Annotated in this window: 161 protein-coding genes, 2 pseudogenes and 3 riboswitches; of the genes and pseudogenes, 141 read left to right on the top strand and 22 right to left on the bottom strand. The window is 43.2% G+C overall.

Going from position 1 to position 180,305, the window contains the following annotated elements:
• Positions 1 to 266: 266 nt before the first annotated feature.
• Positions 267 to 455: a 2-hydroxymuconate tautomerase gene (locus H9649_RS08865; RefSeq protein ID WP_191694375.1), complete on the bottom strand. Its 189-nt coding sequence runs from the start codon at positions 453 to 455 to the stop codon at positions 267 to 269.
• Positions 456 to 523: 68 nt separating this feature from the next.
• Here H9649_RS08865 and H9649_RS08860 point away from each other — a divergent pair, with 68 nt between their 5' ends.
• Positions 524 to 1,054, top strand: coding sequence for a YwhD family protein (locus H9649_RS08860; protein WP_191694374.1), 531 nt, complete (start codon positions 524 to 526; stop codon positions 1,052 to 1,054).
• A gap of 247 nt (positions 1,055 to 1,301) precedes the next feature.
• On the opposite strand, the gene H9649_RS08855 is transcribed toward H9649_RS08860, so the two are convergent.
• The gene (locus H9649_RS08855; protein WP_191694373.1) at positions 1,302 to 3,356 is read right to left on the bottom strand and encodes a transglycosylase domain-containing protein; all 2,055 of its coding nucleotides are present in this window, start codon (positions 3,354 to 3,356) and stop codon (positions 1,302 to 1,304) included.
• Between the two features lie 167 nt (positions 3,357 to 3,523).
• Here H9649_RS08855 and H9649_RS08850 point away from each other — a divergent pair, with 167 nt between their 5' ends.
• The 25 genes from H9649_RS08850 (at position 3,524) to H9649_RS08730 (ending at position 31,501) form a co-directional block, all read left to right on the top strand.
• A complete protein-coding gene (locus tag H9649_RS08850; protein ID WP_191694372.1) occupies positions 3,524 to 3,943 on the top strand; it encodes a DUF1934 domain-containing protein in 420 nt (139 codons plus the stop codon).
• A gap of 2 nt (positions 3,944 to 3,945) precedes the next feature.
• Complete coding sequence (gene argS / locus H9649_RS08845; RefSeq protein WP_191694371.1) at positions 3,946 to 5,613, top strand: arginine--tRNA ligase; 1,668 nt, start codon at positions 3,946 to 3,948, stop codon at positions 5,611 to 5,613.
• 494 nt (positions 5,614 to 6,107) lie between these two features.
• Positions 6,108 to 6,299: riboswitch (cobalamin riboswitch) on the top strand.
• 124 nt (positions 6,300 to 6,423) lie between these two features.
• The gene (locus H9649_RS08840; protein ID WP_191694370.1) at positions 6,424 to 7,398 is read left to right on the top strand and encodes an ABC transporter substrate-binding protein; all 975 of its coding nucleotides are present in this window, start codon (positions 6,424 to 6,426) and stop codon (positions 7,396 to 7,398) included.
• Positions 7,391 to 8,383, top strand: coding sequence for a FecCD family ABC transporter permease (locus tag H9649_RS08835; RefSeq protein ID WP_191694369.1), 993 nt, complete (start codon positions 7,391 to 7,393; stop codon positions 8,381 to 8,383). Before H9649_RS08840 ends, H9649_RS08835 begins: the two co-directional genes overlap by 8 nt.
• Before the next feature lies 1 nt (position 8,384).
• Complete coding sequence (locus H9649_RS08830) at positions 8,385 to 9,854, top strand: adenosylcobinamide amidohydrolase (protein WP_191694368.1); 1,470 nt, start codon at positions 8,385 to 8,387, stop codon at positions 9,852 to 9,854.
• A gap of 7 nt (positions 9,855 to 9,861) precedes the next feature.
• On the top strand, positions 9,862 to 10,818 hold the full coding sequence (gene cbiB, locus H9649_RS08825; protein ID WP_191694392.1) for an adenosylcobinamide-phosphate synthase CbiB: 957 nt from the start codon (positions 9,862 to 9,864) through the stop codon (positions 10,816 to 10,818).
• The gene (locus H9649_RS08820; protein ID WP_191694367.1) at positions 10,805 to 11,890 is read left to right on the top strand and encodes a pyridoxal phosphate-dependent aminotransferase; all 1,086 of its coding nucleotides are present in this window, start codon (positions 10,805 to 10,807) and stop codon (positions 11,888 to 11,890) included. The genes cbiB and H9649_RS08820 overlap by 14 nt, the downstream gene beginning before the upstream one ends.
• A gap of 215 nt (positions 11,891 to 12,105) precedes the next feature.
• Complete coding sequence (locus H9649_RS08815) at positions 12,106 to 12,684, top strand: bifunctional adenosylcobinamide kinase/adenosylcobinamide-phosphate guanylyltransferase (RefSeq protein ID WP_225229761.1); 579 nt, start codon at positions 12,106 to 12,108, stop codon at positions 12,682 to 12,684.
• Entirely contained in the window at positions 12,681 to 13,511 is an 831-nt protein-coding gene (locus tag H9649_RS08810; RefSeq protein ID WP_191694366.1) for a cobyric acid synthase, read from the top strand. The genes H9649_RS08815 and H9649_RS08810 overlap by 4 nt, the downstream gene beginning before the upstream one ends.
• Complete coding sequence (gene cobS / locus H9649_RS08805) at positions 13,512 to 14,276, top strand: adenosylcobinamide-GDP ribazoletransferase (RefSeq protein ID WP_191694365.1); 765 nt, start codon at positions 13,512 to 13,514, stop codon at positions 14,274 to 14,276.
• The gene (locus H9649_RS08800) at positions 14,249 to 14,848 is read left to right on the top strand and encodes a histidine phosphatase family protein (protein WP_191694364.1); all 600 of its coding nucleotides are present in this window, start codon (positions 14,249 to 14,251) and stop codon (positions 14,846 to 14,848) included. Before cobS ends, H9649_RS08800 begins: the two co-directional genes overlap by 28 nt.
• Complete coding sequence (locus H9649_RS08795; protein ID WP_191694363.1) at positions 14,800 to 15,213, top strand: bifunctional adenosylcobinamide kinase/adenosylcobinamide-phosphate guanylyltransferase; 414 nt, start codon at positions 14,800 to 14,802, stop codon at positions 15,211 to 15,213. The genes H9649_RS08800 and H9649_RS08795 overlap by 49 nt, the downstream gene beginning before the upstream one ends.
• Positions 15,213 to 15,794 carry a cob(I)yrinic acid a,c-diamide adenosyltransferase gene (locus H9649_RS08790; protein WP_191694362.1) on the top strand — a complete coding sequence of 194 codons (582 nt, stop codon included), beginning with the start codon at positions 15,213 to 15,215 and terminating at the stop codon, positions 15,792 to 15,794. Before H9649_RS08795 ends, H9649_RS08790 begins: the two co-directional genes overlap by 1 nt.
• Before the next feature lies 1 nt (position 15,795).
• The gene (locus H9649_RS08785; protein ID WP_191694361.1) at positions 15,796 to 16,281 is read left to right on the top strand and encodes an ECF transporter S component; all 486 of its coding nucleotides are present in this window, start codon (positions 15,796 to 15,798) and stop codon (positions 16,279 to 16,281) included.
• A complete protein-coding gene (locus tag H9649_RS08780; protein ID WP_191694360.1) occupies positions 16,278 to 16,958 on the top strand; it encodes a hypothetical protein in 681 nt (226 codons plus the stop codon). Before H9649_RS08785 ends, H9649_RS08780 begins: the two co-directional genes overlap by 4 nt.
• Positions 16,959 to 17,371: 413 nt before the next feature.
• Positions 17,372 to 19,522 (top strand): heterodisulfide reductase-related iron-sulfur binding cluster, encoded by a 2,151-nt coding sequence (locus tag H9649_RS08775; protein WP_191694359.1) that lies wholly within the window; start codon positions 17,372 to 17,374, stop codon positions 19,520 to 19,522.
• Positions 19,523 to 19,720: 198 nt separating this feature from the next.
• On the top strand, positions 19,721 to 20,908 hold the full coding sequence (locus tag H9649_RS08770; RefSeq protein WP_191694358.1) for an acetyl-CoA C-acetyltransferase: 1,188 nt from the start codon (positions 19,721 to 19,723) through the stop codon (positions 20,906 to 20,908).
• A 19-nt stretch (positions 20,909 to 20,927) separates the two neighbouring features.
• Complete coding sequence (locus H9649_RS08765) at positions 20,928 to 21,779, top strand: 3-hydroxybutyryl-CoA dehydrogenase (RefSeq protein WP_191694357.1); 852 nt, start codon at positions 20,928 to 20,930, stop codon at positions 21,777 to 21,779.
• 171 nt (positions 21,780 to 21,950) lie between these two features.
• Positions 21,951 to 23,087 carry an acyl-CoA dehydrogenase gene (locus H9649_RS08760; RefSeq protein ID WP_191694356.1) on the top strand — a complete coding sequence of 379 codons (1,137 nt, stop codon included), beginning with the start codon at positions 21,951 to 21,953 and terminating at the stop codon, positions 23,085 to 23,087.
• 456 nt (positions 23,088 to 23,543) lie between these two features.
• Positions 23,544 to 24,683, top strand: a complete 1,140-nt coding sequence (locus H9649_RS08755; protein ID WP_191694355.1) for an acyl-CoA dehydrogenase — start codon at positions 23,544 to 23,546, stop codon at positions 24,681 to 24,683.
• A 13-nt stretch (positions 24,684 to 24,696) separates the two neighbouring features.
• The gene (locus tag H9649_RS08750) at positions 24,697 to 25,338 is read left to right on the top strand and encodes a TetR/AcrR family transcriptional regulator (RefSeq protein ID WP_191694354.1); all 642 of its coding nucleotides are present in this window, start codon (positions 24,697 to 24,699) and stop codon (positions 25,336 to 25,338) included.
• Positions 25,339 to 25,499: 161 nt separating this feature from the next.
• Entirely contained in the window at positions 25,500 to 28,757 is a 3,258-nt protein-coding gene (gene icmF, locus H9649_RS08745; protein ID WP_191694353.1) for a fused isobutyryl-CoA mutase/GTPase IcmF, read from the top strand.
• Positions 28,758 to 28,901: 144 nt separating this feature from the next.
• A complete protein-coding gene (locus tag H9649_RS08740) occupies positions 28,902 to 29,066 on the top strand; it encodes a hypothetical protein (protein ID WP_191694352.1) in 165 nt (54 codons plus the stop codon).
• A gap of 66 nt (positions 29,067 to 29,132) precedes the next feature.
• A complete protein-coding gene (gene rpoE, locus H9649_RS08735) occupies positions 29,133 to 29,702 on the top strand; it encodes a DNA-directed RNA polymerase subunit delta (RefSeq protein WP_191694351.1) in 570 nt (189 codons plus the stop codon).
• A 185-nt stretch (positions 29,703 to 29,887) separates the two neighbouring features.
• Positions 29,888 to 31,501, top strand: coding sequence for a CTP synthase (locus tag H9649_RS08730; RefSeq protein WP_191694350.1), 1,614 nt, complete (start codon positions 29,888 to 29,890; stop codon positions 31,499 to 31,501).
• Positions 31,502 to 31,636: 135 nt separating this feature from the next.
• On the opposite strand, the gene H9649_RS08725 is transcribed toward H9649_RS08730, so the two are convergent.
• On the bottom strand, positions 31,637 to 32,158 hold the full coding sequence (locus H9649_RS08725; protein WP_191694349.1) for a DUF2529 family protein: 522 nt from the start codon (positions 32,156 to 32,158) through the stop codon (positions 31,637 to 31,639).
• A gap of 258 nt (positions 32,159 to 32,416) precedes the next feature.
• On the opposite strand from H9649_RS08725, the gene H9649_RS08720 reads away from it, so the two are divergent.
• The 36 genes from H9649_RS08720 to H9649_RS08545 all read left to right on the top strand — a co-directional run bounded on the left by H9649_RS08720 (position 32,417) and on the right by H9649_RS08545 (position 65,585).
• Positions 32,417 to 32,785: a response regulator gene (locus H9649_RS08720; protein WP_191694348.1), complete on the top strand. Its 369-nt coding sequence runs from the start codon at positions 32,417 to 32,419 to the stop codon at positions 32,783 to 32,785.
• A 131-nt stretch (positions 32,786 to 32,916) separates the two neighbouring features.
• On the top strand, positions 32,917 to 33,774 hold the full coding sequence (locus H9649_RS08715) for a class II fructose-bisphosphate aldolase (protein ID WP_191694347.1): 858 nt from the start codon (positions 32,917 to 32,919) through the stop codon (positions 33,772 to 33,774).
• Between the two features lie 332 nt (positions 33,775 to 34,106).
• Positions 34,107 to 34,754 carry a fructose-6-phosphate aldolase gene (gene fsa, locus H9649_RS08710; protein WP_191694346.1) on the top strand — a complete coding sequence of 216 codons (648 nt, stop codon included), beginning with the start codon at positions 34,107 to 34,109 and terminating at the stop codon, positions 34,752 to 34,754.
• A gap of 21 nt (positions 34,755 to 34,775) precedes the next feature.
• Positions 34,776 to 36,053 carry a UDP-N-acetylglucosamine 1-carboxyvinyltransferase gene (locus tag H9649_RS08705; protein ID WP_191694345.1) on the top strand — a complete coding sequence of 426 codons (1,278 nt, stop codon included), beginning with the start codon at positions 34,776 to 34,778 and terminating at the stop codon, positions 36,051 to 36,053.
• 92 nt (positions 36,054 to 36,145) lie between these two features.
• Positions 36,146 to 37,111: a class II fructose-bisphosphatase gene (gene glpX, locus H9649_RS08700; RefSeq protein ID WP_191694344.1), complete on the top strand. Its 966-nt coding sequence runs from the start codon at positions 36,146 to 36,148 to the stop codon at positions 37,109 to 37,111.
• A gap of 374 nt (positions 37,112 to 37,485) precedes the next feature.
• Positions 37,486 to 38,769 carry a transcription termination factor Rho gene (gene rho, locus H9649_RS08695; RefSeq protein WP_191694343.1) on the top strand — a complete coding sequence of 428 codons (1,284 nt, stop codon included), beginning with the start codon at positions 37,486 to 37,488 and terminating at the stop codon, positions 38,767 to 38,769.
• Between the two features lie 178 nt (positions 38,770 to 38,947).
• A complete protein-coding gene (gene rpmE, locus H9649_RS08690; protein WP_191694342.1) occupies positions 38,948 to 39,175 on the top strand; it encodes a 50S ribosomal protein L31 in 228 nt (75 codons plus the stop codon).
• A gap of 181 nt (positions 39,176 to 39,356) precedes the next feature.
• Entirely contained in the window at positions 39,357 to 39,959 is a 603-nt protein-coding gene (locus tag H9649_RS08685; protein WP_191694341.1) for a thymidine kinase, read from the top strand.
• 125 nt (positions 39,960 to 40,084) lie between these two features.
• Positions 40,085 to 41,080 carry a VanW family protein gene (locus H9649_RS08680; RefSeq protein WP_404828720.1) on the top strand — a complete coding sequence of 332 codons (996 nt, stop codon included), beginning with the start codon at positions 40,085 to 40,087 and terminating at the stop codon, positions 41,078 to 41,080.
• 410 nt (positions 41,081 to 41,490) lie between these two features.
• On the top strand, positions 41,491 to 42,567 hold the full coding sequence (gene prfA, locus H9649_RS08675; protein ID WP_191694339.1) for a peptide chain release factor 1: 1,077 nt from the start codon (positions 41,491 to 41,493) through the stop codon (positions 42,565 to 42,567).
• A 64-nt stretch (positions 42,568 to 42,631) separates the two neighbouring features.
• Positions 42,632 to 43,507 (top strand): peptide chain release factor N(5)-glutamine methyltransferase, encoded by an 876-nt coding sequence (gene prmC / locus H9649_RS08670; protein WP_191694338.1) that lies wholly within the window; start codon positions 42,632 to 42,634, stop codon positions 43,505 to 43,507.
• A gap of 43 nt (positions 43,508 to 43,550) precedes the next feature.
• Positions 43,551 to 44,144 carry a stage II sporulation protein R gene (locus tag H9649_RS08665; RefSeq protein WP_191694337.1) on the top strand — a complete coding sequence of 198 codons (594 nt, stop codon included), beginning with the start codon at positions 43,551 to 43,553 and terminating at the stop codon, positions 44,142 to 44,144.
• Between the two features lie 60 nt (positions 44,145 to 44,204).
• Positions 44,205 to 45,230 carry an L-threonylcarbamoyladenylate synthase gene (locus H9649_RS08660; RefSeq protein WP_318241667.1) on the top strand — a complete coding sequence of 342 codons (1,026 nt, stop codon included), beginning with the start codon at positions 44,205 to 44,207 and terminating at the stop codon, positions 45,228 to 45,230.
• 95 nt (positions 45,231 to 45,325) lie between these two features.
• On the top strand, positions 45,326 to 45,829 hold the full coding sequence (locus H9649_RS08655; protein ID WP_318241671.1) for a manganese efflux pump MntP: 504 nt from the start codon (positions 45,326 to 45,328) through the stop codon (positions 45,827 to 45,829).
• Between the two features lie 56 nt (positions 45,830 to 45,885).
• On the top strand, positions 45,886 to 46,332 hold the full coding sequence (locus H9649_RS08650) for a low molecular weight protein arginine phosphatase (RefSeq protein WP_191694334.1): 447 nt from the start codon (positions 45,886 to 45,888) through the stop codon (positions 46,330 to 46,332).
• Positions 46,329 to 47,612: a methyl-accepting chemotaxis protein gene (locus H9649_RS08645; protein WP_191694333.1), complete on the top strand. Its 1,284-nt coding sequence runs from the start codon at positions 46,329 to 46,331 to the stop codon at positions 47,610 to 47,612. Before H9649_RS08650 ends, H9649_RS08645 begins: the two co-directional genes overlap by 4 nt.
• Before the next feature lie 169 nt (positions 47,613 to 47,781).
• The gene (rpiB, locus tag H9649_RS08640; protein ID WP_191694332.1) at positions 47,782 to 48,228 is read left to right on the top strand and encodes a ribose 5-phosphate isomerase B; all 447 of its coding nucleotides are present in this window, start codon (positions 47,782 to 47,784) and stop codon (positions 48,226 to 48,228) included.
• Between the two features lie 8 nt (positions 48,229 to 48,236).
• Positions 48,237 to 48,797, top strand: coding sequence for a TIGR01440 family protein (locus tag H9649_RS08635; protein ID WP_191694331.1), 561 nt, complete (start codon positions 48,237 to 48,239; stop codon positions 48,795 to 48,797).
• Positions 48,798 to 48,869: 72 nt separating this feature from the next.
• Complete coding sequence (gene glyA / locus H9649_RS08630; RefSeq protein ID WP_318241666.1) at positions 48,870 to 50,123, top strand: serine hydroxymethyltransferase; 1,254 nt, start codon at positions 48,870 to 48,872, stop codon at positions 50,121 to 50,123.
• 56 nt (positions 50,124 to 50,179) lie between these two features.
• Positions 50,180 to 50,545: a hypothetical protein gene (locus H9649_RS08625; RefSeq protein WP_191694330.1), complete on the top strand. Its 366-nt coding sequence runs from the start codon at positions 50,180 to 50,182 to the stop codon at positions 50,543 to 50,545.
• 291 nt (positions 50,546 to 50,836) lie between these two features.
• Entirely contained in the window at positions 50,837 to 51,781 is a 945-nt protein-coding gene (locus H9649_RS08620; RefSeq protein ID WP_191694329.1) for a nuclease-related domain-containing protein, read from the top strand.
• Between the two features lie 507 nt (positions 51,782 to 52,288).
• Positions 52,289 to 52,918, top strand: a complete 630-nt coding sequence (gene upp / locus H9649_RS08615) for a uracil phosphoribosyltransferase (protein ID WP_191694328.1) — start codon at positions 52,289 to 52,291, stop codon at positions 52,916 to 52,918.
• A 57-nt stretch (positions 52,919 to 52,975) separates the two neighbouring features.
• The gene (gene wecB / locus H9649_RS08610; protein WP_404828723.1) at positions 52,976 to 54,082 is read left to right on the top strand and encodes a non-hydrolyzing UDP-N-acetylglucosamine 2-epimerase; all 1,107 of its coding nucleotides are present in this window, start codon (positions 52,976 to 52,978) and stop codon (positions 54,080 to 54,082) included.
• A 449-nt stretch (positions 54,083 to 54,531) separates the two neighbouring features.
• Complete coding sequence (locus H9649_RS08605; RefSeq protein WP_191694326.1) at positions 54,532 to 54,906, top strand: ATP synthase subunit I; 375 nt, start codon at positions 54,532 to 54,534, stop codon at positions 54,904 to 54,906.
• Positions 54,907 to 54,936: 30 nt separating this feature from the next.
• Entirely contained in the window at positions 54,937 to 55,647 is a 711-nt protein-coding gene (gene atpB / locus H9649_RS08600) for a F0F1 ATP synthase subunit A (protein WP_191694325.1), read from the top strand.
• 72 nt (positions 55,648 to 55,719) lie between these two features.
• Positions 55,720 to 55,932: a F0F1 ATP synthase subunit C gene (gene atpE, locus H9649_RS08595; protein WP_060209511.1), complete on the top strand. Its 213-nt coding sequence runs from the start codon at positions 55,720 to 55,722 to the stop codon at positions 55,930 to 55,932.
• Positions 55,933 to 56,128: 196 nt separating this feature from the next.
• Entirely contained in the window at positions 56,129 to 56,662 is a 534-nt protein-coding gene (gene atpF, locus H9649_RS08590; protein ID WP_404828722.1) for a F0F1 ATP synthase subunit B, read from the top strand.
• Positions 56,659 to 57,198 carry a F0F1 ATP synthase subunit delta gene (locus H9649_RS08585; RefSeq protein WP_191694324.1) on the top strand — a complete coding sequence of 180 codons (540 nt, stop codon included), beginning with the start codon at positions 56,659 to 56,661 and terminating at the stop codon, positions 57,196 to 57,198. The genes atpF and H9649_RS08585 overlap by 4 nt, the downstream gene beginning before the upstream one ends.
• A 23-nt stretch (positions 57,199 to 57,221) precedes the next feature.
• The gene (gene atpA, locus H9649_RS08580) at positions 57,222 to 58,733 is read left to right on the top strand and encodes a F0F1 ATP synthase subunit alpha (RefSeq protein ID WP_191694323.1); all 1,512 of its coding nucleotides are present in this window, start codon (positions 57,222 to 57,224) and stop codon (positions 58,731 to 58,733) included.
• A 54-nt stretch (positions 58,734 to 58,787) separates the two neighbouring features.
• Positions 58,788 to 59,645 (top strand): ATP synthase F1 subunit gamma, encoded by an 858-nt coding sequence (atpG, locus tag H9649_RS08575; protein WP_191694322.1) that lies wholly within the window; start codon positions 58,788 to 58,790, stop codon positions 59,643 to 59,645.
• 36 nt (positions 59,646 to 59,681) lie between these two features.
• On the top strand, positions 59,682 to 61,097 hold the full coding sequence (gene atpD / locus H9649_RS08570) for a F0F1 ATP synthase subunit beta (protein WP_191694321.1): 1,416 nt from the start codon (positions 59,682 to 59,684) through the stop codon (positions 61,095 to 61,097).
• 198 nt (positions 61,098 to 61,295) lie between these two features.
• Positions 61,296 to 61,697, top strand: a complete 402-nt coding sequence (locus H9649_RS08565) for a F0F1 ATP synthase subunit epsilon (protein WP_191694320.1) — start codon at positions 61,296 to 61,298, stop codon at positions 61,695 to 61,697.
• Positions 61,698 to 61,887: 190 nt separating this feature from the next.
• Positions 61,888 to 62,097, top strand: coding sequence for a DUF1146 family protein (locus tag H9649_RS08560; protein ID WP_191694388.1), 210 nt, complete (start codon positions 61,888 to 61,890; stop codon positions 62,095 to 62,097).
• Between the two features lie 387 nt (positions 62,098 to 62,484).
• The gene (gene murA / locus H9649_RS08555; RefSeq protein WP_191694319.1) at positions 62,485 to 63,786 is read left to right on the top strand and encodes a UDP-N-acetylglucosamine 1-carboxyvinyltransferase; all 1,302 of its coding nucleotides are present in this window, start codon (positions 62,485 to 62,487) and stop codon (positions 63,784 to 63,786) included.
• 160 nt (positions 63,787 to 63,946) lie between these two features.
• The gene (spoIID, locus tag H9649_RS08550; protein ID WP_225229759.1) at positions 63,947 to 64,918 is read left to right on the top strand and encodes a stage II sporulation protein D; all 972 of its coding nucleotides are present in this window, start codon (positions 63,947 to 63,949) and stop codon (positions 64,916 to 64,918) included.
• A 10-nt stretch (positions 64,919 to 64,928) separates the two neighbouring features.
• On the top strand, positions 64,929 to 65,585 hold the full coding sequence (locus H9649_RS08545) for a M23 family metallopeptidase (RefSeq protein ID WP_191694318.1): 657 nt from the start codon (positions 64,929 to 64,931) through the stop codon (positions 65,583 to 65,585).
• A 20-nt stretch (positions 65,586 to 65,605) separates the two neighbouring features.
• Here the strand turns inward: H9649_RS08545 and H9649_RS08540 are convergent, their stop codons facing one another.
• A complete protein-coding gene (locus tag H9649_RS08540; RefSeq protein WP_191694317.1) occupies positions 65,606 to 66,031 on the bottom strand; it encodes a hypothetical protein in 426 nt (141 codons plus the stop codon).
• A 242-nt stretch (positions 66,032 to 66,273) separates the two neighbouring features.
• Here H9649_RS08540 and H9649_RS08535 point away from each other — a divergent pair, with 242 nt between their 5' ends.
• The 8 genes from H9649_RS08535 (at position 66,274) to H9649_RS08500 (ending at position 71,453) form a co-directional block, all read left to right on the top strand.
• Entirely contained in the window at positions 66,274 to 66,543 is a 270-nt protein-coding gene (locus H9649_RS08535) for a sporulation transcriptional regulator SpoIIID (RefSeq protein ID WP_191694386.1), read from the top strand.
• 351 nt (positions 66,544 to 66,894) lie between these two features.
• On the top strand, positions 66,895 to 67,890 hold the full coding sequence (gene mreB, locus H9649_RS08530; RefSeq protein ID WP_191694385.1) for a rod shape-determining protein: 996 nt from the start codon (positions 66,895 to 66,897) through the stop codon (positions 67,888 to 67,890).
• Positions 67,891 to 67,923: 33 nt separating this feature from the next.
• The gene (locus H9649_RS08525) at positions 67,924 to 68,760 is read left to right on the top strand and encodes a flagellar hook-basal body protein (protein WP_191694316.1); all 837 of its coding nucleotides are present in this window, start codon (positions 67,924 to 67,926) and stop codon (positions 68,758 to 68,760) included.
• Positions 68,761 to 68,791: 31 nt separating this feature from the next.
• The gene (locus H9649_RS08520; protein WP_191694315.1) at positions 68,792 to 69,628 is read left to right on the top strand and encodes a flagellar hook-basal body protein; all 837 of its coding nucleotides are present in this window, start codon (positions 68,792 to 68,794) and stop codon (positions 69,626 to 69,628) included.
• 22 nt (positions 69,629 to 69,650) lie between these two features.
• Positions 69,651 to 69,989: a DNA-directed RNA polymerase subunit beta gene (locus tag H9649_RS08515; protein WP_225229757.1), complete on the top strand. Its 339-nt coding sequence runs from the start codon at positions 69,651 to 69,653 to the stop codon at positions 69,987 to 69,989.
• A 54-nt stretch (positions 69,990 to 70,043) separates the two neighbouring features.
• Positions 70,044 to 70,487, top strand: coding sequence for a 3-hydroxyacyl-ACP dehydratase FabZ (gene fabZ, locus H9649_RS08510; RefSeq protein ID WP_191694314.1), 444 nt, complete (start codon positions 70,044 to 70,046; stop codon positions 70,485 to 70,487).
• A 128-nt stretch (positions 70,488 to 70,615) separates the two neighbouring features.
• Entirely contained in the window at positions 70,616 to 71,005 is a 390-nt protein-coding gene (locus H9649_RS08505; RefSeq protein WP_191694313.1) for a hypothetical protein, read from the top strand.
• 91 nt (positions 71,006 to 71,096) lie between these two features.
• A complete protein-coding gene (locus tag H9649_RS08500; RefSeq protein WP_191694312.1) occupies positions 71,097 to 71,453 on the top strand; it encodes a hypothetical protein in 357 nt (118 codons plus the stop codon).
• Positions 71,454 to 71,526: 73 nt separating this feature from the next.
• Here H9649_RS08500 and H9649_RS08495 read toward each other — a convergent pair whose 3' ends face one another.
• Positions 71,527 to 71,988 carry a YwpF family protein gene (locus tag H9649_RS08495; RefSeq protein WP_191694311.1) on the bottom strand — a complete coding sequence of 154 codons (462 nt, stop codon included), beginning with the start codon at positions 71,986 to 71,988 and terminating at the stop codon, positions 71,527 to 71,529.
• Positions 71,989 to 72,254: 266 nt separating this feature from the next.
• On the opposite strand from H9649_RS08495, the gene H9649_RS08490 reads away from it, so the two are divergent.
• Positions 72,255 to 72,713 carry a single-stranded DNA-binding protein gene (locus H9649_RS08490; RefSeq protein WP_191694310.1) on the top strand — a complete coding sequence of 153 codons (459 nt, stop codon included), beginning with the start codon at positions 72,255 to 72,257 and terminating at the stop codon, positions 72,711 to 72,713.
• A gap of 286 nt (positions 72,714 to 72,999) precedes the next feature.
• Positions 73,000 to 73,161: a hypothetical protein gene (locus H9649_RS08485; protein WP_191694393.1), complete on the top strand. Its 162-nt coding sequence runs from the start codon at positions 73,000 to 73,002 to the stop codon at positions 73,159 to 73,161.
• A 70-nt stretch (positions 73,162 to 73,231) separates the two neighbouring features.
• Here H9649_RS08485 and H9649_RS08480 read toward each other — a convergent pair whose 3' ends face one another.
• Entirely contained in the window at positions 73,232 to 75,976 is a 2,745-nt protein-coding gene (locus tag H9649_RS08480) for a DEAD/DEAH box helicase (protein ID WP_191694309.1), read from the bottom strand.
• Entirely contained in the window at positions 75,973 to 77,550 is a 1,578-nt protein-coding gene (locus H9649_RS08475; RefSeq protein WP_191694308.1) for a hypothetical protein, read from the bottom strand. Before H9649_RS08475 ends, H9649_RS08480 begins: the two co-directional genes overlap by 4 nt.
• Before the next feature lie 312 nt (positions 77,551 to 77,862).
• Here H9649_RS08475 and H9649_RS08470 point away from each other — a divergent pair, with 312 nt between their 5' ends.
• From H9649_RS08470 to H9649_RS08450, 5 genes are all read left to right on the top strand, one after another.
• The gene (locus H9649_RS08470) at positions 77,863 to 78,312 is read left to right on the top strand and encodes a transcriptional regulator (RefSeq protein WP_191694307.1); all 450 of its coding nucleotides are present in this window, start codon (positions 77,863 to 77,865) and stop codon (positions 78,310 to 78,312) included.
• A gap of 287 nt (positions 78,313 to 78,599) precedes the next feature.
• Positions 78,600 to 79,286 (top strand): hypothetical protein, encoded by a 687-nt coding sequence (locus H9649_RS08465; protein ID WP_191694306.1) that lies wholly within the window; start codon positions 78,600 to 78,602, stop codon positions 79,284 to 79,286.
• A 1-nt stretch (position 79,287) separates the two neighbouring features.
• On the top strand, positions 79,288 to 80,562 hold the full coding sequence (locus H9649_RS08460; RefSeq protein ID WP_191694305.1) for an HlyD family secretion protein: 1,275 nt from the start codon (positions 79,288 to 79,290) through the stop codon (positions 80,560 to 80,562).
• 92 nt (positions 80,563 to 80,654) lie between these two features.
• The gene (locus H9649_RS08455) at positions 80,655 to 81,863 is read left to right on the top strand and encodes a polysaccharide deacetylase family protein (protein WP_191694304.1); all 1,209 of its coding nucleotides are present in this window, start codon (positions 80,655 to 80,657) and stop codon (positions 81,861 to 81,863) included.
• A 467-nt stretch (positions 81,864 to 82,330) separates the two neighbouring features.
• Positions 82,331 to 87,469, top strand: a complete 5,139-nt coding sequence (locus H9649_RS08450) for a S8 family serine peptidase (RefSeq protein ID WP_191694303.1) — start codon at positions 82,331 to 82,333, stop codon at positions 87,467 to 87,469.
• A gap of 304 nt (positions 87,470 to 87,773) precedes the next feature.
• Here H9649_RS08450 and H9649_RS08445 read toward each other — a convergent pair whose 3' ends face one another.
• Positions 87,774 to 89,261 (bottom strand): MDR family MFS transporter, encoded by a 1,488-nt coding sequence (locus tag H9649_RS08445; RefSeq protein WP_191694302.1) that lies wholly within the window; start codon positions 89,259 to 89,261, stop codon positions 87,774 to 87,776.
• A gap of 393 nt (positions 89,262 to 89,654) precedes the next feature.
• Between H9649_RS08445 and H9649_RS08440 the strand changes: the two genes are divergently transcribed.
• The 28 genes from H9649_RS08440 (at position 89,655) to H9649_RS08305 (ending at position 126,076) form a co-directional block, all read left to right on the top strand.
• Positions 89,655 to 90,260 carry a 3'-5' exonuclease gene (locus tag H9649_RS08440; RefSeq protein ID WP_191694301.1) on the top strand — a complete coding sequence of 202 codons (606 nt, stop codon included), beginning with the start codon at positions 89,655 to 89,657 and terminating at the stop codon, positions 90,258 to 90,260.
• Positions 90,261 to 90,535: 275 nt separating this feature from the next.
• Positions 90,536 to 91,498 (top strand): nuclease-related domain-containing protein, encoded by a 963-nt coding sequence (locus H9649_RS08435; RefSeq protein ID WP_191694300.1) that lies wholly within the window; start codon positions 90,536 to 90,538, stop codon positions 91,496 to 91,498.
• 367 nt (positions 91,499 to 91,865) lie between these two features.
• The gene (locus H9649_RS08430) at positions 91,866 to 92,183 is read left to right on the top strand and encodes a YhdT family protein (RefSeq protein WP_191694299.1); all 318 of its coding nucleotides are present in this window, start codon (positions 91,866 to 91,868) and stop codon (positions 92,181 to 92,183) included.
• Positions 92,180 to 93,622 carry a sodium/pantothenate symporter gene (gene panF / locus H9649_RS08425; protein ID WP_191694298.1) on the top strand — a complete coding sequence of 481 codons (1,443 nt, stop codon included), beginning with the start codon at positions 92,180 to 92,182 and terminating at the stop codon, positions 93,620 to 93,622. Before H9649_RS08430 ends, panF begins: the two co-directional genes overlap by 4 nt.
• Before the next feature lie 194 nt (positions 93,623 to 93,816).
• Positions 93,817 to 94,731, top strand: a complete 915-nt coding sequence (locus tag H9649_RS08420; RefSeq protein ID WP_191694297.1) for a DMT family transporter — start codon at positions 93,817 to 93,819, stop codon at positions 94,729 to 94,731.
• A 615-nt stretch (positions 94,732 to 95,346) separates the two neighbouring features.
• Entirely contained in the window at positions 95,347 to 96,246 is a 900-nt protein-coding gene (locus H9649_RS08415) for a nuclease-related domain-containing protein (protein ID WP_191694296.1), read from the top strand.
• A gap of 380 nt (positions 96,247 to 96,626) precedes the next feature.
• Positions 96,627 to 97,703, top strand: coding sequence for a CAP and S-layer homology domain-containing protein (locus H9649_RS08410; protein WP_191694295.1), 1,077 nt, complete (start codon positions 96,627 to 96,629; stop codon positions 97,701 to 97,703).
• A 192-nt stretch (positions 97,704 to 97,895) separates the two neighbouring features.
• A complete protein-coding gene (locus tag H9649_RS08405; protein WP_191694294.1) occupies positions 97,896 to 99,059 on the top strand; it encodes a S41 family peptidase in 1,164 nt (387 codons plus the stop codon).
• Positions 99,060 to 99,341: 282 nt separating this feature from the next.
• Positions 99,342 to 100,631, top strand: a complete 1,290-nt coding sequence (locus H9649_RS08400; RefSeq protein ID WP_191694293.1) for a nucleotide sugar dehydrogenase — start codon at positions 99,342 to 99,344, stop codon at positions 100,629 to 100,631.
• A complete protein-coding gene (locus H9649_RS08395; RefSeq protein WP_191694292.1) occupies positions 100,631 to 101,344 on the top strand; it encodes a WecB/TagA/CpsF family glycosyltransferase in 714 nt (237 codons plus the stop codon). Before H9649_RS08400 ends, H9649_RS08395 begins: the two co-directional genes overlap by 1 nt.
• 687 nt (positions 101,345 to 102,031) lie before the next feature.
• Positions 102,032 to 105,610, top strand: coding sequence for an S-layer homology domain-containing protein (locus H9649_RS08390; RefSeq protein WP_191694291.1), 3,579 nt, complete (start codon positions 102,032 to 102,034; stop codon positions 105,608 to 105,610).
• A gap of 320 nt (positions 105,611 to 105,930) precedes the next feature.
• Positions 105,931 to 106,419: a tetratricopeptide repeat protein gene (locus H9649_RS08385; RefSeq protein WP_191694290.1), complete on the top strand. Its 489-nt coding sequence runs from the start codon at positions 105,931 to 105,933 to the stop codon at positions 106,417 to 106,419.
• A gap of 23 nt (positions 106,420 to 106,442) precedes the next feature.
• On the top strand, positions 106,443 to 108,014 hold the full coding sequence (locus H9649_RS08380; RefSeq protein WP_225229755.1) for an O-antigen ligase family protein: 1,572 nt from the start codon (positions 106,443 to 106,445) through the stop codon (positions 108,012 to 108,014).
• Positions 107,998 to 108,918 (top strand): Wzz/FepE/Etk N-terminal domain-containing protein, encoded by a 921-nt coding sequence (locus H9649_RS08375; protein ID WP_191694288.1) that lies wholly within the window; start codon positions 107,998 to 108,000, stop codon positions 108,916 to 108,918. The genes H9649_RS08380 and H9649_RS08375 overlap by 17 nt, the downstream gene beginning before the upstream one ends.
• Positions 108,919 to 108,942: 24 nt before the next feature.
• Positions 108,943 to 110,775 (top strand): polysaccharide biosynthesis protein, encoded by a 1,833-nt coding sequence (locus tag H9649_RS08370; RefSeq protein WP_191694287.1) that lies wholly within the window; start codon positions 108,943 to 108,945, stop codon positions 110,773 to 110,775.
• A gap of 584 nt (positions 110,776 to 111,359) precedes the next feature.
• The gene (locus H9649_RS08365; protein WP_191694286.1) at positions 111,360 to 112,490 is read left to right on the top strand and encodes a DegT/DnrJ/EryC1/StrS family aminotransferase; all 1,131 of its coding nucleotides are present in this window, start codon (positions 111,360 to 111,362) and stop codon (positions 112,488 to 112,490) included.
• Positions 112,490 to 113,119 carry a sugar transferase gene (locus H9649_RS08360; protein WP_191694383.1) on the top strand — a complete coding sequence of 210 codons (630 nt, stop codon included), beginning with the start codon at positions 112,490 to 112,492 and terminating at the stop codon, positions 113,117 to 113,119. The genes H9649_RS08365 and H9649_RS08360 overlap by 1 nt, the downstream gene beginning before the upstream one ends.
• On the top strand, positions 113,120 to 113,758 hold the full coding sequence (locus H9649_RS08355; RefSeq protein WP_191694285.1) for an acetyltransferase: 639 nt from the start codon (positions 113,120 to 113,122) through the stop codon (positions 113,756 to 113,758). It abuts the gene before it with no gap.
• 121 nt (positions 113,759 to 113,879) lie between these two features.
• Positions 113,880 to 115,091, top strand: coding sequence for a glycosyltransferase family 4 protein (locus H9649_RS08350; protein ID WP_191694284.1), 1,212 nt, complete (start codon positions 113,880 to 113,882; stop codon positions 115,089 to 115,091).
• A gap of 19 nt (positions 115,092 to 115,110) precedes the next feature.
• Complete coding sequence (locus H9649_RS08345; RefSeq protein WP_191694283.1) at positions 115,111 to 116,133, top strand: polysaccharide biosynthesis protein; 1,023 nt, start codon at positions 115,111 to 115,113, stop codon at positions 116,131 to 116,133.
• Positions 116,130 to 117,239 (top strand): capsular polysaccharide biosynthesis protein CapF, encoded by a 1,110-nt coding sequence (locus H9649_RS08340; RefSeq protein WP_191694282.1) that lies wholly within the window; start codon positions 116,130 to 116,132, stop codon positions 117,237 to 117,239. The genes H9649_RS08345 and H9649_RS08340 overlap by 4 nt, the downstream gene beginning before the upstream one ends.
• A 6-nt stretch (positions 117,240 to 117,245) precedes the next feature.
• Positions 117,246 to 118,370 carry a non-hydrolyzing UDP-N-acetylglucosamine 2-epimerase gene (gene wecB / locus H9649_RS08335; RefSeq protein WP_191694281.1) on the top strand — a complete coding sequence of 375 codons (1,125 nt, stop codon included), beginning with the start codon at positions 117,246 to 117,248 and terminating at the stop codon, positions 118,368 to 118,370.
• A gap of 1 nt (position 118,371) precedes the next feature.
• Positions 118,372 to 119,535 carry a glycosyltransferase family 4 protein gene (locus tag H9649_RS08330; RefSeq protein ID WP_191694280.1) on the top strand — a complete coding sequence of 388 codons (1,164 nt, stop codon included), beginning with the start codon at positions 118,372 to 118,374 and terminating at the stop codon, positions 119,533 to 119,535.
• Positions 119,536 to 119,549: 14 nt separating this feature from the next.
• Complete coding sequence (locus tag H9649_RS08325) at positions 119,550 to 120,869, top strand: nucleotide sugar dehydrogenase (RefSeq protein WP_191694279.1); 1,320 nt, start codon at positions 119,550 to 119,552, stop codon at positions 120,867 to 120,869.
• Positions 120,870 to 120,885: 16 nt separating this feature from the next.
• On the top strand, positions 120,886 to 122,013 hold the full coding sequence (locus H9649_RS08320) for a glycosyltransferase family 4 protein (protein WP_191694278.1): 1,128 nt from the start codon (positions 120,886 to 120,888) through the stop codon (positions 122,011 to 122,013).
• A complete protein-coding gene (locus H9649_RS08315; protein WP_191694277.1) occupies positions 122,006 to 123,322 on the top strand; it encodes an O-antigen ligase family protein in 1,317 nt (438 codons plus the stop codon). Before H9649_RS08320 ends, H9649_RS08315 begins: the two co-directional genes overlap by 8 nt.
• An 83-nt stretch (positions 123,323 to 123,405) precedes the next feature.
• Positions 123,406 to 124,563: a glycosyltransferase family protein gene (locus H9649_RS08310; protein ID WP_191694276.1), complete on the top strand. Its 1,158-nt coding sequence runs from the start codon at positions 123,406 to 123,408 to the stop codon at positions 124,561 to 124,563.
• A gap of 157 nt (positions 124,564 to 124,720) precedes the next feature.
• A complete protein-coding gene (locus H9649_RS08305) occupies positions 124,721 to 126,076 on the top strand; it encodes an MATE family efflux transporter (RefSeq protein WP_191694275.1) in 1,356 nt (451 codons plus the stop codon).
• A 341-nt stretch (positions 126,077 to 126,417) separates the two neighbouring features.
• On the opposite strand, the pseudogene tnpC reads toward H9649_RS08305, so the two are convergent.
• From tnpC to H9649_RS08280, 5 genes and pseudogenes are all read right to left on the bottom strand, one after another.
• A pseudogene (tnpC, locus tag H9649_RS08300) lies at positions 126,418 to 128,029 on the bottom strand (IS66 family transposase).
• A gap of 54 nt (positions 128,030 to 128,083) precedes the next feature.
• Entirely contained in the window at positions 128,084 to 128,440 is a 357-nt protein-coding gene (tnpB, locus tag H9649_RS08295; protein ID WP_191694274.1) for an IS66 family insertion sequence element accessory protein TnpB, read from the bottom strand.
• The gene (gene tnpA / locus H9649_RS08290) at positions 128,434 to 128,754 is read right to left on the bottom strand and encodes an IS66 family insertion sequence element accessory protein TnpA (RefSeq protein WP_191694273.1); all 321 of its coding nucleotides are present in this window, start codon (positions 128,752 to 128,754) and stop codon (positions 128,434 to 128,436) included. The genes tnpB and tnpA overlap by 7 nt, the downstream gene beginning before the upstream one ends.
• 386 nt (positions 128,755 to 129,140) lie before the next feature.
• Positions 129,141 to 129,488, bottom strand: a complete 348-nt coding sequence (locus H9649_RS08285) for a hypothetical protein (protein ID WP_191694272.1) — start codon at positions 129,486 to 129,488, stop codon at positions 129,141 to 129,143.
• 100 nt (positions 129,489 to 129,588) lie between these two features.
• A complete protein-coding gene (locus tag H9649_RS08280) occupies positions 129,589 to 130,428 on the bottom strand; it encodes a helix-turn-helix domain-containing protein (RefSeq protein ID WP_191694271.1) in 840 nt (279 codons plus the stop codon).
• 326 nt (positions 130,429 to 130,754) lie between these two features.
• Here H9649_RS08280 and H9649_RS08275 point away from each other — a divergent pair, with 326 nt between their 5' ends.
• From H9649_RS08275 to H9649_RS08260, 4 genes are all read left to right on the top strand, one after another.
• Positions 130,755 to 131,846 carry a DNA sulfur modification protein DndB gene (locus H9649_RS08275; RefSeq protein WP_191694270.1) on the top strand — a complete coding sequence of 364 codons (1,092 nt, stop codon included), beginning with the start codon at positions 130,755 to 130,757 and terminating at the stop codon, positions 131,844 to 131,846.
• The gene (locus tag H9649_RS08270) at positions 131,847 to 132,887 is read left to right on the top strand and encodes a DNA sulfur modification protein DndB (RefSeq protein WP_191694269.1); all 1,041 of its coding nucleotides are present in this window, start codon (positions 131,847 to 131,849) and stop codon (positions 132,885 to 132,887) included. It begins immediately after the preceding gene.
• A 162-nt stretch (positions 132,888 to 133,049) separates the two neighbouring features.
• On the top strand, positions 133,050 to 133,622 hold the full coding sequence (locus H9649_RS08265; protein WP_191694268.1) for a competence protein ComK: 573 nt from the start codon (positions 133,050 to 133,052) through the stop codon (positions 133,620 to 133,622).
• Between the two features lie 414 nt (positions 133,623 to 134,036).
• Positions 134,037 to 134,540: a sigma-70 family RNA polymerase sigma factor gene (locus H9649_RS08260; RefSeq protein WP_191694267.1), complete on the top strand. Its 504-nt coding sequence runs from the start codon at positions 134,037 to 134,039 to the stop codon at positions 134,538 to 134,540.
• Positions 134,541 to 134,767: 227 nt separating this feature from the next.
• Here H9649_RS08260 and H9649_RS08255 read toward each other — a convergent pair whose 3' ends face one another.
• Complete coding sequence (locus H9649_RS08255; protein WP_191694266.1) at positions 134,768 to 135,511, bottom strand: hypothetical protein; 744 nt, start codon at positions 135,509 to 135,511, stop codon at positions 134,768 to 134,770.
• A gap of 650 nt (positions 135,512 to 136,161) precedes the next feature.
• Here H9649_RS08255 and H9649_RS08250 point away from each other — a divergent pair.
• Positions 136,162 to 137,589, top strand: a complete 1,428-nt coding sequence (locus tag H9649_RS08250) for an S-layer homology domain-containing protein (protein WP_191694265.1) — start codon at positions 136,162 to 136,164, stop codon at positions 137,587 to 137,589.
• 56 nt (positions 137,590 to 137,645) lie between these two features.
• Positions 137,646 to 138,608: an S-layer homology domain-containing protein gene (locus H9649_RS08245; protein ID WP_191694264.1), complete on the top strand. Its 963-nt coding sequence runs from the start codon at positions 137,646 to 137,648 to the stop codon at positions 138,606 to 138,608.
• 315 nt (positions 138,609 to 138,923) lie between these two features.
• Here H9649_RS08245 and H9649_RS08240 read toward each other — a convergent pair whose 3' ends face one another.
• Positions 138,924 to 139,832 (bottom strand): LysR family transcriptional regulator, encoded by a 909-nt coding sequence (locus tag H9649_RS08240; protein ID WP_191694263.1) that lies wholly within the window; start codon positions 139,830 to 139,832, stop codon positions 138,924 to 138,926.
• A 136-nt stretch (positions 139,833 to 139,968) separates the two neighbouring features.
• On the opposite strand from H9649_RS08240, the gene H9649_RS08235 reads away from it, so the two are divergent.
• The 6 genes from H9649_RS08235 (at position 139,969) to H9649_RS08210 (ending at position 146,028) form a co-directional block, all read left to right on the top strand.
• The gene (locus tag H9649_RS08235; protein ID WP_191694262.1) at positions 139,969 to 140,949 is read left to right on the top strand and encodes a tripartite tricarboxylate transporter substrate binding protein; all 981 of its coding nucleotides are present in this window, start codon (positions 139,969 to 139,971) and stop codon (positions 140,947 to 140,949) included.
• Between the two features lie 16 nt (positions 140,950 to 140,965).
• A complete protein-coding gene (locus H9649_RS08230) occupies positions 140,966 to 141,409 on the top strand; it encodes a tripartite tricarboxylate transporter TctB family protein (protein ID WP_191694261.1) in 444 nt (147 codons plus the stop codon).
• A 29-nt stretch (positions 141,410 to 141,438) separates the two neighbouring features.
• On the top strand, positions 141,439 to 142,923 hold the full coding sequence (locus tag H9649_RS08225; protein ID WP_191694260.1) for a tripartite tricarboxylate transporter permease: 1,485 nt from the start codon (positions 141,439 to 141,441) through the stop codon (positions 142,921 to 142,923).
• A 14-nt stretch (positions 142,924 to 142,937) separates the two neighbouring features.
• Positions 142,938 to 144,095: a M20 family metallopeptidase gene (locus H9649_RS08220; protein ID WP_191694259.1), complete on the top strand. Its 1,158-nt coding sequence runs from the start codon at positions 142,938 to 142,940 to the stop codon at positions 144,093 to 144,095.
• Positions 144,096 to 144,149: 54 nt separating this feature from the next.
• Positions 144,150 to 145,100 (top strand): AEC family transporter, encoded by a 951-nt coding sequence (locus H9649_RS08215; RefSeq protein ID WP_191694258.1) that lies wholly within the window; start codon positions 144,150 to 144,152, stop codon positions 145,098 to 145,100.
• 310 nt (positions 145,101 to 145,410) lie between these two features.
• Complete coding sequence (locus H9649_RS08210) at positions 145,411 to 146,028, top strand: transposase (RefSeq protein ID WP_191694257.1); 618 nt, start codon at positions 145,411 to 145,413, stop codon at positions 146,026 to 146,028.
• A 100-nt stretch (positions 146,029 to 146,128) separates the two neighbouring features.
• Here H9649_RS08210 and H9649_RS08205 read toward each other — a convergent pair whose 3' ends face one another.
• The gene (locus H9649_RS08205; RefSeq protein WP_191694256.1) at positions 146,129 to 148,627 is read right to left on the bottom strand and encodes a LuxR C-terminal-related transcriptional regulator; all 2,499 of its coding nucleotides are present in this window, start codon (positions 148,625 to 148,627) and stop codon (positions 146,129 to 146,131) included.
• A 175-nt stretch (positions 148,628 to 148,802) separates the two neighbouring features.
• Entirely contained in the window at positions 148,803 to 149,456 is a 654-nt protein-coding gene (locus H9649_RS08200) for a LuxR C-terminal-related transcriptional regulator (RefSeq protein WP_191694382.1), read from the bottom strand.
• A gap of 51 nt (positions 149,457 to 149,507) precedes the next feature.
• A riboswitch (cyclic di-GMP riboswitch) is annotated at positions 149,508 to 149,589 on the bottom strand.
• Between the two features lie 271 nt (positions 149,590 to 149,860).
• On the opposite strand from H9649_RS08200, the gene H9649_RS08195 reads away from it, so the two are divergent.
• From H9649_RS08195 to H9649_RS08155, 9 genes are all read left to right on the top strand, one after another.
• On the top strand, positions 149,861 to 150,280 hold the full coding sequence (locus tag H9649_RS08195; RefSeq protein WP_191694255.1) for a hypothetical protein: 420 nt from the start codon (positions 149,861 to 149,863) through the stop codon (positions 150,278 to 150,280).
• Between the two features lie 34 nt (positions 150,281 to 150,314).
• Positions 150,315 to 151,088, top strand: a complete 774-nt coding sequence (locus tag H9649_RS08190) for a hypothetical protein (RefSeq protein WP_191694254.1) — start codon at positions 150,315 to 150,317, stop codon at positions 151,086 to 151,088.
• Between the two features lie 66 nt (positions 151,089 to 151,154).
• Complete coding sequence (locus H9649_RS08185; protein WP_191694253.1) at positions 151,155 to 151,892, top strand: hypothetical protein; 738 nt, start codon at positions 151,155 to 151,157, stop codon at positions 151,890 to 151,892.
• A 253-nt stretch (positions 151,893 to 152,145) separates the two neighbouring features.
• A riboswitch (cyclic di-GMP riboswitch) is annotated at positions 152,146 to 152,230 on the top strand.
• A gap of 35 nt (positions 152,231 to 152,265) precedes the next feature.
• The gene (locus H9649_RS08180; protein WP_318241665.1) at positions 152,266 to 152,958 is read left to right on the top strand and encodes a response regulator transcription factor; all 693 of its coding nucleotides are present in this window, start codon (positions 152,266 to 152,268) and stop codon (positions 152,956 to 152,958) included.
• 534 nt (positions 152,959 to 153,492) lie between these two features.
• Positions 153,493 to 154,089, top strand: coding sequence for a TasA family protein (locus H9649_RS08175; RefSeq protein WP_191694252.1), 597 nt, complete (start codon positions 153,493 to 153,495; stop codon positions 154,087 to 154,089).
• 160 nt (positions 154,090 to 154,249) lie between these two features.
• The gene (locus H9649_RS08170; protein ID WP_191694251.1) at positions 154,250 to 155,461 is read left to right on the top strand and encodes a midas domain-containing protein; all 1,212 of its coding nucleotides are present in this window, start codon (positions 154,250 to 154,252) and stop codon (positions 155,459 to 155,461) included.
• A complete protein-coding gene (gene sipW / locus H9649_RS08165) occupies positions 155,424 to 156,035 on the top strand; it encodes a signal peptidase I SipW (RefSeq protein WP_191694250.1) in 612 nt (203 codons plus the stop codon). Before H9649_RS08170 ends, sipW begins: the two co-directional genes overlap by 38 nt.
• Positions 156,036 to 156,067: 32 nt before the next feature.
• Entirely contained in the window at positions 156,068 to 156,730 is a 663-nt protein-coding gene (locus H9649_RS08160; protein WP_191694249.1) for an LPXTG cell wall anchor domain-containing protein, read from the top strand.
• A gap of 84 nt (positions 156,731 to 156,814) precedes the next feature.
• A complete protein-coding gene (locus H9649_RS08155; RefSeq protein ID WP_318241670.1) occupies positions 156,815 to 157,375 on the top strand; it encodes a class D sortase in 561 nt (186 codons plus the stop codon).
• Here H9649_RS08155 and H9649_RS08150 read toward each other — a convergent pair.
• From H9649_RS08150 to H9649_RS08135, 4 genes are all read right to left on the bottom strand, one after another.
• On the bottom strand, positions 157,357 to 157,737 hold the full coding sequence (locus H9649_RS08150; protein ID WP_191694247.1) for a hypothetical protein: 381 nt from the start codon (positions 157,735 to 157,737) through the stop codon (positions 157,357 to 157,359). The genes H9649_RS08155 and H9649_RS08150 overlap by 19 nt on opposite strands.
• A 296-nt stretch (positions 157,738 to 158,033) precedes the next feature.
• A complete protein-coding gene (locus H9649_RS08145) occupies positions 158,034 to 159,197 on the bottom strand; it encodes a saccharopine dehydrogenase family protein (protein WP_191694246.1) in 1,164 nt (387 codons plus the stop codon).
• Positions 159,198 to 159,269: 72 nt separating this feature from the next.
• A complete protein-coding gene (locus tag H9649_RS08140) occupies positions 159,270 to 160,472 on the bottom strand; it encodes a M20 metallopeptidase family protein (protein ID WP_191694245.1) in 1,203 nt (400 codons plus the stop codon).
• A gap of 37 nt (positions 160,473 to 160,509) precedes the next feature.
• Positions 160,510 to 161,892 (bottom strand): YfcC family protein, encoded by a 1,383-nt coding sequence (locus H9649_RS08135; RefSeq protein ID WP_263613917.1) that lies wholly within the window; start codon positions 161,890 to 161,892, stop codon positions 160,510 to 160,512.
• Between the two features lie 163 nt (positions 161,893 to 162,055).
• On the opposite strand from H9649_RS08135, the gene H9649_RS08130 reads away from it, so the two are divergent.
• From H9649_RS08130 to H9649_RS08110, 5 genes are all read left to right on the top strand, one after another.
• Complete coding sequence (locus H9649_RS08130; RefSeq protein ID WP_191694244.1) at positions 162,056 to 162,730, top strand: GntR family transcriptional regulator; 675 nt, start codon at positions 162,056 to 162,058, stop codon at positions 162,728 to 162,730.
• A 384-nt stretch (positions 162,731 to 163,114) separates the two neighbouring features.
• Entirely contained in the window at positions 163,115 to 164,068 is a 954-nt protein-coding gene (locus H9649_RS08125) for a stalk domain-containing protein (protein ID WP_191694243.1), read from the top strand.
• 171 nt (positions 164,069 to 164,239) lie between these two features.
• A complete protein-coding gene (locus tag H9649_RS08120; RefSeq protein WP_191694242.1) occupies positions 164,240 to 167,191 on the top strand; it encodes an S-layer homology domain-containing protein in 2,952 nt (983 codons plus the stop codon).
• Positions 167,192 to 167,568: 377 nt separating this feature from the next.
• On the top strand, positions 167,569 to 168,450 hold the full coding sequence (locus tag H9649_RS08115) for a sensor domain-containing diguanylate cyclase (RefSeq protein WP_225229752.1): 882 nt from the start codon (positions 167,569 to 167,571) through the stop codon (positions 168,448 to 168,450).
• Between the two features lie 278 nt (positions 168,451 to 168,728).
• A complete protein-coding gene (locus H9649_RS08110) occupies positions 168,729 to 169,451 on the top strand; it encodes a DUF6904 family protein (RefSeq protein ID WP_191694240.1) in 723 nt (240 codons plus the stop codon).
• Positions 169,452 to 169,681: 230 nt separating this feature from the next.
• Here the strand turns inward: H9649_RS08110 and H9649_RS08105 are convergent, their stop codons facing one another.
• A complete protein-coding gene (locus tag H9649_RS08105) occupies positions 169,682 to 170,659 on the bottom strand; it encodes a hypothetical protein (protein WP_191694239.1) in 978 nt (325 codons plus the stop codon).
• Between the two features lie 251 nt (positions 170,660 to 170,910).
• On the opposite strand from H9649_RS08105, the gene H9649_RS08100 reads away from it, so the two are divergent.
• The 10 genes and pseudogenes from H9649_RS08100 to H9649_RS08055 all read left to right on the top strand — a co-directional run bounded on the left by H9649_RS08100 (position 170,911) and on the right by H9649_RS08055 (position 180,253).
• Positions 170,911 to 171,741: a zinc ribbon domain-containing protein gene (locus tag H9649_RS08100; RefSeq protein ID WP_191694238.1), complete on the top strand. Its 831-nt coding sequence runs from the start codon at positions 170,911 to 170,913 to the stop codon at positions 171,739 to 171,741.
• Positions 171,742 to 171,945: 204 nt separating this feature from the next.
• Positions 171,946 to 173,124 (top strand): GTP-binding protein, encoded by a 1,179-nt coding sequence (locus tag H9649_RS08095; RefSeq protein ID WP_191694237.1) that lies wholly within the window; start codon positions 171,946 to 171,948, stop codon positions 173,122 to 173,124.
• A 197-nt stretch (positions 173,125 to 173,321) separates the two neighbouring features.
• On the top strand, positions 173,322 to 174,740 hold the full coding sequence (aspA, locus tag H9649_RS08090; RefSeq protein WP_191694236.1) for an aspartate ammonia-lyase: 1,419 nt from the start codon (positions 173,322 to 173,324) through the stop codon (positions 174,738 to 174,740).
• Positions 174,741 to 175,019: 279 nt separating this feature from the next.
• Positions 175,020 to 175,289, top strand: coding sequence for a hypothetical protein (locus H9649_RS08085; protein ID WP_191694235.1), 270 nt, complete (start codon positions 175,020 to 175,022; stop codon positions 175,287 to 175,289).
• A 418-nt stretch (positions 175,290 to 175,707) separates the two neighbouring features.
• Positions 175,708 to 175,974 (top strand): AMP-binding protein, encoded by a 267-nt coding sequence (locus H9649_RS17955; RefSeq protein WP_318241669.1) that lies wholly within the window; start codon positions 175,708 to 175,710, stop codon positions 175,972 to 175,974.
• A complete protein-coding gene (locus tag H9649_RS08075; protein ID WP_318241668.1) occupies positions 175,934 to 176,809 on the top strand; it encodes an AMP-binding protein in 876 nt (291 codons plus the stop codon). The genes H9649_RS17955 and H9649_RS08075 overlap by 41 nt, the downstream gene beginning before the upstream one ends.
• A 12-nt stretch (positions 176,810 to 176,821) precedes the next feature.
• Positions 176,822 to 177,046, top strand: a pseudogene (locus H9649_RS18085) (AMP-binding enzyme); the annotation flags it as partial.
• 351 nt (positions 177,047 to 177,397) lie between these two features.
• Positions 177,398 to 178,081 carry a FadR/GntR family transcriptional regulator gene (locus tag H9649_RS08065; RefSeq protein ID WP_191694232.1) on the top strand — a complete coding sequence of 228 codons (684 nt, stop codon included), beginning with the start codon at positions 177,398 to 177,400 and terminating at the stop codon, positions 178,079 to 178,081.
• Between the two features lie 26 nt (positions 178,082 to 178,107).
• Positions 178,108 to 179,055, top strand: coding sequence for an HpcH/HpaI aldolase/citrate lyase family protein (locus tag H9649_RS08060; protein ID WP_225229766.1), 948 nt, complete (start codon positions 178,108 to 178,110; stop codon positions 179,053 to 179,055).
• Complete coding sequence (locus H9649_RS08055) at positions 179,048 to 180,253, top strand: CaiB/BaiF CoA transferase family protein (RefSeq protein ID WP_191694230.1); 1,206 nt, start codon at positions 179,048 to 179,050, stop codon at positions 180,251 to 180,253. The genes H9649_RS08060 and H9649_RS08055 overlap by 8 nt, the downstream gene beginning before the upstream one ends.
• Positions 180,254 to 180,305 lie beyond the last annotated feature (52 nt).

The raw sequence follows: 180,305 nt of genomic DNA, 5'->3' as shown, positions 1-180,305 counted from the left end.
ACCGAGTATAAGTATATGATTTGATAGGCAATGGAAAACATGAATAGGGAATTTACACAATACTATGGACTTGACTCAATGAAAGCCGTCGCGCGCTCAATGTAGAGCCTTCCGCGCTCAATCGAAGCCGTCGCGCGCTCAATGTAGAGCCTTCCGCGCTCAATCAAAGCCGTTGCGCGCTCAATGTAGAACCTTCCGCGCTCAATCACTGTCGCCTTCCTCAACAAAAAAAACGATGCAGGAGAACAGCCCCCGCATCGTCTCAATCATTCCACATCACTCAATCGTTTTCCGCCCATTGCATAGTGGCTTTTCGGCATCTCTTCGATGAATACAACCACTTTCTCAACAGGTGCACCAGTCGTTTCAGCGACAACCTCTGAAACTTTCTCGCATAGGTTGCGTTTCTGTTCGTCTGTACGTCCTTCAAGCATTTTTACAGTTACATATGGCATACCATTTCCCCCTTTCGCGTAAAGTTCGGTATAGTATATATACTAACAGAGTAGGAGGCGTTATTGGAATGTCGAATGAGCAAAAACCTAAACAGAAAATGGGCTTTACGATTATAAAGAATGATCCTACGGATGGCCATAAAGGCTTCGGTATCGGATCGCTGTCGCTTGAAAACGTCTCGCCGGTCATCGTTGATGCGGAAGAAGGTGTGGCACGTATCGAAATCGGTGCTATGCATGCGCGCAGCGATACGGAGCGGGGCATCAAGTTCACGACGAATCGGGAGGATTCAGAAGGCGGCAAGCTGTATTGGCTCGTCTGGGTCACGATCGATTTTAATGAAAACGGTCCGTATTATGCGGGCGTAACTGCTTGTGAAATGATCATTAATCGTGAGAAACGCCGTGGCTACAAGCTTCTCGCTGACCACGTCAACCTCATGGACAAATCGATGAAGCGCAATATTATCGTCGATCACATGGATGATACTTCCAAAGCGATTCTAGCTGATTTCCTTTCAAGCCATAACAAGGAAATGTGGGATAATAGTGAAACAAAACTGCATATTGACCTTAGCGCTGATTCTCCAGAGTTATGAACAAACTGTGAAATTTACCTTCCAAGGTAAACGAAGGTTGAATGTCTAGGCGAAAGGAAGTACACTAAAACCACAGCTTGCATTTGTGAGCTAGGACAACCGGAACGCAGTGGATCAGTTACCTCGTAATCTATTCAAAACCCAAGCAATAGATTGCAAGTGACAGACTATGCCCAACGGTAAAAAAGCTTTGCATTTCTGAATTCATTCAGACGTGCAAAGCTTTTTTGATGTGAACATAGAAAATTCATTCAAAAAACGAAAACGGGAACAGCTCAAAATTCGCATCTTCTTGTTCACCTGTCAATTGTTCGCGCAAATTTTTGTCTGTACATAGTTTCTGCGGTTTGTCCTTTTCCTTAACATAGACGACACGTTGCTTCGGACATTCATTCACCGCGATTCCGCCTGTTGCAATATCGACGACGACACCCGTCACACCAGTTGGAGGAATGAATGGTTCAGGCGGCTTTCCGGCATGGACGGTTTCCATGAAGTCGATCCATATTTTCTTTGAAGCTGCTTTGTCCTCAAGTGACGTCAATTGTTGTCCGATATCGTATCCTGTCCAAATGCCCGCCGTGAGGGAAGGGGTGTAGCCGATTAAATATTGGTCGGAAATCGTCGTTCCGGACTTTGCAGCATAAGGCCGTTTCTGTTTGGATCGCATCGACAAACCTGTTGCGACAGAGTAATCGTTAAAAACAGGGTCGAACATCCCTGTCATCATATGGGTAAGGACAAATGCATCTTGCTCTGTAATTGCCCGCTTTGTACTCTTTTTCGGATGCTCATACACCGTCTTTCCATCCGCATCCGATATGGATAAAATGGTCGTCGGTTCCACTTGCATTCCTCCAGATGAAATCCGGTTATACGCATTCGTCATTTCAAGCAATGTCACGTCTGATGTGCCAAGCGCAACAGCAGGCGATTCTTGGAATGTCACATCGATTCCGAGTTTTTCAGCCATTTTGTTGAATTTTTTATAACCGATATCTTCAAGTGTTTTTACCGCATAAATGTTATCGGAAAGTGCCAACGCTTGCGCAAGCGAAATCGGATGGCCCGCGAATTTGCCGTTAATATTTTTCGGTTCATACGTCGAACGACCTTCGTCGTATGTGAAAATCGTCTTTTCCGTTGACTTGAACGTCAGCGGATTATAGCCCTCTTCAAGTGCCGCCGCATAGAGAATCGGTTTCATAGCAGATCCTGGCTGTCGTTTCGCTTGCGTCACACGGTTAAACGGACTTTCCGTGTAGTCAGATCCTCCGACAAGCGACGTAATGGCCCCCGTTTCAGGTTCCATTGATATGAATCCGAGCTGTAACTCGCCATCTGGCATCCATTTTTCGATGAATTCCTCCGCGGTTTGTTGGTGATGCGGATCGAGTGTTGTCCGTATTGTCCAGCCGCCTTCTGCAGGATAACGCCCTTTTTTCTCGAGTAATTGCTCGGCTTCCCGCCACACTTCATCCAAGAAATAAGGTGCTGCGCGCTTCATGTCAGCCCAATCTTCCGTCTTTAATGTGACAGTAATGTCCTTCGCCCGCTCTTCTTGGATTTCCGTAATGAAGCCCTGATTTTCCATTAAAGACAGCACGAGTAACTGGCGCTCCCGTGACTTTTCTGGATTGGAGACGGGAGAATAGACGGACGGCCCTTTCGCAATCGCAGTAATGATTGCCGATTCCTCCAGTGTCAAATCTTTGGCCGCTTTCGCGAAATAAAACCTGCTTGCCGCTTCGACACCATACATCCCGTGGCCGAAATAGACTGTATTCAAATAGCCTTCCAAAATGACATCTTTATCGTAAAACGTTTCCATTCGATACGCATACAGCGCCTCTCTTATTTTCCGGTTCCACGACTTCTCATGTGTAAGGAATAAATTTCGGGCATACTGCTGTGTAATGGAACTTGCCCCTTCAGCTTTGCGCATCGTTTTAACATCCTTCAGCACAGCACCGGCAATCCGCTTATAGTCAAATCCATTATGATCATAGAAATTCCGATCTTCAGTCGCAATGACGGCATCAATCAAAAACGGAGAAATATCATCGAGACTTACCCAATAACGCCGTTCAGCAGAAAATTTGTCCCCGATCTGTCGGCCGTTTTTATCTAAAAAGACACTCGCTTTCGGCACACTTAAAGAGGGGGCGCCTGTAATTTGCGCATACAAACGGAGACAAAGAAAAATGGTGAACATAGCAGTCGCTGCTGTCACTGTCAGCAAAACGATCCGCTTCATCCGGTTTTTTCTCTTCTTTTTACGAATATAATCCATCCGTTTCATTCGAATTCCCCCTCGTATCTTGCAATCAGTATGCGACAGCAAACGAAAGATTAAACGGTAGATTTCATGAAATTCATCCAAAATGACGTTTTCCTGAGTGATGTATGGAATAGTGCGGTGAAAAAAGATATAATGAATAGTATTTACTGAGTAAGGGCGGTGTTCTTGTGGAATCAATCAAGGACGGAAAACAAGTTGAGGTCCTTCTCCGGTCGACAATTAGACATGCAGGGCAGGAAGCGGAATCCCACGAATTGAAGTCCGCAGGCGAATTGACGGTTAAAGCCGGGAAGACCTATTTGCGATTTGAAGAAAAACAAAACGGTCAGCAAATAAGGACGATCGTCAAGTTGGCACAGGAAGATGCATTCATCATGAGAAGCGGAGCGGTTCAAATGCGTTTGCCATTTACGCCAGGAGAATTCCGGTCGGGTACGTATGGCAACGGACCAGCGTCTTTTCAATTGTTAGTGAAGACGAAAAAGCTTGAAGTGACGGATGATCGATTTACAGCACATTACGAATTACATGCGGAGGGCGCGTTGCTCGGTAAGCATGAATTGACGATTTACTATACGGAGGGTTAATTATGAATGCAGTGGAAAAGATCCAACAGGAAATAAAGGAAGCTTTCAAACAGGCGGTACTTGCCGCACAATTGGCTGAGGAATCAGCTGTTCCTGAGATTATTCTCGAGACGCCGAAAAACAAAGATAACGGGGATTATGCAACAAATATTGCGATGCAATTGACGAAGATCGCTAAAAAGCCGCCGCGGGCAATCGCGGAAGCTATCGTGGAAAAACTGGATACATCGTCCACGTCCATTAAATCCTTGGAGATTGCAGGACCGGGGTTCATTAACATCCGACTTGCGAGCGATTATTTAGGTGACGTCGTGAAAGCAGTACTTGCACAGGAGGAAAACTACGGCCGTTCGACGTTTGGTGGACATGAAAAGGTTCAAGTGGAATTCGTTTCGGCGAACCCGACAGGCGATTTGCATTTAGGGCATGCACGTGGTGCGTCGATTGGCGATTCGCTTTGCAATATTCTCGATTTTGCAGGATTCAATGTTGCGCGTGAATACTATATTAATGATGCTGGAAATCAGGTGAACAACTTGATGGTGTCTGTTGAAGCACGCTATTTCCAGGCGCTTGGACTTGATAAAGAGATGCCGGAAGATGGCTATCAGGGACCGGATATTATCGGTATTGGCAAGAAGTTGGCGGAAGAGTATGGTGACAAATATGTCCATACATCCGAAACGGAGCGTCAAGAGTTTTTCAGACAGTACGGGCTTGAATTTGAACTCGGTAAGCTGAAGAAGGATTTGGAAGATTTCCGTGTGCGGTTTGATAATTGGTTTTCAGAAACGTCTCTATATAAGGACGGCAAAATCGGTGTTGCGCTCGATAAGTTGCGCGCGAATGGACATGTGTTTGAAGAGGACGGCGCGACATGGTTCCGATCGACGACATTCGGTGATGATAAAGATCGTGTGTTAATTAAAAATGACGGAACGTATACGTATTTAACGCCTGATATTGCCTACCACGAAGATAAGCTTCGCCGTGGTTTCGATAAGCTCATCAATATTTGGGGCGCGGATCACCACGGGTATATCCCACGGATGAAGGCGGCAATCGAGGCGCTTGGTTATGATCGCGATACGCTTGAAGTGGAAGTTACGCAAATGGTGCAGCTGTACAAAGATGGCGAGAAGTTCAAGATGAGTAAGCGTACGGGCAAAGCTGTCACGTTGCGCGAACTTGTTGAAGAAGTTGGTCTGGATGCAGTGCGTTATTTCTTCGCGATGCGTTCAGCTGATGCGCAAATGGATTTCGATTTGGATTTGGCAATTTCAAAGTCCAATGAAAACCCTGTCTATTACGCGCAATATGCGCACGCGCGGATTTCGTCGATTTTGCGTTCAGCGGACGAGTCGGATTTGGCTGCGTCAACGGATCATGTGGATTTATTGCAGACGGAAAAAGAATTGTCGTTGATCAAGAAAGTAGGGGATTTCCCGAAACTTGTCAGTGACGCAGCTCGTTTGCGTTCACCGCACCGTATTACGGTTTATATCCAGGAGCTTGCAGCTGAATTCCACAGTTTCTATAATGCGGAAAAAGTGTTGGATCCTGAAAACCGAGATTTATCGGAAGCACGTCTTGCACTCATTACAGCGACACGTACGACGATTGCAAATGCGCTTAAGTTGATTGGTGTTGCGGCTCCGGAAAAGATGTGAATTCGTTTGAACAAGTATGGCCTCTCCGATTGTTGGAGAGGTTTTTTTGATTTGTTTGGAGAGCATTTGGTGCGACGGGGGAGGGGGCGGCCGGGGTTGTGGTGCCGCGCTCGTAAATGGGGGGCGTGCGCCCGTATATCACCGCACCGCGCTCGTAAAAGCTGGTCGTGCGCCCATATATCACCGCACCGCGCCCGTAAAAACTGGTCATGCGCTCGTATTTGGTTGGCTCGCGCTCGTAAACTACTGCCGTGCGCCCGTAAACCCCATCCTCCGCCCGTAAACAGGCTGCTCGCGCCTGAATAAGCCCACGATCAAAAGCTAAAACCAAGATTAATATGTCAAAGGCATTCAGCGCGACTGGGGGAGGGGCGACTAATGACGAATTCCCGCGGACCGCTCAATGTGTCACCCTATCCGCTCAATCCCAGCCGCATAAACTCGCCACCCCTCGACAACTCCAAAATCTGTAGTATAATGAATCCGATACATAATTACATACCAAACATGAAGGTGCCCCGCCGTCAACGCCGGGGTTAAAAGGGAAGCCGGTTCAATGCCGGCGCGGTCCCGCCACTGTATGTGCAAAGCAAGCCGCAAATCGCCACTGGGAAAATCCCGGGAAGGCGCGGCGAGCATCAACTCATTGCACGAGCCAGGAGACCTGCCTTCATGAGTCACCCGTACCCTACGCGGATAGGTTTGGTGGAAGTCGGCGCGATTCTATACCTGCGTCCTGATTTTTACTGAGCTCAATCCTCCGTCAGCACACGGGGGATTTTTATTTGGACAAAACAGGAGGAACGACAAATGAAAAAGCTTTGGCAATTAATGCTTATGGCTGTACTGGCTACATTCATGCTCGCTGCATGTGGTACGACAGATGAGCCGAAAAAGGACGACGCACCAGCAACGGAAAATACACAAACAGATACGGATGATGCAGTTGAATCGGCATTCCCTGTAACATTGACAGATGCTGTTGGGAATGAAATTACGTTTGAAGAAGCACCAAAAACAATTGTATCTATGCAACCAAGCAACACAGAAATTCTTTTTGCACTTGGTTTGAACGAGGAAATTGTCGGCGTCAACGACTATGATAACTATCCTGAAGAAGCACTTGAAAAAGAAAAAATCGGCGGTATGGAATTTAACGTTGAAAAGATCGTTTCTATGCAGCCGGACATCGTATTCGCGCATGAAATGGGTCTAGGCTCAGGCGAAGAAGGCTTCCAACAAATCCGCGACGCAGGTATCAAAGTATTCGTTGTGACAAATGCGACGAACTTCGAAGAAACGTATGCAACAATCGAACAGATCGGCCAAGCAACTGGTAAAACAGAAGAAGCAACTACAATCGTTGAAGATATGAAAGCGAAAGTTGCTGAAGTCATCGTAAAAACGAGCAAAGTGGAAGATAAGAAGCGTGTATTCATCGAAACGTCTGATGCACCTGATATTTACACACCAGGCGACAACACATTCATGCAAGAAATCCTTAATATGATTGATGCTGAAAACGTCGTTACAGAAGACGGTTGGGTCATGATCAGCCCTGAAGAAATCGTCAGCCAAAATCCTGACGTAATCGTCGTTATGTACAGTTATGTGCCGGATATTATCGAAAGCGTGAAAAACCGTGACGGCTTCGGAGACATTACTGCGGTTAAAGAAGACCGCGTCGTTCAGGTTGACGAAAACTTGACGAGCCGTACAGGTCCACGTCTTGCACAAGGTCTGGAAGAAGTAGCAAAAGCTATCTATCCAGAAGTCTTTGAATAAGGCAACTCTTGCCTACCTCGTGTCCATCGCCACTTTACTTGTGGCGGTATGGCTCGGTGTTTCCATCGGAACGGTCAAAATACCGATCAGTACATTTTGGGATTCAACAGATACGACTGCAACGAACATCCTGTATAAAATCAGGATGCCCCGCGTCATTTTAGCGGGACTCGTCGGGGCGTCACTCGCGATTGCAGGTGCCGCATTCCAAGGTCTGTTGAAAAATCCGCTTGCTGATCCATACACCCTCGGAGTGTCATCCGGCGCCTCTGTTGGTGCTGTGATGACGCTCTTTTTTGGTATTTCACTTCCGATTGTAGGCACATACACGTTACCTGTATTCAGTATGGCAGGCGCGGCATTGACGATGTTCCTAGTCATCGGATTTGCGCGTCTCGTCGACCGTTCAATGAAAATGGAGACAATTATTTTGACAGGCATCATCTTCGGTTCATTCCTAGGGTCGATTTTGTCGCTCATGATTGCGCTCACCGGCGAAGAACTCCGGCAAATTATCGGCTGGCTTCTTGGAAGCGTTTCAATGCGTGGTTGGAATTATATTTATATGATTTTACCGTTCGTCATTATCGGATCAATCATTCTCTGGTTGAACCGCATGGAACTAAATGCGATGCTGTTTGGAGAAGAACGTGCGCATCATCTTGGCGTCAACGTAAAACGGCGGAAATTCATGATTCTTATCGGCGGTTCGATTCTGACAGGTTCAGCAGTTGCTGTATCGGGGACAATTGGCTTTGTCGGTCTCGTCGTGCCACATATGACACGTCTCATGTGGGGTTCAGACCATAGGCATCTACTCACATTATCGTTTATGAATGGCGCAACTTTGCTCATTATTTGTGATCTTATAGCCCGCACAATCATTTCACCGACAGAACTCCCGGTCGGCGTCATTACGGCGTTTATCGGTGCACCGGTCTTCGCATTCATTTTCTATAGACAAAGAAGGAAAGGGGCCCTGTAATATGTTGCACGTGAATGGCATAACAGGTGGATATGGCAAAGAACCGATCGTCAACAACATCTCCTTCCATGTGAATAAAGGCGAAGTGCTCGGCATCCTTGGCCCGAACGGCAGTGGAAAATCGACGTTGTTGAAAATCGTTTCAGGCATCTTGCCGAAGCAGTCAGGAACTGTCCAGATAGATGGGCAAGATTCGGGAGTTTATTCACAAAAAGAATTCGCACGAAAAGTCGCCGTCCTGCCGCAATTGCATGCGCATGCCTTCTCACATACCGTGAAAGACACCGTTGCCCTCGGCAGATATCCGCATCAGTCCGGACTTTTCTCGACGTGGTCAAAAGAAGACGAACGGGCTGTGAATGAAGCGCTTGCCTACACCGGCATTACACGTTACAAAGATACCGCCATCGAATTATTATCAGGCGGTGAACAGCAGCGGGTCTTCGTCGCACAAGCACTAGCCCAAGAAGCGCCAATTCTACTACTCGACGAACCAACGAACCACTTAGATATTGCGCACCAGCAACAACTGCTCGATACAATCCGTAATCATGCCGTCGAAAAAGGAGTTACGGTCATTTCCGTCTTCCATGATGTCAATCTCGCGTCATTATACTGCGACCGACTGCTCCTCATGGATAGAGGTCAAATCGCGATAATCGGCGATCCGCAAGACGTCATACAAGAAGCGATTATCGCATCCGTTTACAATGCGCGTGTCAAAACGCAGCCCCATCCGGAATTGCCGAAACCGCAGATGACACTTCTGCCTGATACAATGGAGGAAACAGAGCAACCGGTCGTGCGAAAAAAGGACATTGTAATATCTTCAGACAACGTCTCTCTTCGCGCAATAAATCCGTTAAAAACGGTATCGTCAGCCGTCCATAATCCAGGTACTGGTTGGTACCGTTCATTCGTCAATCGGCATGTCGACGTCGATTACAATCCGTCAGACGTGAAAGCAGAGATGGCAGAGTACTTGCAACAGCGGGACTTTCATCTATCTGACACGGTCGGCATGATGACAGCCGTCACAACAGAACACGCCGAAGTCGAGGAATACAGAGGAGATTTCGGTTCAGTCATCATCATGGTCACAGCAGGTGTCGGCAATGCGGTCGACGTGTCGCAATCTCTTCACCGAGACCGCCCCGAACGTATCGGCACGATCAACACATGGGTCATCGTCAATGGCCACCTATCTGACGAAGCATTTATCCAGGCGATGATTACGGCAACAGAAGCGAAAACGAAAGCGATGCATACCGAGAACATCGAAGACCCATTGACAGGCACAATTGCAACAGGTACTTCAACAGACAGCCTCCTCGTCGCGGCAACACAAACCGGCGAACAGTTACCATACGCAGGTCCAATCACACCACTCGGCAAACTGATTGGCCACGGCGTCTATGACTGCACCGTGCGTGCCATTACAGCTTACAAAAAAGCGAAAGGGTGGACATGACACCATGATTCAAGCCCATTTTCTTTCAATCGCGGTCGGATTCCTATTGGACCGCATTATCGGCGACCCTAAAAACTGGCCGCATCCTGTCAGATGGATTGGCACGTGTATATCGAAGCTCACAGCGGTCTTGAACAAAGGGCGTGCCCGCGTACTCAAAGGCGCGGGAATGCTGTTCATTATGATCGTTCTCGTCACGACTGTCGTCCTTGCAATTGTGGTAGCCGCCTACCAAATACATAGTGCACTCGGAATTGCCGTTGAAGGAATTTTAATTGCCATCGGTTTAGCACAGAAAAGTTTACGCGATGCTGCGCTTGAAGTTTACGTGCCGCTCATAGAAGGCGATATGGCTGAATCGAGGAAAAAGCTTAGTTGGATCGTCGGTCGCGATACGGATAATTTGCAGGAAAGTGGCATCGCGCGTGGTGCCATTGAAACGGTATCGGAAAATGCATCTGACGGCGTTACGGCACCATTATTTTGGGCGTTTCTGTTTGGCGCACCTGGATTATGGTTGTATAAAACGGTCAATACGCTAGATTCCATGATCGGCTATAAAGATGAGCGATATAAGGATTTCGGCAAGTTTTCAGCGCGTGCTGATGATGTGCTGAACTTCATTCCTGCTAGGATAACGGGGTTGCTCATTCTTTTGACGACGCCGAATGAAGGTGGCATACCTTTTCGGAAACGATTTGTCGGTTGGGGGAAGGATGCAAGGCGTCACCCGAGTCCGAATAGCGGATTCCTTGAAGCGGCGACCGCGTGGCAACTTGGCATCAGGCTCGGTGGAAAAAGTACATATCGCGGCGTCGTATCGAAACGGCCGGAAATCGGACCAGGCGAAAATAGTGTGCAAGCGAAACATATTAAATCGACAATTACGCAAATGCAAATCGTCTCGTTTGTTTTCTGGTTATTACTTACAGTTATTGGAGTGATGAGTTATGCAATTACCTGAGCATGGGGCGAATCCCCGGTATGTATATACGCGACTAGGCATGGAGCCGCCTGGGCGGATTCTAGATTTCAGCGAGAACTGCAATCCGGAAGGGCCGCCACAAGCTGTACTCGATAGTTGGCCAGAACTTGCCACTCACTTACAAAACTATCCGGATCCTTCAGGCGAACCGTTTTTGTCTCGTGTAGCAACTTATCACGGCGGTTCTGATGAAGCAGTTCTCGTTGGAAACGGTGCGGCTGAAGTATTATCGCTCATTGCAGAGCGGTATCGAGGGAAGCGGGCGATTGTTGTCCATCCGACATTTTCCGAATACGAAGCGACGCTCGTTGCAAAAGGCGTTGAAATCGAGCGAATCATTGCTTCAGAAGCGGACGGTTTTGCGTTGCCTGTTGGGTTAATTGAAGAGAAGTTGATGGAAGCATCTGTGTTGTACATATGCACGCCGAACAATCCGACAGGTGTTTTACCGACTGAGATGGAATTACTTTCGCTTATTGTGAAAGCTGGCGAGATCGGTTGCGAAGTCGTTTTAGATGAAGCATTTATCGATTTTGTCGATGAAAGTCGGTCGTTCATTCCGAAAGTGAAAGATTTTCCACATTGTCTTGTCGTTCGATCGATGACGAAAATGTATGCGATTCCTGGCATTCGACTCGGGTATGTTGTAGCGACTCCAGACGTAATTACATCGCTGAAATCAGGCGCGCCACACTGGAACGTTAATGGCGTGGCGGCGAAAATCGGTGCAGTCTGTTTGAATGAAGTGGAGTACCGGGAGCGGGCGGTTCGTCATGCAGCTGAACGGCGTGCAGATATGGCGTCGTTTTTAGTGAATTATGGATGCGTCGTGACGGATTCTTCGGCGAATTTCTTGTCGTTTCGATTGCGTGACGGGCTGGATTCGAGGGAATTGTATGCAGATATGCTTGCGCGCGGGATTGTGCTTCGCCATTCTGAGAATTTTGTAGGGATGGATGGGCGATGGCTCCGGATTGGGATGAAGAGTGTGTTGGAGTTGGATGAGCTGAAACGCGAGTTGGCGGACTGGTTTAGCGGGAGGAATAGCTAGAGGAGTGCGGCGGATTGCTGGCGGTTATGGAGTTTTAGATGAAGATATGGAGTTTTGCGGCGAGATATGGACTTTTATTGTGAGATATGAGCTTTTACGTGGAGTTATGAGTTTTTATTGTGAGATATGAGCTTTTGTTAGGATATATGAGCTTTTTGAGTGGGCTCAGTGTTTGGGCGTTGTGTGTTGTAGATAAAATGAGAGGGGGCGATGGGATGTTGACGTTTGTTAGTGGCGGTGTGCGGAGTGGGAAGAGTTCGTTTGCGGAGAGGCTGCTTGTTGATGGTGCGCGCAAGACGGGTGGAAGACTTGTCTATGTTGCGTCGGGGCGGGCGGTGGACGAAGAGATGCAGGAACGGATTGAACGGCATAAAGCGGATCGCGCGGGCGAGTCTTGGCTGACGATTGAGCAACCGATGTCGTTACATGAAGTCCTCCCTTTCATCCGGGAAGGCGATTTTGTGCTATGGGATTGCTTGACGACGTGGCTTGCGAATGAGATGTACGAGGAGATTGGACATACATATTGTGTGCATGTGGAAAACTGCATGCGTGATAAGACAGAGCGTCTAATGGAAACGGTGGCGGCGATAACAGCAAAGGCTTCGCAGTTCGTCATCGTTTCGAATGAAGTGCTCGATGAGTTGCCGTCCGTTTACGAGGAGACAAAAATGTACTGTGGATGGATCGGTATGTTGCATCAACAGCTCGTTGCGTTCGCAGATACTGCGATCGAAATGGATACGGGCATGGCGTTGTACTGGAAACAGGATGGGCAGGTGGTGATGCGATGAAAGGAATTATGGTGATGGGGACGGCGTCTGATGTCGGAAAAACGATGATTTGTACGGCGTTTTGCCGGTTGCTTTCTAATGAAGGGATGCGGGTCGCTCCATTCAAATCGCAAAACATGTCGCGATTTTCCGCTAACACCGAAAAAGGCGAAGAAATGAGCCGCGCGCAAGTGTTGCAGGCGGAAGCAGCGCGGACGAAGCCGGTCATTGAGATGAATCCGATTTTGTTGAAGCCGCTAGGAAATATGCAATCGGAAGTGCGTTTTTTCGGAGAGAATTTCAAGGCAGTCGATGGGATGGCTTATCGGGAGCAGTTTTTCGACCGAGCGATTGAGGCGATTCGGACGTCGCTACACAAGTTGGCGGAAACGTTCGACGTTGTGGTGATCGAAGGGGCGGGCAGCCCGGCCGAAGTGAATTTGAACGACCGCGAAATTGTCAATATGCGTGTAGCGGACTTGGCGGATGTACCTGTGCTGCTCGTTGCGGATATCGACCGGGGCGGCGCGATTGCATCGATCGTCGGCACACTCGCTTTGCTCAAGCCACAGCACCGGGCACGTGTGAAAGGCATCATTATTAATAAATTCCACGGCGATGTTGCGTTGTTCGAGGACGGTGTCGCGTTCATCGAATCGTACACAGGCATACGCGTCGCGGGGGTCATCCCGCATATGATGAATCATGGTATTGAAGAGGAAGATATGGACCGCGTAAGTTCCATTGCGCCTGCTGGAATCGACGTGTATGATGCGTGGGCAGCGCATATGAAAGCGCATCTCGACTGGCCGTTTGTCCTCGATATTATCGAAGGACGGGTGGACTGAATGACGGGATTATTGCTTGCGCTCCAGTTTTTTACGGCCATTCCTGTGACGAAAGAATTGTCAATGGAACGCAAAGATGTCACGCGAATGTATATTGCGTTCCCGATTATCGGGGCGCTGATTGGACTTATCATGTACGCTGTCGCGTTTTTATTCATGGACGCAATTGGAACGGGTCCACTGCTCACGTCGTTCGCAATCGTGTTGACGGGCATTGCGCTCACAGGCGGTTTGCATATGGATGGGTTTGCGGATCTCGGGGACGGTTATTTTTCGTATCGCGACAAGGAAAAGCGGTTAGACATTATGGATGACCCGCGAATAGGCGCGTTCGGGACGATGGCACTCGTCTTGCTGATCATCGGTAAACTAGCATTGGTACATGAATTGCTTTTGCGAGAGGTGAATATGCTACCGATCTTGATTGTCGCACCTGTTCTTGCAAGGATTGGCATGAATGTGTACTTTGTGGCGACGCGCCTTGCGAAGGAGAAGGGGATCGCTCATTTCTTCAAAGAGAAAATCGATACTGTAAAATTGATCGGTTGGTCGCTTTTTACCGGAGTGATGGCACTCGTTTTATTCGGATATATAATGGAGTCGGTCGTTGTGCCGGTTGTGCTTGCGATTTTCGTCGTGCTTGCCGTTGTTTTATTCCGGCGATGGTCGTTGAAACAGTTCGGTGGTGTGAGCGGTGACTTGTGCGGCGCTTTCATTGAAGGGACGGAGGCGCTTGTTTGGCTAATTATCATCATTTGTATTTGATACGCCATTTGCCGACTGCGGGGAATTTGAAGAAACAGTATATTGGCTGGACGGATGAGCCGATTGTGCAAGTAGGGGACGAGGAATCGTATCAGTTGGCAGGGATGGAGCAACGAGTCGTTTACGGCAGTGATTTGCTGCGCGCGAAGGAAAGCGCTCGATTGTTTGTGCCTGATGCACAGTTTCAAGGAGATGTGCGTTTTCGTGAATGTCATTTTGGCGATTTTGAAGGGAAAACGTATGCCGAACTTGAAGAAGATAGTGATTACCGCAATTGGCTTGACCATCCGTTGGAATATGCACCTAGGGGCGGGGAACGGTTAGTCGATGTGGAAAGCCGGTTATTGGAAGCCCTTCAGGAGTTGCCTAGCGGTTCTATCGTCGTGACGCACGGCGGTCCAATTCGCATCGCGTTGACGAAGTTTTCGCCCGTACCGCAAGATTTCTGGTCATGGCATGTTCCGCACGGCTCTCTTTGGAAGTTTGAGTGGGGAAATCATGAACAAATGAAAGGGGGAGTCCGATGCACGTCATTATCGGAGGTGCCCATAACGGCAAAAAAGCGTATGTAGAAAAGCTGTTGGCAGGGAAGGCGCATCATTGGGTTGATTGCGAAGCTGATTGTAAAGCGTTAAGTGGACTGTCGAATGAACCGGTGGAAAATCTGCTTGTCATTGAACATATCGAATGTTGGCTTAGTGAGACGGATTTGTCGGAAACAGAAGCGATACGCTTTATACTAGAGTTCATTAAGGACCGCAATGTCATAGTCGTTTTGACGGATATCGGACGGGGAATCGTGCCGATGGATGCAGATAAGCGCGCGTTGCGAGACGCTTGTGGCAGACTGTATCAGGCATTGATTGCGCAAGCGGATGAAGTGACGAGGATTTGGTATGGGCTGGCACAATCACTTAAGAAAAGGGGAGATATATAATGAAAATTTATACAAAAACAGGGGATAAAGGCCAGACGAGTTTGATAGGAGGGCGTGTCGATAAGGATAGCCTTCGCGTGGAAGCATACGGTACGATGGATGAATTGAATTCGTTCGTCGGAAAGGCGATGACGGAGCTGGACCCTGAGAAGTTTGCGGATTTGCTTGAGGACCTTGAAGCGATCCAGAACGAATTGTTCGATGGTGGCGGAGACCTCGCAAACGTTATGAAAGAACGTCATTATAAGCTGTCTGATGAACCGATCGAAGTGCTCGAAAAACGGATTGACGAGCTGATGGAAGAAGCACCGCCACTTGAGAAATTCATTTTGCCAGGTGGATCACCGGCATCCGCAACGTTGCATATCGCGCGGACAATTACGCGTCGCGCAGAACGACTCACGGTCACTTTGATGAAAGCGGAAGAGGACGTACCTGGTACGGTCCAACGCTATTTGAACCGTCTATCAGACTATTTCTTCGTTGCTGCACGTATCGTCAATGCGCGACTTGGTGTACCTGATAACGAATACGTCCGTAGCGCAAAAGTGTTCAGGACGGACAAAAAGAAAGAAGACTGACATGAAACTTAAAACAATGACACTAACAGCACTATTCGCGGCACTTTGTGTCATCGGCGGATTCATTAAAATACCGTCAGGCATCGGCTCATTAGCGCTCGACACCGTCCCTGCGTTGCTCGCGGCTTCCTTCTTGCCGCCTGCACTCGTCGGTTTCGCGTCGATGTCCGGACATATCGCATCTGCGATGTATGCAGGTTTTCCATTAGGACCGGTCCATGTGATGATCGCGATTGAAATGTTCCTTATTCTCTTCGTGTTCGCCCGCATGCACAAAGCGGGGCGTCACACGTGGAAATGGATTTTCTTTATAATCGCAAACGGTCTACTGGCACCGTTGCCACTAGCTCTTATCGTATCACCCGCATTTTTGCTAGCTGTCCTACCATCCATTCTATTAGCAACAATATTGAACGCAGCAGTAGCAATCATCGTCATGCCGGCACTCACGAAAGTGACGAAAGGCAGAATGGGCTTCACTAAATGAGAAACGCAATGGACATAGGAGGCGGCATCGTCGTCACGACGGACAATTCAGGCGGCATCGGCATGAAACCGGACGACATTGTAACTGCACCCGACCGCGTCACCGCCTACTTCGCAACACGCGTCGCCTTGCTCGAACAATGGACAGCCGGCGCGATTCCGTCCAGCATCCTCGTCCACAACTTCAGCGGACCAGACAGCTGGGAGCCATACGTCAAAGGAGTGGAGGATGTATTCCTCGAAGCGGACTATGAAGCACCATCAATTAGCGGCAGCACGGAATCCAACATGCACTTGCTTCAATCCGCGTTAGCTGTCACGATCATCGGCAAACGGATTACGGAAGAGACAACCGATGAACTCCACTGGTATATCTACGGCAAACCGCTAGTCGGCCATGAAGTACTAGAAAATAGAATTCAAATAGCTTCATTACATTTGATTAAACAAGCGATGGATAAAGGATTGATTCAACGAATATGGCCAGTAGGATCGGGTGGGATCCAGTCTGAATATCGGGAGCTAACGGGCGAGCCCGATTGTCTGATTCAAGCTGATGTGGACATTTACAAATCCGCAGGACCAGCGACGAGTGTGTTGATTGGTGTGAATGCTAATAGAGTAGAAGAAGCACAAAACCATTTTGGTGGAGAACTTCATAAGATCATAGTTATGTAAAAGCGATTCAACGCAGTAACATTATGCGTTGAATCGCTTTTGATTTTTTAGGCGATTTTATTGTCCTTTTCCCTCTTCTCCTACTAGAAAGTTGGCACTTAGTTGATTGGAGTGCAGAGCGGCGACTCCAGCGGAAATAACACAATCTGAAAGCCCCGCAGGAGCATGGTTTTTGCGACGAGGAGATTGAAGATGTGTCCGCGGAAAGCGTCCGCTCGGAACGGAGATCAACGTTCCTGTAGTCGTTCTTTTCATTGCCACAAACAAAATCATCGAAAAAGTATATCAAAACAAAAAAAGTCATTGACTGAATGCTCATTCATATCTTAGACTAAACAATAGAACATCGACAGAATCGATAAAATCTACTACACTATTCATAATCGTAACGAAATGGGAAGGAGACAACACACATGAATGCTTTACTAATCGCCAACTGGATATTATTTCTGGCAGTAGTCGCCTACGCCTTGGCTTTATTCACACACCTCATCACTACACGTGTCCAGTTCGTCAAACTAGGTCGCAAAGAAGAGTTTGACAGCAACGTATCGCGTCGGCTCAAAGCGGTATGGATAAACGTCTTCGGACAAAAGAAACTACTGAAAGACAAAAAGAGTGGTATGATCCACGTCATGTTCTTCTACGGATTCCTACTCGTCCAATTCGGTGCAATCGATCTCATCTGGAAAGGCTTGAAACCGGGATCGCATTTGCCGTTCGGACCAATCTACGGAGGATTTACGTTCTTCCAGGAAATCGTCGTTTTCATGATTCTCGTCGCAGTCGTCTGGGCATTCCATAGACGCTACGTCGAAAAACTTGTCCGTCTGAAGCGTGGATGGAAATCAGGACTCGTTCTTATTTTCATCGGACTGCTCATGATTTCAACACTCGTCGCAAACGGTGCGAACATGATCTGGCAAGGGCACGAAACGACGTGGACTGAACCGATGGCGTCTGCAATTGCAACCGCTTTCAGTTTCATGTCACCGACTGTTGCGGCAGTCGTGTTCTTCGTCGCTTGGTGGGTACACTTGCTGACACTGCTCACTTTCCTTGTGTACGTACCACAGTCAAAGCACGCCCACTTAATCGCAGGGCCGATAAATACGTATATGATGCGATTTGACCGCCGCGGGAAATTGGCACCGATCGACTTCGAAGCGCTTGAAGAAGTGGAAGACGAAGATGAAATGCCTGCACTTGGAGTAGGCAAGATTACAGATTTCACACAAAAACAGATGATTGACTTCTACGCGTGCGTGGAATGTGGTCGCTGTACGAATATGTGTCCAGCTACAGGGACAGGTAAAATGCTGTCTCCGATGGACTTAATTACAAAACTACGAGACAATTTGACGAATACAGGAGCGCTCGTTACAAAGAAACAGCCGTGGGTGCCGGCACCTGCTTTCCGTAACTCGAAAGGTAACCAGATCGCGCTTGCTGCAGGTCTTGAAGGCGCGACGATGGATGATATTTACAATCCATCTTTAATTGGCGATATTATTACGGAAGAAGAAATTTGGGCTTGTACGACTTGCCGTAACTGTGAGGACCAATGTCCCGTTATGAACGAGCACGTTGACAAAATCATCGATCTTCGCCGTTATCTCGTTATGACGGAAGGGAAGATGGATGCGGATGCACAGCGCGCGATGACGAACATCGAGCGTCAAGGAAATCCTTGGGGCATTAACCGAAAAGAGAAAGAAAACTGGCGTGACGCACGTCCGGATCTGAATATCCCGACCGTAAAGGAATTGAAGAAAGCGGACGAAGAATTTGAATACTTGTTATGGGTCGGTTCGATGGGTTCGTTTGACAACCGTTCACAGAAGATCGCTCTTTCATTCGCACATCTGATGAATGAAGCAGGCGTCAAATTCGCAATTCTTGGCAATAAAGAAAAGAACTCCGGAGATACACCGCGTCGAATAGGGAATGAATTCTTGTTCCAAGAACTAGCGACAGCAAACATTGCAGAATTCGAAAAGGCTGGCGTCACGAAAATCGTCACGATTGACCCGCACGCCTATAATATCTTCAAAAATGAGTATCCGGATTTCGGCTATAAAGCAGAAGTTCTGCATCATACCGAAATGTTGTATGACCTCGTCATGAAAGGGAAGTTGAAGCCAGTACATCCGATTAATGAAACGATTACGTTCCATGATTCATGCTACCTCGGCAGATATAACGATGTGTACGATCCACCACGTGAAATTCTCAGAGCGATTCCAGGCGTTAACTTAGTTGAAATGAAACGTAACCGCGAAGACGGCATGTGCTGTGGAGCGGGTGGCGGTCTCATGTGGATGGAAGAAGATACGGGGCATCGCGTCAACGTTGCGCGAACTGAACAGGCGATGGAAGTTAGCCCGGGAATCATCTCATCAGGTTGTCCGTATTGCTTGACGATGTTGTCTGACGGAACGAAGGCGATCGAAGTGGAAGAGACTGTCGGAACGTATGACATTGCTGAACTGCTTGAACGATCGATTTTCGGTGAAAACTTCCAGCCGGCTGTAGAAATGGAAGAAGAGCCGGTTGTACAGTAAACTTCATTTGCGACATTTCAGAAAAAACGTTATAATCAAATCAACAAGAAGCTTGATAGTTTTCAAGTTTCATAAAACAAAAAAGGGAGTCTTCGTACTCCCTTTTCTTTTAGTAGGACACTGAGCGAGCGTTCAGTCGCTTTTTTTCAGGTGAAATGAAAACGTTATCATTATCAATCTCAATTGGAGGAGATAGACATGAGTCAAACAGTCATCATCGATGGGGCACGTACACCTTTCGGCAAACTCGGAGGCGCTTTATCCACAAAAACAGCAAGTGACCTCGGCGCAATTGCGATTAAAGAAGCATTGAAACGAGCAGGCGTGAATGCAGAAGAGGTAGATGAAGTCATTATCGGAACCGTGTTGCAAGCGGGTCAAGGGCAAATTCCTTCCAGACAAGCGGCGACGAAAGCGGGATTGCCATGGTCGGTCAAAACGGAAACGATTAACAAAGTATGTGCATCTGGAATGCGCGCAGTAACACTCGGCGACCAGCTCATCCGACTTGGAGACGAAGAAGTCATCGTCGCAGGCGGTATGGAATCGATGTCAAACGCTCCATATTATTTACCAAAAGGCCGCTTCGGATTGAAGATGGGCGACACGCAACTTGTTGATGGCATGATTTACGACGGATTGTCATGTTCATTCTCACCGGACCGCGTTCATATGGGCACGTATGGCAATAAAACGGCAGAAGAATTCACGTTGACACGTGAACAGCAAGACGAATGGTCAGCTCGGAGTCATGAACGTGCACTTCAAGCGATTGACGACGGGAAGTTCGCCGAAGAGATTGTCGCTGTTGAAATCCCACAACGTAAAGGCGAAGCCGTTCAAGTAGATACGGACGAAGCGCCTCGCCGCGATACATCGCTTGAAGGGTTAGCGAAATTGCGTCCAGCATTCGGCAAAGACGGTACGATTACGGCAGGAAACGCGCCGGGCGTGAACGACGGTGCATGCGCGTTAGTTCTAATGAATGAAGAACGTGCTGAAAAAGAGGGCAAAAAGGTTCTCGCAACGATCCTCGGTCATGCGGAAGTGGCAATCGAACCGGAAAACTTCCCGCAAACACCGGGACTTGTCATTAATGCATTACTGAAAAAGACAGGTAAAACGTTAGAAGAAATTGACCTATTTGAAATAAATGAAGCATTCGCAGCTGTTGCACTTGCAAGCTCTCAAATCGCTGAACTGGATCCTGAGAAGGTTAACGTCAATGGTGGAGCAGTTGCACTCGGACACCCAATCGGCGCGAGTGGAGCACGCATCATTTTGACACTCGCTTACGAATTGAAACGCCGTGGTGGCGGTATCGGAATCGCATCCATCTGTTCAGGTGGCGGACAAGGCGACGCAATAATGATCGAAGTGAAATGATAATCGGGAGGCGAAACGAATGAATATCCAAAAAGTATTAGTTATCGGCGCGGGACAAATGGGCGGAGGCATCGCTCAAGTATGTGCGCAGGCCGGATTTGACGTGAAACTAAATGATATTAAAGAAGAATCCTATACAAAAGGCATTGGCATCATTACGAAGAATTTATTGCGCAGCGTCGAGAAAGAGCGGATGACAGAAGCGGAAATGGAAGCCACTCTTAGTCGCATTACGATGTCGCTCGATTTGAATGATGCATCAGACGTCGATATTATCATCGAAGCGGCAGTTGAAAATATGGACATTAAGAAATCTATTTTCGCGCAACTCGATTCAATCGCACCAGACCATGCAATTCTTGCGACGAATACTTCCTCATTGCCGATTACGGAAATCGCGGCTGCAACAAAGCGACCTGAAAACGTCATCGGCATGCATTTCATGAACCCGGTCCCAGTCATGAAACTCGTTGAAATTATCCGTGGCCTCGCCACTTCAGACGAAGTGTACAAATCGGTCGAAGATATGACGTACCAACTAGCTAAGACTCCTGTTGAAGTGAATGACTACCCAGGATTTGTCGCAAACCGTATTTTGATGCCAATGATCAACGAAGCAATTTACACATTGTATGAAGGTGTTGCGACGGTTGATGCGATAGACGAAGTGATGAAGCTTGGCATGAATCATCCGATGGGGCCGTTGCAGCTCGCAGATTTTATTGGACTTGACACGTGCCTGTACATTATGGAAACGCTGCACGAAGGATTCGCCGATTCCAAATACCGTCCATGTCCGTTGCTCAGAAAATACGTCAACGCAGGATGGCTCGGCAAGAAATCCGGTCGCGGCTTTTATGAATATAGCTGATTGTCATAGTTCGATAGTCATGAAATGGTGATATAAACTTCTATTCGATCGATATATACAATTATCCGATCGATAAAAACATCTATTCAAACGATATACACAATTATTCAATCGATAAAACCGAGAACGAGCGAACGAAGCGCTGCATCTCAAGTAAAGGGGCTAAACTTAATGGATTTACATTTCACCGAAGAACAACAGATGATGCGCACAATGGTGAGGGATTTTGCGAAGTGTGAAATCGAGCCGTTCATTCCAAGGATGGAAGCAGGGGAGTTCCCACGCGAAATTTTGACGAAAATGGGCGAACTCGGCCTCATGGGCATTACCGTTCCTGAAAAATACGGTGGTTCGGAAATGGACTTCGTATCCTATATTATCGCCATCCATGAACTATCGAAAGTGAGCGCGGTCGTTGGCGTCATCCTTTCCGTTCATACATCCGTCGGCACAAATCCAATCATGTATTTTGGTAACGACGAGCAAAAAGACCGTTACTTGCCGAAAATGGCATCAGGCGAATTCATCGGTGCATTCTGTCTGACAGAACCTTCATCAGGATCCGACGCGGGTTCATTGAAAACGAAAGCTGTGAAAAAAGACGATCACTACGTGCTGAACGGCTCGAAAGTGTTCATTACTAACGGTGGAGAAGCAGACGTCTACATCGTTTTCGCATCAACTGATCCGTCAAAAGGGACATACGGCATATCAGCATTCATCGTCGATAAAAATACACCTGGGCTCATCATAGGAAAAGACGAAGAAAAGATGGGTCTTCACGGATCGCGCACTGTGCAATTGACGTTCGAAGATATGAAAGTGCCCGCGAACAATCTGCTTGGTGAAGAAGGAGAAGGCTTCAAAATCGCAATGGCGAACTTGGATGTCGGCCGCATCGGCATCGCAGCCCAATCACTCGGTATCGCAGAAGCCGCACTCGAAGCGGCAACGGGATATGCAAAAGAGCGAATCCAATTCGGTAAACCAATCGTCGCAAACCAAGGAGTCGGCTTCAAACTCGCAGACATGGGAACCGCTGCAGAAGCGGCAAGACTCCTCGTCTACCGCGCCGCGCAACTACGCGCTGAAAACAAACCATGCGGCAAGGAAGCGTCCATGGCCAAACTATTCGCCTCCCAAACCGCGATGGACAACGCCATCGAAGCCGTCCAAGTATTAGGCGGCTACGGCTACACAGAAGACTACCCCGTCGAACGCTATTTCCGCGACGCCAAAGTATGCCAAATCTACGAAGGCACAAGCGAAATCCAGCGCATCGTCATTAGCAAACACTTGACGAAATAAGAACTTTTAACGGAGGCTATAGAGCGGATTTCAGAAGAGGGCAATTTTACGGGCGCGACACCACTGTTTACGGGCGCACGACCCGCTTTTACGGGCGCGACACCACTGTTTATGGGCGCACGGCCCTCTTTTACGGGCGCGACACCACTGTTTACGAGCGCACGCCCCGCTTTTACGAGCGCGGCTCCGCTGTTTACGGGCGCACGCCCCGCTTTTACGAGCGGGGCTCCACTGTTTACGGGCGCGCGACCCGCTTTTACGAGCGCGGCTCCACTGTTTACGGGCGCACGCCCCGCTTTTACGAGCGCGGCTCAACTGTTTACGGGCGCACGACCTGCTTTTACGGGCGCGACACCAATGTTTACGGGCGCACAATCCGCGACATTGAACATGCAGGACTATGCACGGAGCTTCAACAATTTTTAAATTTATTCATAAGCCAAGGAGGAAACAATAATGGATTTCAAACTATCTGAAGAACATGAAATGATTCGTAAAATGGTACGCGACTTTGCGGTGAAAGAGGTTGCACCTACAGCAGCTGAACGTGATGAGGAAGAACGATTCGATATGGATATTTTCAAGAAAATGGCTGAGCTTGGCTTAACAGGTATTCCTTGGCCGGAAGAATACGGCGGAATCGGTAGCGACTATCTTGCGTACGTCATCGCGGTTGAAGAGTTGTCACGCGTTTGTGCGTCGACAGGTGTTACGCTTTCTGCACATACTTCACTCGCAGGATGGCCGGTATTCAAGTACGGTACGGAAGAACAGAAACAGAAATACCTTCGTCCGATGGCGGAAGGAACGAAGATTGGTGCATACGGTTTGACTGAACCAGGATCAGGATCTGACGCTGGCGGCATGCGCACAACGGCGAAGCTGGATGGCGATGACTATGTACTAAACGGCTCAAAGATTTTTATTACAAACGGCGGTATCGCTGATATTTATATTGTTTTCGCAGTGACTGACCCGGAATCAAAGCATAAAGGTACAAGTGCATTTATCGTAGAAGCAGACTTCCCTGGTTTCTCTGTCGGTAAAAAGGAGAAGAAACTTGGCATTCGTTCATCACCTACAACGGAAATTATGTTCGACAACTGCCGCGTTCCAAAAGAGAATCTTCTTGGTGAGGAAGGCGAAGGATTCATTATCGCAATGAAAACACTTGACGGAGGACGTAACGGTATAGCGGCGCAAGCAGTCGGGATCGCGCAAGGCGCACTTGACGCTTCCGTCGATTACGCGAAAGAGCGTGTCCAATTTGGTAAACCGATCGCAGCAAACCAAGGTGTCGGTTTCAAACTAGCTGATATGGCGACAGCAACAGAAGCATCCCGTCTATTGACATACCAAGCTGCTTGGCTCGAATCAAACAACTTGCCGTACGGAAAAGCGTCTGCGATGGCAAAACTGATGGCAGGAGACACAGCGATGAAAGTGACGACGGAAGCTGTTCAAGTTTACGGAGGCTACGGCTACACGAAAGACTATCCGGTCGAGCGCTACATGCGCGATGCGAAGATTACGCAAATTTATGAGGGAACGCAGGAAATCCAGCGGCTCGTCATCTCCCGCATGCTAACTAAATAATCGGGGGTGCACTATGGATCTAAAGCATGAAGTGAAATCATCGGTCAAAGATGAAAACCTCATTGAAAAACGGCGTGAGCAAATTATTGAAGGTGCTGTCAAACTGTTCAAGGAAAAAGGATTTCACCGTGCGACAACGAGGGAAATCGCGAAAGCGGCAGGCTTCAGCATCGGCACACTCTATGAATACATCCGAACAAAAGAGGACGTCCTCTACCTTGTTTGTGACAGTATTTACAATGAAGTGCAGAGCCGCCTGTCCAATGCGCTCGACCAGGAAGGGACTGTTGAGGGGCTGCGTCTCGCCATCGGAACATACTTCCGTCTGATCGATGATATGTCCGATGAATTCGTCGTCATGTACCAGGAATCGAAATCGTTGCCGAAAGACGCACTTGAATATGTAACGAACAAAGAGATGGAAATGGTCGCCTTGTTTAAGAATTTAATTCATAAATGCGTAACAGCCGGTGAAATGCGCATCACAGAAGATGCGGTCGATATGGCTGCACACCATCTCGTCGTCCAAGGTCAAATGTGGGCATTCAGAAGATGGGCAATCCGCAGTTCATACTCAATCGACGATTTCATCTGCCTACAAACCGATCAACTACTGAACGGACTCGTAAAACGAATTGTGTCGGTACCTGTGTGAAGCACATTTATGACAATTTATACATTTGCATAAAAATACGCAATATAGAAGGTGAGTGTTTATAATTAAGTCTTTCTGTCCTTGTAATATACAATTGTAGTTAATAATCTGAATTGAGCGTTGCACAGGTACCTGTAAAAAATAGAAGGGGTGTGGGGTAAGTGGAGATAGTGGAGATTTATAAACCGAAGAATCATGTGCGTTTTGTGACGGCTTCGAGTCTTTTTGATGGCCACGATGCGTCCATTAATATTATGAGACGGATTTTGCAGTCGACGGGCGCGGAAGTTATTCATTTGGGGCATAACCGGTCTGTTGAAGAGGTTGTCAATGCGGCAATTCAGGAAGATGTGCAGGGAATTGCGATTTCTTCTTATCAGGGCGGACACGTAGAGTATTTTAAATATATGCATGATTTGTTACAAGAAAGAGGCGCTCCGCATATTCGTATTTATGGCGGTGGTGGCGGTGTTATTTTACCGAAGGAAATTAAAGAACTGCACGACTACGGCATCGCGTGGATCTTCTCACCGGAAGACGGGCGCAAGATGGGTCTTCAAGGGATGATCAACCGGATGGTGGAAGAATGTGATTTCCTCACTGAAAAAGAGGATGAACTTGCGAATCTTCAACATGTGAGTACAGATCGTCCAGAAGTGCTTGCGAATTTGGTTACATATGCAGAAGAAATGTATAACAAGGACAATCCGGAAGTGAAAGCGTTCATGGAACAAGCGAGATCGATGTCCAAACAGACACCTGTGCTTGGTATTACAGGAACGGGTGGAGCGGGAAAGAGTTCGTTAACGGATGAGCTAATTCGTAGGTTTCTTCGGGAGCTGCCGGACAAAAAGGTTGCAATCCTGTCAATTGACCCGACAAAACAGAAAACGGGCGGAGCACTTCTAGGTGACCGTATTCGTATGAACGCGATTTTTAACAAACGCGTCTACATGCGGAGCCTTGCGACACGTGGTTCACGTTCGGAATTATCCGGAGCGATCAAAGACGTATTGGACGTCGTGAAAACGGCAGGATTTGACTTGATCATCGTGGAAACGAGCGGTATCGGGCAAGGGGATGCGCAAATTACGGAAGTGTCAGACGTGTCGATGTACGTTATGACAAGTGAATTCGGCGCGCCGACACAACTTGAAAAAATCGATATGATCGACTTTGCAGATCTAATCGTCATTAATAAATTTGAGCGTAAAGGATCTGAAGATGCGCGTAATCAAGTGCAGAAACAGTATCAACGCAGTCATCTTTTATTCGATAAAGAATTGGACTCAATGCCTGTCTACGGTACAATCGCTAGCCAATTCAACGACAAAGGGACGAACTCACTTTTCGCTGCGCTCGTTTCGAAGTTGAATGAAAAGTGTGCTCTAGACTGGGAGACTTCCTACGAAGATTTCATCAAAACGCAAAAACAAAACGTCATTATTCCGAATGACCGTTCACATTACTTACGTGAAATCGCGTCGACAATCCGCGATTACCATAAGAAATCCGGACAGCAAGTTGACCTTGCGCGCCGCTTATTCCAACTGGAAGGGGCAATTGAAGCTGTTCAAGAACAAAATCTGGACAATGCGCTCATAACGTCCCTGGAATCTCTGGCGGAAGGCGTACGTGATGAACTATCTGCTGAATCAAAACGGATTCTCAACAACTGGAATACGCTGCAGGAATCATATGCAGGCGACGAATTCGTCACAAAAGTTCGTGATAAGGAACTACGTACAATTTTGACGACAACGAGTCTGTCAGGACTTAAAATTCCTAGAGTCTCCTTGCCGAAGTTCAAAGATTACGGTGAAATCCTCCGCTGGGTATACAAAGAGAACGTCCCGGGGTCATTCCCGTATACGGCAGGCGTATTCCCGTTCAAACGTGTCGGCGAAGATCCGAAACGTCAATTCGCAGGGGAAGGTACGCCAGAACGGACGAACCGTCGCTTCCATTACTTGTCGAAAGATGATGATGCAAAACGGCTATCGACGGCATTCGACTCGGTAACACTTTACGGTGAAGACCCTGACGAACGTCCAGATATTTACGGGAAAGTCGGCGAATCGGGCGTCAGCATCTGTACGCTTGAAGATATGAAGAAGCTGTATGACGGTTTTGATCTATGTGCGCCATCTACATCCGTATCAATGACGATTAACGGACCTGCGCCGATTATCCTTGCAATGTTCATGAACACCGCAGTCGATCAGCAAGTGAAGTTAAAAGAAGAAGAACTTGGACGCGTCCTTACTGTGGAAGAGTTCACAGAAGTGCGCGATATGACGATTCAAGTCGTACGCGGCACCGTCCAGGCGGATATTCTAAAAGAAGACCAAGGTCAAAATACGTGCATTTTCTCGACGGAATTCGCACTTCGTATGATGGGTGACATCCAGCAGTACTTCATTGACAAGAAAGTACGTAATTACTATTCTGTATCGATTTCCGGTTATCACATCGCAGAGGCGGGAGCGAATCCGATTTCGCAACTAGCGTTTACACTGTCGAACGGCTTCACGTATGTAGAATATTACTTAAGCCGTGGCATGAATATCGATGATTTTGCACCAAATCTATCCTTCTTCTTCTCAAACGGACTCGATCCGGAATATACGGTTATCGGTCGTGTGGCGAGACGAATTTGGGCGGTCGCAATGCGCGAGAAATATGGCGCAAACGAACGCAGCCAGAAATTGAAATATCATGTCCAGACTTCAGGGCGCAGTTTGCATGCGCAGGAAATCGATTTCAACGATATCCGTACGACGCTTCAAGCACTTATGGCATTGCAAGATAACTGTAACTCGCTCCACACGAATGCATATGACGAAGCGATTACGACTCCGACGGAAGAATCTGTGCGCCGCGCGATGGCGATTCAGATGATCATTACGAAAGAACACGGACTATCGAAGAATGAAAATCCGATCCAAGGTTCGTTCATTATCGAAGAACTAACAGATCTCGTCGAAGAATCCGTGCTACAAGAATTCGATAAACTAAATGACCGTGGTGGCGTATTAGGTTCAATGGAAACGCAATATCAGCGCGGTAAAATCCAAGAAGAATCGATGCACTACGAAATGAAAAAACACTCGGGTGAGCTGCCAATCATCGGTGTAAACACGTATTTGAACCCGAATCCGCCATCTGAAGAAGACATCGATAATATGGAAATCGCCCGTGCAACACAGGAAGAGAAGCAGACACAAATTACGAACTTGCGAGCATTCCAGACGAAGCACGACGACATTGCGGCGGATGCTTTACGCAAGCTCCAACAAGTCGCGGTATCAGGCGGCAACATTTTTGAAGAATTAATGGATACAGTGAAAGTGGCGAGTCTTGGACAGATTACAAATGCGCTGTATGAAGTCGGCGGCCAGTACAGAAGGAATATGTAATATCAATTCGAACGCTCTCTCGGGGGCGTTCTTTTCAGAAGCTCAAAAAGATTTTGACATTCATTCGATAAAAATGGTTTGTTAGTGGATTTTACGCAAGTGTCACACGTATAATGGATAGAATAGTAGGAGAGAGGTGTGGGGATGAAACTGTATCAGCATGTTTTGATTATCGGAATCATTCTCCTCCTCGTCTATTTCCTATACGACGAAGGTTTTGGCGCGATTCCTTTTTCAATAGCATCCGTATATCTTGGGTATTTGAGCCTAAAAGAATTCCAACGGTTCAAGCAGAGTAAAAGAGGGTAGCATAAAGGGCACTTCATTGTATATAATGATAAGTATGCTTTTGTTCAGAGAAAGGACGTGCGTTGAATGAACATAAAAGAATTAAGTAGAGAAGAACTTCTGGAAGAATCTTGGATTGATATCGCTTATGCCATATTAACAGACAGACGTGACCCATTGACGCTTAAAGAATTAATGGATGAAATCCGTGAACTGACAGGATTATCAGAAAAGCAGATGAAAGACAGATTGCCACAGTTTTACACAGATATGAATATCGATGGCCGTTTCCTTGCAATCAATGACAATCGTTGGGGATTGCGTGAATGGTATCCAGTCGATCAGATCGAAGAAGAAACAGCTCCAGTCGTCAAAGTACGCAAAAAGAAAAAGAAGAAAAAAGCGTATGACGACGATGACGAGGATGAAGACGAGGACGACGATGAAGTCGAAGAGGACGAGCTATTTGACGAAGGATTCGACGAAATCGATGACGAAGATGATGATGAAGACGACGATGACGATGAAGAAGAGGAAGAAATCATTGAAATCGATGTAGATCTTGTCGAAGACGATGATGAGCTTGAAATCATCCCTGATGAAGAACTCGACGATGAAGAAGATGACGAGGAAGAAGAAGACGAAGAAGAACTTTAATTCCACTGAGAAACTATTTTCTTGACATCGGGCGTCTTAGGATTTAAGCTTCTATTTGGGCTCCTTGAATAAGGACACATGAATCCGTGTATACGCGCTCCTTTTGTAGATAGACTACAGTGGAGCGCTTTTTTTAATTCGTTCAAATGACTGGAATAACCCCCAATAAAAAGGAGGAATTTTACATGACAAAATATATCTTTGTAACCGGTGGAGTCGTTTCATCACTTGGAAAGGGCATCAACGCCGCATCCCTCGGTCGACTATTGAAAAGCAGAGGCCTCCAAGTAACAAACCAAAAATTCGATCCATATATAAATATCGATCCTAGAATGATGAGTCCTTATCAGCACGGAGAAGTTTTCGTCACTGAAGACGGCGCTGAAACGGATCTCGACATTGGTCACTATGAGCGTTTTATTGACATAAAATGTAACAGATACTCAAACGTTACGATGGGGAAAGTGTATTCCTCTGTCCTTAGGAAAGAACGCCGCGGCGAATACAAAGGGGCAACTGTCCAAGTAATCCCGCACATTACGAATGAAATTAAAAGCCTTATCAAACGGGCTGGACAAGAAACGAACGCAGACGTCGTCATTACTGAAATTGGCGGCAGCGTCGGTGATATTGAATCCCTTCCATACCTTGAAGCGATTCGTCAGTTGAAGACAGATCTTGGTAAAAATGATGTTATGTACATTCACAACACACTCATTCCTTATTTACATGCTGCCGGTGAAATGAAAACAAAACCGACACAGCATAGTGTTAAAGAATTGCGCGGACTCGGCATCCAACCAAATATGATCGTCGTTCGAAGCGAATACCCTGTACCGCAGGAAATGAAAGATAAAATTGCGTTGTTCTGTAACATCAAACCTGAAGAAGTAATTGAAGCGCTGGACGTTGAAACGTTATACGAAGTGCCAATCCGTCTTCACGCACAAAACATGGACAAGATTGTCGTCGACTTCCTTGACTTGCAAACGGAAGAACCAGATCTTACTGAAATTCATGAACTAGTGAACCGTGTGAGTCATCTGTCACGCAAAGTGAAAATTGCGCTCGTCGGTAAATATGTAGAACTTCAGGATGCATACATTTCCGCAGTCGAAGCGTTCCGCCACGCGGGCTATGAGTTCGATACGGACATCGCATTCGACTGGATTAATTCAGAAGAAGTGACTGCGGAAAACGCAGAAGAGATATTAAAAGAAGCAGACGGCATTTTCGTACCAGGTGGCTTCGGTGATCGTGGTATCGAGGGTAAAATCGAAGCAATCCATTATGCACGTACGCATAATGTGCCATTTTTCGGAATTGGACTCGGCATGCAACTAGCAGCTGTCGAATTCGCGCGTGACGTTATCGGTCTAACAGATGCTCATTCCGCTGAATTTGACAACGAAACAGAAAACCAAGTCATTGAAAATAATCATGACTATGATGCTAATGCGGATATTGACCAAGCGAGTGGGGACATGCGTCTAGGTGCACATCCTTGTAAATTGGTTGAAGGGACAAAAGCACAACTTGCTTACAATGACGAATTGGTGTACGAACGCCATCGCCACCGTTTCGAATTCAACAATATTTACCGTGAACAGTTTGAAGAAGCGGGCATGATCGTTTCAGGAGAAAGCCCAGACGGCCACCTCGTTGAAATTATCGAGTTGAAAGATCATCCATTCTTCATGGGAACACAATTCCACCCAGAATTTGCTTCCCGTCCAACGCGTCCACAACCGTTGATCCGCGAATTCATCCGCGCGGCACTCGGCAATCAACAAGCTTAATAACAAAACGGCAGTGACCCTCAATGATAGGGAGTCACTGCCGTTTTTCATGTTCACTAAACGCCTAAAAGTCCATAACTGTCTGCAGAAGTCCATAACTTTTCCGAAAAGTCCATAACCGGCCACTTCCTCCGATTAATCCTCATCAAACACCATCTCGTCATACGCTATCTTCACTGCCTCATATAAAAACAACGCAACAAACAAATGGGGCTGAACAATTCGTTCTCCGACATCATTAGGTAAAATCCCTTTCGTGACGCCTGTCGCCATATATGTATACGCAAGTTCCGCGAGTTCATTACCGTCAGCATCTGCTTTTTCGCCTGCCATCACAGCAAACGGAATGAACTGCTCAGCTAGTTTCGCAGCCAATTCATATGCATCCTCATCCGCACTCGAACGGGCAAACAGCCACACACGATCTGCGGAATGAATAACCATCCCTTCTTCATACTGCACCGCTCCCTTAAACGGTTCAGCAGCACTTAATGCATTGACGACGACTGCCTTCATTTCGCCAAAACCTGCAAAAATGACGCGTCCTTCACCGATAGTCGCTTGCGCAAGCAGTCGTGCAGTCTCTTCCACCGCTTCTTCATTATTCGAACCTGCACGTTGCACAAGCCCGCCCATTTGTGTCGTTAACATTTTCATTTTCAATACCACCTCAATGTCTATTATATTTATTCTTTTAAATAAAGCCAAATACGTCAACTTACGTTGCTAAATGCCTTAAGTAAAGACTTCAGTAAAGACTTCAGTAAAGACTTCAGTAAAGACTCTTGTCTCACAACACAAGTAATATTTGAAACAATCTTGCAATAATGTTGGGAATATAGAGGATATTTAGATGTCTGTGTCAAATATACAAGTAATATATATGTATGTAGAAAAAAGGGGCGTGTCAGCTAAGTGAAAACGTTGTTAATTGTTGATGATCAAACCGGAATCCGTCTATTGTTAAATGAAGTTTTTGCAAAAGAAGGATTTGTAACAAGGCTAGCAGCAAATGGATTGGAAGCGCTTCATTCTGTCTCAGAAAAAAAGCCCGATTGTGTCCTTCTCGACATGAGGATGCCGGGAATGTCAGGAGTCGAAGTGCTCAAACATATAAAAAAGCAGCATGCCGACGTTCCTGTCATTATGATGACCGCATACGGAGAAATTGATTTGACTGAAGAAGCATTTGCATTTGGTGCAGAAAGATACTTTACGAAACCGTTCAATATATATGAAGTGCGAGATGCGGTTTTTGAAACAGTAGGGTATAAGAAACCTTGAAATTAAACTTATACCAAGTGCCGATCTATAGCTCAGACAGTAGTAAATACTGTCTGTTTTTGTTATGATAAAAGAGGTATATAACATAATGGTTCATAAATTCATCCCAACAATTCAGAGGAGGATTATACATGGCATTAGTTTCAATGAAAGATATGATGATCAAAGGTAAAAAAGAAGGATATGCAATCGGTCAGTTCAATTTGAACAACCTTGAATACACGCAAGCTATTTTACAAGCGGCACAAGAAGAGCAATCACCCGTTATCCTTGGCGTATCTGAAGGTGCGGCACGCTATATGGGCGGCTTCACAACGGTCGTACATATGGTGAAAGGACTTATGCATGATTATAAAATCACCGTACCTGTAGCTATCCACCTGGACCACGGTTCAAGCTTTGAAAAGTGTAAAGAGGCGATTGACGCAGGCTTTACATCCGTTATGATTGATGCATCTTCAAAACCACTTGAAGAGAATATTGAAATTACGAAAAAAGTCGTTGACTATGCACACGCTAGAGACGTTTCCGTCGAAGCTGAGCTTGGAGTTGTCGGTGGACAAGAAGACGATGTCATCGCGGATGGCGTCATTTACGCAGATCCTGCAGAATGCAAACAACTCGTCGACAATACAGGCATTGATTGCCTGGCACCTGCACTTGGATCCGTTCACGGACCATACAAAGGTGAGCCGAACTTAGGCTTTAAAGAAATGGAAGAGATCTCCGGCCAATCGGATCTTCCACTCGTTCTTCATGGCGGAACAGGAATTCCAACAAAAGATATCCAACGTTCCATTTCACTAGGAACTGCAAAAATTAACGTCAACACTGAAAATCAGATTGAAGGTACGAAAGCTGTTCGCGACACGTTGAATGCAGATCAGGATGTCTACGATCCACGTAAATATCTGACACCAATGCGCGATGCTATTAAAAAGACGGTTATTGGTAAGATGCGTGAGTTTGGTAGTGCAGGAAAAGCGTAAGGCGCTCGCTCAGATGCGACAGGCATAAGACGGAGATGCGGAGTGGCGCTCTTTGCCACAAAGCAGCTTTGGCTTATGACCCTAGTATCTAGCGCCTGAAGCTGGACAAGGAAAAGCGTAAGGCGCTCGCTCAGATGCGACAGGCATAAGACGGAGATGCGGAGTGGCGCTCTTTGCCACAAAGCAGCTTTGGCTTATGACCCTAGTATCTAGCGCCTGAAGCTGGACAAGGAAAAGCCTAATACCTTTTCAACAGACTAAAATACAAGGAGAAGCATCAATTCCAGGGTGTCTTCTCCTTCTTTTCCATTCATAAAGGGGGATAATAACCAATGAAATTTTTCATCGATACAGCAAACTTTGAAGAAATTAAAGAAGCGCATAGCTGGGGAATTCTATCCGGTGTTACAACAAATCCATCACTCGTAGCAAAAGAGAATATTTCATTCCACGACAGACTCCGTGAAATTACGGCACTCGTACCTGGATCTGTCAGCGCGGAAGTTATCGCACTCGATGCGGAAGGCATGATCAAAGAAGGTCGTGAGCTTGCGAAAATCGCACCGAATATTACGGTCAAGCTTCCAATGACACCAGAAGGTCTGAAAGCGTGTTCCGTATTTGCTCAAGAAGGCATTAAAACAAATGTTACCCTCATTTTCAGTGCCAATCAAGCCTTGCTTGCTGCACGTGCAGGCGCCACATACGTATCCCCTTTCCTTGGTAGACTCGATGATATCGGCCAGGACGGCATGCAACTAATCGCAACGATCGCAGATATTTTCACGATTCACGATATGGATACGGAAATTATTGCTGCTTCAATTCGCAGCCCGCAACAAATCACGGATGTCGCACTTGCTGGTGCCCACATCGCAACAACGCCATACAAAGTGCTTACACAACTATTCAACCATCCGTTAACGGATAAAGGGATTGAGCAATTTTTGGCAGATTGGGAATCAAGAGAAACAAAGTGATCGGCACTAAAGGAGACTCAAATGGACGTTTATAAAATTAAAGGCGGTAAACCTTTACAAGGAACAATAAAAGTGAGCGGTGCTAAAAATAGTGCCGTCGCGTTGATCCCGGCATCCATCTTGGCAGACTCACCTGTAACAATTGAAGGGCTCCCTGAAATTTCGGATGTCCTCACGCTCCAAGCGCTCCTTGAAGATATTGGAGGAAAAGTGGAATTCAGTGACGGGAAGATGACGATTGACCCTTCTGAAATGATCGCGATGCCATTACCAAATGGCAATGTGAAAAAGCTGAGAGCTTCTTATTATATGATGGGCGCTATGCTCGGCCGCTTCAAACATGCGGTAATCGGTCTTCCAGGCGGTTGCCATCTCGGTCCTCGTCCGATTGACCAGCATATTAAAGGCTTTGAAGCGCTTGGCGCAAAAGTGACGAATGAACACGGTGCAATCTATTTGCGTGCGGATGAACTAAAGGGCGCTAAAGTTTACTTAGATGTCGTTAGTGTAGGCGCGACGATTAATATTATGCTTGCTGCTGTCCTAGCGACGGGCCAGACGATTATCGAAAACGCTGCTAAAGAACCTGAAATCATTGATGTGGCGACGTTGCTTACGAATATGGGTGCCAATATTAAAGGCGCTGGAACGAACGTTATTCGTATTGATGGTGTTAAAAAGCTACACGGAACGAAGCATACAATTATTCCTGACCGCATTGAAGCTGGCACATTCATGATTATGGCGGCCGCAGCTGGTAATGGCATTACGATTGATAACGTCATTCCGTTTCACGTTGAAGCATTAACAGCGAAACTGCGTGAAATGGGCGTGGAAGTGGAAGAACGGGAAGAACAGATTTTCATTCCAAAAACGAAGAATCTGATGGCAGTGGATGTGAAGACCCTCGTTTATCCGGGCTTTCCGACTGACTTGCAACAGCCATTCTCCGTACTACTCACACAGGCAACAGGTTCAGCGGTCATTTCGGATACGATCTATTCTGCGCGATTTAAGCAAATCGACGAATTGCGTAGAATGAATGCGGACGGGAAAGTGGAAGGTTCTTCTGTATTACTTTCCGGACCAACGCCGCTTGAAAGTGCTACAGTTCGTGCATCCGATTTACGTGCAGGAGCAGCACTTGTCATCGCGGGGTTAATTGCCGAAGGTGAAACGGAAATACAGGAAATTATTCATATTGAACGCGGTTATAGCAATTTAATCGAAAAGCTTAAAGGGATCGGAGCGGACATCCGCAAAGAGACGATTTCAGAAAAAGCGAGTATAAGCGAATAAATGGGAATTACATCCCACACATTGTGCTATACTGTTCAATGACAAAACATACGGCTTGAACTTTTTAGCGTATAACGGGAGGAACAATCATAATGGAACGCAGTTTATCGATGGAATTAGTACGTGTAACAGAAGCGGCGGCTGTCTCAGCTTCACGCTGGATGGGACGCGGTTTAAAAAACGAAGCGGATGACGCCGCAACGACAGCGATGCGTACTGTGTTTGACACGATTCCGATGCAAGGAATCGTCGTAATCGGCGAGGGTGAAATGGATGAAGCACCGATGCTTTATATCGGTGAAGAACTTGGAACAGGGAACGGACCTGAAGTTGACGTAGCGGTCGATCCACTTGAAGGCACGAACATCGTTGCATCAGGCGGATGGAACGCGCTTGCGGTTATTGCAATCGCAGACAAAGGTAACCTGCTCAACGCACCTGACATGTATATGGACAAAATTGCTGTTGGACCTGAAGCTGTCGGTAAAATCAGCATCGATGCAACAGTAACAGAAAACCTCCAAGCAGTCGCCAAAGCGAAAAACAAATCGATCGACGAAGTTGTGGCAACTGTCCTTAACCGTGAACGCCATGCGGCAATTATCGAAGAAATCCGTGCTGCTGGTGCGCGCATCAAACTGATCAATGACGGAGATGTAGCGGCAGCCATCAACACAGCATTCGATGACACAGGTGTCGACATTCTTTTCGGTCTCGGTGGAGCACCTGAAGGCGTCATCGCTGCAGTCGGACTGAAATGCCTCGGTGGAGAAATCCAAGGACGACTCGTTCCTTCAAACGAAGAAGAGCGTGCTCGTTGTGAAAAAATGGGCATAGACGTCAGCAAAGTCCTCTACATGGATGACCTTGTTAAAGGCGACGACGCAATCTTCGCAGCAACGGGTGTTACGGACGGTGAACTACTTCGCGGCGTCCAATTCAAAGGCGGCTACAGCGAAACACACTCACTCGTCATGCGTTCAAAATCAGGAACAATCCGCTTTGTCGAAGGCAGACACAGCATGAAGAAAAAACCGAATTTGGTTATGGAAGACTAAAAAGCGGAGGGCGCTTGCTCAGATGCGACAGGCATAAGACTGATTTACGAAACGGCGCATTTTGCCGTGCAGTAGAGCAGACTTATGACCCGAGCATCTAGCGCTCGCAGCTGGATTAAGAAAAAGCGGAGGGCGCTTGCTCAGATGCGACAGGCATAAGACTGCTCTACGAAACGGCGCTTTTTGCCGTGCAGTAGATCAGACTTATGACCCGAGCATCTAGCGCCCGCAGCTGGATTGACTAATTCTTAAATGAAATGATTGCCCCAATGCCCGGCTTGTGCCGGGCAAACTTCTATTCACAGCTTCACCTACCTTAAACTCAACACAACCTCATTAATCAAAATCATATAAAGAGTGGTGCTTATTAAAACATGTCAATATTAACAATTGCCAGTTTGGAGAATATGACTCTTAAAGAGCTATACGAGCTTGCAAAAGAATACAAAATTACGTATTACAGCAAACTGACAAAGAAGGAACTCATCTTTGCCATTTTAAAAACAAGAGCCGAACAAGAAGGATTCTTCTTCATGGAAGGTGTTCTTGAAATTATTCAATCGGAAGGATACGGATTCCTGCGTCCGATCAACTACTCACCGAGCTCAGAAGACATCTATATTTCCGCATCCCAAATTCGCCGTTTTGACTTGCGTAACGGAGATAAAGTAACAGGAAAAGTTCGTCCACCTAAAGAAAATGAACGATATTATGGATTGCTCCAAGTTGAGGCGGTCAACGGTGAAAACCCTGAAGTCGCACGAGAACGTGTCCATTTCCCAGGTCTCACGCCGCTCTATCCTGAACGTCATATCCGTCTTGAAACAGGTCCATCCCACTTATCCACACGTATCATGGATCTTGTCTCTCCAGTCGGTTTCGGCCAACGTGGATTGATTGTCGCACCCCCGAAAGCGGGTAAAACGATGCTCCTTAAGGAAATCGCAAATTCCATTACGACAAATCATCCTGAAGCGGAACTTATTGTCTTGTTAATAGATGAAAGACCGGAAGAGGTAACGGATATCGAACGTTCAGTGAAAGCCGATGTCGTCAGTTCCACGTTTGATGAAGTACCAGAAAATCACGTGAAAGTAGCTGAACTCGTACTTGAACGTGCAATGCGTCTCGTTGAGCATAAGCGGGATGTCGTCATTTTGATGGATTCAATTACTCGCCTTGCGCGCGCATACAACCTTGTCATTCCGCCAAGTGGCCGTACATTGTCAGGAGGTATCGACCCGGCCGCATTCCATAGACCGAAACGATTTTTCGGTGCTGCACGTAACCTTGAAGAAGGCGGCAGCTTGACGATTCTTGCAACAGCTTTAATTGACACAGGTTCACGTATGGACGAAGTCATTTACGAGGAATTCAAGGGAACGGGTAATATGGAACTTCATCTTGACCGCAGTCTTGCTGAACGACGTATCTTCCCAGCGCTCGATATTCGTCGCTCTGGTACGCGTAAAGAAGAGCTGTTAATTCCAAAAGATCAGCTTGAAAAACTGTGGGCAATTCGTAAAACATTCTCGGATTCGTCTGATTTTGGCGAACGCTTCTTAAAGAAATTACGTCAATCCAAGTCAAATGAAGAATTCTTTGAAAAGCTAAATGAGGAAATGAAAGCACACCGTAACGGCAAAGGTTTGCTGTAAAAAATATAAGCATGCATATTGCGTTATAGGCAATTATTTGATACACTTATCTAGTAAGGTTTCGACAATTTGCTGCATATACGGTTGACATATACGGACCGTGTAAGGCATCAGTCTTATTCAAGACCTTTAAAACATACTCTGTTCCAGATGGTTCAGGGCGAGAGGAGAGAGACCGATGAGAGCAGGAATTCATCCTAATTACAAAGTAGCTACTGTTACTTGTTCATGTGGAAACACATTTGAAACAGGTTCAGTTAAAGAGGACATTCGCGTAGAAGTATGTAATGAATGTCACCCATTCTACACTGGACGCCAAAAATTCGCTGCAGCGGACGGACGTATCGACCGCTTCAACAAGAAATATGGCTTCAAAGAAGAAGCACCAAGCGAAGAAGAAAAATAAGAAATTTCCAACCCGCCGGCATTGCGCCTGGCGGGTTTTTAATTGCTGACGTACAGCCTGCATAACATAATTTGACAAGAAATAAAAGACGTCCTTTCTATGTCGTTTTGTTGTATGATAGACATTCATGTTAAGACAGATGAAATTCTATATAAAGCAGGCGAGCGAAAGGGGTTCCAACATGTACGTATCGATGCAAGGCGGCTGGATAGAAGTGATTTGTGGAAGTATGTTTTCGGGGAAATCCGAAGAATTAATTAGAAGAGTGCGTCGTGCACAATTTGCGAAGCAGAAGATAGCGGTTTTCAAACCGGAAATCGATGATCGATATAGCGAAGAAGCGGTCGTTAGCCATAACGGCACGACGGTTATTGCAACACCTGTTGCGGAGTCTTGTCAAATTGAAAATTTCATCGCAGACGATTACGATATTATAGCAATTGATGAAGCACAATTTTTCGACGATGGAATCGTTGATGTCGTTATGGAACTCGCAGATCGCGGTTTCCGTGTCATCGTCGCGGGGCTTGACCAGGATTTCCGTGGAGAACCATTCGGACCGATGCCGCAACTGTTGGCAGTCGCTGAAAATGTAACAAAACTACAAGCCGTATGCATCGTTTGTGGATCACCGGCAAGTCGTACGCAGCGGTTAATTAACGGAAAACCGGCAGGCTCCGAAGACCCGATTATTCTTGTAGGAGCTTCCGAAGCATATGAAGCGCGTTGCCGTACCCATCATGAAGTACCCAATGGCGTTACGGCGAATGTAATTGCTGAATAATTGAGTGAAGACAATGTGGACAACCTCCATATTGTCTTTTTTGATGCATGAAGGACGTAACACATCTAGTCTTCTTCGAATACAATGAATGTCTGACAAGAACTTCATTAAGGTAGGAGATTATGATGAAAAAATGGACTTTTGCTTTAATCATACTGTGCTCAATCGGTATGCTAGGGTGTCAAAAACTATCGGAAATTGATCAGGTTGTGGAGATTGAGGAAACTGAATCGAACCTTCTAGTTGGAAAGCCAATAGAAACCGCTACAGAACTCCAAGAGGATATACCTGAAATAGCACCTGTAGTTATAGAAATTATCGATCCAAATACATTGGAAACGCTATACACTTTTTCTCCGGAGGAGCTTGGATATGAAGAAGATATCGAAACATACAAAGGGAAAATTGTACAACTGGCCAAGGATCTCGCGAGGGGAACTGATGAAAGAACAGGATACGATCAGCGGATGATATTGGATAGAATCGATGAACAAGGCGGAATTATAAAAGGGAGTCCGTTAATTCTATTGAAAGAAAGTCAATTGGTGGAGCGGATTCTAGAAGCGACAGATGTTGGCGGCACAGTGATTCTTCCTATCGAAATCTTTGAAAGTGGATATGACCCTGGTGACGTTCCTAATTTAGATGAAGTGATGGTTGCTTCGTATACTACTTATTTTAATCAAGCAGATACAGGTAGAAACAGAAATATCGAACTTTCTGCACAAGCTATTCATAATGTAATCGTCGGAAGTGGTGATTATTTTTCATTTAACACAGTTGTCGGTCCGAGAAATGAAGAGAAAGGTTACCAGCCTGCCCCTGAAATTGTGAACAAGGAACTCGTCATGGGGATCGGCGGAGGGATTTGCCAAACCTCATCCACTATGTTTAATGCGATTGACCAAATCCCGGTAAAGTACGTAGAACGACATCATCATTCATTGGACATCGGGTATGTTCCTAAAGGAAGGGACGCGACAGTATCCTACGGTGGATTGGATTTCAGATTTCAAAATACGAATGAAGTTCCGTTTATGATCAAAAGTATATATGGCTCACAATTTTTGACAATAGAGATCAGAACGGCTGCTAAGTTTAAAGACAGTCTTGTGAGATGAATAAAGAAGAGATGAAACAGAACTAGGACTGATATGTCAAAATCAATTGGCGCGGAATGATGTATTGATTGGAGTAGTGGAAGGCCGCGCTCGTAAACAGCATGCGTGCGCTCGAAAACATATGTCCTGCGCCCGTAAAAGGCATGCCCGCGCTCGTAAACAGCAAGCGCGCGCTCGTAAACAGTAAGGTCGCGCCCGTAAACAACCTACCTGCGCTCGTAAACAGCTGTCCTGCGCCCTTAAACAGCCAACCCGCGCTCGTAAAATGTCACTCTTCTACTTTAATGCCTGATAAAACTTCCACAAAAACGTTAACACCCGCCCTCCCGAAGAAATTACTGTATTTCACCGCTTCGTTACCGTACAATAAACATACTAAACAGACTGAAAAAATAAGAGGTGTACTGACTATGTTTGAGAGGCTGCAAGCCGTTGAAGACCGATATGATCGGTTGAATGAAATGTTGAGCGATCCTGAAATTGTGAGTGATATGAATAAACTGCGGACATACTCGAAAGAGCAGTCCGATCTGCAAGATACGGTCGATGCGTATCGGGAATACAAAGATGTAACGACGCAATATGACAACGCGAAAGAAATGTTGGACGAACCACTTGATGATGAAATGAAAGAACTTGTGAAAATGGAAATTGCAGAACTTGATGATCAGATTGAGGTGCTAGAAGCGAAACTTAAGCTGCTCCTTGTGCCGAAAGATCCGAATGACGACAAGAACGTTATTATGGAAATCCGCGGGGCTGCAGGTGGGGATGAGGCTGCGTTATTCGCGGGGAGTCTATACCGCATGTACAGCAGGTTCGCGGAAATGAATAACTGGCGCGTCGAAGTGATGGACAGCTCACCGACGGAACTTGGCGGCTTCAAGGAAATCATTTTCATGATTAGCGGAAAAGGTGCTTATTCCAAATTGAAATATGAAAACGGTGCGCATCGTGTGCAACGTGTTCCTGAAACTGAATCGGGTGGAAGAATCCACACATCAACCGCAACAGCTGCTGTGCTTCCGGAAGCGGAAGAGGTTGAAATAGAAATCCACGATAAAGACGTCCGGACCGATACATTCGCATCATCCGGCCCAGGTGGACAATCAGTCAACACGACAATGTCCGCGGTTCGTCTGACGCACTTACCGACAGGGATCACCGTTTCGTGTCAGGATGAAAAGTCGCAAATTAAAAACAAAGAAAAAGCGATGAAAGTATTACGTGCACGTGTTTACGATAAATTCATGCAAGAAGCGCAAGCGGAGTACGATGAAAAACGGAAATCTGCAGTCGGGACGGGGGATCGTTCTGAACGAATCCGCACATATAATTTCCCGCAAAACCGAGTGACGGATCACCGTATCGGGCTCACGATCCAGAAGCTTGACCAAATTATCGAAGGTAAGCTGGACGAAGTGATCGACGCGCTCATCCTTGAAGACCAAGCGAGACGGTTGGAAAGTTTGGATCAGAATGACTGACAAAAAAGCTGACAACATAAGAGACAAAAAGGCTGACAACATAAAAGGCAAGCAGGCTTGTGACATGAACGACGCTACGGCAGATGAAAAGTCTAACGAAAAAATCTACGAAGCACTGAACAAAGCCAAATCGCTTCTAGAGTCAAAAAACCTGGACACTAAAGCAGCGCACTTATTAATGGAACACGTCACGCAAAAGTCTGGGGCTTCTTTGCTCGCAGATTTACGTGAACCATTAACGATAGACCAACAATCCGCTTTCTGGAATAAAAACGAAGAACTCCTTACAGGAAAACCTGTTCAACATATTATCGGTACAGAAATGTTTTACGGACTGTCCTTCGAAGTGAATGAGCATGTACTCATACCGCGACCTGAAACGGAGGAGCTTGTGTATGGCGCGCTTGAACGTAAGAGCAATCTGAAAAAAGAATGCCGCGTGGCGGATATCGGTACAGGAAGCGGCGCGATCGCGATTGCCATCAAAAAAGAATGGCCTGAAGCGGTAGTTGTGGCGACGGATTTTAGTGAGATGGCGCTTGAGACTGCTAGACGGAATGCCGCCACTAATGAGGTCGACATCGATTTTAGGCAAGGTGATATGACCGCGCCGATTGCGTACGAAAAGTGGGATGTTGTGCTGTCCAATCCGCCTTACATTGCCGCCAGAGAATCTGCAGAAATGTCACGGACCGTTGTCGATTTCGAACCGCATAGCGCGTTGTTCGCTGAAGACGATGGGCTTTTCTTTTATAAACGTTTGGCGACGGAACTTCCTGCATTGATGAATAGGACTGGACTGATCGGACTCGAAATCGGCTATTTACAAGGTGTGGCTGTGGCGGATTTATTCAAAAAAGCGTTTCCCAAAGCCTCTGTTTCTATCATTCAAGATATTAATGGAAAAGATCGTATGATATTTTGCGAGATTAGTGAATAAAACTCGAAACCCCTGGCAACAATGAGGTCAGGAGGGGATCGGGATGATACAAGACTATGAAATTACTATACGTACAAAAGAAGTTAGCAAGCGGATGAAAAAGGTGATAGCGGTTGTCGAATTTTTGCTCGTCTTGTTCATCATCCAGTCTGCACTTATGTTATTTATGGATCGACCAATAGAGCAAGATGCGGAAATTAGATTTCGGATACTTGCACATTCCAATACTGCTGCTGACCAAAAGGTTAAAGAGGCGATTCAACGTGAAATCGCGCCACTTATCAACAATGCAATTAATCAAGCAGAGTCTAAAGAAGACATTGTGGACAACTTGAAAAAGGTTGAATCGACGATTTTCGGCATTGCTTCGAAAATGGCTGGGGATCAAGAAGTGCATTTCCAACGCAAGGCTGCGCTGTTTCCACCGAAACGTTCGGGCTTTGTCATTACTGCTCAAGCGCCGTATGATGCGTATATTCTTACAATTGGAAGCGGTCGTGGAGATAATTGGTGGTGTGGATTGTTTCCGAAAGTTTGTTTCCCGGACGAGGTTGTTGATAGCAAGGAAGATGTGGAAGTTAAAGATGAACAGGTCACTTTCTTCATTTGGGAGTGGATAAAATCATGGTTTTCATAAAGTTATCCACTCTTCATGTGGATAAGTGAAGAAAAATGTGTATAAATGGGGGTTTTATTCGTGGAAACTAAAATTGTTTCAGTGGATAACCATATTGATAACTTAGCAAGTTACCAACAGGCTGTGGATATTCTTGAAAAAGGCGGTGTCGTCGCTTTTCCTACAGAGACGGTTTACGGGCTTGGCGCACTTGCAACAGATGAACGAGCGGTGCAGCAGATTTTTGCGGCGAAGGGACGTCCTTCCGACAATCCGCTCATCGTACATATTGGCACGAAAGAAGAAGTGGAGAACTATGCGATTGACATTCCTGAAACGGCACAATTGCTTATGGACGAATGTTGGCCAGGGCCGTTGACGCTCGTTTTTCATAAACGTCCAGGTGTCATAGCGGAGAATGTGACACCTGGTTTCCAAACGGTTGGAATTCGGATGCCAGATCATCCAGTTGCGCTTGCATTATTAAAGCAACTTGGTGCACCTCTTGCCGCACCTAGCGCGAACCGAAGTGGTAAGCCCAGCCCGACTGAAGCGGGGCATGTGTATACGGATTTGCAAGGGCGAATTCCGATGATTGTCGACGGTGGTCGGACGGGCGTTGGTGTGGAGTCGACGGTACTCGATATGACGACGGCTCCTCCGACGATTTTACGTCCAGGTGGGTTAACACGGGAGAAAATAGAAAGCATTATCGGGCCTGTGAACGCTGAAAGCAATACGCCTGGAGGAGAAGCACCTCGCGCGCCAGGGATGAAATATGCGCATTACGCGCCTGAATCGCCACTTTTCGTTATTGAATTAAATAAAGAACTTATTCGGAATGCGGTAGCTTCATTGCATACAGAAGGAAAAAAAGTCGCTGTCATCTGCCCGGATGAATTCGCGCACGGTGAGGCGGATTGGTACTTTTCGTTTGGTACGCTTCATGACAAGGATGCCATGGCAGCAAATTTGTATCACGCTATTCGGAAGTGCGACGAAACCGATGCCGATGTTATTCTTGCAACTGAAACGGATGTGCATGGTGTAGGAGCGGCGGTTATGAACCGGTTGAACAAAGCAGCTGATGGTAAACGGTTTAAGTAGTTGTGCATGGTAAGTTCATAGATTTACGAATGAATGACCTCTCAAACTGCTGCATAAGATGGACAGATGCAGTAGTAGGGAGGTCGATTTTATTGGTGGAAATAATTGCAGCGTGTATTACGACGATTGATGTAGTCATCGTTTATTCTTTATTGCGCATGCGCAAAGGTCGATTAGTGCTAGCGTTATGGACGATGGTGCTCAATATGGCATTCCCTTTACTCGGATTCATTATGGGGGACTGGACGGTCGGAGTTTTTTCAGCGTGGAGTCATCTGCTGTCGGGCGCGCTTCTCGCGTTGATCGGTTTGCATATGTTGCTGCAAGATGATAGCAGTAACTCTGAGCTAACAAGGCAACTTCATCCCGTCCTTATTGCGCTTGCGGTAAGCCTGGACACATTTTCAGTCAGTGTGTCCTTTGGAATGCTTCAGTTGAATAAGTTATTGTTCATCTTTGCATCTGGTTCATTGGCTTTCATATTTTCGTGCATCGCTCTCTACTATGGCAGGCAAATTAGCGTGCGGAATGGCAAGATTTTGCGTAGGTTTTGTGGATTGGCATTATTGACGATGGGAATAATGTCATGGTTTCGTTGAAAATATCTATTTCTTTATTCATGGTTATGGAGTATCCTATAGGTAGGTGATATAGTATGAACATTTATTTTATTTGTACAGGAAATACGTGTAGAAGCCCAATGGCAGAGGCGATTCTCCGTTCTAAACAGATTGAAGGGGTAGACGTGAGATCAGCGGGTGTGCATGCAGTCGATGGATTGCCGATTTCCGCGAATGCCTTGACGCTTATCGAACAGTCGGACATGCCGTATACGCCTGTTTCTACTGCGGTTACAGCGGAAAGACTAGCGTGGGCGGATCTTATTTTGACGATGACTTCGTCACATAAGAGGTTGCTTTTGCATTCATTCCCGTCTGTCGCAGAAAAAACGTTTACGTTGAAGGAATATACATTGCCGGCTGTTGGCGGAGATGTGCATGATCCGTATGGTGGCAATTTGGAGACGTATCGGAAAACTTTTGGTGAATTGGAAAGTTTGATTGAAAAGTTGAAGCAGAAATTACTGGGGGAAGAAGCATGAAATCTAAAAAGTTCGGATTACGCAAGAAACTCGTTTTGTTCGTCACGATACTAGCAGTTGTGACATATTCAACGAGTGCATTTTTCATTAATTACATAGGTCCGGAATTTTTTCCGAATATAAAACCACTCATTTTTGAAATCCTTACATATGGAATGGGCATTATGTGGTCAGCCATACTCGCCGCCATGTTCAGTACAATCTTGACAAAACCTCTTCAAAACTTGGAGTTGGCAGCAATCGAAGTGGCAGATGGCAAAATCGGAACAGAAATTGTTTTGCCGAAGTCTTCGGATGAAATACGGTCCGTTGCAGAAGCGTTCCAGAAACTCGTTCTCAATTTGCGTACAATCGTTCAGGAAATCGAGACGAATTTCGAAAAGACGGCTGTCACAGTCGATCAGTTGTCCATCGAAACGAGCACTGCCGCGACACAAGCGGATGCAGTTGCGACGACGATTGCGGAAATTTCTTCAGGCGCCGAAGCTTCTGCAATGGCAATTCAGGAAACGGCTGAAGCAATTGAAGACGTTAGGTTATTAGCTGCGGAAGTGAGCAATCATGCCGAAGATTCATCAGTCAAATCAAAAGAAATGCTGGAAGAACTTGCGCGGACGACAGACGTTTTCCGTTCGCTTGTTGAAGGTATTCGCGATATGTCGAACCAAAGTGAGCAGTCACTTGGGACCATTCGTACGCTTGACCAAAATGCGCAAAAGATCGGCAACATCGTGCAACTTGTCGGCAATATTGCTGGGCAGACGAACTTACTCGCATTGAACGCTTCAATTGAAGCAGCTCGTGCAGGTGAGCACGGTAAAGGTTTCGCGGTTGTGGCGGAAGAAGTGCGTGTGCTTGCGGATGAAAGTGCGAAAGCCGTTCATAGCATTGATGAGCTCGTGAAAATGATCCAGTCGGACGTTTCGAAAGTGGTAGTCGAAATTGAAGAACAAGTGTCGACAGCGTCTATTGAAGCGGACCGTGCTGATGCGACGAGCACAAGCGTCAAATCGATGTCTGAAAAAGTGAATGGCATGGCGGATTCCGTCGTGAAAATTTCACAACTTGTTGAAAACCAACTGACAAATATTGAAACGACAGCGCGCCAGTCCCAGGAAGTGGCTGCAATCGCGGAACAGACATCTGCTGGAGCGGAAGAAGTGAGCGCTGCTACAGAAGAACAAGTACGCTCCATTGAACAGACGGACGAAATGGCGAACCGGTTGAAGCAACAATCAGAAGACTTATATAAAGTCATTAGCCAGTTTGATCGTTCGTAATAAACGCTATTTAATGAGAATAAAATAGTCAGGCGCCTTGTTCATACAAGGCGTCTTTGCATATGTATAGGTTTCATTTCACAGTACGAAATAGTAATCGAAGGACTGTGTTTTTTTGTCGAACAATGATAGAATTAGTTGTGAGTATATTAAGAAAAGAGGTGCCGCAATGAAAATCGCAATCTCTTCAGATCATGGCGGAAATAATTTGCGCCATGAAATCATGAATCTATTGGCAGAATTAGGGTTGGACTATACAGATTTTGGTCCCGACTCCAATGAATCGGTCGATTATCCAGACTTCGCGAAGCCTGTTTCGACAGGCGTTGCAAGTGGTGAATTCGATAAAGGAATCCTCATTTGCGGGACGGGCATCGGCATGTCCATTGCAGCAAACAAAGTGGATGGAATTCGCTGTGCACTCGTCCATGACGTCTTCAGCGCGAAAGCGACAAGAGGGCATAACGACTCGAACATTATCGCGATGGGAGAACGTGTCATCGGACCGGGTCTTGCACGAGAAGTAGTAACAGCATGGCTGGACACACCCTTTGAAGGTGGCCGCCACGAGCGCCGCATCGCTAAATTGACGGAGCTCGAAAACGGAGCGAGGTGAGCTTGGCAATGGATGTAGTAAATCTTTGGAAGTTGGAAGTCGAACAGTTGCTGTCCGAAATGGAGGAGCAAACGACATTTGCGCGCGGAAGTTTCTTCGTTGTCGGTTGTTCAACATCTGAAATCGCAGGCAAACGGATCGGTACAGGGGGCGCGCTTGAAGTCGCGGACGCGTTGTTCGCACCTTTGCAGGCATTTGCAAAACGGCACGGCATATTTTTGGCATTTCAAGGATGCGAGCATATTAACCGCGCATTGACGGTTGAGCGCATTGCCGCTGAGAAATACGGACTTGAACCGGTTTCCGTCATTCCCGTCGTACGTGCTGGAGGATCGATGTCCGCTTATGCATTCGAACACCTCGATGACGCAGTCGTTGTCGAATCAATTCGCGCAACTGCAGGCATCGATATCGGTCAGACGTTAATTGGCATGCATTTGAAATCGGTAGCCGTACCACTTCGGACGTCCATTAAACAAATTGGGGACGCCATCGTGACGGTCGCAACAACGAGGCCGAAATTGATTGGCGGAGAACGGGCTGTTTATGTGCGGCCGGTAGAAGATTGAGATTCTTGTGAGACTGGATGGTTTTACCGTCCATTAACGATAAAAAAAACAGTAAAAAGGGGAAATGAGAACATGGATTTGAGCAATGTGAAACGTGAAGATTCAGCAGTATACGAAGCGATTATGGCAGAGAAAAACCGCCAAAACGCCAACATCGAATTGATTGCATCTGAAAACTTTGTAACAGAAGCAGTCATGGAAGCACAAGGTTCATACTTGACGAATAAATATGCTGAAGGCTATCCAGGCAAGCGCTATTACGGCGGGTGCGAACACGTTGATGTCGTTGAAAATATTGCACGCGACCGCGTCAAAGAAATTTTCGGTGCAGCGTACGCTAACGTTCAAGCGCACTCCGGTGCACAAGCGAACATGGCTGTTTATTTCACAATTCTTGAGCCGGGTGACACTGTTCTCGGCATGAACCTTTCCCACGGCGGACACTTGACACACGGCAGCCCGGTGAACTTCTCCGGAATTCTCTATAACTTTGTCGAGTACGGCGTAAGTGAAGAAGACGAGCGCATCGATTACGAAGACGTTCGTCAAAAAGCGCTTGAACATAAGCCGAAGTTAATCGTTGCTGGAGCTAGTGCGTATCCACGTGAAATCGACTTCGCGAAATTCCGCGAAATCGCTGATGAAGTTGGCGCATACTTGATGGTCGATATGGCGCATATTGCTGGTCTTGTCGCAGTCGGCGAGCACCCGAATCCTGTTCCACACGCACATTTCGTCACGTCCACAACGCATAAGACATTGCGCGGTCCTCGTGGCGGCGTCATCCTTGTGAACGAAGAATTCGCTGCTGAATTCGGACGCAAAATCGACAAGACCATTTTCCCTGGCATCCAAGGCGGCCCGTTGATGCACGTCATCGCTGCAAAAGCGGTTGCGTTCGGTGAGGCGTTAAAGCCTGAGTTTAAATCGCATATTCAGCAAGTGAAGAAAAATGCAGTCGCCCTTGCGGAAAGCTTGATGGCAGAAGGTGTCGACATCGTATCCGGCGGAACGGACAATCACTTGTTGTTAATTAACCTGAAATCACTCGGCCTCACAGGCAAGATTGCTGAACACGTCCTTGACGAAGTCGGCATCACAGTGAACAAAAACACAATTCCATTCGACACGGAAAGCCCATTCGTCACTTCAGGCGTCCGTATCGGAACACCAGCCGTCACAACACGCGGCTTCAAAGAAGAAGAGATGAAGGAAATCGGTTCCATCATCGCTGATTTGCTGAAAAACCACGAAGACGAAGCTGCCAAAACTGAAGCAGCTGCGCGCGTGAAGGCGTTGACAGATAAATTTCCTTTGTATGCTTGATTAATTAGGATGGACCCCACACTCTTGGTGAGTGTGGGGTTTTTGGTTTTTATGGGGTGGCGTTTGACGCGCCCGTAACCGTCGACCGCGCGCTCGTAAAAGTCGGAGTCGTGCCCATAACCATCATCCGCGCGCTCGTAAAAGTCGGAGTCGCGCCCGTAACCATTGACCGCGCGCTCGTAAAAGCCGTAGTCGCGCCCGTAACCATTGACCGCGCGCTCGTAAAAGCCGTAGCTGCGCTCGTAAACATCATCCGCGCGCTCGTAAAAGCCGTAGTCGCGCCCGTAACCGTCGACCGCGCGCTCGTAAAAGCCGTAGTCGCGCCCGTAACCGTCGACCGCGCGCTCGTAAAAGTCGGAGTCGTGCCCATAACCATCATCCGCGCGCTCGTAAAACCAAGATTAATTTGTCAAAAGCACTAGGCGCGTCTGTTTGAAGGCTGGGGAACAGGAGACTTCCGCGAAATAAGATTAAAAGGTAAGCAAATGTCACATCGGTTATGAAGCCGATTTAGCTCAGATAAGCAAAATAATGCTGGCGTCATGCAAAATAGTGAAACTGCCAAAGTAACAAAATGAGTACATTCACACTACAAAATTCGGATTTTGAAAGTCGGATTTATTGATTTCATTGGCTTGAGCGCATGTCAAAAATGATATTTGCCGGTTCGTCAAACATGCAGCTTACTGGTACAATGCGCATGAGGTGATAAAATGATCTATAAAAAACGGAACAAACCATTGATGTTGATTGGTTTAGAATCATTAATTGCTAGACTGCCGAATGACCACTACCAGTACTCAAGAATTGAAGAAGATTTAAGAAAGAGGCGTGCGGGCTTTGCGGGTGAGTTGAATTTTGATAAGTATATAAACGAATTCCGACCGACTTATCCTATGGCATTAATGCATGATGTGTGCCTGCTACAAAACGGGGTTTATTTTCAGATGGATTCCGTTATGATTTTGCCAGACCGTATTCTATTATTTGAAGTTAAGAATTTAGCCGGGACATTACGGGTCAAGACAGATCCAATACAATTCATCCAGGAACAAAATGATGAGAGGAGAATTATTAGTAGTCCTCTTACTGAGTTAGATCGGAAGAAGATTTTCATGGATCTATGGCTCAAAGAGAGAGGGATTAATCTTCCGATAGAGGGAGTTATCGGATTAGCTTTTACGAATGAGCTATACAATGAGAATCAGATGGACATCGTTCTTGCATTCACTCAAGAGATTCCAATTATTTTATACAATATGACGATTGGCGTTGAAAGAATTTCACGTAATGAAATGAAGAAGATTTCTTTTGAAATGATTAATGCACACCAAGAATATAATCCATTCCCTTTGATAAAAACAATGAAAATGTCAAGAGGAGAAATTAAAGCAGGTGTGATATGCCAAAGTTGCAGGACTGGTAAAATGCAATGGATAGAGAAAAGGTGGATTTGTATTACTTGCCATAGTGTTTCTGCTGATGGGCATCAGCAATTATTGTCTGATTGGTTTTATCTGATCGATACGAAAATCACCAATCGTGAATTCCGATCGTTTTCCATGATTGCTGACCGATCCGTCGCAAAACGAATGTTGAAGAAATCCGGTCTTCTGATGAATGGGAAAGCTAAGAATACTTTTTATAGCAAAGAATAGTAAAAGGGGAGTTTGCTAACGCTAGTTAAGTTCCACTTTATTTAAGACAAGGATTAATTTGTCAAAGGCATTCTGCGCGTACGAGTATTTTTCAATTCATGAGTTTTCCCCGCGCTCGTAAATCTGTCGTCTGCGCTCGTATAAGTTGGTGTCGCGCTCGTAAACAGTACAGCTGCGCCCGTAAATACGTTTTCGCGCTCGAATACACGCTTGGTGCGCCCGCAAACCCGTCTTGCTCGCTCGTAAAGTTGATTCCGCGCCCGTAAATCCGGTCTGCGCGCCCGTATTCCAACTCCCGCACTCGTCATCATCGATTCTATTGCCTAAACACGTTTCCCTACGCCAAAAACCGCTCAACATCCAAGAACACAACCACCCCACCAACCACAACAAATCCTCAAACAATTCATCATTCAACAACATCTGTCACTTTCCGCGCTTGATGGTGCGTGATTGGGTTGGCATCTGGTATAATGGTCAAGACATTTTGAAAAGGAGCGATTAGCAATGGCAAAAGTACATGTATTTGATCATCCGCTCATCCAGCATAAATTAACGTATATCCGTGACGTGAATACGGGGACGAAGGAATTCCGTGAGCTTGTCGATGAAGTGGCGACACTTATGGCGTATGAAATTACGCGCGATCTTCCATTACAGGAAGTAGATGTGGAGACACCTGTTTGCATGTCGAAATCGCAAGTGTTAGCAGGGAAGAAACTAGGGATTGTTCCGATTTTGAGAGCAGGAATCGGCATGGTCGATGGGATTTTGAAATTGATTCCGGCGGCGAAAGTTGGACATATCGGTTTGTTCCGTGATCCGGAAACATTGCAGCCGCATGAGTATTTCGTGAAGTTGCCATCTGACGTAGCTGAACGTGAATTCATCCTAGTCGATCCGATGCTTGCAACAGGTGGGACGGCAGTTGAGGCAGTGAATTCACTGAAGAAACGTGGAGCGAAAAACATTCGTTTCATGTGCCTGATCGCAGCACCTGAAGGCGTGAAAGTATTTACAGAAGCGCATCCGGAAATCGACGTCTATATCGCGGCGTTGGACGAGCGTTTAAACGAAAAAGGCTATATCGTACCTGGTCTAGGTGACGCAGGCGACCGTCTTTTCGGAACGAAATAAAAAAAGTACCAACACAATGGGGAAGGCGTGAATGGATTGAAACGAAAGTTTAAAGTGATGACGATTTTCGGTACGAGACCGGAAGCGATTAAAATGGCACCGCTTGTACTTGAACTGCAAAAACATCCGGAGACAATCGAATCGATTGTTACCGTGACCGCGCAGCACCGTCAAATGCTCGACCAAGTTTTGCATGCATTCGATATTACACCGGATTACGATCTTAACATTATGAAGGACCGTCAGACATTGATCGATGTGGCGACGCGCGGTCTGGAAGGGCTCGACAAAATCATGAAGGACGCGCGACCGGATATCGTGCTCGTCCACGGTGATACGTCGACGACTTTCATAGGAAGTCTTGCTGCATTTTATAACCAAATCGCAGTCGGTCATGTCGAAGCGGGTCTTCGTACGTGGGACAAATTTTCACCGTACCCGGAAGAGATGAATCGCCAGCTGACAGGCGTCATTGCGGACCTTCATTTCGCACCGACAGAAAAGTCTGCACAGAACCTATTAAATGAAGCGAAACCGAAAGATCGCATTTACATTACAGGAAATACGGCGATCGATGCGCTACAAACGACTGTCAAAGAAGACTACCATCATCCAGTGTTAGATCAAATCGGCGACGACAAACTCATATTACTTACTGCTCACCGACGCGAAAACCTTGGCGAACCGATGCGCAATATGTTCCGTGCAATTACGCGGATTCTTGAAAAACATCCGGGGACGCAAGTAATCTATCCCGTTCACATGAATCCTGCAGTACGGGAAGTGGCGGATGAACTGCTAGGTAACAACAATCGCGTACATCTTATTGAGCCGCTTGAAGTCGTCGATTTCCATAATTTCGCAGCTCGCTCGCATATTATCCTGACAGATTCAGGTGGTATCCAAGAAGAAGCGCCATCACTCGGAAAACCGGTAATCGTACTACGCGATACGACTGAGCGTCCTGAAGGCATCGAGGCGGGGACATTGAAACTTGCCGGTACGGATGAAGAGATGATCTTTAATTTAACGGACGAACTTCTATCTAATGAAGAAGAGTATACGAAAATGTCCAAAGCATCCAATCCTTACGGAGATGGAAAAGCGTCTGGGCGTATTGTCGAAGCTTTACTTGAGTATTTACGGTCATCAGAAAAGAACTGAAAAACAATAGGGAATTCCCCTATGGACAGCATGAATATTGCAGTTCGTCTACAATTATGACGATAATTTGACAAAGAGTAGAGTTTGTGAAGTTTTTCACGGGAATCAATTGACATCAAAATGCCCCTATTGTATGCTAACAAAGGGTAAGAATGATAGGGGTTTCATACATATGAAGATCGTCGATGCAAACATTTCCGAGACGATTCTATCATCCTTTCGCTGGATGTCGTCAGTAACACCACTTTGAACTTGCTCGATAGCAACGCTTCCTGGTGGTCAGTAGTTGAGACGATTCATTTACAATAACAGGTTCCGACCTTGATCGGAGCTCTGGGACAAGCCCGATTATGGGGGACGGACCTTTTCGTTTGACGCAGTTCATTGTCCTACACTTTTCGTTGAAAGCAAAAGCTGAAGCAAAATATGAATCAGGAGAATCACCCATCATGCACACAATGCGACAAATTTTTAATAGGCAAAAGAAAGCTGTCTTTTTTTTGCTCGCACTGTTCGTCATAGGATGGGCTTTTACTGACTTCAAACCGGTTTTTGCAGGATTAATTCTCGGATCGTTCTTCGGATTGTATAATTTTTGGATTATTGTCCGTAGAATGGACAGATTCGACGAGAAAATCTCTCAAGGGAAAGAAACAAAGTCAATCGGAGGAACCGCTTTGCGTTTCGGATCCGGAGTGGCGGCGGCAGCGATTGCGCTGACTATGCCGGAAGAGTTCAATCTGATTGCAACTGTGATTGGATTAATGATTCCCTACATCCTATTGCTAGCAGATAGGATCGTAGTCCACGTAAAGCACTTTTAATTTTGGTTGCATAAGGGAGGTGAACAAAACGTGGACCATAAAAATCCGAATTTCGAGATCTTCGGAATAGTTTTTAACGCATCCAATATTCTCATGTTATTCATTACATGTCTTATCGTCTTCCTTATTGCAGTCATTTCGACACGTAATTTGAAAGTGAAACCTACAGGCATGCAGAATTTCATGGAATGGATCATGGATTTCGTCAAAGGCATCATCAAGAACAATATGGACTGGAAAACAGGTGGCCGATTCCACGTACTAGGAATTACCTTGATCATGTTCGTATTCGTTGCCAACATGCTTGGATTACCATTCAACATCATTTACAACGATTATCTATGGTGGAAATCTCCTACAGCAGATCCTGTAGTCACGATGACACTTGCAGCAACCGTTGTAATCTTGACGCACTTCTATGGTGTTAAGTTGCTTGGCGCTAAAGGATATTTCAAAACATACTTGCAGCCTATGCCGTTCCTGGCACCGCTTAAAATCATTGAAGAATTTGCAAACACGTTGACACTCGGTCTTCGTCTTTACGGTAACATCTTCGCAGGTGAGATCCTCATCGGACTTCTTGCGACGCTCGGAGCATCCAGCGCATTCGGTCTTGCTGGAGCATTAATACCGGCACTTGCTTGGCAAGGTTTCTCCATCTTCATCGGAGCGATCCAGGCATTCATCTTCGTTATGTTAACGATGGTCTATATGGCGCACAAAGTCGATACAGATCATTAAACATATATTGCCCCTTTATAGGGTTGGTAAACAAAAAATAAAAAACATGAATTCTTAGGAGGATATTACACAATGGGTTTATTAGCAGCAGCACTAGCAGTTGGTCTAGGTGCACTTGGAGCAGGTATTGGTAACGGTTTGATCGTATCTAAAACAGTAGAAGGTATCGCTCGTCAACCAGAAGCACGCGGTATGCTTCAAACAACAATGTTCATCGGGGTAGCACTAGTTGAGGCCCTTCCGATCATCGCGACAGTTATCGCTTTCATCGTAATGAACAAATAATTTCCGAACAATTTTAAATGGCGAAGAACGCACGTTATGCCCTTCGCCATTCATTTATGTAACAACAGATGTTTGAAAAGCTTATTTAAAGTTGAAAATTAAGAATAACGTTCTTTCTATACACGTACCACTTATGAAAATGATATAAGCTCTTGAAGGGAGTGAAACAATCGTGTTAGAAAATACTCTCATCCTATTGTCTGCAAATGCTGACGCAGGATTTTTAGCGAAACTGAATGATCCTGATGGCTTGAACCTAGGAAGTATTATCACAACAGTATTCTTCTTCACAGTCCTTATGCTTCTTTTGAAGAGATTTGCATGGGGCCCGCTTATGGGAATTATGGATCAACGTGCTCAATTGATCGCGAATGAAATCGAAGCAGCTGAACAAAGCCGTTTAGATTCTCACAAACTTTTGGAAGAGCAGCGCGCTCTTTTGAAGGAAGCTCGCGAAAACGCACAGTCGATTGTTGATAACGCACGTAAGCAAGGAGAAACACAGCGTGAAGAGCTAATTACAGCTGCACGCAATGAAGTGAACCGGATGAAAGAATCCGCTACACTTGAAATCGCAACAGAAAAAGAAAAGGCAGTTGCAGCCGTACGCGAAGAATTCGTTTCACTATCAATCTTGGCGGCTTCAAAAGTACTTGGAAAAGAAATCTCCGAGGAAGACAACCGTGCATTGATTGAAGAAACGATTGTGAAGGCAGGCGAAAGCCGATGAGCCAATCGGTAGTAGCTGAACGTTATGCAACAGCAATATTCGACTTAGCACAGCAACACGGACAGACTGCTTCTATTCAAGAAGAACTTACAGAATTGAAGAAAGCTTTCCGTGATAACAAAGGTTTAAGTGAATTGCTTAGTTCTCCAAAACTGTCAACGGCAAAGAAAAAAGACATTATGAAGACGATCTTTAACGGAGTAAATCCGATTGTCATGAACACATTGTTCGTGATGTTGGATGCGAAACGTATGGATGAAATCCAAAATGTCTTTGCACAATTCCACGCATTGGCAAATGATGCAGCTGGAGTTGCAGAAGCTAAAGTATACTCGACACGTCCTTTAACGGAAGTGGAGACGAACTCGATTTCTGCGACATTCGGACGCAAAGTAGGCAAACAATCATTACGCATTGAAAATATCATCGATCCAAGTCTGATCGGCGGCATCCGCCTGCAGATTGGCAATCAGATTTACGACAGCAGCTTAAGCGCTAAGCTTAACAAACTGGAACGTAAACTGATCGGATCATAATTTGAAATTGAGGGGTGACATACATGAGCATCAAAGCTGAAGAAATCAGCACGCTGATTAAGCAGCAGATTGAGAACTATCAGTCTGAGATGGAAGTAAGCGAAGTCGGTACAGTTATCAAAATCGGTGACGGTATCGCACTTGCTCATGGCCTCGACAACGTCATGGCCGGAGAACTTCTTGAGTTCTCAACTGGTGTCATGGGTATGGCGCAAAACTTGGAAGCGAACAACGTAGGTATCGTTATCCTAGGACCATACACTGATATCAAAGAAGGCGATGAAGTACGTCGAACTGGCCGTATTATGGAAGTTCCAGTCGGTGAGGAACTGATCGGACGTGTAGTTAACTCAATCGGTATGCCGGTTGACGGACTAGGTCCAATCGCAACGACGAAAACTCGTCCAATCGAAAGTCCTGCGCAAGGCGTCATGGCACGTAAATCCGTACATGAGCCATTGCAAACAGGCATCAAGGCAATCGATGCACTTGTACCGATCGGCCGTGGACAGCGTGAATTGATCATCGGTGACCGTCAGACTGGTAAAACAACTGTCGCAATCGATACGATCCTTAACCAAGCTGACCAAGATATGATCTGTATCTATGTAGCAATCGGACAAAAGGAATCTACAGTACGTGGGGTTGTTGAAACACTTCGTAAAGCAGGCGCACTTGATTACACAATCGTTGTAACTGCATCTGCATCACAACCAGCACCACTACTATTCCTAGCACCTTATACAGGTGTAACAATGGCTGAAGAATTCATGTTCCAAGGCAAGCACGTATTAGTTGTTTATGATGACCTATCTAAACAAGCTGCTGCTTACCGTGAACTTTCATTACTACTTCGCCGTCCTCCAGGTCGTGAAGCTTACCCTGGTGACGTATTCTACTTGCACTCCCGTCTACTTGAGCGTGCAGCGAAGTTGAACGATACATTGGGCGCAGGTTCAATTACTGCACTTCCATTCGTTGAAACGCAAGCTGGAGATATCTCCGCTTACATTCCAACAAACGTAATTTCCATCACTGATGGACAAATCTTCTTGCAATCTGACCTCTTCTTCTCGGGTGTACGTCCAGCGATCAACGCCGGTCTTTCCGTATCCCGTGTTGGTGGTTCTGCACAGATTAAAGCAATGAAGAAGGTTGCCGGTACACTTCGTCTTGACCTTGCTGCATTCCGTGAACTAGAAGCGTTCTCCGCATTCGGTTCTAACCTTGAAGCATCGACACAAGCGAAACTTGACCGTGGTATCCGTACAGTTGAAGTTTTGAAACAAGACTTGAACAAGCCAGTTAAAGTTGAATACCAAGTTGTCATCCTTTATGCGTTGACTCGCGGTCTGCTTGACGATGTGGCTGTTGCGGACATCCTTCGATTTGAAGACGAAATTTCAACTTGGCTTGAATCAAACCACACTGAAGTGTTCGATCATATCCGCACGACAAAAGACCTTCCGTCTGACGAAATCATGAAAGATGCGATTAACGCATTCAAAAAGACTTTCGTTCCTTCTGAAGCTTAAGAATCGGTCAATCTGGATTTTGGTCCAATTAAACAATAAGGTGGTGAATTGCCAGTGGTATCATTACGCGATATAGAAAACCGTATTAAATCGACTAAGAAGACGAGTCAAATCACAAAAGCGATGCAGATGGTTTCAGCTTCTAAATTGACACGTGCTGAAATGAATGCGAAAGCGTTCGTTCCATACATGGAGAAAATCCAAGAAGTCGTCGGTGCGATTGCGAGCGCAACAAGCGACTCAAGTCACCCGATGCTAACGAGTCGTCCTGTGAAAAAGACAGGTTATATCGTCGTCACATCCGACCGCGGACTTGTAGGTGGTTACAACAGTAACATCTTCCGTAAAGCGCGTCGTGCAATCGAAGAACGACACACATCCAAAGATGAAGTGAAAATCGTTGCGATTGGCCGTAAAGGACTCGAATTCTTCGAACGTCTTGGCTATGACGTCAGCGAAAGCCTGATTGGAGTTTCCGATCACCCTTCTTTCGATGAAATAAAAACAATCGCGAATCGAGCTGTTGGCATGTTCACAGAAGGCGAATATGATGAAGTGTACTTGTTCTACAACCACTTCGTCTCCGCCATCTCCCATGAAGTGACGGAAAAGAAACTGCTTCCGCTCACTGACTTTTCATCAGCATCTACAATGGCTTCCTATGAATTTGAGCCTTCTGCTGAAGCGATTCTTGAAACGCTTCTTCCACAATATGCGGAAAGTCTTATTTACGGAGCAGTACTTGATGGAAAAGCGAGCGAACATGCTTCCAGTATGACAGCGATGAAGACTGCTACGGATAATGCTTCTGATCTAATCGATTCATTAACATTGTCATTCAACCGTGCACGTCAAGCTGCAATTACGCAGGAGATCACTGAGATCGTCGGCGGAGTTGCCGCGTTAGAATAACATATGAACGGGAAAAGTAAGACAGGAGGGAAAAGCATGAGTAACGGTAAAATACTTCAAGTAATGGGTCCGGTTGTTGACGTTAAATTCGAAGACGGCAACCTACCAGCGATCTATAATGCATTGAAGGTCCAAATCGAGCGTCCAAACGAAGCTCCACAAACGTTGACGCTAGAAGTTGCTCTCCACCTTGGAGACGACTCGGTCCGTACAATCGCGATGTCATCTACTGATGGCTTGAAGCGTGGATCGGATGTAACTGATATGGGCGAAGCGATTTCAGTTCCAGTCGGTAACGTAACACTTGGACGTGTATTCAACGTACTTGGAGAAATCATCGACCTTGGAGAGGAAATCCCTGCAACTGAGCAGCGCGATCCGATTCACCGTCTGGCTCCATCATTTGAAAACCTTTCAACGAAAGTTGAAATTCTTGAAACAGGTATTAAAGTTGTTGACTTGCTTGCACCATACATCAAGGGTGGTAAAATCGGACTCTTCGGTGGTGCGGGTGTAGGTAAAACAGTTCTTATCCAGGAATTGATTAACAACATCGCACAAGAACACGGTGGTATTTCCGTATTCGCTGGTGTTGGTGAGCGTACACGTGAAGGAAATGACTTGTTCTATGAAATGACTGATTCCGGCGTTATCACGAAGACGGCAATGGTATTCGGTCAGATGAACGAGCCTCCTGGCGCACGTATGCGTGTTGCTTTGACTGGTTTGACAATGGCAGAACATTTCCGTGACGAACAAGGCGCGGACGTACTTCTATTCATCGATAATATCTTCCGCTTCACGCAAGCGGGTTCTGAAGTTTCCGCACTTCTTGGCCGTATGCCATCTGCTGTTGGTTACCAACCGACACTTGCAACTGAGATGGGTCAGCTTCAAGAGCGTATCACTTCAACAAACGTAGGTTCAGTTACTTCAATCCAAGCGATTTACGTACCAGCCGATGACTATACGGATCCGGCTCCTGCTACGACATTCGCTCACTTGGATGCAACGACGAACCTTGAGCGTAAACTTTCTGAAATGGGTATCTACCCTGCGGTTGACCCACTTGCATCTACTTCACGCGCACTAAGCCCGGAAATCGTTGGCGAAGAGCATTATGAAGTGGCTACTCAAGTACAGTTCACATTGCAACGTTACCGTGAACTTCAAGATATCATTGCAATCCTTGGTATGGACGAGCTTAGCGAAGAAGACAAACTTGTTGTCGGACGCGCACGTCGTATCCAATTCTTCCTTTCACAAAACTTCCACGTGGCTGAGCAGTTCACAGGCCAAAAGGGATCTTATGTACAAGTTTCTGAGACAATCAGCGGCTTTAAGGAAATCTTGCAAGGTCGTTATGATCATCTTCCTGAAGATGCATTCCGTCTTGTCGGACGCATCGAAGAAGTTATCGAAAAAGCAAAAGGCATGGGCGTAGAAGTCTAAATTTTATTCAGCATACATTATCACTTTTAAATGGTGTCGAGTGCAACGCCGGAGAATGCATTAGAATAGAATATCTCTAAGCTGAATAAAATAAGCCTCCGGCGGATGTCATGGATTTTTAAATGAATTTATCGTGCTATGCCCGATAAAAATCCAGGCACAATTACGCCTAGGCGTAATTGATCAGGAGGGAAACAAATGAAGACCATTAAAGTCAATATCGTCACTCCCGACGGTCCTGTTAATGCATCTGAAGCGGATATGGTAATTGCCTCGACTGAAACTGGTGAAATCGGGATTCTTCCCGGTCATATCGCTATGGTCGCTCCACTTCAGATCGGTGCACTACGATTAAAGAAGGACAACACAACGACGAATATTGCCATTCACGGCGGTTTCATCGAAGTGCGTCCTGACGTCGTCACCGTTCTTGCACAACATGCTGAATTAGCTTCTGACATCGACCTTGCTCGTGCAGAACGCGCAGCAAAACGTGCAGAACAAGAATTACAGGCAAAAACAGATAAACTTGATGCTCAATTGGTACAGCTTGATTTAAAGCGCGCTATCAATCGGATCAATGTTCATAAAATGAAATAATCATTTTAGCTGATTTGGCGGGCAGAGGAAGTCTTTCTTCTGCCCGCATTTTTTCTTATGTATGTATGAACCTTCTTGCAATCTAGTGTTTTTAATTCATAAAGCTTTTTGCACAGAAATCTAGCAAAAATTTGTTGTGTATAGGTGGAAGGAAGTAGTGACATTGAACGATATCTTTGTACATAACCCAATGCTGGCAATCGTTTCACACATATTTTTCATCGGTTTGACGTTCTATGCATTACAATCAATTATGCCCGAAAAAATTATAAAAAAGCACCACGTTTTTCAAGCGCAATTGTTATATATTTTATTGAGTTTTGCTATCGGTTCGGCCGTATCAAATTTCTTTTTAGACATATCCTATTGGTCAGGAAGAATCCCGTCTTTATTCAATTAAAGTTGGTTTGGCTGGAAAGATTTCGGGTACACACTTAGTAGGCCAGCATGAGGACCTACTTGATTTTGACTCCATGCTATCGCCGCACATATACACGTGTGTATTTGGGGCGATGGCATGAAATGCAAAAATGTCCAAATTCCCCAATGGCAAGGAATATGGAACATCGGAGCGCTCAATGCCCAGACTCGTTCAGGGCACAATCCGTCAAAAGGGTACATATTATAGACTATCTTGTAGATAGACCCTAAATAGCCCTGTAGGTACTTGTTATGGAAACAGAAGGACTGTAAAATAGTATGTGTTTTCATGTTTAAACTATGATGAATTAAAGGTACAGACAATCATATGGCAAAAAGTATAAATTTGAAGTCGGAGGGACTTTTTGTGGACAAAATAATTATAAACGGTGGACGTGTCTTACACGGTAACGTTCGTGTCGAAGGTGCGAAAAATGCGGTATTACCGATTTTGGCGGCAGCTTTGCTTGCGTCGGATGGACCGAACATCATCCGTGACGTACCAAATCTATCAGACGTATCAACAATTAACGAAGTGGTCAAAAGCCTAAACGCGAAAGTTGAATATGATGCTGAACGTGGAGAAGTAATCATAGATTCAACAAATAGGCTTGCTAACGAAGCACAATTTGAATATGTACGTAAAATGCGCGCTTCCATTTTAGTGATGGGACCCGTACTAGCGCGTAACGGATTTGCACGTGTCGCACTTCCAGGCGGCTGTGCAATCGGATCTAGACCAATCGATCAACATCTTAAAGGATTTGAAGCGATGGGTGCAGAAATCTCATTCGGTCACGGACATGTTGAAGCGAAAGCGCCAAATGGCTTAAAAGGAGCAAAGATTTACTTAGACTTCCCAAGTGTCGGTGCGACGGAAAACATTATGACAGCTGCAGCTTTAGCAAAAGGAACGACAATTATCGAAAACGCGGCGAAAGAGCCGGAAATTGTCGATTTGGCGAACTTCATTAATGAAATGGGCGGTCGCGTAATCGGTGCAGGTACGGATGCAATTCGTATCGAAGGCGTAAGTGAACTTCACGGAACAATTCACCATATCATTCCAGATCGTATTGAAACAGGTACGTTCATGGTTGCAGCAGCAATTACCGGAGGAGACGTGACAATCGACAATGCAGTTCCTGAACATAACGCGGCTTTAATTTCCAAGCTGACTGAAATGGGCGTTGTGATCACTGAACTGGACGAAGGATTGCGCATTCGAGCAGCACATCCGTTAAAAGCAGTAGACCTTAAAACAATGCCTCACCCAGGATTCCCGACAGATATGCAATCACAGATGATGGCATTAATGTTAACGGCATCAGGCACAGGCGTATTGACTGAAACCGTATTTGAAAACCGCTTCATGCACGTCGAAGAATTCCGTCGTATGAACGCGAGCGTTAAAATTGAAGGTCGTTCAGTCATCATTTCAGGACCATCCGATCTACAAGGTGCAGAAGTGGCGGCGACAGATCTTCGTGCGGCAGCAGCTTTAATCTTAGCTGGACTTGTAGCTGAAGGTACAACTAGAGTTACGGAACTAATCCATTTGGATCGTGGCTATGTCGATTTCCATAAGAAATTGAAAGCACTCGGTGCAGATATCGAACGCGTTTCATCTGAAGAAACAACTACTGAAAAAGAAGAGCAACTTGTCTAAGGTACGCAATCATACACTTATTTGTTGCTACTAAAGCTGTCTTTACGTCGGTTAACCGATGTGAGACAGTTTTTTTATTGGGCACTAATGAAAGAATTTCAGTTTTTAACAATATGCACTTTTTCTGAATGAATCATAGACTACCTTCATACAATTAATTATGGACAAACTACTAGCAGTTTTATTCATCCTACTTCTATTCTTTATTCCTATTTTATTTAAAAACACGATTGAACCTGACCGGCATGTAGCGATGGAGGACAAGCCTGACCCTTGCGTCATACACATTACGGTGGATGGCGAGGACAAGCCTATACCGATTGACGAGTACGTACTCGGCGTCGTGGCAGGTGAAATGCCAATGGGGTTTCATGACGAATCATTGCGCGCGCAAGCAATCGCGGCACGGACATACGCATTGCGTGCGACAGATATGGGAAGGAGGCCAATTGTAGCAACCGTTTCAGCTCAAGTTTATAAAAGCCCCGCGGAACGTAAAAAACGTTGGGGGAAAGAATACAAAGCAAATGAAAAAAGGTTGCGTGAAATCATTGATTCAACGACTGGCGATATTATCGTTTATGAAGATGAAATGATAACCGCCATGTTCTTTTCTACGTCTAATGGCAAAACAGAAACCGCGAAAAACTATAGCGGCAATCCTATACCTTACTTGGAAAGCGTAGAAAGCCCGGGTGAAGCAATTGTTGCCGCAGAAGTGGAGCGCCGACTTGAAATGCCGATTGAAGAATGGAACAAAGCAGTCGGTGGTGATTGGAAAGCGGATCAATTCAAAAGCCTTCAACTCGTACGCAACCATACAGGACGAGTCCAAAAAGCCGTCTCCACGAACTTTGAAAAGACAGGCAGAGAAATGCGTGAACTACTTGGAATTGCATCGACCGACTTCAATATTGCGTACGATATTACAAACAAAATCGTTATCATCACAACAAAAGGATATGGACACGGCGTCGGCATGAGCCAGTACGGTGCAGAAGCATTTGCACAAAAAGGATGGTCCGCAGAATCAATTCTAACGTACTACTATTCCGGCACAGAAATAAAAAAGTTTGAACTTGATGAATCAGAATGTTTAAAAACGCTATCACTTGCAAACAATAGCAAGTGAGGTGATGATAATGCGAGAAGAAAAACCGAAATCCCCTTCTCAGAAGAATAAGAGTCAGAAAAAGAATAGATGGTTTTGGCCAGCCATCTACTCAGGTCTAGCAATCGTCTTCGTCGGCATGGTTTGGGGCTTTAACGCCATTGTCCAAAAAGATAGTGCCGATGAAATCGAAGTGACACAACAGCCAAACAACGAACTAGTCGTAGAAACGAACGCAACGAACGAAGTACTTAAGTATCCGTTCAACGAAGACGATCACGACAGCATGGCCATTCTGCAAGAGTACTATGATGCAGAAGCAGATGAAGAAATGAGAGAGAAAGCGCTCCTCGTTTTCAGCCAGACATACTTGACGAACAAAGGTGTCTCCATCTCAATGGAAGACCAGCCATTCGAAGTCGTCGCAGCATTGAGTGGAACTGTTGAAGAAGTCGTCATCGACGAATTCGCAGGCAGCGAAATCACAATCACACACGCTGACGGACTAACAACAATCTATAGCTCGCTCACAGGCATCCTCGTTAAAGAAGGCGACCAAGTAACCCAAGGACAATCACTCGGCACCGCCACAAGCAACGAATGGAACGCCGCAGCAGGCACACACTTGCACTTCCAAGTACTCGAAGACGGCATCCCAGTGAACCCGCGCTCATACCTAGCATTCTAACCAACCAAGCCACTCCCGCGTCATTTTTGCGGGATGGCTTTTTTTAATCGCGCCGGGGGTGGAATAGATGAATGAGATGGATTGCTCCGCATACACAGGGCCGCGCCCGTAAACATGTCAGCCGCGCTCAATATCGCTCGGCATCCGCTCAATGCACGGGCACAACCGCTCAATGCACGGCTATAACCGCTCAATCCCGCATGCCATCCGCTCAATCCCGCATGCCATCCGCTCAATCCACGGGCACAACCGCTCAATGCCGCATGCCATCCGCTCAATCCACGGGCACAACCGCTCAATGCCGCATGCCATCCGCTCAATGCACGTCCAAAACCGCTCAATGTCTCATGCCATCCGCTCAATGCGCGTCCACAACCGCTCAATGTCGCTCGGCATCCGCTCAATCCACGGGCACAACCGCTCAATGTCGCATGCCATTCGCTCAATGCGCGTCCACACCCGCTCAATTTCGCTCGGCATCCGCTCAATCCACATCCAAAACCAAGCTTAAATTTGTCAAAACCACTCCAGCGCGACCGACCCATCTCCTACAACAAAAGTCTTCCCGCGAAAAAAACAAAGACAAATCAGCACTTGAACTTATATTGCCTAGCGTGCCCAGACATAACCATCCTATCCCCAGCATAAGATAAAGGAAGAAATGGAGCTGACAGGAAAGGAAGAGGGCGTGCACGAGCAAATTCGGAGGCGATGCGTGCGCCTCGGCAAAATGTTGCTGGACACTGGACTTACCGTACGGGCACTCGCGAAAGCGACAGGCTACTCCAAAAGCACGGTCCATAAAGATTTAACAGAACGTCTGCCAAATGTGGATCTGGAGTTATCTGAAGAAGTCGCGAGAGTACTTGCCTATCATAAGTCTGTCAGACATTTAAGAGGCGGTGAAGCAACACGAATGAAATGGATGAATGAACATAAGAAGGCTCGCAATACGTAACGAAAACGGACGGGGACCTCATTAGCATTCGTACGCGAATGCGGATACCCTGTCTTTTCGCATGCTAAAAATGAGGAACATATAAAATAAAGTTTAATAAAAATACATATGCCAATGGGATGGGTAATATAAAGTACTAGCAAGCAACCATAAGTATAATCACAGTTTCCTGAAATCACCTGTTAAAATTAGCAAATCGACATCATTCGACAAAATTTTATTGCTGAATAAAAATATGAAAAATAGTGTCGATGTTTGTGTTCAACAAAGATTCGGTATGATACAATATATAGTTAGATGAGTACGTAAAAATAGGAACGATCAAGAAGCTGGAAGGGGAAGCTAGGATTGATGTTTTCAAAAGATATCGGAATCGACCTGGGGACTGCAAATGTGTTGATTCACGTAAAAGGAAAAGGCATTGTGTTGGACGAGCCCGCAGTTGTAGCGCTCGACAAACATTCAAATAAAGTACTGGCTGTCGGAGAAGAAGCGTTTAATATGGTCGGTAGAACGCCGGGCAATATTATCGTCATTCGTCCGATGAAAGACGGTGTCATTGCGGATTTTGATGTGACAGAAGCGATGTTACGTCATTTCATCAACAAATTGAACGTTAAAGGTTTCCTATCGAAGCCGACAATCCTAGTTTGCTGTCCGACGAATATTACACGTGTCGAACAGAAAGCCATTCAAGATGCTGTCGAAAAATCTGGCGGTAAACGCGTATACTTGGAAGAAGAACCGAAAGTCGCAGCAATCGGTGCAGGAATGGACATCTTCCAACCGAGCGGCAACATGGTCATCGATATAGGTGGTGGCACGACTGATGTCGCAGTTCTGTCGATGGGCGATATCGTGACGTCTGAATCACTTAAAGCGGCAGGCGACATGCTCGACAATAATATTATTCAATACATCAAGCGAAAACATAGACTGCTGATCGGTGAACGGACAGCTGAAATAATTAAAATGACAATCGCGACCGTCTTTCCAGGCGGACGCAAAGAAGAGATGGATATCCGGGGCCGTGATATGGCAACGGGCCTTCCGCGCACTGTAACAATCCATTCGGGTGAAGTCCTTGATGCGATGAGTGAAACGATTGAAATGATCGTTCAGTCTGCGAAAAACGTCCTTGAAAAGACGCCTCCAGAACTATCTGCCGATATTATCGACAGAGGTATTTTCCTCACAGGAGGCGGGGCATTGCTACACGGTTTTGATCAGCTGCTGGCAGAAGAACTGAAAGTACCCGTCTTCGTATCCGACAATCCGCTCGGCTGTGTTGCAATCGGGACAGGCATTCTGCTCGATAATATAAGTAAATCAAACAGACGATTTTAACGTTTTTTGAACAAATGAAAGGAGGCGTGCTCTATGTTCAAAGGTTTTTATACAGTTGGATCCGGCATGATTGCGCAACAGCGTAGGACGGAGATGCTTGCGAACAATATGGCTAACGCCAACACACCGGGATTTAAAGCGGAGCAATCGAGTATCCGTTCATTTCCTGAAATGCTTATGTCCAATTTGGATAGTACACATATACCTACTCAAAAAGGATTGAATCTGAGAGGCTTATCTCCAGTCGGTGATTTATCGACAGGTGTCTATATGCAAGAAACGATGCCATCATTCATCCAAGGTTCGCTACGTGAAACGGGCATGACAACAGATATTGCGCTCATTGACGGTAATTTACCGATTGACGAAGCAACAGGAACACCTGGGGCAATATTCTTTAAATTGGACAATGGCAATGGAACTGAATCTTACACGAAAAACGGTAACTTCACTGTTGACGCAAACGGCTACTTGACGAATCCTTCGGGCTATTTTGTCCTTGACGCGAACAGTCAGCGGATCCAGCTACAAAATGACGATTTCAGTGTTTCGAGCACTGGTGACGTTATGGAAAATGGAGCTGTAGTGGCGACACTAGGTGTAGCATTCGCACAGCAACCAGGTGCACTCTCAAAATCAGGTAACGGACTGTTTACGAGTGATGCAGGTAACTTGCCAAATGCACAAGGCGCAGCGGGTGTCGGGTATTCATTCCAACAAGGATACTTAGAAATGTCCAACGTAGATTCAGGGAAAACGATGACGGATATGCTGGCGGCATACCGCGCTTTCGAAGCGAATCAGAAAATCCTTCAAGCGTATGACCGCAGCATGGAAAAAGCAGTGAACGAAATCGGGCGCGTCAATTGATGAGGCGCATTGAAAGGGGACACGTGAAAAGATGATACGGTCAATGTCCACAGCAGTCAATACGATGAATCAGTTGCAGCACCAAATCGATAATATCGGTAACAATCTTGCAAACGCAGCAACAAATGGGTATAAAACAAATGAGACGAACTTCCAAGAAATGCTCTATCAGCAATTCAATAACGATAAAGCGGATACTGCAGAGCGTCAATCACCAGCTGGCATCAGATACGGAGTTGGTGCAATGCTCGGATCAGCGCACATGAACTGGAAAGTCGGTTCTCTTCAAATGACGGGCCGCGACCTCGATTTTGCTTTTACAGAACCGAAACAGTATTTCAACATCATCATGCCTACTGAAAACGGCGAGCAGACAGTATATACACGCGCGGGGAATTTTTACATTTCACCTGTAGCAGGCGGAAACGTTATGCTTGTGAACGGTGAAGGGTATCCTGTAGCGGACAGCGCTGGCCAACCGATCACATTCGCAGACAATGCGAAAGGCTACAATATGTTGCCTGGTGGTGTGCTTGAGGTGACGCAAAACGACGGCACGACAGACAGAATTCAAATGGGTGTTACAACGCTTGAGCGCCCAAACCTTATGACGCGGCTATCGTCCACGGACTTCGCGTTGCCAACGAATCTCGCTGAATTAGGCGTAACAGCAGCAGATGTATTGACAGAAATGAACGGTGCCCAACGTAACCGGATCGGTATGGAAAACCAAAAACTTGAAGCATCCAATGTCAATTATGAAAAAGAGATGACAGATCTTATAAACGTTCAGCGCTCTTATCAATTCAATGCACGAACCGTAACACTTGCCGATCAGATGCTAGGGTTAATTAACAGCATCCGGTAATTCGTGCCAGGGAGAAATCGATATGATAGATGACAAACAAAAAACACCACAATGGGATCATATGAAACAAAAAGATGCCACTGAGCAACAGATCGTCGCGTCCAGAATGCAACGCAATCAGAGCAACAAGCGCAAGCCGCAAGTGAAAGAGGAAACGAACGCAAAACCGCGAATGTGGGTTCAAATACGATTATTCCCCATTTGGTTGCGGATCATTATCGTTGTTGCTATTTTCGCCGCTGCTGCTGTATTTGGTGCGATGTTCGGTTACGGTTATATCGGCGACGGACAGCCGTCCGATGTGTTGAAAATGGAAACGTGGACGCATATAATCGATATTTTAAGCGGAAAAGAGTCTTAAAGGCTCTTCCGTTTTCAATTTTTAATATCATACATATAGTTGGGGGATGAAGTCATGCTAACTGCAGAACAGATTCAACAAATCATTCCGCATCGCTATCCTTTTCTGATGGTTGACCGGATTACGGAACTTGAAGAAGGAAAACGTGCGGTAGGCTTGAAAAACGTAACGATAAACGAAGAATACTTCAACGGGCATTTCCCAGGATATCCTGTCATGCCGGGCGTTCTCATTGTGGAAGCGCTTGCACAAGTTGGTGCAGTCGCGATGCTCCAAAAAGAGGAAAACCGTGGACGTTTGGCATTTTTCGCAGGAATCGACAATTGCCGTTTCAAACGCCAAGTCGTTCCAGGCGATACCCTCAAACTGGAAGTGGAAATTACGCGGATGCGCGGATCGATCGGTAAAGGGAAGGCGATTGCCACAGTAGAAGGCGAAGTTGCTTGTGAAACGGAAATCACATTCGCACTCGGGCCTGTGCAGAAATTGTCAAATTAATTTGCACGCATGCAAAAATTTCGATACAATAGGTAATGAAATACAAATACATTTACAACTGTACTGAAACTGAAAATGTTTTGTACATCCAATACATGCACGTTTAAAGTAGGAGGTACCAATTAGCAATGTATAAAGATCTTTCGCCAAATATAAAGAGCAGTATTACGCGTTCCATCACACAGACATTCGAGCAGTACATGGCAAATATCGAATGGGATGAGAACAAATACGATATTGCGGACTTTGTTGAATTGTGGCGCGACTATATTACAACAAAAGCATTATGGTATTCAAAAATTCCTGATGAAGTGAAAGCGGATGCGAAGTTCCATGAAGACCTTGCACAGCGTATTAATGAAGTGATTCACCGTGTCTTAAACGAGCCGCCAAGTGAAGAACAGATTGCTTCCATTCAGATGAAACAGGAAAAACTCGATACGCATTACAATTATGGCTGTAAAGCGGAAGCTACATATATCGAGTTGCTTCTTACTGACCGCATGGAAAACAACTAATAAAATCCAATGGATAGTTCCCTCTTTTTAAGCCAACCTACATTATCATACGCTTGTATGATAGACGGCTTGTGGAAAGGAGGGAATTTTCATGTTCAAAAAAGCGATACCACTTGCACTTGTTTCCGGACTCGTTTTGGCTGGGTGTGGCGGTAATGACAACGTACCATCCAACAATGAAACACCAATGGAAAGTCTGGATAATGGTTTGCGTGATATGACGCCAAAAGTGAATAACGGTGCAGGACCGGACATGGATGGCATGAACGATGGACTTGATTCAGGAAATGATGTACATGATGGCATCATGAATGATAACAACCGTAATAATGGATCGATGGACGGAATGGATAAGACGAACGACGGTATCATGGATGATACTAACGTGAACGGAACGGATGACTCCAAAATGAACCGTGACAAAAAAGATGGAATGAACAACCGCTAACTGCAAGCCGTATAAAAACCGCCTTCATGGCGGTTTTTCTTATGTATTGTCGAATGAAAAAGCCGCCCGATCATCAAGGCAGCTCTTCTGAAAGGTCATCCTGACGCTCTTTATCTTTCTTCAAACGAGGACGTTCACGCATGTCCGATTCAAAGCGCTTCAGCAACTCATCGCCGCCAAGCCCTTCCGTAATAAGTTCCTCTAATAAATGCTCCGCGTACTTAGAGCGTGCACGCTTTAATCGGCCTTTCATTAAAACAGAGATATTATCACCGATTTGCTGCACAGCATCGACAGTAACACGGAATCCTGCCGGCTCGTTACCAGGATAAGAAATGACAACCCGCGCTTCTACAAGCTCGCCCGATTCCTTTAGACGATCGAAATACGCTGCATGCTCGCTTGCGATAAACAACTCCAACACCCACAGCCGATGACTGTTCTCCTGGTTAATAATAATCCCGTCAACAAGTGGAAAATCCACAATTTTGTCATCATCCAATATGCCGACTGAAATCATTTTAAAAGTCTTCAAAGCCGCCACCCCTCTCACTTTTTCTCTCAGTATACCATATCTCCCAAAATACTTCGAAAACCGGTCAAACTCTTATTATCTTCCATTAACGAAAATTAAGTGATACGTTGTCATCATCCTCTTTTTTGACAAGTAAACGCAAAACCCGCAAACATAAAACGTCAAATTCCTACTAGAAATGCAGTGAAAACCTATTTTTGTTCAGTTGCAAATATTCCGACTTAAGTTATATGATAAGGGCATCACATTGGGAAGGAGGAAAAAACGTGAACCAAGTGGCGCTTGTAGGACGTATCACAAAAGATCCTGTCTTACGTAAATTGTCGGAAGGTAGACTGCAAACGAGTTTCATCCTCGCCGTCAACCGCAAATTCAAAAACCAGCAAGGCGAAGTGGATGCCGACTTCATCCTTTGTACCGCCTGGGGCAAACAAGCGGAAAATACGGCGAAGCATTGCGGAAAAGGTTCATTGATCGGTGTAGGTGGACGCATCCAATCACGGACTTACGAACGGGAAGATAACACACGCGTTTTTGTTACAGAAGTCATTGGCGAGGAAATCCGTTTCCTTTCGACAAAAAGGCGTGAGAATGAAAACATGTACGAAGAGCCTGTTTTCAGCACGAAAGCAGTGGATCGAAAGGGTACTCTTAGCGAAGAAGAGAATGCCCGGAAGAACTTCCAACTGCCACAAGACGAAAAAGGCGGATTGCCCATCTTCTGATCTATCAAATGCATACATACCGATAGAATCAGAAATGGGTAAATGAAATTCCGGATTGAATCGTCAGCAAGAAAAGCACTAATGTCTACTGCGAGATTGATGAATGTAAAAAGGATCCGGATTACGGATGGATGGGGATCTATCCGTATCCACACAGATCAGATAGGGGAGCATTGCGTCCAACTGCAATGCTTGCTGCGAAAAAGGGCTATGATCTTAGCCGAACACACAATTGCGGCGGGACAGACCGCTCCTGCCGCAACTCCAAATGAGAGGGGGAAGGACAATGGATAAAATGGAAAAGAAATTGATCAGGATGGAACTCCAAATCGGTGAACTTATTCGCATTATCGCCAATCTCAACGAGCGCATCAATGACCTGGAAGAAAACGAACGTGTGAGTAACCGCATTTCATTCCTCGCGAACCGTGAGACAAGCCGTCTTTAATTATCCGCTAAAACCACGCAAGGCAAATTAAAAAGCCCCGGCACCATGAAAGGTACAGAGGCGGAAATGACTATCGCTTAAACGTCAACAAATCGTCCAGTTCCGTATCGGACAGTTCTGTAATCCATTGGCTCGACTGAATAAGATCTGCGGATAACGCAGCTTTCTCGACAAGCATTTTGTCGATTTTCTCTTCAATCGTACCGACGCTAACAAACTTATGCACATGGACGAACTTCGTCTGACCAATCCGGTATGCACGATCTGTCGCCTGATTCTCAACTGCAGGATTCCACCAACGGTCCGCATGCAACACATGATTCGCGCCCGTCAAATTCAATCCCGTTCCACCAGCTTTAAGAGACAGAATGAAAATCGGGAATTCTCCTGCCTGGAAAGCTTCAACGAGATGATCCCGCTGACCTTTAGGCATACTGCCAGAAAGGAACGGCACATCAATCTCGTGCAACTCAGACAGACATTGGCGGATCAATTGACCCATTCCGATATACTGCGTGAAAATGAGACATTGCTCACCGTTCGCTGCAATCTCTGCAGCCATCGACACGATCCGGTCAAGCTTAATCGAACGCCCAAGCATCTGTTCAGCCGGTGCGCCTGGCTCCTTCAGGAACAACGCAGGGTGATTACACAACTGCTTCAACCGGCTCAACATTTTCAAAATGAGCCCTTTACGTTCAAAACCGGTCAACGTTTCCAACTTGAACTTCGTATCTTCAATGAAACTTTCATACAGCGCCGCTTGCTCAGTCGTCAATGCGACGTATTCGTTCTGCTCAAGCTTCTTCGGCAAATTAAGTTGTAAATCAGGATCGTTTTTCGTCCTGCGCAATAAGAACGGACGGATCTTTGCCCGCAGCTTCCGTTTCTCAAGGTCAGCATCGTCCCGTTCTATCGGAATGATGAACTGTTCCGTAAACGTTCGGAAACTGCCAAAATACCCTTTATGAATGAAATCAAAAATCGCCCACAACTCAGACAAACGATTTTCAATCGGTGTACCCGTCAACGCAATCTGATGATCACCGTGCAACTTACGAATCGCCCGTGATTGCTTCGTCTGCATGTTTTTAATATTTTGCGCTTCATCAAGCGTAATGCTCGCAAATACAATTTCACCAAGCGTTTCATCGTCTTGTGTCGCTGTCCCATACGTCGTCAAAATGACATCGGGTCTTTGCTCCGCAAGCAACGCAACAAACTCCTCGCCTTTCGCGCGCGACGGTCCATAATGGGTATGCACGGATAGCGACGGAGCAAATCGCTCAATCTCTTTCTGCCAGTTACCGAGCACACTCGTCGGACAAATGATGAGCGAAGGGGACGTCGTCGCAGTTCGACCGTGGACATTCAACAAATACGAAATGAGCTGAACGGTCTTCCCAAGCCCCATATCATCCGCAAGACATGCACCAAACTTATAATCGCGCATAAAGACGAGCCAATTGTACCCTTCAACTTGATAAGGTCGGAGCTCAGCTTGCAACGCATCCGGGATACCCGCGTCAGGCAAGCCCGATTTATCCGAAATCATCTCCACATACTCACGCAACGACTGTTTCATTGAAAACGCAAGCAATGGATCATCCGATTCCTCATCATCTTCAATCGGCACGATTTCTTCAGGAATCTCCTGGAACAGTAAATCCTTAACTGTCCATTCACCAGAATCCGCCTGCTCCATGAGCTCCTTAATACGCTTAAGCCAAAGTGGATCGATATGGAACCACTCATCACCCGAACGGATGAACTCCCGGTTCTCATCAACCATCTTGCGGAATGAATCCTGATCGATCTCCTTGCCCGCAAGCGAGAAGTTCCAATCGAACGACAGTACTTCATCAAGACCTGCAGCTGCCTTATACGACTGGACACTCGCACTCGTACGAACTCGCATCTTCGACTCCGTCACCGTCTTCAGCCAAGCAGGAAGGATGACAGCATACCCGAACGACTGGAACACAGGCAAATCTTCCTGAATGAACAACCGGACTTCAGGATCTGACATCGGCATCGACAAAAAGCGTTGCCCGGGATCGACTTCCGTTGAACGCAAAAAGGACACCATCTCAGACTGCTTCTCGCTAATTTCAGCTGCATACTCTTTCCACTTCGCAGGCAACGCATCTTCAATCGGTGCATTCAACTTGCGCACAGCAGGCGCCCAATGTGCACCGCGCTCACTGACGACAACCGTCTCAAGAAGCCATTCCGTACTGCCATCATCAGCAGGCTCCGTCAACCGGAACGCGACACGGATCGGCATTGTCGATACAGACTCACCAGGCCAACCGAACTTGCGTAAATGCGGCAACAACGCCGGCAACTGATCAAGATGGATGGCAGAAGTCTGGATTTTTTCCCGAATCGCATCATGCAAAATCATCGCAGATAGAGAGGAAATGCCTAACTTATCTTCGTCAAATCGTATTTCACCTGCGTCCAGTTCAGCATGTTGCCAAAAATCAGGACCATTCCAAACACTAGCCGCTTCCTTCAATGCAGACAAATGGACTTCGTCATCCCTCGTCAACCCGCTAAACGTCGCATAAGGATGCGTCTTGCCAGCAAACACTTGCAAAAACTCATTCGTATTTAAGTAAACGACATTTTCATCCGTAGTTGACATCAATCCGTATAGCGCCTGTTCATTCATGAAAAACAGGAAAGAGGAAAGGCGAGTGGGAGACACAAGGCGGCCATTGCCATCTTCTGCAGACAGCGCATACGTGCCATCCGCACCGCGCTGAATACGTAATTGGAAAAGTACATTCAATGCATCCATATTCATCATAGATTCAAATTCCCCTTTTCCATTTCTTCTGCTAAAGCGCGCAATCGTCTGAATTGCTCACGCACTGTGTCGATGTACGTATTCCAGAACTCGATTTTGCCGCTCTTTTTCGCACCGGTTTTCATATTTTTAAACAGCCGAACGGCGCGGCGGTAACTATGCCTATTCTTCTCTTGGATGAACCGCATCGCATATACATGAAGAAGCGGCATGACGGCAGCGGGATCATTCGCAAGTACGAAACGCATCGTATTCGACTCAATCCCGTCATACGGAATATCATATCGGTGCATAAGCGCAGCCCATTCCGCAAACCTTTCCCGTTCAATGAGGAAATCACCGAACGTGCTGACGCCCGCTTCACCGTACGCCATAAAAAGCGCTTCACGGCGTTCTTCCGTAAAGTCTGCAATTTCAAGAAGACCGTCAATGAGACGGATAAAGTGATATTTTTCTGTAGAAAGAGAAATGTTTTGGAAATACGCGCTAATATGCGGATAAATCGTCTCCATTATAATTCGCAATGCACCCATTTCATCCATATCTGTCGCGTGGTCGGCAAGCGGTAACCAATGGTCGACAAGCTCGCCGCCTGCTTTTGCAGCTACTTCCGCTAATGCTTCTTCATCACCTTGCGTTAAATGGAAATAAGCCGCAAAAAACGGAGCATCGATATCATCCGTAGACAGCAGGAAAGACAATTCTTTCTTCTGCGTCGCAGGATCAACATATAACAGTTCCGTCACACTCGAATAAATTTCAAGCCTTGACTCGAACAAGCCGTCGCTGTTCAAGATGAAACGGCGGACGTTCTCCTCGAGAGATTTATAGAACACATCCGTTTCAAACAAGCGCAGTTTATTGCTTAGCGACTGCACTTTGTCATCGATCTTATCGGTTTGTTCGGACAGCCACGTCTTTAATTGCCACTCGCGGTAGGACGGATGCTTAACGCCTTCGAGATGGACTTGTAAATAAGACCATGCCGATTCCACTAAATGCAATCTATAAAACAGTTCAAACAGAGGTTTCCACTCCCATTCGAACGGATATAAAGGAATCACTTTTTGATCCATGAGAGATGCTTCATGGATGAAGACATTCGGATTTTCACCTTCTGCCAGTTGAGAAAGAGGCTTTGTTAACCTAGCAAGTACGTCATTCCATGCTGTAGGCGTGCGCTCTGAAATCGTTAATACCATCTGCTCAATTTCACGGCGCTGCCAGTCATGCAGCCAATCCGTCAATGAGTTGAATTGGGAATACAAATGTAAAATGACAGCGACTTTATGGACGCACCAATCAGGTTGCCTGCACGTACATACCGAATCCTGTTTCAGCGGATAGAGCTGGACAGTTTCATTATCCGGGTCCATGAACGTCGCATCAATTCTGCTGCCATCATCGCCAGATTCATACGTAATCGGAACACCTTTGCGCACTAATGCCACTGCATTCCTAATAATTTGTGCATCTTCATTAATATCCGGTCTGAATGCATGTTTAATACTTGTCATATATTCATCTATTTCATGTTCATGCAAATAAGAAACTCGTTCCACTGTCATGTACATCGGGTCACTCCTCAAAATAAGCATTCCCTTTATTATAATGCTTGCACACCGTAACCGTAAACGAATTCAATCTGAAAACAATTCTAAACAGACAAAAAAACAAGAACCTGTGGAAATAGCGGTCTAAATGGAGGTTTTACAATGAAAACAGTAACCATTACCCCATGAACGGGGCACGACAGAAAAAAACTCCTAAATAAACGTCAATTATTCGGCACCGTTTGAATAAGATAGAAAACAAATCATTCACAAAACTACTAGTGTTATGATAAACTATAAATAGTTGGAATATTCAATGATGGAGGGATGAAAATGCTTTCTGTTCAGCGTATGAGACCTTTTTTCACTAGTCAGGAAGACTTCCGTCTACGCCTCGTGTTCGCGTACCAATATTTCTCCATTTTAAAAGGCGGTGAAGTATACCAGTTTGTTCCTTCTGAAGGGAAAGAAATTGTCGTCAACGTCAAAAGCTTGCAAGTCGAAAACCTCGGGGAAGTATTCGTCTTCCAGCGGGGCAACCGTTTCATCCGACTCCCACTCTATCAGCTCTTGCTCATTTCGGATCTGCACTTACACCTAACAACCATTCTCGAAGGCGTACTCGACCTCAAAATTCCAATGCCGACAGTCGTCACGGAAGAAGCGGAGCTCATCATAAAAGAACTCGAAACACAAAACTGCCTGCGTATGATCGATTACGCACTCGAAACGAATAACGTACCATTATTCACTCAACTGACGGAAGGATTGCATGGACTTTGAAGAAAACCATTTAAAAGACACTTATCGGGCGACAAAACGATAAGTGTCTTTTTACGTTCAGTTTCAACACTAGCAATATAGGGTATACAAATTAACGCCCATTCTATAATATAATCGGCACCAAAATCGACTGACCACTATCCATAACTACACTTGGCAGTTACAATTAAACCTATACATATGTCGCTTTTTCATTAACAAAATTGAATATTTCTCTATATTTGATAGAGTGGAAGATAGAAGACTGGACATAGAGTACTCATTTAATAGAAGAAAGGAGCGTCGCCATGTTTTTTGATTACAGGTTTTGGCATTACGTGACAAGACCTCACGACTTAGCAACAGCTATACAAACGAGCGAAATGCGTCAATTTAATAGACGTCTCGTTATCGTTTTCATTACAGGCATCCTCCTTTTCGTTTTGCGCAACCTTTGGGGGTTGAACACTGAATCACTGACAGCATTATTAACGACGATGTCAACGTCAGACTACATAATCGCAAGGTACGCATCACTTGCTGGCACAATCATCTGGTCAGCTATATACATAGCGTTCCATCTATTTGGCGTCGCGTACATATTGTCGCTACTGACAAAAGTTCCGTACAAACAACTTGTACCGCTACAACTGCTCGTCACGGGTTTATTGCTACTTGAAAAAGCACTCCTATTTGGCGTCTTTGCCATTAAAGGATCGACGGTAAGCCTATCGTTCCTATCATTCGGCCCGCTCGCCGTCACAATTATGGACAACTGGTATCTCATCCTGTTCATGAACCAATTAACCATTTTCAGCGCGCTTATCATCACACTGCAATACCGTTACATCCGCACCTTCATAGTCGAGGGAAAACGAAAAGAACATTTCTGGATGATCATCGGATTGCATGTCGCAATGGCGCTCGTCACCGCTGCTGTCGCATTTATTCCATTCGACACGCTACTTAATTCAGTTTTCGGAGGTGGCTTCTAATATGAATAAACGAATGTCCATCACCGTCGCAATTATCATTAGCCTGTTCATCGCAGTGAATATCCACTTGCTTTATTCACCAAAAAGCGATGTCCCGCAATCACTGTATGTCCACCAATACGAGCGCATGACGTCAAATCACTTCGAAGAACAACTGCAAAAAGAAGCGCTCGTCTCACCTGAAGACATCTACAACGTCTACGTCGGCGAAGATGACACGATCGATACTTGGCTCGCCCAAGAAGGCGATCGCGTGCAAGTCGGGGATGAAATCGCGACATTGCAAACAGGACGCGCAGACAGCCAACTCGCGGCATGGGAAGCCGAGCGGGAAGCGCTTTTCGCACAACAAATCGATATCGAATCGACCATTTATAACTTGGAAGCAGACCGCAGAAATGCGAAAAGCAACACCGCAAACGTCAATACGACGGAATCACCGAGCGACAACATCGATTTGACCGTTGATGTCCAAGTCGACGTCCAACAAGACGGCGCCTTCGCACAAGCAATCGCAGAAGCAGAACGTGAGCGCGCGGAAATCGACCGGAAACTGACAGTTCTTGAGACGCAACTTTCCCAAAACGACTCAAATCCCGCATTAATCAGTCCAGTGAACGGAACGGTGTCCGCTATAGACAAACACGGCTTTACACTCGCAGCAGACATTTTCAGCGACACGAAAGTGTTAACGACGTACGTCCAGCTGAAAGAATGGCAAAAAATCGAAACAGGAGATCCTGTCCGTATCCAGCAAGATGGGCTAACAACAGTTATCGACGGAACCGTCTATTTCGTGTCTGAAATTCCAGCAACAGACTCCCGTTGGAAAGAAGCATTCAAGCAGCTCGAACCGAAAACAACGGAAGGAAATCCATTGGAATTCTATGAAATCGGCATTAAACCGATAGAAGAATTGACCGCATTGCCATTTGGCGCAAACGTCAACGCAACGATCATTGTCAACGAAGCCGACGCCGTATCAGTGAAACTCCATTGGCTAGACGGCTATACGAAACAACAAGCAACCGCCTGGAAACTCGATAAAGACGGCAAAGGCATGCGCACAGAAGTTGCCATCCCATTCGAAGTATCCAACCGCGCCGTCGTAACGGAAGGCCTCGTGAAAGATGACGTTGCCATTTATAACAGAAACATCGATTCATTCGACACACCATTCAACGTCTTCCTGCCATTCCCGGTAGAAATGCCGACAAAAAACCAATGGCGGACGTTCGGATGGAAAAACTATTTGAAATACAGCTTTGTAGAATAAATACAAAAAATTGAAAAACCCCTAGACTTCTAAACTTGTCTCACTGACAATAGAGTAACAGATAGAAACTTCACGAAACGGGGGAGTAGTAGATGAAAAAAGTGTATTCAATTCTAGCAATCGTATTCGGCCTACTAGTATTCGTGTCAATCGGAATCGGCAAAGCAGAAGCAGCGGTCGGCAACGGAAACCGTGTCATTGGCCTTCACGACCGCATCTTGCCAATCAAAGATATCCGTGTCATCGACAGCGATACGAAAGTGCCGCTGTCAGATATGGAAAAAGCGTTTTACCTAACAGTGAAAACAGAAAGCGGTAAAACGACAATCGAGAAATACGGCAAACAATTCATCTATGACGCTAGTACGGGTAAAACTTCACTAAACGGCGTCGAACAGCAATGGAAACCAATCATCAACATCGACGGCACCCTCTTCATCAGCGTGAAATTCCTAACCCGCGAAATCGGCTTCAAAATGGAATACTTCACGAACATCCACACCATCCGCATCTATCGTGACGATTACAAGCACATGGGCCACGATGCATTTGAGCAGATGGTTAAAAAAGCGATCGAGGATGCGAGACCGACTCCGCCTGCCAAGCCGTCAAAACCATCCAAGCCGTCTGACCAATCAAGCCCGTCGAAACCAACAAAGCCTAATCCAAATAAAAAGCCAGTCGTCTACCTAACATTCGATGACGGCCCAAACCAGTTCACCCTAAAAAACAACGAAACATTAAACAACTACAAAGTACCCGCAACATTTTTCTTCATCGGCAACGAAATGAAGCACAACGAATCAATCGTCAAAACGATAAAAAATAGCGGTCATTTCATCGGAGCCCACAGCATGACCCATGATCAAACATCCGTCTATAAATCAACCGAAAACTTCATGGCAGAAATGACCGAAAGCATCGAACTGCTCGTTAAACTATCCGGCAATCAATCCAAACTCGTCCGCGTCCCATACGGCAGCACTCCACATGTCACACCCGCCATGCAAAAAAGCTTGAAACAACAGGGCTACAAAATGTGGGACTGGGACGTCGACTCCAATGACTGGAAATACAAAGATACAGAAGCCGATCAAATCATTAAAAACGTCCAAGAAGGCATCACCAAACAAGCAAAAGCCGGTCAACAGAACATCGTCGTCCTCCTGCACGACCGAAGCCAAACAACAATCGCTCTCCCAACCATCATCGAATGGCTACAAAAAGAAGGCTACGAACTCAAAAAGTACAACCCAGCAAACCACCTAAGCAAAAACTTCCTAAAAGACCCAGAACTCTAACAGCCAAGAGCCCAGCCACCCCAGCTGGGCTCTTTTATTGCGCTTCAATTAAGCAGAAGTCCATAACTCCCCGCAGAAGTCCATAACTCCACACAGAAGTCCATATTCGCCTCCAGAAGCTAATATCTCACAGAAAAAACTCATATCTCACTCAAAAAGCTCATATCTCTCCAAAAAAACTCATATCTCACAATAAAACCTCATAACTATAAATAAAATCGCAAATCTCCCATCCATCTACCAACTCACCAATCAAAACTCCCAACCACAACAATTAGCCACTTTCTCACAATTCCTAAAATCCGTCTACGCACTACGAACTACCCGCCGAAAAATAGCACAACACCTTTGAACGATTTTTCTGAACAATCATCGAATTCGACAACAATCGCTATTTTCAAAAATCTACTACTATGCTATGTTGTGAACTGTACGTTCTACTAAACTAGTATAGGGGGAATTGGAATTTGAAGAAGCATAACTTCACCAAACTGCTAAGCACATTCTTAGCGCTCATCCTAGTTCTATCGCTCGCCACTCCATTCTCGGCACTCGCAAACACAAGCGCCGACAACAACAATGGATCCGAAGCAGTAGAAACAGCAGTCAAGACGAAAGCTTTCAAAGACAAACTGTCAAACGAGAGCACAATGCAACAAAAAGCAGCCATCGCAGAACAACTTAACCTGCTCGGCGGCGATGCAAAACTCCACGAACAACTACAAAACGTAACAGGAAACCAACTAGTACCAGTCATCATCCATTTATCTGAGCCATCTGTCGGCCTTGAAACCGGCAAGAGAAAACTCGCCGGCAAATCACTATCCGCGACAGAAGCACAAGCAGTAAAACAAAAAGCTCGCTCACAACAGATCAGAGCAAAAAAAGAAATGATGATCAAAGGCATCCAGTTCAGCGAAGGATTCAGCTATGACACAGTCCTCAACGGCATGTCAGGAACTGTAAAAGCCAACGACATCGAAAAACTATTAACAATCGACGGCATCACACTCGTCGAACCAGACACAGAAGTGCATGCATTTGAAGCGAATAAATCAAAATCGCTCACAGCACAAAAGAACTTGAAAAAGCCGGCACCTTCTGACAACAAACTGAAAGACAAAGCAAAAGATTCCATTGTAGATGCCAAAATGGATACAAGCATCGGCTTCCTTGGCATCGACGCACTATGGGCGGAAGGCTATGAAGGACAAGGCATCAAAGTCGCAGTCCTCGACACAGGAATCGACGCCGACCATCCGGATTTCCAAGGAATCTACAAAGGCGGCAAGAACTTCGTACCACACACTGGCACAGACTATGCAAGACCTCGTGCTGACAACGACGCGTCCGAAACATCACCAAAAGACCGTCCAGCGAATAAACCTGAATTCAATGCAAACGGCAGTTCATTCTACACGTCCCACGGAACTCACGTTGCAGGAACAATCGCTGCAATCGGCAACAACGAATACGGCATCAAAGGAATCGCACCGAAAGTCGACCTATACGCATACCGCGTACTCGGCGCATACGGCAGCGGCTCCACATCAGGCATCATCAAAGCCATCGATACAGCAGTCATCGAAGGCATGCACGTCATCAACCTATCACTTGGCGGCGGAGCCAACTCCGAAACAGACGGCGCATCATTCGCCATCAACAACGCCATGCTCGCAGGAACAATTTCTGTCATCGCAACAGGCAACTCCGGTCCGAACCGCGGAACGATGGGCACACCAGCCACATCCCGCCTAGGTATCGCAGTAGCAAACACGACGAATCCGGAACTATCTGCTGTCAAAGCGGAAGTGACAAACGGAGGATTCAACCTAACTAACAACGTCAAGTTCTTCTACACACCATATGGAATAGACCTTAAAGCAGAATTAGCCGGAGAGTTGGATATCATCGCAATTCCTGGCGTCGGTAAAGAATCAGATTATAATCAGTTAGACGTTACAGGAAAAGTTGTCCACGTATCCCGTGGAGAAATCGCATTTACGGAAAAAATCCAAATCGCAACAGAAAAAGGCGCTAAAGCGATCATTATCTACAATTCAAAAGATCATGCGGATGGAAACGATAATCCTATGTCAAATGTCGGTGGTGGATCAGTTTTTGATGTCCAGATCCCTTCATTTAACATGTCATACAATGATGGAAAGGCCATCAAGGATGGATTGGCTAACGAAGTCGGGAAAATCGTATTCGATGCAGCTAACTTAATCTACACGACTGGTGACGAAGTCAACGATTCAAGTTCACGTGGACCATCCACACCGAACTTCGACATCAAACCAGACGTCGCGGCGCCTGGAACGAACATCATGTCCACAATCCCGATGTACAAAGCAGACTTCCCGGAAGCCACTTATGAACACGCTTACACGCGTAAAACAGGAACTTCCATGGCTACACCACACATTGCTGGAATCGCGGCGCTAGTGAAACAAGCGAATCCATCGTGGAACGCCTTCGACGTAAAAGTCGCACTATCCAACACAGCCAAGGTCCTTGACACTGGCAAGTACGATGTCTTCGCACAAGGGGCGGGCCGCATACAGGCATACCAAGCAGCACACCCTGAAATACTCGCTTACGCAATCGATACAGCAAACAATGACGGAGCAACCGTCGAAAACAAAAAAGGAACAGTCACATTCGGTCCTCAATCATTAAAAGACAATGTATCCGTCACGAAACAGATTGTCGTCCAAAACAAAAACGGCAACGGTGGCGCATATAACGCAACAGTCGAAGTGACAAAAGGATTCGCAGATGCAAGCGTCACAATCGACAAGCCGACCTTCACATTATCAGGTGAAGAAACGCTTAACGTCACATTGACAGCATCGCAAAACACTAACGCCAAACCGGGTGATGAAATTCTTGGCTACATCCACATCACAGGCGGCAGCACAACCGCTTCACTGCCATTCGCTGCAGACTTCGGCGGAGCAGCAGCTGCAGAAGTGAAAGACATGACAATCTCTGAAACAGATCTCAGCTTCAACGGAGACGGTGTCAAAGACGAAGCGATGCTCAGATTCACTATTACAGGAGATGTCGGCACAAACTTCATCGAAATCTGGAATATCATGGATCCTGAAGGCGGGGCATACGGAGACGGATATATCGGTTATCTCCATGCATCTTCTGCACTCGGAGCAGGATCATACCAGCTTCCGATCAAAGGACAATATTCACCGTGGGATGGAACGGGAGCAACAACAATTCCGGACGGTCTCTACACAATCGACTTCACAGCGGAAACAGTATCAGGCAATCCGCCAGTCATCGGTGACTATGTCGGACCACTTGTCGTCAAATCAGAAGCAGGTACAGTTACAGGCGCAATCGAAGGCACAACCGCAACAGGTGCAATCGACGACGCATATATCGGCTACCAGCAAGAACTTGTCGACTACGGCATGGGCTACAACATCAACACAAAACTAAAAGCGAAATATGAAGTAATTGAAGGCGAAGCAGTAATTGCAACAGACACAATCACACTCGAACAGGATGGAACATTCACATTCGACCTTCCTGAACTCGATAAGAAAAACAACTCTGTCAAAGTGAAATACGAAGATGCAGCTGGCAACAAAGCCGAAGCAATCATCTACAACGCTGGCGACCAAGTTGACAACGAAGTCACATACAAAGTCAATCACGAAACACTTGCCCTGAAAGTCGGCAACAGTGAGCAACTGACAGTAACTGAAACAACAACAAAGCCAGATGGCACAACAGAAGAAAAAGACGTTACAGCTGAAGCGACATTCACTTCATCGAACGAAGCGATCGCCACAGCAACAAACGGCAACGTCACAGCAATCGCTGCAGGCACAGCCGACATCACAGTCACATACAAAGACTTCACAGCAACAGTCGCAGTCGAAGTGACGGAAGAACCGGTAACAGGCGAAGAAACCGTTACGTATTCCGTGAATAAAACGAACTTGATCCTCGGCGAAGGTCAACAGGAACAACTCTATGTCACAGAAACGACAGTGAAAGCCGACGGTACCGTCATAGAGAAGGACGTTACAGGCCACCTTCGCTACAACGTTGTAAACAACACGTATGCGACAGTTCAAAAAGGGCTTGTCACAGCGAAACTTGCAGGTAAGACTCAAGTCCGAATCCAAATCGAAGGCGAACCATCGATCTACGTCTATTTGGAAGTAACGAAAGCACCGCAAAACAGCATCACATACACGGTGAGCCAGACGCATCTGAACGTCGGTGTCGGTCAATCCGAACAAGTATATGTAACCGAAACGACTGTCACTCCTGAAGGCGATGTATCTACACGCGACGTCACAGGATTCGGACAATACAAAGTCATCGATAACACAGTCGCAACAGTCAAGAAAGGGCTCGTCACCGGGTTGAAAGACGGAAAAACGCAACTGCGCATCAACGTCTACAACAGCAGCAACCAAACGGCAGACAACCTGAAAGAAACAATCTATGTGTACTTGAACGTCGAAAAGCTCCCGCAAAACATCGTCACATATGACCTCAACACGACGGACATGACAATGGAAGTCGGCGAGCAGAAACAACTGAAAGTCACAGAAACAACTGTAACGCCAGCTGGCACAACAACAGAGCGCGATGCAACAGTCGACACGAAATTCAGCGTCGTCAATAACACACTCGCAACCGTCCAGCGCGGGCTCGTTACAGCACATGCACCAGGCAAAACTCAAGTACGTGTCGTCATGCCAAACGGCGACGTCACACTCGTCTACCTCGAAGTAACAGGCACGCCTGAGGAACCAGAGCAACCAGTAGAGCCGGAGCAACCAGATACAATCACATTTGCTGTCAATAAAAACGACATCGCCCTCAACGTAGGCGAATCAGACCAACTGACAGTCACGCAAACAACAACAAAAGCAGACGGCACATCAACCGAACAGGACGTCACAGCAACATCGACATTCACATCAAACGATGAAGCAGTCGCAACTGTTACAAATGGTACAATCACTGCAGTCGGCCCAGGCCAAACCGCAATCACCGTAACAAATGGCGACTTCACAGCGACAATTTCAGTTGATGTAGTTGCTATCGAAGAACCGGAAGTCGAAGAGCCGCAAAGAAATGTCTACACACTAGCGGAAGATAATGTTGGAAGCAAGAGTGAAAACATTTACATCGACCTATCTTCTTTCGACGGTGAAGCCAACATCGAAATCAGCGCAGCTGTCTTAGGAAAGATGGTTGATGCGAAAAACGAAATCACCATCCAAAAAGACGGTGCAGTTTTCATGCTTCATAAAAACATCTTGAAGGATATTCACACAGATATTACAATCTCCGTGGCAAAAAATGATGCATCAACAATTGCCGGTGCCGTATCCGATATGTACACAATTACATTTTGGAACGGAATTGGAGAAGCGAAACAACAATTAACAGCACTCAATAAAAAGATTGAGATTAAGATGTCAGTGTACAGTAACAACAAAGTGAAAATAATGAACGTACTAACGAACGAAGTCGTCTCTAAGAATGCAAATCCGAAAAACGGCACAGTCGAATTCAAATCCGATAACGCCGGCAGTTTCGTAGCTATCGAAATCTAACAGCAAAACAGCCTTTCCGACCCATGGAAAGGCTGTTTTCAATTGAAAACCTTTAATTTGTCAACAACACAATCAATTTGTCCCGCAACACAATCAACTGAACCCGCAACACAATCAGTCAGGTTCGCAACACAATCAATCCGTTGTAACACAATCAATCTGCCCCGCAACACAATCAACTGGACTCACAACGCAATCAATCAGGTTCGCAACGCAATCAACTGGACCCGTAACACAACAAACTCAATGTGGTGCCACAAAATAAAAAACCAGCACGTTAAAATGCTGGTTTTCCAAACGTTACTTATTCAACCTGATCTCCCGAAATCTCTTCCTCTTCATCCGGCTTCGCACGATAAACTGAGAAAGCCAAAATGACCGCAACGATGGACATTGCAAAAGCGATAAAATAAACGAGTTCAACACCCGCCACCATCGCCATACTAATCGTCGCAGGATCTTCTGGAGTCGCAGATCCATCCAAAACCTTCATCTGTCTGGCATTCAAAATGCTAATGAAAATCGAAACACCAATCGCACCTCCAACTGGCTGTAACGTTGACATGACTGCTGTCCCGTGTGGATATAACCTTTTCGGCAACTGATTCAATCCATTCGTCTCAGCAGGCATCATTATCGCTGAAATCGTTAGCATAATTAAAATATATCCAAGAACGACGACCCAAACTGGAGTGTCAACCGTCAACCTGCTCATCATGAACATCGTTCCACTCAAAATAATCGTCGCCGGAATCATCAATACACGTGGTCCGAATTTATCAAACAGATGACCCATGAACGGCGACATGATTCCATTCAAAATGGCTCCAGGCAAAAGGACCAAACCGGCTGCTGCAGCAGTTAACGCCAACGGACCTTGCATATAAAGAGGCAAAATGATTTCCGAAGCAAACATCGCCATAATAATGATCAAAAACATAATGACCGCATGCGTATACATTGGATAGCGGAACACTCGCAAATCCATTACAGGCTCATCTAGCTTCAATTGCCGTAGCACAAAAAGAACGACGCCAACGACACCGACAATCATCGTGGCCAGCACATTCACACTTGAAAAGCCATTTTCACTATTGGAGACAGAACTAAAAGCATAAACGATTCCACCGAAGCCGACCGTCGAAAAGACCAACGATATCACATCAATCTTAGGCTTTGTAACTTCAGATACATTAACCAAATACTTAAAAGCAAATGCAATAGAGAACATTGCAAACGGTATAACGATAATAAACAAATAACGCCATCCAAGGTATTCAACAATCACACCTGATAATGTCGGACCAATTGCTGGTGCAAACATTATGACAAGGCCAATCAATCCCATCACTTTCCCACGACGTTCCGGCGGGAAAATTAATAAAAATACATTGAAGATAATAGGCATCAACAATCCTGTCCCAACTGCTTGAATCAGCCGTCCGACAAGTAAAATTGAAAATGTAGGCGCACTGGCACTGACAATTGTTCCGATCGTGAAAATAGTCATCGTTCCGAGAAACAATTGGCGGGTTGTAAACCATTGTAAAAGCAATGCGGAAATAGGGATGACAATCGCCATTACAAGCAAAAAGCCTGTCGCCATCCATTGCACTGTCGGCAATTCAATTGAAAACTCTTCCATTAAAGTAACCAGCGCGATATTCAGTAGGGTCTCATTCAGAATCGCAAAAAAAGCACCAATTATGAGCGAAATCATAATCGGCATGACCTTCACATTTGGATTATCCGCCAAGTATTCATACTTTTTCGGTTCCACAGTTTCTTGCATAATAAAACTCCTCTCGTCCACTTAATTATTGTTGGCGTTGTTCCGTAAAAGTAGTCAAAAAGGAGCTCCCTCAAAAAAAATAAAAGCATTAGTAAAACAATAAAAAAGAGCGGGAAAGTCCCGTCTCTTATACTTTATCATTAAATTTTGAAAGCAACTCGTTTCACATTACTCCCCATAAGCAGAGCCATTTAATTAGTCATTTAACATGATTTGGAATATAATAGTTACTATCTCCAGAATGAAAATGTAGGGCTATAATAGCATGCAAGCACGCACATTACAACCGATAAAGCAAGCGCTGAAATATTATTTTTAGTTTAATACTTTAGATAACGTGTTATATAGTAATAGAGTGAAACATTTGAAAAAAATAAGGGATGTGCATCCAAGATGAGCCCAAACCGAAAAGCTTCGGAGCTACTACAGAAAAAAGAAGACATCCAAAACTGGAACGCACGCAGAGCCTCCAAAAAGAAGAAATACAAAACAACAACAAAACCTGTAACCGATTACGTCGTCCTGGATTTTGAGACAACCGGATTCCGTGCAGGCGCAGACCGAATCATTCAAATCGGTGCCCTCAAATACTTCAATCATGAACAGACAGAACTACTCAATACCTTTATCAATCCAGAACGTCACATCCCGCTAACCATCACAAGACTTACCGGCATCTCCAACGAAATGGTCGAAATGGCCCCAACAATCGAAAACAAAATCGACGAACTCATCCAATTCATCGGGGACCTACCCATCATCGCCCACAACGCCTCCTTCGACATGGGTTTCCTATACGCGCTCGACAACCTCGAAGGCATCACCATACCAGAATACACCGTCATCGACACTGTCAAACTAGCACGCAAAACGATAATCGAAACACCAAACCATAAACTCGGCACCCTCGCCGACTACCTGCAACTCGAACACGACGCCCACGACGCTATCGGCGACTGCCTAGCCACCGCCGCCATCTACCAATACTGCACCCAATAAAAAACCGCCAAAGGAGCGGTTTTTTTAATGTCTCAATCATCAAAAGTCCATAACCGCTTACAAAAGTCCATAACTTCAACCAAAACTCCATAACCGACTACAAAACTCCATATCTCTCCCGAAAACTCCATAACTACACGCAAAACTCCATAACGACAAAAAAATCACCCCGCAAATTCGAAATTCCCCACTAGAAACCTCACGAAAAATCCACTTTGCCAAAAAGCATTCCATTCCATCCACAATCAAGCTACACTAAACTCGAGGTGAAAATCATGATCTACAAAACGCGCACAATGCCCAACGAACTCAAAGCACTCCAATCACTCGACAAACGCCTGTCGCGGCACCACGAAAAAAAGTACATCATCCAAAAAGAACTTTACGCCATCCAAGCCGGTTACGCAGGAGAACTCGAATTTGACGCCTACATGACCGACTTCAATCCCGACTATCCATACGCCATCCTGAACGATCTCTACCTCCAGAACAACAGAATCTATTTTCAAATCGATGCGCTTCTCATTACACCATCAACCATCATCGTCATCGAAGTGAAAAATTACGCCGAAAAAACCGTCATCACAGAAAACCCCATGCAATTCATCAAGACATACAAAAACGGCGACCGTAAAGCCCGTCCAAATGTAATTAATGAAGTAAAACGGAAAATACGCCATCTTCAAAAATGGTTAATCAAAAAAGGCATACGCACCCCCATCGATGGCCTTATCACATTCGCAAACACAAACGAACTTTCTATAGAAAGCACAAACTTGGAAATGAAAATCCTATCCAACGACGAAGCCCCCACATATCTCGAATCCTTACCCATCCAACCGCAATCACTTAACGAAAAAACCATCAAAAAAGTAGCCCGTGAATTAGCCAAACACCATAAAGAATTCAATCCATTTCCAATCTCAAAGCGCTATGGAATCAAACCATCCGAAATTCAACCAGGCGTCCTCTGTCCATCATGCCAACAAATCGGAATGAAATGGAGAACAGAAAAATGGAATTGCCCATGTAGTTATCACGATAAACATGCTCACTTACACACAATCGAAGAATGGTTCATGCTCATCCAACCGACCATAACTAACCGTGAATTTCGCCAATTCAGCAAACAACCCAACCCGAATGTAGCCCGAACTCTACTTAAAAAATCCAACCTAATACAACACGGCGAACGAAGAGGCATTCACTACAAACAACAAAAAATCACCAATACCTAAGAAGCGCTCCCATATCGAAGCGCTTTTCCTTCCTCATCACCACCCAAAAGTCCATATCCACATGCAAAACTTTATAAAGCCAACCCCTCTAATTTGTAAAAATCATTCAGCGCAACAAGCAATCCCTTCAACAAAAAACTCCCGCGACCTCTCGGCTAATCCCAAAAGTCCATATCTCATAGCAAAAGTCCATAACTCCTCACAAAAGTCCATATCCTCATGCAAAACTTCATAACTTTCCCTAAAACTCCATAACCGCCCGCAAAACTCCATAACCAAGCAAAACTCACTATTCCATCTACCACGCAATCCTGTATAATCAACCCAAACAACAAAATCGCACACAAACAAGAAAGGAGCCCACATCATGCCAACCAACCCGCAAACGCAAAAAACCTACAAACCCGATCCGCGCTTCAAAATCGCCCATAAAGAAGCAAAAATCGGCATCGCACTAGCCATATTCAACTTCATCTGGTGGTTCGGCTTCGCCTACGGACTCGGCAACCGCCCACCCGAACAATACACATACACATTCGGCCTGCCCGACTGGTTCTTCTACAGCTGCGTCATCGGCTTCATCCTAATGTCCGCACTCGTCATCGTCATCACAAAATACGCACTAACCGAAGTCTCACTCGAACCTGAACCCGACCAACAAAAGGAGGACTCCCAAACGCCATGAACATCCAAGTCATCATCCCGCTCATCATCTTCCTACTCGCGATCTTCGCCGTCGGATTCATTGCATCTAAACAAATGGGTGGTAAAACCGGATTCCTCCAAGAATACTTCCTAGGAGGACGCGAACTCGGCGGCTTCGTCCTCGCCATGACAATGGTCGCCACATACGGCAGCGCATCCAGCTTCCTCGGTGGCCCCGGAACCGCCTACACAGTCGGCTTCGGCTGGATCCTGCTCGCCATGAGCCAAGTCGTCACAGGCTATTTCGTCCTACTTATCCTAGGAAAGAAATTCGCAATCCTAGCACGCAAATACAACGCCATCACAATGATCGACTTCCTAAAGGCACGTTACAACAGCTCAGCCGTCGCAATTCTTTCAGCACTCGCAATTATCATATTCCTATTTTCCGCCATGACCGCACAATGGGTCGGCGGCGCGCGGCTCATCGAATCACTAACCGGATTACAATACACATCAGCACTATTCATCTTCGCGATTTCCGTCCTCGTCTACGTGACAATCGGCGGATTCCGCGCAGTCGCACTGACCGACGCCGTCCAAGGAGCCATCATGGTCATCGGCACACTCATCCTCCTCATCGGCGTCATCATCGCCGGCGGGGGAGTACCAGCCATCATGCAAGATTTGCTCAATGAAAACCCGAGACTCGTCACGCCATACGGAGCAGACGGATCACTCACACCCGCCTACATATCCTCCTTCTGGATACTCGTCGGCGTCGGCGTCGTCGGACTCCCGCAAATGGCCGTCCGCGCCATGAGCTACAAAAGCTCCCGCGCTATGCACCGGGCACTCGTCATCGGCACAATCGTCACAGGCTTCATCATGCTCAACATGCACCTGATCGGCATCTTCGCGCGCCCCGTACTACCAGGAATCGACGTAGGGGACAAAGTCATTCCGTTAATCGCGCTAGAAGTATTGCCCCCATGGTTAGCGGGCGTCGTCCTCGCGGCACCAATGGCGGCCATCATGTCCACAGTAGACTCACTACTTTTGCTCGTCAGCTCAGCAATCGTCAAAGACGTCTACATCAACTTCATCAAACCCGAAGCAACTGAAAAACGCATCAAACAAATCAGCATTGGCGTCACAGCCCTACTAGGAACCATCGTCTTCCTCCTAGCCCTGCAGCCGCCCGACCTGCTCATCTTCCTGAACCTATTCGCCTTCGGTGGACTAGAGGCCGCCTTCATCTGGCCAATCGTCCTCGGACTCTACTGGAAATACGGCAACAAATACGGAGCAATACTAAGCATGATCACAGGCATCGCCAGCTACATCGCCATCCATTTCTACAACACAACAAACGGCAACCTATTCGGCGTACACACAGTAACACTCCCAATCCTACTGTCCCTAATCGCCTACATCATCGGCTCCCTCGCCATCCAGCGAAAAGCCTTCAGGTTTTGAATCAACCAAAAGCGGACTCCCACAACCGGAAGTCCGCTTTTACAATCCATAAGTCCATATCTCTCTGCAGAAGTCCATAACTCCGCGCAAAACTCCATAACTCCCACTCAAACTCCATAAACCCTCACATTCCCAATCCATCTTCCTGTATAATCAAATCTACCAAACACCAACTAGAAAGAAGGCAACCCGAAATGTGGAAACTATACGCAATCCTCACAACAACAATGCTCATCTGGGGACTCAACCTACCCCTACTCAAATACATGCTCACATTCATGACACCCGTCACCATGACCGCATTCCGCATCCTCACAGCCGGAATCACCGTCTTCATCATCCTTAGCGCATTCAAACTCGTCCGCCTACCAACCAAAAAAGAATGGCCCTACATCATCGGCGGAGCAGCACTCAACGTCGTCATGCACCACTACTTTCTCAACATGGGCCTCTTCCGAACAACCGGCACAAACGCCGGCCTCATCCTAGGAACCGGCCCCGTCCTAACCGCCATTCTTACAGCACTCATCCTGCGAAACTACCCGACCAAAATCCAATGGCTCGGCGCCATCACAGGCTTCATCGGCATCGGATCAGTCGTCCTCGCAGGCCAACAAGGACTAACTGGCCTCAAACTAGGCGACACATTCGTCTTCCTAGCCATACTCGCACAAGTTCTTTCTTTCTTGATAATCGCGAAAGCAGCAAGAACACTAGACCCAAGACTACTCACCGCGTACATGTTAACAACAGGAAGCATCATCCTGATCATCATCAGCTTCATCCAAGAACCAGGTGAAATCACCAAATTTACAACCGTCCCGCCATCATTCTGGGCAGCATTCACAGCAAGCGCCGTCCTAGGAACAGCCGTCGGACACATGCTTTACAACTACTCACTCGGAAAAGTCGGCCCATCCAAAGCCGCCATTTTCATGAACCTGAACACACTCTTCTCCCTAATCGGATCCGCACTTTTCCTAGGAGAAATCATCACCGGCCGCCACCTAATCGGCTTCGCCTTCATCATCATCGGCGTCATCCTCGGATCAGGAGCAGCAGAAGACCTCTACAAAAAACACAAAAACAAAAGGGAAGCGTCGGCCTAGCCAACACTTCCCTTAACTGCCTAGTTAGTCAAACCCCATTCAGCGCGACAACAAAACACCCACAACACAACCAAACCTCTCCGTAACGCAATCAAACTCAATCGCAACACAACCATCCCATCCCGCAACACAACCAACTTTCCGCGTAACACAATCAACCAGCACCGCAACACAATCAAATCCAAGCAACACAATCAAATGGATGCGCAACACAACCAAACCTCTCCGCAACACAATCAAACTCAATCGCAACACAACCATCCCGCCCCGCAACACAACCAACCCCTAATTTGTAAGGCCCCATCCAGCGCGACTACATGAACCGTCGTTACACAACCAACTCCCCGCGTAACACAATCAACTAGCACCGCAACACAATCAAATCCAAGCAACACAATCAAATGAAAGCGCAACACAACCAAACCTCTCCGCAACGCAATCAAACTCAAGCGCTACACAACCATCCCGCCCCGCAACACAATCAACGCCACTTAACTTGCTATGACTCAACCAAAATGCTAATCTATCAAAGAACAAAGAATATTCAATACAAAGGAGCGATTATCCATACACGAAAAACGTAACCCGCCCGAAGAATTACTTCCACTACAACGATTGCTAGCAAGATTACCAAGCAGCCATCCCCGATACCTAGCAATCAGCAAGAGGGCACACCAACTTAAAGCCGGATACGACGGCGAACGCTATGTAGACAAAATCCTGAACGAAATCGCCTTCCCCCAGGGCACATCAATCTTGAAAGACATCACGTTGGAAATAAACCCCGACTATATCATTCAGATTGACACACTGATCATCACTCCTTACAACTCATATCTCCTTGAAATCAAAAACTATTCAGGTTCAATCCAATTCAATCAAACAGTAGGCAAAACAATCAAAACGTCCCCAAACGGTCAAATGGACAAATACGACTGCATAATCCACCAATTAGACAGAGCAAAAACAGGACTTAAAGAATGGCTTAATCAGCACAATATGGACATGCCGATCGAGGCACTTATCGTCATGGCCAACAGCAACACAGACATACCGATTCCGCTTGAAACAGCAATCGTCAAATACGCCAAGCAAATCCCGCTCTATATACGCTCACACTTTAAAAAAGAAAAAACAATTACAAGCACATCTATCAATAAAATCACAAAAACCATTCAGCTACATCGCAAAAAGTGGTGGACCGATTTCCCATGCAAACAATACAACATCTCCCCAAACGAGCTAAAAAGGGGAGTCCTATGCAACACATGCAACGAGCCTACAACCCGGATCCCTGGCCATTCTTGGTTCTGCTACCTATGCAAAAAGAACAACAAATCCGCCCTGAATAAATCCGTAGACGACTGGTTCCTACTAGTCAGCCCAACACTCACAAACCGTCAACTCAGACTCTTTCTCGGACTAAGATCCAGCTCAGCCACAAGCGTAGTCCTACGATCTCAAAATCTCAAACGCCACGGCGCCACACGCAACATCACATACACAAAGAAATGAAAAAGCCGCAAAAAAGCGGTTTTTTCATTGCAATAAATCAATATGCAATAGACTCATCTTCACACCAACCCCTAATTAGTCAAACCCCATTCAGCGCGACAACAAAACGCCGCGCAACACAACCAACTCCCCACGTAACACAATTAACCAGCATCGCAACACAATCAAATCCAAGCAACACAATCAAATGAATGCGCAACACAACCAAACCTCTCCGCAACGCAATCAAACTCAAGCGCTACACAACCATCCCATCCCGCAACACAACCAACCCCAACCTCCACCAAAAAAACACATCAAAATACCCACCCTCAAACCTCGAAAACCCACTCAACAATCTAGCACGAAAGGCCGATATTAAAAGAAAAGGAGACTTAACCATGAAAAAACACATCCTAACAACCGCTCTCGCTGCTACACTACTCATCACAACAACAACAGCACAAGCAAAATCATTCATAGACGTTCCGACAACACACTGGGCACACGCACCAATCGACACCATCTCAAACGCCGGCCTCATCAACGGCTACGACGACGGCACATACCGACTCAACCATCCCGTCACACGCGCGCAATCCGCGAAAATCGTCGCCCTCGCCATCAATGCGAAACCGACAGACGACTACAAACTAGCATTCAAAGACGTCACCCAAGCACACGGCTCCTATAATCACATAAAAGCACTCACACAACGTGGCGTCTTCCCAAACACCGAAACCTTCAACCCGAACGCTCCACTTAAACGGGAAGACATGGCCAAAATGATCGCCGTCGCCTACAACATCATCCTGGACGACAACGACCTCATCAGCTTCAAAGACGTAAACAAATCAAACGCCAACTATAAATACATCACAGCAATCGCAGAACTCAACATCACCACAACAAAACAAGGAGGCGAATTCCTACCGACAGAACCCGTCACCCGAGCCCAAATGGCTGCCTTCGTCACACGCGCCATGGAATTCGACGCCAAGCGCAAAACAGGCGAAATCTATTACGACAAAACGAAAAAACAATACGTCGAGAAAATCTACACAATCCCAGAAGCTCCACCCGTCGCAATGGAAGAACCTTATGCACTCCAATCAATTAATCTAGTAAACAAAGAACGCCAGCAACACAAACTCACGCAACTCACACACGACAAAGCACTTACAGCCATCGCTCAAAAGAAAGCGGAAGACATGGCGAAAAACAACTACTTTGCCCACCAATCTCCGACATACGGATCCGTCGGCCAAATGCTCGACCGCTACAAATACGATTGGACAGCCTACGGCGAAAACATCGCCAAAGGCTACACAACATCCGCCTCTGTCGTCGACGGCTGGATGAACTCACCAGGCCACCGCGCCAACGTCTTACAAAGCAAATTCACCAACATCGGCTCAGGCTACGCCACCGACAAAGACGGCACAACGTACTGGGTCCACATGTTTTCAAAAAAATAAATCCAAAACAAAAAGCAGAGACCTACAAATCTCTGCTTTTTCCAATCAACCCTCCACAAAAACTCCTACTCTACAAAACTATTCCTCCGTTCCATGTCTTTAATTCCGCAAAGTGGGTATAATAAACAAAAGCATACATACAAATTCAAATCACCTTCTATTATAAACCCACCCGAAAGGAGGATCATCGACATGAAAAAACTGCAAGCCGTACTATTCGCATTCATAGCCATCATCATTCTCGCACCAACCGCAGCAGCAGCGGAATCCGCAACAAACACAAAAATCGACGACATCAAATTCTTCGTCGAAAACTTCTACTACGGTGACATCCCGAAAAACCTGAACGACATGACCACCGTCGAAGAAATCATGGACGCACTCGATGACTACTCCCGGTACATGTCCGCAACCGAATACAACGACTACGTCGCGTCAGTCGGAGCCGACGACCTGGCACTCGCCGACCTGGACAAGCCCGGTGTTACTAGCGCCTTACTTTACGGCGACATCGGCTACATTCGCGTCAAAACGTTCTCAGGCACGATGAACAAAGACATCATCAACCATTACCTGAAATTAAAAAAGCAAGGCGCTGACAAACTTATCCTCGACCTCCGCTATAACGGAGGCGGCTACGTCGAAAGCGCCGAACAACTACTCGGCCACTTCCAAGGCGTCAAAACAGCCTATGAGATGAAAACAAGAGAAGGGACCACAACGATAAAACCCGTCCCGTCAAAAGTGAAATTCCCGGAAAAGACCTACGTACTCGTCAACCGCTACTCCGCATCCGCCTCTGAAATCGTGGCAGCATCACTCCAAGATCAGAACGCGGCAATCGTAGTCGGTGAAAAGACGAAAGGGAAGGGCACCATCCAATCATTCTTCGAATTCGAAGACGGCTCAGCACTCAAACTGACAATCGGTGAATTCACCGGCCCAAAACAAAAGAAGATCCATCACGTCGGCATCACACCGACCATCAAAGCCGAACACGACAAAGAACTAACGACAATCCATGAACGACTCGTAAAAGAAACACTGACACAACGCCAATTCAACGCACTCGAAAACGTAACTACCGTCCCGTCAAACAAGACATTCCAAATCCATTTCACACAAGAAATGAACCTTACTGCCACCGATACGTCCAGTAAAGTAGAACTCGTCAAAGTAGGCGGAGTATCCGTGCCGATCATCGTCAAACAAAACGGCACAGACAAACTCGCCGTCACACCGAACAAACAGATGCAAAAAGGCGGCAGCTACTACCTCGTCATCCATCCCGGCTTCACAAACACCGTCGGACGGACAACGAAAAACGGCACATTCACATTCTTTACGGTAGAATGAACAACAAAGAACCGGTAAGAAGGCATATAAAACAGCCTCCTTATCGGTTCTCCCGCGTCACACGCTCAACACTTTGTACCAACCAAGCGAATATGCTATAATCAACTGATTATTTAACTTGCTCCCAAAGGGCGGAAGCAAGTTAAAGCCTCCGGCGGATGTCACAGATTTTCAGCGGGGATTTTCAAGCAAGCTTGAAAAATCTGGACGCAATTACGCCAAGGCGTAATTGATTAAACCCTAAACTACCAGCACGTTCAAGAAGAAAGGAACATCATCCACATGACTAAAAACATTTGCGTAATCGGCCTCGGCTACATCGGCCTTCCAACAGCTGTCATGTTCGCCAACAGCGGCGTACACGTCCACGGCGTCGACATTAACGAAAAAGCCGTCAACATGATCTCAAACAAGCAACTACATATAGAAGAGAACGGATTACAAGAACGCCTCGAGCAAGCAATCGACGAAGGCTTCTTTACCGTTTCCACACAACCAAAAGAAGCGGACGTCTACATCGTAGCAGTCCCGTCACCAATCAATCCCGACAACACAGCAAACTTGGAATACATTCGCCAAGCAACCGCTTCAATCGTGCCCTATTTAAAGCCAGGCGTACTCGTCATCCTGGAATCGACTGTCCCGCCAAAGACCGTCGAAAACATCATGCTGCCTGAACTTCGTAAATCCAACCTGACACTCGGTGAAGACCTATTCGTCTCTCACTCACCAGAGCGCGTCATCCCAGGCAAGATTTTCGAAGAACTCGTCAACAACGACCGCATCGTCGGCGGCATTACAGCCGAATCAGCGGAAATGACAAAAGCACTCTACAAAACATTCGTCCAAGGTGAAATCCACCTCACAGACGCAACAACAGCGGAACTCGTCAAAGTAATGGAAAACACCTACCGTGACGTCAACATCGCATTCGCGAATGAACTCGCAAAAATCGCAGAGACAATCGGCGTCGACATTTGGGAAGCCATCCGCTTCGCAAACTTCCACCCACGCGTCAACATTCACTACCCAGGTCCAGGCGTAGGCGGACACTGTATCGCAGTCGATCCTTGGTTCCTCGTCGAACTAAGCCCTGAAAACGCCGACATCATCCATAAAGCACGCCTGACAAACGACGCCATGCCGCAATTCGTCGCCCAAAAAGCGAAAAACATCCTAAACGACATGCAAATCACAAACGGCAAAGTCGCAGTCCTAGGCCTCGCATTCAAAGGCGACGTCGACGACATGCGCGAAAGCCCGTCCGTCAAAGTGATCGAAGCACTTCAAGCGCTCAACATCGAAGTGACATCTTTCGATCCGCACATTAAAGAAGTGCAGCACGCAACACAGAAGACAACAATGGACGAAGCAATCCAAGACGCAGACATTCTCATCCTGACAACCGATCACACCGTCTTCAAACAGCTCAGCCCGTCGACACTCACAACAAAAGAACCAAAACCGTTCATCTTGGACACGAAAAACGCACTCGACAAAAACAAATGGCAGCAAGCCGGCTTCCACTACCTGAAACTAGGGGACGGCTCAACAACAGGAGCAAACAGGTAATGAAAGAACAAATACTCGGCGTCAACGTCAACACAGAAAACTACGACGAACTCATACCAAAGCTCTTTGCCAACATCGACACCAAAAAGAAATCACTCGTCGTTGCCATCAACCCTGAAAAGTTAATGAAAGCAAAAGACGACCCAGCACTCAAAGCACTCCTCAACCGTGCGGAATTCCAAATCCCAGACGGCATAGGCGTGATAATCGCGTCCAAATTACGTAAAGGCAATATAGAGTCCCGCGTAACAGGCGTCGACATGATGGACAGAATAGTGAGGGAAGCCGCAAAAACGGGCAAGTCCATCTTCCTCTACGGTGCCAAACCGGGCGTCGCAGAAGCGGCAGCCCGTAAACTAACCGACACTTATCCAAACCTACAAGTCGCCGGTACACTAGATGGCTATGAACAAGATACACAAAAAGTACTCAACGCTATTAATGAAGCGAAACCAGAAATCCTATTCGTCGCCATGGGTTCACCAAAACAAGAACTCTGGATCGAACAACATCGAGACAACTTGTACCCGACACTCTACCAAGGAGTCGGTGGTTCATTCGACGTCCTAGCAGGCAACATCAAGCGGGCACCAGCCGCATTCCAAAAAGTCGGTGCCGAATGGTTATACCGACTGATCCTTGAACCAAGCCGCCTAAAACGGCAAATGAACCTCCCAAAATTTTTATTTGAAATAATACGGCAAAACAAATAAATGATACTTGTAATCTATTATTACTGATGATAGAATACGTAAGTGTAAGGATAATTTCCTCTGTAACATATATAATTAACGCCACGCAGAACGAAAACGGTTGGTTGACCGCACAAAAAGCCTTGAACAGCTCCCATCTGTTCAAGGCTTTTTGTCATTTGAAAAGCGGAAGGAGCCGTTTAGAGGCGACCGGCATAAGGCGAAGATGCATAGCGGTGTTTTTTGCCGCGGCGCAGATTTGACTTATGACCCGAGCCTCTGGCTCCTGGAGCTAGACAGTAGAAAAGCGGAAGGCAGACTCTACAACCTTTACTTTTAAATAAATCCTCGCAACTTAAAACAACTAATCTTCTATCTAAATCATACGATGGAATTCCACTCCAAGTAAATCCTTCCAACATATCCCGTAAAATTCACAAACCCAAAACAAACATGACAAATTAACTGATTGTACGACTTTTCTAGAAATATCATCGAAATACTTGATATTAATCTGAAATACGATAGAATGGTAGAAGCAGTGGAGAATTACATAGCGTTTTTGCATAGCAATCTAGCAAAATATCATTAAGTAATTGACATCCCTGCTGATAGTAACTATACTTTACTGTGTAATGTGTTCTACATCCATTTTGCCGTGGGGTAGATTACAAATTTTATTTTCTAATTAGAGGAGGAAATTATTCAATGGCTAACCAACCAACGAAGTACCGCAAGTTTATCGTGGGAGCTGCTTCAGCTGCACTAGTAGCATCAGCAGTTGCACCGGTAGCAAGCGCAAAAGATTTCAAAGACACGAAAGGTAACACACATGAAGCTGCAATCGACGCACTATCAGACAAAAATATCATCACTGGGTACGAAGATGGTACTTTCAAGCCAAACAAGACATTGACTCGTCAAGACGTAGTCAAGCTTATGGGTAAATGGCTTGTATCTGAAGGGTACACTGTACCTGCTGATGCAAGAACAAAAATGCGTTTCGCTGACTTGAAGACAACTTCAAACGGTGAATTGCTTGATATGGCTGCTCTAGCATATGACAACGGTCTTTTCATCGGTACTCCAGATGGTAAACTAGATCCAGCGGGCAACATTACTCGTGAAAACATGGCGGTAGTACTAGTTCGCGCGTTCGATCGTTTCCATGATATCGATCTTGCTTCATACGTAGCTGATCAAGACTTCAAAAAAGATGTTACTGACTTAGGTAAGGCGAAAGCTGAAGCTCGTCCGGCAATCGATGTCCTTGATTTCTTTGACATTACTAACCCTGCTGCACCTGTATTCAACCCTAAAGACACAACTACTCGTGGACACTTTGCAACATTCTTGCACAAAGCATTGAACACTGATTTCTCTGATGTAACATCATCAGCAGTTGCGTCAGGTGACGTTAAAGTTATCAATGCAAACACAGTTGAAGTAACATTCAAAGAGCCAGTACTAAACATCAAGTCTTTAGATTTCACTATTGATGGCTTGACTGTAGCGAACGCAGCTGTTAAGCAAACTAATCCTAACGTAGTTGTTTTGACAACAGCAGACCAAAAGGGAGGAGAAAAGTACACTGTTAAACTTGACGGTAAAGCAATCGGTACTTTTGTAGGTATTTCTAAAGTGCTTCCAAAATCTATCGCTTTTGGACAACAATCCTTACAAGGTAAGACTGGTCAACAAGTTATCTTGACAGCGGATATTGGTATAAAAGAAGCTGGTGTTCCAGTAACGTTTAACGTGAGTGCTGGATCAGATACTACTTTGAATCCACAACTTCTACTTGAAGCAACTACAGACGAGAATGGGATTGCTACTTATTCATATACTCGTTATGCGGGTACTACTGACGTAGTCACAGCTTATCCAACTGGTAACCCTTCAGTAAGAGCAACGGCTCTAGTATATTGGAATTCTAGCCTTGCAATCTCAGAAGTTACTGAAGGAAACGTATTAACTAACGGATCTAAGAAGGTCTATAAAGTGACTGGTGCAGCAAATACACATGTTAACGTTACTTTTGCAGAAAACGTTGATGTAACGCCGGATAAAGGTGTTCGCGGTGTCACTGTAACAGACGCAACAGTTAATAGTGGAACTACACCATATCAGTACTTGAACGGAAACGTAAATCAAGTGCGCGTACTACTTAACTCAAAAGGTGAAGCTACATTTACTGTAACTGGTTCAAATGCTTCAGTAACTCCAATTGTGTTCTTAGATAGCGGTGCTGCATATAATTCATCTAACCAATGGGTTGGTGGAAATGGTAAACTTGATCCAACAGAACTTCAAGCGAAGGCTGCTACAGTTAAGTTTGACAATGTCCAATCAATTGAGCTATCAATTGTTTCTAAAGGAAATGCATATGCATCTGCTCGTCAAACAGTAACAAATGGCGGTCGTGATTATGAAGTAACTGTAAAAGATAAAGACGGAAAACTTGCACCAGCAGGAACACCGGTTTACTTAACAGTTCTAGAAGCTGATCAAGACGGTGATGTATACCATGGCGCATTGACAACTCCTTTTGCTAAGAACGGTTCAACAATTCGAACAATTTACACAGATGCTAAAGGTGTAGCTAAATTCACATTACAAGGTTCCAACAATGCATGGGCAGTACCAACTGTTTTCTTAGAAAACGGATCAAAAGCAGGACTTGATGAGTTTGACGCACAGGTTCGTGGGGAAATCGTTTACTTTGGAGCGATTACAGAGCGTACTGGTTCAGTATATGTAACAGACAAACCTATAACAGATCCAACAGCACAACCAGTTGAAACTCTTAATGCCAATGGAGATATTGCATACTTTAATTACAGTGTTGCAGATCAAAACGGAAAAGCGTTAAAAGGATTAACTGAAGCTCATAACTTAACGTTTGAAATCACAAACACAGGATTTAATGATGCAGTTTACAAGGATGCAAATGGTATCTGGACAACAGTTAAAGCAGGTAAAAAAGCTTCTATTTCCTTACAAACAGTAAACGGTCAAGCAACTGTCCAAGTTAAGTCTCTTGGAATTACAGACGTTACTGTAAATGTATCGGGTTCACAGTATACTACTGGTAATAAAACAGCATCTGTATCTTTTGTATCGCCTGCTATTACTTCTGGATTGTCAGTAGTAACAGATATCGATACTCAATACAAATACTTTGAGCTAACAAGAAATGGTGTTACTCAAGCATTCTCATATGATGCGCCTGCATTATTATACATCAATGGTCAAGTTGCAAGTTTTGATAAATTCGAACAAGCTTTAGCTATTGGAACTAAGATTAATTACACTAAAGTTGGAGAAAATAATTCCTTCAATATCGTAACTAACGTAGGGACATTCAATAGCCAAGCTACTTTAGCTACACTGTTAGCTGATACATCAATAACAGCAGTTGAATTATCTGCTACTACAGCTGACAACCTAGTATTCAACCGTCTAGTAAATGTTGATTTAAATGGCAAGAGTACGGGTAATATCAATGTTACTTCAAATGAAATTGGAGTAATGTCTATTACAAACGGTACTATTGGTGGAAACTTAACGGTAGACACTAAAAACGCTGACTTTACTAACGGAGCAACGGTATCAGGTACTACTACAATCACTGATGTAAAAGCAGGTACTTTTGTAAATACTGGAAAACTATCAAATGTAGTTATTACAGATAGCAATGGTACTGCATTCACTAATAAAGGGTTGAAAACTGATGTTGGTGTTGTAGAAGTTAATAGTACTGGCGATGTTGTATTATCTGGAAAATTGGGAACAGTTGAAGTTAAAAATAATGCAACTATTATTCTAGCTGCTGATGCAGAAGTCGATAAGCTAGATGTGAAGTCTGGTAACGTTATTCTTGAAGGTGAAGAGCAAGTTAAAGAAATTGCTATAGCAAACGGAGCAACTCTTAAAGATTATGATGGAGCTGCAATTGAGGAGAAAGTTCCTGCGTTAGGTATGTTCTTCTCGAAAGTTAAAGTCGATGTTACTGGAGAAGAACTTACATTAACAGCTTCAGAAAATATCACATTAACAACTGCTGACTTTGTTTCTATTAAAGTTATTCAAGGTACAGGCACAACAACTATTCCTAATAGTGACGTACAAATTACTTCTACAGATACTGCGAAAATTGCACTTACAGGAAGAAATCTTGAATATCCTGGAACTGTAATTGAAGTAACTGTAAAGCGTAATGATACAACTAATGAAACATACAAAGTTACTTTAGAAAATGGCGTATGGGTAATTAATAAGAAATAATTTATATAGCTTTTATTCTATGAGTTAAATTTCATAGATAAATAATATATAAAACAAATCTTCCCCCCTTAATCAATCAAATGATTAAGGGGGGTTTAAGATTTACAGGTATATTATGGAATAATATTAAGGAGTATAGCTTCTTATAGTGCATACGATGGAGTTGAATAACTTCATTATAATTAATAATAGGATATTAGTGCCTATATAAAGAATTGGACTGAAGTCAGAGACTTTCATGACAATCATAGTAAACTATAGTATAATGTTTAAGATAATATAGGAATAATACTAAACTTGAAGAAGGGCTGTCATTGTGTATGAATTTTAGTGAATTGAGAAGACTGTATATACTTATATTAATTATTGTAGTGCTGATTATGGGTCTTCTGGTAGCTTTTTTTATAGGAAAGAAACAGGACAAGGCGTTTAAAAATGAGGATGCGTTATATGGAGCTATGGTTCAGCACATTGAAGAAAAAAAATTCGAAGATGCTTTAATACTTGCAGAGGGGATAAAAGAGCAACAAAAAAAGTCGGAAATACTTAATTATGCAACCGCTTTGATTTACGGAAACACTGGAGATTTCGATCAAGCAGCTAGGAATATGCAGAGGGCGTTAGATTTGAATCCACACAAAGTAGAGGACTCCATATTCATGTTGCAATTTGCAGAAATGCTATTGTTTGCAGAGCGAAACGAAGATGCAGCGGTTGTACTTGAAAAATGTGCAACTTTACCTATACCGGAAAGTTACCCGCAATATATGGAACGGATTGAACAATTGCAAGGACAGCTGAACGGATAAATGGGAAAGGAAGATTTTATACTATGGTTTCTTATAAAATGAATTCAACCTTACTTAGTGACGTGGAAGAGGATCAACGTTCCCGAGAAACTGCAGACAAATGGATTTTTGGTCTTTTGCTTGTTGTTATTGGATTGGTTCCGCTTCTTGTCGGAGGATATGTTAAAGATATTGCAAGTCCCCTTATTACTAATATTGGAGATATTGCTTCTGGTACAAAAGGTGACATATTTACACACTACAAGATGATTGTCATTCTCATAATTACAATGATAATCACTGGTATTTTTTTAACGAAAATAATATTTATGAATGGACAATTACGTAAAACCAAGCTGAACATATTTATTCCGATTTTCGGTATTGCTATCGTAATGTCTACTATACTATCTCCAAGCATCTCAATTGCTCTCTGGGGACAATACAACCGTTCTGACGGTGCAATCTCATACATATGCTATTTAGCTTTATTTTTCATCGCTATGAATATCGACTATCCGAAAAAAGCCGTACATTACGTTATGTACTCTTTATATCCATTTATATTAATTAATTTAATATTAATTACAATGAACTTCACTGGGCATGATGCGATGACATATCCTGCGGTTCAGAAATTGATGACGATTTTCCTTCCGGAAGGTGCATCCTTAGGCGGAAACTCTATAATGCTCGGTACACTTAACCAATGGAACTTTATGAGTGGTATGTTTGCAGTTATGACAGTTATGTATCTAGCTTGGTCAATTGTAGATGCAAGTAAGATTCGTAGTTTCATAAATGCTGGTGTTGCAGTTATCTCATTTGCGATTATGCTAATGTCTATATCGACTAGCGGGTTCTTGACTATAGTTGTATTGACCCCACTTTTAATAGTGTTAATTTTAAAATCTAGTCAACCTGCGAAAGCATTAATAGCAGTGCTAGCATTTTTGATTATTAGTGTACCAGTCTTTCATGTTCTTGCTGAGAAAGACCCTCGGGTATGGAATGAATCGATTGGTTTTATAGTTAAAAAGAATCCGTACATAAAAGAACAACCTGCTGCAATGGAACATTCAGAAATTCAATTCCCTTGGGTGAAAAAAACCTATGCTGCTGAGAATCAGTTTGAGCTACCAGTTCTACCAGAGAGAGGGATCGCAGCGGGTTCTGGTCGTATGTATATTTGGGAAAAGACTGTGGAATTGACAATGAATCGACCATTATTTGGTTATGGCTTGGACACTTTAATGTATCATTTTCCACATTATCATATTGATGCGCGTGCTGGTATGTGGGATGAAAATACGATTGTCGATAAACCACATAGTATGTATGTTGGTATTTTTTATGGCACAGGCATTGTCGGTTTTCTTGGCTTTGCGGGTATCGTACTTCTTACTGTTATTGCTGCTGTGAAAATAATAGTTAACAGAAGACAGACTATTATTGCTGTATTGGCGGTAGGGTGGCTTGCATTCCTTTTCCAAGGTCTGTTTAATGACTCGCTCCCAGGAACAGCAGGGCCTATGTGGGCGATTGCAGGGATAATGCTAGGAATGTTGTATGCAAATAAAGATGTTGAGGAGATTACTGATGGAAGAAACGATTGAATTACGTGAATTAATCAATATAGTGTGGAAAGGGAAATGGCTTATTGCCGGTCTTACTACGTTATTTGTGTTACTCGCAGGAATTATAAGTTGGTTTATTCTACCGGAACAATATGATTCTAAAGCGACAGTTCAAGTTGCGAGTGAGGTTCAAGATGCTGGAATCATGTCGAGTTATGTAGCTGCGGAATTCACTCCGGTTATTTTTACACAGCGCATTAAAAACCCGACACTTATGAATGAAGCTCTTGAAAAAGCAGGAGTGGACGAGAAATTCGATGTAGAACGACTTTCAGTATCCACACAGGCGAACACGAACCTTGTTGAATTAAAATATACAGCCTTATCGCCTGAAGTAGCACAAGAGCAATTGACGTTGTTTATCGAAAAAACGAAAGAGCGGATGAATCAATCTGTAAAAAATACATTGCAAGAACTTGAGAAAACCTACACATCCGAATCGAAATATTTGTCTGATGAAATTGAAGGTTTGGTCGGCACATACAACGAGAAAATCACAAAAAATGGTTTGCCGGAAATTTTAATCATGCAGACGCTCATCGGTTCACAAATTATAACACCCGTTTCAGATGAACAAATGAATGTTCTGACAAAAGTGGATGGAGCATTACATAACGAGTTAATGCAGATGCAAGCTCAAATTGAATCCAAATCAGTCGAATATAGAAGAGTGCTAGATAAGTATCAATCCGTAAAAACTGGTCTCGACAGCTTCAGGCCAGATCCTTTCATCAGACAAATTGTAGATCCGACATTAGCGGAAAAACCTTCTGCTCCAAGTAAGCTATTAAACGTCGCGATCGCATTAATTATCGGATTAATGGTAGGACTGGGGATTGTCTTTTTCCGAGAGTATTGGAGAAATAGTGAACCTGTAAAATAAGTTGCTTGAAAGAAGGTTAATGCAATGAGTTATAGAATGCGCTATCTCACATTTTTTATACTAGACTCTGCGATTGTTCTTTCAGCAATTTTCATGAGCTATTTTCTGTTGCATCCGACAATACCCGGCTACTCAGATAAGGTCATTATCATTAGTGCATTGACTTTACTTGTCAGTCACCATGTAGCCGCGTATTTCTTCCATCTCTATGATCGGGTATGGAGTGTAGCATCTGTTCGTGAGCTCTTAACGATTGGGATTGCGGTTACGATATCTGTGGCTGCTGCAAGTGGGATGCAATTTCTTATTAAGAACGATATATACTTCAGGGTCATGGCGATTACATGGATGCTTCATATTATTATGATCGGCGGTTCCAGATTTTTGCTACGCTTGCTGAAAGACAGAGAATCTTTTACGAATCAGCAAGATATTCGTAGAGTACTTATAGTAGGAGCTGGACAAGCTGGAACGATGCTTGTACGAAATCTGAAACAAGCTCAGGAGCAAGAATTCATTCCAGTTGCGTTTGTAGATGATGACCCGAGGAAGCAACATTTGAAAATTATGAATGTAACTGTGCAAGGTAAAACAAAAGATATTGAAAAAATTGTTGCGAAGAAGAATGTTACGGATATTATCATTGCTATCCCTTCCCTTGGACGCATGGGGATAAAAAGCATTTATGAAAAATGTGCGAAAACAGAAGCGAATGTTAAAATTATGCCTAAGATAGAAGATATCATGACTGGTAGAGTGTCTGTGAATGAAATGCGCGATGTTAAAATTGAAGACTTGCTTGGTCGTGAAGAAGTTGAATTAGACTTAAAAGCCATAGCAGACAAGTTAACTAATAAAACGATACTTGTGACAGGAGCTGGCGGTTCAATAGGTTCAGAGATTTGTAGACAAGTAATGGATTTTCGACCGAAAAGGTTACTGTTACTAGGGCATGGAGAAAGTTCGATATACAATATAGACATGGAATTGCGACAAAATTTTTCAAAAGACGGTACAGAAATTATACCCATTATCGCAGATGTGCAAGATCGAGAGCGGATTTTTGATATACTAGGAGATTACAGGCCAGATGTCATCTATCATGCAGCTGCCCATAAGCACGTGCCTTTAATGGAAGCTAATCCGATGGAAGCGGTAAAGAATAATATATTCGGAACGAAGAATGTAGCAGAAGCTGCGGACACATTAGGTATTAAGCATTTTGTTTTAGTTTCAACGGATAAGGCTGTGAATCCACCAAACATTATGGGTGCAACAAAGCGATTTGCGGAAATGATCATTCAAAACTTGGCGAAAACAAGTGAAACGAAATTTGCAGCTGTACGATTTGGTAATGTACTAGGCTCCCGAGGCAGTGTAGTTCCTTTGTTTAAGCAACAAATCGCTCGTGGTGGTCCTATAACCATTACAGATCCTGAGATGACTCGTTATTTCATGACCATACCTGAAGCATCAAAGCTAGTTATTCAAGCAGGTACACTTGCTTCTGGTGGTGAAGTTTTTGTCTTAGATATGGGTGAACCTGTAAAAATCCTAGATCTAGCTATGAATCTTATACGCTTATCAGGATATACAGAAGATGAAATTGAGATTAAATTCTCTGGTATAAGACCAGGAGAGAAATTATATGAAGAACTGCTCAATGAAAATGAGCGGCAAAGTGATTATGTGTATCCGAAGATTTATATTGGCAAAGCGACACCAATTACTAAAACTGAACAACAGTTTGTATTGGATAAATTGTTGGACATGAGTCAGATGGAAATGAAACAGACTTTAATTGCGTTGGCAAATCGAAAGTATGTGAAATTAGATAAAATATTGACGAGTGTATGATAGGGAAGATTATTTTTCCATTGGAGATTAAGTAGTGACTCATTTAACTTGGGATTGTTCAAAATTAAAAAAAACGCACTTTTATTTTGAATTTTCCCGCGCTTTAATTTAATTTCCATCAACATAATACTTATTATGAAATAGTTGGATAAGATAAATCTCTATTAAAATCGTATTTTATAAAGGAATAAAGAAGGTTTTGAAATTTGCGTCAAACCAGCTACTAACAAAGAAAGAATTATAGGTAACCACTCGATTAAAAAACTAAAACAACTAGTGAAATTTTATATCTATGTTGTGATGATTAATACTATGATATCGTGAAAAGTTGATTATTCCTGTTCTGCAGAATAACGTTACCACCTGGCAAAATGCTAATGGTTATTGGATTATTGGCTTGTTAGTATGAATGGAAAGACTGAGTTGTAATAGCTAAAGCCTTCTAATATGAAGGCTTTAAAATTTATTTACTTTTAATTGAGGCGCTATTTTAGTTGCTTAGCAGTTAGTTGGATAAATCAAGTTTGTTCCAATTAACTCCTAATTGACTAAATACAAGAATGGAAAGGTAGTTGGAGTCCATTATGAAATCCGAAAATGTAAAAGATAGAATTAACCTTGCTTCACCACACATGAGTGATGAAGGTTATGAGATGCAATACATAAAGGAAGCATTTGACACTAATTGGATCGCTCCTCTCGGTGAGAATGTAAATGAGTTCGAGAGAGAACTAGCACTAAAAGTTGGTTCTAAGTCTGCTGCGGCATTAACTTCAGGTACTGCTGCCATCCACTTAGCTCTTAAAGCAGTAGGCGTTGGGGAGGGAGATGTGGTTTTCTGTCCAACACTTACGTTTTCAGCAACAGCTAATCCAATCATTTATCAGAATGCAACACCAGTTTTTATCGATAGTGATTTTGAGACTTGGAATATGAGTCCAAAAGCGTTAGAAGAAGCATTTGACCTTTATCCAGATGTTAAAGCGGTTATCGTCGTTCATTTATATGGTTTATCTGCGGATATTGATAAGATAATGGATTTATGCAAAAAACAAAATGTTGCTATTATTGAAGATGCTGCAGAGTCTTTGGGTACATATTATAAAGGTCAACATACAGGTACATTTGGAGATTATGGCATCTTCTCTTTCAACGGAAATAAGATTATCACTACTTCTGGTGGTGGGATGCTTGTTTCTAATAACGAAGAAGGAATTGCAAAGGCTAGGTTTTGGGCTACTCAATCAAGAGATCAAGCGCGACATTATCAACATAGTGAGTTAGGTTTCAATTATCGCATGAGTAATGTCGTTGCTGGGATTGGTCGAGGGCAGCTTAAAGTATTAAGTGAAAGAGTTGCGAAGAAAAACTCGATCTATGAGTTTTATAGAAGAGAGTTAAGTGAGCTTGAAGGTGTTGAATTCATGCCAAACAATAAGTGGGATTTACCAAACTATTGGTTAAGTTGCATGACACTAACAGGTAATATAAGACCGATTGATATTATGGAAGCACTTGAAAAAGAAAATATTGAGTCTCGTCCAGTTTGGAAGCCGATGCATATGCAACCGTTCTATGAGAAGTATGACTTTGTTGGTGGAGGGGCTTCTGAGAAGTTGTTTGAGGATGGCGTTTGTTTGCCGAGTGATACGAAGATGACGGATGGAGATTTGGAGAGAGTCGTTAGGATTATTAAAGGATTGTGGAAAGATTAATGAATGGCTTTTATAAAAGATATGTAAAAAGACTAATGGATTTCATATTATCTTTAGTTGCTATTATTGTATTAAGTCCAATTTTATTGATCGTTGCTATTATTGTAAGAGTTAAACTAGGCGGACCGGTTTTATTTAAGCAAGAGAGACCCGGGCTTAACGAAAAGATATTTATGATGTATAAGTTTAGATCAATGACGGATCAAAGAGATGCGAATGGAGAGCTATTACCAGATAGTGTGAGACTCACTAAGTTTGGTAGAATTCTACGTTCTACATCGCTTGATGAACTACCGGGATTATTTAATATACTTAAAGGTGATATGTCTATTGTTGGACCAAGACCTTTATTGGTGCAATATTTACCATTGTATAATGATCATCAAAAAAGACGCCATGAAGTTAGACCTGGTTTGTCAGGTTTGGCGCAGGTTAGCGGACGGAATGCTATTAGTTGGGAAGATAAGTTCAGTTTTGATGTAGAATATGTGGAGAAGATAAGCTTCATTGGTGATTGGAGAATAATATTCCTGACTATAAAGAAGATTTTTATAAGGGAAGGAATTAATTCAGAAACTGCTGCTACTATGGAGTCTTTTAGGGGTAACTTAAGATCGGAGGAAAAGTAAATGAAAGATATAGTAATAATTGGCGCAGGGGGATTTGGAAGAGAAGTTGCTTGGTTAATAGAAGATATAAATAAAGTTAATAAAGAATGGAATATCATCGGATTTGTTGATGATAATAAAAATATTCAAGATACAGAAGTAAATGGATATAAAGTCGTTGGAAATATTGAATGGTTAAAAAATCAAAAACTTAATGTAGTGAATGCTATTGGAGATCCAATTGCGAAAAAGAAAGTAATTGAAAGGCTTGCAGATAGTGAAAATACCTTTCCAGTATTAATTCATCCTAGTGTTATTATGTCTGAACGAATAACATTTGGAGAAGGATCAATTATTTGTGCAGCTAACATTCTTACAACGAATATTGAAATTGAAAAACATGTAATAATAAACTTAGATTGTACTATTGGACATGACGCGATACTTGGTAATTATACAACCGTTCTACCAAGCGTGAATGTTTCTGGTTTTGTGAAGACTGAGGATTGTGTAAGTATTGGAACTGGATCGGCTGTTATTCAAGGTGTAACGATTGGTGAAAATACTGTTATTGGAGCTGGGTCTATAGTGGTTAAAGATTTACCTGCTAATTGTACGGCTTTGGGAGCTCCTGCAAAACCGATTAAGTTTTATGAGTAGTATGTAAACTAATTAGTGGGGAAATCTGACCGACTACTTCTTGCTAATAAAGAATTTTTTGGAGTTAACAAAAGTTAAGTTTCAAAGAAATTTTAAAGATCAAGTGGGGAGAGTTTACAATATGAATGTCTTATTTTTAACACTTCTGGATTTCTCAACAATTGAAGAAAGTGGTATATATACTGATTTAATGCGCGAGTTTGTAAAAAATAAACATAAAGTATATATTATTTCTCCGACAGAAAAAAGAAGACAGCAACCAACAAAATTAATCGATAAGGGAAACTACAATATACTTAAGTTGCAGATTGGAAATACACAGAAAACAAGTATTATAGAAAAAGGAATTTCAACAATTACTTTAGAATCGAAATTTAAAAAAGGGATTAAAGATTACTTTTCTAATGTTCATTTTGATTTAGTCATATATTCCACTCCTCCTATTACGTTACAAAAAGCTATTGAGTATGTAAAAAAGAGAGATAATGCTACAACTTATCTATTATTAAAGGATATTTTCCCGCAAAATGCTGTAGACCTTGGGATGATAACGAAATCTGGGTTCAGAGGTGTATTATATAGGTATTTTAAGTCCAAGGAAAAAATATTATATGAATTGTCAGATTATATAGGCTGTATGTCCAAAGCAAATGTTAATTTTTTATTAAAACAAAATCCTGAAATATCTCCTGAAATTGTAGAAGTATGCCCAAACAGTATAGAACCCTTAGATATAAAAAAAGATAAGAAAATAATATTTGAGATAAAAAAGAGATACAACATACCCTTTAATAAAACAATATTTATATATGGAGGAAACCTTGGTAAACCACAAGGCCTTGACTTCTTAATTGAATGTTTAAAGGTAAATAGATCGAACGATCAGGTCTACTTTGTTATCGTTGGATCGGGAACAGAATTTAATAAGCTAAAATCGTTTTTCAACAAAGAGCAGCTAAATAATGCACAGTTGTTTGAACATTTACCAAAAGATGATTATGAGGTTCTTGCTAATTCATGTGATGTAGGCTTGGTTTTTCTTGATAAGCGTTTTACGATACCCAATTTCCCGTCAAGACTTCTTTCTTATATGCAGGCATCAATGCCAGTTCTTGCAGCAACGGATGTAAACACTGATATCGGGAAAGTGATAGAACAAGGTGGATTTGGGTATTGGTGTGAAAGTAGTGATGTTGAGAAATTTAGTAGAAAAGTAGAGCAGTTATGTAACATAGAATTAAGAAATGAAATGGCTATCAACGCAAGAAGGTATTTAGAGGAAAACTATATGGCTAAGCATTCTTATGAAATAATAATGAATCATTTTGACTAACTAGAATTGAGGGTGTCATATGTTTAAAGGTAAAACTTTATTAATAACAGGTGGAACAGGTTCCTTTGGGAATGCTGTTATGGAGCGCTTTTTACATACAGATATAAAAGAAGTGCGTATCTTTTCACGTGATGAAAAGAAACAAGACGATATGCGAAAACAATATAATAATGACAAATTAAAATTTTATATCGGTGATGTCCGTGATCTTGCAAGTGTTAAATATGCAATGAACGACGTAGATTATGTATTTCATGCTGCAGCACTTAAACAAGTTCCGTCGTGCGAATTCTTTCCAATGGAAGCGGTGAAAACTAATGTCATTGGTACAGAAAACGTATTGAATGCATCAATTGAATTTGGCGTTAAAAAAATCATTTGTCTTTCAACAGATAAAGCTGCCTATCCGATTAATGCGATGGGGATTTCAAAAGCAATGATGGAAAAGGTGTTTGTAGCTAAAGCTAAAACGGTCTCTCCTGAAAAAACACTCATATGCGGTACAAGATACGGAAATGTTATGGCTTCACGTGGCTCGGTTATCCCGCTTTTCGTAGAACAAATAAAAGCGGGTAAGTCACTTACAATAACAGATCCTGACATGACAAGATTCCTTATGAGCCTAGAGGAGGCAGTTGAACTGGTGGTTTTTGCATTTAAGAATGCTGATGCAGGCGATATTATGGTCCAAAAATCTCCTGCATCTACAATTGCAGATTTGGCACAAGCAGTAAAAGAAATTTTTAATGCTGATAACGAAGTGAAGATTATAGGTACCCGACACGGAGAAAAGCTTTACGAGACACTCCTAACAAGAGAAGAGCATGTCGTGGCGGATGATTTAGAAGGTTTCTATAGGGTTCCAGCAGATAATCGTGATCTTAATTATGATAAATATTTTGAAGAAGGAAATGAAAAACTTTCAACGGATGAAGAATATAACTCACACAATACATATCGACTTTCAATAGAGCAAATTAAAAGTAAGCTCCTAGAACTTCCTTACATACAGGATGAATTGAAAGGGGGGAGTGGTAAATGAAAATTCTTGTAACAGGTGCAGGAGGGTTCCTCGGTAAAAACTTAGTAGCTGAGTTGAAAAACCAGGGGTATGAAGAATTATTATTATATACAAGAAATCATACTTTAGATGACTTGGAAGAGTATACAAAGAAATGCGACTTTGTATATCACTTAGCCGGAGTAAATAGACCAGAAAATGAAAAAGAATTCATGGAAGGAAACTATGGCTTTACATCTGAATTGCTGCAACTACTAAAAAAGCATAATAACACATCACCTATTTTAATTACTTCGTCTATTCAAGCTGAAAAAGATAACCCCTATGGCAAAAGCAAAAAAGCTGGAGAAGATTTATTGTTTGAGCACTCCATAAAAACAGGAGCAGAAGTATTCGTATATAGACTTCCTAATCTGTTTGGAAAATGGAGTAGACCAAATTATAATACAGTTGTTGCAACGTATTGTTACAATATAGCTAGAGATTTAGATATACAGGTTTATAATCCAGATATAGAACTTACATTTTGTTATATAGATGATGTTTTAGAGGAATTCTTGAAAGCACTTGAAGGAAATCCAACAACGAATGATAATTATTGTGTTGTAGAAACGACTCATACTATTACTTTAGGGAACTTAGCAAATCTTATTAGAGATTTTAAAGAGTCCAGAACAAATTTAAGCGTTCCTAATATGGATGTTGCACTAACTAAAAAAATGTATAGTACATATTTAAGTTTTTTACCTACAGATGATTTCACATATGATTTGAAAATGAATATAGATAATAGAGGTTCATTTACAGAGTTTATAAGAACTCCCGATAGGGGCCAAGTGTCTGTGAATGTTTCCAAACCAGGTATTACAAAAGGTAATCATTGGCATCATACAAAAAATGAAAAATTCCTTGTAGTCAGCGGTCAAGGATTAATAAGATTTAGAGATATTCATACAGATCAAATCATCGAGTATAAAGTAAGTGGTGAGAAGCTACAAGTAGTTGATATACCAGTAGGTTATACACATTCCATAGTAAATACAGGAGATAATGACTTAGTTACTGTCATGTGGGTGAATGAGAGTTTCAATCCAGAAATTCCAGATACAAACTTTTTGGAGGTATAGAGCAAAGTGAAGAAATTAAAAGTAATGACAGTCGTAGGGACTAGACCGGAAATCATTCGACTTTCAGCTGTTATAAATAAATTAGAAGAATCAAATGCAATTGAACATATACTCGTTCATACAGGACAGAACTATGATTACGAATTAAATGAAGTGTTTTTTGAAGACTTTAATTTAAGAAAACCGGACTACTTCCTCAACGCAGCTGCTGGTACAGCGGTGGAAACGATTGGTCATATTTTGGTGAAAATAGATCCTATTTTAGAAGAGGTTAAACCGCATGCCTTTTTAGTGCTTGGGGATACTAATAGTTGTTTATGTGCAATTGCAGCAAAAAGAAGACAGATTCCAATATTTCACATGGAAGCCGGGAATAGATGCTTCGATCAAAGAGTTCCAGAGGAAACAAATCGAAGAATAGTTGATCATACAGCAGATATTAATCTTACATATAGTGATATAGCTAGAGAGTATTTGTTAAAAGAAGGGCTCCATGCGGATCGAATAATTAAGACGGGGAGTCCGATGTTTGAAGTTCTGAACTCTAGAAAAGATGATATTGCGAAATCTGATGTGTTAGATAGATTAGAGCTTGTTGAAAGAAAATATTTTGTGGTTTCCGCGCACAGAGAAGAAAATATTAATTCAGAAACTAATTTCATGAGTCTAGTATATAGCTTAAATGCAGTTGCAGAGAAGTATAATATGCCGGTCATTGTAAGTACACATCCAAGAACTCAGAAGATGATTAATACTAAAGGTATAGAGTTTAATCCCTTGATTAAAACAATGAAGCCTTTAGGATTTAATGATTACGTTAAGCTTCAAGTTAAGGCAAAAGCTGTTCTAAGTGATAGTGGAACGATAAGCGAGGAATCCTCTATTCTTGGGTTTAAAGCGCTAAATATTAGACAAGCTCATGAGAGGCCGGAGGCTATGGAAGAGGCATCTGTAATGATGACCGGGTTAGGGAAGGAAAGAATACTGCAGGGGTTAGAAATATTAAAAACGCAAGAAACAGATACACTAAGTGCTGTGAAAGATTATTCCATGCATAACGTTTCAGATAAAGTGCTAAGGATTATTTTGTCTTATACAGATTATGTAAATAGAGTTGTATGGGGTAAGTGAAATGAAAAATAAGGTACTTATTCTGACAGGTTATTACTATCCAAGTATTAAAGCGGGTGGCCCTGTGAGATCAATAATTAATTTAGTTGAGAACCTTTCAAATGAATTCGATTTCTATATAATAACCTCAGATCGTGATTTAGGAGATTGTAAACCATATTCAAATATAGAGGTTGATAAGTGGATATCTGTTAATCATGCCAAAGTTTATTATACTGATCCAACAAAGCTAAAGATGTCGAAACTATTATCGATATTGAAGGAAAAAGATTATAACGTAATATACTTAAATAGTTTTTTCTCCTTCAAACTAAGCATACTTCCTTTATTTTTCGTAAGGATGCAATTACTTAAACCAAAGAAGATTATTTTAGCTCCAAGGGGACAGTTCTCAAATGGGGCACTCGGCCTAAAATCAATAAAGAAGAATGCGTTTATAAGGTTAGCAAGATTTTTCCGTTTACATAAAAATGTGATTTGGCATTCAACCAATATTTTGGAAAAGGAAAATATTATTAAAAATTATAATAGTAAAATAGATACAGTAATTGCTAATAATCTTACAAGGAATTATAAAGAATTAAATTTTGAGAAACAATTGACCAAAACGAAAGGCAGTTTAAAAATTGTATATATTTCTAGGATACATCCGATGAAAAACCTATTGCAAGCATTGAATGTTCTAATGAATAGCAATGATAATATAACATTCAATATATTTGGTCCTATTGAGGATTCGTCTTATTGGGATGAATGCCTAACAGTAATTAAAGTATTACCAAAAAATATTACTGTGAATTACAACGGAATAATAAATAATGATGAAGTTAATAAAGTTTTAAAATCTAATCATGTTTTTTTCTTACTAACATTAGGAGAGAACTTCGGTCATGCTATTTCAGAAGCACTATTGGGAGGTTGCCCTGTAATAATAAGTGATCAAACTCCTTGGAGAAATTTGAACAGCGAAAATGTTGGATGGGATTTATCATTAGAAAATAACGAGGAAATTAGCGAAAAGATTGATTTCTTCGTACAACTTTCCCAATTAGAATATAATAAAATGTCGGAGTTGGCTTTTTTATATGGTCAGAAAGAGTCAAATCAAGAGAAAGACATAGTTTCTTATAAAAGATTATTCTCAAATGAAAATTGTTATGAATAAAAGGAGTTACTACTTTGAGTTTATATGAGAAGATTATTAATAAACAAGAAAAGATATCAGTTATAGGGCTAGGCTATGTTGGAATGCCACTTGCAGTTGCCTTTGCAAAAAAAGTTGATATAATTGGATTTGATATTAGCGAAGATAAAATAAAGCAGTATAAATCAGGTATAGATCCAACTAGTGAGGTAGGAAATGAAGTAATTAAAGAAACGACAATTCAGTTTACATCAAATGAGTATGAACTTAGAGGGGCTAAATTCCATATAATTGCTGTTCCTACTCCTATTAACCTAGATAAAACGCCGGATCTCTCACCCGTAGAAAATGCCAGCATTGTTATTGGTAGAAACCTTACAAAAAACTCAATAGTTGTTTACGAATCAACTGTTTATCCAGGAGTTACTGAAGATGTCTGTATACCTATTCTGGAAAGAGAATCTGGCCTAAGGGCGGGTCTTGATTTTAAAGTGGGTTATTCACCGGAAAGAATAAATCCTGGGGACAAAATAAACACTCTTGAAAAGATTATTAAAATAGTATCGGCTATAGATGAAGAAAGCTTAGATGAGGTTGCTAATGTCTATGAATTGGTGATCAGTGCTGGTGTACATAGAGTTAAATCTATAAAAGTAGCGGAAGCTGCAAAAGTTGTCGAGAATAGCCAGCGGGATATTAATATTGCTTTTATGAACGAACTAGCTATGGTATTTGACAGAATGGGAATTGACACAAATGAAGTGATTGACGCCATGAATACTAAATGGAATGCACTACGTTTTTATCCGGGATTAGTGGGGGGGCACTGTATTGGTGTTGATCCTTATTATTTTTTGTATGAAGCAGAGAGACTAGGATATCATAGTCAGATTATACAATCGGGTAGAAAAATCAATGATAATATGGGGAAATTCATTGCGGATGTAATTATTAGAAAGTTAATAAAAGCTAATAAGGTTGTGAAACAATCCAAAGTTGCTATTTTAGGTCTAACCTTTAAAGAGAATACTCCAGATGTCAGAAATACTAAAGTGATTGATATAATTAATACATTAAAAGATTATGGTATTGGATCTGTTGTGGTTGATCCACAAGCTGATAAATTTGAAGCTAAGAAACAGTATAATATTGATATTGCGGAACTAGATGATTTAAAGGACATAGATTGCATTGTTATTGCAGTTGCTCATAATGAGTTTAAGAAAATGGGAAGATCAAAATTTAAACAGTTATTTAGTGACGATAGTAATTCGGGTAAAGTTGTCGTTGACGTTAAAGGGATTTTGGATAAAGAAGAAATAGAAGAATTAGGCTATAGTTATTGGAGCTTGTAATATGAGGGAGGAAAGTATGGGAGATAAGTTATCAGTATTTTATTTAGTGAATATACCTTCCCCGTATAGAGTGGATTTTTTCAATGAGTTAGGAAATCATTGTAATCTGACTGTGCTATTTGAAAAAAGCAATGTTACTTATAGGAAAAAAGAATGGCTGAGACAAGAATTTGTCAACTTCGACCCAATATTTTTAGATGATAGCAACCATCCGTGGGAAAAGTTTAAGCTTATTAAGCATTATTTGGATAAAGATATGTTTGATATATTTGTTATAGGAGGTTATAGCACTCTAAGTGGGTTAACTGCTATTGAGATATTGAATAGAAAAAGGATACCTTTTATTTTGAATACTGATGGAGGGTTTATTAAAAAGGACAATATTTTAAAACACTATATTAAGAGAAGATATATTAGTAGTGCCCAAAATTGGTTAAGTACAAGCAGTAGCACAACAGATTATCTAATACATTATGGCGCTAGAAAAGAAAACATCCACTTATATCCCTTTACCTCTCTCTTAAAAAGCGATATACAAGATGCTCCTGTTTCAAACAGTAAAAAAAAGGAACGAAGAACTAAATTAGGTATTAAAGAAGAAAAAGTTATAATATCCATTGGAAGATTTATTTCTATTAAAGGATTTGATACTTTAATACGATCATGCGAGAGTTTGCCCCAAAATTACGGTGTTTATATTATTGGTGGTAATCCAACCTCGGAGTATATTGAATTAAAAGAAACTCTTAATTTAAAGAATATATATTTTGTTGATTTTAAAGCTAAAGAGGAATTGAATCATTATTACATGGCTGCCGATCTGTTTGTATTACCTACTAGGGGAGATATATGGGGTCTGGTAATAAATGAGGCCATGGCTAATGGATTACCTGTTATTACAACTGATAAGTGTGTAGCAGGTTTGGAGTTAATAAGCAACGAAATCAACGGTTATATTATACCAGTTGAGGATAGCGATGACTTAGCTATTAAAATTAAAAAAGTATTGGAAGATGAAAATATGATGAATAAAATGTCAAATTCTAACCTTTTAAAAATAAATCAATATACAATTGAAAACATGGCTTTACAACATATTCGTATATTCAAAAAAGCTATTTTAGAGAGAAACACCAATGATTGAAAAGCGCGATAACAATCAAGGTTTACATGGGATTAGAGTGAAGAAAAGTTCAGTTGAATGGTTATTTATAATTTTATTACTTTTATTTAGTTTTATAAACTCAATGACACTGTTAATCTCGATGATTTTTATCTTGTTTTTGTTAAAACAAAAACAAGTTGGTGCAATTAAAGTAATCAATATATTAACGTTAAGAACCATAATTAACCCAGGTATAGCTATTGGTATGGATAGTTGGCAGAACTTAAAATGGATTATTTTATTTTGTTGTGCTCTATACTTGATAATTTCATTTAAAAAGTTGAACATGAGCGATTGGCTTAAGGTTAGATCAATTATATTGCTCGTTTTAGTGTTCGGACTATACAGTGTCATTACCGCTTTCATATTTAGTTCTTTACCGATTGTTGCAATCTTTAAGTTGGTTAGTTATATCTTTATATTTTTAAGTGTAATAATTGGGGTTGGAATTACATATAAAAAGTTTGATTGGATAGGTTGGATGTTAAAACTATACCTATTAATTTTATTACCATCAATAATTTTTATCGGTTTACCATTAGGTTATTTAAGAAATGGGTATTCTTTTCAAGGAATAACCAATCAGCCAAATATGTTAGGGATTGTTTTAGTTTTATTCGTTGCAATAGTTTTAGCATATTTAGAAATAAGCAAGAAAAAATATAGTTTCCATTACTTATTACTATTTATAGCAATAACAATGGTTATCCTTAGTAAATCTAGAACTTCTTTAATAGGATGTATTATATTGATTCTATTATTTATAGTACTCTTGAATCTGAATAAAACTTTGAAGATTTCTTTAGTTTCTTTGGGTAGTGTCGGATCTATTTTTGTTTTATTAAGCAGTAATATCGAGGGGTTTTTATCTTCTTTCTTTCTTAAAGGACAGGAATCAGGAAATATATTATATTCACGCTTAAATCAACTAGATAGTTTACTTATGAATTTTTGGGATAATCCTCTTTTCGGAAAGGGATTTATGGTTCCTGTATTACCATATAAGTCTTATGAATTTAGTTCCGATTATATTATAGAAGCTGGTAATTTATTTATTGCTGTGCTTTCGTTTAGTGGTATTTTTGGTTTCTTGATTTTCTTGACATATATATTTAAGATATTTTGGATGGGAAATAAAAGACTTATTTATCTCCCTATCTCTACTATTTTAATTAGTATGGGTGAAATGGTTTTTTTTAGTAGTAATAATATAGGGATTTGGTTATATATGTATTTATCATTGTATTTATTCTATCGTGAAACTAATTTTAATGTAGTCGATGATTAATATATCATTAAGCAAAAATAAATAAGCTTAATTACTTTTAGATTTTTTGTATTTCTAAAGTTTATAGAGAGGTTTGATATAAAATGAGTAATTTAATTATTATTTGCTTTGGTTTTGATAATGAAGATTCCACTAATGCTAATTCATTATGTTTATATGAGATTTTAAATAACCTATCATATCAAAATGAGATAAATATAATTACTAGCACTTTAAGGGAAGATATTCATTTAAAAACAGAGAGCAATATCAATACTTATTATCTTCCAGTAGCTAAAAAACGGAATGGGAAAATAGATTTTAAAAAATGGGAGAATGATATACTATTCTTCTTTCAACAATACTTAAAAGGTAAGCTATCAGACGAAACAAATTTGTTAACAATATCATTTCCTCTTAGCACTCTTACTATAGGAAAGAAAGTTAAAAAAAAGTTCCCAAGAATAAATTGGTTGGTGTATGAATTAGATCCATATGCATTTAATAAGGTATTAAGACTTCAGTATCTTTTGTTTTTTTATAGATTCTTTAAGGAATTTAATATTCTTGCAAGTGCAGATAAAGTAATGTTAACACATGAATTATATAATCAATATACTAGATCCCCATTTTACATATTAAAAAGAAAATTTGTGGATTTTGGAATTCCGTTAATGAAGATACATAATAAAGATAAAAATAATATTTTTACTAAGGAAACAGTTACTTTTGCTTATATCGGATCGTTTTATAAGAAAATTAGAAATCCAGAATATATGTTTAAAGTATTTTTAGAAGTGGTAAAAACTCATAAGAATTTCATATTAAACTTATATGGGTTAAAAAAAGACGACTTGGATAAAAAATATGTTGATTTACTAGGTGAGAATCTGGTGATACATGGAAGAGTTTCGAAAAATGTGATTTCAAAAGTTATTGAGGATACAGATTTCCTTATTAATATTGGAAATTCAATAAGTAATCAATTACCAAGTAAAGTTCTTGAATATATTGGGACTGGTAAACCTATAATTAACTTTTATACTATTAAAAATGATACCAGCAATAAGTATTTAACTAGTTATCCTTATGCATTACTTCTAAAACAGTTGAATGGAGGTACGAATGAGCAAAGTAAAAAGGTTATAAACTTTGTTGACAATCACATAGGTGTTTATGCAACTAACAAACAGCTAACCGAGCTATATTATTACCACACCGTAGAAGCAGTATCAATTAGATTATTAAAAATGCTTAAATAAAAGGACTTTTCTAGTGATATTCAATTCCGAATCAATAGATATTATCTGGAATTACTCGATTAATCTCTATCAATAACAAGCATAGCAAATGGTTAATAGAGGGTGCTTGTTTATTGTATAAGTGAAAAATTTGTAAGCGTTAGAAAGAAGGATTAAAATGATATTACATTTCAAAGAAAAATTATCAAACGAAAACAACAGAATTGTAATATTGAATTCAATAGGGGCGTTCATATTAAAGGGTAGCTCGCTATTAATAACTCTAATGACTTTACCAGCATTTATGAAGTATTTTGGTAACCAAGAAGTTTTAGGATTATGGTTTGCAATACTTTCAATATTATCTTGGGTATTTTCATTTGATTTAGGAATCGGAAATGGCTTAAGAAATTACTTAGTTAAATCATTAATTAAAGATAATAAGGATTTAGTTAAAAGTTATATCTCTTCAGCGTATATACTAACTGCTATTATTGTTTTTGTTGCAACCCTTTTTATAAGTCTGTTTTTTAAATACATAAAATGGAATGTTATATTTAATATACCGTCCAACTTAGTTTCAGAAAATGTGATAAACTTAACAATTTTAATTTCTGTATTTGGAGTCTTAATTCAGTTCTTACTAAAACTTGTTTCATCTATACTATATGCTTTACAAAAGTCTGTAATAAATAATTTATTACAGCTAGCATCAAGTATATTAATTTTATTATTTGTTAGTAATTTCGATTTCCAAGATTTATCTACTAGTTTGGTTGTATTATCAATTATTCATTTCGCGGCAATTAATCTACCACTTCTAATTGTGACTATTATTATATTTTCAACAGTATTAAAAGGCAGCATTCCCAGCTTTAAATATTTCAAGAAAGATCGTGCGAATGAAGTAATTAAACTTGGAGGTGTTTTTTTATGGGTTCAAATAATGTACATGCTAATAATTGTCACAGATGAGTTTTTAATAGCATACTTATCATCCACAAGTCACGTCGTTGAATATCAAGTATATAATAGAGTTTTTACGATTTCAGGAAGTATAGTTTTATTAGTTATGACGCCGGTTTGGTCAGTTATTACAAAAGCTTATGCTGAATCTGATTACTTATGGCTTGCTCGATTATATAAAATTTTAAAATCTGTTTTTTTATTGATGGTATTTTTACAAATTATAATTACTGTATTTTTACAAGATATTATAAACTTTTGGTTAGGAGAAAATGTTATTACTGTTAACTCCTTATATTCAATAGTATTTATGTTTTTGGGAATCACGTTTATTTGGAACAGTATACTCTCAAGTATATCTAACGGAATGGGTGAATTAAAAACCCAAATTATCTATTTTACTATTGGAGCAGCAATTAAATTTCCTTTATCATTTATTCTTGTTTATTATTTGGAATCATGGATTGGTGTCGTGATATCAAGCGTTATATGTATGTCTATGTACTGTGTAGCACAACCTATATGGCTTAGCAAATTTTTTAAAAGGACTCTTTCTTTACAACATTAATTACAAGTACCAGCGTTCTCATTGAATTTCGAATTGTTTTAGAACCTATTATCCGTCACTAGCATTGCATATGAACCACATAAAAACATAAATGTAAGTGTCAAATAGCCCTGACTACAGCCATACGATTGTCCCACCGTTGCCATCTTTCTGGTCCACTTCTGACATCAAATTGGTCCACCTGCCATAGGTTAGCCCATTTAATGCTAGAGTCTTTCTTAAGTAAATGTCACAAATAGCGCCCACCTGTCATTCAGGGGGCTCTTATTATATGCTTTATTTAGTTTTATTAGGTAAGCGTCAAATAGTCCCCACCTTACAATAGATGGAGGCTTGTATTATCATTTTGATAACTTATTAAAAACTATGCATGTAAGGGGTAGCGTTGTTGACCAAGGCATTAATTTGTCAGGGCATCTTCGTCAGTCAAATCAATATTGGGAAGCACTTCGAACAGATGGCGGAGATAGTAATATGGATTCAAACCATTCTCTTTTGCCGTTTCTACTATACTATAGATGATAGCACTCACCCTGGCACCTCTCGGTGTATTGGAGAAGAGCCAATTTTTCTTCCTATAACTACCGGCTTGATCGCGCGTTCGCTGCGATTATTGTCAATCTCCAAGCGACCATCTTCTAAAAATGCTATTAATTTATCCCACTGATTTAGACAGTATTGAATGGCTTTGCCAAATCCACTTTTGGGCAGTGCGTTCTTTTCCTGTATTTTAAGCCATGCCAAAAAAGCATCAAGAACCGGCTTACTTTTGGCGAGCCGCTCTTTATGGCGTGTTTCGGGACTTTCGTCCTTCAGTTTGCTTTCAATTGTATATAGTTGACCACAAAAATGCAATGCTTCTTGCACGGCGACAGGTTTAACACTGCCGGGAGGCAGGGATTTCAATACATCCGTGAAACCTCTCCTCGCATGTGCCCAACAACCAACTAAGGTCACATTTTCAACCTTGTGATATCCTGAGCAGCCGTCAACCTGAAGATATCCTTTGAAACCTTTAAGGAAATCCTTCGGATTTTCGTCGGCCCTTGTTTCGCGATAATCGTACAGAACCATTGAGGGATCTTCCCTTCCTGTACGATACAACCAGAGATAAGAATTGGAATTCGCTACTCTTCCTGGTTCATGAAGAACCTGCAAGGTCGTTTCATCTGCATTTAGGATATCCAAAGCCAAAAGGTGATGGTGCATGCGATCATATATAGGAGATAACCAATCATCCGCACCACGGATCATCCAATTCGCAAGTGTTTGGCAGGACAATGCAAGTCTCATTCGCTTGAACTGTTTCTCCTGTCGATATAATGGAAGGCTATCAACGTATTTTTGGGTCATGATATGAGCCATCAGAGACGGAGATGCCAAACTTCCCGGTATGACAGGTTTCGGCATGGGTGCCGTTTGAATGGGCGTTTCCAGTTCTTCGCTTTCACATCTACGACACGAGTATACATACCGAACATGTTTAACGACTTTTACAACTGCCGGAACAAACATCAACTCCTGACGAATTTCCGTGCTCATTTCATGTAAGCTTCCATTGCAGCACGAACAGACCTGCTCTTCAGGGGATAAGCGGTATTCAACCGTTTCCACAGGCAAGTCTTCTAACATTATTTCTCGTTGGCCGCGTTTTTTACGGCGGCGATATGTCACAGTTTCGATAATTGGTTCTGGTAATTCGGGGTTGACTTCCTGTTCCACCTCAATAAAGAGGGAAAGTTGTCCAGGAATCGTTTTTTCACTCGAGGTACCAAAGCGTTTGAGCCTGTAAAGACGAAGCTGCTCCTCCAGCCAAGTTAATTTGACTTCAAGCTCCTGTTGCTTCTTCAGCTTCGCCTCTAATTCGGCATTCTGCTTTTCCAGCATCGCCAAGCGTTCTTGAAGTTCTTCAATTGTAGGGTTTTGGGTAAGTGGTTTCGTCGTCTTTTTCATACGTTTATTATACGATAAACGAAGATAGATTTCCCTTGATTTATCATATAATTTTTAAATGATAGATCTTGCGGTCACAACAGAGTGTGCCTGCTTCTGATCTAACGATAAACCGTCAAGTAGCCAGCGTAACTGGCGACGATCAATGGATAAAGGGACTGCACTCCCTTCGGAAGGCCAGTAAAATGTACCTTTTTCCAACCGGCGGTAATACAGCCAAAAACCATTGTGATCCCAATGGAGGATTTTCAGCTTATCCTTCTTCCTGTTACAGAAGACAAACAGACTGGAAGAAAAGGGGTCAAGATTGAAACCTTCCTTAACAAGGATTGCAAGGCCGTCAATTGATTTCCTAAGATCGGTACTTCCTCTCGCTAAGTAGACTCGGTCAACGCTATTGATATTCAGCATGAAGCCCGAAGGATCCGGATTAAATTCACTAATAGGTTCGAATCATACCCTTGTTTAACTTCAATTATCACTTCTCCAACCAGCACTCGTATATGGTCGTACGAATCTATTGTTGGCTTTCCTACCTCAAAAGTGACCCAGTCAGGTGATTGATTACCTAACTGATCCTCAGACATCAAACGCTTTCTCCAATAATAGAACTGTTGGAGATTGATTTGATTCGCGGCACAACAGCCGGCACCGCTCTGACCGCTCAATTTGAAATCCGAAATACGTCCTTCCCATTCTTTTCGCAATTCATTGTGATTCGCCATCGTTAAACCTCCCAATATATTAATCTATGGAGATTATCGCATGGTGAAAAAGGGATTACTATGTGGGAAGAGTTTGACGCTTACCTTATCAACCATGAAAAAACCACAAAATAAAAAAATGCATTCAAATGAATGAATGCATTTTTTGAGGGATAGTATTACAGAATTGAGGTTCTGTATCTATCTTCTTTAGAATACTACATTTTAAATAGTAAGTCAAGCCTAAATAAATAAATTATTAACCTATCTTCTTCGACAGGTTCTGTTTTGTATAGTTGTTCAAGTTGCAGAGTCTTTACCTTTTACAAAATCCAAGCCGACTTGCATTTCTTGCATCTGCAAGTCTCTCACGGACCAATCATTCAGCAATGATTTTAAAAGACCCCTCAGGTAAAATCCCCCAATTTCCGAATTCTTATTACCTTCCCAGTTCCAAATATCTCATCCAGCTCATCATCCTCATCTTCAAAAGGCAAAGGCAACATCGGATAAAGCGTAAGCGTCTCACCCTCTATGTCTACGTCAATCCGTTCAATAATCCCGAGTTTTATCAGTTTTTCAAACGAATGATCGACAGTGTTTAACGGAATCTTAAATATCGTATGCACTTGCTCCCTCACATTCATCGTACCGTACCCCAAATTATGCATGACAATCCATTCCAGTATGTCGAGATCAGCTTTCGTAAAACTAGCAGCGTGGTAGCTTCTATGATTGTAAGATGACTGCATCAATTCCCGACTACTCTTGAACCTAAATGTTCCTTAAACTTGAATATCATTATGAATTCCCCCTTTTATTGTTGAACAGCCTATTCAACCACTATATAGAGCCTTAATCCCGAAAAGGATACACCTTCGAAAAAAAATTATTCCACGGTTTCGGATGCTGCAAATCCACCGGTTTATCAAACAACATGAATAAATCACTAAAATACGTCTCATCCACCAACTGCATCAAAACCCCTTTAAAATAGCCAGGCAAGTTGCGGATATGCTTATTCTTTGTAGCTATGACAGCAATACGAAGCGCACGATATGCAATCTCTTCGAAAACTTTCGTATCGTCCTTATACAAATCGAATTTCAGCATACGTGTCGAAATAGCCTTGTGAATCCCAAAAAATTCACGGGCTTGTTTGGCGTCTCCAATCGTATTCGCCAGTAAACTTTTCATCTTACTGAACAGACTTGTGGATAACTCTGACGGTTCCTCAGGAGACGTGTACGTAAGATCTTTAGCCTTTAAAAGAGATTTAGAAAGAAGAGCTTCGTCTGTAGAAACTTGCTCGTTTTCGTTGGTCGTATGCGGTGTATCGCTATCATCCCGACTGTCCATTTTCCCCTGGTCATCAAACGGCAAAATGATGTAGATGTTGGCGCCAAGTCCGCTCATTACCGGGCGGATGAAGTGGACTTTCTCGATGATTTCAAGAGTGACAAGCTTCCGGATCGCGCGGCGTACAGTGACGTTTGATTTGCCGATCGCTTCTTCAATCGTTCCATGTTTCAAGTGTGCTGCCCCGTATTTCACAGAATAGCGGCGGATGACGTCGAGCACGAGACGATCCGATTTCGTCAGCCCGTCCCAGTGGCGTTTCGCGTGTTGTTCAGCCGCATTGTCCATTTCTTCGATGGAATTGAATTTCGTATATTGCTGTAAGTAGTGTGTCATGTGTAAATCCCCCTTTAGCATCTATATAGATGGGAGTGGTCGGAAAGGATACACCTGTCAGAAATTCTTTTTGAAGTACGTGAAAAGACCGCAAGGTCGATTCCAATATTTATGGACGTTTGCGGGACCATCCAATGGTTTTGGTGAAATGATGACGCGATTAACAAAAGAAGAATTTCAAGTAAACTATGCAGAACCAAGATCCAACGCGTACTAGAATTGCAAGTGAGAAGATGAAAGTTCAAAAAAAACTGAATTTAATAGACAAGCCTAGAATTTGTGTGTACAATATAGTCAGTTTGTATTAGAGGGGGTTGGTGGAAAATATGACTATAGCAGGAACTACTGTTAGTTTCATGGGAACCGTCTATAAACAATTCGACAAAGAAATTCTTGTTACACAACTGCGATTTGGGACATTACGTGCATTGTTCCAGGTTGACCATGAAGTGCAACGGAAATTGGATCCAAGACGTCGTGCTGAAATTCGTGACTTCATCCTTCGTAGTTTAGATACGAATGAATACTTCTATTTTTCACCGTTCATCTTCTCTGCGCGGGGAATGGTGCGAGAGGTAGATGGTGAATTTGAACTGGAGCCAGGGACAACTTTGTACATCTCGGACGGGCAACACAGATGTTCGGCAATGGCTGCTGCGATGAATGTACTGGAGAATAGCAAGATTACACAGGAGGAAATGGGCGAGTACGAAGAGGCGGAAAGAACTGCCAGGAAGCTTAATCAAATTATTAACTATCCGGTCGCGATTCAAATTTATTTGGAACTGTCTCAAAAAGAGGAGAAGCAGATGTTCTCCGATTTGAATTCTGAACGGAGGGAAATCCATCAGGGGATGGTCATGAAGTATGATCAGCGGGATGAATATATTGGTTTGACGCGGACTGTAGCGGAACAGTTGAAAGATGTGATGGAAATTGAACAGGAACTATCCCGTCTCATGCTCGGCAATCCAGCCCTTACTTCTTTGACGATTATGCGAAGATGCCTTGCCGCTCTTTTTGAGGGGAAATTGACCATTATGTCAGGAGATCTACTACTCCCCCAGCGACAAGACGAAATGGAAGAGATTGCGATTCAGTTCTTTAAAAAGGTACAACAAATTACGCCAAAGCAAGCGGCGAATCGGAAGAAGTATGTGTCGGGGATCAGTGGCGTCCAAATTGCGCTAGCCTATACGGTCTTTCATTATGTAAGACAAGAGAAGAAGGGCTATACCGAAGCGTTTCAGAAGCTTGATTATTTAAAAAAAGTTTGTTCGTGGAAGCATGACGATTCGCTCTTTGCCCATATGTATGATGCTGAGAAAAAGCGGATAACGGGCCATTCTAGTGTTACGGCTGTCAAAAGAACAGCTCTTCGCTTCATAGCGGCGATTGATAGAGAGGAGGCCAATTAAGTGAGTATTGAAAGCGTTTTCAATGCAAAACAAGCGCTGTTCACGTATTCAATCCATGAACTGATGGAGATGGAAAATGAGGGGCGGCTTGAAACGCGAACGACAAGGAAAGAGAATGTGCGGAAATTGCGTTCCTACATTACCGATAATTATGCAACTGGGGATATTTACTTGCCTCCGTTAGTTGCGAGTTGTGAGGAAGGAGCGCTTGGAGGGAAGCCGTCGCAACTCGTTGTGATTGACGGAAACCATCGATTGAAAGCTTTCCTGCAGCTAGAGACGTACATTTTGAGAGGGATGTCCAGTGTCAATGATGTGGAATATAGCGAGGCGATCAATCTGCGCCGGGTGCTCGATACGATTGAAGTACCCTTTCAGATATTCGAAGGTTTGTCGGTCGAGGAAGTGAACCAACTGTACATCGATCACAATCGGAAGGGGAAGAAAGTGGGCTTGTCCAAACGGATTGCGTATGATTCCAGGGATAAGATTAACGTCGTCACAAATCGTGTGTTGCACGTGAACGGCCAATTAAAAGAAGCAGGCGTGGAACAAGAAAAGAATGCAGTCATGCGGCCAGCAAACAAGAACCTCATTTCACTCGCGCAACTTCGGACAGTTGTAGAACTGTTCTTAAAGGAAATTGAAATTGGACAAAAGACGAAATCAGATGTTGATAGAGTAAGTGAAGAGGAATGCTGTATTGCGCTAGTGAACAGTTGGTTTGAGGAGTTGTTTAAGCTTTATCCGGCGAAGTCGATTGGAAATTTTCATGAATGTATGCTCGCGAACTTTCCTTTACTGTTGGCGGTTGCTAGTTTTGCAGTCGATGCTATCGGAGAGCTGGCATTTGAAGATCAGATGAAGACGGTGCAGCGTAGGATGCGCAATCTATCGACGATTGATTGGGAGAGGGACCAAGATGTTTGGACTCGTTTTGAAGGAGACGTCAAAGGAAGAGAAGCGTATTTTTACTTAGATGCTAGCAAAAGCAATCGGAAGGCTCTGATTGAGTGGCTTCAGCAAAAAGGGGGTGAGTGAGTTGGGGGATTTGTAATGTAAGACATCCCAGGTGAGAATGTCCGCCAGACATGAAGATCTCACCTGAGAAGTAGATTGGAGAAAACCAACCTAATCGTTAGTATACTCTTTTCACTTCAAAAAAGTAAGGAACAAAATAAAACAGTGGGGGTTGAGATGTATATGAAGCTGAAGGAGTATCGTTTAGATGAAGATGCGCTAGCACTAATCCCGGAGTATAGGGACGGAAGACAGTTTACAAAAGTGCTCTGCAGGAATGGCACGGTGTTAGTAGAAGGAACGCCGGAAAACATCTTGAACGCGACGCTACTGTACTATGGCACGAGCTTGAGGGGAGCAAGGGATGGGACCAAATCTATACTTGGCGACATTAAAAGAATACCGATCCTGATGAATGAGACACTTGGACTGTATTGGTTTCCAATCACTTCTCCGGCAAAGCCCGGTTGTATATGGCTAGCCTTAAACAATATCATCAGCTACGAGGAAATCGATGAAACCCATACGAAGGTGTGGATGAACGGGGGGAGTTTTATCATTGTCCCTATTAGCAAGAGTTTGCTTGCAAGTAGGATTCAACGCGCATACAATCTTCGTTTTGAGATAGAAGGACGTACAACTAGAGCAAGGGAACAAGTACGTGAACAGAGTATAAAATACGAAGTGAGTAAACAGGGCGGACAGCTGAATTATACTTTCCGTCAAGTAGAAGCGATGGAAAACATGGTCTATTAAGCTGATATTTCGGGTGTAATACGGTTCGTTTGAATGAATAGATTGAAGAGACGCCACTATGATTCATCAAGTGGTGTCTCTTTTTTTTTGTGTGTTGGCAGGAGTGGAAATCGACATGAACGTTGTCAGAGAAGGGTTTTGGAGAGTTTTTTTATGATGCGAATCGCGAAGAGGTAGTGGTTTGCGACGCTGCAGTGAGAAGTGTGTATGGATAGTGACAGCTGAATGTAGTGCCTAACAAAATACATGGGTTCAAGTTCTATTGTGCGACCAAACATGCAGGATGCATGAGCTATTCAATTATTACGACTAGCGCAAATACTTAAAACAGTAATTGGTTTTGTTTTCACAACGACCTTATGATGAAGCCACCTAGGAATAGTTGAATCGTGCACGATTGGAAAGGTCAAACATGTGTTGAATTTCGAAGATGTGTTGGCACAATATGAACCGATGATTTCCGCTACGATCCGCCAATTGAACATCTACCGTGAACATGAACAGTATAGACAAACGGGTCGGGTGGCACTGTGGCAGGCGTGGCAAAAGTTTGATAAGGAGAAGGGGAATTTCACACCATACGCCTACCGGTCCATTCGTGGCGCGATGATGGATGAGATGAAGAAGGAAAATCGATTTGAGCAACGCTTCATGCCGGCGGAAAATGACATGCTGACGTTATGGATGGAAGAGGACGTATCGGAAGATGAGGGGTGGGTTGATCGTCTAAGCCAGGTTGTTGATCAGCTGAGTGAGGAGGAGAAGCAGTTGCTGAACTGGTTGTACCTGGAGAGGTTGCCGCAAGCGGAGTGTGCTCAGAAGATCGGTATTTCTGTAGCAGGTGTGAAGAAGAGGAGGCAACGATTGTTGGAGAAGTTGCGTGGGATGGTGGGGGAGGGGGTGTGTATAGAGGTGTAGAGTTTGATGAAAAGCAGAACTTCGGGAATAGTCCGAGGCTCTGCTTTTTGATTTTTTAATTGATGGATCTGCGCTTGTTTGAAGCGCGAAGACGCGGTCGCAAGATAAAAATTGATTTCTTGGAACAATCGATGGATGATTGAATGCAGTTCATTCACTAAAACTGGTGCATGGCACTTTATTCTAAAAAACTGGCACATGCTGATTTGCAGCTTGTGCCAGTTCTATCATTTACCTTCGATGGTTACATTATTCTTTTTCGTATCTGGATTGTCCAGTCTGAAGCCTACAAAGGATTCATCTACACGAGTCAATAAGCTGCCATTGTTAGTTTTCACGCCGGAAAAATGCGTATCGAAAATCATTCTGTCGATAATTTCGCCATCCGTATTTATTTCTCTGTCCCGTTGTTCCCAGACATACGGAGCAGGGAGGTAGTTTTGAGGATGAGTTCCTTTAAAGCCTGCTTTCTCTTTAAAGCTTCCGGAACTTTCCAAGTTAACGATATAATTCTGTTCAAGTGTTTTCGCCCATTGGTCTTTGTCCATCTCGGAGAAGATGTTTTCTGATGTGAAGAACAAGGCTTCGACGTAGCTGCTAAATGTATTAGCGTCACTATATCCTTCTAAATAATAGAATGCATCAGGTATGATCAGTTTCATGTTGGCGGTGTTTTGTCCAAGATCGTCTATTTCTATATCGAGAGTATAGTTTGCTGCATTGACAGCAGTTTCTCCTTCAACAGTATAATAAATGTCTTCAGTCATCGGTTTCACGTTTTCCAAATACTGCTCATATGTTGCCCGGACATCACTTCCATAATAATCCTTGTAGGCTTCATATTTGTAGTCTATTTCCTCGGTAAAGGATTCCATGCTGAAAAGCTTTTCTTCCTGCCTTGCTTTTTCGTAATCATTGTACAGTTGAATAGTTGTTTTTTCGGCGAGTTTTATCAATTCATCATCGGACATCTCCAAAATATCTTCTAGTACAATGCCGCTAGAACCCTTATCGGAACATCCTTACCCGAACGGATAATCCGAATATCTACTTTGTCATATTCGGTTAACTTACGATCAAATGTAATTGCCCAGCTTTTATTCAAAGGAACGTTTTGAATGAAAGGAAATGATTGGGTGTCGGACAGGACATAACTTCTATTGAGATTGTTCGATTCATATTTTCTTATATTACTATTTCGTTATAATCCGAGAGGTTAATAATTCCTTCACCATACTGTGAATCCCATCCTCCTAAGCCCAAATCGCTCGTGTGCTTTTTTAATAATGCTTCAACGTTGTGTGTGCCAGTCACTCACACAACTTAAACATTTGTCTGACGACTAATTTTTCGAGAACTTAAGTGAATGGAAGAGATGAAGACCTTAGATCAAGCAATGATTGAGGCCTTCTTTTTTCGTGAGTCACTCAAACAACTCACACGAGTCAGATCGTAAGCTCATAGCAAAGCAAAGATAGGCTTTTCATTTGTCTATTGCTCATAAGTAAAATTGGAAGTATGATACATATAGAATGGTAATATAGTATCTATAAATTATTTTTGAGTAGATAAAAACACCTTTGATTATACAAACTTATAACCTATGAAGGAGAGATTATTTGTGATAAAGAAGTTATTTATCTCGGCAATCACCGCAACATTCCTAGTCCCTGCCATAATAACGCCTGTGCAAGCTGTAGACAGCAAACAAACTTTTAAAGATGTGAAGTCGACGGATCATTTCTATAGTTCAATAGAAGAAATGGTAAGAAGGGGGGCTGTCTCCGGTTATCCTGACGGCACCTTCCGACCTGGAGAGACGATTAGCCGGAAGCACGTCGCGTCCCTTTTAGGCCGCGTTATCCCGCTTGAGCAGAAAAAGAGTGCAAAGTCATTTAAGGATGTATCGAAAACGCATCCATACTACGAAGCGATCCGCAGCATCCAACAAGCGGGAATCATGGATGGAGATTCGTCTGGCAACTTCAATCCTGATGCGCCAGTGACACGCGTTCAGCTTGCTAAGTTGCTTGAATTGGCTTTCGGACTTGAAGTGAAATCGGAAATCAGCTTCTCGGATGTCCCCGCCTCACATTGGGGAACCCGTCACGTCCAAGCGCTGTATTCAAACGGAATCACAAAGGGGGATGGGGGAAGATTTAACCCGGGGCATCCCGTTACACGTGCCCAATATGCGGTTTTTCTACAAAGGCTCCTGGACCTGGACAGAGATAGTACGCTTTCACCACCTACTATAACGCCTATACCTAAACCGCCCGCTGTCAAGCCTGTGCCGGAACTACCACCTGTCGATCCGGACCAGCTGGGTGTCATTCTACCCAATCCCAAATATGTGAAAGTTCCCGCTGGTAGGACAGATGCAATTGAGAAAGAGTATCTGAGGAAATACAAAACGGGAAATGTCTGGTCTGTGGATATGCTGTGGAAGGCTGATTATCTGGAAAAGATGTTGCATGATCGGGTTGCCTTATTGAACAGTGAAGGTATTGCCATTACGTATGATGCATTTGTAGAAGCTTTGAATGACGTGATAAAAAATGGCTCGCTCTATGTCCATCCGAGCAATAAATTGACCATGTACTACAGCTATAAATCGAAGACAATCCATATGTACAATACCGCTGACATCTATTTTGAATCGGAAGACTCCACAGACGGACTCCCTCATGCGCATACGATTAAAACACCTGCAGACTGGGAAGAAGATGTTATAAAGGAGCACGAGCGAACGATTACGAACACGGTGTTTAAAAAGGCGGCATCCCAGAAAAATAAATCAATCTTGAAATCTGGCTACCGGTTAGTAGATAGCCATAACGTCTCTTTGAAAGAGACAATCACGTCAAAAGTCGAATTTTTGAATCTGAATGGGGCTGGCATCACATATGATGAGTTCGTTAGTCAGCTACATAAGATTACAAGCGAAGGTTCATTATACGTGCATAAAAACCATGTCTTTGCTATGTATTATGATTTTGAAAAAGAGATGCTCCGTATTAGCCAATGGAGTGGAAATGCCGACAATTAGGATTATGCATCAGTGTGTGCCAGTCACTCGCACAACTTCAAATAAGGAGAGTCAACATGAAAAAGGTATTTAAGAAGGTAGTTATTGCTATTATTCTAGTCGCTAGTTTGTCTGTATCGGGATTGTCACAAGTATCGGCGAAGGACACAGCTGCTAGTTTCAAAGATATTAAAAAATCCTATGTCTATTATGATGTTATTCAAGATTTGACAGGGCAAGGATTGATTAACGGGTATGTTGACGGAACTTTTAGACCCGGAGATGACATCTCGATTAAACATGTAGGGGCACTGGTGGTGCGTGCGTTGGATGCAAGAGGGATTCAGTTGCCGGTCGTGTATGATTACGAACTTCCTTTTGACAGCATTTCAAAGCAGGACAAGGAATATGCCAACATGATCAGGCTGCAAAAAGCAGGCATTCCGAGTTTTAATGCAGCGAGGGACTTGAATGAAAAGGCGTCACGTATGGATATCGCAGAAATCTTATCGATGGCATTTAATCTAAAAAGTAAAGCGGACTATCTTCCATATGACGTCGGTCCCGAAGCCTTCTTTGCCGATCACGTGAAAGCATTATATACGAACGGGATTACGACTACAGACGAGACTGGAAACTTCAATCCGTATGACAAATTGACTAGGGCACATTTTGCCGTTTTTCTTCACCGGACGTTGAATATGGACGAGAACTTCAAGCCGGTACCCGTGACGAAACCGAAATTCAAAAGCATTCCAAAAGAAGCAAAAGTCATATTAGAAACGCCTCACGAGAAAGTATATAAATACAATAAAAAGATTGCAGGCGGGGGAAGTATTCAAAAAGTAATCGTCAATAAAGATTACAAATACGTCACGTTTAACGGAATTGACTCTATAGGACAAGAAGTTATATTCCAATATATTGAAGAACAGAACAGCATTTCTTCCTATTTCATACAGGCTAAATTTACCGTCGACGGATATGAAGATATAGCTGAATTAACGGACATTTTCTTGAGGAATAATGGACTGAAGTGAGCGGATGCAGTGAGCGGGTGCCAGTCACTCATTCAATTTAGACACTGTTCTGAAAATTAATCTTGCAAGACCTTAAATGAATGGAAGAGAGGAAGTTCTTTGATCGAGCAATCGATTGGAGGACTTCTTTTTTTCCTTGTGCCTCATAAGCAACGGTAGTACGCCAAGTTTTATTGAATGGCCGCCAGGCGTGTGGGAATAGAATAACAGTAGTGCCAGTCACTCACACAATTCAATTGTGTGAGTGACTGGCACCCGATCAATTGCACCCGATCAATTGCACCCGATCAATTGCACCCGATCAATTGCACCCGATCAATTCCACTCTATAGGCAACTCCTCAATGACTTCTTTGGTGACGAGAAGGAATTGTTCTGTGGCGGCAGTTTTTATGCTGTTTTTCAATGTGACTAGATTCAGTTTTGCTTCAATAGATGGATTGATAAGTTTGGCGAGTGGCGGCATTGTAAAGAATTTTATGTTTTTGAAGAGGGCGGGAGCGAATGCGATTCCAAGGTTTTGATGGACCATGTTCAGCATTGGAAAAGTCTCGGTTCCCCAATAGATGACGTTTGGTGAGAAGCCGGCTGCGTCACACCCTTCCAATATGAAATCTGAAATGCCGTAGCCAAGTGTTGTGTGGGGCATTAGAAAGTTTTCGCCTTCTAGTTCTTTTAATTCCACGGTAGCTTTATTGGCTAGTGGATGTTCAGGTGGTAACGCCACATATAAAGGCTCGCTCAATAGTGCTGTCGTATGGAAGTCCTTTTTATCGAAAATATTTCGGACGAGCCCGATATCCATTTTGTGCAGACGCAATTGTTCTAGTATAAAGGCTGTATTTCCTTCCAAAACGCGTATTGTAATGTGTATGTCACGCTCTTTCAGCCGTTTGACGACTTCTGGAATGATTGTAATGTTGGCGATTGTTGAGCAACCGATTGTAATGATGCCATGACGACCGGCATCATATTCGGTTAGCTCTTTTTTTATTTCCAGTGAAGACATTATCAGTTCTTTACCCCGCTTGTATAGCAGTTGTCCGGTTTCTGTCAATGCAAGTCGTTTACCGCTTCTATTGAACAACTGTACTCCTAGCTCTTCTTCTAACTTCCGAATCGCGATGCTTAAAGGGGGTTGCGTCATATTTAACGCAATCGCGGCTTTGGACAGAGAGCCAGATTCGACAACTTTAATAAAGTACCTTATTCTTTCCAAATCCATTTGACATCGCTCCTTATATACAAAAGATATACTTTTATGATTTATTATATATTTTACATGTAATCGTTTGCAATATAAAATTCTAATAAGGCTAAATATTTCACCTTGGCACAACTAACTAATAGGGGGTAATTGTATGAAAGTATTAACAAGTCTAAAAGTATTGGCTGTCGGTGTATTGGTTATGGGGATGGCAGCCTGCTCAAAATCGGGTTCAGAGGCGGAATCGGCGGATAGTTATCCGTCACGTGCGATATCATTGACAATTCCGTATGCTGCAGGTGGAAGTGCGGATCTTCAGGCACGTATTATCAGTGACTTTGTCGATAAGGACCTTGGGGAAACGGTAAATGTCATCTCAAAACCGGGCGGTGCCGGTTCGACTGGAATGACAGCAGTGAAGTCTGCGAAACCGGATGGGTACAACATTATTCTCACAGCTGTCGGACCTTCAACACTTACACCGAATGCCAACAATGTCGGGTATGACGTAACAACGGATTTCAAACAGGTCTCGCAAATTTCAGAAGCACCTTACGGAATTGTTGTAAATTCGGGTTCAGGTATTAGCACGTTGGAAGAATTACTCGATATGGCACGTGAGAAAAAAGTGACGTATGGCACAACAGGTGCAGGGCTTCACCAACATGTCGTGACGGCTGCATTTGTTAAGAGTCAAGGTGATCTCGATATGGAACACATACCATTTGAAGGTGGTGCCGAGGCAGTCACAGCGTTACTTGGTAATCATATTAATGCATCTGTCAATACGATTTCTGAAGTGATTCCACATGCGGGTAATGGGCTTACCATTTTGGCTGTAACATCTGACGAGCGACTTGAGGAATTGCCAGATATACCTACATTTAAAGAATTGGGTTATGAATTGATTGGGAAGGGTGCATGGTTTGGAATTATGGCACCTAAAGATACACCGGATGAAATTGTCTCTAAATTGGATGACAGTATAAAGAAAGCACTTGAAGATCCTGCGGTTATCGAACAGTTCAAGAAAGCTGGCATTCCAATTGCCTACTTGAACGCAGAAGAATTCACACAAAAAGTGATAGATGAAAATGAAAAAAATAAAGAAGTGGTTACATCGCTGAACAACTGATGAGGAGGGTGTGTCGATGAGGAAAGAGATAGTAGACATTTCGGCTGGTGGAATACTGTTACTGCTCTCTATAGCAGGGTTTACGATGGCTAGCCAATTAGGGAACGGACAATCTTACGGTCCAGACTTCTTTCCGAAATTAGTGTTGCTCCTCTTGGCGTTCACGTCAATTTTACTAGTAGGTAGTGCATTGATCGGGTTGAAACGGAAATCTGACTCAGAGCCAATCCAAATTGACATGCAGACAGTTGGTAAAATCCTTCTATTCATCGTCCTGCTAGTTGCGTATATTTTACTGTTTTTCGTTACAGGTTTCATTGTTTCCACGTTCTTGTTCTTACTAGCGGCTCAGTGGATTTTCGGTATTAGAAAACTCGTATTACTCGGTGCTGTATCTGTTGCAGTACCAATTGCGCTCTATTTTGTATTTACATTAGCCTTTAAAATACCATTACCTTAATTGAACAGAATTGGAAAGGAGGAAGACCAATGTCTAACGAATTTTTAGCCGGTTTATTGTTCGCTTTAGCGCCGGCAGCGATTCTTGCAAATCTGCTCGGCGTCGGGCTCGGTATCGTTTTTGGAGCTCTGCCAGGACTTACGGCGACGATGGGGGTAGCACTTGTGATTCCTCTTACGTTCGGCTTGGATCCGGTCGTTGGATTTAGTGCGCTCCTTGGCGTTTACGTTGGGGCTGTCTACGCTGGATCGATTACCGCAATCCTTGTAGGTACTCCGGGAACGGCTGCTGCCGCTGCGACATTATTGGAAGGTCCTGCTTTGACAAAGATGGGGCAAGCGAAAAAGGCTTTGACGATGACGACGATAGCTTCAACGATTGGTGGGCTGTTCAGCTGTGTAGCCCTCATCTTCATCGCTCCGCAACTCGCAAAAGTAGCCTTGTCATTTGGACCTCCAGAATACTTTGCACTTGCCTTGTTCGGTATTTCAATTGTTGCCGGTGTCTCCGGTAATTCACTTCTAAAGGGTGTTATTGCCGGGTTAATCGGTCTTTTCATCGCTGTGATCGGCATGGATCCGATAACGGGCACGAATCGTTACACATTCGGCAATGCGAATTTACTGAACGGCATTAACGTCGTCCCGGCACTTGTCGGTTTGTTTGCGATATCCGAAGTGTTAACCCGTTTAGAAGGAAAGACGGACGAGCTAAGAAGTAAAATTGGCAACTCATCGATTGGCTTAAAAGCATCTGAACTGAAGCGTAACTGGTTCAATTTGCTGCGTTCTTCTGTCATCGGCACGTTTGTCGGAATTATTCCGGCGACCGGATCCGGTGTGGCATCATTCGTTGCTTACAATGAATTAAAACGTGCATCAAAAGACAAATCCAAATTCGGAAAAGGGAATATCGACGGTATCGCAGCAACCGAATCCGCTAACAACGCAGTCACAGGTGGTGCGCTCGTCCCGCTTCTGACGCTAGGCATTCCTGGAGACGTGATCACGGCAGTTATGCTTGGTGCTTTGATGATTCAAGGATTGACGCCAGGACCAATGCTTTTCACGACAAATGGAGATGTCGTATATGGAATTTTCATGGCATTAATTGTAGCGAATATATTTATGCTTGTGCTAGGTCTTGGTGCATCAAAGATCTTCCCGAAAATACTTAAAATACCTGAACAGATTCTCATGCCTGCAATTGTCGTCTTATGTGTACTCGGTTCCTATTCTATTGCGAATTCAACATTTGATGTGTTAGTCATGTTAGCGTTCGGTTTGCTAGGATACGGTTTGTTGAAAGTTGGTATTCCATTAGCGCCAATGCTCTTGTCGTTAATTTTGGCACCTATCATTGAAACGAACTTCCGACGTTCCATGCTTTTATCACAAAATGATTTCTCCATATTCGTGACTCGCCCGGTCAGTGTTGTGATTCTTGCTGTGACAATTACGATATTCGCCGTAATTCTTGTGAATGAATGGAAAAAAAGAAAAGCGCATGTGTAAGGAGGAAATGATAAATGCAAATTCAAGAGGATTTGAAGAGTTTTTTAGAGCAACGTCAGGAGTCTGCCATTAACTTTCTTAAAGAATTGGTAAATACCGATAGTTCAGCTGGAGAAAAGCATTCAGTGGATGAAGTGGGGGAGTTGATTCGGCAAAGGTTGTCAGTAGAAAGTGTTGATTATGAAGTTAGGCAATCTGACGACTATGGAGATACGATTATTGCTCGGATTGCTGGCAAGCGTCCAGGGAAGATATTGTTGATGGGTCATATGGATACCGCCTTTCCTTTAGGTACTGTAAAGGAGCGGCCATTCAGTCAAGATGGAAATTTGTTGCGAGGACCTGGTGTATCGGATATGAAGTCGGGTTTAGTGACGATGATGGAAGCTGTAATTGCACTGAAGGAACTGGCGAGCGATACCATTTGTGACATCGAGTTATTGTTTACACCGGATGAAGAAATCGGATCGCCTCACTCAAGGGAACTCATTCAAGAGCTTGCGGCTGATGCACTTGCCGTCTTCAACCTTGAACCAGGACGTCCGGATGGTTCGATCGTGACTGCAAGAAAAGGATCAGCCCATCATAAGATTACCGTGGAAGGGAAGGCCGCCCATTCGGGAGCATTCATTGAAAATGGCATTAGCGCTAACGATGAGCTGGCGTTAAAAATGATTGAGATTAAGAAATTGATGGACATAGAAAAAGGGATTACAATCAACTTCGGCAAAATTGAAGGTGGCATCGGCAATAACGTAGTTTCCCCGTCTGCAACTGCGACAATCCATCTTGCATTTTGGACGTTGGAACATTATGAGCAAACAGTGAAGGCGATACAGAAAGTCGTCGACCATTCGTTTGTCCCCGGTTCAAAAAGTACGCTTTCCGGCAAAATTGGTATGTTACCAATGGAGAAGACTGCGGGAGTGGGATTATTGTTTAGTGCGGTAAGAGAAGCTGGTGAAATGATTGGCTATGAAGTGACAGAGCAACGGACGAAAGGGGCGGCGGATGCAGGATTTACTGCGTCTCTTGGCATTCCGACAATCTGTGGAATGGGGCCGGTCGGTGGAAATTGGCATGGAGTCGATGAATATATGGAACTCGACACGTTCTGCCCGAGGACGCTATTGTTAGCAACTTCCATTTTGCAGTATTTACAACAAGACTGAAAGGGAGACACTGTGCACATCGCACAGTGTCTTCTATAGAAAGGAGGCATCCTGTTGGCACTTGGTCTCATCCTTCATTCGATAGGGATTATTACAGTAATGATTGCGATCGGCGTTGGTTTAGCTAAAACATTTCATTTTAACGCGGATACAAGAGAGGTCTTTATTAGCTTGATTGTCAATGTGGGGATGCCATGTATCATCCTTTCAGCTATTTTTCAGATTGAGATTGACGAAAGTGTCATTCGGAAAATCTTTCTCGTGTTCCTTTTTTCCATTGTCTTTAATGTGCTTGGAATCGGGATCGGATACTTGTTCGCTGTTGTATTCCATAAGAAGGTGAACCGTGCGAAGGAACTTGCCATCTTGTCCGGACTTGGCAATACAGGTTTTATCGGCATACCGCTTTGTGCAGTATTGCTTGGTCCGGAAGGGGCTTTGTATGCAGCGATATTCGATGCAGGCGTCGATTTTACAATATGGACAGTTGGCGCATTGCTCCTGCAAAAGAATCCGCGCATCGGCTTCGGAATGGTGCGGACGATGATCAATCCGCCGTTGATTGCGATCGTTGTGGGCATGATAATGGTGCTGGTCGGGTATCATCCACCGTTTTTCATGCGGGATCTATTCGATCGTCTGGCAGCCATCGCGGCTCCGCTTGCCATGTTTTACATCGGAATCATGACGATAAGTCTCATCCAATCGAGTTCTGCAAGTTTCCGCAATTCACGTTCAACGATATGGCTTCCTGTAACCGTTAAATTAGTCCTTATGCCGGTTTTCGCAGTATTGATTGGCAAGGCTCTATCGCTTGACGAGATTCTGCTCCAAACATTCCTTATCCAAGCTGCCATGCCGACGCTTACTCTCTCATCCATTCTCTTTGCGAAATTCTCTGCGGATGAGGAAATCGGAATTGTCACAACGATCATTTCCACCATCGCAGCGCTATTTACCATCCCGGTCATGGTAACACTGTTGAATTTGTATTTGTTGAGGTAGTTGTGTGCGTGCTGTGTGCGTGCCAGTCACTCACACAATTCTCACACAAATACTCCTTAAAACATCAAAATAAAATTTTAAGCCTCTTTTGGCGGTTTTAAGTTAATTATGAATACATATTGCTCACTAAAGCTTCGTTATCGGAGTGTTAGGTTAGTTTCTTTAATTGAGACAAATCAATGCTCCTATTATGATGAAGAAAACGAAAGAAGTGAGTCGGATCGTAATAGCAGTGAGAAGTATGGGTGGGAAGGAATAGAGGGACATTTGGTTTTCGTTAAAGCGAATGAGATGCAGGAGCGAATTTCAGATGGGTAGAAAAAGGAGACTATGGGATCCGAGATATTTTGACCATGTCGTTATGCGGGGGAATAATCGTCAAGACATTTTCAAGACGGAAGCGGATGTTCGTGAATACATCCGTGTGCTCCACTATGTATATATGAAGTATCCTTTTCAACTCATTGCTTATTACATCATGACAAACCATTATCATCTATTGATCAAGTCACCTGAAGTGCCTTTAGGTAAAGTGATGGGTCTCATTAACCGTCGCTATACGGATTATTATAAGAAGAAATACAATTACTCGGGATACTTATATGATCGGCGTTACTTTGCAGCACAAGTGAATAAACCTGAGGCGTTATTAAAAGTAAGTCGCTACATCCATCGGAATCCAATCGAAACGGTCGTGCCAATGGTCACTAGAATGGAAGACTATTCCGCTAGCTCGTTTCAGTTTTACAAAGGCGATAAACCTTCCCCTTATGAATTCCTCAATCTATCGATTCTGCCCTCCATCCTAACTTCGTCTTATATGAACAATGAAAGGAAGTACTGCCATTATTGCGAGGAGGAAGTAGACGAGTCTCGAGACATTTCTATAACTGACTATGTAGAGAAGGAGGATTACATTACACAATAGATAAACATGAAGAAACAGAAAACCCGTTTGACGAATGACTTAGTCAAACGGGTTTTCTGAATAGTTTCCGAATTGAGTGGGTGACTGGCACCCACTCAAATCACCTATACTTTAAAAGAATCGCTTTAGCCCGTGAATCCACCCCAATCTTACTATAAATGGAAGTGAGATAGACTCGTACGGTTCCTTCCGACAAATAAAGCTGTTTTGCAATTTCACGATTGGTGATGCCGTCTGCTAACAGATCGTACACTTCTTTTTCTCTAGGTGTGAGCAGGGGATGTGCCTGCGGTTCGATGATCTGAAAGTGGTCTAAATAATGAGTCGGGATGGAGGACCTTAAGCTTTCGTCATTGTTGTGTATTTGCCGAACTTTATTCAACAAAGGGTAAATCTCTTTTTCATCTAAAAAAGTACGGATGTAGTAGTGAGGAGCGGCTGCTTTTAGTGCTTCTTGCAGAGTAGACAGCGCTGTCGCTGTGTCGCCGAGCCTTTTGTGGCAAACGGCTTCTAAAACAGTTGCTTCTATAATTGTGGCGATCTGCATTTCTTGCAAGGCTTTCGTTTTCGTTTGGATGAGAATGGCAAGTGCGCTTTCAGCTTGCTGTTTTGCAAGCAGTAGTCGTGCATGGACGAGCATCCAAAACGGTTGGTTCGATTTTACCGCGTCTAGTCCCTTTTCAGCGCTGATGATATCACCATTTGCAATATGGCAGGCAGCTTGCATAATGGAAAGTGACGCTAGCCAATGCTTTTCTGTGACTACGGTTTTTGCTTGTGTCAATAATGCAAGCGCGGAAGTGGTCTTGTTTTCAATTAAATACATCTTTGCTTGCAACAAATACATAGGAATGAATAGACCAGGATCTTGCATTTCATGTCCTCGTTGCATCGCAATATCCAATTCCGCTTTCGCATAGTCCAGTAAATTTCGCTCATATAAGGATTCAGCAGATGCGCCGTAGGAATAGGCGCCAATCCCTCTCGTTTCGTAAAATGGTTGGCGGAATATCTCTGCGATTGCGAGGCCATCCTCCCAAGGCGGTAATTTTCCTTTTGAGGAAATGCTAGTCCTTAATAATTTATACTCAAAAATATTGAAGTGCATATGGACGTTATCCCATCGTGAAGGGATTATCTTTTTGTTGAGCTGTTTTTCCACAATAGCTTTTGCAATTTGCAAGTCTCCTCCTGCTGAGACGATTGCCATCGCTTTCGCATGTTCGTAAAGGAGTATTATTGCTGCATGCTCCTCTTTTTCCATCCACTGATCGGTTATTTGTCGCGTTTCGAGTTCTTGCATAAGTGAATTTGCGGTTTCGATATCTAATGAGGACATGGAAGCAATAAGGCCGATTACAAGAAATTCATAGGAGACCGTATAGTGATGACTGCGCAAATGTTGTAACCATCTCAGGAAAGTTGCGGTTCGTCCTGATGTAATGAACGAAACAAGGTGTTTGTTAATCCAAGACTCTGCTAAGTCGTAAAGCTCATATTGCAATGAAAGGTCAATTGCTGCAGTGAAATCTCCACGTTCATACAGAACAATAACTGTTTCTTGTATGAAACCCTTCACTTCATCTGCCGTCAGTCGTCTTCTCAACTCAGCTCGCAGTGCTTCTGCAAACAGATGGTGGTACCGGAATACGGGATTGTTGGATTGAAGCCGGACGATGAAATATCCTTTTTCTTCTAACTGCTCAAGCAATTGATAGCTATCTGTGCGGTTCGTAAGGTGATTACAAATGGAAGGTTCTAATTCATTGATTAATGATGTACGTAAGAGGAATTCTTGTGTAGAAGAAGGAAGCGGAACCATAATTTCCTGTACTAGAAAATTGAAAATGGCGGAACGTGATGCTGTTTCCCATTCCATCGGGTATTCATGATGTGGTGTTAGACTTGCCAACTGAAGTCCCGCAATCCATCCTTCTGTTTTATCTGAAATAAAGTTCAACTGAGCTTGATTCGGCAAGGGTAAATTCTTTAATGTATAAAACTGTTGTACTTCCTGAGGTGTAAATCGTAGGTGAGAGGTGTTCAGTTCATGTACCCATTGCTTCGCGCGCCAGTTAGCTATCGGCAAGTCAATCTCAGTACGGGTGGAAATATATACATGCACATACTCCGGTGACTGTTCGATTAATTTCGTCATCATTTGATGAATGACTGCATTTTCAATAAGGTGATAATCGTCCAGCACAATATGCAGCGGCTTATTCGTCAAACTAATTTCATGAATAAATGACTCAATGAGAAAATCATTTGTTGCGCTATCTGAAGCATGTAAAAGAGGAGCTAACGCTTCATCAATATCCAATTGGCATGCGTTCGCTACAGCATGTATAACGTATCGCCAAAAGCGGGACGAATCATTATCGGATGAATCTATGGACAAATAAGCAATCTGCTCGTGTTGCACGTGTTGCAACCAATGGCTAATGAGCGTCGTTTTCCCGTAGCCCGCAGGAGCCCTAAGTACAGTCAGCTTCTTATGGCTTTTCTCCATGAATTTGCTTAGCAAACTCGTCCTTGTAACGCTATCCGGAAGGGGTTGCGGCACTTTTGTTTTTGCGGACAGAATAATTGTCGTCATTTTTTCCCTCCTTTAATGGTGGTACTCATTAAACTACTTACAAATAACTTACTATAATTACCGATTATTTCTAATTTTACACTTGCTACTCTTCCATGTCTACAGTAGAAATGACAAAAGAGAGCCTCATTTGGGCTCTCTTTTAACGTATGAATAAAGGCGTAGAGTCATTCATTCAAACAAGCAGGTCAATACGATATTTCACTAATCCCGTTTCATTCGCATACAAAGCTGCATGTGTACGATCACCTAGACTAAGTTTTGCTAAGATTTGGCTTACGTGTTTCTTCACCGTATGCTCCGTAATGAACAAATTATGCGCAATTTGCTTATTCGAAAAGCCCATCCCTAACTTTCCTAATACCTCTTTCTCTTTTACAGTCAATTGGTCCAACGGTCGGTTATCTACAAACGGCTCCCGCTGTGATTGGATGAGCAAGTCGATCATATCGGGATCATAATATTTCCTTCCACGCTCAATCACGTGCAGTGCATATATGAACTCTTCAGGAACGGCCTGTAAAGAAATGAAACCATCTACTCCGATTGCCCTCGCTTGATCGAACAGGAATAAATCTTGCGAGACGGTCAAGATTGCAAATTTACAAGCGCTATTTAACAGTTTCGCTTCAGTAATTACTTCCAATCCACTTTCGCAGCCCAACTTGAAATCGACAATGAACAGATCAGGACTTTCCTGCTGAATGAACTGCAAAGATTCCCGTTTGTTTCGTGCTTCTCCAACAACTTCAAATGCGCCTGATGATGACAAAGTGAAAATCAACCCTTTTCGTATAAGCGGTTGATCATTTGCCAATACAATTTTCATCAATCAAAAGCCCCCCTCGCCCAAAATTCGAAACAGTATAAATGTCGCGTTCAAATGAGGTCGGTTGCACCACTGACTCCATATACCCAAGGTGCCCACATAAAGGATATATTTCATAGTCCCCAGTCTATTGTGTAATTCAAAATTGATAACAATTGTGTTATTAATTTCATTATATTGCGACTTTTGAATAGTGAATACTGAGGAATGTTAATGTTGGTGCTCATAAGTGGAATTGCATGAGTGACTGGCACGCACCCAATTCCACTAAAGTCTACCGATCACTACACTAAAGACACTTAAAGATTCCACCTTCGAGGGAAGTTGTCCCGATTCTATCGTTCTATACTATTGGTAGGACAAAGATAGATGAACCTAAATAACTGGAGGCGATTTGAACGATTGTGAAAAGAATAGTCAGTGCCGTTGTTGTTTTATTTCTCATGGTTGGCATAGGAACCATCTATGCTAGTAGCAATTCTGCTCAAAACTTATCCACTTGGTACAATGATCTATTTCAAAAGAGAAGCGAGATCCTGGGAAGCGAAACAGCCTCCCATTTCATAGTGGGGATAGCGGATTTCAGTCTATTTGTAAAACAGTCAATGGAAAGCTTGGATATGAACATAGAAGACATGGGCGATAATCAGTTAGAAAAGACCAATTCTACTATTAATGCGCATCGTTCCGAGCTGATTGACAGCGTTAATGAAGCAGCAGAATTACAAGATGTTAGCTTCGATGACTATGTAAGTAATCGAAATATCGAAGCGGAAATTTTGTTGGAAGTCGAAGCAATGCTAGAAGAGCTGTTAAATGAGTAAGTACTATAAAAAACATTAAAAAGGGGAAATTTACATGTTGAAAACAGTAAAAAGCAAAGTAATCGCAGGGGCATTAGTAGTTGGACTCGTTTCCGGAGGAGGCGCTGTACTTGGAGCGACGGATGCTGGAGCACAATTGAAGAGCTGGTATGATGGTCAGTTTAAAAAGTCTAGTGAACTTGTTTCAGCAGAAGTGGCAAAGTATGGAGCTGGGAAAGTGGACGGACTCGTAGGTGAATATAATGGATTGAAAGATAATACATCGAAAAAGCTAGCTGAGAGAGGCGAAGTCGGTAAAAACGCCACGAATTCAAATGTTGATAAGAGGGCCAGTGAACATATCGATGCGATTAAAGAACAGAAAATGCATATTGAATCCTATCTGTCTGGGCAATTTAAATTACTATCGGATTACACGGCTGGACTAATTAATGAAGCTGGTAATAAGGCTCTAAAAGAAGCAAATGAAGACTTGACAAAGCATGCAGGAACAGTTGGAGCTGAAGTGCAAGATCAGATGGAGAAATCGATTAATGAAAATACAGAACAGGCGATCAGAGATCTGGAAGAAACAATCGGTGCAGCGAAAAGTGAACTTCAAGCTCAGCTAGATAAAAACGCAGATTTAACAATTGAAGAAATCAAAGGTTTGATTGATGCGAAAATCAACGAATTGCGCACTCAAATTACTAAGATCAATAACGACTTGATTAGAATACATGATAAAACTATTACAATGACAGCAAAATCACTATTGCTAAAAGCACAAAGTGATTTGGATGCTATCGTGAATAACATGAATAAATAAGCAAAATAAATCATAAGGACCTGCACGATTGGGGTCCTTATTTATGTAATAGGGGTGAAAGTGTATATGAAAAAAAGACAAAATACGAATTTCGCAAAAATCGGCATGCTTTGTACGATTCTACTTCTAACAATCGCAATCGGAAGTGGCATGAATAAAGCATTCGCAGGACAAAATATTCAAGGTTTACTAACAAGCTGGTTTGAAGGGAAAAAGGATACTTCAATCGAACAAATCGACCAAGCCATTACAAGTGAGAAAGAGCGTCTAATGGCAGAATTGAAGGACGCAATAAGTGAAGAAATCCAAAGAGCTGAAGCTGAACTGGACCAATTTACAGCTGATGAAACAGCTCTTCGAGTAAGTATGTTGCAAAGTTATGCCGCGGAACTGATGGGCAATCTCAACATAAATAATGAGGCTGAGCAAGCTGCTATCACTGCAAATCTCGACGCAGCCCTTCAGCAAGCGATGTTCTTATTAAATGGCTCTATTTCCCACACACCATCACTACCTGAACCAGTGCCTCCTTCAAAGCCGGTTGAAGAATCTATTCCTGTTAGTGAAGAAGTTAGTGAAGAGTCTGTAGAGGAAGATGCTGCTGATGAAAGTAAGGATGTAGATAGTAGTGATGGTGAGGATGTAGTTGATATTGAAATTGAAATTGAAGAAGAGAATGATGTACCTGTTGTAGATGAAGAACATGGAGAGGAAGCTAAAGAACAACCAGTTGTAGAGTCCGTTGATGAGGTTATTGAAGAAGCGGAAAGCAGTTCTGATGACAATCATCTACACAATTTATAGTGCTCAATGAAAAGGGGCTGTCCAGAAAGTCGATATAAATTGACTTTCTGGATCAGCCCTTTAAATCTCTCTTTTTAGATGAATGTGGGCAATTGTATGAGGGACTGGCACGCATACACAATTCCCAAACACCCAAACAGCACCCAAACAAACAGAAGACAAAGTTCGTTGATAAAACCTAAAAATAGAAGCAACTTGTATGCATCTCTCGACAATATATTCAGACTAGTCTTGTTATACTACTTGTAACAGAAGTAAATATGGAAACGATGATGTGCGATCCTTTATCTGGGCACCTGGGACGCATGGAGTGAGTGGTGCAACCGGCCTCGTTTAATTCGAAGTAATTCGAACAAGATTGGGGTTTTTCTGTTTGGGGAAACAGAATCCAATCGTCAAATCGATGAGCGGAGGCGAAGAGGAAATGAAAGTGGCAATAGTCATTGACCATCCTTTAATGAGCAGAGGGATGGCGGCAGTTTTAAGACAACAAGAAAACATCCAAGTTGTGGGGGAAGCCGAACATAGAGAAGAGGCGCTTTCACTATTGGCAGACAAAAAGCCTGATGTCGTCATCATCGACAGTCAGTTCGGGATGAAATCCTGTTTCGATATTATTGAAGAAGCGAGGTTTCAAGCACTGAATTGTAAATTTGTCATATTGTCATCTACAAACGTAATCACTGATTTTGAACACGCAAAAGGGTTAGGCGTCGCAGGCTATATGTCTAAACTCGTATTACCCGAAGAGATTCTACATGCACTCGCGATGATTCAAAGAGGAAGAACGTATTACGATCCGGTACTTTTGGAAGAAATGATGGCGCCAAAAATTCATTTCAACATGTCCAATATGACAGAAACTCTAACACCAAAAGAAATGGAAGTCCTGATGGAACTTGGAAAAGGCCATTCGAACCGTCAAATTGCAAATGCTCTTTATATTACAGAATACACTGTAAAAAAACATGTCAGTCAGGTGTTAGGGAAACTGAACTTGACCGATCGTACGCAAGCAGCGTTATATGCGAATGCGGCTGGCTTAGTCAAATATGTGGTTAACTAATTGAGAGAATCTCTTCTACCGTGTGTTAGGTGGGAGGGATTTTTGTTTGTCTGAAATGAATTAAACGCAAAGCACAATAGTCTACCATGCCAGGTAACCAAAAGTAGAATACCTTTTTAAAAAAGACTACTCCTAAGAGGGACGCTGAAAACTCGCTGTCTGCTTATACTAAATATAGTTCCAACTTCATAGTCAGAAACGGACAGGAAAGAGGAGGAGATGCATGGGATAGAAAAAAGCTTGTTACTTGTCGATAAACCTGTGGGGAAAGAATGCATGAGGCATCTTTTTGAGGGCTTATTAGAAAAGAAGAAGAGAATGCACATGTAAATGTTGTAAAGTAGAGAACTCCTCTGAATGAATGACGAACAGATTGAGCTCTAATGTGTGAGTCATGAACACGCTTGACTATGAAAATGGTGCAAGTAATCAGTAGCAACTTTTCGGAACTGAAGAAACATAGCGTTGAGACACAATTTGTGAACAATGAACAAATGCACTGATAAAAATTAAAAATTATTGGAGGAACTTAAAATGACTTTAAAAAAGAAACTAGCAATGGGCGTCGCAACTGGAGCTTTGGCATTAAGCATGATCGGTGGAGGAACTTATGCTTATTTCAATGATGTTGAAACGAGCACGAATTCATTCACTGCTGGGACACTAGATTTAGGTTTGAATCCTGAAACAATCATTGACGTTACAAATATTAAGCCAGGAGACTGGATGAACCGGACGTTCAAACTTGAAAACAATGGTTCTCTAGACATTTCCAAAATTTTCTTGACTACTGAGTACACAGAGTCAGTTGCAGGTTTTGGTGAACATATCGTTGTAGACTTCCTTCGCAACGAAGATAAGGGCAGTATATTAGGAGACAGTAACGTCATTGTTTCAAAAACACTTGCAGAGTTGGCTAACATGACGCCAGATGCAGTTAAGAACGAATCACCTAAATTCTTTGGCTGGCAAGGCGGAGAAAAGAGCGGCATTAAAGCGGGTACAGTGGATAACATGTACGTGAAATTCCGTTTTAATGAAAATAATCAAGATCAAAACGCTTATCAAGGTGCTTCAGTATCACTAACTTGGAAGTTTGATGCACAGCAAACAGCTGGAGAGTCTAAGTAATCTTTGTCGGGGAGGAGATCCTTTCTCCTCCCTCATTTTATTTTGATTAGACCGCCAACATCCAACCTAATATATATTTCTCAACATATAAGCCTGTTTTGTGTTTTGAGGAATATATGTAAGAAGAGTTCATTAAGCAAAAGAGGAGGGCGGAATCGTTTTGAAAAGCACACGCAGACGACGGTACAAAAAAAACAATCGTACTTTCTTATTTAATCTCAAAATCGCACTCATTTGTTATTTGGCAGTCTTTGGAACAGGATATATGTCGTCAGGCACATCGGCATTTTTCACTCACCAATCTGTGGATTCGCATACCATTACTGCTGGATTTTGGGAAGTGGCTATGGAACCACAACCCGAAGTTGTATTGGACGAATGTGGGGAAGTGATAGGGATTTCCAATGTCGTGAGTGAATTTAAACCCGACGATGAAATCGTGGCACCTGTAGAAGAGCCGACAGAAGAAAAAGAGTCAAACGAAGAAAATACCATCGAACAAGAACCTAAGGATGACACTTCAATAGAAGAGATATCTAGCAATACAGAAGAAAATTCTAGTGCTAATGATAATTTGACTAATGCGCCAAGCGAAGAAAACAACGTTGATCCAGGGCAGATTGAAAATGCTCCGGCTGAAGAAACTGTTGAAGATGAAACATCGAGCAACGAAACGACTGTTGAAAGCGACGATTCAAATGAAGTTACCGAGGGAAAAGTCGACGAGGATACAGCGCCGGTTGAAGAAGAAATCGAAGAAACCGATCCGGAAAATACACCTGAAAGTGATGATGTAACTAATGAAGGTGACAAAATCGATTGTGGAGAAAAGAACGATGAAAATGAGGAAGAAATAGTTTCAGATGATCTTGATTGCAAAGACGAAGAGGAAGTTGTTACTGAAGGGGAAGTCGCTGCTGATTGTAAGAGTGACGATGTAGAAGAAGATGTTGTTGATGAAAATATCGACGAAGATGACGTTGATAAAGATGCAGATGAAGAAGAGATTGATTCGGATGAATTGAAATGTAAAGATAAAAAAGTGAAAAAACCTAAAAAGAAAGACCGTAAATGTAAAGAAGAAAAAGACAAAGGAAATGAGAAAGAGATAGACGAAAATGGGACTGGTGAAGAAAATAACAACGAGACAGATATGAATAAAGAAAGTGAACAACAGGAAACTAACGGTGAGGCTGCTAAACAACCAAGCAACGAAGATTTAACTGCCAATGAAACAAAGCCAGCAGTAAACGCGACACCAGAAAATGATTCCAATTCAAATCCTGAAAACACAGCAATAATTGAACCAAAAAACAACATGGAGAGTGATTCGAATGACGGAGAGAAAGAGGAAACCATCGAAAACGAATAAAGTAATGAAGTGGATAAATAATCTCCTTACCGGCGTCTTAATGGTGCTGCTAATCGGTGTAGCTTCATTAGTTGTCATTACAAAAGCTTCAGGTGGAGAGCCACAGTTTTTCGGTTACCAATTAAAAACGGTTCTTTCGGGCTCTATGGAACCGGGAATCCAAACAGGATCAATCATTGCAGTGAAGTTGGCTGAAGATAAAAATGCTTTTGTTGAAGGCGATGTCATCACGTTCATGGATGAAGACATTATAATTACCCACCGGATTACCGAAGTCGTTAATAGTGGTGATTCAGTTCTATACCGCACAAAAGGTGATAATAATAATGCAGCTGACATGAATCCTGTTATGGCTACAAATGTGGTTGCGAGTTATACAGGTTTTACAGTACCTTATGTAGGCTATTTCATTAATTTTTCACAGTCTAAGAACGGTGCTTTTCTTCTGCTCATCCCTGGATTTCTTTTGCTGATCTATTCGGGCATTACGATTTGGAGAGTACTTGCTCAAATTGAATTGCCTCAAAAGAAAGCAGATGTAATAGGGGAAGACGGCGGGAAAAGTTCTTCCTGAATCGCTCGTTGGAAATGGAAGGAGACATTTATATGAAGGAATTTTTTCGACCTTTTCTAGTGCTATTACTAGTTAGTGGGATGAGTATTTTTCATTCAACTAATGCTTTAGCAGATGTGGAAACGGACGTGGAAAAGACGGATATCGACATCACCCTTTCGCCTACGGAAACGTTGTTTGATATTAGTAATATGAAACCGGGGGATTGGGCCGATCGTACAATCACGGTTAGTAATTCAGGGAATAAAGATTTTGATTATCTCATAGAAGTGCAAAATACAGGCGATTTAAAACTGTTCAATGAGCTTTTGTTAGAAATACAAGTTGGCAATGTTGACTTGTATACAGGTAAATTAGCAGATTTTAAAGTACTTCCGAAAAGAAACTTAGTAAGTGGTGGCAATGAAGACCTCGACATTACGATCCGATTTCCGGAGCACCTTGGCAATGATTTTCAAGGAGTTCAGTCAGCATTTACAATTATTTTCACAGCAGAAAGAAAAGATAGTACAGCTGTGCAAGCGATAACGCAAGGGTTGATTGACAGCGGCGGTGGTGCTAAATCAATTGGATTAAGCTTGCCTGCTACATCGACCAATATTTTTAATATGATGTTGTTCGGTTCTGTTCTGATGGTAGTTGGAATTGTGTTACTATTCGTCAGATATAGGAGACGGATGAAATTGGCTCAATAAAAATAAGCTAGCTGCCTTTGCATATGTGCATTGGCAGCTTCTCTATTTCCACGATCCATTTGAATGAGGAGGGGACGGGTTTTGGTGAAATATTCAGCGATAATCTTTCTACTAGTCGGCATGTTTTTCATAGTCTATGCAAATATGGAACTGAAATCGGTGCAGCAGTCTGAAAAAGCTGCACTCGTTCAGGCGCAGGAGATTTTGGACATTCCGGTTATCGAAACAGCAAGTCATGAACTGTCTTTTCAGGATGGGCAATCAATTGGAATCCTGGAAATACCGATTATCAATAAAGAACTGCCCATTGTGCAAGGGACGGATGAAGATTCGTTGAAGCAAGGGGTTGGCCACTATACAGGCACCGTCTATCCCGGTCAACAGGATCAGATTCTATTATCTGGCCATAGGGACACTGCATTTACCGGCTTGGATAAATTGAAAACCGGTGACTCAATTATCGTCAAAATGCAGCATGGGACATTTCATTATGCGGTTGTGGGTACGGAAATAGTGGATGCGGATGATACAACGGTCATCCGTTCGACAGCGCCGGTTGAAATGCTGACGCTGTCGACATGCTACCCGTTCAGGTATATAGGAAATGCGCCCGAACGGTATATTATTTATGCAGAGCCGAAGTGAGTTGTGTGAGAGTTGTGTGAGTGACTGGCACTCGCGCAATTCGGCAACACAGCATACACATTCCCACCAAGTCCCATCGTCACAGGCTGTATGAAGTGAACTTTCCTGATAATCTCAAGCTTCACCAACTTACGAATGGCTCTTCGCGCGGTGGCGTTTGATTTGCCGGTTTCGTATTCAATGGCCGTGCATTTCAAATGTGCAGCTCCGTGTTCTGCGGAGTGGCGGCGAATCGCGTCCAATACTTGTAAGTCGGAGACTGTTAAACTGCTGCGATGCTGCAAAATATGCAAGTCCGTTGCTATGTTCAATTCCTCTGCGTTTGAAAAGTGTGCATGCTGTTTCAAGTAATGTGTGTTCATTGTGAATTCCTCCCTTTGCCCTTTATATAGAGTAGGGCGGTCGGAAAGGATACACGGGATCGAAATTTGAACCCATATTTCATTTATTGCATCGTTGTACCCGTCAAAAACCGTTTTGGAGACTGAAAGTAATAGTTTCCTTCTGCTTTCACTTTCTTGGCCGCTTACGATAAACCGGACGTACAGAATTAAGAAGAAATCGGATTAACGGACATCGTGGGGGATGCAAAAGGAAGGATCGTTACGGATGCATTAAAACAGCCAACCCATGTTGCTATGAGTTGGCTTTACTTGTTTTATAAAGAGGACATTCCTACGCTTTCTTTAAAGGTAATATCAATACCAGCTTCCTTTAAATCTTGCACAAACGGAAGGAAATGTTCGCCGATAATGAGCCGTTCCAACGGCAAGATACCTACCTTGTCAAACTTCCTTGCCAGAATCCACTTTGCAGTTATAGCGGCAGGTAAAGCGGTTGTTTTCGCCATGGAAGTAATATTTCTTTCATTGTCATAGAAATCAAGCATTTCCCACGTGTACGTTACGTGTTCATCATCTTTAAAACCACTGACGATCACCCGTAAAGCGGTAATATCCTCATTCGATGTACCTTTCATTTTACGTTCAAGAAGCGTTTCGGTCACTTTACGCGGAGAAGTTGGCACTCCGTTCACATCCACTGGGGCATTGTCAAAAAAGCCGAGTTCGCTTAACATCATCATTTTTCCCCAGTGTCCGGGGTAGCGAACGGTCTTTTCGTAGAGATTGCTAACTTTATCTTTCAGCGTATACACCGTGCTGTGTCCGTCCGTAATGACAGATTCACAATCACCAAATGGTGCAGGGAATTGCATCTTCTCAAATCCCGAAAATGGCAGCATCTCCACGAGTTGACCATTCTGGACAGTGAGTGAAGGTTTCGTATAAAGACCGAATAGGCTTTCCGGACGGAAAACGACTTGGTAATTCAACGGTTCCACAGGATAACGTGGATTGCCGCCGCAAATCATGACGGCTTCTTCCGCTTCATCGAGCATGTGTATACCTTGTGCTGCGAGGAAATTTGTGATGCCAGGCGACACACCGCACCCTGGAACGATGATGACCCCTGCTTCTTTTGCCGCTTCATCAAACGTCATTTTTTCGTTATACATGGACCCTACCAAATCGACGAGATGACATTTAGCCTTGATCGCCGCCTTCACAACAGTCATGCTCAAGGAGTGGGGGAGGCAGGCAATTGCCAAATCAGCACCCGTCAACAGTCTAACAATCGTTTCTTCCGTCTCAAGTGATGAAACTCGACCTTCCAATTTAGGATTATTGACACTCGCTACACAATCATCAATGTTATTTTCGTTCATATCGACGACTGTAACTTTTGTTATGAGCGGAAAATTGACAATTTCACGAACGACTGTCCTTCCGATCATACCCGTACCAAGTACTGTCACATGCATATGAATTCACTCCTATTTCAGCTAAGCTATTATTTAATCAAAGGCATTTTACCCCGCTGTACAAGTTGTTATTTAAGCGGAATTGTTTCCTAATAGACCATTGGCGACCACAAGACCAAGGAAAACATCCCCAATGATGAGCAAAGACTTCTCATCCACATCAAATTTTGCGTGATGATGAGGGTAGATGGCGTTCAGTTGTTCATTGCGACCGCCGACAAAGAAGAACGCCCCTGGTTTTTGTTGTAAATAATAAGCGAAATCTTCAGCTGCCAAAACCATATCCATATCCAGTAATTGATAGTCTGTCAAACGTTCTGAAACGACGGTTTGCACGTCTTTCACCGCTTCACTGTCATTTTGCAATACAGGATACCCATGTACATAATTCAACTTGAATGTAGCTCCCGCCAAGTCGCATGTGGCTTTTACAATCAGATAGATTTCCTTTTCAATTTGCTTGCGGACTTCAGGGTTGAATGTCCTAACTGTTCCAACAATCTCACTCGTGTCGGGAATAATGCTCCCTGCACTTCCGCTATGGAAAGAACCGATTGTGACGACTGCCGGGTCGACAGGGTTCACTCTTCTAGAAACAATCGTTTGTAAATTAATGACGAGTTGACTGCCGAGCACAATTGGATCGATTGTTTCATAGGGCTTTGCTCCGTGTCCGCCACTGCCGATAATGGTAATTTCAAATCCATCGTATGAAGCCATTGCTGCACCGTCGCGGACTCCGACTGTTCCAATCGGCAATTCGGACCAGACGTGCGCCCCATAGATTTTATCTACTCCATCGAGGCAGCCGTCCTCAATCATCGGCTTTGCCCCGCCTGCATCCGCTTCTTCAGCAAATTGAAATACGAAGACGACAGTTCCATGCAGCTCTTTTTGGAATGAAGCCAACACTTTCGCTACCCCGAGTAAAGCGGCAGTATGAATATCGTGCCCACAAGCATGCATTACGCCGTCTACTGTTGATTTGTACGCGACATCCTTTTGGTCTGTAATCGGCAGTGCATCAAAGTCTGCACGGAAAGCGATTGTCGGACCAGGGGCAACGCCTTTTAGAGTTCCGACAACTCCACATCCTCCACCGTGTTTACCGACATCGATCCTCACATTTATACCGAGATCTTCCAAGTAATTCACGATGATTTTCGGTGTCCGTACTTCTTGAAAAGATAGCTCCGGATGCATATGGAAGTCACGCCGTATCCCGACCATTTCGGTATACTGTTGTGCTAATAAGGTAGTGAGTTTGTTGTACATAGAAGTCCTCCTTGGGTAGTACATAGTTGTAGGTTCATTAAAATGGCCCGTAGTTAATCAAAACACTAATAATCATTACGATAATCCCGGCGATCGCCCACCAGATCATGAGTGGTAAAACCCATCTCACCCATTTGCCATACGGGATTTTAGCGACACTTAGACCAGCCATCAAAATAGCTGAAGTCGGGAAGATAGCGTTCGTGAAACCGTCTCCCATCTGGTACGCCAACACGACACTTTGTCTTGAAACGCCTAGCAAATCTCCAAGCGGCGCCATAATTGGAATCGTTGTTGCTGCTTGACCACTTCCGGAAGGGATGAAAAAGTTCAGGAACAATTGGAAGACGAACATTCCTGAGGCAGATAAATAGCTAGGAAGCCAAGAAAGCAGATTGGCGGATGCATAAATGATTGTGTCGATGATCTGACCGTCTTGCAGGACGACGACAATTCCACGAGCAAGCCCGACAATTAACGCGCCATACGTAAGATCACGCGCGCCATTAATAAAGTTCTCTGCAAGTGTATTAGGAGAATGCCCTCCGATAAGTGCTGCGACTATTCCGACTGCAAGGAAAATGGCAGCCAGATCAGTACTTGTGCTCCAACCGTTGAACACACCATAAATAATCAATCCGAATCCAAGTCCGACAACTAGCAACACTAATTTATGACGTGCTGTAAAGACGACATCATCAATCTTTTCATTCAACAATGCTTCGCGTTCTATGTCCGCAATCAAACTGTAACTAGGATCTTTTTTCACTCTGGAAGAGTAGCGGATAATATAAATGGAAGCAATTGTTACGAGAACAAGTTGTACAATAATCCGCAATACAATTCCTGAAAACAGGGGAAGCCCGGCTAACTCTTGTGCGACACCGACTGTAAAGGGATTCAGGAATCCACCTGAAAAGCCCGCCATCGCGCCAATGAACACCATTGCCATTCCCGTGATAGCATCCATTTTCAAACTTCTAGCTAAAATAACACCCATCGGAATGAAAATCAGCGTAGACTCCGCCATCCCAAACGTTGCGCCGCCTAGAGAGAAAACGAGTAATGTGAGCGGGATGATCAGTTTCTCTTTATCCTGAAGACTGAGAACCATTTTCGAGATTCCGGCTTGAATGGCACCGGTCGCGTTAATCATTCCGAAAGACCCGCCGATAATGAAAATCAGGAAAATAATCCATCCCGCTTCTCCCATACCACGAGGCACTGCTCTGAAAATGTCTGCAGGAGGAACAGGTGTCTGTTCAACTCGCTTGTACGACTCCGAATCCACCTCTTCAACGCCAGTCTCCGGATTCATTACTTTTTCGTACACTCCAGCAGGGATGACATATGTTGCAATAGCGACTACAATGATGATTAAAAATAATAGCACAAACGTATGCGGCATTTTAATCTTCAATTTTTCTCCTCCTGTTCAATTTTTTATTTAAATAAAGCGCTTACAAAATAGTTGTGGTCGTGTTCATCAAAATTGTAGTACAATCCTTTGAGTATATGTTAGAGTATACTAATTTAGTAGTCAAGCAGTTCAGAAAACTTAAAACGATAAAGGAGATATATTTATGACTAAACAACCCGTCGAACAAATCGTTTTCGAAAGGCTTCGGCTCGCTATTTTACATAGGGAATTGGCACCCGGCACACAACTCGTGGAATTGAATATCTCCACTAAAATGAATGTGAGCCGGACTCCTGTGAGGAATGCCATTCAAAAGTTATCCGCGCAGGGGTTGGTCGACATCATCCCGAATAGAGGTGCGTTCGTAGTGAACCCGACAATGGATGAGGTCATCCAAGCGTACACTCTTAGAAGAGAGTTGGAAACGATGGCTGCGAAACTGGCAATTGAAGCGTTCATTCCAGCTGATTTTGAGGCAATGAAAAGCTGTATTGTAAACGAAAAAATAGCCCTTGAGAATAAAGATATAAATGCGTACCTTACTGCAAACAAAGAATTTCATACGAACATTACAAGCAAGTGCGGCAACCGATTTCTAAATGAATTCATCGGGACATTGCTCGACAAAACGGATATTTATCTTATCCTTTTCGATTCCTATTTCGATGAAGGTCCATTCTCCGCGAAAAGTCCAGAAGAGCATACGCTCATTATGGAAGCTTTAAAGATAGGGAGTATGACCGAAGTAGATTCACTGCTGCATGAGCACTTTGAGCAAGCGATTGTAAGCTTATCGAGCAAAATCAAGGAATTTAAAAATGTGGAGGACTTATTTTGAGGGGTGTGTGATTGGTACGCATGCAATTTGTGTGAGAGTTGTGTGAGTGACTGGCACCCGTGCAATTACCTAGGTAGTAGGTCATGAAATGGTGATAAAATCTTCTATTCAATCGATATACACAATTATTCGATCGATATAATGAGCTATCCGATCGATATAAAAAATTATTCAATCGATAAAGTTGTATGTGAGTTGTGTGAGTGACTGGCACTCGTACAACAGCACTCATACCACCGACTCGCCAATTTAAAGCGAAAAATCCGTTATAAACACCCCCAATCGGGGTAAACATACAATGGAAAGTTTAACCGAAAATATATGTAACTTTATCCAATTTGAAACGACTACTCATATGAGTACAATTTAAAGGAGATGTTAGATTTGAAGAAAAACAAAGCAATGCCATTCGCAATGTCGGCACTACTGGTCGGCAGCGCGCTAACACCAGCAATCGTTTTTGCTCAAGATGACGTGAAGGAGAATGAGAAGGAGATGACTCCGTCGTTCATTAAAACAGAAGGTACGATCGATAGTGTTGAGAAACGTGAAAATTCCACGTTCTACACAATCACGTATGAAGACAAGCCTGCTGCATTCTTCGTGACGAAAAATACGTTAGTTTTCGACAACAGTGGTAACAAGGTTGACCTTGCAAAAGGCGACAAAGTGACAATTTACACAGATGCAGACAATCCGATGTTGGCGATCTATCCGCCACAATACAACCCTGAAGTCGTCATCGTTGAAAAAGACGACAAGGGTAGCGTTGCGGTAGGTACATTTGATGAAGAGCTATTCAGTGAAGAACTTTCATTGAAATTGAATGTCGGCGAGAAAACGGAACTGTCCAGTGTCTCTGGCAAAGAAGTGAAAATGGACGACTTGAAAGGCAAAGATCTTCTCGTTTTCTATACAATTACGACAAGGAGCATCCCTGCACAGACACCGCCTGAGAAAATCGTCGTATTAGATGGCGCGATGGACGAAGTTGAACCAACTCCTGAGCCTGAAAAACCTGAAGTAACGCCTGAACCTGAAACTCCGGAAACGGACGCTGCAGTTGACGCAATCATTGCTGCTAACCACAAAATGGTGAATGGCGTCAAAATGGTTCCTCTTCGCGCAATCGCTGAAGAGTTGGGCTATAAAGTGAAATCGACTGGAAACGGCGCGATCGTTTCCAAAGAAGGCGAAGCGCGTTCATTCACAATTACGCGTGGAGAAAAGAAATACGGTTACAACAAAGCTCTTCGCCAGTTCGAAGAAGCACCAGCGCTTCTTGAAAAATGGACGACATATGTACCTGTTAGCTTTGTTGACGATTTGATGGAATAAAAAGCGTTGCTGAAACACACTGTCCTCTGCCGAAATAATCGGGCGGAGGGCTTTTTACTGTAATGAAAAGTTGCACTAATTTTCCAATTCTTTTATACTAAAGTTAGCTATCTAGCTGACTATTAATCTACAAATTCCTATAGAAACATACAAAAATCGGGGGAATGCAAAATGGGAAACAAAATCTTTAAAGCGACAATTGCAACTGCACTCATGACGGGGGCAGTCGTAGCGACAGGACCAATCCAGACACAAGCAGACACACAAAAATTCACAGATGTACGTGACATTCCAAGCCACCATTTCTATGAAGCGGTCATGAAATATTCGGCAGCAGGCATGATTGACGGCTACAAAGATGGCACATTCAAACCGGGCCAAAACATTACACGTCAAGACGCTGCCAAGTTACTTGCACTCGTCTTGGATCTAGATTTGGATAAGATGGACAACCCTGGTTTCAAAGACGTAAGCAAAACGCATGCTTCTTATAAATATATTGCAGCGCTCGTCGAAGCTGGAATCATTTCCGGTTATGAAGACAATACATTCCGACCGAATGACAGCTTGACGCGTGCGCAGATGGCGAAGATTCTTGTCCTCGGTTTTGAATTGGATGGCAAGGAAAATGTCGAACTGCCATTCAAAGACATCAACGCGAAGCAATGGCATATGGAATTTGTGCGATCGCTCTATGGCCATGAAATTACAACAGGCACGACGCCTACGACATTCTCTCCGAATGCACATGTCACACGCGGCCAAATGGCGTCATTCGTTTTCAGAGGAGAAGCATTCATTACACCAAAAGTCGATGAAAACCAAGTTGCTGTAGACGCGGCAGCAAATCTTCTCAAAGCAGGCACGGTCAACGTTTCTCGTGGACCATTAGCTACAGAAGAAACGAAACTGGCGGCAGTTACTAAATACGCGGCATCCCTTATGACAGATAAAGGAATTACAGTGAAAGCTTCTGAAGGAAAAACCGCAGGATCATATATCATTTCCCTTACGAAAGGCGAAGCAAAAGTGGACAAGACAATCGAAGTGAAATTCGATTATGCAGCGGACGACTTATTCATTTCAAGCGTCAAAGCAGTAAATGCGAAACAAGTGCAAATCCACTTTACGACGCCTGTCGCTAAATCATCTGTACTTGATGCGTCAGGAAACGTGAAAAATATTACATTCACAATGGTATCCGGAGCAACTGTGAACCCTGGGACGTTGACGGGTTCATTATCAGAAGATGGAAAAGTGTTGACGATCAATGCGAACTGGATATTTGACGGCGAGTATGCGTTCAAGGCGACAAGTGCAATCACTTCCGCAAAAGGCGAGAAGTTTGAAGAACATACGTCAATTCTAAAAGCGGAAGATAAAGTTGGACCGAAATACGTATCCGGCTCTGCTGCTGCAAAAACAGCTACAAATCTATTCAATGTGAACTTTGACGAGCCCGTCAATGCGGCTGGTGTCATCGCTTATGTGAATGATATTCCTGCAACAGTAGCGAACAGTCCAACAAATCCGAATCAGCTGATCATCACTGCAAACAAGGCAATTGCTGCTGGAACGACAGCGAAAGTTCGTCTGTTGAATGTAAAAGACTATAAAAACAACTTCGCTGATCCGAATCCGGTCCATGCAGAAATTACAATTTCTGCAGACACTGTAGCGCCGACTGTTACCGGCGTAAAAGTACTTGGCGAGAACCGTATCGAAGTGACGTACGACAAAGACATGAATCTATCTTCATTCGCAAACCATGCTCGACTTGTACATTCCAACGGACAAATCTTGCCGTTGACAGCATCAGTCGGCAAAGATGCAAAAACGGTAATTCTCACAGGTTCAGGCATTTTCTATACAGATAAATACGACGCGGTTTTATTCATCGATAGCGATGTGGAAGATACCGTAGGCAATAATGCAAAAACGTATTCGACGACAGTGACGATGGTGAAAGATACGACAGCTCCTGCTTTGACGACAGTTGAGTATGTGAATGGCAAAATTGTAGCCACATTTACTAAAGACATCGTGCTCGGTGGGAACAGGTCCATATTAGCGATTAATAAAAAGACGGGCGTCTCTACACCAATTAATTTGATTAACGGCAATAACGCGGTCGTTGCTGGGAATACACTAACGATTACACAATCATTGCCGAATGCTAATTATCAATTGCGTCTGCCGGAAAATACAGTGACGGATAAAGCATCGCGTCCAAACGCTAACAAATTGGAGATTATGCTATTTGCAGTTACAAATGAAGTCGTTTATGACACAGTTCGTCCAGTTGTTGAAAATATTAAAAATGAAACGACGCAGCCAGGCAGCTCTATCGGTACAGAACAACGAGTGACATATACCGCAATTGACAATGAAAGCGGCATTGACTTGTCAACAATCCAAGAAATCAATAATTACACGTGGGATGGCAAAGCATTGCCATACGGCTCATACGTAACGACGACATTCGTTGGAACTGCTGATCGAGCAACGAATGTGACCGTTACCGTCCACATTCCATCGTCCTTAATTACAGAAACGAAAAGATCTAGCTTCACAGTAAATAATATCCGTGACAATGCCCGCAATATTGTAGAGGTGCGGGGTGTTGGAGATGTAACATTGATCAACAGTGCTAAGCCGAAATTGATCGATGCGAAAGTTGTATCTGGAAATTCTCTTGTATTTACGTTTAGTGAAGCTGTCTCAGGAGTGGATAACTCGGATTTCCAAGTATTTATTAACGAGCGCCCAATTCCGGCGACTGCTTTGAGAACTGTAGAACGCTCAAATACTGAACCTAATGCATTCTGGTCTGCTGTCATCGGTACAGTTGCAAAAAATGTAGCTTACAATGGAATTGCAAATCGAGACGTTGTTTATTTTGATACGGATGGCATTAGTGGTTACAGTTACGGAGATTTAGTCGTGGAAGTATTGCCGCAAAATAATAATTACGCGAATGGGTCAAGTTGGACAGTGAATCTCTTATCGAATGAAATAGGCGGTATGCGAGTGAAATTAGTAGAGAATTGGAATTCGCCAGTACAAAATGCGCAAGGTATTCATGCGGAATTTGATGTCGATGTATTAGTAAGAAAGTATTAAGAGGGTCATGCTAACATATAAATAATATAACCTATTACATACAGTCCTTTAATGAGTAATCATTCTTAGGGCTGTATTTTATTTCGCTCGATTAGACCCTTAGTCAATTACTCGCTCAAAAAGGGCCACCTATCTATAATAGTTTTAGATGTATCATTAGACTCACATATAACACTATTCAAATAACTTATTCTAGATACAAAGTTTTAAAGTTAGGTTTCGATTTATAGGTAAAAGGGTAAAAATAAATTGTGGTGTATAAGTCGATAGTTAGTTCTATCATCTGAAAAGAGAGTACATAGCGAAAGATGCGAAAGCTAATTGGGGAGTTATACAAACCTAGACAACGAGAAAATTACGAGGTGAGCAGGATGGGAATGGAAAATCTATATGACGAGCAAAATGGAAAGGCATTTTATAATGTAATTAATCATTCTTTCCTCTTACTCCATTTATCCAAAACAGGAGAAATTCTAGCAGCAAATGATCTATTTCTTGAACTCTCCCAATATACACTCGACGAAATCCATCTGACGCATTATGACACGTTATTGAACAATGAGAAGGACTCTTTCCGGAATATGAAAAAAGCGATTAGCCAAGGCAAGCAATGGAAGGCAGATAACCAACTAGTTACAAAAAACGGTGAAGTGAAATGGTTGGAATCTACATACATGCCCGTTTTTGACGATGAAGGAAATTTGACAAGGATTCTCGCACTGCTCGTCGATCGGACAGAAGCTAGAAATGCAGCGGAATTTAAAAACTTGGCCTTCCGTAATGAATTGACAGGATTGCCAAACCGACGCCAATTACTCACTGTGATGGACTCATTAATCTCTCAGGCCAGTGAAAAAGAAACTTCTTTTGCCGTCATGTTCATGGATTTAAATAATTTTAAATCCATCAACGACACATACGGCCACGATACAGGAGACCAACTTCTCATTGAGGCAGGGAAAAGACTATCCCAACTACCATATGAATCCGTTCACTTGTTCCATTTAAGTGGTGATGAATTCATCATCTTACTGGAAGATACAACATATATGTATAGCGTCATTGACTACATACTCACCATCTTTAAAAATGATTTCCACATCGGAACAAGCCGACTGAATATCAGCGCAAGCATGGGAATAAGTTTATACCCAACACATAGCACAAAACCGAAGCGGCTTCTTCAACTAGCCGATCAAGCGATGTACAAAGCCAAAAACAAATCGGTACCTGTGTATGAAACAATTACGTTTGTTTAAACAAACATGATTGTTTCTGTGCGTGTGCGGGTGATGTTAAACGGTTGCAGATTAAAATAATTGCATTCGAAAATAGAGTTGTAAGATTTTAATACAGTACGCTGTTTAGAATAATAATTAGTGTTTTAAGTAACTTTAAAAGGAAGTTGAATAGGTATTTTGTCTATATAGTTAGTTAGTCTCGCGGATATATTTTTTTGTATATGGATGGTTTTATAGACCTAAAGAAGTGGTTGTGGTAAAATTTAGTTGAAGTGTGAAAAGGAGTGATATAAGTTATGATTTGCTTAGAAAATACCCCAAAAAATACCGGTGTCTATATATCAGGAGATATAAATGATTTTACACTATTACTTGCATCACTCCAACTTATCATCGGAGAGAATGGGGATTACGTAGGATATGAGCAAGTGCGGATTCGCTTCCTCGAATTTTGTAGCGGCATTGCTGAATCACTACATGATGAGCGAAAAGTAGTATTTGTAGATAATGGGCTGAAGGAAGTTCATGGACAGGGTATGACGCTTACGGCTGTACAAGATAAAAACGTCTACCACAAAATACCGGTTCTATGGTCTGAATTATTATTCATCGGCTATGTAGCAAATGATTTCATCGAAATGAACGCTAAAAACAATAAACATTATTGGGATATCGTTCCGGCAACAATACGTTTATTCCAAGGGGTTATTGCCGAACATCTTGAAAAGACAATCGGGGAGCATAAGTTCCGTCTATTGAAGAGTTCATTGACTCCTAAATTTATAGGCTATTATCAAAACTATATGGTTCAGTATATCGATCAGCTTGCACTGGACTATTTGAAAAATGAAATAGAAGACAGAGATGATGCTGTAAGTATTTTGGCTAGACGGATTGCGATTAAAGATAGTAATTATATAAAAACGAAAAAAGGGATTGAGAAGCTAGCTAAACAATATAAAATCTCGGTGGATGATGTCGAAGTGGCTGTTGTGGATACGCAGAAGCTTGACTGGTAAACGAGGATCCGAAATTTTTATAAAAACCATTCTACATATGGTGTGTCGAAAGAGGAAAAGGTAGTGACCAGTCCTATGGGAAATGGACTGGTCGCTATTTCATTTCTGTAAAAGTTCTACTGACGGTTAGAAAAGAGTATGCATCTTTTACTAAGCCTTGTCATGATATGTATCTCTGTCGATTGATACCGCCAGCTATACGGATAGGATAGTGAAATAGTTTAGGGGAATTACTTTCTCCTTCTTTTCTTCCGTTTCTTACGCTGTTGTTGCTTTTGTTGTTTCTGCACTCGTTTCAATTGCTCTTCTTTCTTTTTCTTAATCATGAAATAGATAATGTACACTGTGAGCCCAGTCATCCCGAGGGCAAGTGCAAACTGCAGCATTTCAGCCGTCTGTAGTAGTGAAAAGCCGTCTTTCCATGAGTATCCGGGAACTGAGACATATTCAGGCCGATCTTTTGGAAATCGGATCGTCATCGTTGACGAAGGCTGCACAAAATCGCTCCGAAGCATCTGTTTGGACATGTGACGGATATGTCCGTCCGTGTCTAAATATTTAAAGGACAGATGGTAGGTTGGTGCTGTCAGTCTGCCACCTGGACTTACGTATCCGTCTGTAATGTATGCTTCCTTTTCGATAAGTTCTCCCGAATAAGTAACCGCCGCATTATAAACGGCTTTCCCGATTGTTCCATAAAAGATTAGAAGCATTAAAAACCAACCGCCAATCAATAGAAATGTTGCTGCACGGTCCAGTGGTTTATTGTATCGGTAAAAAATGGCGTCAACGGAGTCGAGTTTGCGTAGCAGATGGAATACGTAGAAAAAAGGATAAAAACCATACACAATCATCATGATCCAGTTTTTGAAAGTCTCCTGTTTAACATCCATCTCGCTATGAAATTGCCCTTTTTTCAAAATCCCTTGTACTGCATCGCGGGGTGTCAGCTCCTCGTATTGTCCTTTCGTCAACTCCACACTATAATCGAGTACTTCACCCTTATTGGAAATCGTCGCGAAATAAGACATCGAACCGAACAGCCCTCTTACTACTTCTTTCTCAATCAACTGCCCTTCAGATGGAAATGCCTTCTCACTCCTCTTTAATTGAATGAACTCCGACGCTTCATACACAAAGCCCACCATCAACAGTAGAAAGAGAACTAGTTTTCCAGTTTCCAACAGAATCTTTTTTATAAGTTTCATTGCATCACCGTCTGTCTCAATATTGTTAATATCTACTATACGGTCGTGCGTGTTAAAAGTGTTCAATAATATGCTAAATGCCTTTCTATTAAAAAGGACTTTTTGTGTTTATGGACTCTTTTCATCTACATAAATGCTGGTTTTTCTTTCATGTAGTACTATCCCCCCTTTGCCGATAATAAAGTGGCAGTAAGGACTATTCGTGTATCGGGTCAACTCGGTACGTAACGGACAATAACGGAGGGGAATGGATGAAGTGTGTTCATTGTGGAAATGAACAAAGGGAAGGGCATTTTTGTTTAAGGTGTGGAGCGCGTTTTCAAGTGACGGGTTATCCTTTTGCAGAGCAAGGCACGGTTATGCAAGTGGAGAGCGCGCCGGGTGATGTGTATGTCGAAAAAGTGGAGACGAGCGCGCAGTTCGATCAACTGAAAGAGCAGTTGAAAGACTATGGGCAGTATTTTTTGCAACATATAAAGCATCCATCCATTAGTTTCAATGCCAAACCGGATGATCTCGTCAATGCTGTCGTGTCATTCGTGCTGTTTGCACTCGTTTTCAGTTTGACAGTTTTATTGGCAATCAAAGGGATTTTAGAAGGCTCATTTGTCATGTTGGATGAAGTCGGTGCGACGATGCAGGAAATGCCGTCATTATTTCTCGTGTTTTGGCATATCTTTCTGTTCGTCTTTGTTTGTTTTGTCATAGTGTTATTTGTGCTTCAACTCGGTGCGAAGCTGTTCGGGCCAGACTACGTGATTCAAAAAGTTGCGCTCATCTATAGTGCCCATGCATTGCCAGGTATTGCAATTGGATTCGCTGCGTTAGGGTTCATTATGATGAATTCAGGTTTTTATGGAAGTGTGTTGCTCACTGCGGCGTTGTTGTATGTGATGATTTTGGCGCCACTATACGTGACAGCTGTTTTAGTTTCGAAACGCCCAAAAAGTGTGGATCCTTTATACGGTTTCAGCCTGTTCACGCTTGGGCTCGGGGTGGCATTCATAATCCTATATAAGCTCATCGGGGATTCTGCGGTGATGAGTTATCTTGAAAGTTTGCGGTATCTTCTATTGGAATAGTGAAGTGGAGCTAGTCGTTAGCGATTGAAAAGTAAGGGTTTGTATTGGAGTAATTGACGAAATGCCGATGAAGATTTTTTGCTCATCGGCATTTTTTTTGTGGCGTTTTTGAATTAATTCAAATGAATAGTTGCAATGTAAACTGAGTCATTGTATCTTTAAATAGTAATCATTACGATTTAAAAGGAAGTGAGTTGGGTTATTATGAATAGTAATAGTAAAATACCTGTAACGGTCCTTAGCGGATATCTCGGTGCGGGAAAAACAACATTGCTGAATCATTTATTATCTAATAGAGACGGTTTGCGTATAGCGGTTATTGTTAATGATATGAGTGAAATTAATGTAGATTCGATGCTTGTGCAACATAATGGATTTTCGAGAACGGAAGAGAAGTTAGTTGAGTTGTCAAATGGGTGTATTTGTTGCACGTTGCGCGAGGATTTGATGATTGAAGTGGAGAAGTTAGTGAAAAAAGGGGAGATTGACTATATTTTAATAGAGTCGACGGGGATTTCGGAGCCGATACCTGTCGCGCAAACTTTTACATATATCGATGAAGAAGTTGGCATTGATTTAACGGGAATTTGCACCTTAGATACGATGGTAACGGTTGTCGATGCCTACCGATTTTGGGTGGATTACGAGAGTGGAGAGACGCTGCTAGATCGAAAGCAAACGGACGATCTACTAGATGTACGAGATATTTCGGATTTATTAATGGATCAGTTGGAGTTTGCGAATATAATTGTTGTGAATAAAATGGATTTAGTGACTGAAGAGTACAAGGAAGAGTTTGTTGCATTTTTGAGGAAAGTGAATCCTGACGCGGAAATTATATTAACTGAGTTTGGCCGTGTCGAGCCGTCGAAACTGTTGAATCGTCAATTGTTTAACTTTGAGAAATCGAGTGAAGGTGCAGGGTGGATTAAGGAGTTAAATGAAGAGCACGTTCCGGAAACAGATGAGTATGGGATTACATCGTTTGTCTATAGAAGGAACCGGCCTTTTCATCCAGAGCGGTGGCATGAATGGTTGACTGCGTTTCCGCAAGAAATTGTGAGAGCGAAAGGCTTTTTCTGGTTAGCGACACGTCCTGAAATGGCTGGGCTTTTCTCGCAAGCTGGCTCGTCACTAGTCTTTCAAGGAGCGGGACAATGGGTAGCGGCATTGCCTGAGCGAGCGATCCTTGACGATGATCCTGTTTTGCTCAAACGGTGGGATCCTGTATATGGTGATCGGCAAACAGAATTAGTGTTAATCGGTTTGGACATGGACCGGGAGGAAGTTGAAACGAGTTTAGATAGGTGTCTATTGACGGATGAGGAAATGTTGGTTGATTGGTCGGAGTTTGCAGATGAGTTGCCACAGTTTCAGGGGTAGTGCTGTCTGAATAGGTTCTCATACTAGATGTAGTGGGTGTAATAGAACTCTTGAAATTCCCTTCTAATCGAGTGAATTTATCTAGATTTGGTGAATGGAAAGAGGTATGTTTAACGAGAAGTTAATGAGTACTAAACGTTAGGTGATTCACAAGTTCATCAACTCAAATTCTCTTGAAGAATGGAAGGAATAGACCCATGACAATGTATGCGGGACGAATCGAAAAAGACTTTATCGGTGAAAAGGAAGTGCCGGAAGCGGCGTATTATGGTGTGCAGACAATGCGTGCGACGGAGAACTTCCCGATTACAGGCGAAAGAATACATCCAGAAGTGATCCGTGCGATCGGCATTGTGAAGAAGGCGGCGGCACTTTCAAATACAGCAGTAAATGGCTTGCAAGCGCCAATCGGGCATGCGCTCGTTGAAGCGGCACAAGAAGTGATTGACGGGAAATTGAATGATCAGTTCATCGTCGACCCGATTCAAGGCGGAGCAGGGACGTCCGTGAATATGAATGCAAATGAAGTAATTGCGAACCGCGCGCTTGAAATAATGGGCTACGCAAAAGGTGATTATGCAACAATCAGCCCGAATAATCATGTGAATATGGCTCAATCGACGAATGACGCATTCCCGACAGCTATTAAAATCGCGATATATAATTTGTTGAATGAGTTGCTTGAGACGATGGAAAAGATGGCGAGTGAATTGCGTGCGAAAGAATTGCAGTTCGACTTGATCATTAAAATGGGACGGACGCATTTACAAGATGCTGTTCCAATCCGTCTTGGGCAGGAATTCGGTGCATATCGCCGCGTTGTAGAGCGGGATATTAAGCGGATTTCCCGCACGCGCGAAAATTTGGCGGAAGTGAATATGGGCGCAACAGCAGTTGGTACGGGGCTGAACGCAAATATCGATTATATTGAACATGTTGTAGCGCAGTTGTGTGACATTAGCGGCTTGCCGTTACGTACTGCGGAGCATCTTGTGGACTCAACGCAAAACACGGATGTGTATACGGAAATTTCCAGCTCGTTGAAGATTTCGATGATTAATATGTCGAAGATGGCGAACGATTTACGCTTGATGGCGTCAGGTCCAAGAGCGGGTCTGAATGAAATCAACTTGCCGGCAAGACAACCTGGATCGTCCATCATGCCAGGGAAAGTGAATCCTGTTATGGCGGAAGTGATCAACCAAATTGCATTCCAAGTAATCGGTAATGACCACACAATCAGCTTGGCGTCTGAAGCGGGTCAGTTTGAATTAAACGTCATGGAGCCAGTGCTTGTATACAACTTGCTGCAGTCATTGACAATTATGAAAAACGGCTTCAACGTGTTCCGTGAGTATTGCTTAGAAGGCATTACAGCAAACGAAGCGCAAATGCAGGAGTACGTTGAACGCAGCATCGGAACGTTGACGGCGTTGATGCCGTATATCGGATACGAAAAATCATCTATGATCGCGCGCGAAGCATTCATTACAGGCGCATCGATCCGTGAATTGTGCTTGCAGTATGAAGTGCTGACAGTGGCTGAGTTGGATCAGTTGTTGGATGCTCGTAAGATGACGGAAATTCAGGTGCATAAGCGGGAAGTTACTGTTTAATAAGTGATGATAGTAGATTGGCCGAACTGCGTGGGCTACGTGCAGTTCGGCTTTTTTATGGGGATTTATGGGGAGTTAGAAAACATTTTTTTTTGAAAAGTTTGTTAAGATAACTTCCAGTTATCCGAGCATAAAAAGTCCCTTGAAAATTGACAGATTTGCATTTAGAGTCCAAGGAACTTATTAAAATCTAAATTCTCATACAATGTAGTTCCATTTACCCTATAATGCGGTATAATAGATAGAGTAATTCAAATATACAATAAAAGGGGTTATGAGATGCACACATCTGCTTATATTTGGGGAGACTACCCGGAAACGGAAACATTGATCAAAAGACTTCGCGAAAATGGCACAGAGCTTATTACTGTCGTTACAGATGAAGCTGGCAGCAAGATGAATAAGTTTGATGGCGTTGTTTACGTCACTTCCGATCTTATGAACGATGGGCGCCTCGAAGAGACGAAGGAAGTGCACTACAAATACGTAGCAAGACAAGAGCGACGGGATGGACAAGCTTGGAAGATGCATCTTGTGCAAGAAGTTTGATTGACGTTATGCGGAATTATTGCATGTTTTAGGTGTGATCATGACGCGATTAATAAAAGAAGAATTGAAAAGACAGCGCTAGATGACTGTCTTTTTTTGTTGTCTACATTGAACTCTGCACAATTCAGTACTTATCGCCATTCAAATGTCCTTATCCATATGATGAGAATACGTTTTTCACCAGTTTTTCGGTTGCTGAAAATTTACCGGCTTGAAACAATATGAATGGATCACTGAAATACTGACTGCATAAAAACCCCATTAGTTTGCCCTCAACCCACAAGCAGTGCTTTGAACAATAGTTCTTGTTCCCCGACTAATGATATATTCCCTCGATTCAGGCTCCAATTGTACAAGACTCCACGCATTGCATGGATGAGCATCCTGACAATTTCGTCGGCGGTGTAGCTGGCCCGGAATTGCCGTTTTTTTAGCTAACGCGCCTGTCTTCTATGAGATGTGGTATGCATGCGGTGCGATTGGCGCCGTATTGCTGCCCATCAATACCGCATCGACTCCTCCGGAACTGGAGTACTTCCTCGATCACTCGGAGAGCAAGGAATTCTTTTTCGATGAGCGGCTTGTCGGTGAGGATCTGTTGGAGGTAGCAAGGGATAGGGACCTCGCATTTGTCCAAGCGACAGGTGACATATTTGATAAAGAGCGGGGGGCTTTCTTCTTGTGAAGTGATATGCGAGGCTGATGCCTCGGACGTGGCGTGCATCATGTACACATCGGGTACGACGGCGAAACCAAAAGGCGTGTTGATCACCCATGAAAACTATCTATTCGCCGGACATTCGTCGGTGCTCTATCAGCAGCTGACACCGGATGACCGTTACTTGATTTTCCTGCCCTTGTTCCATGCGAACTCGCAATATTACACATCCATGGCGACGCTTGTCGTCGGAGGAACGATCATCTTGCGGGAGCGATTCAGCTCGACGGATTTCTGGAATGTAGTTGACCGTTACCAACCTACTGCCACGAGTCTTGTCGCAACAACAATCAAGATGTTGCTGGAGATGCCTGAACAGGAGAAAGAAAAAGGACATCCCTTGAAGCGGGCTGGTTACGGACTGTTCGTGCCTTATCCGGAGCTGCTGACTTTCCAAGAACGTTTCGGCATCAGTCTCTATCTGTGGTACGGCATGACAGAGACGATAACGACAAACATTGTCACACCGCTCTACGAGGAGATGGTGCGGGACCCCGAGAATGGTATCGTCTCAATAGGGAAGCCGGGACTTGGCCATGAAGTGAAAATCATTGATGAGGACGGAGAAGAGCTACCGTATGGCGAAGTCGGGCAAATTCTTATAAAAGGTCCATCATTGATGAAGGGGTACTTTAAAAACCTGGAGGCGACTTCCCAGACCTTGCAGGGAGGATGGCTACATACGGGTGACAGTGGCTATATGAATGAAGATGGATTCATATGGTTTATCGACCGCAGCAAAGATTTGATCAAACGGGCAGGAGAGAATATATCATCAATCGAAGTGGAAAATATTCTTTAGGAACATCCCGCAGTTCAACATTGTGCAGTTATCGGTGAACCGGACAAGCTCCGTGAAGAGGCGGTCATCGCCTATGTCAAATTGTATGATGGGGAAGAGGTGGAGCCTGAAGAGCTGGAGGCTTTCTGCCAGAAGTATTTGTCTTATTTCAAAGTGCCGGAGGAATTTAGGTTTGTGGATGATTTTCCGAGAACATCGATCGGAAAGATTCAGAAGAACTTGCTGAGGGAGAATTGATTGGGTGCCAGTCACTCATTGAATTCACCTGATAATGACTAGAGCAAAAAAAGCTGGACATAATTTTCTGGTAACATGTCCAGCTATCGTTTCTGTCTGTAATGCTTAAAGTATTTTATAACATGTCTATAATACTTCAGTATATAAAAGTCAATGAACAACCATAACAAAAAAACAATTTGACATTCAGTGAATTAAGATTATAATCAGAATAAAGTGGTAGACCCAGTGGACCAACGTTGGGATATATAGGATACAATATTTAAAGGATACCCAAAAATGAAACCGCATACATTATTGATATGTAACAGACATTAGTAGAATTAAATTTCTGGATAGGATGAAGTAATTATGAACAAACAAGCTCTTAAACATACTAGATTATATGAGCAAGTCATTAATAAGCTTGAAGAAGACTTTTCCGAAGGTCTATTAAAAATAGGCGATCGGATACCTTCGGAAAGAGAATCTGCTGAAAAGTTTAATGTAAGCAGAGGAACATTGAGAGATGCTTTCCGTGTATTGGAATCACAAGGAATCATTGAAACAATACCTGGAGATGGGAGATATTTAAGAAAAAGCTTAGATGAAATGGATAACAATGAACATCCTGTTATTGAGGATTTAAAAAAAGCTGCCATGTTAGATTTAATAGAAATGCGTGAAATTATTGAAACTGGCATGATTAAATATGTGTGTGAGAGAGCTACAGATCAGGATATTTTAAGACTCGAATTATTAGCGCTTCAAATGAATAACATTCCAACTGCTCTTGGGGAACCTAGTAGTGATTATTATTTTCATCAGGCGTTAGCAGAATGTAGTAAAAATAGTGCTATTTTGAATTTCATGAAATTAAATATGGAAATTATTAATCAAACGCGGGTAAAGAACTTTTCAAGAAGTAAAAACGTTGAGCAAGCACAAAAGGAGCATTTGGAGATTGTTGAAGCAATAAAAAATAGGGATGCAGTAGCCGCGAAACAAAAATTATTGGATCACTTTATCCAAATTAGGAAGAGAATTAACGACTGAAAAAGATAGGGGGTACTAAACTGGTGATGAATGCCACAGAGCATGTTATTAGACGATCCAGGTTAATTATGCCGGCTCATGTAAGGAGATTTACTTCTAAGGCTCATTTAAGAAATGCAGATGCGATCGTCCTGGATTTAGAGGATAGTGTTCCTTTTTCTGAAAAGCATTCAACACGTAAACTCATTCAAGAATTAACTGCGGATGTTTCAAAAGGCGGTAGTGAAGTCATCGTTAGAGTGAACCATACAAAAGAATTATTGCGTGAGGACATTGAGTACTCGGTTTGTCCTGAATTAGATGGCTTGTATATTCCTAAAGTAGAATCTGTAGATCAACTCAAACATATAGATGAGTTATTGAGTGAGTTGGAAAAAGAAAGAAAGATTCCTCATGGTCAAATTAAACTGGGAGTGACTATTGAGACAATAAAGGGCTATTTAAAAGTTGAGGAAATAATTCAGTCGAGTGATCGAATTGATTCACTTACTCTTGGAGCAGAGGACTTTTCTTTGGATGCAGGTATGGAACTATGTGAAGAAACGTATAAAGGTTTTTTAATTCCAAGAATGAAGATGGTATTTGTTGCGAGAGCTTATAATAAGTTGCCCCTTGGATTGATGGGAAGTATAGCTAATTATAATGACGAAAAGATAGTTGAAAGGAATGCAGCGCTTGCTTATAAACATGGATTTCTTGGGGCTAGTTGTATACATCCAAAGAATGTTGAGATATTGAACAGGTGTTTTTCTCCTAGTATTGAGGAAATAACATTCTCAAGGAAAGTTATCAGCCTATTTGAAGATGGCTTAGCAAATGGAAAAGCTTCACTTCAGTTAGATGATAAGATGATTGATTACGCCCATTACAGGAAGGCGAATAAAATAATTGATAGACATACTAGAATAGTTGAATTTGAAAATAAAAAAAGATTAGCTAGAGAATTAGTAGAGGGGGGACCGCTAATTGAATAATGATAATTTACCTTTAAATGGGCTTAAAATACTTGATGCATCTACTATGATAGCAGCCCCATGGTCTAGTACCTATCTTGCGGATTTTGGAGCAGATGTAATAAAAATTGAACACCCGGAATTTGGAGATCACGCTAGAGGATATGGAAAACAAAAAGACGGAAGTGCGGTTTTCTGGAAAACATTAAATAGAAATAAGAAATGTATTACCTTAAATCTTAGTAAGCCCGAAGGACAAGAGCTATTTAAAAAATTAGTAGCCGAAGTTGATGTTGTAGTAGAGAACTTTAGACCAGGAACATTTGAAAAATGGAATTTGGGCTGGGCTACTCTTTCTAAAATCAACCCCGCGTTGGTCATGTTACGAACGACTGGATTTGGGCAAGACGGCCCTTATTCTACGAGAGCGGGTTTTGGCACTGTAGCCGAGGGAATGAGTGGATTTACATCAATCAATGGAGAAGCAGATGGTTCTCCAACATTGCCTGGCCTCGCTTTGGCAGATGGAGTAGGAAGTGTCTTTGGATCATTATCAATAATGATTGCTCTATTTGAAAGAGCAAATAATCCAGACCGTAAAGGGCAGTACATTGATATGTCTTTGTACGAACCGCTTTTAAGGTTTATGGAACCACATTTGATGGCCTATGATCAGTTGGGCATCATTGCGAAGCGTGTTGGGAATGGGAGTGTTTCAACTGCTCCGCGAAACTCTTATCAAACAAAAGATCATAAGTGGGTTGCTTTATCGGGTGCTACACAATCAATCACCAAAAATATATTCAATGCTATTGGAAGAGAAGAATTATTCAATGATGAAAAGTTCTCGACTAATGAAGCAAGGTTAAAAAATGTTGAAGAGCTAGATATGCTTATAGGTGGATGGATTGTAGAAAGAGATCTAAACGAAGTGCTCCAAGTATTTAATGATTGTGGAGCTGTAATTGGTCCTATGTATGACGTTAGCCAATTGTATGAAGACCCACATTTCAAGTATCGGGAGACATTCATTACTATCGAGGACAAGGAATTTGGCGATGTAAGGGTACCTAACGTAGTTGCAAAGTTTTCGAGAACTCCAGGATCTGTTAACAGTCTTGGAGCTGCAAAAGGTGAACATAACCATGACATATACTGCGGCTTACTGTCTCTGTCAGAAGAACAGCTCGATGAACTCAAGAGGCTTCAAATCATTTAGATCATTTATACTGGTCAACCCAGTGAACCACCTTTCTTAAAAACTACTTAGA

Origin of the sequence: Sporosarcina quadrami (assembly GCF_014836615.1) — a bacterium.
Classification (GTDB): domain Bacteria; phylum Bacillota; class Bacilli; order Bacillales_A; family Planococcaceae; genus Sporosarcina; species Sporosarcina quadrami.
The sequence above is the reverse complement of the archived record's forward strand: the minus strand, read 5'-3'. Positions and strand labels throughout refer to the sequence as shown.

Excerpts from the sequence above, each read along its gene's own strand:
- H9649_RS08865 (WP_191694375.1), bottom strand. The coding sequence starts at position 455 with ATGCCATATGTAACTGTAAAAATGCTTGAAGGACGTACAGACGAACAG.
- H9649_RS08860 (WP_191694374.1), top strand. The coding sequence starts at position 524 with ATGTCGAATGAGCAAAAACCTAAACAGAAAATGGGCTTTACGATTATA.
- H9649_RS08855 (WP_191694373.1), bottom strand. The coding sequence starts at position 3,356 with ATGAAACGGATGGATTATATTCGTAAAAAGAAGAGAAAAAACCGGATG.
- argS (WP_191694371.1), top strand. The coding sequence starts at position 3,946 with ATGAATGCAGTGGAAAAGATCCAACAGGAAATAAAGGAAGCTTTCAAA.
- H9649_RS08840 (WP_191694370.1), top strand. The coding sequence starts at position 6,424 with ATGAAAAAGCTTTGGCAATTAATGCTTATGGCTGTACTGGCTACATTC.
- H9649_RS08830 (WP_191694368.1), top strand. The coding sequence starts at position 8,385 with ATGTTGCACGTGAATGGCATAACAGGTGGATATGGCAAAGAACCGATC.
- H9649_RS08820 (WP_191694367.1), top strand. The coding sequence starts at position 10,805 with ATGCAATTACCTGAGCATGGGGCGAATCCCCGGTATGTATATACGCGA.
- H9649_RS08815 (WP_225229761.1), top strand. The coding sequence starts at position 12,106 with ATGTTGACGTTTGTTAGTGGCGGTGTGCGGAGTGGGAAGAGTTCGTTT.
- H9649_RS08810 (WP_191694366.1), top strand. The coding sequence starts at position 12,681 with ATGAAAGGAATTATGGTGATGGGGACGGCGTCTGATGTCGGAAAAACG.
- cobS (WP_191694365.1), top strand. The coding sequence starts at position 13,512 with ATGACGGGATTATTGCTTGCGCTCCAGTTTTTTACGGCCATTCCTGTG.
- H9649_RS08795 (WP_191694363.1), top strand. The coding sequence starts at position 14,800 with ATGCACGTCATTATCGGAGGTGCCCATAACGGCAAAAAAGCGTATGTA.
- H9649_RS08790 (WP_191694362.1), top strand. The coding sequence starts at position 15,213 with ATGAAAATTTATACAAAAACAGGGGATAAAGGCCAGACGAGTTTGATA.
- H9649_RS08785 (WP_191694361.1), top strand. The coding sequence starts at position 15,796 with ATGAAACTTAAAACAATGACACTAACAGCACTATTCGCGGCACTTTGT.
- H9649_RS08780 (WP_191694360.1), top strand. The coding sequence starts at position 16,278 with ATGAGAAACGCAATGGACATAGGAGGCGGCATCGTCGTCACGACGGAC.
- H9649_RS08775 (WP_191694359.1), top strand. The coding sequence starts at position 17,372 with ATGAATGCTTTACTAATCGCCAACTGGATATTATTTCTGGCAGTAGTC.
- H9649_RS08770 (WP_191694358.1), top strand. The coding sequence starts at position 19,721 with ATGAGTCAAACAGTCATCATCGATGGGGCACGTACACCTTTCGGCAAA.
- H9649_RS08765 (WP_191694357.1), top strand. The coding sequence starts at position 20,928 with ATGAATATCCAAAAAGTATTAGTTATCGGCGCGGGACAAATGGGCGGA.
- H9649_RS08760 (WP_191694356.1), top strand. The coding sequence starts at position 21,951 with ATGGATTTACATTTCACCGAAGAACAACAGATGATGCGCACAATGGTG.
- H9649_RS08755 (WP_191694355.1), top strand. The coding sequence starts at position 23,544 with ATGGATTTCAAACTATCTGAAGAACATGAAATGATTCGTAAAATGGTA.
- H9649_RS08750 (WP_191694354.1), top strand. The coding sequence starts at position 24,697 with ATGGATCTAAAGCATGAAGTGAAATCATCGGTCAAAGATGAAAACCTC.
- H9649_RS08740 (WP_191694352.1), top strand. The coding sequence starts at position 28,902 with ATGAAACTGTATCAGCATGTTTTGATTATCGGAATCATTCTCCTCCTC.
- rpoE (WP_191694351.1), top strand. The coding sequence starts at position 29,133 with ATGAACATAAAAGAATTAAGTAGAGAAGAACTTCTGGAAGAATCTTGG.
- H9649_RS08730 (WP_191694350.1), top strand. The coding sequence starts at position 29,888 with ATGACAAAATATATCTTTGTAACCGGTGGAGTCGTTTCATCACTTGGA.
- H9649_RS08725 (WP_191694349.1), bottom strand. The coding sequence starts at position 32,158 with ATGAAAATGTTAACGACACAAATGGGCGGGCTTGTGCAACGTGCAGGT.
- H9649_RS08715 (WP_191694347.1), top strand. The coding sequence starts at position 32,917 with ATGGCATTAGTTTCAATGAAAGATATGATGATCAAAGGTAAAAAAGAA.
- fsa (WP_191694346.1), top strand. The coding sequence starts at position 34,107 with ATGAAATTTTTCATCGATACAGCAAACTTTGAAGAAATTAAAGAAGCG.
- H9649_RS08705 (WP_191694345.1), top strand. The coding sequence starts at position 34,776 with ATGGACGTTTATAAAATTAAAGGCGGTAAACCTTTACAAGGAACAATA.
- glpX (WP_191694344.1), top strand. The coding sequence starts at position 36,146 with ATGGAACGCAGTTTATCGATGGAATTAGTACGTGTAACAGAAGCGGCG.
- rho (WP_191694343.1), top strand. The coding sequence starts at position 37,486 with ATGTCAATATTAACAATTGCCAGTTTGGAGAATATGACTCTTAAAGAG.
- rpmE (WP_191694342.1), top strand. The coding sequence starts at position 38,948 with ATGAGAGCAGGAATTCATCCTAATTACAAAGTAGCTACTGTTACTTGT.
- H9649_RS08685 (WP_191694341.1), top strand. The coding sequence starts at position 39,357 with ATGTACGTATCGATGCAAGGCGGCTGGATAGAAGTGATTTGTGGAAGT.
- H9649_RS08680 (WP_404828720.1), top strand. The coding sequence starts at position 40,085 with ATGAAAAAATGGACTTTTGCTTTAATCATACTGTGCTCAATCGGTATG.
- prfA (WP_191694339.1), top strand. The coding sequence starts at position 41,491 with ATGTTTGAGAGGCTGCAAGCCGTTGAAGACCGATATGATCGGTTGAAT.
- prmC (WP_191694338.1), top strand. The coding sequence starts at position 42,632 with ATGAACGACGCTACGGCAGATGAAAAGTCTAACGAAAAAATCTACGAA.
- H9649_RS08665 (WP_191694337.1), top strand. The coding sequence starts at position 43,551 with ATGATACAAGACTATGAAATTACTATACGTACAAAAGAAGTTAGCAAG.
- H9649_RS08650 (WP_191694334.1), top strand. The coding sequence starts at position 45,886 with ATGAACATTTATTTTATTTGTACAGGAAATACGTGTAGAAGCCCAATG.
- H9649_RS08645 (WP_191694333.1), top strand. The coding sequence starts at position 46,329 with ATGAAATCTAAAAAGTTCGGATTACGCAAGAAACTCGTTTTGTTCGTC.
- rpiB (WP_191694332.1), top strand. The coding sequence starts at position 47,782 with ATGAAAATCGCAATCTCTTCAGATCATGGCGGAAATAATTTGCGCCAT.
- H9649_RS08635 (WP_191694331.1), top strand. The coding sequence starts at position 48,237 with ATGGATGTAGTAAATCTTTGGAAGTTGGAAGTCGAACAGTTGCTGTCC.
- glyA (WP_318241666.1), top strand. The coding sequence starts at position 48,870 with ATGGATTTGAGCAATGTGAAACGTGAAGATTCAGCAGTATACGAAGCG.
- H9649_RS08620 (WP_191694329.1), top strand. The coding sequence starts at position 50,837 with ATGATCTATAAAAAACGGAACAAACCATTGATGTTGATTGGTTTAGAA.
- upp (WP_191694328.1), top strand. The coding sequence starts at position 52,289 with ATGGCAAAAGTACATGTATTTGATCATCCGCTCATCCAGCATAAATTA.
- wecB (WP_404828723.1), top strand. The coding sequence starts at position 52,976 with ATGACGATTTTCGGTACGAGACCGGAAGCGATTAAAATGGCACCGCTT.
- H9649_RS08605 (WP_191694326.1), top strand. The coding sequence starts at position 54,532 with ATGCACACAATGCGACAAATTTTTAATAGGCAAAAGAAAGCTGTCTTT.
- atpE (WP_060209511.1), top strand. The coding sequence starts at position 55,720 with ATGGGTTTATTAGCAGCAGCACTAGCAGTTGGTCTAGGTGCACTTGGA.
- H9649_RS08585 (WP_191694324.1), top strand. The coding sequence starts at position 56,659 with ATGAGCCAATCGGTAGTAGCTGAACGTTATGCAACAGCAATATTCGAC.
- atpA (WP_191694323.1), top strand. The coding sequence starts at position 57,222 with ATGAGCATCAAAGCTGAAGAAATCAGCACGCTGATTAAGCAGCAGATT.
- atpD (WP_191694321.1), top strand. The coding sequence starts at position 59,682 with ATGAGTAACGGTAAAATACTTCAAGTAATGGGTCCGGTTGTTGACGTT.
- H9649_RS08565 (WP_191694320.1), top strand. The coding sequence starts at position 61,296 with ATGAAGACCATTAAAGTCAATATCGTCACTCCCGACGGTCCTGTTAAT.
- H9649_RS08560 (WP_191694388.1), top strand. The coding sequence starts at position 61,888 with ATGCTGGCAATCGTTTCACACATATTTTTCATCGGTTTGACGTTCTAT.
- spoIID (WP_225229759.1), top strand. The coding sequence starts at position 63,947 with ATGGACAAACTACTAGCAGTTTTATTCATCCTACTTCTATTCTTTATT.
- H9649_RS08545 (WP_191694318.1), top strand. The coding sequence starts at position 64,929 with ATGCGAGAAGAAAAACCGAAATCCCCTTCTCAGAAGAATAAGAGTCAG.
- mreB (WP_191694385.1), top strand. The coding sequence starts at position 66,895 with ATGTTTTCAAAAGATATCGGAATCGACCTGGGGACTGCAAATGTGTTG.
- H9649_RS08525 (WP_191694316.1), top strand. The coding sequence starts at position 67,924 with ATGTTCAAAGGTTTTTATACAGTTGGATCCGGCATGATTGCGCAACAG.
- H9649_RS08520 (WP_191694315.1), top strand. The coding sequence starts at position 68,792 with ATGATACGGTCAATGTCCACAGCAGTCAATACGATGAATCAGTTGCAG.
- H9649_RS08515 (WP_225229757.1), top strand. The coding sequence starts at position 69,651 with ATGATAGATGACAAACAAAAAACACCACAATGGGATCATATGAAACAA.
- fabZ (WP_191694314.1), top strand. The coding sequence starts at position 70,044 with ATGCTAACTGCAGAACAGATTCAACAAATCATTCCGCATCGCTATCCT.
- H9649_RS08505 (WP_191694313.1), top strand. The coding sequence starts at position 70,616 with ATGTATAAAGATCTTTCGCCAAATATAAAGAGCAGTATTACGCGTTCC.
- H9649_RS08500 (WP_191694312.1), top strand. The coding sequence starts at position 71,097 with ATGTTCAAAAAAGCGATACCACTTGCACTTGTTTCCGGACTCGTTTTG.
- H9649_RS08485 (WP_191694393.1), top strand. The coding sequence starts at position 73,000 with ATGGATAAAATGGAAAAGAAATTGATCAGGATGGAACTCCAAATCGGT.
- H9649_RS08480 (WP_191694309.1), bottom strand. The coding sequence starts at position 75,976 with ATGATGAATATGGATGCATTGAATGTACTTTTCCAATTACGTATTCAG.
- H9649_RS08475 (WP_191694308.1), bottom strand. The coding sequence starts at position 77,550 with ATGTACATGACAGTGGAACGAGTTTCTTATTTGCATGAACATGAAATA.
- H9649_RS08470 (WP_191694307.1), top strand. The coding sequence starts at position 77,863 with ATGCTTTCTGTTCAGCGTATGAGACCTTTTTTCACTAGTCAGGAAGAC.
- H9649_RS08465 (WP_191694306.1), top strand. The coding sequence starts at position 78,600 with ATGTTTTTTGATTACAGGTTTTGGCATTACGTGACAAGACCTCACGAC.
- H9649_RS08460 (WP_191694305.1), top strand. The coding sequence starts at position 79,288 with ATGAATAAACGAATGTCCATCACCGTCGCAATTATCATTAGCCTGTTC.
- H9649_RS08455 (WP_191694304.1), top strand. The coding sequence starts at position 80,655 with ATGAAAAAAGTGTATTCAATTCTAGCAATCGTATTCGGCCTACTAGTA.
- H9649_RS08445 (WP_191694302.1), bottom strand. The coding sequence starts at position 89,261 with ATGCAAGAAACTGTGGAACCGAAAAAGTATGAATACTTGGCGGATAAT.
- H9649_RS08440 (WP_191694301.1), top strand. The coding sequence starts at position 89,655 with ATGAGCCCAAACCGAAAAGCTTCGGAGCTACTACAGAAAAAAGAAGAC.
- H9649_RS08435 (WP_191694300.1), top strand. The coding sequence starts at position 90,536 with ATGATCTACAAAACGCGCACAATGCCCAACGAACTCAAAGCACTCCAA.
- H9649_RS08430 (WP_191694299.1), top strand. The coding sequence starts at position 91,866 with ATGCCAACCAACCCGCAAACGCAAAAAACCTACAAACCCGATCCGCGC.
- panF (WP_191694298.1), top strand. The coding sequence starts at position 92,180 with ATGAACATCCAAGTCATCATCCCGCTCATCATCTTCCTACTCGCGATC.
- H9649_RS08420 (WP_191694297.1), top strand. The coding sequence starts at position 93,817 with ATGTGGAAACTATACGCAATCCTCACAACAACAATGCTCATCTGGGGA.
- H9649_RS08410 (WP_191694295.1), top strand. The coding sequence starts at position 96,627 with ATGAAAAAACACATCCTAACAACCGCTCTCGCTGCTACACTACTCATC.
- H9649_RS08405 (WP_191694294.1), top strand. The coding sequence starts at position 97,896 with ATGAAAAAACTGCAAGCCGTACTATTCGCATTCATAGCCATCATCATT.
- H9649_RS08400 (WP_191694293.1), top strand. The coding sequence starts at position 99,342 with ATGACTAAAAACATTTGCGTAATCGGCCTCGGCTACATCGGCCTTCCA.
- H9649_RS08395 (WP_191694292.1), top strand. The coding sequence starts at position 100,631 with ATGAAAGAACAAATACTCGGCGTCAACGTCAACACAGAAAACTACGAC.
- H9649_RS08390 (WP_191694291.1), top strand. The coding sequence starts at position 102,032 with ATGGCTAACCAACCAACGAAGTACCGCAAGTTTATCGTGGGAGCTGCT.
- H9649_RS08385 (WP_191694290.1), top strand. The coding sequence starts at position 105,931 with ATGAATTTTAGTGAATTGAGAAGACTGTATATACTTATATTAATTATT.
- H9649_RS08380 (WP_225229755.1), top strand. The coding sequence starts at position 106,443 with ATGGTTTCTTATAAAATGAATTCAACCTTACTTAGTGACGTGGAAGAG.
- H9649_RS08375 (WP_191694288.1), top strand. The coding sequence starts at position 107,998 with ATGGAAGAAACGATTGAATTACGTGAATTAATCAATATAGTGTGGAAA.
- H9649_RS08370 (WP_191694287.1), top strand. The coding sequence starts at position 108,943 with ATGAGTTATAGAATGCGCTATCTCACATTTTTTATACTAGACTCTGCG.
- H9649_RS08365 (WP_191694286.1), top strand. The coding sequence starts at position 111,360 with ATGAAATCCGAAAATGTAAAAGATAGAATTAACCTTGCTTCACCACAC.
- H9649_RS08360 (WP_191694383.1), top strand. The coding sequence starts at position 112,490 with ATGAATGGCTTTTATAAAAGATATGTAAAAAGACTAATGGATTTCATA.
- H9649_RS08355 (WP_191694285.1), top strand. The coding sequence starts at position 113,120 with ATGAAAGATATAGTAATAATTGGCGCAGGGGGATTTGGAAGAGAAGTT.
- H9649_RS08350 (WP_191694284.1), top strand. The coding sequence starts at position 113,880 with ATGAATGTCTTATTTTTAACACTTCTGGATTTCTCAACAATTGAAGAA.
- H9649_RS08345 (WP_191694283.1), top strand. The coding sequence starts at position 115,111 with ATGTTTAAAGGTAAAACTTTATTAATAACAGGTGGAACAGGTTCCTTT.
- H9649_RS08340 (WP_191694282.1), top strand. The coding sequence starts at position 116,130 with ATGAAAATTCTTGTAACAGGTGCAGGAGGGTTCCTCGGTAAAAACTTA.
- H9649_RS08330 (WP_191694280.1), top strand. The coding sequence starts at position 118,372 with ATGAAAAATAAGGTACTTATTCTGACAGGTTATTACTATCCAAGTATT.
- H9649_RS08320 (WP_191694278.1), top strand. The coding sequence starts at position 120,886 with ATGGGAGATAAGTTATCAGTATTTTATTTAGTGAATATACCTTCCCCG.
- H9649_RS08315 (WP_191694277.1), top strand. The coding sequence starts at position 122,006 with ATGATTGAAAAGCGCGATAACAATCAAGGTTTACATGGGATTAGAGTG.
- H9649_RS08310 (WP_191694276.1), top strand. The coding sequence starts at position 123,406 with ATGAGTAATTTAATTATTATTTGCTTTGGTTTTGATAATGAAGATTCC.
- H9649_RS08305 (WP_191694275.1), top strand. The coding sequence starts at position 124,721 with ATGATATTACATTTCAAAGAAAAATTATCAAACGAAAACAACAGAATT.
- tnpB (WP_191694274.1), bottom strand. The coding sequence starts at position 128,440 with ATGCTGAATATCAATAGCGTTGACCGAGTCTACTTAGCGAGAGGAAGT.
- tnpA (WP_191694273.1), bottom strand. The coding sequence starts at position 128,754 with ATGGCGAATCACAATGAATTGCGAAAAGAATGGGAAGGACGTATTTCG.
- H9649_RS08280 (WP_191694271.1), bottom strand. The coding sequence starts at position 130,428 with ATGACACACTACTTACAGCAATATACGAAATTCAATTCCATCGAAGAA.
- H9649_RS08275 (WP_191694270.1), top strand. The coding sequence starts at position 130,755 with ATGACTATAGCAGGAACTACTGTTAGTTTCATGGGAACCGTCTATAAA.
- H9649_RS08265 (WP_191694268.1), top strand. The coding sequence starts at position 133,050 with ATGAAGCTGAAGGAGTATCGTTTAGATGAAGATGCGCTAGCACTAATC.
- H9649_RS08255 (WP_191694266.1), bottom strand. The coding sequence starts at position 135,511 with ATGTCCGATGATGAATTGATAAAACTCGCCGAAAAAACAACTATTCAA.
- H9649_RS08245 (WP_191694264.1), top strand. The coding sequence starts at position 137,646 with ATGAAAAAGGTATTTAAGAAGGTAGTTATTGCTATTATTCTAGTCGCT.
- H9649_RS08240 (WP_191694263.1), bottom strand. The coding sequence starts at position 139,832 with ATGGATTTGGAAAGAATAAGGTACTTTATTAAAGTTGTCGAATCTGGC.
- H9649_RS08235 (WP_191694262.1), top strand. The coding sequence starts at position 139,969 with ATGAAAGTATTAACAAGTCTAAAAGTATTGGCTGTCGGTGTATTGGTT.
- H9649_RS08230 (WP_191694261.1), top strand. The coding sequence starts at position 140,966 with ATGAGGAAAGAGATAGTAGACATTTCGGCTGGTGGAATACTGTTACTG.
- H9649_RS08225 (WP_191694260.1), top strand. The coding sequence starts at position 141,439 with ATGTCTAACGAATTTTTAGCCGGTTTATTGTTCGCTTTAGCGCCGGCA.
- H9649_RS08220 (WP_191694259.1), top strand. The coding sequence starts at position 142,938 with ATGCAAATTCAAGAGGATTTGAAGAGTTTTTTAGAGCAACGTCAGGAG.
- H9649_RS08210 (WP_191694257.1), top strand. The coding sequence starts at position 145,411 with ATGGGTAGAAAAAGGAGACTATGGGATCCGAGATATTTTGACCATGTC.
- H9649_RS08205 (WP_191694256.1), bottom strand. The coding sequence starts at position 148,627 with ATGACGACAATTATTCTGTCCGCAAAAACAAAAGTGCCGCAACCCCTT.
- H9649_RS08200 (WP_191694382.1), bottom strand. The coding sequence starts at position 149,456 with ATGAAAATTGTATTGGCAAATGATCAACCGCTTATACGAAAAGGGTTG.
- H9649_RS08190 (WP_191694254.1), top strand. The coding sequence starts at position 150,315 with ATGTTGAAAACAGTAAAAAGCAAAGTAATCGCAGGGGCATTAGTAGTT.
- H9649_RS08185 (WP_191694253.1), top strand. The coding sequence starts at position 151,155 with ATGAAAAAAAGACAAAATACGAATTTCGCAAAAATCGGCATGCTTTGT.
- H9649_RS08175 (WP_191694252.1), top strand. The coding sequence starts at position 153,493 with ATGACTTTAAAAAAGAAACTAGCAATGGGCGTCGCAACTGGAGCTTTG.
- sipW (WP_191694250.1), top strand. The coding sequence starts at position 155,424 with ATGACGGAGAGAAAGAGGAAACCATCGAAAACGAATAAAGTAATGAAG.
- H9649_RS08160 (WP_191694249.1), top strand. The coding sequence starts at position 156,068 with ATGAAGGAATTTTTTCGACCTTTTCTAGTGCTATTACTAGTTAGTGGG.
- H9649_RS08150 (WP_191694247.1), bottom strand. The coding sequence starts at position 157,737 with ATGAACACACATTACTTGAAACAGCATGCACACTTTTCAAACGCAGAG.
- H9649_RS08145 (WP_191694246.1), bottom strand. The coding sequence starts at position 159,197 with ATGCATGTGACAGTACTTGGTACGGGTATGATCGGAAGGACAGTCGTT.
- H9649_RS08140 (WP_191694245.1), bottom strand. The coding sequence starts at position 160,472 with ATGTACAACAAACTCACTACCTTATTAGCACAACAGTATACCGAAATG.
- H9649_RS08130 (WP_191694244.1), top strand. The coding sequence starts at position 162,056 with ATGACTAAACAACCCGTCGAACAAATCGTTTTCGAAAGGCTTCGGCTC.
- H9649_RS08120 (WP_191694242.1), top strand. The coding sequence starts at position 164,240 with ATGGGAAACAAAATCTTTAAAGCGACAATTGCAACTGCACTCATGACG.
- H9649_RS08115 (WP_225229752.1), top strand. The coding sequence starts at position 167,569 with ATGGAAAATCTATATGACGAGCAAAATGGAAAGGCATTTTATAATGTA.
- H9649_RS08110 (WP_191694240.1), top strand. The coding sequence starts at position 168,729 with ATGATTTGCTTAGAAAATACCCCAAAAAATACCGGTGTCTATATATCA.
- H9649_RS08105 (WP_191694239.1), bottom strand. The coding sequence starts at position 170,659 with ATGAAACTTATAAAAAAGATTCTGTTGGAAACTGGAAAACTAGTTCTC.
- H9649_RS08100 (WP_191694238.1), top strand. The coding sequence starts at position 170,911 with ATGAAGTGTGTTCATTGTGGAAATGAACAAAGGGAAGGGCATTTTTGT.
- H9649_RS08095 (WP_191694237.1), top strand. The coding sequence starts at position 171,946 with ATGAATAGTAATAGTAAAATACCTGTAACGGTCCTTAGCGGATATCTC.
- aspA (WP_191694236.1), top strand. The coding sequence starts at position 173,322 with ATGACAATGTATGCGGGACGAATCGAAAAAGACTTTATCGGTGAAAAG.
- H9649_RS08085 (WP_191694235.1), top strand. The coding sequence starts at position 175,020 with ATGCACACATCTGCTTATATTTGGGGAGACTACCCGGAAACGGAAACA.
- H9649_RS08065 (WP_191694232.1), top strand. The coding sequence starts at position 177,398 with ATGAACAAACAAGCTCTTAAACATACTAGATTATATGAGCAAGTCATT.
- H9649_RS08060 (WP_225229766.1), top strand. The coding sequence starts at position 178,108 with ATGAATGCCACAGAGCATGTTATTAGACGATCCAGGTTAATTATGCCG.